Below are 190214 nucleotides of genomic sequence, written 5' to 3'. Positions count from 1 at the left end.
CAGCGTTCGCTCTGAGCCAGGATCAAACTCTCAGATTGGATGAGAATTTGTCTCGGCTTGGTCTCTACGCGAATTGACGGAGCCTCAACATCCGATCCAAAATACCGCCGAAGCAATACTCAAATCGATGTGAGCTCCGAAACGTAGTACCGCCGATATCCTCGGCAGCAAACCAAACATCCCACGTCCGTGGAACGCTCAGCCTGCCCGCAAGGACAACGCCGTCTACGCTTCTCTTTCCTATTCAATTGTCAAACAGCAGCGCATCTCCGCAAGGCCAAAACCTCACCCCGATGCAAAATCCCTTCACACCAAAAACAGGCCTTAGCCCCGATCCGTATCGGGCCCAGACCCCATCTAAGGTGGAAGAGATAAACGAAACCGCGGAAACCGCCGCGCCCCGTCGATGAGGTGCTTATATGGAGGGGGGCCTTCCGCTGTCAACATCGACCGCAAGATTTTTGTCATCGAGCGGATGCGGCGGCGTTCCGCGTCGCGTCGCGGGCTCACTGGACGGCTGCCGGCGGACGGCTTGGCCGAGCGCGGAAAAGCAGGCGCATCAAGTGTTTCGTTCGCCGGGCGACGGCGCGAGTGTGCCCCCGCGCGGGCCGTTCACGGAGTTGTCCACAGCCCCCGGCGGGCTGTGGATGACGTTCCCATGTCACCTCGCCGGGCGAGCGGCTGGGCCAAGCGAACGCGGCTGAACCTTTCAGTAGGGCAGGCAGGCACGTCGGATGAGCGCTCTTGATTGCGCGAGCGCTCCCTTTTGGGAGAGGGGTGGGAGCCGTTCGTGGCGCCCCCGTCGGTCGCTGGGGAGGCCTCGCTCGTCACGGATGACGAGAGCGGCGTGGGAGGGGAGGGGGAGTGGCGGCCCTCGGGCAGCCTGGCGCCGAGGGCATATGCTGCACACACAGCACCCCCATTCGCAGGACGAATGAGCGCAAGTGCGCGATGGCGATGTTGAGCCGTCGCCGTGGCGATCGTGGGGCGTCGTAGCCGAGGGGCGGCGGGGGGCTGCGGATTGCCCTGGAAAGAGGCATCGAGCGACCGGCCGACCGGCGCATTCTCCGCCTCCGTTCGAGCTGGCCCTGGCGCGCCGAGCTTGGCTGGCCGGGCAGGCAGTGCTCCTGGCCGCAGCAGGGTCGGAACGCTCTGTCGAGGCCTGGGATGCGCGTGCGCGCCGAGCGCTCGGCGATCCGGTGAGCCGCTCAATCGCCGAAAGGGTGCCTAGAATTCAAAGGGCCTAGGATCTCTATGCAATCGGAGGATCTCATCCAATTGCGAAATGCTCGGGCTCTCTCCGATCGAGGGGATGCGGTCGACCGGAGAGAGTGGCCCGGCTTCGAAGATTTGGAGCATTTCCGTCCGGCCAGATGGGCCGGTCGGACCCAGGCATGCGCTGGCGCCGTGCGCGCCCGGGGTGCCGGGCGGCGCGGATGGAGCGCCAATGGCCCTCAGGCGTTCGCCTTCTTGCGCGGGCTGCGGCTGACCGGCTCGGGCGGGCGCCGGCGCCGCTGCTGGCCGAGGCCCATCGACTTGGCCAGGGCGGAGCGCGAAGCGGCGTAATTGGGCGCCACCATGGGGTAGTCGCTCGGCAGGTTCCACTTGGCCCGGTATTGCTCGGGCGTCATGTCGTAGGCGGTCCGCAGATGCCGCTTCAGTGATTTGAACTTCTTGCCGTCCTCCAGGCAAACGATGAAGTCTGGCATGATCGATTTCTTGATCGGCACGGCCGGTACCTGCGGCTCGGCCGGCGGCTCGACGGCGCCTGCCGACAGCTTTGCCAAGGATTGGTGCACCGATCCGATGATCGCTGCCAGGGCCGCGCCATCGAGTTGGTTATTGGCCACATAAGCAGCAACGATATCGGCCGTCAGCTCGATCAATGTCTGGGGCTCAGGGGTATCAGCCATGGAATCGTATCCTTCAATGCAGCCGTAACCTAGTCCGTGTCGGCCGGATTGCAAGGATGAATACACGGCTTCTTCTCTGGCCGGCAATTCAATGCATGTCACGGTCTTTACCTATTGGGCGAATGAGGGCATGCTCACACGGAGGCCTGTCGTCCGCCTGCCCGGCGCGGCGGAGCAACCGGTTCGCGATTGGTCTATGCGCGCGGTTGGCGATCGGCGGCAGGACCAGGCGGAGCAACCACTTCCTGGGTGCTCGGCCCCAAATGTTGCCCTAATCGCCATGCTGAACTTGCCGGCGGCCCGCGGCCGAAGCAGTCTGCCGCGGCAGGCATGTGTCCCGCCGGAGGCGGGATGGCGATTTGGCCGCGGCACGGGAGAGGCTGGCAAACGACGCATGCGCGGCACGCGGAGATCCAGGGCCTGGCTTGTTGTTCTCCTCGGCGTCTGTGCGGCCGTCGCGCCGGCGCGAGCGGTGGGCTTCGCCAAGCAGTTTGCCAAGCACCTGGCGCCCATCCCGGCGTCCACACAGGCCCTGATGGCGGCGCGCGGCACCAGCCCCTCGGCGCCGGTCCTCATCCGCGTTTACAAGAGGGAAGCCGAGCTGCAGGTTTGGAAGCTTGGGCGCAACGGCCGCTATGTGTTCCTCAAGACCTTTCCGATCTGCCGCTGGTCTGGGCAGCTCGGGCCGAAGCGCCGGGTGGGAGACCGTCAGGCGCCGGAGGGATTCTATGCCATCACGCCACGACTGATGAACCCCAACTCGGCCTACTATCTCTCCTTCGACACGGGCTTTCCCAATGCCTATGACCGCGCCCAAAATTATACGGGCTCGGCGCTCATGGTCCACGGCACCTGTTCGTCGATGGGTTGCTATGCCATGACCGACAAGGGGATCGGCGAGATCTTCGCCATCGTTCGGGAGGCCTTTGCCGGCGGACAGCAGGCCTTTCAGTTCCAGGCCTTCCCCTTTCGCATGACGGCCGAGAACATGGCCCGTCATCGCAATGATCCGAACATCGACTTCTGGCGCCAGCTGAAAGAGGGGTCGGACCGCTTCGAGGCCACTGGCGCGGAGCCTGCGGCCGGTCTGGCCGGCGGCCGCTACGCCTTCGCGCCCTATCGGGATCGTGCCAAGGAAGCCGAGGCTCGCGCACGCGTGAGCGACCAGGCGGAACGGATCGCCACCCTGATCGCCGACGGCAGTGCGTCCGTGCGCACCACCTATGCCGACGGGGGGACCAATACGGCCTTTGCCGCGCTCGCCCGCATCGCCTCGCCGGCCCTTGGCGTGGTGAGCCGGCCCGAGGCCCTGGCCTTCGCGGGCCGCGAAGTGGTGATCATCCCGGCCCGCAAGCTGAAGCCGCCGCCCACCGAGATCGCCAAAGCGACGATCCCGGCGCGGCCCGTGCAAGTCGCCTTCACGCTGGCCGGGCCCACGGCTCAGGCCGCATTCGTGCCGCTCCCAGCCGCCGCCGCGCCGGCGGCGGCGCAGAGCCGCATCGACCTGGCGCACGCGCCCGCGTCCGCCGAGCCCATCCTGCTGGGCCTCACGCGCGCCGCCGAGGGGGACGATGCGCCGATACCGCTTGTGGTGGCATCCCAGCATTGATGGACGAGACGAGCGTGGGTGACCCAGCCGGCTTCGATCGCTCTGCGGTTGCCGCCGGCGTCGTGCTGTTCGGGCCCGACCGCGCCCGACTGACTGCCCTGCTTGCGGCGGTCGAGACCGACGTCGGTAAGGTCTTCGCCGTGGTCAACGGCCGCATCGACGCGGAGCTGCGCGCTGAGCTCAGGCAGCGGCCACGCTTGGGACTCATCGAGTGCCCGGTCAACTTCGGCGTGGCGACGGCGCTCAATCTGCTCGCCCTGGCGGCGACCTTGGACGGCTTTCCGCGACTGATCCTGTTCGACCAGGATTCGCGGCCCGCGGAGGGGCTCGTGGCCCGCCTCGGGGCGCGCTTCGAGGAGCTTGCGCGGGCGGGCCGCAACCCCGCGGTGGTCGGACCGCTGATGGTGGCGCCGTCGCGGGGGGCGGCCTACAAATCGCCGCGCCTGTTCCGGCGCCCGCCCGCCGGAGCAGGGACCGAAGCCGGAGCGGCCGTCGCCGTCGATGTGCTGGCGACGTCGGGCTCGCTGATCGCGCTCGAGGCCTTCTGCCGCGTCGGCAAGTTCCGGGATGACTACTTCATCGATGCCGTCGACGTGGAGTGGTGCTTTCGCGCCTGGGCTCGCGGTTATTCGTGCTGGATCGACCGCGACGTGACCATGATCCACACCGTCGGCGAAGGCGAGATCCGCATCGGCCCCGTGGCGACGCCGCGCCAGAAAGCGTTCCGAATGGGCGCCTATGTCCGCAACACCATCTACGGCTTCAGGCTTGGCCATGTGCCCGCGCGCTTCAAGCTGCGGCAGGCGGCCTATCTGCCGATGCAGGCGCTGCTGTTCTGGGTCGACAGCGGCCTGCGCCCTTCCGTCGCCATCGGCCTCGGCCGTGCCGCATGGGCCGGCCTAAGGGGGCGGCTCGGCCCTCCGGCCGGTGCACCCGACGTGTGAGCTCAGGCGCGCTGCAGCAGTCGGCGCAGGAGGCGCGGGGTGTCGCGGATCAGGAGCCCGGCGCCGCGCAGCACCTGGCGCCACTCCCCCGGCGCCCCTGAAGCTGCGGCGCGCCCGGTCCGCAGCGGGATCTGGACGGCGAGCTGGAGGGCGAGCAAGGCGACGGCGATCGCTGTGCCGAAGTGCTTGGCCGCGAACAGAACCTCGCTGCGCAGGATGTAGAACAGCCGCCGGTCCTTCACCTGAGCGGTCGTGCCCTGGCCCTGATGCCAGACGCTCGCTCCGGCGAAGTGGACGACCGCGGTGCCGTTCTGCGTCGCCCGCAGGCAGAGATCCAGATCCTCGTAATAGACGAAGAAGCGCTCATCGAAACCACCGAGAGCGGCGAGCAGCGGCCGGCGGATCAGCAGAAACGCTCCCATCACCTGGGCCACCTCACGCGTATCCTGGTGGTCCCATTCGACCATGAAGTGCGGCGGGACCCAGGCTGGTGCGATGCGGTCGAGCGCGACGGCGCGGGCGAGGGTCAGACGCGGGGAAGGCGCGCGGGCGCAAGTGCGTTCGGTGCGGCCGCCCTCGCCCAGCAGCTTGACGCCCAGAATGCCGACACCCTCGCCCGCCGGGCTCGCCAGAAAGTCCATGGCCTTGGTCAGCGTGTCCGGCTCGACACGGGTGTCCGGGTTGAGAAACAGCACGAGCGGGCTCTGGCCCCGCGCCGCCCCCTGGTTACACGCGGCCGCGAAGCCCCGGTTCATCGCATTGCGTATGAGCGTCACCGCAAGGCCGGGCCGCGGGGCGGTTGCAACCGCGTCCGAGCCGTCGCGCGATGCGTTGTCGACCACGATCACGTGGAGATCGCGCGCCGCGGCGGCCGCGGCCAGGGCGTCGAGGCACGCGCCCAGCAGATCGCCGGAGTTCCAGTTGACGATGACGATGTCGAGCTTGGTGGCGCGTCCACACAGTGCATCGCCGATGGCGGCGGCCTCAGAGGGAGGGTCGTTGAACATCACTCGCCTGCGCTGCCGGCGCATTCAGCAACTGGGCCGGGAACAGGACGTGCGGGCCGCCGGAGACGTCCTGGTACGGCTCCGCCGCATTCCAGCGGGTCGCCACCAGCCTCGCACCGCTCCCGACATTCGCCCGTTTCGCCACCCAACCCGTCTCTGCGCGGGTCCCGGAGGGCAGCCGCGCGCCGTCCATACGCCAAGAGGGCGCCCGGACTCAACGGGCAGCTGCACTGCCTGACCCAACAAAAGTCCGGATGTCCCGCAGAATAGTCTTATGGTTGTGCGTGTGCACGAAGCGGATTGCGACTAGTTACGGCGTACGGGGCGGGTGCATGCGCACGCCGCCTCGCGGATGAAAGGGCAAAATGACGGAAACAGCTAAAGGCCGGGATGATGCCTTTCTGACGATCCTCGTCGTGGAGGACGAGTGGCTTGTCCGCGACATGGTCGCCCGGGAGCTCTCGGACGTGGGCTATCGCGTTCTGCAGAGCGAGACCGCCGACGAGGCGATGATCCTGCTGGCGCAGCACCATGTCGACCTGCTTTTGACGGATATCCGGCTGCCGGGGGAGCTCGATGGCTGGGACCTGGCCGAGCGCGCGCGTCTGAGGCGGCCGGACATGCAGATCATCTACGCCACGGCGTACTCCACCGAGCGACCTCGGCCGGTGCCCCGGAGCGTGGTCATCCAGAAGCCCTACCGCCTGCCGGAGATCGTGGCCGCCGTCAGCAAGCAGCTGCGGGCGTGATCCGAGGCGAGGCCGCCCGCGCTGCCCCGGGGCTCGGGTGATCGCTTGGCCCGGTCCGGCTCCGGGCCGCGAGATCGCGGCGCCGTCCCGGGAACCCGCGATCCGTCCGTGTGTTCTTGCCAGCACTGGGCGTTCGCTCGCGGAGCGGGACATGGCACATCTGGAGTACCCATCCGAACATGGGCCGAAGCGCCGCTCGGGTGCGGCCATCCTCCTCGGCATCGCGCTCGGCGCATGGGCGCTATGGCAGCGCGAGCCGGCGCATAATGACAGGGGTGGGCGACTGCGGCTGCCCAGGGCCTTCGTGCTCCAGCCGGTCGACTCAAGCCCGCCGGCGGCCGGTGTATCGACCTCCGCATCCACGATGACCGTTGCGCCGGGCTGGACGGGCGCGCTCTGGCACCTGTACGCGGAGATCGATCGGGACCGGGTCTTGGCGGTGGCGGCGGGCGTCACCTTCTATGCCCTGCTGGCGATCTTCCCCGCCATCATCGCGCTGATCTCGATCTACGGGCTGTTCGCCGATGCATCCACCATAGGTGAGCATCTTGGGCTGCTGGCGGGTGTACTGCCGGGCGGAGCCCTCGACATCCTGCGCGAGCAGATCACCCGCATCACCGCCAAGGGCAGCGGCATTCTGAGCTATGCCTTCGCCTTCGGCTTCGTCATCGCGCTCTGGAGCGCCAACGCCGGCATGAAGGCGCTCTTCGATGCGCTCAACGTCGTCTACGGAGAAACAGAGCGGCGCAGTTTCCTCGCGCTCAACGCGCTGTCGCTGCTGTTTACCGTCGGAGCGCTGTTGTTCGCCATGCTCGCCATGGCCGGCGTCGTCGGCGTTCCCGTGGCGCTCAGGTTCCTGGGGCTGGCCGGCGAGACGGATCGCATCGTCGACGTCGCGCGCTGGCCGGCGATGTTCGTCGTCATCACCGCAGGCCTGATGCTGGTCTACCGCATCGGTCCTTCCCGGCGCGAGCCGGCCGTGCGCCGGCTGCTTTGGGGCAGCACCATCGCGGCGATCGCCTGGATCGCCGCGTCGATGCTGTTCTCCTGGTATGTCGCGCATTTCGGCTCGTACAACGAGACCTACGGCTCGCTCGGCGCCGCCATCGGCTTCATGACCTGGATCTGGATCTCGGCGGTCATCATTCTGCTGGGCGGCGAGGTGAACCAACTCCTCGAGCAGCGGGCCGGGAGCCAGCCCGCCGTCTGAGGCCTGGTGCCATCAGCGGTTGCCGATTACCCCGGCGCTCTTGAGCTTGGCGATGCGCTCCGCGGAAAAGCCCCATTCGGCCAACGCGGCCTCGGTGCCGGCGCCGGGCAACTCCGGCGCCGTCGGCGTGGCCGGCACGGTGCGGCTGAAGCGAGGGGCAGGTGCCGGCTGCACCACGCCGTCGATCTCGATGAAGGTGTCACGCGCGGCGATGTGCGCATGCTTGGGCGCCTCCGCCATGGACAGCACCGGCGAAACGCAGGCATCGCTGCCGGCGAACGTCTCCTCCCACTGCGCGCGCGTGCGCGTGGCGATGCGCGCGGCGATGGTCTCCTTCACGGCCGGCCAGTTGGCCCTGTCGTCGTCGTTGGGCAGGGAGGCGCGGTCGACGCCCAGCAGACGGTAGAACTCCTCGCGGAACTTCTCCTCGATCGGCGCCACGGCGATGAAGCCGCCGTCGGCGCAGGCGTAGACCTCGTAGAACGGCGCGCCGCTGTCGAGGATGTTGGCGCCGCGTTCGTCCTTGTAGAGCCCGCCCTCGTGCAGGCCGTAGGCCGACGTCATCAGCGAGGCGGCCCCGTCGACCATGGCCGCGTCGACCACCTGGCCCTGGCCCGAGCGCTTCGCCTCCAGCAGCGCGCAGACCACGCCGAAGGCGAGGTAGAGGGCGCCGCCGCCGTAGTCGGCGACCAGATTGAGGGGGGGCGTCGGCGCCTGGTCCTTGCGGCCGATGGCGAACAGCGCCCCGGTGAGGCCCAGGTAGTTCATGTCGTGGCCGGCGGTCGGCGCCAGCGGGCCGGTCTGCCCCCAGCCGGTCATGCGGCCATAGACCAGACGGGGGTTGCGGGCGAGGCACACGTCCGGCCCCAGCCCCAGGCGCTCCATGGTGCCGGGGCGGAAGCCCTCGATCAGGGCGTCCGCGCCGGCGATCAGGTCGAGGGTCGCGGCGATGCCGTCGGGATGCTTGAGGTCGAAGGAGGCCGAGTGCCGGTTGCGGTTGAGCAGATTGTAGCGCGGGGGGCGGGGCACGCCGAGGCCGCTCGGCGCCTGGCGCTCGACGCGGATGACGGTGGCGCCCAGGTCCGCCATCAGCATGGCGGCCATCGGGGTCGGGCCGATGGCCGCCATTTCCACGATGCGAAGGCCTGCGAGCGGTCCGGTCATCGGCTGTGATCCTGTGGCTTGGAGGTCGACACGACGGTGGGAAAGCCGCCCGGAAACAGTGCCCGCGCCTGGCGTTCCAGGTCCTCGCGGAAGGCCGGATCGGCGATGGCGATCATCCGCCTGGCACGTTCAGCGAGCGGCAGGCCCTTGAGCTCGGCCACGCCGAACTCGGTGACGAAGGTGTCGGCATCGCTGCGCGGCGTGGTCACCGGGCCGGTGAGCGCCGGCACGATGCGGCTGACGCTACCCTTGCGGGCCGTCGCCGGCAGCGCGATCACCGAGCGGCCGCCGGGCGAGGCGAGCGCCCCGCGCACGAAATCGACTTGGCCGCCGACGCCGCCGACGTAGGCCCCATCCACCACCTCGGCATTGATCTGGCCGGTGAGGTCGACCTCGACGGCCGAGTTCAGCCCGACGAAGGCGGGCAGGCGCGCCAGCACGCCGTGGCCGTGGGTATAGGTGGGGAGCGCCATCCGCAGCGCCGGGTTGCGGTCGGCGAAGCGAAACAGCTTGCGGCCGCCGAACAGGCAGCCGGCGATGGTGATGCCGGTGTCGAACGGCTTGCGGGCATTGGTGATGACGCCGGCCTCGATCAGGTCGACGGTGCGGTCGCTGATCATGCCGGAGTGGAAGCCGAGGTCGCGGTGGCCCATCAGCGCCGAGAGGATGGCGTCGGGCATGGCGCCGATGCCGATCTCGATGACGGCCCCGTCGGGCACCAGCGCCGCCACGTGGGCGGCGATGGCCTCCTCGGCCGGCCCGACGCGGGCCGGCGCCAGCTCCACCGGCGGCCGCGCCGCCTCCACGCAGATGTCGATGCGCACGTCGTCGGGCAGTTCGCCACCGAAGGTCCAGGGCTGTTCGGCATTGACCTGGGCGATGACGAGGCGGGCGCGCCGCGCTGCCGCGACCAGATAGTCCGTGACCATGCCGAGGCTCGGCGGCCGGCCGTCGTCGCCCGGCGTCAGCTGCAGCATCACCACATCGGCCGGAATGACGCCGTCGGCGAAGAGGCCGGGCAGGGCGCTGTAGTGGGCGGCCACCGGGTCGAGCCGCCCGGCCCGGGCGATCTGGCCGGCGCGCGAGATCGCGCCGTAGCCGGAGAAGGCGAGCCCTTCGGTCCGCTCCGGCGCGAAGGTGTCGGAGAACAACGGCCCGACGAACACCCGGGCGCCGGCGTAGGCGGCGCGCTGGGCGACCAGGGCCTCGGTCAGGGCCTGCGGCTCGCCGGTGCCCTGGCCGACGACGACCGTGTCGCCCGGCCGCACCAGGCCGGCGAGATCGAGCGCCGCGATATCGACTGCGGAGGGAAGCCTCATGCCGCGCCTGAGGTGCCGGCCATGATCTTGGCGTTGACCGCGTCGGCGCGCGCCGACGCCGGGCGGCCGCCGACACGCGCCAGATAGGCCATCACCTCGGGTGCTTCAGGCACGAGCTTAAAGGCGGTCATGAAGCCGAGCGCCGAGCCCCACAGCACGTCGACGGCGGTGAAGCGCTCGCCAAGCATGTAGGGCCCCTGGCGCAACTGCCCGAGCAGCGTGCCGAGCACCGCGTCGGCGCTGCCGTAGGGGGAGCTCATCGCCGGCCCCGGGTCGCGCTTGCCCGCAATGTCGCCCATCGCCGGCTCGAAGCAGGCGGCGTAGAAGACCAGCCAGCGCAGGTATGGGCCGCGCAGCGGGTCGCTCAGCGCCGGCGCCAGGCCCGCCTCGGGGAAGAGGTCGGCGAGATAGGTGTAGATCGCCACCTGCTCCGTGACGACGGCTGCGCCGACGCGGATCGTCGGCAGCTTGCCCATCGGATTGATGGCAAGGAAGGTCGGTTCGCGCTGCACGCCCTTGGTGATGTCGATGATCTCGAGTTTGTAGGGCGCGCCGAGCTCTTCGAGCAGCACCAATGTCCCGGCCGACCGTGAGTGCGGCCAGTGGTAGAGGGTGACCTCTCGGCTGTCGCTCATGTGAGAACCTCCCGGTTGGCCGGCTGCTGCTGCCGGCAGGCGGTGTTGTCGAGTGGATGGGGCGGCCGGGTCAAGTCCGGCCGTTCATCGGCGCAACGAGCGTCCGCGACCCTCGATCCGGCTTGCGCTCAATAGGACTTGCGCTCAATAGGACTTGGGCAGGCCCAGCACCTTCTCGGCGATGAAGCAGAGGATGAGCTGGGGGCTGATCGGCGCAATGCGCGGGATCATGATCTCGCGCAGGTAGCGCTCGACGTGAAAGTCCTTGGCGTAGCCGAAGCCGCCGTGGGTCATGACGGCCGTCTGGCAAGCCTTGTAGCCGGCTTCCGCCGCGAGGAACTTGGCGCTGTTGGCCTCGGCCCCGCACGACAGACCGTTGTCGTAGCGCCAGGCGGCGTTCATCGTCATCAGGCGGGCGGCCTCCAGCTCCATCCAGGCCTGCGCCAACGGGTGCTGGATGCCCTGGTTCTGGCCGATCGGCCGATCGAACACGATCCGCTCCTTGGCGTAGTTCGCCGCCCGTTCGATGGCGACGAGGCCGAGGCCGACCGATTCGGCCGCAATCAGCACACGCTCCGGATTGAGCCCATGCAGAATGAGCTCGAAGCCCTTGCCCTCTTCGCCGATCAGATCGTCGATCGGGACGGGCAGGCCGTCGAGGAACACCTGGTTGGAGTCGACGGCCTTGCGGCCCATCTTGTCGATCTCGCGGATCTCGACATAGTCGCGGTCGATGTCGGTGTAGAACAGGCTGAGGCCCTGGGTCGGCCGCTTCACCTCGTCGAGCGGGGTGGTGCGGGCGAGGATCAGCGCCTTGTCGGCTACCTGGGCGGTGGAGATCCAGATCTTCTTGCCGCTGAGGATGTAGCGGTCGCCGTCCCGTACCGCGCGCGTCTTCAGGTGCGTGGTGTTGAGCCCGGCGTCCGGCTCGGTCACCATGAAGCAGGCCTTCTCGTCGCCCGCCACCAGCGGCGGCAGCATGCGCCGCTTCTGCTCGTCGGTGCCGAAGACGACGACCGGGTTGAGCCCGAAGATGTTCATGTGCACCGCCGAGGCGCCGGACATGCCGGCACCAGACTGGCTGATGGCCTGCATCATGATCGCCGCCTCGGTGATGCCGAGGCCCGAGCCGCCGAACTCCTCGGGGATGCAGATGCCGAGGAAGCCCTCGCGGGCGAGCGCCTGGTGCAGCTCGTGCGGGAAGCCGCCGTCCTTGTCGTGTGCCAGCCAAAAGTCGTCGTCGAAGCGCGCAGCGATGTCGGCGACCGCATCACGGATCGCTTCCTGCTCGGGCGTCAGCGCGAAATCCATCGCAGCCTCCCATCACGAATGGGGGCCGGTGGAATCCGGCCCTCCGTCAACCTAGAGCATTTCCGCGGTTCTTCGAATCGCCGAAATGCTCTATCTGTTTGATCTGGCGCGTTTTCTTTACGCGAACCGGCGTCCACTTCGCTCGAAAACGCTCTGGCCCAGTCCAGCCCGCAGGAGCATTTCCCGATCCGATTGAATCATCTGATCGGGCGGGAATGCTTCATGTCGTTGAACCTGAAGCGCCTCCCCGACCGGGTGATTTCACCCGATCGCGACGCGCTCCACCCGCCCCGGCCGATCATGCGACTTCGGCGAAGCGGGCCTTACGCTTCTCCAGGAAGGCACTGACCCCCTCGGCGAACTCCTTGCTGTCGAAGGCGATGGCTTGGGCCATGGCCTCGAAGGCGAGGAAGTCGTCGGTGCGGCCATAGGCGTTGTTCAGCATGGTCTTGGTCAGGCCCAGGGACACGCCGGGGCCAGCCGCGAGCTCGGCCGCGAGCGCCAGCGCCTCCTCGACGATCCGGTCGGCCGGGACGATGCGCGAGGCGATGCCCATCTCGACCGCCTCGGGCGGGTCGACGCGCCGATTGGTGAGCAGCAGGTCGCGGGCGCGCGCCATGCCGATGGCCCGCGGCAGCGTCATCGCCAGGGCGAGGTCCGGCACCGCGCCCAGGCCCGGAAAGCCCGCCTTGAAGAACGACGTGTCCGCGGCGAGCACGATGTCGCAGACCATGGCGAGCGAGAAGCCGGCGCCGGCAGCCGCGCCGTTGACGGCGGCGATGACCGGCTTCTCGCCGGTCAGGATCTTCTCGACCCAACTGTGCGAGCGCTGCAGGCGGGCACGGATCACCGGGCCGCCTCGCTCCTTCATGTCGCGGATGTCGCCGCCGGCGCAGAAAGCGTTGCCGGCGCCGGTGAGCACCAGCGCCCGCACCGACTTGTCCGCCATCAGCAGCGGGACGTTGGTCTGCAGGCCTTCCTTGATCGCCGGCTCGAGCGCGTTGCGGCTCTTCTCCCGATTGAGCCGGATGAGCGCCACGGGCCCGTGATGTTCGACCAGTACCGCGTCCATGAGGTCCTCCCCTTCAGATCCCGGGTTGACGTAAGTCCGCGCCAAGCGCGAATGAGCCGCCGCGCCGGCGCGGGTATTCGCCCCGCACATGCGCGCCGCCGCCAAGCGCTCTCCACATCCCGGAAACTTGCTCTATGGTGCGCGCCCGCGAATTGCGAAACTATATTTCGCAAGGCCAGCCCCAGTGCAAGCGCCGTCTCCCGCGCAATGCCTCGTCGGCAGAGAGCGCGGCGCGGCGCCTGGGATGGGCAAGGCGACGAGCGAACGATGCGAGGACAGCGTGAGCCTGACCAATGGAATCCTGAGCGGTGAGCGGCTTCTCGGCCCGGCGGCTTTCGACGAGCGGCTGCGCCGGGCGGCCAGCGCCTTCGCGGCGCTCGGCGTCCGACGCGACGACTGCGTGGCGGTGCTGCTGCGCAACGATTTCCCCTTCCTGGAGGCGAGCCTGGCAGCGCAGCGGCTCGGCGCCTATGCGGTGCCGGTCAACTGGCACTTCAAGGCGGAGGAGGTGCACTATGTGCTCACCGACAGCGGCGCCAAGGTGCTCGTCGCCCATGCGGACCTGCTCGCCGGACTGCGCGGTGCGGTGCCGGCCGGCGTGACGGTGATCGAGGTGCCGACGCCGCCGGAGATCGTCCAGGCCTACAGGGTCACGCCGGAGGCGGCGCGGCCGGCGCCCGGGGCCCGCATCTGGGACGAGCTCATCGCCGCGCACCCGCCGCAGGACGGGCCGCCGGCCCCCGCGAGCGACAGCATGGTCTACACATCGGGCACCACCGGGCACCCCAAGGGCGTGCGCCGCAAGCCGGCCACCGAGGAGGAGCGGATCAAGGTCGAAGAGATGCGCAACCTCGTCTACGGGTTCCGGCCGGGCATGCGCACGGCGATCGCGGCGCCCATGTACCACAGCGCGCCGAACGCCTTCTCGTTGCGCGCCGCCCGCTTGGCCGAGCTGTTCATCGTCATGCCGCGCTTCGATCCGGAGGCGGTGCTCGCGGCCATCGACAAGGAGAAGCTGACGCATCTGTGGCTGGTGCCGACGATGTTCGTGCGCCTGCTCAAGCTGCCGGCGGAGGTGCGGGCCCGCTACGACGTGTCGTCGCTCCAGTTCATCATCCACGCCGGCGCGCCCTGTCCGCCGGACGTGAAGGAGGCGATGATCGGCTGGGTCGGCCCGATCGTGCACGAGTATTACGGCGGCACGGAATCGGGCCCGGTGGTGTTCTGCACCAGCGCCGAATGGCTGGCCCACCGGGGCACCGTCGGCAAACCGATCCCCGGCTCGCACGTGGAGGTGCAGGACGATAACGGTAACGAACTGCCGGCCGGCCAGCAGGGCGAGATCTTCATGCGGATCTCGTACTATCCGGATTTCACCTATCACAACCTGCCGGAGAAGCGCCGCGAGATCGACCGCAAGGGGCTGATCACCTGCGGCGACGTCGGCTACTTCGACGAGGACGGGTTCCTCTATATCCGCGACCGCAAGCGCGACATGGTCATCTCGGGTGGCGTCAACATATACCCGGCCGAGATCGAATCGGTGCTGGCGGCCCTCGACGGGGTCCGCGACTGCGCCGTGTTCGGCATTCCCGACGCGGAGTACGGCGAGGCACTCATGGCGTTGGTCCAGCCGCTGGAGGGGCGCACGCTGGCGCCGGAGGCGATCCGCGCCGAGCTCAGGCAGCACCTGGCCGACTATAAGGTGCCCAAGCACGTTGAGGTGCGCCAGGAGCTGCCGCGCGAGGATTCCGGCAAAATCTTCAAGCGCGTGCTCCGCGAGCCCTATTGGCAGGGCGCCGGACGCGCCGTGTAGCACGCACCGGAGGGGCAGGCTTGGAGCTGCCGATCCGATCAGATGGTGCCATCTGATCGGATCGATGTGCCTTGGTGGGAGGAGCGCGTCGTGTGCCTACTGCCGGCCGCCGAGCGCCCGATAGATCTTGGTGCCGGCGCGGCCCGTACCCGGCATGCCGACGCTCTGCTCGGCCGCGGCGATGGCGGCACGCGAGGCCTGGCCGATCTTGCCGTCCGCGTCGCCGATGTTGTAGCCGCGCGCGATGAGCAGTTTCTGCAGATCCAGCCGCTGGAGGCGGTTGAGCCCCGGGTCGTCGGTGGGCCAGGCCGTGACGAGCTCGGGCCCGCCGGCCAGGCGCTGGGCCAGATAGGAGATGGCGAGCGCGTAGGATTCCGCCTGATTGTAGGCGTAGATCGCGTCGAAGTTCGGGAACACTAGGAAGCCAGGCCCGTTGCGGCCGGCCGGCAGCAGCAGGCCGGCGGCACCGTTGCCCGACAGCGGGCGGCCGTCGGCGCGGGTCACGCCGTGGTTGGCGTAGGTCGCGAGCGCCACGCGGTTCTTGCGCCCGGTGGGGCCGCTGTAGCCCGACGGTACCTTGACCTCCACCAGGTAAGGCTGGCCCGGGCGCCAGCCGGCTTTGCGCAGGTAGTTCGCCGTCGAGCCGAGCGCATCGGCGGTCGACTTGACCAGGTCGCGGCGCCCGTCACCGTCGAAATCCACCGCCAGCCGCTGGTAGGTGGTGGGAATGAACTGGGTCTGACCAAAGGCGCCGGCCCAGGAGCCGTACAGCTCGTTGAGCTGGAGGTCACCCTGGTGCACGAGCTTGAGCGCGGCGATCAGCTCGGAGCGCCAGAAGTTGGCGCGCGGATTGCCGGTGCAGATGAGCGTGGCCAGGGCGTGTGGAAGATAGTTGTCGCCGGTGTCCTGGCCGAAATTGGTCTCGACGCCCCAGACGCCGGCGATGACGTAGCGGCTGACGCCGAAGCGCTCTTCGGCCGCCTTCAGCGCTGCCGCGTGCTTGCGCATGAGTGCCTTGCCGTCGTCGACGCGCTGCTCGTCGACGAGGAAGCCGATGTAGTCCCAGATCGGCATCTTGAACTCGGGCTGAACCTTGGAGAGGCGCACCACCTTGTCGTTCGGCGCAGTGAGATCGAGCGCTTTTGCGGCAACGGCAGGGCTGACGCCGGCCGCGACGACGGACGAGCGCAGGTTGGCGACGCAGGACTGGAAATCGGCCAGGGCGGGACCGGTCCATGCGGCCAAAGCGGCCGCGAACAGGGCTTGAGCCCGCATGATGTCGTTCTCCCTCGGACTAGAGCACTTCCGCGTTTCGTCGAATCGCCGAAATGCTCTATCTGTTTGATTTGTCGCGTCTTCTTCACGCGAACCGGTGTCCACTTCGCTCGAAAACGCTCTAGAGCATTTGCCGTTCAGGTGGCGGGCATCTGATCGGAAAGTGCTCCAACTCTTTGTCGTTAATGCTCTTTTATCCTACCGGGCGGTTCGGCCGGTCGGTTGGCACTCCAGCTTGATTCGGCTCTGCACGACATTTGTGGCGGAGTATGGTTTCAATTTGCTTGCCGACCCAATCTGGCGACACGTCAGACGGCCTGGCCGGCGCACCAACCCGACGACCAGGCCCACTGGAAATTGTAGCCGCCGAGCCAGCCGGTCACGTCGACGACCTCGCCGATGAAGTAGAGCCCCGCAACGCCCGTCGCCGCCATGGTGCGGGAATCGAGGCCTCGGCTGTCGACGCCGCCTAGCGTGACCTCGGCGGTGCGGTAGCCCTCCGATCCCGCCGGTTTGAGCGTCCAGCGGTTCACGGCGGCCTCGAGCCGGCGCAGCTGCGCATCGGGCCAGTCGGCCAGGCGCACCGGGCCCGGCACCGCCTCGGTGATCAACTGGGCAAGCCGCTTGGGCAACAGTGCGGCGAGCGCCGTCTGCGGCGCCTGGCGGCCATTGGCGGCGCGCGCTGCCTTGAGCTCGGCCAGAATATCGACGCCGGGAGCGAGCGACAGCGTGAGGTCGTCGCCCTCGCGCCAATACGAGGAGATCTGGAGGATGGCGGGGCCGCTCAAGCCCCGGTGGGTGAACAGCATCCCGTCCTCGAATTGCGTCCTGCCAAGGCGCGCCGCCGCTTCCACGGCCACGCCGACCGCGGGGCGCAGCCGTTCCAGCGAGGGCGGATCGAGCGTCAGGGGCACCAGAGCCGGACGCGGCTCGACGACGGCGAGCCCGAACTGCTGCGCCAACTGGTAGCCGAAGCCGGTGGCGCCCATCTTCGGGATCGACTTGCCACCCGTCGCCACCACCAGCGAGCCGCCGCTGGCAATCTCCGCCGCCTCCGGCGCGGCTTCGCCCTCCCGCCGGCGCTGGCTCCGCCGCAACGCCACCGCAAAGCCATCGCCGGAGCGCTCGACGCCCGACACCGCCGTGTCGAGCCGCAGCTCGACCTTGTGGCGGCGCATCTCGCCCGTCAGCAACTGGATGATCTGGGTCGCCGAGCCGTCGCAGAACAACTGGCCCGCGGCCTTCTCGTGGTAGGCGATGCCATGCGCGTCGACCAGCGCCACGAAGTCCCGCGCCCGGTAGCGGCGCAGCGCGGAAATGCAGAAGCTCGGGTTCTGCGACAGGAAATTGGCCGGCTGCGTATTGAGGTTGGTGAAATTGCAGCGGCCGCCGCCGGAGATGCGGATCTTCTCGCCGGGCGCCGAGGCATGATCGACGACGAGCACCGAGCGGCCGCGCTTGCCCGCCTCGATCGCGCACATCATCCCGGCCGCGCCTGCGCCGAGCACGACCACGTCGAAGCGGTTCGATGGAAGCCGGTCCCCCATGCGGCCCACACGCCGGGCGCCGGCGCGAAAGTCAATCGTCGCGCAGGCCACGCCTCGACGGCGCTCCCCGAAAGTGAGAGGCTCGGCGACGCTCGGGGCGTGCGTCCGCTGCATTGCGAAAAACAATTCCGCATGCGTTGACTTGCTCGTTTCCCCCGTGTCAAGGAAGACCAAATGCCGGGCTTGACCGACGGTCGGCCCTGGCAATCCTCGTTTCAAGGGAGCGCGCGCGGATGGGATGCCTCGAAGGTAAAGTGATCGTCGTCACCGGCGCGGGCCGCGGCATCGGCCGCGACATCGCGCTGCTCGCGGCCAAGGAGGGCGGCAAGGTCGTCGTCAACGATCTGGGCGTCGACCCGGAAGGTGAGGGCGCCGACACGGGCCCCGCCGCCGACGTCGTCAAGGAGATCCGCGCGGCTGGCGGCGAGGCCATCGCCAACGGCGCCAGCGTGGCCGAGCCCGGACCGGCGGAGTCGATCGTCAAGGCAGCGGTCGACACCTACGGGCGCATCGACTGTGTCGTGAACAACGCCGGCATCCTGCGCGATCGCATCTTCCACAAGATGAGCGTCCACGACTTCGAGACGGTCATCAAGGTGCACCTGCTCGGTTCGTTCTACATGGCGCGCGCTGCCGCTCAGTATTTCCGTGAGCAGGAGAGCGGCAGCTTCGTCCATTTCACCTCGACGTCCGGCCTGATCGGCAATTTCGGCCAGGCCAACTACGCCGCGGCCAAGCTCGGCATCGTCGGCCTGTCGAAGTCGATCGCGCTCGACATGGCGCGCTACAACGTGCGCTCCAACTGCGTCTCGCCATTCGCCTGGAGCCGGCTCATCGGCACCATCCCGGCGCAGTCGGAAGCGGAGCGGCTGCGCGTCGAGCGCATGAAGGCCATGGGTCCGGAGAAGATCGCGCCGCTGGCGGTGTTCCTGGCCAGCGACCTGTCGCGCGAGGTCACCGGGCAGATCTTCGCCGCCCGCATGAACGAGATCTTCCTGATGGGCCAGTCGCGGCCGCTGCGCGGCATGCAGCGTTCGGAGGGCTGGACGCCCCAGACCATCGCCTCGCACGCTTTGCCGGCGATGAAGTCGTCGTTCTATCCGCTCGACCGCTCCGCCGACATCTTCGGCTGGGACCCGGTCTGAGCCTGCGTGTGCCGGGTGTCGCCACGCCCGGGCCGACAATGACGCGCCGCGACCTCGTCGGTGCGGCCCGCGGGTAGGGTCGAGGACGGGGTCGACGAGGAGGAATCATGACGTACGGCATTCTGTCTTACGGGGCCTACATTCCGCGGCTCCGGCTGCAGCGCAAGGCCATCGCCGAGGCAAACTCCTGGTTCAACGCCGCCCTGAAGAGCCAGGGGAAGGGCGAGCGGGCGATGTGCAACTGGGATGAAGACCCGGTGACGATGGCGGTCGAAGCCGCGCGCGATGCCCTGGTGGGGCAGAAGCGCGACGGGGTGAGCGCGCTCCTGTTCGCCTCGACCACGTTCCCGTTCCTCGACCGGTTGAACGCGGGCGTCGTGGCGGGCGCCCTCAGCCTGCCCGAGGAGATATCCTCCAACGATGTGGCAGCGACCCAGCGTGCCGGCACCTCGGCGCTGCTGCAGGCCTTGGCGGGCCGCGGCGACACCTTGGTCGTCGCTGCCGAGAAGCGCGATTCCAAGGCCGCGAGCCCCGTGGAGATGCAGGCTGGCGATGGCGCCGCCGCCCTGCTCGTCGGCGAGGGGGAGCCGGTGGCCACGCTGCTGGCGTCGGCGACCCGCTCGGCCGACTTCGTCGATCACTATCGCACCATCGAATCCGGCACCGACTACGGCTGGGAAGAGCGCTGGATCCGTGACGCCGGCTACATGACCATCGTGCCGCCGGCGATCGCCAGCGTGCTGGAGAAGGCTGGGCTCAAGGCATCGGACGTCACGCATTTCTGTATGCCGGCGGTGTTGCCGAAGCTCGCCAACACCATCGCCAAGGCGACCGGCATTCCCGACGCGGTGGTGCGCGACAATCTGCATGCGGTGTGCGGCGAGACCGGTGCGGCGCATCCGCTGGTCATGCTGGTGGCGGCGCTGGAAGACGCCAAGCCCGGCGACAAGATCCTGGTGGCGGGCTTTGGACAGGGCGTCGATGCGCTGCTGTTCGAGGTGACGCCCGCCAACGCCAGGCAGACCGGCCGTCTCGGCGTCAAGGGCCATCTCGCCCGTCGCCGCGAGGAGGCCAACTACAACAAGTTCCTGGCCTTCAACGACGTCATCGAGATCGAGCGCGGTATGCGCGCGGAGGCCGATAAGTTGACGGCGCTCTCGGCCATGTGGCGCAACCGCGGCGCAGTGACCAGCTTCATGGGCGGCAACTGCACCAAGTGCGGCACCTTGCAGTACCCGCTGAGCCGCGTCTGCGTGAATCCCAACTGCGGCGCCGTCGACACCCAGGTGCCCGAGCCTTTCGCCGACAAGACCGGCAAGATCAACTCCTACACCGCCGACCGGCTGACCTACTCGCCGGATCCTCCCGCCGCTTACGGCATGATCCAGTTCGAGGAGGGAGGCCGCTGGATGATGGACTTCACCGACGTCGAGGAGGGCGACCTCGAGGTCGGCCGTCCGATGCGGATGATGTTCCGCGTCAAGGACGTCGACACGCAGCGCGGTTTCCGCCGATACTTCTGGAAAGCGGCGCCGGCGGGCGGATCCGCGGGAGCGTGACGCCCCAAACGTGCAGCATCATGCTCTGACTGACTGAATTGATCGCGTTCATGAACGTGATCTCAGGGAGGACCTGACATGCCAAAGGGTATTCGCGACAAGGTCGCTATTCTGGGAATGGGCTGCTCGAAGTTCGGCGAGCGCTGGGACATGAACGCCGAAGACCTGATGGTCGAGGCCTACATCGAGGCGATCGCCGACGCGGGCATCGAGACCAAGCAGATCGACGCCGCCTGGCTCGGCACCGCGATCGAGGAGCAGCACGTCGGCAAGTCGGCGGTGCCGCTGGCGGTGGCGCTGCGCCTGCCGTTCATTCCGGTGACCCGGGTCGAGAACTTCTGTGCGTCCGGCACGGAGGCTTTTCGCGGAGCGGTCTATGCGGTCGCCTCGGGTGCCGCCGACATCGCGCTGGCGCTCGGTGTCGAAAAGCTCAAGGACACCGGCTACGGCGGCCTGCCGCAGCGCGGGCGTGGCACGGTCAACAACATGACCTGGCCGAACCTGTCGGCCCCCGGGTCCTTCGCCCAGCTTGCCGCGGCCTACCGCGCCAAGCACGGCACGCCGCCCGAGGATTTGAAGCGCGCCATGGCGCACATCTCGGTCAAGAGTCACGACAACGGCGCGCGCAATCCCAAGGCGCACCTGCGCAACAAGATCAACATCGATACCGTGCTCAATGCGCCGATGATCGCCGAGCCGCTCGGCCTCTTCGACTGCTGCGGCGTGTCGGACGGCTCGGCCTGCGCCATCGTGACGACGCCGGAGATTGCCAGGAGCCTGGGCAAGACCGACCTGATCACGGTCAAGGCGCTGCAGCTCTCGGTTTCCAACGGCACCGAAGCCCAGCACAATTCCTGGGACGGCAGCTATTTCGCCACCACCCGCATCGCCGCCAAGCGCGCCTATGCGGAGGCGGGGATCGAGAGCCCGCGCGATGAGGTCAACCTCATCGAGGTGCATGACTGCTTCTCCGTGACCGAGCTGGTCACCATGGAAGACCTGCACATCTCACCGGAGGGCCGTGCCGTGCATGACGTGCTCGACGGCTTCTACGACGCCGACGGCACCATTCCGTGCCAGATCGATGGCGGCCTCAAGTGCTTCGGCCACCCGATCGGAGCGTCCGGCCTGCGCATGATCTACGAGATGTATCTGCAGATGCAGGGCAAGGCCGGCCAGCGCCAGCGCCAGGAGCTGCCGCGTGTGGGCCTCACCCACAATCTGGGAGGCCTGCCCCATCAGAACGTCTGCTCGATCTCGATCGTCGGCCATTACGACGGCTGAGCCCGACGTGCGGCGGCCGATTGGCCCCCCACATATAATAGTCGACGAATGGCCGGGCTCTGCCCGGCCATTCCTATTTCGAGAGCGCCATCACGCGCTCCGGCTCTTCGCCAGCTCCCGGTCCCAGGTCGCCGGGCCGATGCCGCGCCGGCGCAGCTCCGCCTTGCGGACCTTTTCGGTCGGCGTCTTCGGCAGCGCATCGACGATCTCGATGTAGCGGGGCAGGGCAAAGCGCGGCAGCTCGGGGTCGGCGTGGCGGGCGATGTCCTCCGGCGTCAGCCTGGCGCCCGGCCGCGCAATGACGGCGAGCATCACCTCGTCCTCGCCGCCGCTCAGCGTCGCCGGCACGGCGAAGGCGGCGACCTCGGCGACGCCGGGCACCTGGGCGATCACCTGTTCGACCTCGAAGGACGAGATGTTCTCGCCGCGACGGCGGATGCAGTCCTTGATGCGGTCGACGTAGTGGAGATAGCCATCGGTATCAATGCGGCCGGCATCGCCCGTGTGGAACCACAGATTGCGCCAGGCCTCGACCGTCTTGTCGGGCATGGCGTGATAGCCCGCCATGAAGCCCGACGCGAGCCTGGGCCGCACCATGATCTCGCCGACGTCGCCGATGGCCAGTTCGGCATCGGTCTGCGGGTCGCGGATGCTCACCTCGAAGAAGCGGTCGTAAGGCTTGCCGGCCGAGCCCGGAAGGGTGCCTTCGGCGGAGCCCCAGGCAACGATGTTGACTTCGGTCATGCCGAACCCGGAGCTGACGGCCGCAATGCCGAAGCGCTCCCGCCAGACCGGGACGTGCTCGGCCGGGTTGGGGGCGGCGAGCACCAGGCGCAGCTTGTGATCACGATCGTCCGGTCGCGGCGGCGTGTCGACGACGAAGGCGCTGACCACGCCGAGCGCATTGGTGATGGTCGCACCGTAGCGCTGCACGTCGTTCAGCCAGCCGGCGGCGCTGAAGCGGCGCCGCACGACCGCCGTAGCACCTGCGATCAGGCAGGCGTAGAGCTGCATGAACAGGCCGTTGGCGTGGAACAGCGGCAGCACGATGTAATAGGTGTCGGCCTCGCTGACCTTCAGGCAATCGACGGCGCCGAAGCCGAACAGGAAACAGTGAGCCTGGGGCATGAGCACGCCCTTGGCCGGGCCGGTGGTGCCCGAGGTGTACATGATGGCGGCGATGTCGTGCGCCTGCGGCATCGGTCCGTCGTAAGTGGCCGCTCGCCGCCAGCCGGAGAAGGGCAGCAGGTTCCAGCCGGAGGGAGCCTCGCCCGGCACTGCTTCGTCCTCGGCGACGAGAACCGTGCGGAGCGCCGACAGGCGCGGCGCGATGTCGGCCAGCACCGGCAGCAGGTCGGCCCCGACGATGGCGACGGCGGCACCGCAATTCTCCAGCTGATGGGCGAGGAACGCGCCCTTGAGCTCGGTGTTCAGCAGCACGCACACCGCCGCGAGGCGGCCGAGCCCGGTCCAGGCGCGGACGAAATCCAGGCTGTTGCGAACGAACACCGCCACCTTGTCGCCGGGCGACACGCCCAGCGCCAACAGGTGGCCCGCGACCTTGTCCGCGTCATGTGCGGCCTCGGCGAAGGTGAGGGCATCGCCGTCGACAATCTGGACGAAGCGCTTGTCGGCATGGGACGCGGCGCGGACCGCCAACATCTGGGGTAGCACCCACGTCCGGCTATCCTCGATGTCGATCATCGCTCACGACCTCCCCTGCTGCCGTTGCCATCGTCCTATGGTGCGCCGGCGCGGGAGGCGCAAGTCGTCCGGCCGTCAGGGAACGGCTTCGGCCTGGGCGGAGCCGCCGATCTGGGCGGCGATCTGGCTGGCGGTGTCGGCGAGCATCCGGCCGTAGCGGCCGGCGATCTGCTCCTCGCTGAGCAGATAGGCCGGGCCGCCGAGCGCCAGCACGTAGACGCCGCGGCCATCCGGCATGACGATCGGGGCGGCGGCTCCGTTGATGTCGCGCTGCCACTCGCCAATCGACGTGCAATAGCCATGTTCCGCCACCTCGGTGACGGCCAGCTCGACGGCGCGCTTGAGGCGCGGCCAGTCGTCTGGCGCCTGGCGCCGCAGTGCGTCGAGGACGGTAGCCCGTTCCGGCTCAGGCGCGCTGGCGAGCCAGGCCTTGCCCATGGAGGTATTGCCGATCGGCATGCGCGTGCCCGCCGGCAGCCTGAGACCGATGAGTGCGGAGCCCTCGCAAGTTTCGACCGCTAGGATCTGAAGGCGATCACGCAGGCTGAGCGAGATGTTCATGTTGCCGCTGTCGGCCAGGGTCTGCATCAGCGGACGCGCGATGCGCCGGATGTCGAGGTTGGACAGCGCCGCGAACGCCAGCGAGAGCGTGCGTGCCCCGAGCTCGTAATTGGCCAGGCGCGGATTGTAGGTGAGATAGCCCAGCTGCATCAGCGTGTGGGTGATGCGGGAGATGGTGGGCTTGGGCAGGCCGGTGCGCTCGGCGAGCTCCTGATTGCCCAGCGCCCCGTCACGGGCGCGAAAGGCGCCGAGCACCTCGAGACCGCGCGCCAGCGCGGCGACGAACAGCCGCCCGCCCTCGGCATCGGCCGCGCCCTCCCGCGGCCGGCGGGTCGCCGTCCGCCCGTCGCTTTCGCGGGCGGCCCGCGGGCTTGCCGGGACCGGGGCGCCGTCGATGGCGCCTTCGTTCCCGGTGACGGGGGCGGGTCGGTCGCGTTCGGGCGCCTGGTTCAGCTTGGTCTTCGGCATTCGCTCCCTTTGCGCCGCGCCACCTGCGCGCGTCTTGTACACATTTGCCGGCTCTGGCAACCAGTCATGCGCGCTGCGCCGGCGTTTGTCCCGGCCGCTCCGATATCCTGCCGAGCCGGGGGCTCGCTGTTGCCGGCGCGCATTGCAAAAATCATTTTCGCAGATTGATCGAGGCCGGGCGCTGTGACAAGGTCCGGCCAAGACACATCAATGAAGCAGCAACAAGCGGGCTCAAGGAGGAGCGTTCCGATGCCGATCGATCCCGAGCGACTTCTGAACTGGCCGTTCGAAGACCTCGAGCACACCTACACCGCGCGTGACACCATCCTGTACGCCCTGGGGCTCGGCCTCGGCGCGGACCCGCTGGACGAGGCGCAGCTGCGTTTCGTCTACGAGGAGAACCTGGCCGCGCTGCCGACCATGGCGGTGGTGCTGGGCTATCCAGGCTTCTGGGTGAAGGACCCGGCGACCGGCGTCGATTGGAAGAAGGTCCTGCACGGCGAGCAGGGCCTTGAGGTGTTCAAGCCGCTGCCGGCCGAGGGCACGGTCATCGGCCGCACGCGCGTCACCGGCATCATCGACAAGGGCGCGGGCAAGGGCGCATTGCTGCTCTCCGATCGCGACGTCATTGACAAGAAGTCCGGCGATCTGCTGTGCCGGGTCAGCGGCACCAGCTTCCTGCGCGGCGATGGTGGCTTTGGCGGCTCGAGCGGCCCGGCACCTGCACCGCATGCGATGCCGGAGCGCGCGCCCGATCTCAGCGTCTCCATCCCGACGCTACCGCAGGCAGCGCTGATCTATCGCCTCTCGGGCGACTACAACCCGCTGCATGCCGACCCCAAGGTGGCGGCCGCCGGGGGCTTCAAGGCCCCGATCCTGCACGGTCTGTGCACCTACGGCGTCGCCGGTCGTGCGCTGCTGCAGGCCGTCGGCGGCTCCAAGCCGGAGAGCCTGCGTCGTATGGACGTGCGCTTCACCTCGCCGGTCTATCCGGGCGAGACCATCGTCACCGAGATCTGGAAAGGCGAGGGCGGGGCGGTGTCGTTCCGCGCCAAGGTCGCCGAGCGCGACGTCGTCGTGCTCAACAACGGCCGCGCCGAATTCGGGTAGCGCCATTGCGGCCGGAGGTAATCGCCCGATCGGCTTGATCGGCCAGGCTGACAGGGGTGCTCCAACTCATCGAAGTTGGAGCGCTTTTTTTGCCAAGCCGGGCAATCGCCCCCGTTCAGCGTAGCGATGCCTGCGGGTTGGCGTCGGAGAAGCCCAACTCGGCGCTGACGAGGCTCGCCGCCCGTTTGACCAGCACGGCCACCTCGGCGACGCGCGCCTCGTCCATGTGCTTGATCGTGCTGGAGACGCTGATCGCCGCGATGATCTTGCCGCCGGCCGCGCGCACCGGCGCGGCGACGCACATGGCGTTGGGATCGCTCTCCTGACGATCGAGCGTGTAGCCGCTTTCCACATAAGCGTGGAACGCCCTGAGCCAGCTTTCGACGTCGACGACCGGTCGCATGATGTCGCCTACGGCGTCATAGTAGGAGCGCCAGGAGGCGGCGTCCTGATCGAGGACCAGCGCCTTGCCGACTGCGGTCGGCGCGATCGGATAGCGCTCACCCACGCGTGACCTGAACTCGAAGCGGCGACGGCCCGACAGCTTGTCGACGAATAGCATGCTGCCGCCGTCGAGGGTCGCCAGATGGACCGTGTCGCCAGTCTCGTGACAGAGGGACTGAAGGATCGGCCTGGCGCATTTGACGATGCTGTGCTGCGCCTGTCCGAGAAAGCCGAGTTCCAGGAGCTTCGGGCCCAGCGCGTAGCCTTCGCCGGCGGTGAAGCTCAGATAACGCCGCTGCACCAGCGCCGAGGCCAGGCGATGGCACGTGCTCTTCGACAGCCCGAGCCGGCCTGAGAGTTCTGCCAGGTCCCTGGGCCTGGCGCCGACCGATTCGAGCAGATCGAGAGCGCGGAAGAGGCTTTGCGCCCCCTTCACGTCCGGCCTTGCCGCCTGCTCCAGCGCGTTCTCCGGCGGCGCGACGTCGTCCGCAGCGTCCAAGATTGACACTCCTCTGGAAGATTTCTAGCATCTCGTAATACGGAATGTTATCCTACAATGTGGGATTATGCGACTCTTTGATAGTGGCGATCGAGGGTCGAGACTCCCATCTCTTAAGGGCATGACCGCCACCGCCAACGGGTGCGAACCATGACAGCTCTCGCGAACGTCACGCTCCAGGACAAGTACACGCTGCCTTCGGGCCGCATCTATCTTTCCGGCATTCAGGCCCTCGTGCGCCTGCCGATGCTGCAGCGCCAGCGCGATCTGGCCGCAGGCCTGAACACCGCCGGCTTCATCTCCGGCTACCGCGGCTCGCCGCTCGGCATGTACGACAACGCTCTCTGGCAGGCGAAGAAGCTGCTCAAGGCGGAGCACATCCACTTCGAACCAGGTCTCAACGAGGATTTGGCGGCCACCGCCGTCTGGGGCAGCCAGCAGGTCGGCCTGTTTTCCGGCGCCCGCTACGACGGCGTCTTCGGCATGTGGTACGGCAAGGGCCCCGGGGTCGACCGTTCCGTCGATGCGCTGAAGCATGCCAATGCAGCCGGCACCTCGCCGAACGGCGGCGTGTTGGCGCTCGCGGGCGACGACCACGGCTGCCAGTCGTCGACCCTGGCGCACCAGAGCGAGCACGTCTTCGAGGCGGCGATGATGCCGATCCTCAACCCGGCGACCGTACAGGAGTATCTGGATTTCGGGCTGATCGGCTTTGCACTCTCGCGCTACTCGGGCTGCTGGGTGGGCTTCAAGGCGATTTCGGAGGCGGTCGAGAGCTCCGCCTCGGTCCGTGTCGATCCTACCCGTATCCAGATCGTGCGGCCGGACGATTTCGAGATGCCCCCGGACGGGTTGAACATCCGTGTCGGCGACACGCCGTTGGTGATGGAGGCGCGCCTCCACCGCGCGCGCATGGCGGCCGTGGCCGCTTTCGTCCGCGCCAACGCCATCGATCGCATCGTGCTCGACAGCGCGCCGGGCACGCCGCCCCGCCTCGGCATCCTCACCACCGGCAAGGCGCACCTCGATGCCCGTCAGGCGCTCGCCGACCTCGGCATCTCCGATGCCCAGGCGAGCGCGCTGGGCATCCGGATCTACAAGGTGGGCCTCACCTGGCCGCTCGAGCGCGAGGGCGCGCTGCGTTTCGCCGAAGGGCTCACCGACGTGATCGTCGTCGAGGAGAAGCGCGGCTTCGTCGAAGATCAGCTCGTCAAATACCTCTACAACATGGATGCCGACCGGCGCCCGACCATCGTCGGCAAGCGCGACGAGGCCGGTGCCGTGCTGCTGCCGAGCGAAGGCGAGCTGTCGCCGACGCTGGTGGCCGGCGCCATCGTCTCGCGGCTGAAGCGGCTCGGCCACCAGGACCCGGCCCTCGAGCAGCGCCTGGCGCGCCTCGCCTCCTTCGAGCAGATCGGCGCCACGCCGGCCACCAAGACGGTCCGCTCGCCCTTCTTCTGCTCGGGCTGCCCGCACAACACCTCGACCAAGGTGCCGGACGGATCGCGGGCTCTGGCGGGCATCGGCTGCCATGCCATGGCCATGTATATCCCGGCCCGCCGCACCTCGATGATCACCCACATGGGCGCCGAGGGCACGAACTGGATCGGCCAGGCCCCGTTCACCGACGAGCCGCACATCTTCCAGAACCTGGGCGACGGCACCTATACCCACTCGGGTATCCTGGCGATCCGCGCCGCCGTCGCGGCGAACGTCAACATCACCTACAAGATCCTCTACAACGACGCGGTCGCCATGACCGGCGGCCAGCCGGCAGAAGGGGCCTTCACCGTCGGCCAGATCGCGGCCCAGGTGGCGGCGGAAGGCATCAAGCGCCTCGTCGTGCTGTCCGACGAGCCGGAGAAATACCCGCCGGCCGGTTACTTCCCCCCGCGTACCGACATCTTCCACCGCGACGATCTCGACCACGTGCAGCGCGAGCTGCGCGAGACCGACGGCGTCACCGTGCTGATCTACGATCAGACCTGCGCGGCCGAGAAGCGCCGGCGCCGCAAGCGCGGCCTCTATCCCGATCCGGCCAAGCGCGTCTTCATCAACGATCTGGTCTGCGAGGGCTGCGGCGACTGCTCGGTCAAGTCGAACTGCGTCTCGGTCAAGCCTCTGGAGACCGAGTTCGGCCGCAAGCGGCAGATCGACCAGTCGAACTGCAACAAGGACTATTCCTGCGTCAACGGCTTCTGCCCGAGCTTCGTCACCGTTCACGGCGGCTCCCTGCGCAAGCTCACCAAGCCCTCCGCCCAGGGCCACGCGGCCGTGGCGGCGGAGCGCGACCCCTTCGCCGAGCTGCCGCTGCCGAAGTCCAAGCCGCTGATCGAGCCGTACGGCGTCTTGGTGACCGGCATCGGCGGCACCGGCGTCATCACCGTCGGGGCCCTGCTCGGCATGGCCGCTCACCTGGAGGGCAAGGGCTGCACCGTGCTCGACTTCACCGGCCTGTCGCAAAAGAACGGCGCCGTCATGAGCCACGTGCGGCTGGCCGCCGAGCCCGAGGACCTGGCGGCCGTGCGCATCGCGCCGGGCGGTGCCGACCTGCTGCTCGGTTGCGACATGGTGGTCGCCGCGAGTGCCGCCGCGCTATCGAAAGTGGAGGGCGGCGTCACTCGCGCCGTGATCAACGACTACCTGCAGCCCACAGCCGGCTTCGTCATCAATCCGGATGTGGATTTCGAGGCCGCCGCGATGAAGCGGTCGCTGCGCCAGGCGGTGGGCGAGAAGGGCGTCGACTTCCTCGACGGCACGGAACTCGCGACCGCGCTCATGGGCGATTCCATCGCCACCAACCTGTTCATGCTGGGCTATGCCTTCCAACGCGGGCTGGTGCCTCTGTCGCTGGACGCCATCGAGCGGGCGATCGAGCTCAACGGCGCCGCGGTCGACATGAACAAGCGGGCCTTCGCCTGGGGCCGGCTGGCGGCTCATGCCCCGGCCGAGGTCGAGACCATCGTGCGGCCGCTGCTCGCGCCGCCGTTGCTCCAGGCGCCGACCATTGCCGAGGTCGTCGCCCGGCGGACCGAGTTCCTGACCGCCTATCAGGATGGCGCCTACGCGGAGCGCTACCGGGCCCTTGTCGCGGAGGTCGAGCGGGTCGAGGCGGCCCGCGGCAGCCGCCGTGATCTCACCGAGGCCGTCGCCCACAACCTGTTCAAGCTGATGGCCTACAAGGACGAATACGAGGTGGCGCGGCTCTACACCGATCCGGCGTTCAAGGAGAAGCTCGGGCGGCAGTTCGACGGGGACTACACGCTCAAGGTCTACCTGGCGCCCCCGCTGTTCTCGCCGCGTGATCCGCACACAGGCGAGCTGAAGAAACGCTCCTTCGGGCCGTGGGTGTTCCATGCCTTCAGGCTGCTGGCGCGGCTGAAGGGTCTGCGCGGCGGGCCGCTCGACATCTTCGGCTACAGCCACGAGCGGCGCACCGAGCGCAAGCTCGTCACCGACTACGAGGCCCTGATCCGCGAGATCCTCGCCGGACTGACGCCGGCCAACCAGAAGGCGGCTGTCGATCTGGCCAGGATTCCCGAACAGATCCGCGGCTTTGGCCACGTGAAGGAGCGCAACCTGAAGACCGCCAAGGAGAACGAGGCGGCGCTGCTCGCGGTGTTCCGCAATCCGGCGCCCGAGGTGGCCCAGGCGGCCGAGTAAGGGGCGCCGCCCCGGCGGCGGCGTCAGCCCGGGCGGTTCCGGGCCGGCTCCCTGCGGGTGGGCAGCGACCATCCTTCGGCGGCGGCGCGGGCATTGCGGAACTCGACGTACCGTCCCCCCAGAGCGACAAGCTCGTCGTGGGTGCCCTCTTCGACGACACGGCCTCGATCGAGCACCGCGATACGGTCCACGTGCGACAACGTCTCAAGCTGATGGCTGATCACCAGCATCGTCGCGCGGCCGTGCAGGCGGCGCAGTCCATCGGCGACGGCCGCCTGGCTTTCGGGGTCCAGCGCACCAGTCGCCTCGTCGAAGAGCAGGATGGGCGCGCCCTTCAGCAGTGCGCGCGCGACAGCCACCCGCTGGCGCTCCCCACCCGACAACAGTGTCCCGCCTTCGCCGACCGGGCTGTCCCAGCCGGCTGGCAGGCGCACGACCACGTCGTCCAGCCGGGACAGCCCGGCGGCCTCCCGCAGCTCCGCCTCGCTGGCATCGGGGCGCCCGAGCAGCACGTTGTCGCGCAGCGTGCCGGAGAACAGATAGGTCTCCTGGAACACGGGCGCGATCAGGCTCATCAAGTCGGCGCGGTCCAGGCGATGCAGCTCGACGCCGCCGATCTGGATCGAGCCCTCGTCAGGGTCCCAGAAGCGCGCGATCAGCCGCAGGATCGTGCTTTTGCCAGCCCCCGACGCGCCGACGAGGCCTGTCGTCGTGCAAGCAGGTAGCGTGAGATCGAGCCCGTCGAGAACGGGCAGGTCCGGGCTGTAGGCAAAGCTGACCTTGTGGAAGGCGATATCGCATCGTGTGGGCGGCGGCGCCGGCACAGTCGGCACCGGCAGCGCACGAGCCGCGAGGATTGTCTCGACCGCATCGATGTGAGCCGACGCCATCCGGATGCCGGCGCTGTAAATGGCGACTTCGGTCAGCGGTTCGACGATCCGGTTGACCAGCACGAGCATCGCGACGAGCATCGCGATGCGATGGGGTTCGCTGTCCTCCAGCGCCAGGGCCGTGGCGCACGCCATCAGGCTCAGGAAGCTGAGCTGAGCGACCCATGAATTTGCGAGCAGGGGCGGCAAGACGACCCAGAGCTGGCGGCGCTTTGCGCGGTTCTGCGTGACGAGCGCCCGGTCGAAGGCGGCGTGCCCATGGTCGCCGCAGCCGAACGCCCGCAGGATGAGCTGGCTTTGCGCGAACTCGACCATGCGTTCGCCGGCTTCCGCGGTCGCTGCGTGGGCGGAACTGTCGACGGAGCGCCCCAACCGTCCGGCCCACCAATAAGTCGCAGCGAGCGCAGGCGTGACGATCGCGGCCGCAAGCGCCATGTGCCCGTCGTAGAGGGCGAGCGTCACGATCAACACGGCGGGCGTGACGACCGCACGCATCAGGGGCGTGAGCTGATGGGCCGGCAGCCCGAGGATGTCCATCACACCCTGCCCCAATGTCACGCTCAGGCGACCGACGTTGGCGGGCGTGAACCAGCCCAGCGGTAGCGCGACCACGTGCTCGCCGATGCGGTGGCGAAGCGTGTCGAGCAGGGCCAGCGCGATCTCGAAGCCGCCCCGGACGGACGTGTATTGAAGCTGCCACGTCACGGTTGTCCCGATCAACAGCGGCACCAGCCAGGCCGCCGCCCGCGCGGTCTCGCCTTCGAGCAGCGCGCCGACAATGGGGGCGGCAAGTGCCAAGGTGACACCCTGCGCGATGCAATAGGCAAGGCTCCAGCGCACGTAGCCAGTTAGTCGCGCGCCATCGTTGGCGGACAGCAGCCTGGACAGGCGAGACAGGATCATGCCGCGGCCGTCGAACCGGTGGATGTATCGAGCGCGCGCCACATGCGCGCGTAGGCACCGTCGCGTCGCGTCAGCGCCTCATGGGCGCCCGCCTCGACGATCGCGCCGTCCGCGAGCACGACGATCGTATCGGCGCCCTTTATGGCGCCGAGGCGGTGCGTAATGATCAGCACGGTCCGATGCGGGCTGTCGGCGATCAGTGCACGCACGCCGTCTTGGATCGCGGCCTCGGCCTCGGCGTCGGCTTGCGCGGTGGCTTCGTCCAGCACCAGGATCGGCGGATCGAGCAGCAGGGCGCGCGCGATGCTCAGACGCTGCGCTTCGCCACCGGACAGGCCCGCATCCTCCCCGTAGACCGACTGGTAGCCGCGCGGAAGCTTCAGGATGCGGCGATGGATGTCAGCGGCGACGGCGGCGGCCTCCACCTCCGCGTCGCTCGCATCGGGCCGCCCCAACGCGATGTTGTCGCGGATGCTGGTGCGCAGCAGACGCACCTCCTGCGGCACGAAGCCGATCTGCCCGTGAAAATAATCCGTCTCGATGTCCTGGAGGTCGACGCCGCCGAGGGTGATCCGGCCGCCGGACGGCCGATCGAGGCCGAGCAGCAGTTTGGCCAGCGTCGATTTGCCGGAACCGGAGGGCCCAACGAGCGCCGTTACGGTGCCCGGAGACAGCCTCAGCGACACATCCTTGAGGATCTCCCGTTCACCGAAGGAAAAGCAGACGTGTTCAAGGACCAGTTCACGTCCCGCGGGGCGCTGTCGGCCGGCGGGCGCGGGCTGGACGGGGAGGGCGAGCAGGGCGTCGAGGCGCGCGGCGGCCGCACGCGCCGTCTGCAGCGCCTGCGCCCCGCTGCTCAGCGTGACGATCGGGACAGAGATGCCGAGACCGATCACCGCGAAGGGCAACACCTGCCATGGCTCGACCCATCCGAGGCCGGTGAGGGCGACGCCGCAGCCGAGCACGAGGAGCAGCAGCGTGACCGGGGCGATGGCGATCGACGCCAGCGTTTCCGGTTCGATGAGGGGGCGGGCCCAAGCGCGGAAGAAGCTCCGGAAGTCGTCCACCGCCCGGCGGTAGGCGGCGTGGGCCTCGCCTTGCCGGCCGTAGGATTTGACGACCGGAATACCTTGCGCGAACTCGACGACGGCGTGGCTGACCCGCTCCAGCTCCCGGCCGTAGCGGGCCATCTGCTCCTCGCCGCACGCCGCCATGACACGGGCGTAGAGAACTGCAAACACCAGCACCGGCACCAGAGCCACCAGCGCCATGCGCCAATCCACCCACGCGAGGTAGGCGTAGACGAACGATGTCGTCGCCATGGCGTCGGTCAGATCGACGTAGCTGTGCGCCACCAGGTGATGGATCGCCGCCACGTCGTCCTGCATGGCTTGACGGACGCGGCCGCTGCTGTTGGCCGTGAACCAGCCGATGGGCGCCCGCGACAGGCGTTCGGCCAGCCGGCGGCGCAGGTGCAGCGAAAGAGCGTTGTCGGCAAGGTGGGTGGTGAGCTGGACGAGGCCGCGCAGCGCAAGGCCCGCGGCCAGCCCGCCGACCGACCAGGCGACGATGGACCAGGCATGTCGGCTGCGGCCGGCCTCGTCGGCGAGCAGGGTGCGCGCCAACTCGGTCACACCCACGAGCGGCGAAAGGATCAGCGCCGATGACAGCACCTGGACGAGGATGGCGAGACAGAGCGGCGCTCGCACGGGCCTCAGCAGGCTCGATCCGCGCGACGGCCGGAACGCATCGGCGAGCAGGCTCACGGCGTGCCCGCCGCCGGTTGATCTGCGCCGAGTTGGCGGTGGAGCGCGAAGGCGAGGGCGAGGAGGCCGCTGAGGAAATAGCCCAGGGCCGCGACGAGCAGGGTGGAACCGTAGCCAAGCCGTTGCGCCACGACGCCGCTGGCGGCGAAGCCCAACAGGGCGACGGCCGACATCATCGAGGTGAGGAAGGTCACGTCGGTGGCTGCTTCGCCGGGCTTGGCGAGCGAGAGGAACCACGAGGTGAATGCGACGTGCTGGATGGCCAGGGCCGAGAAGATGGCGGCGATGCTCAGCACCGCGTGCAGGCTCGCCGTCGGCCCTTGCTCGGTCAGGACCAGCAGCGCAAAGCCCACGGCGAGCAGCCCGCAGGCGCCGAAGACCGCCCGGCCAGGCGCCACCTTGGCGACGGCATAGGCGGTGAGCGGGCCGACGATCGTGAAGGTGGCGATGTTGGCGGTGCCGCCGATGTAGCCGATGTCGATGGCACCGAACTGGAGATCGACCAGCCGTGGCTGCGCCATCGCAAAGGCCACGGCGATCCCGAAGACGGCCGGCGAGACGACGGCGACAGCGCGCCATAGCCGCGCGCTGGCGATGATGCCGAGCAGCGGCGTCGGCGGGGCCGTCCGTCCCGCATGCCCCATCGGCTCCGGCACCAGCGGGATCGCGGCGGCAAAGACGGCGAGGAGGCCGGCGAAGCCGAGCAGGGCCGGCTGCCAGCCCACGATGGTGATGAGATGCAGGCAAAGAGCACCGCCGATGACGTTGCCGAGTGCGCCGCCCCAGCCGAACAGGGCCGTCCCCAGCGGTCGCTCCGTCGCGTCCAGCGCCTCCGCCAGATAGCCGAGCGTGGCGATACGCTGCGTCGCCGCCAGCGTGGCGAGCCCGAGGCTGAGCGCGAGAATCGCAAGATAATCATGGTCGGGATCTCGGCTGGCCATGAGCGCCACCAGCGCAGCGCTGCCGAGCTGCATGGCGAATATCCACGACCGCCGCAGTCCCAATGGGCCCAGACTGTAGCGATCGACCAGGGGAGCCCAGAGGAAGTTGACCGAGAAGGCGAAGAACACCGTGCCGAACAGGCCGATCAGCTCCAGCGGCGCGCCGCCCTGCCGCATGATCACGGGCACGGCGGCATAGATCAGGGCGATGGCGAGATATTGCTGGCACGAGAGGGCCGCGACCACGACGAAACGCATTGTCTCCGAACTTCGATTGGGGCGGGCCGCCGAGGCTGTGGCTACGCGCCCGCTGGCGAAGCTCTAGACGGAACGCCGCCCGCTGCGCGACCCCGGTGTCGTTTGGGACCGGCCGAAAGACCTATGCGGGCAGACCGGTCAGTGCCGGTGGGCTTCCTTGGGCGACACGCCGAAGCGCCGTCGGAAGGCGGTCGCGAAGTTCGTTGGATGCCGGTAGCCGACGTAGTAGGCGGCCTGCGAGACCGTCCAGCCGTCACAGCGCAGCCCCTCCCGCGCGCGGTCGAGCCGCTGTTCGCGAAGGAACTGGAAGACAGGCTGGCCAACGACGGCCGCGAACTTGAGCTTGAATGTGCTGGCACTCATGCCCGCCTCCCGCGCCAGGTCGCACAGCCGATGGTCCGTATCGAGATTGGCCAACAGCTGATCGCGGATCTGCATGATCCTCGCGCGGTCGCGCGGGCGGACCACGGGGGCCACCGCTTCGTCAGGGCTGCGCTCCGTCTCGAGCGCCGCGGCGACCAGCGCGAGAGCGCAGCTTTCGGCACGCAGCCGGCCCACCAAGCCGCCGAGGGTGGGCGAGAACAGGCCCTGCAAGAGCGCCCTCGTGCGGCCATCCAGGGCGAGGGGGGCGAGGCGCGGCGACCGCAATCGCTGATCGAGGTGCTCGGCCAAGTCCGTGTCGTGCAGGTGGTCGACGCACGCTTGCACGACGATCAGGCGCGAGGCGTCACCGATCCTGTAGCTGGACGTCAGGCGTGCTTCGTCGCGCGTCGCCACAACTGCTGCGTTGCCGGGCGCCAGGGGCGTCGGTGCGCCGTCGTTGAGCGCGTAGTTGATCGCCGACCCGTCGAGATTGACGGAGATCAGCAGGGATCGGCTGACGAAGCCCGCTCTCACGTTGTCTTGCAGCGTGAGCAACTCGCTGGCGCAGACATTGACCCCACAGGGCAGTTGATGGGTCGCGATGGCGCCTTCCGCCAAGGCGCAGCCGGAACGCGACATCTCGCAGCCGTACCCCCAGGCGCTGGCAATGTCGCCGAGGATCGACGAGGAGTGCGTGCCGCCGCCGCGCCACCGCTGATCGATATCGGCATGTACCACTGTTTCACCGCCTTCCGGGGGCGGTTCGTCGACCGCCGCTCAGCAACCCCCGAGGGAAGTCTAGCGGCGGAAAAATTCTATTGCAAATACAATAGGTTAGTCTTGTTCTAAACTGAGGTATCGGGGTTCAGAAGGACATCTCCGCCCCGATGCCGATGACCCGGCCGAGCCCCGGCGTGACCGCCAGGACCTGGGGCGAGAAGGCCGTGCCGGCGAGTTCGATGGACGCGTCGAACAGATTGCGCGCGAATCCGTAGACCTTGAAGCTCTCGCCTTCCCAGCCGAAGCGCGCATTGACGATCCGGTAGGGACGAAGATCGAAGGTGTTGGCGATGTCGGCGGTCCGGGGCCCCCCGACGAACTGCAGCTCGGCGCTGGAGACCAGGTTGCCTTTCAGCCCGTACGGCTCCAGTGCAAGCCGGTTCTCCAGCCCGACGACGCCCGACCACGTGGGGACGCCCGGCAGCCGGGCGCCGTTGCGGGCGCCGGTCGTGTCCGCGACCGGCACGTTGGCGAATGTGGCGTGGACGTAGCCGAGCTTGCCGTAGGCGCTCCAGCCGTCGGCGATCTTCGCCCGCGTCGACAGCTCGAAACCGTAGGTGCGATAGTCGAGCGCGGCGATAACGAAGGTATTGGCGAGCAAGTCGAACGAATTCACGTGACCATCGGAGACGTCGTTGTAGAAGACCGCCCCGTCGAGCGACACCCGGTCGTCCAGCACGGTGGTGCGGCCGCCCAGTTCGTAGGTCCAGGCGTAGGAGGCCGGGTAGGAGGGCGCCGGCTGGCCGAAGACCGAATAGATGTTGAAGTAGGGGAAGCCGGCGCTCGAGTAGCCCCGCTTCACCGACCCGTAGAGCAACGAGCCCTCATTCGGCTTGTAGCTCAGCGTCGCCCCGCCGGCGACGAACGGGTCGCTCACCTTGCCGAACTCATTGAAGCTGGGAACGGTGCCGGCGGCGCCGTTGGACAAATAGGAGCCGGCGCGCGAGATGGTATCGTAACCCAGGCGCACGCCCGGCGTCAGCGTCCAGCGCTCGTCGAGCGGAATGCCGGCCTCGGCGAAGGCCGAATAGCTGTCGAGTTTGAGCTTGGCGTCGTAGAGACCATTCTGCGTGGGGCCGAAAGAACTTCTGTTGACCCCGCCTTGATCGAAGCGGGAGCTGTACATGCTGAGGCCGGCAATCCAGCGCAGCGGAGCGTTCGGCTTCGAGCTCGCCCGGATCTCGCCCGAGTAGACGCGTTCGTCGAAACTGTAGCGTGTGCAATCAGAGCAGGTGGGGCTGGAGAAGGCCCCGAACGGAAGACCGATCAACTGGCTGTAGATGAGGCCATCGGTGTTGTCGGACCGCATCTTCGCCTGGATGTTCTGGACGCCGAACGTGCCCGTGAGGTCGAAGCTGTCGAACTCGTGCTTGACCTCGATGTTGCCCAGCGCAAGGTTCCGCTTGAAGCCCAGGGGGGCATCGAGCGCCGTGGCCGGATAGCCGGGGCCGTCGCGCAGGATGTAGTTGAAGGTGTCGCTGCGGTTTCTCTCGTAGAAGCCCGAGACGGTGACGGTCGTGCGCTCGCCCAGGAAAAAGCGGAGGGCGCCGCGCGCCGCGCCGATCTCGTTGCTCGGCAACGCCTGGCCGCCGATCAGATTTGTGACGTCGCCGTGGTTGCCGACGAACCGGACCGCCGCCCGGCCGTTCACGACGCCGGGCACGATGGTCCCGCCGACGATCAGGTCCGTCAGGTAGTTGCCGTTGCTGCCGACCTCGCCGCGCACCCGGATGTCGCGAACCCCGTCCGCCTCGGCGGGGACGATGTTGACCGTGCCGCCCTCGCTCGAGCGGCCAAACAGCACGTTCTGGGGTCCGCGCAGCACCTCCACGCGGGCCACATCGAGCAGTTGCTGCGAGCCCGCGTACATGGAGATCGGCGAGCCGCCGAGTGCATAACCGATGGTCGAGTCGAATGGGTTTTGCGGGAAGCTCAGCGTGCCGATGCCGCGGATCGCGCCGAAGGCGAACAACGGATTGCCCACATCGGTCACGCTATAGTTCGGGACATTGCGCGAGATGTCCACTGCGGCGTTGGTCGGCGCTTCCATCGCGATCTCGCGCGGCAGGACCAGACCGACGCTCACCGGCACATTGGTTAGCGGCTCCTCGCTCCGCCGGGCAGTGACCTCGATGACGTCGAGCGCTATGGCGCCGGGTGGAGCAGGCGCCGGGCCGGTCTCTCCCTGCGCCCGAGCGCCCGCGCCTGAGCCGGCGAGGAGCAGAGCGCCCGAAACTATTACCGTGATGCCGGAAAGCAACGTCGGGGCGTTTGCGCGCTGAGCCAGAGTGCGAGAGGCTCGTGCCATAATCATGTCCTTCAGCCAGCGCGCCTGCCCCAGGCGATTGCATCCTGGATACCTGCGAAAAAGATGCGTGCGGCAAGACGCGATCGCGGCGTGTCGCCAAACACGAGCGATGCATCAATAGGTGTCCGCCGTGGGCTCTGCCAGACGGGCGGCATTTGCCTACGGCCGAAATACGTATGCATACCGGTGGCCGGCCGCACGTGCCCCGGCGCAAGGGAAGCGCTTTCGATTTGAGAGGTTAGCGCTGTCGACCTGATCGGATGAGGCGGTCGATCAATGGCCGGCGTCCCGCCTGCCGCGGGCTCAGCGACCAGCCTTCGGCAGGCATTTCACCATTGGATGCGATCATCCACTTGCGGAGAAATGCTCATCATCCTTTGAATCTAGAGCGCCTCTTCGCGCTTGGGTGGGTGGACCAAGCGCGAAGCGCTCGGGTTATGCCTCGCTGGAACACATCTTCCGTGTCGGCGTTCAATCTCCATAGAACATGCAACCCCGCTTCTTGCAGAGCAGGATGCACTAGGTTAGGAGAATTCCATGTTCAGTTGGGCTTTGACCTTCCTGATCGTTGCTTTGATCGCGGCTGCTCTTGGCTTCGGCGGTATCGCCGGCACGGCAGTCGGCATTGCCAAGATCATTTTTGTTGTCGCATTGGTGCTCTTCGCCATTTCGGCGGTGGCCGGTGTCATACGCGGGCGTAACCCCGTTTAGAGCATGATCTCCTGAAGTGGATACCGATCTTTGGACAGATCGTGCTCTAACAAAAACTAAGAACGGGATGAAATCATCCCGTTCTAGCGATAGACCCCCGACCATGACGAAAGCCCGCCGGATAACCCTTCGGCGGGCTTTCGTCGAGGACTGAGCAGATGCGGCGCGGATCGCCGGCGCCTTCAAGCCGCCGCCTCCTGCGTCGGCATGGTGACGGCCAGGACCGCGGCGACGCCGAGGAGCGGGGCGGCGCCGATCTGGTCCAGGAAGGCCTTCTGGAACCGTCCGGTCCTGATCTCCTCTGTGTGCGCCGGGGCGGTGATCACGAGCGACATCGCCCCAGCGAGCTCCTTGACTTCCACCGTCAGGCCGACGCGGCTGGCCAGCGGGGCCATCAGCAACGGCCACAGGGTTTCGACCAGCAGCAGCGCCAGAGGGATGGCGTGATCGAGATCGAGGAAGGCCCCGTTGTCGTGCTGGCGCAGCGTGATGGTGTTCCCCGGCAGGCCGGCTGCGTGCTGGACGTAGGCCACGACATCCTCGATGACATCGGGAACGGACACGAGGCGGATGTCGCCCTGCGCCAACGCGAGCTTGTAGGCGGCGGCCATGGCGTGCACGCGGCTTTCGGCAAAGGCGAGCGCCTGGCGTGCCTCACCGGAGCGCTCACGCTTCATCAGGTTGAGAAAGCTCGCGATCACCTGGAAGTTGTTCTTCACGCGGTGATGCAGTTCGCGCAGCAGCGCGCTGCGTTGCTGCGCCACCGTCGCCAGCTCGCGCGTGCGGGTGCCGAGCACCTGGGTCATCTGGTCGAAGGCGTTGGCGTATTGCCGTAGCTCCAGTGGTGCGTCCTCCGGCAGCTCCGCTCTGACGTTGAAGTCGCCGAAGGCAAGCCGTCGCGCGGTTGCGTCGAGCCGTCGGATCCAGTGCAGGAAGAGCCGATCGATGGCGACCCAGGCGACCGCCAGTACGATCACAAAGAGCAGGAATGGGAACACGAGGCCGATGGCAAGTTGCCGTTCCGCCGGGCCGAACGAGATGCGCGGGAAGCCGGCGATCGCGGTCAGAGCCGCATCCACGGGCTCCGACGAATAGACGAAGGCGCGACCGTCCTGGCTGTCGGCCTCGGTGAGCCCGAGGCTATCGGGCCTGGCGAGCGCCTCCGGTGCGGGCGGAAGCCATGCGGGCGAGGGGCTCTCGTCGCCGGCCGCCCCCACGATCTGACCGCCGTTGTCGACGATCGCCACCGTGCCCCCGGCGGCGGGGGAGACGTCGGTGATCGATTTGCTCCACCAGGCCGGGTCGATGACGACGGCGAGTACGGTGGTCTCACTCGCTTGCACGGACACCGCCACGCGCGGACCCAGCGGCCCGCGGCCGACCAGGACCGTGTCGGCCCGCTGCGTTGCCGCAGCGGCACCGCTAGCGGGCGGCGACGACGCCAGCGGCGAGAGCAGCGATCCTCGCGCAAACTGGTCGAACTCGGCCAACTTGCCGGTGCCGCAGTGAATCCCGTTCGCGCTCACCACGGCAATGGCACTGTACTGGCCATTCACCTCCGCCGTCCGGGCCAGCCGATGCTCGCATTCGGCGCCGGCGAGCTCGGGGCCGGCGGCGGCCAATAGGGTATTGACGACGCGCCGCGTGCCGCTGATGACGCTGCGGGCCTGGCCCGCGACATTCAGCACTGCCAGGCGGTAGCCTTCGTCGCTCGTCCGGTTCGCTGTACGGTACACGTGCCACGATAGCGCCAGGGCCAGTGCCACTGCCGGAAACGTCGCAAGCGCGAACAGGCAAATCAATCGAGACCGGAACGTCGCGAAGCTGGCCATGGCCGCGGGGGCTACTCCCCCACGGGCGACGAGAGCGGTCCAGAACTGAGTACGGCGTGGGAGCGCGCATCCGGTCCGAATTCATCGCCCGAATCGACCGCGAGCAGGGCGACGAGGCGAGAGCGTGCGCGATTGATGCGGCTCTTGATCGTGCCGAGCGCGCATCCACAGATCTCCGCCGCCTCCTCGTACGAGAAGCCGGAGGCGCCGACGAGAATCAGCGCTTCGCGCTGGTCCGCCGGCAATTGCGCCAACGCCGCTTTGAAATCGGTGAAGTCCATGTGGCCGTCCTGCTCGGCGTGCACGGCCAGGCGCTCAGAGTAGGTGCCGTCGTCCTCGACCTCGCGGGAGCGCTTGCGGTACTCGGAGTAGAACGTGTTGCGCAGGATCGTAAACAGCCAAGCTCTGAGGTTGGTGCCCTCGGTGTAGGCGTGCATGTTGCTCCACGCCTTCATCAAAGTATCCTGGACGAGATCGTCGGCACGTTCCACGTTGCCTGCGATCGAGATCGCAAACGCTCTCAGGCTTTGCAGTTCGCCCAGCAAGCCGTCCTTGAAGCGTTGTGGATCTGTCACGCGCGACTCCCTTCTTCGGGCTCGGCATCCGGCGTCTGCTTGCCGTCGAGTTTGGCGAGCAGTTCCAGAAAGCGATCGGGGACCGGCTGGCGGACGACTTCGTCATAGGCGGCCTTGAGCTGCGAGCCGATCACATGCTGGAGCGTCTCGTTGAGCGGCGAGCGACCCGCGCGCTGGCCCTCATCGTGCCATCCGCTGCCTCCGCCGGATGGCAATCCCGCAGCATCCCCGTTGTTGGAGCTGTTTTTCATTTCTGTCTCTCCTGCGCCTCCTTCCGCGAAGCGCAAACGATCTATCCCCCGGGCGGGGCATGGGCGATCGATGTCAGCCAACGCCGCTTTTCCGTGATTGTTCCGGCGTGAGCGGAACATTTTTGCCATATCGCTGTTTCAGAACGGTCGCACGCGTGAGACTTCAAGAGGTCCAGCAGATGTCCCTATCGCAAGAGATTGCGCCCCACCTTCCCTATCTTCGCCGCTTCGCCCGGGCCCTCAGCGGCTCCCAGGCGAGCGGGGATGCCTACGTGGTGGCCACGCTGGAGGCCATCGTCACCGACGCCTCGATTTTCCCCGGCGACGTCCGCCCCAAGCTCGGATTGTATCGCGTGTTCCTGTCGTTGTGGAATGCCGTCGGCGAAAACGGCAAGTTGACGCGGGCCTCGTCCAGCCCGGCCGAGCGCAACCTGGACGCGATCACACCACGTCCACGGCAAGCTTTCCTGCTGCGCACGGTCGAGGGGTTTTCGCTGGAAGAGGCGGCGAGCATCCTCGATGTGCCGATGGAGGAGGCGCGCCAACTGATCGATGAGGCCGGTCGGGAGATCGCCGAGCAGGTGGCGACCGACGTGCTCATCATCGAGGATGAGCCGGTCATCGCCATGGACCTGGAATCGCTGGTCGAGGAGATGGGCCACACGGTCACCGCCACCGCGCGCACGCACAGCGAAGCGGTGCTGGCGGCGCAAAAGCACCGGCCCGGCCTCGTGCTCGCGGATATCCAGCTTGCCGACGGCAGCTCGGGCATCGACGCGGTCAACGAGATGATCAGCAGCTTCTCGGTGCCGGTGATCTTCATCACCGCCTATCCGGAGCGGCTGCTCACCGGCGAACGGCCGGAGCCCGCCTTCCTCATCACCAAACCCTTCCAGATCGATACGGTGAAGGCGGCGATCAGCCAGGCGCTGTTCTTCGATCGCCGGGCGGAGCGCAGGCCGGCAGCCTGATGGCTGCCCTAGCAGACGGCGCTCGGCCATCGGCCGGCGTCAGAGCCTGCGCCCGGGCGGGTTTACCTCCGCCCGGGCGCAGGCACGCCGGGCGCGGAGCGCTCGCCCCGCCTCCCGATACGACAACGGCCGGACAATGCCCGGCCGTTGTCAGCTCCGCGGCGCCTGCCCGTCAGCGGCGAACCGTCAGCCCGATGAGGAAGCCGATGCCGGCGGCGAAGGCGAGCGCCAGCGCCGGGTTGCGCTCAACGGAGCCGCGCGCCTGTTGCCAGCCGTCGCTGACATGGTCTTCCGCCGAGCCGATCCATTCCCGGCTGTGGCCGAGCGCGTCCCGCGCTACGCGGCTCAGACGATCTTGTGCCTCGCCAGTGGATGGCATGTTGCCGCGCAATTGCTCGACATTGCTGCGCAAATTGTCGCCGGCGGTTCCCGCCACCCGAGAAATGCGATTAGTAATGCTGCCGAGCTCCGACCGGATCGCGTCGATCTCGTCCATGACGTCGACGCGTCTGCTGCTGCCGAACCAGGCGCCCATGTTCAACTCCTTGCATCAAGTCCCGGCTGACGAACGTCCGGCCGGACAACAAGGTTCCCACCGGCCCGCCAGCCTGAGCGCCGCCGTTCGGTCGGGCGGCGGGATCGCCGCGCATACGGGTGCCGCGTGAGTTCTGGAGCCGCGGTTGCCGGATCGGGCCTGCGCGTGCTGGATGGGCTCGCCAACGGTCTCATCGCGCTCGCTTGTTTCGTGATCGTGCTGGCCATCGTGCAGATCGTGCGCCGCCGCCAGGATCTCGTCCTGCCCTACCGCCGCGTCGCCTGGCGCGTGTCGGCCTTCCTCATTGTCGTCGGTGCATCGAGCGTGATCGGCATGGCGCAGGCCGCAGCCCTCGGCGAGGCGTGGCTCACCGTGGCGCGGTTCGCCGTCGCCGTTGCCGGCATTGGGGTGCTGATCGCCATCTGGCGGATGCCGAACGTCATCGCGGCCATTCCCTCCCATGCCGACATCCGGCGCGCCAACGCGCGCCTCATCGCCGAGGCCGAGGCGCACGTTCGCACCCTCAAGGAGCTGCAGACGGTGCGCGATGAGCTGGAGATGCGCGTCGCCGAGCGCACGCGCGACCTCGACGAGGCCCGTTACCGCTACGCGTTCGCGCTGCGCGGCAGCGGCGTCACGCTGTTCATGCAGGACGAGGCGCTGACCTACATCTGGGTCAGCCGGCCGATCTTCGGGCTGGGGCTTGCCGAAGACGAGATCGTCGGCAAGACCGACGAGGACGTCATTCCCGAATCTTCGCGCACCCGCATGCTGGCATTGAAGCGCAGCGCGCTGCAGAGCGGCGGCACGCAGACCGGCGAAATCTCGATCGAGACCGCCGAGGGCGTGCGCTGGTGGGACATCCACGTGGAGCCGACGTTCGGCGACGAGGGCGTACGGCTCTATTGCGCCGCAGTCGACATCACCGAGCTCAAGCAGGGCGAACAGCGCCTGCGGTTCCTCATGCGCGAGGTGACGCACCGGTCCAAGAACATGCTCGCGGTGATCCAGGCGATGGCGCGTCAGACTGCCGCGGGCTCGGGGTCCCTACCGGAATTCCTGCATCGCTTCGGCGACCGGCTGCAGTCGCTGTCGGCATCGCAGGATCTGCTCGTGCAGGAAACCGGCGCTGGCGTGCCGCTCGCCGTGCTGATCCGCTCGCAGCTCGGCCACGCCGCGGATCTGATCGGCGGTCAGATCCGGCTCGATGGCCCCCCGGTGACGCTCGGCGGAGATGCCATCCAGCACCTGGGTCTGGCGCTGCACGAATTGGCGACGAACGCGGCCAAATACGGCTCGCTGTCGACACCCGACGGCCGCGTCAACATCGACTGGTCCGTCGAGGCGGCGACCGAAGGCGACCGCTTCCGCATGAGCTGGCGGGAGGAGGGCGGTCCGCCGGTTGCGCCGCCCAGCCGGCGCGGCTTCGGCCAGGTCGTCATCGAGCGGACGGTGGCGCGCACGCTCGCCGGCGAAGTGGAACTGCGCTACGCCCCGGAGGGCGTGCACTGGACGCTCGATGCGCCGGCCGACAACGTGCTGGTGCAGAGCGAAGCGTAGCGTTCCAGCTACACCAGCGGTGCCTCGACCGCCGGACCGCGCTCGAGCCAGCCTGGCACCGGTAGGTCCTTGGACCGCAGGAAGGCCGGGTTGAAGAGCTTGGACTGGTAGCGGGTGCCGTAGTCGGCCAGGATGGTCACGATGGTGTGGCCGGGGCCCATCTCGCGCGCCAGCCGGATGGCGCCGGCGATGTTGATGCCGGAGGATCCGCCCAGGCACAGGCCCTCGTGCTCGAGCAGATCGAAGATGATCGGCAGCGCCTCTTCGTCCGATATCTCATAGGCAACGTCGATCGGCGCTTCTTCGAGGTTGGCGGTGATCCGCCCTTGGCCGATTCCCTCGGTGATGGATGAGCCGTGCGACTTGAGGACGCCGGCGGTGTAGTAGGAGTAGAGGGCAGCTCCCAGGGGATCGCTCAGCGCGATGCGCACGGCCGGATTGCGCTCCTTCAGCGCGATGGCGATGCCGGCCAGCGTACCGCCGGTGCCCACCGCGCAGGTGAAGCCGTCGACCTTGCCGCCGGTCTGTTCCCAGATCTCCGGGCCGGTCGTCTCGATGTGGGCGTTGCGGTTGGCCACGTTGTCGAACTGGTTGGCCCAGATGGCGCCGGCGGCTTCGGTGCGGGCCAGTTCCTCCGCGAGCCGGCCAGAGACTTTCACGTAGTTGTTCGGATCTGCATAGGCGACGGCGGGCACCTGCACCAGTTCGGCACCGAGCAGCACCAGCGCATCCTTCTTCTCTTGGGCCTGCGTCTCCGGGATAACGATGACGCTGCGGAAGCCGAGCGCGTTGCCGACGACGGCGAGCCCGATGCCGGTGTTGCCCGCCGTGCCCTCGACCACGATGCCGCCGGGCCGGAGCGCGCCACGGGCGACTGCGTCGTTGATGATGTACAGCGCCGCTCGATCCTTCACCGACTGGCCCGGGTTCATGAACTCGGCCTTGCCGTAGATCTCGCAGCCGGTGAGCTCGGAGGCGCGCCTGAGGCGGATCAGGGGGGTGTTGCCGATGGCATCGACGACGCTGCTGAAGCGGTTCATGGCTCGTCCTGTATCAATTCGGGGCCCACCCCACGGCTGGCGGCGACGGGACTCCACTTTTCGCACGCACGCTCCAGATGCCTTGTGTCGAGCGCCTCATCCGGCGCGGGCGGGCGAAACCTCCATTCCTCCTGTGGACGGTCACGTCCCGCAAGGCAAGAGCGATGAGGGCCGCACGAATCGATCAAAACACATAATTTTGCAGTATATTATATTAATTCACTCCCAATTTCGTTGCTTTCGGCTTTGAAGCTGCTAAGGGTGTGAAATCGGTTGCCGGAGACGTATCATGAAGACGTGCATCCAAGCTCGGCTGTTGGGCCGCTTGCCGGCCGCGGGCCTTGTCCTCGGAATGCTCGCTGCGCCCGTCCTGATCGCCGGCTGCGAGCCGGCGGTCGCTCAGACGGCCATTCTGAACGTCTCCTACGATCCGACGCGGGAACTCTATCGCGACATCAACAAGGCGTTCGCGGAAAGCTATAAGAAGCAGACGGGCGAAGAGATCACCGTGCGGACCTCGCATGGCGGCTCGGCCGCCCAGGCCCGCACCGTGATTGATGGCGTCGATGCCGATGTGGTGACCTTGGGCATCGCCTCCGACATCGACGCGATCACGAAAGCCACCAAGAAGATCCCAGCCAATTGGCGGGAGAAGCTGCCCAATCGCGGTCTCCCGTACACATCGACCGTGGTGTTCGTGGTGCGCAAGGGCAATCCAAAGGATATCAAGGATTGGAACGACCTGGTCAAGCCGGGCGTCCAGGTGATCACGCCAAATCCAAAGACCTCTGCGGGCGCCCGCTGGAACTTTCTTGGCGCCTGGGGTTATGCGCTCGACAAATTCGGCAACGACCCGGCCAAGGCCAAGGAATTCGTCACCGCGCTCTACAAGAACGTCCCGGTGCTTGACACGGGCGCGCGTGGCTCGACCATCACCTTCGCGCAGCGCCAGCTCGGCGACGTGCTGCCTGCCTGGGAAAACGAGGCGGATCTGATTCTCAAGGAGTTTGGCAACGACAAGTTCGACATCATCGTCCCGCCGCTGTCGATCCAGGCGGAGCCGCCCGTGGCTCTGGTCGACGGCAACGTCGACAAGAAGGGGACACGCAAGATCGCCGAGGCCTATTTGAAGTTCCTTTACGAGCCCGAGGCGCAGGCCATCATCGCCAAGCATCGCTACCGTCCCGTCCTTGCGGAAGCCGCCAAGGGCGATCTGGCGTTTCCCTCCGTCAAGACGTTCGAGGTCGAGAAGCTGCTCGGTAGTTGGGACGTCATCCAGAAGGAATATTTCGAGTCCGGCGGGGTATTCGATCAGATCTATGCGGTCGCGCGCAGCGCGAAATGAATGACCGATAGCGCCCCATGAACAACACTGCGATCGCCCCGACGCCGGCCGAGGGCTGGCGATGGAAACAGCCGAGCGTGATCCCGGGCTTCGGGATCGCCTTCGGTTACACCATCGTCTATCTCAGCCTCGTCGTGCTGCTGCCGCTCGGCGCCCTCGTGCTCAGGGCATCCGAGGTCGGCTTGTCCGGCTTGGTCGCGGTCGCGTTCGAGCCGCGCGTCTTCGCCGCCCTTCGCGTCAGTTTCGGCGTTTCGGCCGTTGCCGCCGTGGTCGCCTCGATCTTCGGCTTGCTGGTGGCGTGGGTGCTGACGCGCTACGACTTTCCCGGCCGTAAGTTCGTCGACGCCATGGTGGACCTCCCGTTCGCGCTGCCGACCGCCGTCGCCGGCATCGCGCTCGCCGCACTCTACGCGCCGAACGGCTGGGTCGGTGCACCGCTCGCCGCGCTGGGCATCAAGGTTGCCTATACGCCGCTGGGTATCTTCGTCGCCCTGGTGTTCATCGGGCTCCCGTTCACCGTGCGGACGGTGCAGCCGCTCATCGCCGATCTCGACCGCGAGTTGGAGGAGGCGGCCGCCACCTTGGGCGCCAGCCGGGCACAGGCCCTGCGTCAGGTGTTGCTGCCGCCCCTCGCGCCGGCGGTGCTGACCGGGCTGGCGCTGGCCTTCGCCCGCGCCGTCGGCGAGTATGGCTCCGTCATCTTCATCGCCGGCAACCTGCCGTTCGTGTCGGAGATCGCGCCGCTGCTGATCGTCATCAAGCTCTCCGAGTTCGACTACACCGGCGCGACTGTCATCGCGACGATCATGCTCGCGCTCGCCTTCGTCATGCTGTTCGCGATCAACCTGTTGCAGGCCTGGAGCCGGCGGAGGTTCGGCCATGGTTGACGCCGCCTTTGAGCGTCGCTCGGGCTCGGCCGCCGGGGTGGCCGACGCCACCACCGAGCGGCGGACGACGCGTGTCGCAGCGACGCTCGTGGCCGTCGCGTTCCTGGCCTTTTTTCTGCTGTTGCCGCTGGCCGTCGTTTTCGTGGAGGCCTTCCGCAAGGGCGTTGACGTCTACCTGGCGGCGTTCGGTGAGCCCGACGCCCAGGCGGCCATCCGCCTCACGCTGCTGGTCGCCGCGATCGCCGTGCCGCTCAATCTGGTGTTCGGCGTGGCTGCATCCTGGGCCATCGCCAAGTTCGAGTTCGCCGGCAAGAGCTTCCTGATCACGCTGATCGACCTGCCGTTTTCGGTATCGCCGGTGGTGTCGGGGCTCGTCTACGTCCTGCTGTTCGGCGCCCAGGGGTTGCTCGGGCCATGGCTGCTGGAGCACGACATCCGTATCGTCTTCGCCGTGCCGGGCATCGTGCTGGCGACCGTCTTCGTCACCTTTCCGTTCGTCGCCCGCGAGTTGATCCCGCTGATGCAGGAGCAGGGCAATTCCGACGAGGAGGCGGCGATGACCCTGGGCGCGGGCGGCCTGCGCGCTTTCCTGACCGTGACCTTGCCCAACGTCCGCTGGGCGTTGCTCTATGGCGTGCTGCTCTGCAATGCCCGCGCCATGGGCGAGTTCGGCGCCGTTTCCGTCGTGTCCGGCCACATCCGCGGCCTCACCAACACGATGCCCCTTCACGTCGAGATCCTCTACAATGAGTACAACTTCGTCGCGGCCTTTGCCGTCGCCTCGCTCCTCGCTCTCCTTGCCCTCCTTACCCTCGTGGGCAAGTCTATTCTCGAATGGCGCTTCGGCGACGCCATATCAGGACGGACAGCCCACTGAGCGGAGCCCTTCCTTGGACATTCGCGTGGCCGGGATCAGCAAGGATTTCGGTGCCTCGCCTGCGCTTAGGGATGTGAGCCTCGAGATCAAGGCGGGCGAGCTGGTGGCCCTGCTGGGCCCGTCCGGCTCCGGCAAGACGACGTTGCTGCGGGTGATCGCCGGGCTCGAGCGGCCGGCCAGCGGTCACGTCTATTTCGGCGCCACGGACGCTACCCGGCTCAGCGTGCAGGAGCGCCAGGTCGGCTTCGTCTTCCAGCACTATGCCCTGTTCAAGCACATGACGGTGGCCGAGAACGTCGGCTACGGCCTGCGCGTGCGCCCACGTGACCGCCGGCCGAGCCGGGCGGCCATCCGCCAGCGCGTGGCCGAGCTCCTGGATCTGGTGCAGCTCGGCGGCCTGGGCGGCCGCTATCCGGCGCAGCTCTCCGGAGGTCAGCGCCAGCGTGTGGCTCTGGCGCGCGCGCTCGCCGTCGAGCCGCGCGTGCTCCTGCTCGACGAGCCATTCGGTGCGCTCGACGCCAAGGTCCGCAAAGACTTGCGCCGGTGGCTGCGTGAGCTGCACGGCCGCACGGGGCATACGACGATCTTCGTCACCCACGACCAGGACGAGGCGCTCGAACTCGCGGACCGCGTGGCGATCCTCAATAATGGCCGCCTCGAGCAGATCGGCACGCCCGACCAGGTCTACGATGCGCCGGCGTCGGCTTTCGTCATGTCGTTCGTCGGCGACACGACGAGCCTGCCGGCGATCGTCGACGGCGGCCGCGTGCGTCTGGGCGGCCTGTCTCTCGATGTCGATGTGGCCGCCAGCAAGGACGGTCCCGCGCAGCTCTACCTGCGCCCGGCCGACGTGGTGCTCACCCCCGGCGATTGCGGGGGAGGCCTCGCGGGCACGGTCGCCGGCATCCGCCGGACCGTCGCCGGCCGCCGCGCCGAATTGACGCTCGACGCGACCGGCACCCGGGTCGAGATCGAGGTGCCACCCCAGCAGGCGCTCAGCGTCGGCGACCGCGCTGCCGTGCATATCGTGCGCGGAACCCTGTTCGAGGACAGAGCTTGAGCTATTTAACATCTCAGGCGCGGTAAATTGTTAAATTTTCGTTTTTTGTCGGAGAATTTCTTTCTCTCGCTCTTGCGTCATGTTAAACGGTCCCACACATCGAGGCTGTTAGCACGTGCGGGAAGACCGTGCGTGCGGCACAGGAGAACTCATCGCCATGAAGCGGGCGGCCAAGGGGCTTTCGCTGCAGGTTGTTACGGCCAATGCGCTCGTCACCGGATCGGTCGTGTTCCTCACCGCCTCCGGCACCTGGTCGCGTGACATTGCCCATGCGCAGGTGGCTGAAGATGCAGCAACCGCCGAGGCGTCACTGGTGTGCGCCAATCGCGACGTCGAGCGCGACGTGGTGGTCGAGCCCTATCTCATCGATGTTCGGCGCGAGGGCGCTGCGGTGCGGCCGGTGCTCATGCGCGAGCGGATCCGGGCCCAGGGCGGTCCCACCATCCGCGAGAACCGCACGTTGGTGCACGCCAGCACGTAATCAGGACGACCACACCGGCGCGCGACACAATCGCTCCCGGAGCAGGGTGCGGGGATGCTGCCCCGCAGGACAAGACCATGTATCGCTACGATGAGTTCGATCGCCGCTTCGTCTCGCAACGCGTGGAGCAGTTTCGCGATCAGGTTGGTCGGCGGCTGTCGGGCGAGCTGACCGAGGACGAGTTCAAACCGCTCCGGCTTATGAACGGTCTCTACCTGCAGTTGCACGCCTACATGCTGCGTATCGCCATTCCCTACGGCGGGCTCGATGGCGCCAAGCTGCGCAAGCTGGCTCACATTGCTAAGCGTTACGACCGCGGCTTTGGCCACTTCACGACCCGGCAGAACCTCCAGTTCCACTGGATCGAGCTCAAGGACGTGCCCGAGATCCTAGGCGAGCTCGCCCAGGTAGAGATGCACGCGATCCAGACGTCGGGCAACTGCATCCGCAACGTCTCCGCCGACCATTTCTCCGGCGCCGCCGTCGACGAGATCACCGATCCGCGGCCCTACGCCGAGATCCTGCGGCAGTGGTCGTCCCTGCACCCGGAGTTCACCTACCTGCCGCGCAAGTTCAAGATTGCCGTCAGCGGAGCGGCCCACGACCGGGCGGCCATCCAGGTGCACGACATCGGCCTACAGATCGTGCGCGACGGGGCGGGACGGCTGGGTTTCACCGTCTACGTCGGCGGCGGCCTGGGACGCACCCCCTTCATCGGCAAGCTGGTTCGTGAATTCCTGCCGGAGAGCGAGCTGCTGAGCTATTGCGAGGCGATCGTCCGCGTCTACAACCAGTTCGGCCGCCGCGACAACAAGTTCAAGGCGCGTATCAAGATCCTGGTACACGAAGCGGGGGTCGACGAGATCCGCCGGCGCATCGAGGAGGAGTACGCGGCTATCCAGGGCCACGCGCTCACCTTGCCGAGGGCCGAGCTCGACCGCATCGCCGCCTACTTCGCCCCCCCGGCCCACGAGACGATGCCGCCTCTGTCCGAGGCCTACGAACAAGCTCAGGCGATCGATCCGCGCTTCGCAGCCTGGGCCGAGCGCAACGTCGCCCCCCACCGGGTGTCCGGCTACGGCATCGCCACGATCACGCTCAAGGGCGTGGGCGAAGTGCCCGGAGACATTTCGGCGGCGCAGATGGAGGCGGTGGCCGACATCGCCGAGCGCTATGCCTGCGACGAGGTGCGAGTCAGCCATGAGCAGAATCTGGTGTTGCCGCACGTCAAGCTCGACGATCTGCCGCTGGTCTACGCGGCGCTCGAGCGGGCGGGCCTGGCTTCGCCCCATGCCGGGCTGATCACCGACATCATCGCCTGCCCGGGGCTCGACTATTGCGCCCTGGCCAATGCACGTTCGATCCCCGTCGCCCAGCGTATCGCCCAGCGCTTCGGCGACCTCGACCGGCAGCGCGAGATCGGCGACCTCAAGATCAAGATCTCGGGCTGCATCAACGCTTGCGGGCATCACCACGTCGGCCACATCGGCATTCTCGGCGTCGATCGCAAAGGCGAGGAGTTCTACCAGATCACCCTCGGCGGCTCCGGCGACGAGCACTGCTCCATCGGCGACATCGTGGGCAAAGGCTTCTCGTCGGCGGAGGTGGTGGATGCGGTGGAAACCATCGTCGACACCTATCTGCGCCTGCGCGAAAGCCCGCGTGAGAACTTCCTGCAGGCTGTGCGCCGGCTGGGCGAGACGCCCTTCCGCGCGGCGCTCTATGCGGAGGTTGCCTGAGATGGCGATGGCATTGACGGTGGGCGGTACGGGCCCGGAGGCACCGGCGGCCGATCCGGCCGCTCGGGCGCGCGCTCTCGATGTGCGCTACGCCCATCGGCCGCCGCATGACATTCTGCGGCTGGCGCTGGACGAACAGGTCGCCGGGCGGGTGGCGCTGGTATCGAGCTTCGGCGCTGAATCGGCGGTGCTGCTGCACATGGCCGCCGAGGTCGACGCCGACGTGCCTGTGATCTTCGTCGACACCGGCCGTCTGTTTCCCGAGACGCTTGCCTACAAGGACCGGCTGGTGGCCGAATTCGGTTTGAGCGACGTGCGCATCGTGGGCCCCGAGGCCGCCGTCGCCGAGGTGCGCGATCCGCTCGGCGCGATGTTCGCTCTCGACGCCGATGGCTGCTGCGGCTTCCGCAAGGTCGAGCCGCTGGCCGCCGCGCTGCGGCCGTTCGATGCCTGGATCAGTGGCCGCAAGCGCTATCAGGCCTCGACGCGCGAGGACATTCCGACCTTCGAAGCCAGCGACGCACACGTGAAGATCAATCCGCTTGCGTCCTGGAGCATGGCCGACGTCGCGGCCTACCTGCGCGAGCACCGGCTCCCGCCGCATCCGCTGGTGGCGGCTGGCTATCCGTCCATTGGCTGCGCTCCCTGTACCACGCAGGTGGCGGCCGGCGAAGACGCGCGCGCCGGTCGCTGGCGTGGCAAGGACAAGACCGAGTGCGGCATTCACCTGCCGCGGCACCAAACCGTCGGGGGTGCCCTATGACGACGTTAGTCAAGGACGGTCAGGTCGTCGACGATCCGTGGATCGTGCCGGGCGACGATGAGCGGCTGCCGGCCGACCGCGCGGCATTGATCTCCAAGACGCGCTTTCTCGCCGAGCTGGAAGGCGTGAGCGGCCGCAATGCGCCCCTCGGCCTCAAGCTCGAGGCGGGGGAGGGGCTCGACGGCATCGAGGCCGATCTGCATCGCTTCGCTCTGATCGTGCTGAGCTTTCCCAAGTACACCGATGGCCGGGCCTATTCGCTGGCGCGCCTGCTGCGCGAGCGGCACGGTTTCGCCGGCGAGCTGCGCGCGTCGGGCGAGGTGCTGCGCGACCAGATTCCGCTGATGCGACGCTGCGGCTTCGACGCCTTCGCGATCTCCCACGCCGGCACGCTGAAGGCGCTCCTCGAAGGCCGCATCAAGGATGTCGACATTCACTACCAGCCGGCGGCCATCGAGGCGGCCGAGCAAACGCCGCTGGGCGCCAGGCCCTGGCTGCGCGTTGCCAAGTGAATCGTTCGCTTGCCAAAGGTCGGATCGGCGGCGCTCCGGGATCGGACGGAGACGCTGGGCCGCCCGGAAGCGCTCCAGATTCAATGAGCAGGGAGCATTTCGAGCAGATCGGATGACCCGGTCTGCTGGGACGATGCTTTAGCGCGGAGGCCGATGGGGCCGCTGGTCCCGTCCGCCTCCAGCCTGTCAACACCGACGTCCACCGTTCGGCGGGCTCGGCCTCGGATGTAAGAAGATGCCCGTTTCCACCGCTGCGCTTGTCCGGACTCCCGAATTTCCCGTCGCTGAACCGCGGCGCGAGCCTCTGTCGCCACACCTGGCGCGCTTGGAGGCCGAGGCGGTCTTCATCCTTCGGGAGGTCGTCGCCGAGTTTCGCAACCCGGTGATGCTGTATTCGATCGGCAAGGATTCGGCGGTGATGCTGCATCTGGCGCGCAAGGCCTTCTTCCCGGGTCCCGTGCCGTTTCCGCTGTTGCATGTGGACACCACCTGGAAGTTCCGTGAGATGATCGCCTTTCGCGACCGGACCGCGGCCGAGCTCGGACTGAAGCTCCTCGTCCACGTTAACCCGGACGGCGAGGCCCTGGGCATCGATCCGTTCCGCTCCGGCTCAGCGGTCCACACCCAGGTGATGAAGACCGAGGGGCTCAAGCAGGCGCTCGATAAATGGGGCTTCGATGCGGCCTTCGGCGGGGCGCGGCGCGACGAGGAGAAGAGCCGCGCCAAGGAGCGCATCTTCTCCCATCGGACATCGAGCCACGCCTGGGAGCCGCGCAACCAGCGGCCGGAGCTCTGGCACCTCTTCAACACGCGTATCGCCAAGGGCGAGTCCATGCGCGTCTTTCCGCTGTCGAATTGGACCGAGCTGGATGTCTGGCAGTACATCCAGGCCGAGGCGATTGCGGTGGTGCCGCTTTACTTTGCGGCGCCGCGGCCGGTGGTGGAGCGTGACGGTGCCTTGATCATGGTCGACGACGACCGCATGCCATTGATGTCAGGCGAGAGGCCGCAGCTGCGGCAGGTCCGCTTCCGCACCCTCGGCTGTTATCCGCTGACGGGCGCCGTTCCCTCCGACGCGACGACCGTGGAGGATATCGTGCGCGAACTCACCTTGTCGCGCTCCTCCGAACGCCAGGGCAGGGTCATCGACAACGACGACCAGGCCTCAATGGAGCGCAAGAAGCGCGAGGGTTACTTCTGATGAACGCGCTCACGCCGACCAAGGCGGCGGCGGCCGAGACCCCGCACGGCCTGCTGCGCTTCCTCACCTGCGGCTCGGTCGATGACGGCAAGTCGACGCTCATCGGCCGGCTGCTGTACGACACCAAGGCCATCCTGGAAGACCAGATGACGGCCTTGGAGAAAGATTCCCGCCGCCACGGCACGACCGGGGAAGCGGTCGATCTCGCCTTGCTCGTCGACGGTCTCGAGGCGGAGCGCGAGCAAGGCATCACCATCGACGTGGCCTACCGCTTCTTCGCCACCCCGCGCCGGTCTTTCATCGTCGCCGATACCCCCGGACACGAGCAGTACACGCGCAACATGGCGACGGGCGCGTCCAATTCCGATCTCGCCGTGCTGCTGGTGGACGCCCGCAAGGGTCTGCTGACCCAGACCCGACGCCATGCGGTCATCGCCTCATTGCTTGGCATCCGGCATGTCGTATTGGCCGTCAACAAGATCGATCTCGTCGGCTTCGACGAAGCGACGTTCCGCGCCATCGTGGCTGACTTCGAGGCTTTCGCCGAACCACTCGGCTTTCGGACGATCGAGGCCATCCCGCTGTCGGCCCGGTTCGGCGACAATGTCACCGAGCCGAGCGCGTCGATGCCCTGGCACGATGGGCCGACCCTGCTTGGCCATCTGGAACGGGTCGAGGTGGAGGCCGACCGCACGGTGCAGCCGTTCCGCATGCCGGTGCAGCTGGGCAACCGCCCCAACCTCGACTTCCGCGGCTTCTCCGGCACGGTGGCGAGCGGCCGCGTCGCCGTCGGCGAGGAGGTCGTCATCGCGTCCTCGGGCCACACCAGTCGCGTGGCGCGGATCGTCACGTTCGACGGCGACCGGGCGGAGGCCGCGGCCGGCGACGCGGTGACCATCGTCCTCGCCGATGAGGTCGATGCGCCCCGTGGCGAGGTGCTGGCGGCGCCCAAGGCGCGCCCCGCCCATACCACGCGCTTTCGCGCGCGGCTGGTCTGGATGGCGGCGGAGCCGCTCAAGCCAGGTCGCGGCTTCCTGCTCAAGACCGGTGCCCGCACCGTGCCCGCCACCGTATCGCAGCTCGCCGCCGCGCTCGATGTGGAGACCTACGCAGACAGGGCGGCCGACGAACTGCCGCTCAACGGCATCGGTCTGGTCGAAGTGGAGACGGGCGCCCCTGTCTCGCTCGATCCTTATGCCGACAACCGGGAGACGGGCGCCTTCATCCTCATCGACCGCTTCGCCAACACGACGGTCGCGGCGGGCATGGTGACCGAGACGCTGGGCGGCGGCAACGTCTACCGGCACGGCTTCGATGTCGACCGCGCGTCCCGTGCCGGGCTCAAGCACCAGCGTCCCGTGCTGCTGTGGTTCACCGGCCTGCCCGGTTCGGGCAAGTCGACCATCGCCAATCTGGTCGAGCGCAGGCTGGCGGCGATCGGGCGCCATACCATGCTGATCGACGGCGATGCGCTCAGGATCGGCCTCAACACCGATCTCGGTTTCGATGCGGCGAGCCGGGCCGAGAATATCCGCCGCGCCGGCGAGGTCGCCAGCCTGATGCTGGAGGCTGGCCTCGTGGTGCTGTGCGCCTTCGTCTCACCGTTCCGGGCCGACCGGGAGCGCCTGCGCGAGCGCATTGGCGCCGATTTCGTCGAGGTCTTCGTCGATACGCCCGTCGAGATCTGCGCCGAGCGCGATCCCAAAGGCCTCTACGCGCGGGCTAAGGCGGGCGGCATCAAGGACTTTACCGGCATCGGCCAGGACTACGAGGCGCCCCTCGCCGCCGACCTGGTGCTGCATGCGGGAGAAGGTTCGCCGGAGCAACTGGCCGGGCAGGTCCTGACCTTCGTCGAGCCGCTAATCGCCGGCGATCGGCCGACGTCGGAGGATTCGGCCGCCCTTTGAGGGGCAAGGCCTGTCGTGCCGCGGGGCGGCGATCGTGTCCCTGAACGCGGAGCGATATGGGCGCGGAAGCCGCGCTCGGTCGATCGTCCGGATGGTCAAATATTTGCCGGTTCAAGGCAACAGTCGGGTTCTCCTGACCTTGCGGCTTCTGTACGTTGGTGGCTAAGTGTAGAGATCAGCTTGTCAGCTGGATGTCACATGCGCGTGCGCTACATTTAGCGTCGTAGAATGCGCCACGGCGGAGGAGTGAGCTATGGGACTGTTCAGCTTTATCAAGGATGCGGGTGCCAAGCTGTTCGGCACGACTGACGCCCAGGCGGCCGAGGCCTTGACCCCGGACGCGCTGAAGAAGCACCTCAAGGAAGCCGGTTTCAACGCTGACAACCACGAGATCACCGTCGACGGCGACAAGGTGGCCATCAAGGGCAATGTCGCCACCCAGGAGGAAGCCGAGAAGACCGTGCTGACGCTCGGCAACAGCAAGGGTGTCGCTTCGGTCGACAATCAGCTGACGGTCGCCGCCGCTGGTACCGAGGCCAAGTTCTACACCGTGGTGAAGGGCGACACGCTCTGGAAGATCGCCGAGGAATTCTACGGCAAGGGTCACGGCGACAAGTATCCGGAGATCGTCAAGGCCAACAATCCGCCGGTCAAGAACCCGGATCTCATCCAGCCCGGCTGGGTGCTGCGCATTCCGCCGCTCCCCGGCGCGCAGGCCTGAGGCCCTTCCACGTTCCATCGGTCGCACGGATGCCGAGGGCGAATGGCCTTCGGCATTCGCTTTTTGTGGACAGCAATCAACGCACCGGCCGGCCCGGCCGCCGATCGGAAGGTCACCGCCGAGAGATTCCTGGCCGTGCCGGTCGAGTGCCTAGTGCATTTCCGCGTTTCTTCGAATCGCCGAAATGCTCTATCTGTTTGATTTGTCGCGTTTTCTTCACGCGAACCGGCGTCCACTTCGCTCGAAAACGCTCTAGAAGCGGCCAATCCGGATGGCTATTTGCAGTTCAAGCAGCGGCGGGGGGTATGCCGTGGCCGAGCCGATGTGATCCGAAAGATGAAGGAGCAGGCAGTGAGCGACCAACCCGACGCGCCGATCGTCCATCTGGAGCGCGAGGAGATCAGGCGGGGCCTTGCCGATGGCAGCATCCTGCTCGTCGACGTGCGCGAGCCGAACGAATGGGAGGCCGGCCATATTCCGGGCTCGGTGCTGTTCCCGCTGTCGAGCTTCGATCCGGCGGCGTTGCCGGACCCGCAGGGGCGGCGCCTGGTGTTCTCCTGTCGCTCCGGCAATCGCTCGCAGACCGCGATCGCGCACGCGCGGGGCGCGGGCCTGCCGTACCGGGAGCACTACCGGGGCGGCTTCCTGGACTGGGCGGCGAGCGGCGAGCCGGTGGACACCGGCATGTAGGACGTTCCCGATCAGATGATTTGGATCTGATCGACTACGAGGGCGGGGAGGGGAGTACCTAGCGCATGCGATCAGATGGGCTCATCTGATCGGAGAGAAGTTCTCGACCTGGAGCGCACTCTCCCCGGTATCCCGCTCTAGGAGCGTGTCTGGATAATTGTCAGCTGCGCGCTGATTGATCTGCTTGGGAGGGGGCAGGCTTTGGTCAGGCTGCCGCTGCCGCCAGCTTCAGGAGATTGTGGGCGGTGCAGATCAGCGCCCATTCGCCTCTGACCTTGGCGAGGCCTCTGAGCAGGAACTGTCGGAAGCCTCTGGCCTGCTTGATCTGGCCGAAGACGGGTTCGACGACCTGCTTTCTGAGGCGATAGCGCGAGCGCCGTCCGGCGCGCTTCAGGCTTTGGGCCATGGCCGTCATCCGGGGCTTGTCCTTGAAGCTCCGGTCGCCGGCGGCGTGGTCCTGGCCGTGCTTGCTACGGCCGGGCGCCAAATAGGCCCTGACCTTGCGTTCGGCCATGGCGGCCAGATTGGCTTCGGTCGCAAAGCCCGCGTCGCCGGAGACCTCTTTCAGCTTGCGTCCGAGATTGGCCTCGGCCTGGTCGACCAGCGGGATCAGGGCGCCGTAATCGGCCGGGTTGGTCGCCAGGCGCTGGGCGACGATGATCTGGTGCGCCTGATCGACCGCGATCTGGCCGTTGAAGCCGGCGATGAAGCCGTCCCGGGTGGGCTGTATGCGGCTGTCGCAGTCGGTGAAGTTGCGCTGGGCCTTGTCCGGCGGCCCGCCGTCCTTGGCCTGCTTACGCCGGCCGCGCTCCTGCATGCCCGAGGAAGGGCCTGGGCCGTCCGGGTCGAGATCGGACGGATCGATCTTGGCCTCCGCCTCCAGCTCGGCCTTGGCCCGGCGGATCCGCGCCAGCCGCTGCTGCTTGTCGGCCATCCAGTCGGGCGTCTCATCGCCGCGCAGGTCCGCCCCGTGCTCGGCGTCCTCGGCCCGGTCCGCATCCTCGGCCGCCTTCAGCCAGGCGTCCACCTCCGCCGCCAGCTTCGCTTCGGTCGTCTTCATGCGCCCATAGCTCATCGCCTTGTGCCGGCTGGCGTTGGCCTTCAGCTTGGTCCCATCGACCGCCACGTGCCCCAGCTTCACCAGACCGGCGGACTGGCACAGCCTCAGAACCTGCACGAAAAGCTCCGACAGCGCCGCAAGATGCCGCCGCCGGAACTCGGCGATGGTGCGAAAGTCCGGCTTGTTCAGCCCGGTCACCGCCATCACGTCTACCCGCTCCTCGCACGCCTGCGAAAGCCGGCGCGAGGAGTAGATCCCGCGGCTATAGCCATACAGCAGCAGCGCCACCATCATCCCCGGGTGATACGGCGGCTTGCCGCGATCTACCTCATAGCTCCCGAGGATCGCCGACAGATCGAGCCCTTCACGTACCGTCTCCCGCACGAAATGCGCCAGATGACCAGCCGGAACAAAATCGTGCACCGACGCCGGCAGCAGCCAGCTTTGGTCCACGTCCCACGCGCGAAACGTCTTGCTCATGCCTAGACTGAATCAAAATTCCACCCAGCCGTCGAGACGATTATCCAGACACGCTCCTAGAGCATTTCCGCGTTTCTTCGAATCGCCGAAATGCTCTCTCTGTTTGATTTGTCGCGTTTTCTTCAAGCGAACCGCGTCCACTTCGCTCGAAAGCGCTCCTAGCCGGACGGGGCCCGTCCCCGAGGGGGACACGCCCCGAGATCTCAAAGGCTCTTGAGCAGGTTCTCGGCGGAGGAGAGGTCGGCCTTGCCGGGCGCCTCTTCGAGGTTCAGTGCCTCGACCGTGCCATCGCTGACGACCATGGCGTAACGCTGCGAACGGGTGCCGAGGCCGAAGCCCGAACCGTCCATCACCAAGCCGGTCGCCTTGGCGAAGTCTCCGTTGCCGTCGGCGAGGAACTCGACCTTGCCTTCGGCGCCCGAGGCCTTGAGCCAGGCGTCCATAACGAAGACGTCGTTGACCGCCGTCACGTAGACCGCGTCCACGCCCTTGGCCTTGATCGCATCGGCCTGGGTGACGAAGCCGGGCAGGTGGTTGCGATGGCACGTGGGGGTGAAGGCGCCGGGCACTGCGAAGAGCACCACCTTCCTGCCGGCGAAGATGTCGTCGGTGGTCTTGGCGGCAGGCCCTTCCGCTGTCATGACCCGGAATGTCGCCTGGGGAAGATGATCGCCGACCTTAATCGTCATCATGAGCTCCTGAAAAAGCCATGGCGCGCAGGCGCGCGCGGGCAGGCTTGCCGCACGCCACCGTGCTTAGAGCGTGTCGCGCTGTTTGTCACGGCGATGGCCGCGGATGCACCCGCGAGGCCGGCCCGTGGGGCCCTGGGCCGGCCATCGCGCTTTTTGGGTATAGGAAAAAGAGTCCGCTCGTCTTAGCATGAAGGCTATGAGGATCCCGCGCGTCACCCTCGGCTCGGACACCAAGGGGTATCTCGACGGCCAACTGCTCGTCGCGATGCCGACCATGGAGGACGAGCGCTTCTCGCGGGCGGTGATTTACCTCTGCGCCCATTCCGACGAGGGTGCGATGGGCATCATCGTCAACAAGCCGGCCGCCGATCTCAACCTGCCCGACCTCTTGGTGCAGCTCGACATCATAGGGGCCGAGACGGCGATCCGCCTTCCTCAGCGCGCCGAGCGAGTCAAGGTGTTGCGCGGAGGCCCGGTCGACACCGGGCGCGGCTTCGTGCTGCACACGCCGGACTTCTTCATCGACAATTCGACGCTGCCGATCGATGACGGCGTCTGCCTGACGGCGACGGTGGATATTCTCAAGGCGATTGCCCGGGGCGAGGGGCCGGAGAGCGCCATCCTGGCACTCGGCTACGCCGGCTGGGGCGCAGGCCAGCTCGAGAGCGAGATTCAGTCCAACGGCTGGCTCCATTGTCCGGCTGAGCCGAGCCTGATCTTCGATGCGGCCGCCGATACCAAGTACGATCGGGCGATGCGGCTGATCGGCATCGACCCGATCATGCTGTCCGGCCAGACCGGCCACGCTTGAGCCTGTCCAGAGCCGGATCCCAAAAAGTGGACACCGGCCTTTGGACAAGATCATGCTCAAAACAAAGACTTAGAGCAGGATGATGATTCAAGGAAAATCATCCCGCTCAGCGCAACCGCGGCATGGCCTCAACTGCTACGGCCATTCGTCGATCTAGAGCATTTCCGTGTTTCTTCGAATCGCGGAAATGCTCTATCTATTTGTTTCACCGCGTTTTCTTCACGCGAACCGGCGTCCACTTCGCTCGAAAACGCTCCAGCCGGACGCTATGCCGCCTCGGGCGCCGAGCCCACGAGGCGCCGAGCGTCGTAGGCGCTCATGGCGTCGCCAAAGGCCTGTCCCTGGGCATAGTCGCAGCCGAGCTGCGACAGCTCGACCGAATCCGACTCGTCCTCGGCGCCATCGGCACCCACCTCGACGCCCAGGTCGTGGGCCAGCGCGATGATCGACCGCAGGATCGCTGTGCGCGCCGCCGAGCCCTTGTGACGGACGATCGAGGGATCGATCTTCACCATGTCGAACTCGAAGCGCTGCAGGTAGGTCAACGGCGACTGGCCGACGCCGAATTGGGTCAGCGAGACGCCGGCCCCCGCGTCACGGACGCGTTGGAGCATGCGCACGGCGAACTCGGGATGTTCAGTCAAGAGCCGCTCGGGGATGTCGAGGCGCAGCGAGCCCGGCAGCACCCCGGAGCGCTCCAGCACGGCGCGCATCGGATTGAGGGTCTCCGGCCGCAACAGCCGGCTGCTCGGCAGGCCGACGCTGGCGAACATCGGGGGTTCGACGTCGAGCACGTCCTGCCAGGCGGCGAGTTCCCGTGCCGTGCGCTCCACCGCAAAGGCGAAGAGGTCGCCGAGCAGCCCATTGTCGATGGCGATGTCGCGGAATTCGGAAAGGCCGAGGCGGCCCTGACGCGGATGATCCCAACGCAGCACCGTCTCGAAGCCGGCAACGGTGCGATCCTCGAGGCGCACGATCGGCTGGAAGAACACCTTGATCTCGCCTCGGTCAAGCGCCTTGCCGAGATCGGACCCGAGCGTCAGCGGCTCGGTCCGCAAACCCCGCATCATCGGGCGGAACGCCTCGATCTGGTTGCCACCCTGCCGTTTGGCGTAGGCCAAGGCGATCTCGGCGTTGCCGAGCAACTCCTCCGCGCCGGCCTTCATGGTCGGGTCATAGAGCGCGATGCCGATCGAGCCGGTCAGCACCGCTTCGTGCTCGCCGAGCGGGATTGGCGTGCTCAGCACCTCGCGGGCGCGCTCGGCGAAGGCGGTGATCTGGTCAGGCTCCACCTCCGAGAACAGAATCACGGCCATCTCGTCGCTTCCAAGGCGTGCCAGCGTGTCCTGCGGCCTCACCAGCCGAGCCAGGCGCCTCGCGACCATCTGCAGCACGGAATCGCCTGCCGCGGGTCCCGCGTCCTCGTTGATGGTGCGGAAGCGGTCGATGTCGATGACCAAGACCGTCGGACGCACCGATTCATCACGGCGCGCCAGCACGAGAGCCGAGTCCAGCCGGTCGAGGTAGAGCTGGCGATTGGGCAGTCCCGTCAGCTTGTCGTAGATCGAATCCTGCAGCAGCCGCTCTTCGAAGACCTTGCTCTCATTGATGTCGGAGAGCGTGCCGACGACGCGGATCACTTCGTTGTCGCTGCCGACGACGGGCCGCGCCTTGAGCTGGTACCAGAGATAGTGGCCGCGCGCGGCCCTGAGCCGAAAGTCCATGGATATGCGGCCGCGGCGCTGCTCGAGCACCGCATCGAGCGTGGTGCGGTAGCGGTCCCGGTCGAGCGGGTGCAGCAGGTCCAGCCAGTCGGCCGCGCTGCCTTCGAGCGTATCGCGCTTCAGGCCAAGCTGCTGTTCGAGTTCGGGGCTCACCGAGATCCGGTCGGTCAGCACGTCCCAGTCGAAGACGATGTCGCCCGAGCCGGCGAGCGCGAGGGCACGCCGCTCCGTGTCACTGACCAGCCCCTGCGCCAGGGCGCCGCCGGCGAAGGCATGCTGCATGACGGTGAAGCCGATCAGCATGACGATGAGCACTAGGCCGCCGATCAGGGCCGGGGGGACAAGGTCGCGGCTGAGCTCGCCGGTGACGGCGAGCGAGGCGGCCGCCACCCAGACGAGCAACAGCGTCCAGGTGGGAATCAGCATGACGGCGCGGTCGTAGCCGCGGCTGGCCAGGTGGACGACGAGAGCAAAGCCGATCGCGGCGACTGCGGCGATGGAGATGCGTGCCACCCCCGCCGCGACCGGCGGATCGATGACGGCGAGCCCGACCAGCGCACCCAGAAAGATCAGCCACGCGGCGGTGACATGACTGTAACGCACGTGCCAGCGGTTCAAATTGAGGTAAGCGAACAGAAACACCAGCAGCGTCGCTGCCAGCACCGTCTCGGCGCCGGCCCGATACAGGCGGTCCGCGCCCGCGGTGATCGGGAAGATGCGCTGGATGAAGCCGAAATCGATGCATGTGTAGGCCAGCACGGCCCACGCCAGCGCCGCGGCCGCAGGGAAGATGACTGCGCCCTTGACCACGAAGACGATGGTCAGGAACAGCGCCAGCAGCCCGGAGATGCCGATGATGATGCCCTTATAGAGGGTGAGGCCGTTGACCTTCTGCTTGTAGGCGTCCGGCTCCCACAGTGAGAGCTGCGGCAACTGGGGGGTGCTGAGCTCGGCGATGAAGGTCACCGTCGTGCCGGGGTCGAGCGTGATGGTGAACACGTCCGCGTCGGCGCTGTCGTCGCGCTCGGGCTTGATGCCCTGGCTTGCGGTGATGGCTGCGATGCGTGAGGCGCCCAGGTCGGGCCAGACCACGCCCGAGCCGGTGAGCTTGTAGTGCGGGGCGACCAGTAGGCGGTCGATCTGCTCGTCACTCGGATTGGACAGGGCGAATACGATCCAGTCCGGCCGTGTTCCGGTTTCGCGTGCCTTGACGGCAATGCGCCGAACGATGCCGTCGGGACCCGGGGCGGTCGAGATCTGGATGACATCCGCCTCGGAGCGATAGTGCTCGACCACGTTGGTGAGATCGAGCGCCGGCTGGTCGAGCGACACTCGCACCGCCTCGACCGCCTGGGCGGAGCCGGCGCTCGCGAGGATCGCAAGCACGAGCAGCGCGCATGGGAGGATACGGCGAAGGCGCAAGAGCGGGAGGAACTCGGACAGCAGCATGATCCAGACTGAACAGGGATGTCGTAGTCAGACGCGCAGTGGAGGGCAACCAGCCAAGGCGACGCCTGGAGCGGCAACCTCGGCGACGGTCATGGTCGAAGTAAGGATATTGACGATCCGGCGGGATGCCGGGGGCCGCTGCACCGGCCGATTGGGTGATCGATCATGCGTTCGGATCGTCCCTCAATCGGGCATAAAGAAGATGGTCCTGCCATTCTCCCGCAATGCACAAGTAGCGGCGCGCCAAGCCCTCCCGGATGTATCCGGCCTTTTCAAGAAGCCGGATCGAGGGCCCGTTGGTTGGCAGGCACGCCGCCTCCAGGCGGCGCAGCCCCAACTCGCCGAAGGCGAATCGGGAGGTCGCCTTGACCGCCTCGGTCATCAGCCCCCTGCCGGCGTATCGCTCGCCCATCCAGTAGCCGACGGTGGCCGACTGGGAGACGCCGCGGCGGATGAGGCCCAGGGTGAGGCCGCCGACCAGCAGGTCGCCGGGGCTGGCAAAGACGAGCAGGGGATAGGCGCAATCATTGCGGATCTCGTCGATGTAGCGGCGGATCCGTCGCCGGAACGCCGTCCTCGTCAAGTCATCGGCGGGCCACAGCGGTTCCCACGGTTCCAGGAACGCGCGGCTTTCCGCCCGCAGCACCGCCCACTCCTCGTAGTCGTTCATGGTCGGCGCCCGCAGATAGAGACCCGAGCCATGCACCCGGGGGAAGCTCTCGTTGGCGGACGTCAATCGGAACAGGGCCATGCCACCATCCTCCGTCGACCGCGCGGCGCCGGCTTCATGCAGCGATTCCGGCGGCGGCCCGGGCGCGACTGCGAATGAAGCTCTCGATCGCCGACTGTTCGTTGGCGATGACCGTAAACCGTTCGGGACGTGCGAAGAGGTTCGCCAGGTGCGGCGGCAGGGCGGGCCGTAGCCCGGCCGCACGCTCCACCGCGTCGGGGAACTTGGCCGGATGCGCGGTGCCCAGCGCCACCATCGGGACCGCGGGATTACACGCAAGTTCGCGCCGGGCGGCGGCTACGGCCACGGCGGTGTGGGGGTCCAGCAGATAGCCCGCCTCGCGCCAGGCCCGGCCGATCTCCGCCTCGGTCTGCTGCTCGTCGACGGCGTGGCTCGAAAAGTCGGTGCGGATGGCCGCAAGTGGAGCGGCATCGATGTCGAAGGCGCGCCCCTGCTGAAGGGCGGCCATCAGGCGGCGGACCTGCTGCCCATCGCGGCCATAGACCTCGAAGAGCAGCCGCTCGAAATTGGAGGAGACCTCGATGTCCATGGACGGCGAGGAGGTCGGCTTGACGCCGCGCACCTCGTAGCGGCCGCTTGCCAGGGTGCGGACAAGGATGTCGTTTTCGTTCGTGGCGATGGCCAGCCGGTCAATCGGCAGGCCCATGCGCTTGGCGATGTAGCCGGCCAGCACGTCGCCGAAGTTGCCGGTGGGAACCGAGAATGACACGGGCCGCAACGGGGCCCCCAGGGCGACCGCTGCGGTGAAGTAGTAGACCGTTTGGGCGGCAATCCGCCCCCAGTTGATGGAGTTCACGCCGGAGAGCGCCAGTTGGTCACGAAAGGCGTGATGGTTGAACAGCCCTTTGACGATGGCCTGACAGTCGTCGAACGTCCCCTCCAGCGCGATGGCGTGGACGTTGGGCGCATCGACGCTGGTCATCTGCCGGCGCTGCACCTCGGATACGCGGCCATGGGGATAGAGGATGAAGACATCCACCTGATCGAGACCGCCGAAGGCATCGATGGCCGCTGAACCGGTATCGCCGGAGGTCGCGCCGACGATGGTGGCGCGTTGGCCGCGCCCTTTGAGGGCGTAGTCCATCATGCGCGCCAGAAGCTGCATGGCCACGTCCTTGAAGGCGAGCGTGGGGCCGTGGAACAGCTCGAGCACAAACAGGTTGTCGCCGATCTGTGCCAGTGGGCAGACGGCGGGGTGACGGAAGCCGGCGTAGGCGGAACGGACCATGTCGCCAAGCAGCGGGGCGGAGATGTCGCTGGACGGGATGAGCGCGCTCAGCACCCGCTCGGCGACGGCCGCATATGGCTTGCCGGCAAACGCCGCGATGTCGGCGGCAGCGAGGCGCGGCCAGGCCTCGGGCACATAGAGCCCGCCGTCCCTTGCCAGTCCGGCGAGCAGGGCGTCGGTAAAGCCGATGGCGGGCGCTTCGCCCCGGGTCGACACGTGCAGCAATGGTTCCTCCGACGGCGCAGGTTACGGCCCGCGCGGGGCGGTTTCAAGGAAGCGGACGCCAACGAGCGCGGTATTTACCCTATTCTTCAATATCATGGCTGACGTCCGCGGCTCGTCGGGGTCCGCGACCGCCCTGACGCTACCCCCGGTCGCCGCGCATGCGGCGGACCGCGAAGACGACGAACACCCCGGCGAGTGCGGCCGCCAGCCCAAACCAGGTCAGCGCATACTGGAGGTGGTCGTTGGGGAAATTCACCACCGTCAGACCGCCGCGCGGGCCCTCGATCTGGCCGGGCTTGGCGTCGGCGTCGATGATGAAAGGGGCGGTGCGCGCCAGCTTCTCGGCAGCGGCAATGGCCGTGATGTCGCGGGTGAACCATTCGCCCCGGCCCGGATCGTCCGCCGGCGTGAAGCTGGTGCGCGCCTGCGAAGCCCGCATCAGTCCGGTGATCGCCGCCGCCGGATCGGTCCGTCGATCCAGCGGGACCAGTGCGTCCCGCATCTCCTCGGCGATGAAGCCGCGGTTCACCAGCACGGTTGCGCCGGAGGCGAGCTCAAGCGGCGTGATGACCGCAAACCCCGCCACCACCGTGCCGCGCTCGCGCGGGGAGTTGCCGCGGACCAGCACCTGCTTGTCGAAGCGATAGCGCCCGGTGGCCGCGACATGGCGATATTCGTCCGCCGCGGCCGTCCATTGCGCCCATTGTGCTTCGGGCGGCAGCGGCGTCGGGGCAGCGTGGATGCGCGCGTCGATGCGGGCGAGCAACTCGGTCTTCCAGGCGCGGCGTTCGAGCTGCCACAAGCCAAGGCCCACGAGGATCGCAAGGCCGATGACGGTGGCTACGGCGGGCCACAGCAGACCGTGGAGGCGATACGGCCCGCGCGAATCGGTCTCGCAGGTCGGCGACGGGCGATGCCGTCCCGGCTCGGCGTTCCCTGGCGGGCTCAGCTTCGGCGCGGATCGCGGCGATCCGGCCGGCGAGTCATCGCTCAAGGCGCCCTTCTTCGGCCTTGTTGACATATTGCAGCGCGATCATCACGCCCTTCAGCGGACGGAGGGGTAGCACGCACAGCAGCAGCGCCAGTGGCAGCGTCGTCACCAGGTGCACCCAGAACGACGGCTCGTAGGTGAGCTCGAGCCACAGGGCAAAACCCACGACCGCGACGCCGGCGGCCGTCATGATGAAGAACGCGGGGCCGTCGGCGGCGTCGGCGAACGAAAAGTCGAGACCGCAAACACCGCACGACGGCGCGACGCTGAGAAAACCGTTGAACAGGCGGCCCTGGCCGCAGCGGGGACAGCGGCCGGCGAGGCCCGTCGCAACCGGCTCCTGCGGAGGGTAGTGATCAGCATTCATGGGCGGTGCTCGGTCGCAGGATGCCTCATGCCCCATCTCACGCTTCGTCCGGGGCACACCCTGCTCCGGGCGACGGCGCTTTGCCGCCGCCCGTCGGGATTTGCGTCAATGGCCGGCGATCGGTCCGGCGCCCCACACGTAGATGCAGGCGAACAGGAACAGCCAGACCACGTCGACGAAGTGCCAATACCAGGCGCCGAACTCGAGCCCCAGGTGGTGGGTCGGGGTGAAGTCGCCGCGCAGCGCCCGCAGCAAGCACACGATCAGAAAGATGGTGCCGACGATGACGTGGAAGCCGTGGAAGCCCGTCGCCATGAAGAAGGTGGCGCCGTAGATGTTGCCCGAGAAGGCGAAGTGGGCATGGAGGTATTCGTAGGCCTGCACCGTGGTGAACAGGAGGCCGAGCACCACGGTGAGGATGAGACCCTGCTTGAGGCCCTCGCGATCGTTGTGGAGCAGGGCGTGGTGCGCCCACGTCAGCGTCGTGCCCGAGGTCAGCAGGATCAGCGTGTTGAGCAACGGCAGGTGCCAGGGGTCGAGCGACTCGATGCCCTTGGGCGGCCAATGGCCGCCGGTCATCTCGGTGCGCGCGTACTGGATCGCCTCGCCGGGGAACAGAGCCGCGTCGAAGAAGGCCCAGAACCAGGCGACGAAGAACATCACCTCGGAGGCGATGAACAGCATCATGCCGTAGCGGTGATGCAACTGCACCACCCGCGTATGGTGGCCTTCCTCCTGGGCCTCGCGGACAACGTCGATCCACCAGCTGGCCATGACATAAAGGATGCCGATCAGGCCGGCCCCGAGGAGATAAGGGCCGAGCTTGATGCCGCCCATGGTCAGCCCCTTCATGGACATGACGAGGCCCGTCGCCATGACGAAGAAGGCGATCGAACCGATCAGCGGCCACGGGCTGGGGTTGACCAGATGGTAATCGTGCTGGGGCTTCGCGTGCGCGTCGGCCATTGAAGGGGATCTCCTGCCTCAGGGAGTAAGGCGCTTATAGCCTCACAATTTCGGTTTGTCCGCCGCACCTTCGGTCGCAGCCATCGGCCGGCCGTCCTTGGCCGGGAAGACGGTGTACGACAGCGTGATGGTGGAAAGGGTCTTGAGGTCGCGATCCTTGGCGAGCTCGGGGTCGACGTAAAAGACCACCGGCGCATCGATCGATTCGCCCGGCGCCAGCGTCTGCTCGTTGAAGCAGAAGCACTGGATCTTGACGAAGTAGGCGCCGGCCTGCTCGGGCTGGACGTTGAAGGTCGCGATGCCCGTCGTCGGCACCTTGGCCCGGTTGCTGATCCGGTAGAACACCGTCTTGGTCTCGCCGAGCGCGGCCGCAACCTCGGTCTGTTCCGGCGTGAAGCTCCAGGCGACGCCGGGCGCCACATTGGCATCGAAACGCACCATCACCTCTCGGTCCGCCTGGGCCGTCGACGGCGCAGTGCCGATCCGCGGCGTGCCGGCGAAGCCGGTCGCCTGGCAGAACAGGCGGTAGAGCGGAACGGCCGCGAAGGAGAGCCCCACCATGCCCAGCACGGTGATGCCGCAGGCGATGGCGGTGGTGCGCAGGCCGCGCGGTGCCCCCTGTGTGGGGGCCGCCGGACCGGGTGGCACGGCCCGGTCTTCGATGTCCGGATCCGGGGTGGTGCTCATCGCGCCCTCCTTACAGGGGCCGGTTGAGAATATTGACGCCGATCTTGGCGACCGTGACCACGTAGAAGAGCAGGGCCAGGGCGCCGAGGGCCAGTCCGATGGCGATATTGCGTGCGCGCCGGCGCTTGCGCTCTTCTGGCGTCAGGACAATGCCGGTGGGCTCGTCGTCGGCCATCACAGCACCCGGAGCGGCAGAACGCCGCCGAGCATGTCCGCGAGCGCCGCACCCTGGCCGCCGAGGCCCAGGGTGCGCTCGGCGAGCAATGTCGCAAACAGCAGCAGCAGGTACAGGATCGAGAAGCCGAACAGGTGCTGGGCGGCCCGCGTGGCCGCCTCGCCGGTCCGCCGCACGAAGACCTGGATGGCGAACGCCAGCATGGCCGCCCCGCTCACGGCGGCGACGACGGCGTAGGCGACGCCGCCGACTCCGAGGGCGAAGGGCAACAGGCCGCAGGGCACCAGGAGGAGCGTGTAAATGAGGATCTGCCGGCGGGTGGCGTCGGGCCCCGCCACGTTCGGCAGCATGGGAATGCCGGCCCGGCCGTAGTCGTCCGACTTGTTGAGCGCCAGGGCCCAGAAGTGCGGTGGCGTCCACAGGAAGATGATGAGAAAGAGGACGGCGGTTTGGGCGCTGACGCCCCCCGTGACGGCGGCCTCGGCAACCATGGGCGGGAAGGCGCCGGCGGCGCCCCCTATGACGATGTTCTGCGCCGTCGCCCGCTTCAGCCACATGGAATAGATGACGGCGTAGAAGAATATGGTGAAGGCAAGGAAGGCGGCGGCAAAGAGGTTGGTGATCAGCCCGAGGAAGGCCACCGACCCGATCGACAGCGAGAGGCCGAGCGCCAGCGCCTCGTCGGGCGCCACCCGGCCGGCCGGGATCGGCCGCCCCTGGGTGCGCGACATCTTTGCGTCGATGTCCGCGTCCCACCACATGTTGAGGGCGCCCGAGGCGCCGGCGCCGATCGCGATGGCCACCAGGGCGGCAAAGCCGATGACCGGATTGACGTGCCCGTTGCTCACCACCATCCCCACCAGGGCGGTGAAGATGACCAGCGACATCACCCGTGGCTTGAACAGTTCGATATAGTCACCGACGGTCGCCGTGGAGATGGCTGGGCGGGAGCCGAAGCCGGCGTCGGCCGTGCGGCCGTCGGTCAGTCGATCGCCTGTCATCGTCATGTTGCGAACGTCTTTCTTCGATGGCGACGTGGACGGTGCCGCCTGGTGCAGCTGCGAGGGCCTCGGGCTGGCCGCTGCCGCACGGTGATCGGGGCGAGCGGCCGGATCAGGGATGGCATCGTCCATCCAGCCTCGCCGCCGTGTTCCGCGCCGTCAGATTAGAGCCATTCGCGGAACGCGGCTGCTCGGTTCTACCCGCAACCGGCGCATACTCAAGAGCCGAGCCCCGCTCGTCGCTGTGGCGCTTTGTCCGCCCGAGCCCGCTGCCCGCTCCCAGACGCGCCGAAGCCGGGATTAGCTCCCGGCTTCGCTCCCACCTCTTCACGAGAGGCTCGATCCAGCCGCTGGCGGCCCGGCGATGCCGCCGCCGGTGGGGCTCAGTGGTCCGAGCCGGTGATGCGCGGCAGCGTCTCGAACTGGTGGAACGGCGGCGGCGACGACAGCGTCCATTCCAGCGTGGTGGCGCCGAGCCCCCACGGATCGTTGGCTGCCCGTTCGCGGCGGCTGTAGGCGACATAGACGCCGTAGAAGAACACGATGAGGCTGAAAGCGAAGATGTAAGAGCCGATCGACGCCACCCGGTGCCAGCCCGCGAACGCGTCCGGATAGTCCACGTAGTGGCGTGGCATGCCGGCGAGGCCCAGGAAGTGCATGGGGAAGAACAGCACGTTGGCGCCGATGAAGGCCAGCCAGAAGTGCAGCTTGCCGATCCAGTCGGGGACCACGTAGCCGAACATCTTCGGGAACCAGTAGTACCAGCCGGCGAAGATGCCGAACACGGCGCCGAGCGACAGCACGTAGTGGAAGTGCGCCACGACGTAATAGGTGTTGTGGAGCTCGCGGTCGACGCCGGCGTTGGCGAGCACCACGCCGGTGACGCCCCCGACGGTGAACAGGAAGATGAACCCGATCGCCCACACCATCGGCGCGGTCATGCGCAGCGAGCCGCCCCACATCGTCGCGATCCACGAGAAGATCTTGATGCCGGTCGGGACCGCGATGACCATGGTGGCGAAGACGAAGTAGCGCTGGGTGTCGAGCGACAGGCCCACCGTATACATGTGGTGCGCCCACACGATGAAGCCGACGGCGCCGATGGCGACCATGGCGTAGGCCATGCCGAGGTAGCCGAAGATCGGCTTGCGCGAGAAGGTCGACACGATGTGGCTGACGATGCCGAAGGCCGGCAGGATCATGATGTACACTTCGGGGTGGCCGAAGAACCAGAACAGGTGCTGATAGAGCACCGGGTCACCGCCGCCCGACGGATCGAAGAAGGTGGTGCCGAAGTTGCGGTCGGTCAGCAGCATGGTAATCGCGCCGGCCAGCACCGGCAGCGCCAGCAGCAGTAGGAAGGCGGTCACCAGCACCGACCAGGCGAACAGCGGCATCTTGTGCAGGGTCATGCCCGGGGCGCGCATGTTCAGGATCGTGGTGATGAAGTTGATCGCGCCCAGGATCGAGGCCGCGCCAGCCGCGTGCAGCGCGAGGATGCCGAAGTCGAGCGACGGGCCCGGATGCCCGGAGACGGACAGCGGCGGATAGACCGTCCAGCCGCCGCCGAAGCCGGGCACGCCCGGGGCGCCCTCGAAGAACAGCGAGGTGAACAGCAACAGGAAGCCGGTCACCGTGAGCCAGAAGGAGATGTTGTTCATGCGCGGGAAGGCCATGTCCGGCGCGCCGATCATCAGCGGCACGAACCAGTTGCCGAAGCCGCCGATCAGGGCCGGCATCACCACGAAGAACACCATGATCAGCCCGTGGCCGGTAACGACCACGTTGTACATCTGACCGTTGGAGAAGATCTGCAGCCCCGGCTCCTGCAGCTCGATGCGCATCAGGATCGAGAGGAAGCCGCCGACGATGCCTGCCATGAGGGCGAAGCACAGGTAGAGGGTGCCGATGTCCTTATGGTTGGTCGAGAACAGCCAACGGCGCAGGCCGGTCGGATGATCGGCGTGGGCGTCGTGCGGGGCGGTGGTCGTCGAAGCCATCGGTCAGCTCCCGGTTCTTCTTGTCTTGCTATGTTCAGCGGGTGATCGCGTCGCGGTCGGCGAGCTTGATCGGCCCGGACGGGTTGGCGGCGAACTTCTTCTTCGCGTCGGCGAGCCAGGCCGTATACGCCTCCTGGCTGACGACGCGGATCATGATCGGCATGAAGGCGTGGTTCTGGCCGCAGATCAGCGAGCACTGGCCGTAGAAGACGCCTTCCTTGTCCGCCTTGAACCAGGTCTCGTTGAGGCGGCCCGGAATGGCGTCGATCTTGAGGCCGAACGACGGCATGGCGAAGGCGTGGATGACGTCGGCCGCGGTGACCTGCACCTTGACGATCTTGTCCACCGGGACGACCAGCTCGTTGTCGACGGCGAGAAGGCGCGGCTGCTTGTCGGCGGCCAGATTGCTGTCGAAGCTGAAGCCGCCCTGGTCGGCCGGATATTCATAGGACCAGTACCACTGGTGGCCGGTGGCCTTGACGACGACATCGGGCGTGGGAATGACGAGCTGGGCCTTGAGCAGGCGGAACGACGGCACCGCGATCACCACGAGGATGAGCACCGGCACCAGCGTCCACGCCACCTCGAGCAGCGAGTTGTGGGTGGTCCGCGACGGCGTCTGATTGCGGGTCTCGCTGAAGCGCACAATCACGTAGATGAGCAGCGCCAGCACGAACAGCACGATGACGGTGATGATCCACAGCAGCAGATCGTGGAAATCGTGAATGGCCTCGGCGCCGATCGCCGCCGGTGTCTGCATGCCGAGCTGCCAGGGGCTCGGCTGGCCCATGCCCGCGAGCGCGTCGCCTGTCAGTGCCACGGCGAAGCCGGCCGCCGCCAAGAGCCGAAATGGCAAAGTGTCGATTCGCATCGGAGGATCGGTGCTCCCGTACTCACTGGGCATCCACAGCGGCGCCGGCAGCGCTGAAGGAAACCCTGCGCAGGCCGGCCACTCTGGCGCTGAAAGATCACAATGGGCGACGACGTGCAACGCCATCGATTGGTCCATTTCTGCGGCATAAGGGCACGAGAAGCGTTCTAAGGTAAAGCGGCTCAGCCGCCGCGAGACCGCCATTTTGCGGTTTCAAGAAGCGATGCCGCTGGCCGTTCTTGACACCGGGGAGGCCAGCGTGTTCCGAACGCCTCTGAATGAGTCGCGCAGCGCCTGGCCGGCGCAGCCGTGCGAAGGCGGCGAGGCTTCCTGCAATCGACGCCGCGGCGCCGTCGCTGACGAGCGCCCGTCATCACCCCCTGATCGTCGAGTGGATACCAAGTTGACGTCCAAGAGCGCTTTCCAGATTTCTGATCGCCGACGGCCAGGTGCCGCTGCGGCGCGGCAGGGTCGGGCCGGATACGCCGGACGAACCGTCGGCGCGGTCGTTGCGCTGATCGCCGCTGCCGTCGCCGGCCTTGTCCAGCCGGCCGCGGCGCAGGGCGTGGTGCGCAAGACGTTCGGGGAGTGGCAGCAGCGTTGTGAGACGCCGGCGGGCGCCAACAAAGAGCAATGCGCACTGGTGCAGAACGTCGCCGCCGAGGATCGGCCCAACGTGACGCTGCTGGTGATCGTGCTGAAGACGGCCGATGCCAAGAGCCGGCTGCTGCGCGTGCTGGCGCCGCTCGGCGTGCTGCTTCCGGCGGGGCTCGGCCTCAAAATCGACCAGGCGGACGTCGGCCGGGCCGGATTCGTTCGCTGCCTGCCAACCGGCTGCGTTGCAGAGGTGGTCATGGACGAGAATTTGATCGGCAAGCTGAAAGGCGGCAAAATTGCCACTTTCGTGGTGTTCCAAACCCCCGAGGAAGGAATCGGCATCCCGGTCTCGTTGACCGGCTTCGACAAGGCACTCGAATCCTTGCAGTGAGGGGACCGATGGGAGCGAAGCAGATGGTCTGGCGGGGCTCTGGCGTGAGGCTGGGCAGCTTGGCGTTGGCGGCCGTCTTGGCGGCCGTGGTGCCCGCCCGGGCCGATATGATCAAGGACCTCATGGGTCTCAATCCATTTTCCCGGGACGCCACGAAGTCGGAAGCATTGCCCAATGCTCACGACGACGAGGAGCTTTCGTGTCCCCGCATCGACGTGCTCGAAGGGGGCTCGTCGATCCGCCGGGGCGGCAGCGGCAACGAGACCGACACGCTCGCCTATCAACTGGCCTTCGGCGAAATGGCGCGCGAATGCCGCAAGGGCCCGGACGACAGCACCATCATCAAGGTCGGCGTCGAGATCCGCGCCTTGTTGGGGCCGGCCGGTAAGCCGGGCACGTTCAACACGCCGCTGACGGTGCAGGTCCGTCGCGGCGACAGCGGCGTCGTGCGCCGCACCCGGCAGGTGTCGATCTCCATCCCCGCGGGAGCCGCGAGCGGCAGCGCGACTGTGGTGGAAGAGGGCATCGCGGCGCCGCCCGGCAATGGCGATCTGCTGATCGAGGTCGGCCTCGGAGCAGCGAGCGCGCCGGCCGCCAAGAGCAGGTCGAGCAGCCGGCATTGAAGTGCGTCCCGATCCGGAGGGATCGACCGGCGATGCGGTCGCCCTCCGGCTCGCCGCCGCGGGGGAGCAGTCCTGCGGTCATGGTCGCCGCGGTCGGTGGAGCGCGGGCTGCCGGCGATCGTTGACTTCATCCCGCGCTGCGATATGAATTTCGTCAGCCGATGATCCTCGCGGGAGAGTTCGTGGCGGGCCAGTCCCGTGCGACGCCGAAGGCGCAACCACCCCGGAAACGCTCAGGTCCAATGGACCGCGCAGGAGCTGGCACTCTGGAAAGCGGACGGCCCGGTGGGTCGTCTCACCGACGGGGGTAACTCCGGTCTTGCAAGACCGGGGGAAATCTCTCAGGTCCCGGGACAGAGGGGGTGCGTGCGGCGGGATGGTCCCGGCGGCGCCCTCATGTCCGTAGGGGACCTGCCATGGCGGCCGAATCGACCGGTCAGACGCTCAAAACGACACCGCTGCACGCCCGCCATGTCGGCCTCGGCGCCCGCCTGGTGCCGTTCGCCGGCTATGAGATGCCGGTACAATATCCCACCGGTATTCTCGCCGAACATGCCCACACGCGGCAGGCCGCCGGTCTGTTCGACGTTTCCCACATGGGGCAGGCCTGGCTGACCAGCCGCGCCGGGCATGCGGTCACGGCGGCCGCGCTCGAGGCGCTGGTGCCCGGCGATATCATCGGCCTGGCGCACGGCCAACAGCGCTATTCGATGCTCCTCAACGAGCAGGGCGGTATTCTCGACGACCTCATGGTGGCGCGGCCGCCTGATCCGGCCGCCGACGGGCGTCTGCTGTTGATTGTCAACGCGGCGTGCAAAAGCCAGGATTTCCTGCACATCGCCGCCAATCTCCCCGAGGGGGTCCAACTGACGCCAGCGCCGGAGCGGGCGCTGCTGGCGCTGCAGGGCCCGGCGGCGGAGCGCGTCCTGGCCCGGCATGCGCCGGCAGCCGCCGCCATGCGCTTCATGAGCGTGCAGCCGCTGGCCGTCGGCGGCATCGAGGCCTTCGTCTCCCGCTCGGGCTACACCGGGGAGGATGGCTACGAAATCTCCGTGCCCGCCGGTGCGGCCGTGGCCCTCTGGGATCTGCTCACCGCCGAGCCGGAGGTGAAGCCGATCGGGCTGGGTGCCCGCGATTCGCTGCGGCTGGAAGCCGGCCTGTGTCTCTATGGCCATGACATCAACCAGGAGACGTCCCCGGTCGAGGCAGGGCTCGGCTGGGCCATCGGGCGGCGGCGGCGGAAGGACGGTGGCTTCCCCGGGGCGATTCGCATCACCGGCGAGTTGCACGACGGGCCACTGCGCCGCCGCGTCGGCCTGACGCTCAGCGGCCGCATTCCGGCCCGGGAGGGCGCCGCCATCCTCGACCAGGCCGGCGAGCTGGTGGGTGAGGTGACCTCCGGCGGCTTCGGGCCGACCTTCGGCGGCCCTGTCGCCATGGGCTACGTGGTGCGGGATTTCGCACGCAGCGGGACGGGATTGCTGGTCGTCGTGCGCGACAGGCGAATCCCCGCCGAGGTCGCCAACATGCCGTTCGTGCAGCATCGCTACAAGCGCTGAGAAGCCACCAGCAGAAGGGGACCGTGATGGCCGAGACCCGCTACACCAAGGATCACGAGTACATCCACATCGAGGGCGACGTCGGCGTCGTCGGCATCAGCGACTACGCCCAGCAGCAGCTCGGCGACATCGTGTTCGTCGAGTTGCCGGAGGTCGGCCGCGCCATCACCCAGGGCGCCGAGGCGGCCGTCGTGGAAAGTGTCAAGGCGGCGAGCGAGATCTACGCGCCGGTCGCCGGAGAGGTCATCGAGATCAATGCCGCGCTCGAGGGCGAGCCCGGCGCCGTCAACGAAGACCCGCTCGGCAGGGGCTGGTTCTTGAAGCTGCGGATCGGCGATCCGGCCCAGCTCGCGAGCCTGATGAGCGAAAGCGAATACGAGGACTTCCTCAAGACCATCGCATGAGGATCACGATGAAGACGCATGCCTACACAGCCACGGTGCGCTGGGGCCGCGATGGCGCCGTCTTCACCGATGGCCGCTTCAGCCGTTCCCACACCTGGCGCTTCGACGGCGGCATCGAGCTCGCCGCCTCCGCCTCGCCACATGTCGTGCGCCTGCCGTTCTCGCGGGAGGATGCGGTCGATCCGGAGGAGGCGTTCGTCGCGGCGCTGGCGAGCTGCCACATGCTGACCTTCCTCTATCTGGCGGCCAAGGCCGGCGTCCTCGTCGACGACTACGAGGACGACGCGGTCGGCATCATGGAGCCGAACGAGCGCGGCAGGCTGTGGGTCTCGCGCGTCACCCTGCGCCCGCGCATCACGTTTGCCGGCGAGCGCCGGCCAACGCCGGCCGAGCTCGAGGCGCTTCACCACCAAGCCCACGACGAGTGCTTCATCGCCAACTCGGTGAAGACCGAGGTCGTGGTCGCGCAAGAGCCCTCCCGGCCAGATGGAGCATCTGTCCGGGGTGCTCACCATCCGTGAATCCGGATCGCTTGCCGTGCGATCGGGCGCGCTCGCCCGATCGAATCAAGCGCTCTGGTGAGCAACCAAGGACCGGCCTGAATGCGATACCTTCCCTTATCCGAAACTGACCGCGGCGAGATGCTGGCCCGCGTCGGCGTGCGCTCGATGGACGAGCTGTTCGCCGACATCCCGCAGGCGATGCGCGCCCACGGGCTGCCCAAGCTGCCGCGGCACAAGGGCGAGATGGAGGTCGAGCGCCTGCTGTCTCGGCTCGCGGCCCAGAACAGGCCGGCCGGGGCCGGGCCCTTCTTCGTGGGCGCCGGCGCCTACAAGCACTATGTGCCGGCCACGGTCGACCATCTGATCCAGCGCTCGGAGTTCCTCACCGGCTACACGCCCTACCAGCCCGAGATCGCCCAGGGCTTCCTGCAATACATGTTCGAGTTCCAGACCCAGGTCTGCCTGCTCACCGGCATGGATGTGGCGAACGCCTCCGTCTACGACGGCTCCACCGCTTGCGGCGAGGCCGTGCTGATGGCCCACCGGGTGACGCGGCGGCGCAAGGCGGTGCTGTCCGGCGGCCTGCACCCGCACTACGCCGAGGTGGTCCGCACCCTGTCGGCACTCGGCGGCGATACGGTCGAGACGCTGGCGCCGGACGTGCGGGCGACCGAGGATCTGCTGGCGGCGATCGACGACACCGTCTCCTGCGTCGTGGTGCAGACGCCCGACGTGTTCGGCAACCTGCGCGATCTCCAGGCGATCGCCGACAAGGCCCACGCCCACGGCGCTTTGCTCATCGCGGTCTTCACCGAGGCGATGTCGCTCGGCTTGGTGACGGCGCCGGGCGACATGGGCGCGGACATCGTGGTGGGCGAGGGGCAGTCGATCGGCAATGCCCTCAATTTCGGCGGGCCCTATGTCGGCCTGTTCGCCACGCGCGCCAAGTTCGTGCGGCAGATGCCGGGCCGGCTCTGCGGCGAGACGGTGGATGCGGAAGGCAAGCGCGGCTTCGTCCTCACCCTGTCGACGCGCGAGCAGCATATCCGCCGCGAGAAGGCGACCTCCAACATGTGCACGAGCTCGGGGCTCTGCGCGCTGGCCTTTTCGATTCACCTCGCGTTGCTCGGCGAGGTGGGCCTCAGGCGCGTGGCGCGCATCAACCACGCGGCTGCCGTCAAGCTGGCGGATGCGCTGGGCGCCGTGCCGGACGTCGAGATCCTGAACGACACCTTCTTCAACGAGTTCACGGTGAAGCTGCCCAAGCCCGCTGCCGACGTGGTGGCGGCGCTCGCCGCCAAGGGCATTCTCGGCGGCGTGCCGGTGTCGCGCCTGCTGCCCGGCGCCGGGCTCGATGACCACCTGCTGGTGGCGTCCACCGAGGTCAACACGGACGACGACCGGGCTGCCCTGGTGGCGGCACTTCAGGAGGTGCTGTGATGTTGAACCGTCAGGGACGGCCCACCACGCCGGGCGTCGGCAGCGCCGAGACGCATGCCACCTTCACCGGCAATCGCGCCATCTTGCAGGAGGAGGCGCTGTTGTTCGAGCTCGGCCGCGCCGACGCGACCGGCGTCGATTTCGACGAGCCCGAGCCCTTCATCGCGCGCCTCGGAACCCTGGAGCGGACCGGCGACATCGGGCTTCCGGGCCTGTCGGAGCCGGAGGCGGTGCGCCACTACGTGCGCCTGTCGCAGCGCAATTTCAGCATCGACACCGGGCCGGTGCCGCTCGGCTCCTGCACGATGAAGCACAACCCGCGTCTGAACGAGCGCATGGCGCGGCTGCCGGGCTTTGCCGACGTGCATCCGTTGCAGCCGGTGTCGACGGTCCCGGGCGCGCTCGCGCTGATGCAGGAGCTCGCCGCTTGGCTGATGGAGATCACCGGCATGCCGGCGATCAGCCTGTCGCCGCGTGCCGGCGCGCACGGTGAGCTGTGCGGCATGGCGGCGATCAAGTCGGCCATCGCCGCCAAGGGCGAGGCGGCGACCCGCAAGGTCGTCCTGGTGCCGGACTCGGCCCACGGCACCAATCCGGCGACCGCCGCCATGGTCGGCATGCCGGTCAGGGCTGTCCCCGTGCGTGCCGACGGCACGGTCGACCCCGCCGAGGTGGCCAAGCTCGTCGGCCCCGACATCGCCGCTCTCATGATCACCAATCCGAACACCTGCGGGCTGTTCGAGCGTGACATCGCCGAGATCGCGCGGATCGTGCACGAGGCCGGGGCCTACATCTACTGCGACGGCGCCAACCTCAACGCCATCATGGGGCGTGCCCGGCCCGGCGATCTCGGCATCGACGCCATGCAGATCAACCTGCACAAGACCTTCTCCACCCCTCACGGCGGCGGCGGCCCGGGCTCCGGCCCGGTGGTGCTGTCGGCGCGCGTGTCGGCCTTCGCGCCGCTGCCCCTGCTTCGGACGGGCGCCGACGGTGTCGAGCTGGTGGAAGTCGGGGCCGACGCCGACGAGGCCCGGCCGTTTGGCCGCCTGTCGGCGTTCCACGGCCAGATGGGCATGTTCGTGCGGGCGCTGACCTACATGCTGTCGCACGGCGGCGACGGCCTGGCGCAGGCCTCCGACGACGCGGTGCTCGCCGCCAACTACATCCGCGTCGGCCTCGCCGACCTGATGTCGCTCCCCTTCGGCAACCGCCTGTGCATGCAGGAGGTGCTGTTCGACGATGCCTGGCTCAAGGACAGCGGCGTGACCACGCTCGATTTCGCCAAGGCGATGATCGACGAGGGGTATCACCCGATGACCATGTACTTCCCGCTCGTCGTGCACGGCGCCATGCTCATCGAACCGACGGAATCGGAGTCGAAGGCGTCGCTCGACCTATTCGTGGCGACGCTGCGCGACCTGGCGCTCGCAGCCAGGGCCGGCGATAGCGAACGCTTCACCGGCGCACCCTACTACGCGCCGCGGCGGCGTCTCGACGAGACCCGCGCGGCGCGTCAGCCCGTCCTGCGCTGGACGCCCCCCGCGCCAATTGCGGAAGCCGCGGAATAGGTGCATTCGGGGCGGCGCTCACGTGATGAGCATGGCCCGGTCAGGCGCGATGGCCGGCCGGGCGGCATGCTCGTGCTTTTTCGAATCAGGAGTGCTTCTCGGATCCGGCGATCCCGCGGTTCGGGAAGCGCTCACGCCGCCGAGGATGCGCCTATGTCGACCGAGTTCCCCGCGCCGCAGAGCTCTGTGGTGGCAGACCTGCTGGCTCAAGAGTTTGGCCTGATCCCCGATCTCATCGGTCGTCACGCCCGGGCCCGGCCGGACGCCACCGCCCTCGTTCATCGAGACGAGCGGCTGACCTACGGCGAGCTCGACGCGCTTATGGACCGGGTGGCAGCGAGCCTCCAGCGCGACGGCCTCAAGCGCGGCGACACCATCGCCGTCTGTGCCTCGTCGTCGATTCCCTATGCCGTGACATTTCTCGGGGCACTTCGGGCCGGCGTCGTGGTGACGCCGCTCGCGCCCTCGTCGTCGGCCGAGGGCCTGGCGGCGATGATCGCCGATTCGGGCGCCCGCATATTCTTCGTGGACCAGGGCGTGGCGCAGTCGCTCGGTCCGTTCGATGACTTTGCCGGTGAGATCGTGTCGCTCGATGGCTCGGACGCCGGGCGGCCGTTCACCGGATGGCTCGCCGCCCCGGGCGCACGGCCCGAGCCGGTGAGCCTCGAGCGCACGTCGCCGTTCAACATCATCTATTCCTCCGGCACCACCGGGGTCCCCAAGGGGATCATCCAGTCGCACCGCATGCGCTGGGCGCACGTGCAGCGGGGCGGCATCTTCGGCTATGGCTCGGACGCCGTCGCCGTCGTCTCGACGCCGCTCTATTCCAACACCACGTTGGTCAGCTTCTTCCCGACCTTGGCGCTCGGCGGCGCCGTGGTGCTGATGGAGAAGTTCGACGCCGAGGGCTTCCTGACGCTGGCCGAGCGCCACCGCGCCACCCACGCCATGCTGGTGCCGGTGCAGTACAAGCGCATCATGGACCTGCCGAATTTCGCGAGCTTCGACCTTGCGAGCTTCCGCATGAAGTTCTGCACCAGCGCGCCCTTTGCCGCGAGCCTGAAGGCCGACGTGTTGGCGCGCTGGCCGGGTGGCCTGGTGGAGTATTACGGCATGACCGAAGGGGGGGGCAGCTGCGTCCTTGTCGCCCATGAGTTCCCGGACAAGCTGCACACCGTGGGGCGGCCGTCACAGGGCCATGACGTTCGTCTCATCGACGAGACCGGGCAGACCGTCCTTCAGGGCGAGATCGGCGAGGTCGTGGGCCATTCGCCTGCGATCATGAACGGCTATCACAACCAGCCGGCGAAGACGCGCGAGGCGGAGTGGTATGCGCCGGACGGCCGGCGCTTCATCCGCACCGGCGACGTCGGCCGCTTCGATGCGGACGGCTTCCTGACGCTGATGGACCGCAAGAAGGACATGATCATCTCGGGGGGCTTCAACATCTACCCGAGCGATATCGAAGCGGTGCTTCAATCCAACGAGGCCATCCACGACGTTGCCGTCGTGGGGTTGCCGTCTGAGCGCTGGGGCGAGACGCCGGTGGCCTTTGTCGTGCTCAAGCCCGGCCGCGGCGAGACGGCAGAGGCGATCCGGGAATGGGCCAACGGCCGGCTCGGCAAGATCCAGCGGCTCGCCGCCGTGCAACTCCTCGAGCAACTGCCGCGCAGCCCCATCGGCAAGGTGATGAAGCGCGAGCTCCGAGACGAGTTCGCACGCGTGACCGAGGTGGCCTGAGCCGCAGGGATGTGATCTCAGCGCTCACGCCACGCATTGCCAACGGAGGGTCGGGGCATGGGAAACATATCTATTTGGCATTGGGCGATCGTGCTGGCGCTTTTCTTTCTTGTGATGTTCCCAGCGGCAAAAATTGCGCGGAGGGCCGGATACAGCGGCTGGTGGTGTGTCGCCGCTGTCATCCCCTTCGTTTCGCTCGTCGTGCTCTGGGTATTTGCCTATGCGCGCTGGCCCAACCTGGCGCGGACCGATGCGTCCCGGTGAAACTCGCTTCGCCGCGCACGCGACCTCGCGCTGCGACCACCGCTAACTCAGCGGGAGAGCGGCGCCGTTCCCGTGCCGCTGCCGGCTCGCAGGCGAACGAAGGCGCGGAGTGGCCCGACCTCGGTCTGAGTGCGGACATCGGCTTCGACCTGGCCCATGGCGCCCATGCCTATGGCGCGGCGGCCCGCAGCGGGGGCGCTACGCCTCGTGCCGGCATCGACCGCCATCGTTGCGCGTCCACCGATGCGGATGCAGGAGCTCGAGCCCGGCAATGCCTTGAAGCCGGGGCCATGCACCGCGCAGGCCGATTGCCAGTCCGGAATGACGAAAGGGCTCGGCTCGGCCGCACCAGCAGCGGTGGCGAGGACGGGCAGGAGCAGGATTGCCGTCAACACGGCGCGCAGCATCGAGACCCCCGAGAGACGGTCGGCCCCCCATGGATAACAGACCGGCGGCTCGGCAGAAAGGGCGGGGCAGGGCCGCCAAAAGAAAAGGGGCCGTGCTCAAGAGCACGGCCCAAGTCTAGGGAGGAAACGCCCAAGGAGGGCTGCAGCATCGCTGCTGCACCTCACGAAGTAAGGGTTCGACGCCGGTTTCGCAATGGGTTTATGACAGCATTGCTGCCTTATTTTGTCGCAGCCCCATGCGCAACTTGCATGCGTCTCCGCCTAGATGGGGGATGCGGCGGCGTGTGACGCAGAGTGGTTGCAGTCGTGACCAACTGAGACCAAGCGGATCGATCACGAAATGCTTTTATCATTCCGTGGATGAGGGACCGACCCATCCACACGACGCCGGACCAAGCCGACTGGACCGCGTGGCATCCCCGTGAGCTGTCGACGCGGCTGAAGGGGATCGCGAGGCCATGGTGCGTCGTCGGTGGCTGGGCTCTGGACCTTTGGCATGGACGCCAGACCCGCGAGCACGACGATCTCGAATTTGCCGTGCTGCGCCAGGATCTGGGCCATTTTCGCTGCCAACTCGACGGCATGGACTTCTTCACGGCGTGCGACGGTATCGTCGAGGCGCTGCCGGCGGATCAGGAGGTGCCGGCGGAGGTCTTTCAGATCTGGTGCCTCGACCGCACGGCCAGACGCTGGCGGGCCGACATGATGATCGAACCGGGCTCGGTGGAGATGTGGGCCTACAGGAGGGCTCCGACGATCCGCAGGGCGCGCGCCGAAATGGTGACCGCCGCCGGTGATGGCGTTCCCTACCTGAATCCCGCGGCGATCCTCCTCTTCAAGGCGAAGCACCGGCGCGCCAAGGACGAAGAGGACTTCGCGCGGGCGCTCCCCAAGCTGCCGATCGCGGAGCGCCACTGGCTGAAGGCCTCCCTCGCGCTCCTCCACCCCGGCCATGATTGGGCCCGGGCGCTGTAGACGCGGGGCTCGGGCGGCACGGGCCATCCGCAGGCGGGGACCGACCTCCACCCGCCTCTGCCGGCCGCGGTCGTCGTTCTCGACGTGTGGGGGCCAACGAGGTTGGCGCGGCCCAATAAAAAAGCCGCCCCGAGGGGCGGCTTTCGCGTCAGCAAGTCCGGTGGCTCAGCCGAAGGAGCGCTTGAGATCCGAGACGCTGCGCTCAAGGAGCCTGGCCGCAACCTCGCCCTTCACCTTGTCGCGCAGGATCAACTCGGACGCGCGAATTGCAGCCTCGGCCGCAGCGGCGCGCACCTCGGCGGTCGCCTGGGTCTCGGCCTGAGCGATCTTGGCTTCGGCGGCCGCCGTCCGGCGCGCCACGAACTCGTTGAGGCGCGTGTGCGCTTCCTCAGTTGCCCGCTCGGCCTCCTCGCGGGCGCTGGCGACGATGGCGAGGGCCTCCTTCTCGGCCTCCTCACGCTTGCGCACATATTCATCGCGGAGCGATCGGGCCTCCTGACTGAGCCGCTGTGCCTCGGCGAGTTCGCGCTCGATGCGCTGGCCGCGGTTGTCCAGCCCCGTCGCCATCGCTTTGAAGCCGCCAGCCTTCCAAGCCAGGGCGACGAAGATGACGAAGGCGACGGCGACCCAGAATTCCGGTTGCGAGAGCATCGGGTTGTCCTTATGCGGCGGCGCGGTCGAGCGCGGCAATCACCTCGGACGGGGCCGGCGTCGTGCCGGTCAGCCGCTCGACGATAGCGGTCGCGGCATCCGCGGCGATACCGCGTACGCTCGTCATGGCCGCCGCCGTGCTGGTGCGAATGGTTTCTTCCGCCGACGCGATCTTGGCGTTCAGATCGGCCTCGAGCGCCTTGCGCCGGGTGTCGAACTCGGCTGCCGAGTCTTCACGGGTCTTCTGGCCGATGGCCTGCGCGTTGGTGCGGGCGTCGTGCAGAGCCTTCTCATAGGCCTGCATCGCCTCCTCCGACTCCGTGCGGAGCCGCTGCGCCTCGGCCAGATCGCCGGCGATCTTGCTGTGGCGGTTCTTCAGCACGCCTTCGATTCGCGGCAGCGCGACACGGGACATGAGCAGGTAGAGCACGCCGAAGGTCAGCGCGATCCAGATCAGCTGGGACCCAAAGGTGGTCCCATCGAAGGGCGGGAAGGCGGCACTATGGGCCGCGTGCGAGGCCTGCTCGGTGCCGGTCTGAGTGGGTTGGGCCATGCCACCTTATCCTCGGGGCGGGGGTGCGCCCCGCCGTCCCCCGGTTGCGTCGAAGGCAGCCGCCCGGCTGGCCATGCCGGCCCGGCGGCTCACGTCACGTCAGGCGAAACGCAGCGGCGAGGCGAGCCCCGCCGGCGCGCGGCGCATCAGACGGCGAACAGCAGCAGCAGCGCGATCAGCAGCGAGAAGATGCCGAGCGCTTCCGTCAGCGCGAAGCCGAGGAGCAGCGTGCCCTGCTGGCCCGCGGCGGCGGAGGGGTTGCGCAGCGCGCCCGAGAGGAACTGACCGAACAGGGTGCCGAGACCGATGCCCGCACCGGCCATGCCCAGGCAGGCCAGACCAGCGCCGATGTACTTTGCAGCTACGGGATCCATGGAAGTGCTCCTTGATTGGATTTCAAAGGTGAAGAGGTGGTTCGGAGGCCGTCAGTGATGGCCGGGGTGCAGCGCGTCGTTGAGGTAGATCGTGGTCAGGGTGGCGAACACGTAGGCTTGCAGCACCGCGACCAGCACCTCGAGCGCCGTGAGCGCCACGGCCAGCGCCAGCGGCAGCGGCGACAGCACGCTCCAGGCCCCGGCGGCGAGCAGGGTGGCGACGAATCCGGCGAAGATCTTCAGCGCGATGTGGCCGGCGAGCATGTTGGCGAAAAGACGAACCGACAGGCTGAGCGGCCGCGACACGAACGAGATCACCTCGATCGTCACCAGCAGCGGCAGCAGCCAGCCGGGCACGCCCGACGGCACGAACAGCTTGAGGAACCCCAGGCCATGCTTGATGAAGCCGTAGACGATGACGAGGCCGATCACCAGGGCGGCGAGCGCGAAGGTGATGATGATGTGGCTGGTCACCGTGAAGGCATAGGGAATCATGCCGAAGAGGTTGAGGATCAGCACGAACATGAAGATCGAGAAGACGAAGGGCAGGAACTTCATGCCCTCGGTGCCGGCGGATGTTCGTACCGTGTTGGCGACGAACTCGTAGGTCATCTCCACCAGGGACTGCAGCCGACCCGGCACCAGCGCGCCGCGACTCATGCCACCGACGAGAAGCGCGGTGATCACCACCACGGCGCCGATCATGTAGAGAGCCGAATTGGTGAGGGCGATCTCTTGGCCGCCGACGTGCCCGAGCGTCACGATGTTCTGGATCTGGAACTGATGGATCGGATCGGCCATGGCCGGTTCGGTCCTTTCCCTGTCGCCTCGTGACGCCACCCTGCCGGACCCTACGCCCGGACGATGCGATCACACCAAAACGCAGCGGCGAACCCGGCCGTGCGACCGATGATTCTCCACCGAGCGAAGCCCGCTGCCGCTGCCTGCGCTCCCGGTCAGGCCGAAGGGCCTGTTCCTGAGCGCAGATGGCCTGCCGCGCGCAAAACGTTGTAGATGCCGGCGCAGAAGCCGAGCATCAAAAGGACGATCATCCCCCAGGGGGACGACCCCAGCACACGGTCCAGCAGCCATCCGAGGATGGCGCCTGCACCGACGCCGGCTACGAACTCCGCCGAGAGGCGGAAGCCGCGCGCGAGCGGTGATGGGCCCGCCTCGGGGTCGGCGTCCGCCGCCTTGTCGCGGGCGTCCGCCGCCCGCCGCTGGCCGAGTTCCTGATCCAGACGACTCAATCTCCGGGAGAGATCGGCGTCCGTATTGACAGCCTTGGCGGCGTCGGTGTTGGCGCCCCCGCCGTCCCGCGTCGTGTCACCGGTCATGGCGAACCCCGCGGAGCAAGGCAAGATGCCCGGCCCGATACCCCCCTCGGCCGCGGGCACCATAATTTTTGCACCTTCGAGTGTCAAGGCGCGTTAAATTCGCATAAACCATTGAAGTTGTTCCATTTCTTCCGACATGGGCGGCGTTGTCGGCGGCCCTGCCGGACTCGTTTCCGCCGCAATTGCGACAGCGGGCCGCATGCGGCTGCTGACGCTCGCCATGTCGGCCACCATGCGTGGACCTAATCGCCGCGTTCACACGGCTTCCTGGAGGGCCTCCGCTTCCCTCAGGTCGACAGACACTACCTGGGACACGCCGCGCTCGGCCATGGTCACGCCAAACAGCCGGTCCATGCGCGCCATGGTGATCGGGTTGTGGGTGATGACGACGAAGCGGGTCTCGCTGCGGCGAACCATCTCCTGGAGCAGGTCGCAGTAGCGTTCGACGTTGGCGTCGTCGAGCGGGGCGTCGACCTCGTCGAGCACGCAGATCGGCGAGGGATTGGTCAGGAAGACGGCGAAGATCAGTGCCGTTGCGGTGAGCGCCTGCTCGCCGCCGGACATCAGGGTCATCACCTGGGGCTTCTTGCCGGGCGGCCTGGCGATGATCTCGAGCCCGGCTTCGAGCGGGTCGTCGGCTTCGATGAGACTGAGCTCCGCCGTGCCGCCGCCGAACAGGGTGGTGAACAGCGACTGGAAATGGCCGTTGACCACCTCGAAGGCGGCGAGCAGCCGCTCGCGGCCCTCGCGGTTGAGGTTGCCGATGGCGGTTCGCAGGCGCCGGATCGCCTCCGTCAGGTCGTCGCGTTCCGCGACCAGAGCGTCGTGCTTGCCCTCGACTTCGACGAGTTCCTCTTCGGCCCGCAGGTTGACGCCGCCGAGCCGCTCGCGATCGCCCTTGAGGGCGGCCAGCCGCTGTTCCGTCGCCGCAGCATCGGGCAGGTCGTCGCCCGCCTTGAGACCCGCCTGTTCGTGCAGCGCTTCGGGCGCGACGCCGATCGAATCGGTGATGGCCTGGATCAGCTCACGCAGTTTGGTACGCGCTGCCTCCAGCCGCGCCTCTGCGGCGGCGCGCGCTTCGCGCGCCTCCGACAGGCCCGTGAGCGCCTCGCGTGCGCTCCGGTCGGCATTTGCCAGCGCAGCCTCGGCCGCGGCCAGGGCATCGGCTGCCCCGCGGCGTCGGCCTTCCGCCGCCTCGATCTCGGCCTCAAGATCGCGGCGGCGCAGGCCGAAGGTGTCGGGCGCCTCCGCCAGCACGTCCTGCTCGTCCCGGGCCGCCTCCAGCCGCCGCTCCAGGTCGGCGCGGCCCGTCTCGGCGCGGCCGGCCCGCTCGCGCCAGGCGGCGATATCGCGAATCAGGCCGTTGCGGCGTTGCACCCGCATTTCGGCCTCGCGCAGCAGGTTCTGCAGCGCGGCGCGAGCCTCGGCCGCGGCGGTTCGCCGTTCCGCCACCTTGATGCGCTCGTGACCGAGCTTGCTCTCCAGCTTCGCCGGCGCGGACAGGGCGGCGAGCGCCGCGCGTGTCTGCTCGCCCTTGGCGGCCGCCTCATTTGCCGCGATCCCCGTTCGGCTCAGCGCCTCGGCAAGCCCTGCCCGCCGCGACGCCGCCTCGCCGGCCCGGCGTTCGGCCTGGGCCAAGGCGTCGCGCGCTTGGTCGAAGGCGCGCCGCGTCGACCGCGACAGCTCGATCGTCGCGGCCTCCTCCTGCGTGGCCCGGCGGACCGCCGCCAGCGCCGTATCCAGCCCGGCGCGGGCCTGTTCGGCCGCCTGCCGCGCCGTCTCGGCGGCGGCGTCGAGCTCGGCCAGGCGATTGCGCTCGGCGAGGCGCCGCGCCGCCGCCGACGGCGCGTCGGCAGCGGCGGTGAAGCCGTCCCAGCGCCACAGGTCGCCTTCCATCGACACCAGTCGCTGGCCGGGCGCGAGCCCGGCGCGCAGGGCGAGCCCCGCCGCCCGGTCGACCACGCCGATCTGGGCGAGCCGACGTGCCAGGGCCGGAGGCGCCACGACAAAATCGAGCAGGGCGACGGCGCCGCCGGGCAGGGGCGGATCGCCACCCGCCGCGGTGGCGGACCAGTGCACCGGGGCGGACGGGTCGGCCGACGCGTCCAGATCCTCGCCGAGCGCTGCGCCGAGCGCCGTCTCGTAGCCCTTCGCGACCCGGATCTCGTCGAGCACGGCGGCGAAGCGCCGACCCGGCGGCGGGGCGAACAGTTTGGCCACCGTGCGCGCCTCGGTCTCGAGTTTCTGCGCCGCCTTCTCGGCCTCCGTCGCCCGCGCCCGCGCCTGGGCCTCGCCGTCCCGCGCCGCGGCGACGCCGCCGCGCGCCTCCGCCGCCCGCTCTTCGGCTGCGAGCGAGCTGTCCTCGGCCAGCGTCGTGGTTTCGCGCAGTTCATCGAGCTCCACGAGGGCACCATCGCTCTCGTCCAGGGCGGCAAGCTGGCCCTCCAGCCCGGCGCGCTCGGCCTCCAGACGCTGCGCGCGCTCGGTCGCCTCGGCTTGAGCTCGCTCGAGCGCGGCGCGCGAAGCGTTGAGATTGGCGAGCTGCGTCTGGGTCTCGGCCAGCGCGGCCTCGGCCTCTGCCAACGTCCCGTCCGCATCGGCGACGCCGGCCTTCGCCGCGAAGGTGAGGTCGGCGGTGTCCTCGTCGTCGCCCAGGGCCTCGACCTCGTCGGTCAAGCGTTCGAGCGTGGCGGCCGCGTCCCTCGCCTGAGCGTTCTCGCGGGCGACGTCCTTCTCGATCTCGGCGATGCGGCGCACCAGCTCGGCGGAACGCTGCTGGGTGCGGCGTTCCTCGGCGTCGAGCTCGTTGCGGGCGAGGGTGAGCCGCTGCAGGCCGGCGGCCCCGGCCGCCTCGTCCTGGCGCAGGCCCGGGAGGGTCGCGGCGACGAGCGCCTGCTCCTTGGCCGCCTCGGCCTGGACGGCGGTGCGGTCGGCGACTGCCCGCACGTGCTGCTCGAGCGTGCGTTCGGCCGTGGCCAGCTGGTCGCGGGCGGCGCGGTAGCCGATGAGCATCAGCAGCGCGTCGAGCCGCCGGATCTCGCCCGACAGGTTGCGGTAGCGGACGGCCTGGCGGCTCTGCCGCCGCAGGTTGTCGACCTGGGCCTCGATCTCATGCAGCACGTCTTCCAGGCGCAGGAGGTTGTCTTCCGTCCCCCTGAGCCGCAACTCGGCCTCGTGGCGGCGGGAGTTCAGTCCGGCGATGCCGGCGGCGTCCTCCAGGATGCGGCGGCGCGCCTGGGGCTTGGCTGCGATGATCTCGCCGATCTGGCCCTGGCGCACCATGGCGGGCGAGCGCGCGCCGGTGGCGGCGTCGGCGAACAGCAACTGCACGTCGCGAGCCCGCACCTCGCGGCCGTTGATCTTGTAGGTGGAGCCTTCCTCGCGCTCGATGCGGCGGGAGACCTCGAGCACATCGGCATCGTTGAAGGCGGCAGGGGCGGTGCGGCCGGCGTTGTCGACGACGAGCATCACCTCGGCCGTATTGCGGGCGGGGCGTCCAGCCGCGCCGGCGAAAATAACGTCGTCCATGCCCGAGGCGCGCAGGGACTTGTGCGAGCTCTCGCCCATGACCCAGCGCAGCGCCTCGACCAGGTTGGACTTGCCGCAGCCGTTCGGGCCGACGACGCCGGTGAGCCCAGGCTCGATCAGGACGTCGGTGGGGTCGACGAACGACTTGAAACCCGCAATCTTCAGTCGGGTCAGCTTCATCGCAGCCTCCGCCGCGCCGGTACACGTGGCGCGCTTCGCGAACGGGCGGGCACCGCCGCTCGCGAAACGCGCCAGAGCAAAACGCTCCGCCGGTGCGCGCCGGCCCGGGCGAAAGGGCCGGCTCCGATAGAGGAGCGTCAGCCGGCGAGGAGTGGCGCCAGCGTCTTCTCCATCTCGGCAGGCTCCAATGCGCCCCGATAGACTTTGCCGTTGATGAAGAGTGTCGGCGTCGAGTTGACGCCGAGCTTCGCACCACGGTCGCGCTCGGCCACTACCGCGTCATAGATCTTCTGATTCTTCAAGCAGGCCTCGAAGCTCTCCTGTGTGTAACCGGCCTGCTTGACCAGTTGGGCGAGGCCGTCGAGCGGCTTGTCGTTGAAGGCCCATTGCTGCTGCTTGGAGAACAGGAGGTCGCTGATCGGGTAATATTTGTCATTGCCCTGGCAGCGGGCCAGCATGAAGCCGGCCGTGGCTAGCGGATCGAGGGGGAACTCGCGCAGCGTGAAGCGCACCTTGCCGGTGTCGATGTATTTCGACTTGAGCATCGGGAGGGTCTTCTCGTGGAACTCGGCGCAGTGCGAGCAGGTCAACGACGCATACTCGATGATGTTGACCTTGGCGTCAGGGTTGCCGAGGGTCACGTCACCGAGCGGCCCAGCCTGGTTCAGCTCCTCGGGCTTGGCGTCCTGGGCCCACGCCGCCGGGGCGATCGGCAGCCATCGGGCCGCCGTGGCCACAAACGCGCCGACGGCCATGGTCTCTAGCACGCGACGGCGTGTGATCATGTCGAATACTCCTGGGTTGCCCGCGGCAGGAAGCCGAGGCGCTACGGGCGTCTGGTCCGGATCGCGGACATTGCGCAAGCAATTGTGGCAACATCAGCAGCCGTCAAGTGCGGCGGCCCGCACCGGCGCGAGGCGTGGACAGCACCGCCTCGCCGAGCCGCCGGAGCGCCTCGCGCAGGGGCGCTGCCTCAATGTCCGCGGTCAGGTCGCGGACGGCGGCCGCCGCGGCCGGGTCCGGGCCGCGCGGCTGCGGCCGCGGGGCGGGGCGCGCCACCAGCCCCTGGCGGATGACGATGCGGCCGACGCAGCGCCAGCCGAAATGAGTGTTGACCCTTTCGATGACGACCGGCGCCATGTGCTGAAGCTCGAGCGCGAAGGCGCTGGTGGAGCGCACGATCAGCGCCGCCGCGCGGGCGGGGTCGTCGCCGTCGCGGGCTCGGCGCGGCCATTCGATGCGCAGGGGCTGGGTGTGGGCGGCGAGCCGCGGCCCGACGATGTCGGCCCAGGCGACGACGACGTCAGCGGCGGCAAAGCCCTGCGCCGCCAGCGCGGGGCCCAGGCACGCGTCGACCATATCGGCGAGCGGCGCGGCACCGCGGGAACGGAAGGGGGGTCTCATGGTGGGGCATCGCTTCGCTTGCCGGATCGGGACCGGCCGCAACCGCTTTGCGGCCGGATTGCTCCGGGCTAGGTAGGACCATGGTAACCGCCGCCGCAACAGCTTCAAAGACCCGCAGGCCCGCCACCGGCGCGGCAGCCCCTGCCGACGCTGTCCTCGCCTGGTATGACCGACACCGCCGGGCGCTGCCCTGGCGGGCGCGGCCGGGCGAGCGGCCCGACCCCTACCGGGTCTGGCTCTCCGAGATCATGCTGCAGCAGACCACCGTCACCGCCGTCCGCCCTTATTTCGAGCGCTTCCTGACGCGCTTTGCGACCGTCGAGGAGCTGGCGGCGGCGCCGGCGGAGGCGGTGATGCAGGCCTGGGCCGGACTCGGCTATTACTCGCGGGCCCGCAACCTGCACGCCTGCGCCAGGGCCGTCGCGGCCCGTCCCGGTGGGCGCTTCCCGGAGGACGAGGCGGAGCTGCTGGCGCTGCCCGGCATCGGGCCGTACACGGCCGCCGCCATCGCCGCCATCGCGTTCAATCGGGTCGCAGCGCCGGTGGACGGCAACGTCGAGCGGGTCATCACCCGGTTCTATGCCATCGAGGAGGCCCTGCCGGCGGCCAAGCCTGCCATCCGGGCCCGGACCGCGGCGCTGGTGCCGCCGCCGCGGCCCGGCGATTTCGCGCAGGCCATGATGGACCTGGGCGCCACCATATGCACCCCCAAGCGGCCGGCTTGCGCGCTCTGTCCGTTGACCGGCCCGTGCGCGGCGCGGCGGAGCGGCTTGCAGGAGACGTTTCCCAGGAAGGCGCCCAAGCGCGAGGGGGCGCTGCGGCATGGGGCGGCGTTCGTCTGCGTGCGTGCCGACGGCGCCGTGCTGCTGAGGACGCGGCCGCCGCGCGGTCTGCTCGGCGGCATGGCCGAGGTGCCGGGCAGCGATTGGACGTCCTCACCGAATCCGGCCGCCTGGGCCGCGGCGCCGCTCGCCGCCCGGTGGCGGCGGCTGCCCGGCATCGTGCGGCACGTGTTCACGCACTTTCCGCTGGAGCTCGCGGTGGCGCGGGCCGAGGTGGCGCAGGGGACGCCGGTCCCAGCCGGCTGCCGGTGGGCGCCGGCGGCGTCGCTCGGCGGCGAGGCACTGCCGAACCTGATGCGCAAGGTGCTCGCTCACGCGGGCGTGGAGGTCCGCCCGGTCGACGGCTGAGCCTGCATCGCCCGATCGCGGAGCGCTCCAGATTCAAGGGCCTGGAGCAGCTCCATGCCATTGGACGATCTCATCCGCACACAAATGCCTTAGGCCGCAGCCTTGAAGGCGGTGCGGAAGGCGCTGCGCAGATCGTCGATGGGGACCGGGGCGCCAGCGCGCTCGACGTGCCAGAAGGTCCAGCCGTTGCAGGCGGGCAGTCCCTGGGCCAGGGCGCCGATCTTGTGGATCGACCCTACCGCCGGGCCGAGCAACAGGGTGCCGTCGGCCCGCACCAGCGCCTGATGCCGGCCGCGCTGGTCCCTCAGTGTCTCGCCCGGCGCGATCAGTCCCGCCTCGATGAGCGAGAGGAAGGGAACGCGCGGTTCGCTGCGGCGCGCGGGCGCGGCCGCGACGGCGGCGGACGTCACCGGCGACACCCCTGCGATACGGCGCTCGGCGGCCGCGGCATAGCCCGGATCCTGCTCCAGGCCGATGAAGCGGCGGCCCAGTTTCTTGGCCACCGCTGCGGTGGTTCCGGTGCCCAGGAAGGGGTCGAGCACCACGTCGCCCGGGTTCGACGAGGCGAGCAGCACGCGGGCGAGCAGCGCCTCGGGCTTCTGCGTCGGGTGGACCTTGCGGCCGTCGGCGCCTTTCAGCCGCTCGTCGCCGGTGCACAACGGGATGAACCAGTCGGACCGCATTTGCAGGTCGTCGTTGCCGCCTTTCAGCGCCTCGTAGTGGAAGGTGTAGCGCTTGGACGAGCTGCGCGTGGCCCAGATGAGCGTCTCATGGGCGTTGGTGAAGCGCCGGCCGCGGAAGTTCGGCATCGGGTTGGCCTTGCGCCAGACGATGTCGTTCAGGATCCAGAAGCCGAGGTCCTGCAGGATGGCGCCCACCCGGAAGATGTTGTGGTAGGACCCGATGACCCAGAGCGCTGCGTCGGGCTTCATCACGCGGCGGCAGGCGGTGAGCCAGCGGCGGGTGAACGCATCGTACTCGCCGAAGCTGGCGAACTTGTCCCAATCGTCGTCGACGGCATCGACCAGGCTCTGATCGGGGCGCGTCAGCGCGTGTTCCAGCTGGAGGTTGTAGGGCGGATCGGCGAAGACCAGGTCGACGCTGGCGTCAGCCAGGCTGTCGAGGCTTGCGATGCAATCGCCGACGATGATGCGGTCGAGGGGGGCTGCGAGGCCCATCCGGGAATCCGGCGCAGTCGTCCCGGTACGCGAAACCTCAATCCGGGAGACGGCGCCGGCGATCCCGGTATGCATGATACCCATGTCGCCAATACCGGTTACGCAACTTACGGACCCGGAACATGACGGCTCGGGGTAAAGATGCCGTTGCGCCGCCGGCGTGGCCGGCGTCTCGTTTTGGCACTTGTCGGACGCAGAGGCCGCGGCGGCGGCACACGGCCGCGTCGTTCCCGCTTAGAGGGTCAACTCGTCCGCCACGGCCTCGGCCCGGGCCTCGGCCAGCCGGAAGGGCGCGAAGCTCAGCCGGTGGTAGGGGCACGGCCCGTGCTGCGCGATGGCGCGGCGGTGCTCCACCGTGGCGTAGCCCACGTGCCGGGAGAAGCCGTAGACCGGATAGTGCTGGCACAGGCGCCGCATCAGCCGGTCGCGCACCACCTTGGCGACGATGGAGGCAGCGGCGATGGAGGCGACCAGGGCGTCACCGCGGATGATCGCCTCGACCTCGCACGGCACCGCCGGCCGGTCGCGGCCATCGACGAGCGCGAAGCGGGCTGCAACCGGCAGGCTCGCCAGGGCACGGCTCATGGCGGCGAGCGAAGCCTTGCGGATGTCGGTCGCATCGATCTCGCGGGCCGACACGCAGGCGACACCGACGAGCGCCTTGGCCATGATGAGGGGGTAGAGCGTCTCGCGCGTCTCGCCGTCGAGCGCCTTGCTGTCGTTGAGCCCGGCCGGGATATCGGCGGGGTCGAGCACCACCGCGGCGGCAACGACCGGGCCGGCGAGGGGGCCACGCCCCACCTCGTCGAGGCCGGCCACCGGCCACAGGCCGCGGCGGCGCAGGCGCCTTTCCCGATCGAAGGTCGGGCCCTCGGGAAGCTCCATGGGCAGCGAATCGGTCGTCGGACGGCGGGCCATGGGCGCCAGCATGGCGCCTGCGTCCGCGCGCTCAAGCCCGGCCTTGGGGCAGGCTGCGATCGCTCGCCCGCAACTCCCGTGGCGCCTATGGCTTGTCCCGGAGCATCTCCCGATCAGATGGAATCAACTGATCGGTTAGAATTGCTCCAAGTCTTTGTATTTGGATCGCTTCTCCCTGACCAGGTGGTTCACCCGATCAGGGAGACGCGCGCTCGGCATCTGGGGCGAAGGGCCGCGGCGCGCCTACGGCGGCAGCACGATCTCGCCCTGTGGATTGAGGGGAAAGAACGGGTTATGGGCCACTTCCCAGGCGTGCCCCTCCGGATCGACGAAATAGCCGCTGTAGCCGCCCCAGAAGACCGCCTGACCGGCTTTCAGCAGCCGTGCGCCGGCCCCGATGGCGGCGGCCAGCACCTCGTCGACCCTTGCCGGGCTCTCGACATTGATGGCCAGGCTGACGTCGCCGCGTCCGGCCCGCGGCTCGTCGAGCCCCATGTCGTCCGCCAGGCTCGCCCGCGAAAACAGTGCCAGCACCAGATTGTCGAGGGCGAAGAAGGCCACCGCCCCGTCGCCCGCGCTCGCCGACCGGCGCCAGCCGAGCCGCTCGTAGAAGGCTGCGCTGCGGTCGAGGCCGTCGACGCCAAGGGTGATCAGGTTCACGCGTGCAGGCACGGTCATCATACGCTCCATGGCGGGGGACTGCCGCTCAGAACAGGCTGAGCTGGCCTTTGTCGGACTTGGGCCGGGCGAACAGGTCGGTCTTCAGACGCGTGCGCCGCTTGTTGAGGCCGATGCGCTCGCAAGCCATCTCGAAGCGGCGGCCGATCATCCAGGCATAGGGGCCCGAGCCGACCATGCGCTGGCCCCACGTGGAATCGTAGTCCTTGCCGCCGCGCGTCGACTTGACCAGGGACAGCACGTGCCGTGCCTTGTCGGGGTAGTTCGCCATGAGCCAGTCGCGCACCAGGTCGCGGACTTCGAGCGGCAGGCGCAGCATGACGTAGCCGGCCTCGCGCGCCCCGGCTTCGTGCGCCCGCTCCAGGATGCGCTCGATCTCCGCGTCGTTTACCGCGGGCATCACCGGCGCCACCATGACGGTGGTCGGAATGCCAGCGTCCGCCAGCGCCCGGATCGTCTCGATGCGCCGCTCGGGCGTCGCCGCTCTCGGCTCCATCGTGCGCGCCAGCTTGGCATCGAGGGTCGTCACCGACACGGCGACCTTGGCGAGCCCGCGGGCCGCCATGCGCGACAGAATGTCGATGTCGCGCGTCACCAGCGCCGACTTCGTCACGATGCCGACCGGATGGTTGAAGCGCTCGAGCACCTCGAGCAGCTGCCGCATGATGCGATAGCGCTTCTCGATGGGCTGGTAGGGGTCGGTGTTGGTGCCGATGGCGATCGTCCGCGGCGTATAGCCCGCCGCCGACAACTCCTTCTCAAGGAGGACCGCGGCGTCCGGCTTGGCGAACAGCTTGGATTCGAAGTCGAGCCCGGGCGACAGCCCCATGTAGGCATGCGTCGGGCGGGCGAAGCAATAGACGCAGCCGTGCTCGCAGCCGCGGTAGGGGTTGATCGATCGATCGAAGCTGATGTCCGGCGAATCGTTGCGGGTGATGATCGTGCGCGGCTTCTCGACCGCCACCTCGGTGGTGAACGGGGCGAGTGCCTCCAGGCCGCCCCAGCCGTCGTCCTCGTCCTCCCGGTGCGTCGGCTCGTAGCGCGGCGCCGGGTTGCTGACGGCGCCGCGGCCGCGCCGCCGGTCCGGGTCGACCTGATGGCCGACATGGGCCATCGGATCGAGCGGCGCCACCCGCACGCTGATGACCTCGTCGCCCATGTCCGTGCGCCGCTTGAGGACGCTTCGCCTCGCCGCCGCCATCCCGAATCTCCGCTCCCGATCGTTTCTGATTATCAGAACAAATAGAGAACATGGCAAGAGGCGATGCAAATCCGGCTCGTGTCAGGACAACTGCACGCAACGCATGGATGATCCGGAGAAGACGACGGCGCGGCCGTCCGACGCGACGCGACAGATTTGAGGCGCAATCGCGGCGGATTTCGGCTAAAACGCAGGCAGACCGTGAGGGAGGGCGCCCATGGAACTCGATGCAACGCTTCTGGCACGCATACAGTTCGGCTTCACCATCACGTGGCACATCATCTTTCCCGCCTTCACCATCGGCACCTCCGCCTTCGTCGCGACGCTGCTCGCCCGCCACCTGTGGACCGGCGACGAGCGTTACAAGCAACTGGCGCGCTACTGGACGAAGATCTTCGCCGTCTCCTTCGCCATGGGCGTCGTCTCGGGCATCGTGCTGTCCTACCAGTTCGGCACCAACTGGAGCCGCTTCTCGGTCGTGGTCGGCAACGTCGTCGGGCCGCTCATCGGCTACGAGGTCCTGACCGCCTTCTTCCTGGAGGCCACGTTCCTCGGCGTCATGCTGTTCGGCTGGAATCGGGTGCCGGACTGGCTGCACTTCGTGTCGGCGTTGATGGTGGCGGTGGGCACCTTGATGAGCGCCTTCTGGATCCTGTCCGCCAACAGCTGGATGCAGTATCCGACCGGCCACGAGATGCGGGACGGCATCGCCTATCCGGTGGACTGGCTTAAGATCGTCTTCAATCCGACGTTCCCGTTGCGCCTGGCCCACATGGTGGTTGCCGCCTATCTGACGACGGCAGTGGTGGTGCTGGCGGTCGGCGCCCGCCACCTCCTCGCCGGCCGCTTCGAGGAGCAGTCCAAGACCATGGTGCGCATGGGGCTTGGTCTGGCGCTGATCCTCGCGCCGACGCAGATCATCATCGGCGATTTCCACGGCCAGGCGACCGCCAAGTACCAGCCCGCCAAGCTAGCGGCGATCGAGGGCCACTGGCCGGCCCACGAGGTGGCGCCCCTGGTGCTGTTCGCCTGGCCGAACGAGACGACCGAGAGCAACGATTTCCAGATCGCCATCCCGCATCTCGGCAGCTTCATCATCCTGCACGACTGGAATGGCATCTATCCCGGCCTCAAGGCGTTTCCGCCGCAGGACCGCCCGCCGGTGGCGCCGCCGTTTTTTGGCTTCCGCATCATGGTCGGCATGGGCGTGCTGATGCTGACGTTGACGCTCTGGGGCGGCGTGCTGTGGCTGCGCGGGCGGCTGTTCGAAAGCAGGCTCTGGCTTACGGCGGCGTCCTGGGCCTGGCCGCTGGGCTTCATCGCCATCGTGGCTGGCTGGTACACAACCGAGATCGGCCGCCAGCCGTGGATCGCCAACGGCATCCTGCGCACCGTGGACGCCCGTTCTCCGGTCGCCTTCGAGGCCGTATTGGTGTCGCTGATCCTCTTCGTCGTGGTGTACTTCCTCGTCTTCGGCGTCGGCATCCTGTTCATCAACCGCCTGGTCAACAGGGGCCCGGACGAAGGCACGGCCCAGACGCCGGAGGGCATGCCGCACCGGCCGCTCTCCGCCGCCGAGGGCGCCGTGCGCCATGCCACCCGCGGCGCGACCTGAGCGCGCCACCAGCGCCGTCAACAGGATGAGGCTCGGAGCCGATGGAACAGTACCTGCCGATCATCTGGGCGGCGCTCATCGGCACCGCCGTCGTGCTCTACGTCATCCTCGACGGCTTCGACCTGGGCATGGGCATCCTGTTCCCGACCACGCGCGACGAGCGCGAGCGCGATCAGATGATGAACTCGGTCGCGCCATTCTGGGACGGCAACGAGACCTGGCTGGTGCTCGGCGGCGGCGGGCTGTGGGTCGCCTTCCCCAAGGCCTACGCGGTGATCATGCCCGGCCTCTATCTGCCCGTCATCGTCATGCTGCTGGCGCTGATCTTCCGCGGCGTGTCGTTCGAGTTCCGCTGGGTCGCCAAGCCAAATCACCGGCTGTGGGACATTGCCTTCGCCGGCGGCTCCATCGTCGCCGCCTTCGCTCAAGGGGTGATCCTGGGCGGGCTGCTGGAGGGCATCAAGGTGGTCGACGGCAGCTTCGCCGGCGGCCCGTTCGACTGGCTGACGCCCTTCACCGTGCTGTGCGGGCTGGGCCTCGTCGCCGGCTACGGCCTGCTGGGCGCCGCCTGGCTGATGATGCGCACGGAAGGCGCGACCGCCGCGCACGCCCGCCGGCTGGCGCGCCCGCTGCTCATCGCGGTGGCCTGCTTCGCCGTGGCGGTGAGCCTGTATACGCCCTATGCGCTGCCGCGCATCGCCGACCGGTGGTTCACGATGCCCAACATCCTCTTCCTGTGGCCGCTGCCGCTGGCAACGGCGATCCTCGGTCTCGGCGTCTGGCGCGGCATCACGCGGGCGGAAACCCGCACCGGTGTGGTCATGCCCTTCGCCTGCACGATCGGCATCTTCCTGCTGTGCTTCGTCGGCCTCGTCGTGTCGAACTTCCCCTATTTGGTGCCGACGTCGATGACGCTGTGGGAGGCGGCGGCAGCGCCGGCCTCGCAGATCTTCATGATCCTGGGCACGATCTTCCTGCTGCCGCTCATCCTGGCCTATTCGGTGTTCGTCTACTGGACCTTCCGCGACCGCCTCAAGGAAGGGGAGGGCTACCACTAGGACGCCGGCCGGGCGGATCGGCAGGGCGGTCGCCTGTGGACGGGGGAGCAAGCGGCCGCCATCAACCCATGGGGGGTGACGGACTACAGGCGGTCCGCGCGATTCGGCGCGATACAGGTGGGCGCTGTTCGGCTATGATGGCGGATGACCGACGCCGAGGCTCAAGCTCGTTTTTCGGTATTGCGGCAGGCCGCCGCTGCGGACGCTGCCGCTGCGATCGAGATGTTCGTGCGTGACGGCTCCGATCGCGAGCTCAACCGCGTCAACGTGCTGGAGTTCGCCGCCCGCTACGGCCTCAACGAGGAGAGCGCCATCTCGGCGTTCCTGCACGCGGGGCGCCTCGGCCTCTTCGACATGTCCTGGAACGTGCTCTGCCCCGGCTGCGGCGGCGTGCTCGATTCCAACACCTCTCTGAAGACGCTCAATCGCAACGAGTATCATTGCTCGCTCTGCGCGGCCGGCTACGAGCCCAACCTCGACGATGTGGTCGAGGTGAGCTTCACGGTAAGCCCGCGCGTGCGCCGCATCGCCGCCCATGATCCGCATAGTCTGCCGATATGGGAGTACCAACGGCAGATGTTCTGGTGCTCCGGCGTCGACCTGCCCGACGACGAGACCTTCAACCGGGTCATCGACAAGGTGGTGCTCGACGCCGTGGAACTGCCGGCCGGCGAGAAGGCGATTCTTTCGCTGCGCATGCCGCCCGAGTTCCTGATCGTCTTCGATCCAGTGACGCACGCCTCCCTGTTCATCGACGTGAAGGGCGAGCCGACCAACGAGCGCCGCGAGCTGTCGCTCGTCTTCAACCGGGCGCAATCCCCCAACGAGACGGTGACGCTGGCCCCCGGGCCGCTGCGCCTCACGCTGGAGAACCGTGCCGACACGCGCGTCCTGCCCGGCGTCTACATCGCCGGCCATGACATGCACGACATGCTCGGGCGGCGGAAGCGCTTTTCTCACCGCCAAGCGTCTGCTGACCAACCAGACCTTCCGCGACATCTACAAGACCGACGCGCTTACCGTCGATCAGCGTCTCAAGATCACGAGCCTGAGCTTCCTGTTCACCGACCTCAAGGGGTCGACGGAGCTCTACGAGCGTGTCGGCGACCTCGTCGCCTACGATCTCGTGCGCGCCCACTTCAGCGTGATGAACGACATCGTCGCGGCGGAGACGGGCGCCGTCGTCAAGACCATCGGCGATGCCGTTATGGCGACGTTCCCGTCGCCCGACCATGCGCTCGCCGCGGCGCTCAAGGTGCGCGACGCCATGGGCCGCATCAACGCCGAGCGCCGCAGCGAGGACCTGCTGCTCAAGATCGGCCTGCACGAGGGCCCGTGCCTCGCCGTCACGCTCAACGACAGGCTCGACTACTTCGGCCAGACGGTGAACATCGCCTCGCGCGTGCAGGGTTTCGCCATGTCGCGCTCGATCTTCGCGACCGAGCCGGTGGTCATGCATCCGGAGGCGGTCCGGCTGCTGGCGCAGGCCGGGCTCGTGCCGGTGGCGCAGCGCCGCGCCCTGCGCGGCGTCGGCGGCGAGATGACGGTTTACGAGATCCCCTGAAGGCACGTTTCGCCCCGGCCATTCGAGCTATTCAAATGGTCGCGCGCCACTGCTATCAGTGCTCGACAACGCTCGCTGTACTAGGCCAGGACCGACCATGCGCTGGGACGAATTCCGCACATCGAGCAACGTCGAAGACCGACGGGGTGACGAGGGCTATGGCGGCGGTGGCGGTGGGCTGATCCCCGGCGGCCGAGGCGGGCTCGGCATCGGCACCATCATCATCCTCGGGCTGATCGGCTGGGCGCTCGGCATCGATCCACGGCTCCTGATCGGCGGTGCGGAGATCCTTTCGGGCGGTGGCGGCGGCCCCTCGTACCAGCAGCAGGCGCCCTCGCAGACGTCGAGCGCCCCGCCGCAGGACCAGGTCGGCAAATTCGCCGCGTCCATCCTCGGCAACACCGAGGACGTGTGGAAGGCGGTGCTGCCGGCGCAAGCCAACGTGCAATACCGCGAGCCGCGTATGGTGCTGTTCAGCGGCGCCACCCGTTCGGCCTGCGGCGCCGCCCAGTCGGCCATGGGCCCGTTTTATTGCCCGCTCGACCAGACGGTCTACGTCGACCTTTCCTTCTTCGAGGAGATGCGGCAGCGCTTTCGGGCGGGCGGCGACTTCGCCTACGCCTACGTGCTGGCCCACGAGGTCGGCCACCACGTGCAGAACCTCCTCGGCGTTCTCGACAAGGTCGAGGACGCCAAGCAGTCGGCGTCGAAGGCGGGGCGCAACGCGCTCTCGGTGCGCGTCGAGCTGATGGCCGATTGTCTCGCCGGCGTCTGGGCCAACAACAGCAACCAGAAATACAAGTTCCTGGAGGAGGGCGACGTCGAGAACGCCATGAACGCCGCCTCGGCGATCGGCGACGACCGGCTGCAGAAGCAGTCGCAGGGCTTCGCCATCCCCGACAGCTTCACGCACGGTAGCTCGGCCCAGCGCACCCGCTGGTTCATGACCGGCCTGAAGAGCGGCCAGGTCAAGTCCTGCGACACCTTCAGGGCCGGCGACCAGCTGTAGCTGCATCCTACGCGCTGCGACGGCGCGCCGCGTATCCGACGGGGAGAACGATTCTGGCACGCCTTGACCTGACCCGACCGTTCCTTCCCGTGTCGATCGCCGTTCTCACGGTGTCGGACACGCGCGGGCCCGAGGACGACCGTTCGGGCGATACGTTGGTGGACCGGCTGACGGCCGCCGGCCATCGCCTGGCCGAGCGGGCGCTGGTCACCGACGATGCGGCGCTGATCGCCGCCAAGGCGGAAGCCTGGATCGCCGACCCCGCGGTCGACGTGATCATCACGACGGGCGGCACCGGCTTCACCGGGCGCGACGTGACGCCTGATGCCCTCGAGCCCCTCTTCGACAAGCGCATGGACGGCTTCTCCATCGCCTTTCACATGCTGTCGCACGAGAAGATCGGCACCTCGACCATCCAGTCCCGGGCAACCGCAGGGCTGAGCGGCACCACTTTCATCTTCGTGCTGCCCGGCTCGCCGGGGGCATGCCGCGATGCCTGGGACGGCATCCTCGCCACCCAGCTCGACTACCGCCATCGCCCCTGCAACTTCGTTGAGATCATGCCGCGGCTGGACGAGCATCTGCGCCGGGGGTAGGGCCGCTTCGTCACGCGAGGCCACCGCAAGCCATGCCAGCTCAAGAGGTCCCGGGCTCAGCCAGCGCCCTGCGGATGGCACGGAAATCGCGCCAGGCCAGCCGCTTCTGCAAGGGCGAGCGCAGCAGGTAGGCCGGGTGCAGGGTGGCAAAGCCGCGGATCGGCCGCGTGCCGGTGTGATAGTCGCACCAGCGGCCACGCGCCCTGAGAATCCCCTCGCGGATGCCGAGCAGGGCCTGCGCCGCCGGGCCGCCCAGGCAGACCAGTATGTCCGGGTCGGCAAGCTCGATCTGACGATCGATGAACGGACGGCAGATCGCCGCCTCCTGGGGAGTCGGCGTGCGGTTGCCGGGCGGCCGCCACGGTACGATGTTGGCGATGTAGACGGCCGTGCGGTCGAGCTCGATGGCCGCGAGCATGCGGTCGAGCAACTGACCGGCGCGGCCGACGAAGGGCCGGCCGATGCGGTCTTCGTCGGCGCCCGGTGCCTCGCCGACGAACATCACGCGCGCGGTCGGCGTGCCGTCGGCGAAGGCCAGCTGGCGGGCTGTCCGCTTCAACGTGCAGCCTTCGAAGTCGGCGAGAGCCGCTTCGAGCTCTTGGAGGGTGCCGGCGGACCTGGCCAGCGCTCCGGCCAGGCGAGCCACGTCGTCGGCCGCCGCGCCGAGCGATTCGGCGCCAGGTCCCTGCGCGGGCGGCGCTCGGTCAGCTGGCCGAACGGCCACCGCAGGAGCCGCCGGGACCACAACGGGCGCCGGGGCGCGAGGCGCGGCGTCCGGCTCGGCGAAACGGTCGTGGGGCGCTTCGTCGAGGGCGCAGTCGATCCCCGCTTCCACGTAGAAGGCGAGAAGCGCCTCCAGAGCCGCCTGGTCGATCCCACCATTCATCGAATGCCGCTAGGTTTGCAGTCGTCGGCCGCGGACCATAGGCGACGGAGGCCGTCTGCGCGAGGACGAACCGATCGCCCGTCGGATGTGCGGCGATGGAGCCAATCGATGATTGCAGGCATCAGCCATCTCACCTTCATCGTCCGGGATCTGGACGCGATGGAGCAGGTGCTGACCTGCGTGCTGGACGCGCGCAAGGTCTACGACAGCGGCCCGGCCACCTTCTCATTGTCGCCTGAGCGCTTTTTCCTCATCGCGGGGGATGCGGCAAGCGATGAAGCGGCGGCGATATGGGTCGTCATCATGGAGGGACGGGGCCCCGCCGAGCGGACGTACGACCACGTTGCGTTCAAGATCGCCGAGGCGGACTACGACGAGCGCCTCGCGCGCGTCCAGAGCCTGGGCCTGGATCTGCGAGCGGGTCGCCCCCGTGTCGAAGGCGAAGGCCGTTCGATCTATTTCTACGACCACGACAGACATTTGTTCGAGCTTCACACCGGCACGCTGCCGGAGCGCCTGGCGCGCTACCGTCGGCAGCCGTGACCGCCCGGCGGGGTTCGAGGCCGGAGCCAGGCCACCGCGCCGGTACCGAGGAGCCCGCGTGCGGAGCCGGCCGGCGCGCTGCGTCGCGCTGTCCACTGCGCTCATCCGCCCCGCCTCGCCGCTTGTTTGCTGCAATCGAATGGTTCAAAAGTGAACCGTCCGCACCGGGCATCTTCCGCACGCCGAGATCGATATTGGAGGGAGCTGCGGTGCCGACAGCAACGCTCACGAAGCTCTTTCGATTCGTTCGGATCGGGGCGCGCTCTACATGACCGATCCAGAGGAGAACGGGATGGAACTGCCTGAACGCGAGGGGATGGACTACGACGTCGTCGTCGTCGGCGGCGGCCCGGCGGGTCTTGCGGCGGCGATCAGGCTCAAGCAGCTCGCGGCCGAAGCCGGCACCGAGATTTCGGTGGTCCTCGTGGAAAAAGGCTCGGAAGTCGGCGCGCACATCCTGTCGGGAGCCGTCATCGATCCGATCGGCCTCGATCGGTTGCTGCCCGACTGGCGCGAAGATCCCGATCGCCCGTTGACGACGGAGGTCACCGACGACCGCTTCTATTATCTCGGGCCGGCGGGCGGCATCCGGCTGCCCAACTTCGCCATGCCCAAGCTGATGAACAATCACGGCAATTTCATCGGTTCCCTGGGCAACGTGGCGCGCTATCTCGCCGTCCAGGCCGAGGCGCTCGGCGTCGAGATCTATCCGGGCTTCGCCGCCGCCGAGGTGCTCTACGACGACAAGGGTGCGGTCCGCGGTATCGCCACTGGCGACATGGGCGTCGCGCGCGATGGCGAGCTGAAGGGCGAGTATACGCGCGGCATGGAGCTGCGCGGCAAGTACACCCTGTTTGCCGAAGGCGCCCGCGGCAGCCTGACCAAGCAGCTGACCGCCCGCTTCAAGCTGCGCGAGCATGCCGACTTCGAGAAGTACGGCATCGGGCTCAAGGAGCTGTGGCAGGTGGCGCCGGCGAAGTTCAAGCCCGGCCTGGTGCAGCACTCGTTCGGCTGGCCGCTTCAGGACGGCACCGGCGGCGGCTCGTTCCTCTACCACTTCGACGATCACCTGGTCGCGGTGGGCTTCGTCGTCCACCTCAACTACGAGAACCCGACCCTGTCGCCGTTCGACGAGTTCCAGCGCTTCAAGACGCATCCGTTCATCCGCGACACCTTCGAGGGCGGCAAGCGCTTGAGCTACGGGGCGCGGGCCATCACCGAGGGCGGCTGGCAGTCGGTGCCCAAGCTCGTCTTCCCCGGCGGGGCGCTCGTCGGCTGCGCCGCGGGATTCGTCAACGTGCCGCGCATCAAGGGGTCGCACAACGCGGTGCTGTCCGGCATGCTGGCGGCCGAGCATGCGGCTGCGGCGCTCGCCGAGGGCCGGAGCGGCGACGAACTCACCGGCTACGACAGCGCCTGGCGCAGCTCCGACATCGGCCACGATCTGCGCCGCGTGCGCAACGTCAAGCCGCTGTGGTCGCGCTTCGGCACGCGTATCGGCGTCCCCCTGGGCGGCATCGACATGTGGCTGAACCAGCTCTTCGGGTTCTCGCCGTTCGGCACGCTGGGTCACGGCAAGCCCGACTATGCCTCGCTCAAGCCGATCGACAAGGTGAAGCCGCTCACCTACGGCAAGCCCGATGGCGTGCTGACCTTCGACAAGCTGTCGTCGGTCTTCATCTCCAACACCAATCACGAGGAGAATCAGCCAGTCCACCTCACGCTGAAGGATCCGTCGATTCCGATCGCCACCAATCTGCCGATCTATGGCGAGCCGGCCCGGCTCTATTGCCCGGCCGGCGTCTACGAGGTGGTCTATGGCGACGAGGTGAAGCGGACGGAGCCGCGCTTCGTCATCAACGCGCAGAACTGCGTGCACTGCAAAACCTGCGACATCAAGGACCCGTCCCAGAACATCAACTGGGTGACGCCGGAGGGCGGTGGCGGCCCGAACTACCCCAACATGTAAGGGGGGCCGGAGGCCGGTGTTCGACGCGCTGCGAAGCTTGGCAGCCGGGCCGCGGCGCATCGCCGTGCCCGGCGGGTGCCCCGCTTGCCCCATCATCGCAAATTAGCCATGGTGGGCGATCAGACCGAGCTGCGAGGCGCGCATGCGGCCGTGGCGCCTGACATCAGCGGGAAGCTCGTGACGCGTCTCATTCGGCATCGACACCCGGCCGTGCGCCTCTTCAGCGCCACGGCTCTTGCCCTCAGTCTCACCTTCAGCCAGTCGGCAGCGGCCTCCCGCGCCGAGGTCGATGTAGGCAAGCAGCCTGAACCGGCCGACAGCGTTGAAGGCAACTATCTGGCGGCGGTGGTGGCCGGCTCGGCCCGCGACGCGGAGGCTGCCGCCCGCTATTTCGGCGAGGCGCTACGCGGGGATCCGCGCAACCGCGAATTGCTCGAGCGCGCTTTCATCGCCTTTCTCGCAAGCGGCTCCCTCACCGAGGCTTTTCCGGCCGCCGAGCGGCTGGTGGCGCGAGACCCCAGCAATGGCCTGGCGCAGCTGGCGCTCGGCGTGCGCGATCTCAAGGCCAAGCAGTATGCCAAGGCGCGCGCCCATTTCCAGAAAGGCGGGCGCGGCCGCGCTGCCGACATCACCGCAACCCTGCTGACCGCATGGTCGTGGGCCGGCAGCGGGGACTTTGCCAAGGCGGTCGAGACGGTCGACCGGTTGAAGGGGGAGAATGCCTTCAACCTGTTCCGCGACTATCACGCCGGCCTGATCGCCAGCATGGCCGGCCAGCGCGAGAAGACCGAAGCCGACCGGCGCATGAAGGCGACCTATGCGCAGGAGCGGACGACGCTGCGGGTCATCGACGCCTACGGCCGGTACCTGTCGAGCGTGGGTGACACGCCGGGCGCGATCGAGGCCTACGAGGGCTTCGACAAGCTGGCTCCCCGTCACCCGGTGATCCGGCAGGCCCTCGACGACCTCAAGGCCGGAAAGACGCTCGAACCGCTGGTGACCGACGCACAGGATGGCGGCGCCGAGGTGCTGTACGGCCTGGGGGCTGCCGGCAGCCAGCAGGGCGACGAACTGGCCGCCATGATCTACCTGCAGCTGTCGCTCTATCTGGAGCCGCACAATACGATGGCGTTGATCACGCTGGCGGACATCCTGGAGCGCTTGAAGCAGCCCGAACAGGCCATGGCCGTGTTCAAGCAGATCCCGACCGACTCGCCCATGCGGCCGGCCGCCGACGTGCAGATTGCCGTCGACCTGGAAACGCTCGGTCGCGGCGACGACGCGGTGGCCCACCTCGAGCGAATCGTCAAGGAGCGGCCTGATGACTCCGACGCGCTGACCGCGCTCGGCACCATCTACCGCTCACGCAAGGAATGGCAGAAGTCCGCCGACATCTACACGAAGGCGATCGAGCGCATCGGCACGCCCGAGGCGCGGCACTGGACGTTGTTTTACTTCCGCGGCATCGCCGAGGAGCGTGCCAAGCAATGGTCGAAGGCCGAGGCCGACCTGAAGAAGGCGCTCGACCTGGCGCCGGACAGTCAGGCGCGTGAGCGTGCGGTGGTGTTGAACTATCTCGGCTATTCCTGGGTCGATCAGGGCGTCAACCTGGACGAGGCGTTCCAGATGCTGCGCAAGGCGGTCGAGTTGCGGCCGCGCGACGGCTACATCGTCGACAGCCTGGGCTGGGCCTACTATCGCCTCGGCCGCTACGACGATGCGGTGCGCGAGCTGGAGCGCGCCATCGATCTGAAGCCATCCGATCCGACCATCAACGACCACCTGGGCGACGCCTATTGGCGCGTCGGGCGGCGGCTGGAAGCCCGTTTCCAGTGGAACCACGCCCGCGATCTCTCGCCCGAGCCCGACGAGTTGCCCAAGATCCTGGCGAAGATCGAGCACGGCATGCCCGACTCGGCTCCGCCGACGGCAGCCGAGGTCGAGAAGCCCGAGCCGGGCCGCAACGGCGGCTGAACCAGGTCGCGGTCCGGCCCGCACCGGCCGCTGACCGGCACCGGGAGATCGTGCCGTCGTGCTCAGTGCCCGCGCTTCCGCCAAGGTCAACCTGACGCTCCATGTGCATGGCCGCCGGGCCGACGGCTACCATGAGCTGGAAAGCCTGGTCGCCTTCGCCGGCGTCGGCGACCGCCTGACGTTGACGCCGGCATCGGCCCTGACGCTCCATGTCGACGGCCCTGGTGCCGCCGCGGCCGGCCCCGCGGACGCCAACCTGGTGTACAAGGCTGCCCGGGCGTTGCAGCGGAGGCAGCCCGGCCTGGCCCTCGGGGCCTTCGCGCTCAGCAAGCACCTGCCGGTGGCCGCCGGGCTGGGCGGCGGCTCGGCCGATGCCGCGGCGGCGCTGCGGTTGCTCGCCAACGCCAATGCCCTGCCGCTCGATCATGCCGACATCCGCGGGGCCGCGCGGGCCACCGGGGCCGACGTGCCGGTGTGCCTCACCGGCAAGGCCCGGATGATGCGCGGCATCGGCGACGAACTCGGCCCGGCCGTCGCCCTGCCGCTCCTGTTTGCGGTCCTCGTCAACCCGGGCGTGGCGCTTGCCACCAGCGACGTCTTCCGTGCGCTTGCGGCACCGCCCCTCGCAGGCGCGCAATTGGCAGCCGCAGTCGAGCCGCCGGCCGGTGGGCCGGCGCTGCTGAGGTGGCTTCTCGCCGCGCGCAACGACCTGGAGCCCCCCGCCCTCGGGCTTTGTCCGCAGGTGGGCCAGGCGCTGGCGGCGCTGCGCGAGGCGGCGGGCTGCCGGCTTGCGCGCATGTCCGGCTCGGGCGCGACCGTCTTCGGCCTGTTCGACGATTGCCGCGCCGCCGCCGCCGCAGCGAGGGCGATCAGGGTCGCGCAGCCGGCGTGGTGGGTGAAGCCGACGGTCCTGCGCTGACGGCGACTAGAGCGCCTTCGAGCAAAGTGGACGCCGGCTCGCGTGAAGAAAACGCGATAAATCAAACAGATAGAGCATTTCGGCGATTCGGAGAAACGCGGAAATGTTCTAGTACGCCCGCGCGATGCAGAACTCGACCGTCTCGGTGAGCGCCCGCTTCATCGGCCCGTCGGGGAACACGTCCAGCGAATCGATGGCCAGGCCGCCGTAGTGGCGTGCTCGCTCGCTGGTATCCGCCAGGGCGCCGTTGGCGTGCATGAGGCCGATGGCGTGCTCCAGCTGTTCGGTGCCGGTCTCGCCGGCCTCCAGCGCGCGGCGCCAGAAGGCGCTCTGCTCGTCGTCGGCGCGCTGCAGCGACAGTACGACGGGCAACGTCAGCTTGCCCTCGCGGAAATCGTCGCCGACATTCTTGCCGAGCTTGGCCGAGGTGCCGCCGTAGTCCAGCGCATCGTCCACCAGCTGGAAGGCGATGCCCAGGTTCATGCCGTAGGCGCGGCAGGCCGCGCGCTCGATCGGGCTGCTGCCGGCAAGGATGGGCCCGACCTCGCACGCGGCGGCGAACAGCGTCGCGGTCTTGGCGCCGATGACGGCCAGGTAGTCGGCTTCGGTGGTGGCCGTGTTCTTGGCGGCGGAGAGCTGCATCACCTCGCCCTCGGCGATCACCGCGGCGGCCGTGGAGAGCACGTCCAGAGCGCCGAGCGAGCCCACTTCCACCATCATGCGGAAGGCTTGGCCGAGCAGGAAATCACCGACCAGGACGCTCGCCTCGTTGCCCCACAGCATGCGGGCCGCGAGCTTGCCGCGGCGCATGTCGCTCTCGTCGACCACGTCGTCGTGCAGGAGCGTGGCGTTGTGCATGAACTCGACGCTGGCGGCGAGCTTGATGTGGCCATCGCCATGGTAGCCGCAGAGCGCGGCGTGGGCGAGGGTCAGCATAGGCCGCAGGCGCTTGCCGCCGGACGAGATGAGATGGTTTGCCACCTCGGGAATCATCGCCACGTCGGAGCCGGTCCGCGATAGAATCATCCGGTTCACGCGCTCCATGTCGACGCTAACCAGGCTGACGAGCCGTTCGATGCTCGCCGGAGCGTCCTGGCGCTGTCCCACTGCGACGAAACCCAAACTGCTCTCCTCTGCGCCCCTGGAGCGCATCCCGGCGATCCGTGGCTCGGCCCGATCGCCGGGATGCGCTCCAGATTCGAATGTGGAGCAATTCGCCCCGACCAGATTTGCTTGTCTGATCAAGGCGAAATGCTCTTGCGCCCCGGCCGGGGGCGCCCCACGGTGCCCACTCCCGCCGGAGCCCGCAACGGGCTTCATACTGCACTCGCTCATGTTTCGGCGAATTGCAAATGATCGAACTGCTGCGCACCAACGACCTGATCCTCGTGGGGTTCGTGGAGAGCCTGCTCAAGGGCGCCGACATCATTCATTTCGTCGCCGACGCCCACGTGAGTGCGGTGGAAGGATCGATCGGCGCGTTCCCGCGGCGATTGATGGTGGCGCAGGAGGACGAGGCGGAAGCGCGGCGGATCCTCGTCGATGCCGGCCTGTCGGCGGAGCTGCGGGCCGCGCGGCCATGAGTGCCGGGGCGGCCACGAGTGCCGGGGCGGCCGGCGGTGACCTCGGCGGCCAGGACGCCTGCCTATCTCAAGACGCCTTCCTCGCCGGCCGCCTGCATCTGTCGCAGTTCCGCAAAGGCCACCATCGCGGCGGCACCGACGGCGTGCTCGCCGCCATGCAGGCCGCGGCCCTCGCGCCGGGGCGGCTGGTCGACCTGGGTGCGGGGACCGGCCTCGTCGGCCTCGCCGTCGCCCACCTGTGTCCGCGCGCCGAGGTAACCCTGGTCGAGCGCAGCCCGGAGCTGGCGGCGTTGTGCCGCAGCAACGCGGCAGCCAACGGTCTGGCGGATCGTGTCCACGTGGTCGAGGCGGACGTGCTCGGCTCGGGCGCCGATCGCCGTGCGGCCGGGCTCGAGCGCGGCGGCGCCGACCTGATCGTCACCAATCCGCCCTGGTTCGAGGCGGGGCAGGTGCGCCGCTCGCCGGCGCAGGGCCGCGGCCGTGCGCATGTGTTTGGTGAGACGGACGGCGCTTCGCCGCTGATGCAATGGTTGAGGACGGCGAGCGACCTGTCCGCCCCGGGAGCCCGCCTGGTGATGATCCACCGCGCCGATGCGCTTGGCGAGATCCTGGCCGCGGCGGCCGGCCGCTTCGGCGGCCTGGCGATCAGGCCGATCCACCCGCGGCGCGACGAGCCGGCCATCCGCGTCCTGGTCAGCGCCCGCAAGGGCAGCCGTGCCGCCATGACGATCGAGCCGGCGCTGGTGCTCCACGAAGCGGACGGGCGCTTTACGGCCGAGGCCGCCGCTCTTCATGGCGGCCTCCTGCCGGCGGACTGGGCTAACGGATAGTCGAGCCGGGCGCGTTACCAATAACGGCGGTAATAGACGGGACGCCGCCAATAAACACGCCGATGGTAGACCGGCCGACGATAATAATAGGGGCGATAGTAGGCCGGCCTGCGGTAATACACCGGCCTGCGGTAGTAGACCGGTCGATAATAGGCGCGCCGATAGTACACCGGCCTCCGGTAGAAATAGGCCGGGCGGTAGTAGCGCCGCCGCACCACCCAATACACCGGAGTGACCTGCTTGGCAGCGGATGCTGCGACGTTGGGAGCACCGGCGCCGGTCGCGGCCGGCAGGGCCACGGCCGGCGACGTGCCGACCGCTGCAATGGCAAACGGCGAGAGTGCAACGGCCGCGGCGGCGAACAGACGGCGGAGCCGCGGCGTCGCAAAGGCCTCGCGAACTCGAGTGACAATCATCGGTTTCCTCCTGGGCGGAAGGGCGAACGGCCCGTCGGGCTTGCGCTGAAACCATCGTCGAGGCGCAGCATAGCATGAATGCCCGGGAGGCCCGAGCTAGGCCTCTCCAGACGATCCACCCGCGGGCCGCCGCCTTTGACTGTCGGCGCGCGGGGCGGCTTGTCCATTCAATCCTGCGTCCCTATGTGCTCGCAATGCCGGAAGCTGCGCCGTCACCGTCCAAGTCCCTCGCCCAATCCCTCGCCGGCCTGCTGCCGTCGCGCTGGTTCGGCCGCGGCAAGCCGCTGGTCTCGGTGGTGCGCCTGCAGGGGCCTATCGGGATGGCGTCGCCGTTCCGTGGCTCATTGACGCTTGCCGCGCTGGCGCCGGTGCTGGAGGCGGCGTTCGCCCCCAAGCGGCTGAGCGCCGTCGCCCTGGTGATCAATTCGCCCGGGGGCTCGGCCGCCCAGTCGCATGCGATCTTTCAGCGTATCCGCAGCCTCGCGGCGGAGAAGGGGGTGCCGGTCGTCGCCTTCACCGAGGACGTGGCGGCCTCGGGCGGCTACATGCTGGCGATCGCGGCCGACGAGATCTACGCCGATCCGTCCTCGATCGTCGGCTCGATCGGCGTCGTGTCGGCGGGCTTCGGCTTCGACCGCGTGCTGGAGAAGCTCGGCATCGAGCGCCGCGTCTATTCGGCGGGCGACGAGAAGGCCATGCTCGATCCCTTTCGGCCGGAGCGATCCGAGGACGTGGCACGCCTCAAGGCGATCCAGGCGGAGGTGCACGCGCATTTCATCGGGTTGGTCGAGCGCCGGCGCGGCGCGCGGCTGCGCCCCGATTCGCCGGGGCTGTTCGGTGGAGCCTTCTTTTCGGCCGGCGAAGCGGAGCGGTTCGGCCTGATCGAGGGGATCGGCGATCTGCGCGGCAAGATGCGCGAACGCTTCGGCGATGAGGTGCGCTTCAGGTTGGTGCAGCCGCGCCGGGGCTTGGGGCTGCGGCGGCTGTTGAACCCAGCCGGTGCATCATCGCTCGGGGCCGCAACTGCGGCCGTGGATCCGGGCGCGTGGTTGTCGGCGATCGCCGAACGGTCGCTCTGGTCCCGCTACGGACTGTAGCACCCCTAGCTCTCGGACGAGCAGGCCTCGCCGTAGCCAGCATAGACCATACGCACGCCCGCCGCCTTGCACGCCGTATCGGGGCTGGCAACGACCGCCGGTGCAACGGACCTGGGCGTTAGCTCCAGAGCCGGCTGCACCGGCCGGCTGTCTGCACGATGCGGGATCGTCTGCACGACAGCGATGGCAGCGAGGGCCGAAATGACCGTCACCACGATCATGGTATTGCGGGTGCTCATGGAAGGGCGCGCCACGGCTGCGCGCGGATGATTGAAGCGAGACATGGCTCCTACCTTCGCAAAACGCCGCGAGGTCCGACCTCGCCGATGCACGAACCATGACCGCCCCCGCGACCCAAGAATGTGCGGCGGGGCACACCGATGGTTAACGGAGCGGCGTCTTTCGTTAATAAACGCTGGCGGAGCCGCTTCGGATGCAGGCGACCGACGGATTCTTGACTTCGGCCGGTCGCCCGATCAGGGTGCGCCGCCGCGACGGGGTGGTCCCGGCGCGGCCGGGCCTCGCGACGCGGGCCGATACAGCGGAGCCCCAATCCGGCGCCTCCTCAGCAGGGATTTGCGAACCGGAACACGGTTGCGGTCCGCAAATCCCTGCTAAGACCTTTTGAGTGTTGCCCGCCCGCTGGGCGGGTTCGGAAATTCTGCTTAGCCAGCCGAAGACATGAGATGACCGCGCACGACCCGCTCGCCCCGCAACGCTCGTTCCAGGGCCTGATCCTTACGCTGCAGCGCTTCTGGGCGGAGCGTGGCTGCGTCATTCTCCAGCCCTACGACATGGAAGTCGGGGCGGGCACTTTCCATCCGGCGACGACGCTGCGCGCGCTCGGACCAAGACCGTGGAAGGCCGCCTACGTGCAGCCGTCCCGGCGACCGAAGGACGGCCGCTACGGGGAAAACCCCAACCGGCTCCAGCACTACTATCAGTTCCAGGTGATCCTGAAGCCCAACCCGCCAGACCTTCAGGAACTCTACCTGGAGTCGTTGGCTGCCATCGGCGTCGATCCGGGTCTGCACGACATCCGCTTCGTCGAGGACGACTGGGAGAGCCCGACGCTCGGCGCCTGGGGGCTCGGCTGGGAGTGCTGGTGCGACGGCATGGAGGTGTCGCAGTTCACCTATTTCCAGCAGGTTGCAGGCATCGAGTGTGCTCCTGTTGCCGGTGAACTGACCTACGGGCTGGAGCGTCTGGCCATGTATGTGCAGGGCGTCGAGCGGGTCTATGACCTCAACTTCAACGGCGGCGAGGGGGCCGGCAAGGTCACCTACGGCGACGTCTTCCTTCAGGCCGAACGGGAATTTTCGCGCCACAATTTCGAGTACGCCGACACCGCATTGCTGTTCCGCCACTTCAAGGACGCCGAGGAGGAATGCCGGCGCCTGCTTGCGGTGGGGGAGGGGGCGGACGGTCGCCACATGATGGTGCTGCCGGCCTACGACCAGTGCATCAAGGCGAGCCATGCGTTCAACCTGCTCGACGCCCGCGGCGTCATCTCGGTGACCGAGCGGCAGAGCTACATCCTGCGCGTGCGGGAACTGGCCAAGGCCTGCGGCAGTGCCTGGCTGCGGACCGAGGCGGGCGGAGCCTAACAGCGACAGCGTGCCGGCAGCGATAACGCGGACTTAGCTGCGGGCGCATGCCAAGCCTGCGTTGCTTCGATGTCCCGCGCCGCCCGGCTTAGATGTGACCAAACATTGCCACCCCCTCAGGGCCGCCCAGCGGACATTGGCGCTCGTCATCGTTCCGTAACATCGTATAAGTCACTCGTCTGAGCAGATGCTCAGATTTCGTGCGCTTTCGGGGGTGAGCGTCGATGAGTAATCTTGTCTTCAGGTCTAGAGCATTTCCGCGTTTCTTCGAATCGTCGAAATGCTCTATCTGTTTGATTCGTCACGTTTTCTTCACGCGAACCGAAGTCCACTTCGCTCGAAAACGCTCTAGGACGCCTTCATTTTACGTCGTGCAATTGTTTATTGCTGGCCTCGGCGTCGGGATCGTCATGCCGGCGCAAGCGCAGGTCACTTATAGGACACTTGATTACGGAACGACTGGGACGTTCCTGACCGGTATCCGCGGTGACAATATCGTCGGAAACTATGTCGTTCCGAGCACCACCGACACGGGCGGCCTGCTCTTCGACCTCAGGACCAACACCTGGACGGCATTGCCGGTCGCTACGCCGAATGGCGCCAATTTCCCGGGCGCTTCGAGTTCGTCGCCTTACGGGCCCAGCGTTGGCTCGCAGACCGGTATCCTGCGCGCGGTCGGCAGCTACAAGACCCCAGGCTCGGCCTTCGACCACAGCTATCTCTACGACGGCGCCGCCGCGCCCGGCCAGCAGATCAGGCTGCTCGACTTTCCGAGCGCGCCGGGCGCGCCGACGTTGAACACGATCACGCACAGCACTTTCGGCAACCAAGTCGTGGGCAATTACGACACCCAGATCAAGACGGGCAACGCTCTCGTCTACAATATCGCCACCGGAACCTACACGACCAACAACATGCCGGGCGCCGTCAGCACCACGGCCTACGGCGTGTGGGGCGACAAGATCGCCGGGGGCTACGCCATGGCCGGGCCCGGCGGCGGCGTGGGCTTCGAGCACGGCTACATCTACGACCAGACCACGGCCACCTGGGCGACCTACGACCATCCCGGCGCCATCGTCACCCATCTGGAAGGCATCACCGGCGCGGGGCGCTCCGGCGAGTACAACATGGTGGCCGATTGGGTGACGCCGGACGGCGTGGTGCATGCCGGCGTGTTGCATGTGGACGCGCTCGGCATTCCCACTTGGTATGAGATCAATATTCCGGGCGCCGCGGTGGTGTCGTCGAACTCCGCGTATGGCGACAAGGTGGTTGGTGTCTACACGATGCCCGGCTCTACCGGGTCCAATGGCTACGTCGCCACCATTCCAGGCATCTACAATCCGATCCGCAACACCGGCGCGTTGATGTCCAGCGCGACCAACGCGGCCGCCCTCTCCGGCCGCAAGGGCGATGACATCGTCAACAGCGGCACCGTCCGGGTCAGCGGCAACGGCGGCGTCGGGATACGCGGCGAGACCTATGGCGTGCTGACCAATGCCGGCACGGTGGTGGCCACCGGCGTCGTCGGCGCGGCAGTCGAGATGCACGGCCTCTACGGTACCTTGCTGAATTACGGCACCTTGCAGGCTGCCGTCGTCGCCGATGCCTTACGCACCGGCCCCGACAGCTTCGGCAGCATGATCGTCAACACCGGCATCATCGATGGCCGCATCGCCGCGACGGCGGGTCCGGACAAGCGGTTCGAGAACAGCGGCTGGATCGGCGTCACCGGCACCGGCATCCCGGTGACCCATCTCATCAGCGGCACCTTCGTGCAGACCGCCGCCGGCACGCTCGCCCTTCGGGTGGGCTCCAGCGGCAATGACGCGCTGGGGGTGACGGGCGTGGCGCGACTGGCCGGCACCCAGTTGTCGGTCATCCAGCCGAACAGCGGGTTGAGCAACGCCTATACGCTTGTCGCGGCGACCGGCGGCTACACCGGCAGGTTCGATACGCTCAGCACGGTCGGGCTGCCGAGCTTCGTCACCGCATCGCTCGGCTATGGGCCGAACACCGTGACGCTGAACCTCGTGTCCGGCATCGCCCAAGTGGGCGGCCTGGCGCGGAACCAGGCGGCGGTCGGTGGTGGGATCGACGCGATGTTCAACAACGGCGGCGGCCTCACCGACGGGTTGGGCGCGCTCTATGGCCTGCCCGCGAGCCAACTGCCGCTCGCGTTGGGCGCGCTGTCCGGCGAGATCTACGCGGCGCTGCCGTCGACGCTCCATACCGAGAGCGGGCTGGTGCGCGAGGCGATCCTCGGCCGCCTGCGCGGCAGTGTCGCCTCGCTGGCGCCGGCCGGCGATCCGTCGGCGCCACGCATGCTCGACCCGGCCGTCTTCGGCCTCTGGGGACAGGGTTTCGGTGCCTGGGGCCGCTCCGGCTCCGACGGCAACGCATCCACGGTCGAGCGCCGCACCGGTGGCTTCATCATCGGCGCCGACGCGCTGGCATCGGTCGGTCCGCTGCCCTCCGGCATCCGCTTTGGCGCCGCAGGCGGCTATCTCACCACCGACGTCGATGTCGACCGGCTGCTGTCGCACGGCGCCACCAGCAGCGTGTTCGGCGCGCTCTATGCCGGAACCGAGATCGGCCGGCTCAGGCTATCGGCGGGTGCGCTGTACCTGGGCTCGCAGTTCAAGACCAATCGCGCCATCCAAACGGGCGTGTTCTCCGACTACGGCAGCGCCAGGCAGGATGCCTCCTCGCTGCAAGCGTTCGGCGAGGCCGGCTACGCCATGCTCGCGGGGCGCGGCATGCTTGGAAGCCTCGCCTACACCGCCGCGGTCGAGCCCTTTGTCAATGCGGCGGCGATCCGCATCCACGCCGACGGCTTCTCGGAGAGCGGCGGCAGCGCTGCGCTGGCAGGATACGCGCGCACCTACGACATCGGCACCGCGACAGTCGGGGCGCGGTTTGTCGCGCGCCTGGGCGCGCCGGCCGCCCCGGGCGTGGCCGAGCCGTTCGTCGTGCGTGCGTCGATCGGCTGGCGTGCCGCTTTTGGCGACGTCGATCCGGCGACGCTGCTGGCTTTCCGCTCGGCGTTGCTCTCACCCGGCGCGCTGACGCCCTTCGCGGTTTCGAGCGTGCCGATCGACCGCGGCGCCATGGCCGCCGACGTCGGCCTCGACTGGCAGGTCAGCAACGCCATTACGCTGGGCGTCAGCTATGCGGCACAGGCCGGCAGCAATGCCACCGACCAGGCGCTGAAGGGCAAGCTCGAGGTGAGGTTCTAATCCGTCCGGCTCCGGAGCGGGCGTCTCGAAAAGATTGAGGGCGGGTCGAAGCCGGCGTATGTCGTCGCAGGCGCCACCCGACACGTCCCTCAACGCGAGCAACGGCGAATGCCTGACCTTCTCCTCGAGCTCTTCTCCGAAGAAATTCCCGCCCGCATGCAGCGCGCCGCCGCGCGGGACCTCAGGGCGCTGGTGACCAACGCGCTGGTCGACCGCGGCTTCGTCTACGAGGGGGCGGCCGCTTACGTGACGCCGCGTCGCATCGCCCTCAACGTCGTCGGCCTGCCCGCGGTGGGGCAGGACGTGCGCGAGGAGCGCAAGGGGCCGCGCGTCGGCGCGCCGGATGCGGCCATCCAGGGCTTCCTCAAGAGCGCCGGGCTCGCTTCGCTCGATCATGCCAAGATCGTTGCCGATGCCAAGAAAGGCGAGTTCTACGTCGCCGTGATCGAAAAGCCCGGCCGGCGCACGCTCGACGTGCTGGCCGAGGTGCTGCCCGACATCGTGCGCAGCTTTCCGTGGCCCAAGTCCATGCGCTGGGGCGCCGGGTCGGCCGCGCCCGGGGCGCTGCGCTGGGTCCGGCCGCTGCACGCGATCGTTGCCACCTTCGGTCCGGAGACGGAGGAGCCGGAGGTCGTGCCGTTCGCCGTCGACGGCATCGCCGCCGGCGACACGACCCGCGGCCACCGTTTCATGGCCGCTGCCGCCGGCATGGCCGGCCCGATTCGCGTGAAACGATTCGACGACTACGTCGCCACGCTGGAGCGCGCCAAGGTCGTCCTCGACCTCGACCGGCGCAAGGACATCATCCTGAGCGAGGCCAAAACCCTGTCCTTTGCCCAGGGGCTCGACCTCGTCGAGGACGAAGGCCTGCTGGAGGAGGTGGGCGGACTGGTCGAATGGCCGGTGGTGCTGATGGGCACCTTCGAAGAGGAGTTTCTCGCCATCCCGCCGGAGGTGATCCGCGCCACCATTCGCGCCAACCAGAAGTGTTTCGTGCTGCGTCGGCCGGATGGCAGCCTCGCCAATCGTTTTCTGCTGGTGGCCAACATCGAGGCGAGCGACGACGGTGCGGCGATCGCTGCCGGGAACGCGCGCGTCGTGCGCGCCCGCCTCGCCGACGCGCGCCATTTCTGGGAGACCGACCTCAAGGCTTTGCCCGATTATCGGGTGCGCACCGACCTCAAGCCGCTCGATCAGCGCCTGCAAAAGCTGATCGATTCCCGGTCGGTCTTTCATGAGAAGCTCGGCACGCAGGGCGAGCGGGTGGAGCGCATCGTTTCCCTGGCGCAGCGGTTGGCACCGGTCGTCGGCGCCGATCCGGCGCTTGCCAGCCGGGCCGGGCACCTCGCCAAGGCGGACTTGACCACCGAGATGGTGGGTGAGTTTCCGGAGCTGCAGGGCCTGATGGGCCGCTACTACGCCACCGCCCAGGGCGAGGACGCGCGCGTCGCCGCGGCGATCGAGGACCACTATCGGCCGCTCGGCCCCTCGGACCGGGTGCCGAGCGATCCGGTCGGGGTCGCGGTGGCGCTGGCCGACAAGCTCGATACCCTCGCGGGCTTCTGGGCCATCGACGAGAAGCCGACCGGCTCCAAGGATCCCTATGCGCTCAGGCGCGCGGCGCTGGGCGTCATCCGCCTGGTCCTGGAAAACGGGCTCAAGTTGCCGCTCGTCGGCATCTGTCACGAGGCCGAGCCGGAGACCGCCAAACGCTCCATGCCGCGCCTGCCGGAAGCCTTCGGCGGCCGCGTCGTCTCGGCCGATGCCGTCTCGCTGCTTGCCTTCTTCCACGACCGCCTCAAGGTCCATCTGCGTGAGCAGGGCGCCCGGCACGACCTGATCGATGCCGTCCTGTCCCTGGATGGTCAGGACGACCTGCTCCTCGTCGTGCGACGGGTCGAGGCGCTCGGGAGGTTCCTGGCGTCGGAGGACGGCAGGAGCCTGCTCGCCGGCGTCAAGCGGGCCGCCAACATCCTGCGCATCGAGGAGAAGAAGGACGGGGTGAGCTACGGCCAGGGACCGGACGTCACCCTGATCCTGGAGCGTGGCGAGCCGGCCGAAAAGGCCCTGGTCGAGGCCTTGCACGCGGCCCGCGAGCAGGCCGCCGCGGCGGTCGGACGCGAGGACTTCGCCGCCGCCATGCAGGCGCTTGCCCGTTTGCGCGGTCCGGTCGACACCTTCTTCGACCAGGTCACCGTCAATGCGGACGATCCGGCGCTGCGGCGCAACCGCCTGGAACTGCTGGGCGAGATCCGTACCGCGACCCGCGACGTGGCCGATTTCTCCCGGATTGAAGGATAGCCGGCCTTCAGGGCCTGCGCAGAATCCGGTACTGGGACAGCGTCAGGAGCCCGTGGGCGTCGAGGTAGGCGCGCGCATAGCGCCCCGCGCGCAGGCGGGCGATCGGCTGGTAGAGGACGGGACCGATCGGCGCGCGGGCGCCGAGCCGCGCGCACGGCACTTGGAGGACGATGCGCTCGCCGGCACGGTGGGCTGTTCCCCGTTCCACCCGGAGCACGGTGCCGGTGACGGCGCACGGACCGAAGCCCGTCGGCTCCGGAGGAGCGCCGACCTGCGCGACCCGGATCACGACCACGTCCACGGCGTTCTGCCGGGCCTGCTCGTAGAACCTTGGCGGCAGCATCGCCGCGGCCGGCACGACCGATCCGATGAGCCCGGCAACCGCTATCGACACTGCCCGCTCGCGCCAGACCGGGGCGCGGCGCCGCGTCGGGGGATCTGCGCCGACCGCCGCAGCGGCGGCCTCCGTATCATCGCACGTCATGGGCTCCGATCCTCTTAGGGGCCCCACGGACAGGCTCCAGGTGAATGCATGGCTCGCGGCATGTCCGCCTGCGGCCGAGCCCTCGTGTGGCTGCTCGAGCGCTCCCCCAACAGATGGAACCATCCGACCGGGCGGAAAGGCTTCAGCTCATTATCTGGAGCGCGTCTCCCTGATCGGTGCCTCCGTTGCTCGGTGCGCTCTGGCGAAATGGCTCCGGCCGATCTCCCCTGTGGGCATTGCTATTCACGTCTCAACTGTACATAATAATGTCTAAAGCGTCATTAATGCAATATGGTGCATGCATGCCTCACGAGAGCGGATGATAACTGCCGCCCAGATGCGCGCCGCCCGCGCGCTGCTCGGTATCGACCAGCGCCAGCTGGCCGAGATGTCCGGCGTCTCCCTGCCCACCATCCAGCGCATGGAAGCGAGCGAGGGCAACGTGCGCGGCGTGGTCGACACGCTGACCAAGGTCGTCGAGGCGCTGGACCGCGCCGGTGTCGAACTGATCGGCGAACACACGGTCAGTCGGGAAGGGGGGCGCGGCGTGCGCCTGAAACAGGCCAAGCGGCCGCCGGGCAGCGCCTGACGGCGGCATCGACCGACCTGATCCGCCGCTCGTGCGCGAGAGAGTGGAGATCATGATTGCCCAGGGACGCCAACCAACTCTCATAGAGCTCTATACGCCCAAGCTCGTGACCCGGCTGCGCGAGCCCTACGGTTTGGGCGACCTGAGGGCGGACGTGATCGCCGGGCTTACGGTCGCAATCGTCGCGCTGCCACTGTCGATGGCGATCGCCATTGCCTCAGGGGTGGCGCCGGACCGAGGTCTCTACACGGCGATCGTGGGCGGCTTCGTCGTGTCGGCGCTCGGCGGCAGCCGATTCCAGATTGGAGGCCCGGCCGGCGCCTTCATCGTTCTGGTCGCCGCGACGGTGCAGCAGCACGGCCTCGACGGCCTGATCCTCGCCACCTTCCTGTCCGGGCTGATGCTGGTGGCGGTGGGAGCGCTGAGGCTCGGCACCTTCATCAAATACATTCCCTATCCCGTGACGGTGGGGTTCACGGCCGGCATTGCCGTCATCATCCTGGCGAGCCAGCTGAAGGACTTGCTCGGCCTCACCCTGGCCGGCCCCGAGCCGGGTCCATTCATTCCCAAGCTGCAGGTCCTCGCGCAGGCGTTGCCCACGCTGAACTGGACGGCCGCCACCGTCGCCGCGCTGGCAATCGCCACCATCGTCTTTGTCCGCCGGCTGCGGCCGCACTGGCCCGCCTTCCTCATCGCCGTCGCGCTCACATCCCTGCTCGCCGCCGTATTCGGCTGGCCGGTCGAAACCATCGGCAGCCGCTTCGGCGGCATTCCCCAGGGGCTGCCGATGCCGCACCTGCCGGTTCTTTCGCTCGGCAGGGTGCTGGACGTGCTGCCGGCGGCGCTGTCCTTCACGCTGCTCGGAGGCATCGAGAGCCTGCTCTCGGCCGTGGTCGCCGACAGCATGAGCGGCAGTCGGCACCGCTCCAACGCCGAGTTGGTGGCGCAGGGCGCGGCCAACATCGCCTCGTCGCTGTTCGGCGGCATCTGCGTCACCGGAACCATCGCGCGCACCGCCACCAACGTGCGAGCCGGCGCGCGCGGGCCGTTGGCGGGCATCTGCCACGCGGCATTCCTGCTGCTGTTCATGCTCGTGGCCGCGCCGCTGGCGAGCTATATCCCGCTTCCGGCACTCGCGGGCGTCCTGGGGGTGGTCGCCTGGAACATGGCGGAGAAGCACGAGTTCGCGACCTTGCTGCGCGCTTCCCGCGGCGATGCGGTGGTGCTGCTCGCCACCTTCCTGCTGGTCGTGCTGCGCGACCTGACCGAGGGGATCGTGGTCGGCTTCGGGATCGGCGCGCTATTGTTCCTGCATCATATGGCCAACGCGGTCACGATCGAACGACCGATGCCACCCATCGAGGAGGATATCGCCGATACGGCCAACGACAACTGCGTGCCGGGCCGCGATCCGGCGCTCGCCGCCGATCCGGATATCATCGTCTATCGGATTTCCGGCGCCTTCTTCTTCGGCGCCGCCGCCACCGTGGCGGCAGCGCTCGACCGCATCGGTGAGCACCCCAAGGCCTATGTGATCGACTTCTCGTCCGTCGCGGTGATCGACTCGACGGCGGCCGCCACCATCGAGGGATTCTCCCGAAGGGCGCGGCGGCATCAAGCGGCGGTCTATATCGTGGGAGCATCGCCGGCGGTGCGGCGGGTGCTGCTCGTCCATGGCGTGAGGCCGCCCGCGGTGCATTTCGAAGGCAAGCTTGCCGACGCGCTGGCGATTGCCCGCAAGGAGGTGGCGGCGAAGCCTTCAGGCGGGACATGACGGGGCAACCAACGCCGGGACGCTCGCCGGCCCGAGCGTTCCCGCTCCGCCAGCGCCGCCTTGCGCGCCCGTCTCTCGCCGGCAAGTCGCCGCCATCGAGTAAGGCTCGGGATCGCCCATCGAACGTCACCTGAGCTTTGCCGGACGGGCCCAGGCTCATGTGCGCCGCTGGGATCGAACGCCTGCGTTCGATCGAGAGGTCGGATCAGGGCCTCGCAGGAGGGCGGCGGAGCACGACCGCCCACAGTCGATGCATCCTCTCGTCCGGCCCTAATAGACTACGTCGCCGCCAGTAAAAGACAAGCGCGTATCTCGATGGGCGGCTGCGCATATTGAGCAGTATGTATTTCGCGCGAGATGATGGAAACAAAAGCGGCATTCAGGAGGGCGGATATTGCAGGTGCAGCGTCAGATCATCACCCCCCGTGGCTTGAAAATCGTCGAAGGAGCGGCCAAACCATTCGAGGCGCTCAACGTCGCGCGAAATCTACTCCGAACGGCGCCTTCGGCGTCGTTGGCCACGCTCGATCCGAGCGGCTATCCCTACGGCACCATGACCAATATTGCCGTCGAGCCGAGCGGCACACCGTACTTCTTCACCGCAAATCTGGCGCTGCATGCGCGCAACATTGCGGCGGACAACAGGGTCTCGCTCGTGCTCTTTCCGCCGGGAAAGCCGGACGTCCTGACCCAGCCGCGTCTCACCCTCGTCGGCCGCGCGAGGCGGCTTGCGGCTGACGAGATCGACCGCGCCAAGGCGCGCTACGCCGCGCGCTTTCCCAAGGCGAAGCTCTATCTGTCCTTGCCCGATGCGATGCTCTACCGCCTCCTCATCGAGGATCTGCGGTTCAATGGCGGACCAGCCCGCAACGCGGTGACGGACGTCACGCCGGAAATGCTCCGCACGGATCTGTCGGGCGCGGAGGCGCTGCTCGACGCCGAAGATGCCCTGGTCGACCGCCTGAACGCCACAGCCGGCCTGCCGAAGCGGCTCGCGGACCGTGCCGGCGCAAAGGCTGGCAACTGGGCGGTCTGCGGTATCGACCCCGACGGCATCGATTTGACCTGCGCGCATGCGCATGCACGCCTTTGGTTCGCCGTCCGCGTGACGGCTCCACAGGAGCTGTGGGATGTCGTTCGCACAGGTGCGCCGGTCTAGAGCGTTTTCGAGCGAAGTGGACGCCGGTTCGCGTGAAGAAAACGCGACAAATCAAACAGACTGAGCATTTCGGCGATTCGAAGAAACGCAGAAGTGCTCTAGAGCGTTTTCGAGCGAAGTGGATGCAGGTTCGAGTGAAGAAAATCCGATGAAACAAATAAGTAAAGCATTTCAGCGATTCGGATAAACGCGGAAATGCTCTAGAGCATGATCCTCAAAAGTGGATTCGGTGCTGGGACAAGGTCCTGCCCGAGACAAAGACTTACACGAGGACGATGATTTGAAGAACCTTGCCGTCCTGTCGGCCGCGCAGGTTGCCGCCCTGGCCGCGCGCTTCGGCGCCTATTTCGAGACGCGGCAGCCGTCCGTCGCCCAGGTGGGGGCGGCGGTCGCACGGACACTTGCCCGCTGGCCGGCCACGCCTGGTCGAGCGGCGCCATGCCGCCCGGCAGGGTCTCAGCCGCGCGCCAGCAGGCGCTCGATCGCTTCCGCAGCCCAGGCCAGGTTCTGGTCGACGCGGCTGCGCAGGAGGTCGAGGTCGACCCCTTCCGCGCTCTTCTTGCCCTCCATGTAGCGGGCATAGACGCCGTGGACGATCGCCGCGGTCTTCCACCTGTTGAAGCCGGCATAATAGTCGAGCAGCGACAGGTCCCGCCCGGTGCGTTCGGCATATCGCGCTGCGAGATCGCGGCGCAGGGGGAAGCCCGTCACCGCGGTCGCGCTGTCAGGAATGACCGGAAAGCCTCGCTCGGGATCGGGCCAGGTGTTGAGGGCGTAGGCGAGATCGGCCAGCGGGTCGCCGAGCGTGGAGATCTCCCAGTCGACCACCGCGGCGATAGTGTGCTCCGGCCCGGTCAGGCAGTTGTGCAGCCCGTAGTCGCCGTGCACCACCCGGGCCGGTCCCTGATCGGGGAGGTTGTCGAGGAAGAACTTCTGCAGCGTGTGCGCCCGCGGGTCGTCGTATTTGGCCGGCGCAATCGAGGCCGTCCACGACTGGTACCAGGTCTTGAGCTGGCGGCCGACGTAGCTGTCGCGCTTGCCGAGGTCGCCGAGCCCGAGCGCATCGGGGTCGAGCGCGTGCAGGTCGGCCAGCACGTCGATGAAGGAATGGGCGAGCTTGACCCGCTGGTCTTCCGGCACGAGGCGCTCGGTGTCCTCGGCGGTATAGAGCGGCCGGCCATCGACATGGCTCATGACGTAGAAGTGCGCGCCGGTGACGGCCTTGTCGTCGCAGAAGGCGAGCGCCCGCGGCACCGGCACGGGCGTCGGCCCCAATGCGGTGATGAGCTTCCACTCGCGGCCCATGTCGTGCGCCTTGGGCAGCAGCTCGCCGAGCGGTGGACGGCGGATCACCGCCTTGCGGCCGTTGCCGTCCTCGATCATGTAGCTGAGGTTGGAGTGGCCGCCCGGGAGCCGGGTCCACGCCAGTGGCGGCTCCAGTTCGGTGGCCTGGCGTGCGAGCCACGCCGCGACCGCCTGCGTATCAAAGCCCGGCGTTGCCCCGCTCTCAGCCTGCTTGGCGACCGTCATCGCTTCCTCCCTGGCCCGATTGTCCTGACGCAACCGTTCACATCGCAAATGGCGGGGTAACCGTCGAGTCTCGGCCGCGCCTAGCTGCGGCGATTAAACAGCGGGTTGGAGACCCGGCGCTCGGCCCCCGAGCCGGCCGTACGTCCCGTCACCAGATGGTCGATCGGCTGCAGGATCTTGCCGCCCGCCATCAGCACCGCGTCGGGGGAATACTCCTGGGTGAATTCGTAGCCCGCCGCCTTGGCCTGGCGGATGAAGCTGTCGAGCTTGGCGATGGGCTGCTCGGCCACGCCGCCGGGGTTCATGGCGATGTCATGCAGGACCATGGTGGTCCATGCGCGGCCCGCCATGTCGGCGAGCGCCCGCTGATCCCAGTCGCCACCCTCCCAGTCCCGCGGCACCGAATTGTACAGCACGCAGGTGTAGCCGCCGGTGAGAAAGGCCTCGACGTCGGCCGGCTTGAACACCCGGCTGTCGAGAACGCCGCCGTAGCAGTAGGGGCGGACCAGGAGGGCCGGATCGGCAAGCTCGCCGAGCTGGGCGAAGGTCGGGGCCACCTCGAACTCCACCGCATCGTCGCGGTCCACGTCGCCGAACGAATAGGCGTGGTAATAGGTGTGGTTGCCGATGCGATGGCCCTCGCTCTTGGCGCGGCGCAGCGCGGCGTGGGCGTCGGGCTTCAGCCGCAGATTGCTGCCGATAGCGAAGAACGTCGCCTTTATGCCGTGGGCGGCGAGCACGTCGAGCACGTGATGGGTGAACGGCGGCTCCGGGCCGTTGTCGAAGGTGAGCGTCAGACGCTTCATCGGGCTTCCTCCATGAATGGCCCCGGGCGCCTCAGCGGCGGCGCCGCGTTGGCGCGACGCAGCCGTGCTTCCGGCGCGGGCCTCTCCGCCTCAGTCGCCGCTGATGACCTCGCCGGTGGGCTTCCAGTTGGTGCCCTCGAAGCGCGACAGCTGCATGCTCTTGATCGGCGGGTAGCCATTGTCCGGGCTGGTGTGGGCCTTGATGCCGGGCAGCAGCATGCCCGGAGTGAAGTCCATATTGCGCGCCTGCTTCATGATGTTCTCGCGGGAGAGGTCGTCGCCGCACTGCTCCAGCACCTTCACCAGCCCTTGGGCGGCGATGTAGCCGTAGGCGGCCCAGGAGTCCTTGTCGTCGACGGTGGGCGCGTATTTCTTCAGCAGCGCGAGGTAGGCCTGATAGTCCGGCTGGTTGTGCCAGCGGCTGTCGCTCGGATCCTTGAGGATGAAGGCGGAGATCAGCCCTTGCGCCTTCTCGAGCCCGGCGGGCGCCAGCGTGCCGGCGATGGTGTTGGAGTTCGTGCTGATGAGCTGCAAAGGTTTCCAGCCGATTTCATAGACCTTGCGGATTGCCTGGGCGCCGAACTTGGGGGTCGCGTGGGTAAACAGCACGTCGGCGCCGGACGCCTGCAACGTCAGGATCTGGGAGTCGACGGTGGCGTCGCTCACCTGATAGCTCGCTTCGGCGACGATCATCCGCTTGGCGTTGTCGGCACCGAGCCCGGCCTTGAAGCCGCGCAGATAGTCGCGACCGGAATCGTCGTTCTGGTAGAGGATGGCGATCTTGCCGTTGGGACGCTCCTTGAGCACGTACTTGGCATAGATCTTTGCTTCCGACTCGTAGTCGGGTAGCCAGCCGATGGTCCACGGATACTTCTTGAACTCGGTCCAGATCGTCGCGCCGGTGGAGACGAAAAGCTGTGGCACCTTCTTGTTGTTCAGGTATTTGTGAACGGCAAGGTTGGTCGGCGTGCCGACGGTGCCGAAGACGGCCATGACCTCGTCCTGCTCGACCAGACGCCTGGTCTGCTCCACCGTCTTGGGCGGCGAATAGGCGTCGTCGAGGCTGATGAACTTGACCTTGCGGCCGTTGATGCCGCCCTTGTCGTTGATCATGTCGATATATGCGGCCTCGACCCGGCCGATGACCCCGTAGGCCGACGCCGGTCCGCTATAGGGCATTGTCTGCCCGATCCGGATTTCGCTCGGCGGGCCCTCGGCGCGCGCTGCCGCGGGCAGGCCGACCGCCAGAACGGCCAGGCTCACTGCGGAAATTCTGTCCCTCATCGTCTCTTCTCCTCTGGACGGCCGCTTGCCACGGCCAAAGTCGCGGCCACCGGCCGCGCTCAGGTTGTCTTGATCTTCGCCGTCTCGCGCTCCCGCAGCTCGCGCCGCAGGATCTTGCCCGTGGTGGTCATCGGCATCGCGTCGATGAATTCGATCTCGCGCGGATACTCGTGCTTGGCGAGCCGGCTGCGCACGGTCTTGCGGATGTCGTCGGCGAGTTCGGGGCTCGGGGCGTGGCCGGGTGCCAGGATGACGAAGGCCTTGATCGTCTCGGTGCGCACGGGGTCCGGCACGCCGATGGCGGCGGCCATCACCACCGCCGGGTGGCGCACGAGCGCGTCCTCGATCTCGCCCGGCCCGATGCGGTAGCCCGAGCTGGTGATGACGTCGTCGCCGCGGCCCTGGTACCAGAAGTAGCCGTCGCCATCCATTGTGGCCATGTCGCCGGTGATCATCCAGTCGCCGGCGTATTTCTCCGCCGTCGCCTCCGGCCGTTTCCAGTATTCGAGGAACATCGCGGGATGGCCGCGCCGGAAGGCGAGGTTGCCCGTGGTGCCCGGCGGCAGTTCCTCACCGGCGTCGTCGACAATGGCGGCCGCCTGTCCGGGAACGGCCTTGCCCAGCGACCCGAGCCGAGGCGGCAGCACCTGCCAGCAATTGCCCATGGCCATGTTGCACTCGGTCTGGCCGAAGCCCTCGTTGATGTGGAGGCCGAGCGTCCCGTTGGCCCACTCCAGCAGGTCCTTGCCGACCGCCTCCGATCCCGACACGACGGCGCGCAGCTTGACGTCGCGCAGGTGCGGGGAGCCCGATTGGCGCATCAGCTTGAGCATGGTCGGAGTCAGCATCGCCGTGCGCACCTGGTGCTTGGCGATCATGCGGAGCGCCTCGTCGGCATCGAAACTCGAGGCCCGCCAGGTCAGCACCGGTACGCCCGCAAACCAGCCGGGCATGAGAATGTTCATGAGGCCCGCCAGCCACGACCAGTCGGCGGGCGACCAGGTGATGTCGCCGGGCTGGGGGAAGAAGTCGAGCATGAACTCCACGCCCGGCATGTGGCCGAGGAGCACGCGGTGGCCGTGCAGCGTGCCTTTCGGCAGCCCGGTCGTGCCGGACGTGTAGCTGATGAAGGCCGGTGTATCCGGCGTGAGCGACAAGGTATCGAACCTGTCCGAGGCCCGTTCGGCACCAGCCCAAAGCGACTGGGCGCCGACATCGTCGCCGTCCACCAGGAGGACCGTTTCGAGACTCGGCGCCTGATCGCGGATCTCCGCGATCTTGGCGTAGTTCTCGCGATTGGTGATGACGACCTTGGCGCCGGCGTCGTTGAGCCGGTAGAGCAATGCGTCCGCCCCGAACAGGATCGAGGTCGGAATGGAGACGATCCCGGATTTCCAGCAGGCGAGATGGGCGATGGCCGTCGCCGGATCCTGGCCGAGCAGGATCATGACGCGCTCGCCCTGGCCGACGCCGACGTGGCGCAGGAGATTGGCGAGGCGATTGGCGGCGTGCTGCACGGCGAGGAAGGTGTAGGTCTCGACGGTCCCGTCCGCCCGCTCGTGGATGAGCGCGACGCGGTCGGGCGTCGCCGCCACATGACGGTCGCTGACGTCGTGAGCGATGTTGTAGGCGGCGGGGATGCGCCAGCGGAAGGCCGCGCACATCTCCTCGTAGGTCTGCTTGCGTTCGATCAGCATGGGAGAGCTCGTTCGATCTGACCGCCGGTCCCGGCGGGACAGGCGGCGAGCGGGCGACGGCCGCTCAACGCTCGGGCGACCGCCGGTCGGCGGTGCCGTCCAACTCGGGCGCGGCCGCGCGACCCGTCGGCGCCCTAGAGCATTCTCGCGCTTCTTCGAATCGCCAAAATGCTCTATCTGTTTGTTTTATCGCGTTTTCTTCACGCGAACCGGCGTCCACTTCGCTCGAAAACGCCCTAGGACAGGGTGAGCCCGCCGTCCACCGTGAGGGTCTGGCCGCAGACATAGGCGGCATAGGGGGAGGCCAGGAACAGGGCCGCGCCCGCCATGTCCTCCGGCGTGCCCATGCGGGCCATGGGGATCGTCGCCAACGCCGCGTCGCGCCGCTTGGGGTTTTCCGTGGTTACCTTGGTGAGCTTGGTGTCGACGAGCCCGGGCGCGATCCCGTTGACGCGGATCTGATCTCCCGCCCAAGCGGCGGCGAGGCTCTTGGTGAGGCTGATGGCACCGGCCTTGGAGGCAGCGTAGGCAGGGTTGCCCAAATTGGCGCGGGAACCCGAGATCGAGCTGATGACGATCAGGCTGCCGCGCGCTTCCGACAGGAGGGGCTTGAACTTGACGGCGCAGGCCATGACGCTGTCGAGGTTGACGCCGATCACCCGGTCCCATCCCGGCTGCTCGAACTCGCCGCGCCGGTAGACCACCGTGCCCTGGCTCAGCACCAGCACGTCCAGGCGCTGGAACGGGGGCTGGCATGCGACGATCGCCTCGCGGTCGCCGACATCCACCTGCTGATAACGCAGCCCGTCGAGGTCACTGCCGTCCTCGGCCCGGTAGGCGTCGGCCGACACGCGCGTGCCCCAGACGTGGACCTCGGCCCCGTGTGCGCGGAACTGCTGGGCGATGCCGTTGCCGATGCCGCTGGAGCCGCCGACCACCAGCACCGTGCGCCCCTGAAAATCGAAACCGCCCAACGCGCCATCTCCTCCGTCGCCGCGACCCGGCTTGCCAGTCCCGCCCCTTTGACCGGACCGGCCGATCTGCTAAGGCCGCGGGAAGCCGCCTGGGTCGCTTATCCAGGTGGCCTAACAATGGCCCGGAGCGGCGTCAAGTTGGCAAAGATGAACGAGCGGGTGCCGAAAGGCGCACGGGAGCAGATCAAGCAGACGGCCTGCAAGCTGTTCGCGCGCCACGGCATCGACGGCGTCACCGTGCGCGAGATCGTCGCCGCCTCCGGGCAGAAGAACCACGGCTCGCTCACCTACTACTTCGGCTCGAAGGAGGCGCTGATCCGGGAGATCGTTGCCGACGGGGCCCGCATCATCGACGAGCGGCGCAACGCGCAGCTCGATGCGCTGGAGGCCGCCGGCGGCCCGCGCACGATCCGCGAGATCGTGGAGGCGCTGGTGATTCCCTCCATCAATCTTCCCGAAGAGCTCGGCGGCAGCGAGCAGAGCTATACGCGCTTCATCGCCCTGCTGTCGCTGACCCACCGCGACATGTTCATCGCCGCCCTGGAGGGGCGGCTGAACTCGGGCTACCTCAGGTGCCTCCAGCACCTGCGGCGGCTCCTCTCGGATGTGCCGGAGCGCACCAGGAACCGGCGCATGGTCTTCCTGGAGGCCTATCTCAACAGCGTGCTGTCGCTGCGCGAATGGGCGCTGGCCGGGCCGGCGAAGCGCTATCACATGTGGCTCGACGAGAATGCCGTGCCGGACGTGGTCGAAACCATCGTTGCCATGCTCGCGGCCGACCAGCCACAGCCGCGAACGTCTTGAGCCGCCGCGTGGCCGCCTGCCTTATCCGGTCGGATAAGCTGGTGACTCCGACAGACGACGGCACGGCGCGTCCGCCGAGCTCAGATCGCCTCGGCATCCAGCGTCGCGCGCCAATGGGCGAGCCGCTCCTTCAGGATGCGCTCGCGGACATAGTCGATGGCTTCATCGGCGATCAGCTCGATGTCCTCGACGAGAAAGCCGTCGGGACCGTGCCGATGCCAGGCCGCCTGCAACGTGCGAGAGCGGTGGCTGCCATGGCGCAGCGTAAACCACAGCCGGTTCTGCACCGTGTTCAGATCGGGCGTGCGCCCCACCCAGCGCTCGCCCGTGGCGCTGCAGCGCACGGCGAAGATGCCGGCCGTTGCCTTGCGCTCCTTGTAGGCCGCGATGGCCGCCTTCCTTGCTTCGCCCTTCATGACCCGTGATCCCGGCGCACCGACGTTTGGGACGTCTCTCTCGCCCGCATAATATCACCCGGGTCAAATCTCGCAATGGTTTTACCCGGATAAATTGACGGGCCGCCCTGAACACCGACAGAGCCTGCTAGCGGTAGCCTGCGGCCTGCAGTTCGAAGAGCTCGGCATAGCGGCCGGACTGGGCGATGAGCTCGTCGTGCGTGCCGGCGGCTTCCACCTGGCCATTGGCAAGGACGAGGATCCGGTCGGCCATGCGGACGCTGGAGAAGCGGTGCGAGATGAGGATCGCCGTCCGGCCCTGGCTGAGCTCCTTGAAGCGGCGGAACACTTCGAACTCGGAGCGAGCGTCCAGCGCTGCCGTCGGCTCGTCGAGGATCAGCACGGCCGCGTCGCGCATGTAGGCGCGGGAGATGGCGATCTTCTGCCATTCGCCGCCGGACAACTCCACGCCGTTCCTGAAGCGCTTGCCGACCATCTGGTCATAGCCGCCCGCAAGCCTGCCGATCACCTCGTCGGCCTGGCTGCGCGCCGCGGCGCGGGTGATGCGCGCGCGGTCGGCACGTGAGGCGATGCGGCCGACGGCGATGTTGTCGGCGGCGGTGAGATTGTAGCGGACGAAGTCCTGGAAGATGACGCCGATGTTGGCGCGCAGCTCGTCCAGATCGTAGGCGCGCAGGTCGTGGCCGTCGAGCAGGATGCGGCCTTCGTCGGGATCGTAGAGACGGGCGATGAGCTTCACCAGGGTAGTCTTGCCGGCGCCATTCTCGCCCACGAGCGCGACGACCTCGCCCGCGTCGAGGGTGAAGCTCATGTGCCGCACCGCCCAGCGCTCGGCGCCGGGATAGCGGAACCCGACATCCTCGAACGCGAAGCCCTGGCGGATCGGCCGCGGGAACGGCCGCGGATCGGGCGGGGACAGGATCTCCGGCTTCATCTCGTAGAATGAGAACAAGTCGTTGAGGTAGAGCGCCTGGCTCGCGGTGGCGGACAGGCTCGACAGCAGCCCCTCGAACAGCGCGCGCAGGCGCAGGAACGAGCCGGAGAGGAAGGTGAGGTCTCCGACCGAGAACGAGCCGGTCAGCGTGCGCCAGGCGATGTAGGCGTAGGCGAGGTAGTAGCCGGCGCTGCCGAGCGCGGCGAATAGCCCGCCCCAGCCCGCCCGGCGCACGGCGAGCCGGCGGTTGGCCGCATAGAATTCGGCGGCGAGCTGCCGGTAGCGGTCGATGAGGAAGCCGCTGAGCCCGAAGATCTTCACCTCCTTGGCGGTCTCGACGCTGGCGGCGGTCTGGCGGACGTAGTCGAGCTCGCGCCGCTCCGGCGTGCGCATATAGTCGAGCGAATAGCTCTGGGCGTTGAAGTGCGCCTCCGCCAGGAAGGCCGGCAGCAGCGCGACCAGCAGCAGGACGACGAGCCAGGGCGAGTAGAGCAGCAGGCCGCCGGCGAGGCTCGCCACGGTTACCAGATCCTGTGCCTGGCTGAACAGCAGCGCCATCAGCGACATGCGCCCGCTGGTCTGGCGGCGCGCCCGTTCGAGCTGGTCCTGGAAGTTCGCGTCCTCGAAATCCTCCAGGTCGAGGGTGGCCGCATGCTCCATCAGGCGCACGCTGGAGGCGTTGGTCACGCGCTCGGCGAGCAGGCTGTCGATCAGTGAGACCACCCGCCCGAGAACATTCGCAGCGACTGCCACCGCGAACTCGGCGGCCAGCAGCAGCCCGAGCCGATCGAGGCGGCCGGTTTCGAGCCATTGACCGAGCGTCGTCGGTCTGTCCGGCATCTGCACCAGCGCGACGATGTCGTCGATGATCAGCTTGCCGATGAACAGGGTTGCCACCGGCAGCACTGCCCGGATCAGCCGCAGCCCCAGCGAGGCCGTGGTCAGCGCCGGGCTGGTGCGCCAGACCATCGCCAGAAACGGGCCGAGGTTGCGCAGCGCGCCAAGCCGCTCCCGCAACGTCCGCGGCGTCGGCAATGGCTGACCGCGAACGCCGCGCATCGCGGCCCCCGGGGCGCCGGCGCCATACGCGTCCGCCATCAGCCGTCATTTCCTGGAGGCGACGTCATGGTTCAGATATGGCTCCGACCGGGCGCGATGGCGAGCCCGTCCGACGCAGAACAGCCGTTACGCCCACGCCGGATGACCCGCGATCACAGCCATCGTCGGTGCCAGGCAACGCGACCTCGATGCCAGGCTTCACCAGTTTCCGCAGCTCGCGCAGGCGCCCATTGATCAGTCATGCGAGGCCGTGGAGATTGTCCATTGCCGATCTGAGCTGATGTAAGTTCGTATCTGGAAAAATTATACTTCAGATAGACTTGTCTTAATTTGCTTGCCGAAATGACAGGGTTCGTTCATGGTCGCTCCGGGGGAGCCGGAGCCCGACGACCAACGGGAATCCGGCATTGTCGAACATGATTTGGGGGCCTGGTACGATGACTGGTTGGGTTCGGCCGCTCGCGCTGGCGAGCGTTGCTGCCGGTGGATTGCTTGCCGCCGGTACCACGGAGGGCCTGGCCGGCGCCTTCGGTATCCGTGAGCAGAGCACCGAGGCGCAGGGCATGGCGTTCGCCGGCGCCGCGGCCGGCTCCGGCGGCGTCTCCTCGATGTTCTGGAATCCGGCGGTGATCACCATGCGGCCGGGCTGGGTGACGGAGCAGAACCTCACCTTCATCAACCTGTCGGCGAAGATCCAGCCGACGGCGGGTACCCATCCGAACTTTCTGCCGCTCGGCGGCTCGGGCGACATCGGGCAGGGGGCCCTGGTCCCGGCGGGCGCCACCTCCTACCAGATCAACGACCGGCTTTGGGTCGGCCTCTCGGCCGGTGCGCCCTTCGGCCTCGCGACCAAGCCGGACCAGACCTGGGCAGGCGAGGCCTACGGACGTTCCTCGCGCATCTTCTCGCTCGCCCTCAACCCGGTCGTCGGCTTCAAGGTCAACGAGTGGCTCTCGGTCGCGGCCGGGCCGACCGTCGAGGTTTTCCGCCTCAACCTGCGGCAAGCCACGCCGATTCCCGGCATCCTGCCCACAGCCTATCCGAGCGCCTTCCTCAAGGGCGAATCCTGGGGCGTCGGCTTCACCGCGGGCGCCACGATTACCCCGCGTGCCGGCACGGTCCTCGGCATCGGCTACCGCTCGTCGATCCATCATGACATCGAGGGCTCGATCGGAGTGCCGCTGGCGGCGCTCGCCCGCACCGCCGGGCAGGTCACCTCGAACCTCAACACACCCGAGAAGGTCAGCGTCGGCCTGAGCCAGGTGGTGGCCCCGAACGTCCGGGTCGATCTCGGTTTCGAGTGGGACAACTGGAGCCGGCTCGGCACGGTCGGCATCGTCTCGCGGACCCTCGGCGTGCCGGTGAGCACGCTGCCGCTGAACTACAAGGACGGGTTCACCTATTCGATTGGCGCCGAGTACGACTGGTCGCCGCGCCTGACGGTGCGCGGCGGCCTCGCCTACGAGGTCTCGCCGATCGATTTCTCGAACCGCTCGGTGCGCCTGCCGGACGGCGATCGCGTCAACCTCTCGGTCGGCGCGAGCTACCGCTGGAGCGATAAGCTGACGCTCAGCCTCGCCTATTCGCATTTCTTCCTCGACCGGAACCGGATCCAGTCGGGCGCAGGGCGCGACTACAATGTCGGCAACATCGCTTTCGCAGGCGTGACCGATGCCAGCGCCGACATCGTCTCGGTCAGCTTCCGCTACGTGTTCGGCGAGTCGACGCCGCTGCTGCACTAGAGTATCTCCGCGTTTCTTCGAATCGCCGAAATGCTCTATCTGTTTGATTTGCCGCGTTTTCTTCACGCGAACCGGCGTCCACTTCGCTCGAAAACGCTCTAGAGGCGCACCTCTGCATGCCTCCATCGGCGGCGTCCGATCGGATAGAGGCAACACGGACTAAAAAACTGGAGTCAATTCCACCCGGTCCGATGATCCATCTGGTCGGGACATGCTCTTGACCTGACGTGAGCTCAATACGGGAGCACCGCGACGGGCGCGCAAGCGCCCGGTGCTCCCCGGTGGTGCGCGCGGCCCGTCGCCAGCGGGTCTCAGCCCCGCAGGCCCGGCGCCTCCTGGCCGGTGCGGGCGACGTACTCGGTGTAGCCGCCGCCGTAGTGGTGCACGCCGTCGGGCGTCAGCTCCAGCACCCGGTTCGACAGGGCCGCCAGGAAGTGGCGGTCGTGCGAGACGAACAGCATCGAGCCGTCGTATTGCGACAGCGCCGCGATGAGCATCTCCTTGGTCGCCATGTCCAGGTGGTTGGTGGGCTCGTCCAGCACCAGGAGGTTGGGCGGATTGTAGAGCATCTTCGCCATCACCAGCCGGGCCTTCTCGCCGCCCGACAGCACGCGGCACCGCTTCTCCACGTCGTCGCCGGAGAAGCCGAAGCAGCCGGCCAGCGCGCGCAGCGAGCCTTGCCCGGCCTGGGGAAAGGCGTCCTCCAGCGACTGGAACACGCTGTGCTCACCGTCGAGCAGCTCCATGGCATGCTGCGCGAAATAGCCCATCCTGACGCTGCTGCCCACGGCCACAGTGCCTTGGTCGGGCTCGGCCGTGCCCGCCACCAGCTTCAGCAGCGTCGACTTGCCGGCGCCGTTGATGCCCATGACGCACCAGCGCTCCCGGCGGCGCACCAGGAAGTCCAAGCCCTCGTAGATGCGCCGGCCGCCATAGCTCTTGTGCACATCCTTCAGGCTGACCACGTCCTCGCCCGAGCGGGGCGCCGGCGGGAACTCGAACAGGACCGTCTGCCGGCGCTTGGGCGGCTCCACCCGGTCGATCTTGTCGAGCTTCTTGATGCGGCTCTGCACCTGCGCCGCATGGGAGGCGCGCGCCTTGAAGCGCTCGATGAACTTGATCTCCTTGGCCAGCATCGCCTGCTGACGCTCGAATTGGGCCTGCTGCTGCTTCTCGTTGAGCGCGCGCTGCTGCTCGTAGAATTCGTAGTCGCGGGCGTAGGCCGTGAGCGCGCCGCCGTCGATTTCCACCACCTTGGTGATGATGCGATTCATGAACGCGCGGTCGTGCGAGGTCATTAGCAGGGCGCCGTCATAGGACTTGAGAAAGTCCTCCAGCCAGATCAGGCTCTCCAGGTCCAGGTGGTTGCTCGGCTCGTCCAGCAGCATGACGTCGGGCCGCATGAGGAGGATGCGAGCGAGCGCCACGCGCATCTTCCAGCCGCCGGACAGGGCGCCCGTGTCGCCGTCCATCATCTCCTGGGTGAAGCTCAATCCGGCCAGGACCTCGCGCGCGCGCCCGTCCAGAGCGTAGCCGTCCAGCTCCTCGAAGCGAGCCTGCACCTCGCCGTAGTGGGCCACGATCTCGTCGATCTCGTCGGCCCGGTCCGGATCGGCCATGGCGGCCTCCAGCTCCTTCAGTTCGGCCGCGACGACGCTGACCGGGCCGGCGCCGTCCATCACCTCGGCGACGGCGCTGCGGCCCGCCATGTCCCCCACGTCCTGGCTGAAGTAACCGATGGTGACGCCGCGATCGACGGCCACCTGGCCCTCGTCCGGATGCTCCTGTCCCGTGATCATGCGGAAGAGGGTGGTCTTGCCGCTGCCGTTGGGGCCGACGAGGCCGACCTTCTCCCCCCTCTGGAGGGCCGCGGAGGCCTCGATGAACAGGATCTGGTGGCCGTTCTGCTTGCTGATGCTCTCGAGACGAATCATGGGCTCACGATGTGCGGGCGGCGGGCGGCGCCCTTATGGCACGGGGCGCTGACGTTCGCGCTGGGCAGTAAAGCCGCATTCGGCTAAGGCAGCCCGTTCAGCGCGGTGGTGCTTCATCCCGCGGACGGAAGGGTGGCATCGTGATTCCCTGGGTCCAGCTCGACACTGCGACCATGCCCGGCGGCGGCGAGCTGCGGCTGAAGCGGCGCGGCGGCGAGTTCTCCATCATGTCCGGGGCGATCGAGCTGATGAACAGTCGTGTCAGCGGCTCCGAACAGGCGCTCGCCACTGTCGCCTGCGAGCGCATCCGCGGCCGCGGCCGGCCTCATCTGCTCATTGGCGGCCTCGGCATGGGCTTCACCCTGCGCGCGGCGCTCGCCGGCGGCCTGCCGGCGGAGAGCCGCATCACCGTTGCCGAGCTGGTGCCTGCCGTCGTCGATTGGGCGCGGGGGCCGCTCGCCGAGGTCTTCGGCGACAGCCTGACCGATCCGCGCGTCGACATTCGCGTCGCCGACGTGAGCGACCTCATCGGCGGTGGCCGCGCTACCTGGGATGCCATCCTGCTCGATGTCGACAACGGCCCCGAGGGCCTCACGCGCGCGGCCAACGACGGTCTTTATGACGTCGCCGGGCTTGGTGCCGCCAAGCGGGCGCTCAAGCCTGGCGGCATCCTGGCCGTCTGGTCGGCAGGGCCGGACCGCAGCTTCACCCAGCGCCTGCGCAAGGTGGGCTTCGCTGTCGAGGAGATGAGGGCGCGCGCCGTGCACGGGGGAGGGGGCGCGCGGCACGTCATCTGGGTGGCGACGGGCACCGGCGTCCGTCCCCGGCCGATGTCCCCGCCCCGGCGGGCCTGACGCGCAAAGCCCATCGATCCCGCCGACGGGTTGATCGCATCCGATTGGGAAATGCGCGCGCCGATCCCATCTAGAGGGATGCAACGGAGGGCGCCCCAGCGTGCCCCATCGGCCGGCGCATCGTCCTGTCCTCTCCCCGGCGGCCGTCCCGCGGCTCGTCCGCGGCATGGCGCGCCTGAGTACGCTGCTGCTTGTCATCGCCGGGCTGTCCATGAGCTTGCCGCGCGCGGCTCATGCGCAAGCGAGCCCCATGCCGGCCGAACGCTCGGCCCTCGTCGTCGACGTCGCTGGAGCCATCGGCCCGGCGACGACCGAATACCTGCGGCACGCCCTCGCCAGCGCCGGCGCGCGCGGGGCCGCGGTCGTCGTTCTGCGTCTGGATACGCCGGGCGGCCTCGCCTCGAGCACGCGCGACATCGTGCGCGACATCCTCGCCTCGCCGGTGCCGGTCATCGGCTACGTCGCGCCGAGCGGCGCGCGAGCGGCGAGCGCCGGCACCTACATCCTCTACGCCTGCCACCTGGCGGCCATGGCGCCGGGCACCAGTCTCGGTGCCGCCACGCCGATCCAGCTGGGGGGCGGCTTGCCCGGAGGAAGCGGCAAGGACGACAAGGGCGGCGAGTCGCCGGCGGATGCCGCCGCGGCAAAGGCGGTGAACGACGCCGCGGCCTTCATCCGCGGTCTGGCGGAGCTGCGCGGGCGCGACGCGGACTGGGGCGAGGAGGCCGTGCGCCAGGCCGCCAGCCTGTCCGCTGGCGCAGCGCTGGAGCGTCGCGTAGTCGAAATCGTGGCGAACGACGTCGGGGACCTGCTGGCCAAGGCGCAGGGGCGGCGCGTGGGCGTTGGCGGCCGCACCGTCACCCTGGACACCGCAGGGCTCACTCCGGTCGTTGAGCGGCCCGGCTGGCGGACGGCGTTGCTCGGCGTCATCACCGATCCGAATATGGCCTACATCCTCCTTCTCGTCGGCATCTACGGTATCATTCTCGAGTTCATGAACCCGGGCACGGTGGTGCCTGGCGTGGTCGGATCGATCGCGCTGCTCGTCGGCCTCTTTGCCTTCAATCTCTTGCCCGTCAACTATGCGGGACTGGGCCTGATCCTCCTGGGCATGGCCCTCTTGGCCATGGAGGCGATGGCGCCCACGTTCATTCTCGGCGCCGGCGGCATCGTCGCATTCGCGCTGGGCTCCCTCCTGCTGTTCAACGAGCAGTCCGGCATCGCCGTATCGCCACTGGTCGTGGCGGCGTCGACGGCCGTGACCGCGGTGCTGTTCGCGGTGATGCTGGCGGCGGTGGTTCGGGCCCATCGGCGTCGTCCGGTGACGGGCGGGGAGGCCATGGTCGGCGAGCCCGGCACGGTGCTGAGCTGGGCCGGCGTGCGCGGCGAAGTGCGCGTCCACGGCGAGCGCTGGCAGGCGCGCGCGGTTGGCGCCGTCCCTCTCGCGCCGGGCCGGCGCGTGCGCGTGACCGGCCGCGACCGCCTCGTCCTACTCGTGGCTCCCGACGGCGGTCGCGAGCCTGACGGAGAGCGCCCATGACCCTCGCCCTCGTACCCCTCGTCGCGATCGTCTTCCTCGTTCTCGTCGTCGTGCTGACGAGCATCCGGATCCTGCGCGAGTACGAGCGCGGCGTCGTCTTCACCCTCGGCCGCTTCTCCGGCGTGAAGGGGCCGGGCCTCGTCGTCCTCGTCCCCTTCGTCCAGCAACTGGTACGCGTGCAGCTGCGCACCATCGTCCTCGACGTGCCGGCGCAGGACGTCATCTCGCGCGACAACGTCTCGGTGAAGGTGAACGCCGTGCTCTATTTCCGCGTCATCGAGCCCGACAAGGCGGTGATCCAGGTGGAGGACTACATGGCGGCGACCAGCCAACTCGCCCAGACGACGCTGCGCTCGGTGCTCGGCAAGCACGACCTCGACGACATGCTGGCGGAGCGCGACAAGCTCAACGCCGACCTCCAGGAGATCCTCGACAATCAAACCGACGCCTGGGGGATCAAGGTGGCGAATGTGGAGATCAAGCGCGTCGACATCGACGACAGCATGGTGCGCGCCATCGCCCGCCAGGCGGAGGCCGAGCGCAACCGGCGCGCCCGCATCATCAACGCCGAGGGCGAGCAGCAGGCCGCCGAGCGCCTGGTGGAGGCGGCCACGACCCTGGCCAAGCTGCCGCAGGCCATGCAGCTGCGCTATCTCTCGACGCTCTACGACATCGCCGGCGACAAGAACTCCACCATCGTCTTCCCCATGCCGGTGGAGTTTCTGCGCGGCTTCCTGGGCCCGGCTGACCACGATGCCGGCACGCCGCAGCCAGGAGCATCACCGCCCGGGCAGGCCGCTTCGGCCGGCCGGTGAAGACATTTCCGCGCTGCCCGCCGGAGCAAGCGATGCGGCGGCCTCGCCTCCGCAGTGTTGCCGCGCCACCGCGCAGAACATTTCCGCGGTTCTTCGAATCGCCGAAATGATCTATCCGTTTGATTTATCGCGTTTTCTTCACGCGAACCGGCGTCCACTTCGCTCGATAACGCTCTATGACGGTGCCGAGGCACCCGGGACCTGCATCCATGCCTCGACCCGGCGATAGGCCGCGTCCAGCGCAAGAACGATGAGCAGCGAGGCGCCGGCAAGCGGAAAGACGATGGCAAGTCCGACGACGATGAGGGCCACCGTTCTGAGCTTGGGATGAGCGATGGCCCGTGGCGCGGCGAGCCGCCCTTTGGGCCGCCGGCGCCACCACATGTAGACCCCCGTGGTCGAGAGGACGACGATGCCGGCGCAGGGGATCAGCATGACGATCTGGTTGAGCCGTCCGAAGTAGTTGCCCATGTGCAGCTGGACGCCGATCTCCACCGCCTTGGCGGCCCAGCCGTAGTCCGCGAAGCCGACCTCCCGCAGGACGTGGCCCGAGTATTGGTCGATGTAGAGGGTGCGTTGTCCCTGCGGCCGGTCCGGGTAAATGACGGCGGTGAGGACGCCGGTGCCATCCTTGGGCAGTGTCAAGCGGTAGGCCCCGCCGATGCCGCGGACGGCAAGCGCGCCCGCCACGGCATCGACAGCGGACGGCATGGCCCCCGGCGCGGCGCCTGTCGCTCGGCCCCCGCCGTGATGGTGAGCGTGCTCGTCCGACTGTGGCGGGGGCGCCGTCGCCAAGGTCCACGGTCCCGCCTTGGCGACTTCGGGCGGTGGGCTCGCGGCCGGCACAGCGCCGTGGCCCCGAAAGCTTGTCGGATAGCCGATGCCGGCGAGGTCCGTGCCACGGCGCAGCAGATCGCCCCAGAGCGATGCCCATGGCAGTCCCGTGAGGATCAGGAACAGGATGAGGAGGGCGGTCCACACGCCGGTCACGGCGTGCAGGTCCTTCCAGAAGGCGCGTCCGCTGGCGGCAAGGCGCGGCAGCAGCGTGCCGGCCAGGCCGCGGCGGCCGCGGGGCCACCAGAGATAGAGCCCGGTGACAGTCAGGATGAACCCCCAGCAGGCGGCCAGCTCGACGATATTGTCGCCGAGCGGGCCGAGCATCAGCGAGCCGTGCGCAAGGTCGGCGAGGCCCACCAGCGTGCGGCCGTAGACGTGGGAGCCCAGGACGTTGCCGGTGCCGGGATCGACGAAGATACGGAACGGCTCGCCATGCTGGGGCGAGACGAAGACCTGAGCGCTGCGATCGCGGCTCCCCGGCATGTCGATGCGTGTCGCGCGACCGCCGGGCGAGGCGGTGATTGCCGCGGCGATGAGGCGGCTCGCCGGCAAAGGCTCGGCATAGGGCGTGACGAAGCGCAGATCGCGTTGCACGACATCGTTGATCTCGTCGTTGAAGAGGTAGATCGCGCCGGTGACGGCAAGGACCAGCATGAACGGCGCGACGATCAGTCCGGCGTAGAAATGCCACCGCCAGATGGTGCGGTAGACCGCCGCGTCGTGGGAAGCGTGAGCGGACATGGGATGTTCCCGGCTCGGTCAACAGCTTTGCGGTCGCGGCGCGCGCCGATGACCGCAGGGCCGTCAGAACCTGACGTTGTAGGAGAGCTCCACGCTGCGCGGGGCGCCGAGATAGATCTGCGTCGAGCTGTAGCCCGACCAGTCCGCGTAGAACGCGTTGGTCAGGTTGCGGCCGCGCAGCCGGAACGTGCCGCCGCCGACATCGTAGGCGAGCCATGCGTCGAGGAGGGCACGCTCGCCCACTTTGATGGTGTTGGCATTGTCCGTGTAGAACGGCCCGACATATTGCAGGGACGCGCCGACAGTGAGCGGAGCGCTGTCGAAGCGGTAGGTGCTCATCGCGTACATGGCGTGATCGGGAACGTTCGGCGGCCGGTTGCCGGCGAAGTCGCCGGCCGCGCTGCGCAGCTCCGTGAACTCGGCGTCGATCCACGTGGCATTGCCGCTGATCTTCCACTGCTCGGTCACGGCCACGGCGACCTCGATCTCCACGCCGCGCGAGCGTTGGCTGCCGCCCTGGACCGTCAGCGACGGATTGAGCGGGTCCCGCGTCAGGATGTTGTCCTGCTCGATCTGGTAGACCGAGGCGGTCGCCACGAGGCGATCGTTCCACAGGACGGACTTGATGCCCGCTTCCACCGACCGGCCGGTCGACAGCTCGAAATCGTAGTTGGCGAGGTTGGCGAGCAGCAGGGCCGCCACAGGCATCGTCGCCTCGTTGTATTGGGCGAACAATGCCGTGCCCGGGGCCAGATTGTAGACCGTGCCCACGCGCCAGGAGACGCTGTCGAAGGTCCTGTCGAAGCGTGACAGAAGGCCTGTGTTGAGGTCGTCGATCCCGCGCTCGAGGCGGATGCTCTCGTAACGGATGCCGGCAACCGCCAGCCAGTCCGGCGTGAGGTTGAGCGCATCCTCTCCGAAGGTTGCGAGCGTCTTGATCCGGCTGTCGAAGTTCTGGCGGGTCGGGAAATTTCGGGCCGTATCGACCGGGAACAGCCCCCGGGCCGGATCGAAGCGGGTGACCGGCGTCGTCGTGCCGAATCGCCGTTCGGATATCAGCGTCGTGTCGATGTACTCGACGCCGGTGCCGAAACGGTGGCGCAAGCCCAGTACGTCGCCGTCGAAGTTGGCGCTCAGACGGTCCGACCAGAACCGGTGGTCGTGGTTGATCTTGGTGGTCGAGCGATCGAGCAGGCCGGTCGCCGGATTGAAGGTGTAGTCCTCCGAGCTCTCCCAGTCGCGGAACGCCTTGTAGGCGTTCAGCTCGTTCTTGATCGTCCAGCTGTCGGTGAGCCGGTATTCGGCGCTGCCGCGCAGCCAGGCTGCGTCGGACTTCATCAGGCCGTTGTAGACGTTGTAGTTCTCGGCCCGCATGGCCTCGTCCACGACGTAGCCGTTCTGTGTCGTCACCAGCTTGCTGGGAGCCAGCGCGGCCGAGAGCGGCACCAGCGGAATGCCCTGATAGGGCGTGCTGTAGTTGTCGTGGAAGTAGTTGAGCGAGGCATTGAGGGTCAGCCGGTCCGTCGGCGTGAAGGTGACGGCGGTGCCGAAGCCGAAGGTGCGCGGGTTGGTGTCGTCGATGTAGCCGCCGCTCTGCCCGTAGCTCAGCGTGGTTCGCGCCGCCGCGTTGGGGCCGAGCGAGGCGTTGAAATCGGCACCGGTGCGCAGCGTGTTGAAGCTGCCGTAGCTCGCCAGCGCCTCCGCATGGGTTTCGCCCAGCTGCGGCTGCTTGGTGACGAGATTGATGGCGCCGGCCAGCGCTCCGGTCCCGTAGATCACTGACGCGGGACCTTTGAGCACCTCCACGCGCTCGAAGCTGAAGGTGTCGTAGTTGCGCGAGGCCAGCAGCGGGTCGGACATCTGCACGCCGTCGATCGAGTAGCCGGTCGCAGCGCGCGAAAAGCCGCGGATCGAGGTGACGCCGGGCTCGCCGGGCAAATTGCCGGCGAACACGCCCGGCACCGAATTATACGCCTCCGTCAGCGTCCGCAGGCCCTTTTCCTTGATGTCCTGTTGCGAGACGACATCCACCACGCCCGGTGTCTCCAAGGGCGTGAGCTTCACGAAGCTGCCGGTGTCGTTCTTGATCTCCAGCTTCGCCACATCGTCCTGGAGCGGCCCGCGCGGCCGGCCCGCACCCTCGACGGTGATGGTCGACAATTCGACGTGGTTGGAGGCGTCCTGGGCGGCGGCGGGGGCGAGCATCATCGCCGCGAGAACGCCGCTCAACGACGCGGCAGCGCGCGGCCGAGCTGCTCCGCGCGGAGCACGGGGAAATGACATGGATCATCTCTCATCTGAAATGCAAGGATCAGCGGATCCAGCGCCCGCAAAGGTGCGCCCGATCCGCGGTGCGACTGCAGGTCAGAGAAAGAGGGGTGGAGCGCGCGCTCCGGCCAGGCCGAGGGCGGGGCGCTCAGGCGGCCGCTCGCCTCGCCACGGCGTTGGCGTGTGGGGTCGATCCGCAACGGGCGCGGCCACGGAGACGGCATCGTACGCCAGCAGGTGCAGGAACTGGCACGCGGCGCACAGGGCGCAGTGCTTGTGATCCGGCCCCTGTTTGACCGGGGCCGACGTGTCGCCGAGCCCGGCGCAGATCTCGTGGGTGAAGGGGCCGCCCAACGCGGCGGCGGGCGCGGCAAGGCCCAGAATGCCCTGCAGCAGGAAGGCGTAGGCTGCGACGCAGGCGATGATCGCTCGCCTTATCACCGCCCAATCGGCCATTCGTCTCCCCCGTGCGCCGACGCGAGCCTCACGCCGGCATGACGTTCGACATACGGGCCGCCGGTAGGGTCATAGATGCCGGGAGCGGCGACAACAAGAGCGCAGCAGCATCAGCGCGAACGTGGTCGGTCGTCGCGGACCGGCGTCAGCAGCAGAGCGACGGCACGCATGGCGCTTGCGGTGGCCATGTCGGCTTCCCGCTGGGCCTCACAGCCATTTCTTCCATCGAAAGAAGAAGTATGGCGCGATGGCGGCGAACACCATCATGGACAGCGCCATCGGATACCCGAGCTGCCACTCCAGCTCCGGCATGAACTTGAAGTTCATGCCGTAGATCGAGGCGATCAGGGTTGGCGGCATGAACACCACGGCCATGACCGAGAACAGCTTGATGATGTTGTTCTGCTCGATGTTGACGAGCCCAAGGGTCGCATCGAGCAGGAATTGAATCTTGTTGGTCTGGAAGGAGGCGTGCTCCTCGAGGGACTGCAGGTCGCGCAGTGTGGTGCGCACCTCCTCGCGCAATGCCACCGACACGCGCGTGGCCCGATAGGCGACCGAGAGCGATAGCAGCACCCGCTCGATGGACAGCAGGCTCTCCCTGCTTTTGGAGATCAGGTCGCCGTAGCGGCCGAGCCGTTGGAGGATCTGCTCGTATTCGGCATTGCGCTTGCCCGGATCCGCCTTGTGCTCGAATACCATCTTCGAGATGTGGTCGATGTTCTCGGCCACCTGCTGGAGCACTTCCGCGGCGCGGTCGATGATGGTGTCCATCAGGCCCGCCATCACCTGCTCCGCCGTCAGCCCGCAGCCGTTGGGCTTGGCGGCGCGATTGGCGAAGATATCGAATGCCTTGGGCTCGCCGTAGCGGACGGTGACGGCCACCCCGTCCTTGAGGATGAAGGTGACGCTGGTGAGTTCCGGATCGCTGTCGACCTTGTAGAGCAGCCGCGTCGTCATGAAGCGCGCGCCGTCCTCGGCGTAGATCAGTTCGGAGGGCTCGATGTAGTCGGTGTCCTCCCGTGTTGGCACCTCGATGTTGAGGTGCTGCTCGACCAGCTTGTCCTCGTCCCGCGTCGGGTCAAGCAGGTCGATCCACACCGCTTCGGCCGGGATAGGCCGGCCAGGGGCGAGGATGCGCCGGTCAAGGCACGGGGCTCCCTCGCCGGTGGTGCCCGGCCGGTAGATCACGATCATGGGAGGCCTCCTCGCGGCCGCTTATGCGGCGCGCCGACGTCGCCCGCATGACAGCTCTTGTCGCTTGCCGTCAATGCAGTGATTGGTCGCGCCGGGAGCCGCCCGATCGTTGCGGCGAATGTCTGCGGATGTTCGCCCCGCACAGGCCTCAGCCGGCGAGAACCAACGGCGCGGCCTGGACGGATGGGGCGCCGCCGAGAACCGTCTGCTCGAGGCCTGAGGCCGCGGGAGCGACATTCTCCGCGAAGAAGCGTGTCAGTGCGATGCGCCCGGCGTGAGCCGGGTTGGTGTCGCCGGCGGCCATAGCCTCGTGCGCGGCCAGCGCCGAGGCGGTCATCGCGCTCAGGCCCTCGGCAAGGCCGAACAGGCGCAGGTAGGGCGCGGCGCCCGCCAGCGCATCGTCGGGCGCGTTGCCGGCGAGCGCCTTCAGCATATAGGCGGTGGCGCGGTCGAGCGATTCCGCGGCGTCGCGCAGGCGTGCCGCGGTGGTGCCGAGGCCATCGACGCGCGCGTTCGTGGCGCGCGCGGCGGTGACGCGCATGGCGGCGATGGCAGCGCGTACGGTCTCGCCGCCGGCGACCGGCAGCTTGCGGGCGACGAGGTCGATGGCCTGGATGCCGTTGGTGCCTTCGTAGATCGGTGCGATGCGAGCGTCGCGCAGGTGCTGGGCGGCGCCCGTCTCCTCGATGAAGCCCATGCCGCCATGGATCTGCACGCCGAGGGAGGCGACTTCGACGCCGATGTCGGTGGAGAACGCCTTGGCCACGGGCGTCAGCAGCGAGGCATGGGCGTGGGCGGCGGCCCGTGTGGCGGGGTCGCTGGCGAGATGGGCGCCGTCGAGTGCCGCGGCGGTGCGGTAGCAGATGGCGCGGGCGGCGGCCGTCAGCGCCTTCATGGTCATCAGCATGCGCTGCACGTCGGGGTGCGCAACGATCGCGCTCATGGCGTCGGCCGAGCCGCCGGCGCGCCCCTGGCGGCGCTCCTGCGCATAAGCCAAGGCCTGCTGGAAGGCCCGTTCGGCAATCGCCACGCCCTGGATGCCGACGGACAGGCGGGCATTGTTCATCATCGTGAACATGCAGGCGAGCCCGCGGTTCTCCTCACCGATCAGATAGCCCACAGCGCCGCCCTCGTCGCCGAAGGCCATGACGCAGGTGGGGGAGGCGTGAACGCCGAGCTTGTGCTCGATCGAGGCGCAGCGCACGTCATTGCGGGCGCCGAGCGATCCGTCGGGGTTGACGAGGAACTTGGGCACCAGGAACAGCGAGATGCCGCGCGTGCCGGGCGGCGCATCGGGCAGCCGTGCGAGCACGAGATGGACGATGTTGTCCGTCATGTCGTGCTCGCCGTAGGTGATGAAGATCTTCTGGCCGGTGACGCGGTAGCTGCCATCGCTGGCGGGGACCGCCCGGGCGCGCAGGGCCGACAGGTCGGAGCCGGCTTGCGGCTCGGTCAGGTTCATGGTGCCGGTCCAGACGCCGGCGACGAGCTTCTCCAGGTAGGTCCGCTTGAGCTCCGGCGTGGCGTGAGCGCTCAGCGCCTCGATGGCACCGCTGGTCAGCAGCGGCGCGAGCGAGAACGCCATGCAGGCCGAGTTCCACATTTCGGCGCAGGCCACCTGCACCACCAGGGGCAGGCCCTGGCCGCCCCATTCCGGCGGCCCGGCGACGGCATTCCAGCCGGCGGCCGCCCACGCCCCATAAGCCTCCTTCCAGCCGGGGGCCGTGGTCACCACGCCGTCGGCAAAGGTGGCACCGTGCGTGTCACCCACCCGGTTCAGCGGCGCCAGCCGGTCGGCGGCGAAGCGCCCCGCCTCATCCAGCACCTGCTCGATCAGGTCGGCCCCGAGCTCGCCGTAGAGACCCTGCGCCTGGATGGCGTCGAAGCCGGCGGCGTGGCGGATGGTGTCGATCATGTCGCGGACGGGAGCGCGGTAGGTCATGGCGTGCCTCGGCTCGGCAAACGAGCGCTGGTTTGACGGACGATGTCCGCCGATCTAGAGCCAACACGGCGCTAAAGGAAACAATGTTGTCGTCGGGGCTGGTCTCGGCGTGGGTGGCGCGGTCCCATGGAATGTGCGGAACGATTGCCGGCAACCGCGGAGGGCATCGCGCGAGCCGCCGGGCTGATCCGCGGCGGCGGGCTGGTGGCCTTCCCGACCGAGACGGTCTACGGCCTGGGCGCTGACGCGGGCGATGCGCGCGCGGTCGCGGCGCTCTATGCCGCCAAGGGTCGGCCATCGTTCAACCCGCTCATCGCCCACGTGCCCAGCATCGAGGCCGCCGAGCGGCTCGGCCGTTTCGGCCCGGCCGCCCGGGCGCTCGCCGAGCGCTTCTGGCCGGGTCCGCTGACGCTGGTCGTACCGCGACGCACGCCAGACGGCGTGTGCGATCTCGCAACCGCCGGGCTCGACACCGTGGCGCTGCGCGTGCCGGCGCATCGACTGGCGCTGGCGCTGCTCGAAGGGGTCGGCCGGCCGGTGGTGGCGCCGTCGGCCAACCGCTCCGGCCATGTCAGCCCGACCACGGCAAGCCACGTGCTCGACGACCTCGGCGGCCGCATCGCTGCGGTTCTCGACGGGGACGCCACGCCCATCGGGGTGGAATCGAGCATCGTGCTGGTGGAGGGTGACGCAGCCGCCTTGCTGCGGCCAGGCGGCCTGGCCCGCGCCGAGCTCGAGATCGTGCTGGGGCGGCGGCTGGGCGAGGTGAATGACCGGGAAGCGGAGCGGCCGCAGAGCCCCGGCCTGCTCGCCTCGCACTATGCGCCCAGCGCGCGAGTGCGCCTTTCGGCAACGGAGATAAGGGCCGGCGAGGCGGCTCTGCTGTTCGGCGGCTTTGCTCCGGCTGGGCTCGAGCGAGCCGTCGCGACCGTCAACCTGAGCCCGGCAGGCGACACGCAGGAGGCGGCCGCCGCACTCTTCGGCGCCCTGCGGCGCCTCGACGCGCTGGGCGTCGCCGGCATCGCGGTCGCTCCCATCCCCGACGATGGCCTCGGCGAGGCGATCAACGACCGCCTGCGCCGCGCCGCGGCGCCGCGTCCCTAGATGTGAGCTTTCAATAGGTTGTCCATCCGACCCGGTCCGGGGAAGCTGTGGTTGCGAAGCTACAGGATCTCAGGAGAAGGTCGGATGAACGTCCACGGGAATGCCCGGCTGACGGTCTACGGTCGAGTCGAGTTGGTGCGGCGCGTCGGTCAGGCTCAGCCGGCGAGCTTGGCGGCGATCTGCGCCACGTGCCGGCCCTGGAACTTGGCGCCGTCCAGGTCGACCGCCGAGGGCTGGCGGCTACCGTCGGCGCCGGCGATGGTGGAGGCACCGTAGGGTGAGCCGCCCTTGATCTCCTCCAGGCCCATCTGGCCGGCGAAGGCATAGGGGAGCCCGACGACCACCATGCCCTGATGCAGCAGTACGGTATGGAACGACAGGATGGTCGATTCCTGGCCGCCGTGCTGGGTGGCGCTGGAGGTGAAGACGGCGCCCACCTTGCCGACCAGTTTGCCCTGCGCCCAAAGGCCGCCGGTCTGGTCGAGGAAGCTCTTCATCTGCGAGGCCATGTTGCCGAAGCGGGTCGGCGTGCCGAAGATGATGGCGTCGTAGCCGGGCAGCTCGTCGACCGTGGCGACGGGCGCCGCCTGCTCGAGCTTGAAGTGCCCCGCCTTGGCGACCTCTTCCGGCACCGTCTCGGGGACGCGCTTGACGACGGCCTCACCGCCGGCGGCGCGCACACCCTCGGCGACGGCCTCGGCCATCGTCTCGATGTGGCCATAGGACGAGTAATAGAGAACCAGGACCTTTGCCATCAAAGTGAACCTTCTAGCTCGGCGCGCTGGCGCCGGATGAGGGCGGGGGGGGTCGCCCGGGTGATTCCAGCCGATGGCGAAGCGCTCCAGCGGCGACGACGGGAGAATGGGCACGTCGCCACCGCAAGGGAAGGGTGGCGATCGCAACGGCTCGATTGCAAAATTGCAAGCTGTGGGCTTAGTGGACCGGTGTGCGGGAAGCGTGCGAGCAGCCGCCCCCGCGACGGATGGATCGCGATGACCGCTGACGAGATCCCCAGGCCACCGCCTCGCCTCGGCACGCATGGGCTGGCCCTCGACGATTTCCGGCTGGTGCGGGCGGTGGCGGCGGCCAAGGGCCTCGCCGGTGCGGCCGCCGAGCTCGCCATCAACCACTCCACCGCGTTTCGCCGCCTAGGCCAGCTCGAGCAGACGCTGGGCTGCAAGCTGTTCGAGCGCCACCGCACGGGCTACGAACTCACGCAGGCGGGCGAGGAGATGGCGCAGATCGCGGCTCGCATGGAGGAGGATGCGGCCGCCTTCGTGCGCAAGGTCGAAGGCAAGTCGCTGTCGCCGGCGGGCGAATTGCGCGTCGCCACCAACGACGGGCTGATGACGCCGCTGACGCCGATCTTCGCCGCGTTCAGCAAGCGCTTTCCACAGATCCGGCTCGACGTGGTGCTGGGCAACGCGGCCCTCAACCTGTCGCGGCGCGACGCCGACGTTGCCATCCGCGCCACCGAGCGGCCACCCGACACCCTGGTCGGCCGGCGCATCGCCACCATCGCCTGGGCGGTCTATGGCCGGCGTGAGGACTTTGCCGATATTGCACCTGACGATCCGGCGCGTTTTGCAGGGCGCTCATGGGTCGGCCTCGGCGAGGACCTTGCCGCCATCAAGCCGGCGCGATTCGTGCGTGCCCAGGCGGCCGCCGATCAGGTCATCTACCGGGTCAATGCCGTGGCCGGGCTGATCGACGCGGTGGTGCAGGGCATCGGCATCGGGCCGCTGCCCTGCGTGGCAGGGGACAGCAACCCGGCGCTGCTGCGGCTGACCGAGCCGCAGCAGGACATCTCAGGCACGCTCTGGCTGCTCACCCATGCGGACCTGCGCCAAGCCGCCCGGGTGCGGGCGTTCATGGACTTCGTGGGCAACGAGCTCACGCGGCTGCGGCCGCTACTGGAGGGCGCGGTTCCACGCCCCGGCCGGTCGCCGGCGCCCGCCGCGCCCGATGGACTCGCCTGACCGGAGCCCGCATCGGGCGGTTTCATGCGATCGCGCGCCAGAGAATTTTGCCATTGGATGAGTCCATCCAATGGCAAAGAAATGCTCATAGTCTTTTGAATCTGGAGCGCTTCTCAGCGATCGGGTGGTTCCACCCGATCGCGAAGCGCTTTAGCGGCGCGCCGCGTCCGCGCTGAAGGCACCGCCGCCGAAATGCACGATCTGAAGCAGGCCGCCGGCGATCGCCAGGTTCTTCAGGAAGTGGATCATCTGGTTCTGGTCGCCGAACTTGGCGTGAAAGCCGATGGCCGCGGCGGCGGAAAACACGGCGAGCACCAGCGCAGCCCAGCGCGTCTGATAGCCGACGAGCAGCAACAGGCCGCCGCCCAGCTCGACCACCACGGCGATCCAATAGGCGAGCGTCGGCAGTGGCATGCCGGCCGCGGCGATATAGGCCTCGGTGCCATCCGGCCCCAGCAGCTTGCGGATACCGCTCATGATGAAGATGATGGCGATCAGGAGCCGGCCGAGGGCGGGCAGGTAGCGTGTGGCGTCGGTCAAATTGCGTGTCCCCCGATGGTGGCGGCAGCGGTCTGGCAAGGCCTGAGCTTGGCCGACCGAGCGTATGCAGGCTGCGTCAGTCATGTTCCGAAGGCAATGCGCAAGTTTGCAAGCTCGATCATATCCGAATGCAAACGGCCCACCATTTGATTCGGTGCATCAGCAAGCAGAATCCAACTGCTGTATCCGTCGCGGATTTAGAATTGTTCGAGTTCATCTTGCGGCTGCTTGGGGCGACAGCGCGGCCGCGACTCACCGGACTTGATCTACGTCCGACCGCGCTGGCGGGGCTGTCGCCCGGCTTGACCGACCGGAGCGCAGACAAGCGCCCCAGCTTCGAAAGACGCGAGGAGACGTCCTAGAGCGTTTCCGCGTTTCTTCGAATCGCGGAAATGCTCTATCTGTTTGTTTTGTCGCGTTTTCTTCACGCGAACCGGCGTCCACTTCGCTCGAAAACGCTTTAGCCGACGGTGACGACCAGGCGACCGCGCACCTTGCCGGCGAGAATGTCGGCGGCCGCCTGCGGCACGTCGCTCAGGGCGATAGTCTGCGTCATCTGGCCCAGTTTGGCCTTGTCGAGCTGCGCGCCCAGGCGGCGCCACGCCTCCTGCCGGATCGGCTTGGGACACATGACGCTGTCGATGCCGAGCAGCGCCACGCCGCGCAGGATGAAGGGCGCCACCGAGGCGGGCAGGTCCATGCCGCCGGCCAGGCCGCAGGCCGCCACGGCGCCGCGGTATTTCGTCATGGCGAGGACGTTGGCGAGCGTGTGCGAGCCCACCGAATCGACGCCGGCGGCCCACCGCTCCTTGCCGATCGGCCGGCCGGGGCCCGCAAGCTCGGCCCGCTCGATGATCTCGGCGGCACCGAGGCCCTTCAGATAGTCCGCCTCGGCCGGGCGGCCGGTCGAGGCAATGACGTGCCAGCCCGCTCCGGCAAGGAGCGTCACCGCGACCGAGCCGACGCCGCCGGCGGCGCCGGTCACCACCACCGGCCCGTCGGCCGGCTTGAGGCCGTGGCTTTCGAGCGCCATCACCGACAGCATGGCGGTGTAGCCGGCGGTGCCGATGGCCATGGCTTCGCCCGCCGTCAGGCCTTCCGGCAGCGCCACCAGCCAGTCGCCCTTGACGCGGGCGACCTCGGCGTAGCCGCCCAGGTGCGTCTCGCCCACGCCCCAGCCGTTGAGGACGACGCTCCGACCCACCGGAAAGTCGGGGTTCGACGAGGCCTCCACCACGCCGGCGAAATCGATGCCGGGGATCATCGGGAAGCGGCGAACCACCGGCGACTTGGCGCTCAACGCCAAGCCGTCCTTGTAGTTCACCGTCGAATGGGTGACGCGGACGGTGACGTCGCCGTCCATCAGCTCGGCGGCGTCGAAATCCTCGAACGCGGCGGTCTGGCCGCTGTCGGACTTGCGAACGACGAGTGCTTTGAACGTGCCCATTGGCTGCCTCCTGTGGTTGGCGGTGTTTGTGGGCCAGCGGGCCTGTCGCCGCAAGACGGCTCGCTCAGCTGAGCTGGTGGGCGAGGGCGTTGCGGACCGGCGCCGGCGAGATCGACATGACCCCCGTGAATGGATCGCTCATCTCGACGATCAGGAACATGGCGGTGGCGATCGACAGCGCGCACATCACCAACGCCGCGACCGATAGGGCATTGTGCGGCGCGAACAGCCCGAAACTGGCGAAGATCAGGCTGATCCAGACCGTCAGAGAGACGACCAGCAGCGGCGTGACGGTGCTGCTGTTACCGACGATGACCTTCCAGCGCATGGAAACGAGATTGCGGTAGATCTGCACGACCTCGGCCTTGAGGTCCTTGCCGTCCTGGTTTGCCGGCTGGATCAGGTAGATGTCGTCCTCGACCTGTTGCAGCAGGTCCGCCGACTTGGGGTTCTCCACCACGGTCCGCTTGGGGTCATCGGGCCAGGTGTCGTCGAGCGCCTGGCGAGTATAGGTGACGAGGTTGCCGCGCGCCGCCTGGCCGAGCGGCCCGAAGTGGCGCAGGGAGGCGTCCAGCATGATGATGTAGGTGGAGAACTGGCGGATGTTCTGGTCCGTCTCGTCGAACGAGGTCTTCACCGACGAGATCAGCAGGCCGAGGATCAGCGACGTCATCGCCGCCACCACACCGATGCCGAGCTTTACCACGTCGCGCGTCTCGGCCGACAAGTGCCGCTCGGGCAGCTTCGGGTTGACCGCCATGGCGAGCAGCGCGCTGCCCAGCACGCAGACGAAGATGGCGGCGGCGACGGCGTACGAGTTCATCGCTGGAGCGGGGTCCCGAACGATGGACGCTGGTTGGCGGAAAAGATCATGCTCGGCGCAACATCGCAAAGCGAGGTGGTGCCACAGGGCGCCCGTCCCGCTGCAGGCTGAATGCTATTTTCGCGGCAGGGGCGGCGACCTCCGCCGTCCGTCCGCCCTACGTCTGTCCCGGCTTGAGCTTGTAGAAGATGTGGCGGCCGATGACATCCATCTTCTTGAGCTTGCTGGCCCAGCGCGGACGCACGTAGTCGGCATGGTAGTGCGTGGCGCCGCCGACGTCGGCGAGGTAGGTGGTGCCGTCGAGGACCTGCTGGGCGATGCGCACCGCCGACTGCCACGAGTCGCGGTCGTTGGTGACCAGCCGCCTGCCTTCGCAGGCGAAGGAGAACTGGCAGGCGTTGTGCCGATGGCGGTTCTGATAGACCACGCCGCACACGCTGGTGGGATAAAGGCCGCTCCTGACCCGGTTGAGCACCACCTGGGCGACGGCCGCCTGGCCCGCCTCCGGCTCGCTACGCGCCTCGAAGTAGATCGCTTCGGCCAGGCAGCGCTGTTCGCGCGCCGTGCGGTCCGGGTCGATCAGGCTGGCGTAGTTGGGCCGGTCGCCGTCGCTCCGGAGGGCCACGGAGACGCCGCGGCCGACCGAGAGGGCGACGGGGGCCGCGGCGATCGCCATCGGCGTTTCGGCCGGTACCGGCGTTGCCGACGACAGCGCCACCGCGCGCGGCACCGCCGGCGTGCCGCCGTCGAGCGCGCCGGGCGGCCGCCGCGGGTCGATCGTGCCGTCGCTGCCGACGGCGCCGGGCGAGGGAGCGGCAGGCAGCTCATGCTCCATGGTCTGGCCGGACTCATTGGCCCACGGCTCGAAAGCCGTCATGGCCTCGAGCGGCGGCAGCTCCAGCGACCCTTGCATCAGCACCGTCGGCGGCAAGGTGCGCTCGTCGCGCATGAGCAGCACGCGCTGCGCGCCCCGTGGCATCGCCGCTGCCAGGGCTGCGGTCTGAATGCCGCGCCGGCTCAGGCTGGGTCGCAAGGCGACGATCGGGTCGCCCTTGCCGGTGCGCATCACTTCCGGATAGGTCGGGCTGCGCGCCTGCCGTGCATCGCGCTTGAGGTCGTCGCGCGGCGGGGTCCCCACGGCCTCGGGGTCCGGCGGCAGCGGGTCGCCGATGGTAAGACGGGCCAGCTGCAGGCGGCCACCCCCGGGCAGACCGAGCGTTGCGCCGGCCAGGCCCGGCACGTCGGGGATCAGCGGACCCATGTCGAGCAGGGCGGCCTTGACCGGCGAGGGGCTTGCGCTGACACCGGCGTCGAGCGACGGCCCGGCGGCCGCGGTGAACGAGACGAGGAGGCCGGCCGCCAGTGCCCACGGCACCGTGGTGGCTAGTGCCCATCCCATCGCCGTCCGACGCACACGCAGCTTCACGACGCCGTCCATCACTCCCGACGGGTTGACGCCGCATTGCTCGCCGGCAACGCACAAGCGCCATTCCCACACCTCGCGGTGTTATCGTCGATCAGCGTTGAGGAAGCGTAAAACCCCCGATCCCGCTTGTGCCGGAATGGAACAGTCCGACAGCGGCCCCGGCGTGGCGCGAGGGTCGGCCCGGGTCGGGCGCCGCAGGCACCGGTGGCAGGGGCCGGCTCTCGCCGGCCGTCGCCGATAGCATTGCGGGCTCAGCCGCCCTTGCGGCTGATGGCGGCCTGGGCCGCGGCAAGGCGTGCGATCGGAACCCGGTAGGGAGAACAGGAGACGTAGTCGAGCCCCGCCTCCTCACAGAACGTCACCGAGGCAGGATCGCCGCCGTGCTCGCCGCAGATGCCGACCTTGAGGTCGCTGCGGGTGGCGCGGCCACGCTCGGTGCCGAGCTTGACCAGCTCGCCGACCCCCTCCCGGTCGATGGTGACGAAGGGGTCGCTGGGGAGCAGTCCGCCCGTCGTGTAGATGCCGAGGAAGGAAGCGGCATCGTCGCGGCTGATGCCGAGCGTCGTCTGCGTGAGGTCGTTGGTGCCGAATGAGAAGAATTCGGCGGTCTCGGCGATCTCGCCGGCCCGCAGCGCGGCGCGGGGCAGCTCGATCATCGTGCCCACCTGATAGGTGATGGTGGCCTGGCGCTCGGACCCGACGGCCACGGCCATAGCGTCGATGCGCTGCTTGACGAGGTCGAGCTCGGCCTTGGTCATGACCAGCGGCACCATGATCTCCGGCGTGACCGGCGTCCCCGTCGCCGCCGCGGCATCGAGCGCCGCCTCGAAGATGGCGCGGGCCTGCATCTCGGCGATTTCGGGGTAGGCGACCGCGAGACGGCAGCCGCGGAAGCCGAGCATGGGGTTGACCTCGTGCAGCTCCTGGGCGCGGCGCTTGAGCTTATCGACCGAGGCGCCGACGGCGGCTGCAACCTCGGCGATCTCCGCGTCGGTCTGCGGCAGGAACTCGTGCAGCGGCGGATCGAGCAGGCGGATGGTCACCGGCAGTCCGGCCATCAGCGTGAACAGCTCCGCGAAGTCCGAGCGCTGCATGGGCAGCAGCTTGGCGAGGGCAGCACGGCGGCCATCCGTGGAATCGGCCAGGATCATCTCACGCACGGCGAGGATGCGGTCGGCATCGAAGAACATGTGCTCGGTGCGGCACAGGCCGATGCCTTCGGCGCCGAAGCTGCGTGCCGTCTTGGCGTCACGCGGCGTGTCGGCGTTGGCGCGCACCTTCATGCGCCGGGTTGCGTCGGCCCACTCCATCAAGGCCGCGAACTCGCCCGACAGCTCCGGCTCGACCATCGGCACGGCGCCAAGGAGCACCTGGCCGTTGGAGCCGTCGAGGGTGATCACGTCGCCCTTGCGCAGCGTGGTCCCGGCGGAGCTCAGGGTCTGCGTCTTGTAGTCGACGCGGATGCTGCCGGCCCCGGAAACGCAGGGCTTGCCCATGCCACGGGCGACGACGGCGGCGTGCGAGGTCATGCCGCCGCGGGTGGTGAGGATGCCCTCGGCGGCGTGCATGCCGTGGATGTCCTCCGGACTCGTCTCCACGCGCACCAGAATCACCCGCCGCCCGGCCTTGCGCGCCTCCTCGGCATCTTCGGAGGAGAAGACGATCTCGCCGCAGGCGGCTCCCGGCGAGGCCGGCAGGCCCGAGGCGAGGAGCTTACGCTCGGCCTTCGGGTCGAGCGTCGGGTGCAGCAGTTGGTCGAGCGCCTGTGGCTCGACGCGCATCACCGCCTCGTCCCGGCTGAGCAGGCCCTCGCTGGCGAGATCGACCGCGATGCGGAGGGCCGCCTTTGCGGTGCGTTTGCCGTTGCGCGTCTGAAGCATCCAGAGTTTCCCGTCCTCGACGGTGAACTCCATGTCCTGCATGTCGCGGTAGTGCCTTTCCAGAACGCCGTAGATGCGCACCAGCTCGGCGTAGACGTCGGGCATCGCCGCCTCCATGGAGGGACGGTCGGATCCGGCGGCGATGCGGGCTTTTTCCGTGATGTTCTGGGGTGTGCGGATGCCGGCCACCACGTCCTCGCCCTGGGCGTTGATCAGGAACTCGCCGTAGAGCTCCTTGGCGCCGGTCGACGGGTCGCGGGTGAAGGCGACGCCGGTGGCGGAGGTGTCGCCGCGGTTGCCGAACACCATGGCCTGGACGTTGACGGCGGTGCCCCAGCTCGCCGGGATGGCGTGCAGCTCGCGGTACTTGCGCGCGCGCGCGTTCATCCACGAGCCGAAGACAGCGCCGACGGCGCCCCACAGCTGCTCGCGCGGATCCTGCGGGAACGGTTTGCCCAGCGCCTTCTCGACGATCTCCTTGTAGCGGCCGACCAGTTCCGACCAGTCGGCGCCGGAGAGCTCGGTATCGAGCGTATAGCCCTTGCGGTCCTTGAACAGCTCGAGGGCTTCTTCGAACTCATGGTGCTCCACGCCGAGCACCACGTCGGAATACATGGTGATGAAGCGGCGATAGCTGTCCCAGGCGAAGCGCCGGTCACCGGTGACGCGCGCCACCGTCTCGACCGTGACGTCGTTGAGGCCCAGGTTGAGCACCGTGTCCATCATCCCCGGCATCGAGGCACGGGCCCCCGATCGCACCGACACAAGCAGGGGATTATCCTTGTCTCCGAAGGACTTGCCAGTGATGCGACCGACCTCGGCGAGCGCTGTCGCAACCTGCTGCTCGAGCTCCGGCGGGTAGCTGCGGTCGTGATCGTAGAAGTAGGTGCACACCTCGGTGGAGACAGTGAAGCCCGGTGGTACCGGCAGGCCCAGATTGGCCATCTCAGCGAGATTTGCCCCCTTGCCGCCGAGGAGGTTCTTCATGGCGGCTTCGCCCTCGGCGCGTCCGTCGCCGAAGGAATAGACCCACTTGGTCATGCTTGGCACCGTACTTGGCTCCCCGTCGGGGGAGCGGACAACAGCCGAGCCTTGACCGATCGAGTGCCAAAACGCAATGGCACGCCGAGCCGCTCACAGAAGACGAGCGGGGGTCAACGCCCAGCACCGGCACGGGCGCGTGCGCCCGCAATTGCAGTGTGTCAGATCCGCAGCAGGGGCCCGATGCGGTCGCCGAACAGCCCGTAGAGGCCGATCACGATCAGATACAGCGCGACGATGACGTTGAGCAAGCGCGGCATGAGCAGGATGAGGATGCCGGCGATCAACGCGATCAGCGGCTGCAAGGTGACATTCAGGTTCATGAGAGAGCTCCGAGAGCCGTCGGCACAGGCGGCCGCCCGGGGCGGTGCCGGCTGACACGACGCACAGACGAGGGAAAGTGCCGGCGCTCAGAAGCGCCGGCCGAGAAACAGACCGATGATGACGGCGGCCAGCGTCGCATTGGCCAGCATCTTGCGCGAGACGAGGGGCGAGCTTTCGCCGCCCGTCGCGGCGCCGGCGACCTTCTTGCCCAGACCACGGGCCTGTTCGCCGGCTGCACGTGCGGCTTCGAAGGCCTGGGCGGCGGCGGAGTTCGCCGTGACCCCGGCCCGGCTTCGGCTCGGCCGGCCGCCTCCTGAGAAGGCGACGGCGAGCGCGATGACGACGACGAGCAGCCCGACCCCCGCGACCGCGAGATGGCCGATCAGCGGCCCCTGTTCCCATTGATGGGCCACGAGGAGGAACAGGGCGTTGAGCAGCGCGACAAGGAGGATGACGGCGCCCGCGAGGGCGATCGCCACCCCGGCCACCGTGCGGATGGCGCGTCGCCGCAGCGCGGCAAGTTCGCCCGCGGCGGCCGCGAGCAGCGAGCCGAGCATCAACGACCCCGGGACATCATGCCGACGATCAATCCGACGCCCAGCGCGGCAAGCACCGTGCCGATCGGGTTGCGACGAACGGTGTCCTCCACGTCGCTGGCGAAGTCGCCCGCGTGCGTCTTGGCCGAGCTGGCGATGTCGGCGCCTGCCGAATAGGCATCGTTCGCCGTGGTATACACGCTCTCCTTGACGGAGCGGACGCCGTCGGTGACGCGCGAGGCGGCCGCGGCGCCCCGTTCGCCGGCGATGCCGGACACCGTCTCGCTCAACCGGGAGAGGTCTTCGCGCAGGCGCTGGAGGTCGGCGGAAATGTCACCGTTCGCCGCGTCGAGGCTGGCGCCGATCTCCTCGGCGCCCTTGCGCAGCTCCGCCTTGGCCTTGCCGGCCTCGTTGGCGATGGTCTCGCCGACGCTCGGGCTGTCGGGAGGCGTGGAATTGTTGGCGGCCATGAGGTTCTCCTTCCCGCGGCGGGGATGCTGGATGGGCAGGGGTAGCGACGGTCTCGGCGTGCCGGCTGGCAAATCTCGCTTCGAGCCCGGTCCGGCACTGACCAGCCGCGCCCGCGCTCGTTCACCAAACGCGCCGACCTTAGTCTGGTTCCTCCCCCACGGCCAAGACGACGTTTCCTGTGTGGCACCGGCCGGATTCGCCATGCTGCGAGCGCCAGCCCGAAATCGAAAGATATATCTTGCGATATAATGAGTGAGCTATATCTTACGATACATCAGAAGGAGAGAATCCAATGTTTGGATCCCATGGATGCGGCCGCGGCGGCGGCCCTTGGAACGAAGGCTCCGTTCGGCAGGAGTTCGGCGGCTGGGGCGGTCCCGGTCGCGGCGGCCGCGGTTTCGGCGGTCGGGGTGAGCGGGGCTTCGGCGGCCCGGGTGGTGGCGATTTCATGCGCATCGGCCGCATGTTGGCGCACGGCGACCTCAGGCTGTTGGCGCTGGCGCTCATCGCAGAGCAGCCCCGCCACGGCTACGAGATCATCAAGCTGATCGAGGAGAAGACCGGCGGCTGGTACAGCCCGAGCCCCGGCACGGTCTATCCCACGCTCACCTACCTGGAAGACGCAGGCTTCATCGCCGCCGCCAGCGAAGGCAGCCGCAAGCTGTTCACCATCACCGAAGAGGGCCGCGCCCATCTGGAGGAGAACCGCACCCTCGCCAACCAGATCCTGAGCCGGCTCGACCAGCTCGGCGAGAAGATCGGCCGCATGCGGCGCATGTTCGGCTGGGGCGACGAGCGCGGCGAGCACGGGCCGCCGCCCCTGGTCAAGGCGGCCTTCAGCAATTTGCGCGAGGTCGTGGCCCAACGGCTGGAGAGCGATCCGAACGCCGAAGCCAAGGTCGTGGAGGTGCTGGCGCGCGCCGCCGGCGAGCTGAAGCAGGGCTGACGCTGTCGCCCGGCCGGTGTGAGCCGGTGCGGTGATCCGGCCGCAGCTGTCGGGGTCGGGCCTGCCTGGCCGTCTTCATCATATCCGCGCCCCAGGCGGTGGCGCTCAACTGGAGGACCGAGCATGCGCTACGTCGCTGTCCTGGGCGCAGGGCCGAACGCCGTTCCCGGCCGTCCGGTGCACGAGCAGGACCCGGCCATCATGCGCGCGCATCTGGAGCATATGCGCCGCCACTACGAGGAGGGATCGGTGCTGTTCGGCGGCCCGTTCCGCTCGAGCTTCGGCGGCATCGCGCTGATCGAGGCGGGCGATCTGGCCGCGGCCCGCGCCATCGTCGAGGCCGACCCGGCCGTCGCCCGCGGCATCATCGCCTTCGATCTGCATGGCGTGCGGCCCTATTTCGATGCTTTCGCCGGCTTGGCGTGGGCGCCCTCCGGCAACGATGCGGTGGAGGCGGCATTGCAGGTGCCGGGGGCGCTGATGCGGCCTGCCTAGAGCATTTTCGAGCGAAGTGGGCGCCGGTTCGCGTGAAGAAAAATGCGATAAACAAATATGTAGAGCATTTCCGCGATTCGGAGAAACGCGGAAATGCTCTAGCAGAACCCGACGTGGGATCTTGCGGCACCTTTGCTCAGCCGGCCAGCCACCGGGCCGGTCCGGTGACCAGGACGGGAAACATCACGAGCAGAAACAGGACGGTCAACTCCGCGACCAGGAAGGGCCAAACGCCCCTGATGATGTCCTCCATGCTGATCTGAGAGACGCCGCAGACGACGTTGAGAACGACTCCGACCGGCGGTGTGATCAGCCCGATGGCGCCATTGATGATGAAGAGCACGCCGAAGTAGACCGGGTCGATCTGCGCCTGCTTGACGATCGGCATGAGGATCGGCGTCAGGATCAGGATCGTCGGCGTCATGTCGAGTGCCGTGCCGACGACCACCACCAGGAGCATCAGCGCGATCATCAACAGGGTCTGATTGCCGGTGAACGGCGCGACCATGTCGACGATCTGACTGGAGATGTCCGAGACGGTGATCAACCAGGACGACACCAGGGCCGCCGCGACGAGAAACATGACGACCGCTGTCGTCTGCGCCGACGAGACGAAGACGGCCAGGAGCTGGCGCGGCTTCAACTCGCGATAGACGAAGACCGCGATCACCAGCGAATACACCGCGACGACGACGGCCGCCTCGGTCGGCGTGAAGATGCCGAAGCGCAGGCCGAAGATGATGATCAGCGGCAGCATCAGCGCCCAGAAGCCGTCCCTGATCGCTTTCAGGAGCTCCGCCATCGAGCTGCGCGCCGGCTGCACGGCCTGGTCGTCGCGTGCCACCCACCACCACGCCGCGCAGAGGCCGAGACCGAGCATCAGGCCGGGCGCGATCCCCGCCAGGAACAGCTTGGTGATCGAGACGCCGCCCGCCACGCCGAACAGCACAAAGCCGATCGAGGGAGGGATGATCGGCGCAATGATGCCGCCGGCGGCGACGAGGCCGGCCGAGCGGGCCTTGTCGTGCCCGGCGGCGACCATCATCGGGACGAGCAGGGCACCCAGAGCCGCCGCGTCGGCGACCGCGGAGCCGGAGAGGGAGGCCAGGATGCAGGACGTGAGGATGGCGACGTAGCCGAGGCCGCCGCGGATGTGGCCGCACAGCGCGAGGGCCACGTTCACGATCCGCTTGGCCAGGCCGCCTTGGTTCATCACCTCGCCGGCCAGCATGAAGAACGGGACCGCCATGAGCGGAAAGGAATCGGCGCCGTTGATGACGTTCTGCGCGATGATCTGGGAATCGAAGATATCGATGTAGCTCATCAGCGCGATGCCGCAGACGATCAGCGCAAAGGCGATGGGCATGCCGATCGCCATGGCCCCCAGCAGCGACAACGTGAAGACGGCGACAGTCATCAGGCACCTTGCGCGAACGCCTTCGGGGCTTGGCGTGCGTTCAGAGCTCTTCCGATTCCTTGACGGCGACGAGCTCCGTGTCGCGCAGCCCGCCAATGAGCAGCCGCGCGAGATCCACCGCCAGGATGAGGCCGACGGAAATGCTGAACACGACGCCGACGAGGTAGAACCAGCCGACCGACAGACCCGACGCCGGGGCCGCCGTGTCCCAGTTGATGAGGGTCTGCTCCCAGCTGCCTTTGCCCAGCAGCACGGTGGCAAAGAGCATGAGCGCGCCGCTCAACCCGAAGCAGGCCTTCTTGCCCCACGTCGGCAACAGCTTGACGAAGCTGTCGAGACCGAGATGGGCGCCTTCGCGCATGCCGACGATGGCCCCGGTGAACACGAGCCATACGAAGCACCAGCGGGACAGCTCCTCCGACACGGCGATGCCGGAATTGAAGGCATAGCGGAGGACGACGTTGCCGAAGACCAGCAAGACCATGGTCGCAAGAAGGAGAGCGGCGGCAAGCTTGAGGGTCTTGAAGTAACCATCGATGACCATGCTCATGCGTGACCTCGCGTGTCGTGGAGCCGTGGCGGGTGTGTGCGGGCGTTCCGGTGATCGCGTGCCCGGCGCCGGTTTATCGGCCCGAGCCCGATGTCGCCACAGGCGGATCCCCCGCGCCTACGGGGCGTAAGACCTAGGCAACGGCCTCGAGCAGGCTGTCCTCGACCGCTCGGACGGCCGCGACATACCCGTGGGGGCCGAGCCCGGCAATGACCGCAGAGGCGACCGCCGACATGTAGGACCGGTGGTAGATCGGCTCGCGCCTGTGGATGTTGGAGATATGCAGTTCGATGATCGGGCCGGGAAACATCTTGAGCGCATCCATGATGGCCATCGACGTGAAGGAGAAGGCGGCCGGGTTGATGATGATCGCGGTGCCTTCGTCGATGGCTTCGTGTATCCAATCGATGATCTCGAATTCCTTGTTCGACTGGCGAAAGACGATCTCGGTGCGGGTGGCTGCCCGCCGGCACATCGCCTCGATCTGAGCCAGCGTGGTGTGCCCGTAGATCTCAGGCTCGCGTGTCCCGAGGCGGTTGAGGTTCGGCCCGTTGAGTATGTAGATCGGTTTGGTCATTGATCGCGGCTCGCGTCACGGGACAGGTCCGGTCGAGGGCGTGACGCGGTCATTTCCCGGCGTGCACGCGCTCCAGCTCGGCGTTGAACAGCTTGACCAGGGCCGGGTCATACTCGGCCGAGAACTTCTCCTTCACGTGTGCCGTCTTGATGCGCATCCGCTCGAGCTCGGCTTCAGTGATCTCATTGACCTGCATGCCCTTAGCCTTCAGCTCGGAGACGGCGGCGGCAGCCTGCTCGCGGCTGACCTTGCGCTGGAAATCACGAGCCTCGATGGCCGCCTCGCGCAGAATAGTCTGTTCGGTCGGGGAGAGCTTGTCCCAGAATTTCTTTGAGACAAGAATGATATTGGCGCTGTAGGTGTGGTTGGTCTGGCTCGCGTACTTCTGTACTTCGTAGAATTTGTTGGAGAGAATGACCGAGTAGGGGTTCTCCTGGCCATCCACCGCGCGATTCTCCAGCGCGCTATAGAGATCCGAGAAGCTCATGGGCACCGGATTGGCGCCGAATGTCCTGAACGTCTCGAGATAGACCGGGTTGGGGATCACACGGATCTTGATGCCGTCGAGATCTTCGCCTTTGGCGATCGGCCGGCGGCTATTGGTGACGTTGCGAAAACCGAGATCCCAATAGGTCAGGCCGATGAGATCCTTCTCCGGCAACTTATTGAGAAGCGCCTGCCCGAGCGGCCCGTCGAGCAGGGCGTCCGCTTGCGCCGGCGTGCTGACGATGAACGGGAAGTCGATGAGCCCGAATTCCTTGACGATGCCCACCAGCGACGTCGTGGCGGGCGACTGCATTTCCTGCGTGCCGCCGCGCAAGGCCGATTGCTGCTGCATCTCGCTGCCGAGCTGGTTCGACGGAAATTCACGGATCCTCAGCTTGCCGCCGCTCTTCTGCGCAACGATTTCGGCGAATTTCTTCACGCCGATGCTGACCGGGTGATCTGTGTTGTTGAGGTGGCCCCAGCGGATCGTCCGCTCCTGAATCTCCTGGGCCTTGGCATGGCCCATCGGCAGCAGGAACAGAGCCAGCGTCACCGCGGCGGCGGGAGGCTTGAGCATGGCGTTTTCTCTCCGCGGGCTTTTCTAACGTCATATGATGTTAAAAATATCAGAGATTTTGTCAATCACCATATAATACCGCGCCAGCGTTGCGGTCGTTCGCGACTGCTGGCATAGACGGGCGCATGGGTGCTGCGCCGAAGAAGGCCGAAAGGGACGTGCGCGCCGGAGAGACGGTCTCCGATGTGGCGTACGGCCGTATTCGCGCGGACATCCTGTTCGGGCGGCTGAAGCCGCGCGAGCGGCTGCGGCTCGAAATCTTCAGCCAGCGCTATGGCACCAGCGTCAGCACCATGCGCGAGCTGCTGAGCCGCCTCGGCTCGGAAGGCCTGATCGTCGCGGAAGGGCAGCGCGGATTCGAGGTCGCTCCGGTGTCGCCGGTGGAGTTTCGCGAGGTGGCGGCCATGCGATTGCTGCTGGAACAGCACGCGTTGACGCAATCCTTCCAGGCGGGCGATTTGGATTGGGAGGCGCGCGTCGTCGCCGCGCACCACAAGCTCGCGGTGACCGAGGGCCGCATGTTGCGGCGCGAGGTCTCCGATCCGGAAGTGTGGAAGGATTGCGATCGCGCCTTCCACCACGCCTTGATCTCCGCCTGCGGCTCGCGCGTGCTGCTGCAGACCTATGCGGCGATCTACGATAAGTATTTGCGCTATCAGATGATCGCCGTGGTGTTCCGCGGCGAGATCGCGGCGCGCGAACACGCCGAACTGCTGGCCTGCGCGCTGTCGCGCGATGCGGACCGGGCGAGCCGTATCTTGGATATCCACATCAACAGCTGCGTCGACCACGCCCTGCGGGACGACCCGCCCGGTTGGGCGTAATGCGCGTGAGCCGGCCCGGAAAAGCCGGCCTCCGCGGCGAAGGTTCTCGCCATCGGGGTCGCGACCCTACGGCGGCCGTCCTTCGTGAAGTGCTGCCGGCCTAGCCGGCTCTCGAAGGCGGAGATCTGCCGGCTCACCGCGCCATGGGCGGCGCCGAGCTGCGTCGCGGCGCGCCGTTCGAGCGTGACCGCAAACGGCCGCGGCGCGTTCAGAGGTTGCAGGCGTGGCATCGGTTCCGTGAGTAAATCTGACGCGTATCGTGAGCAATGACCGGCTGGTTGAAATCTTCTTGCTCGTGTATTGCCGCGCAATGGGAACCTCGAACGTCTTCTTTCGATAGCGGATGTTCCAGGCTCATCAATTGATTAACTACCACGTGAAGGTGCGTTGAAATGGATCCTGTCCCCCATGCGCCGCTCATTCTGATCACCGGCGGAGGTCGTGGCGTCGGCGCGGCCACTGCGCGGCTTGCCGCCGCACGAGGTTACGACGTCGCGATGAGCTTCGTCTCCGACGAGTCTGCCGCCCTCGCGGTGGCGGCTGATATAGAGGCTGTCGGGCGCCGTGCTCTACCCGTGCGCGCAGATAGCGCGGATCCTGAGCAGGTCGCTCAGCTGTTCTCCGCGATCGACCGCGAGTTCGGCCGGATCGATGTATTGGTGAACAACGCAGCGATTATTGCTCAGCAGTGCCGACTAGATGATCTTGATTTCGAGCGAATGCGGCGCATCTTCGCGGTCAACTCTATCGGTCCTATCCTCTGTGCACAGCAAGCGGTAAAGCGGATGTCGCATCGTTACAACGGGCGGGGCGGCGCCGTGATCAACATCTCATCAGCATCGGCCCGGCTCGGCAGTCCGAACGAATATGTCGACTACGCTGCGTCGAAGGGCGCCGTTGAGACATTCACGACCGGCTTTGCCAAGGAAGTCGCGCGGGATGGAATACGCGTCAACTGTATTCGCCCTGGGCACATCTACACCGACATGCATGCGAGCGGCGGAGAGCCGGGACGGGTGGATCGCGTCAAGGGTTCGATCCCCATGGGACGAGGCGGTCAGCCTGAAGAGGTTGCCCGGGCGATCCTGTGGCTAGCAAGCGCCGAGGCTTCCTTCATCACCGGTACGTTCCTCGATGTCACTGGCGGCAAGTGAGCGGCAGGTGCGATGCCGAGCCCTTCCTTCGATGCCGGTGTCGATCACGTCTTCTGCTTGTAGTAGGTGTCCTTTTTCACCACCTTGTCGCCTGCGAATTCCCAGAGGTCGCAGCCGAGCGTGTCGATCGCCGTGCCGTCCGGGGCGGTGCCGCGCACGCGCCATTCCGTCAGCCCCTTGTCGCCCAAGAGCCAGCTCCGCGCCTCGGTCCACTGGAGGTCGGGGGAGGCGGCAAACCGCTTCGTCAGAGCGGCCTTGATGGCCTCCGGCCCCTTCAGCGTGGCGCCTACGGGCTCCGGGCCCGCGGCGGCAAGCATGACGCCATCTTCTGCGAAGAACGATGCGACCTTCTCCGGTTGGTGGTCGTTGAAGGCAGCCAGCAACTCGTTCAGACGTGCGATGGTCATGGATTGGGACATGGTCGTTCTACCTTGTGGGAACCAAAAACATCTGCCCATCGGACACGATCGTCGGGGCAGAGGGTGCGGGCGCTTCAAGCTTTGGCGCTCCGCGGCGATCGTGTGCCGCAACGCCGTCGTCGGATGACCTATCCCCGGACGAGGGCGACGCATTTGCCGAAGAACGGGCTGGCCGGCCGGGCCAGCACGTTGAGCTCGTCGAAGTGGTCGCAGCCCGGCACCGAATAGCGCTCGACGGGGCGGGCCGCCGTCGCGAAGGCCTCGACGTAGATGTCCGACTGGCGATGGAACTCCGCCGTCTCCGCCTCGCCGCAGACGACGAGCTGGGGTGCGTCGGTGCGCGGCGGATGATGCATCGGGCTCTCGTGCGCCGCCTCCGCCGCGTCCATGCCCACCGCATCGTTGATGGAGGTGAAACGCAGCGGCTCGAGCTCGTTGAGCGGCGAGATCGGCACACCGGCCTTGATCAGGTCGGCTGGGATGTCGCCGGACCAGGCGGTCCAGTCGGTACCCATAAGCATGCCGGTGATGTGGCCGCCGGCGGAATGTCCCATCACTGCAAGCCGCTCGCGCGCCACGCCGACCGTCGCCGCATTGCGCCAGATCCAGACCATGGCCTGGCGGGCCTGCGCGCTGATGGCGGTGATGGTGACGGCCGGACAGAGGTCGTATCCGACCAGGATCACCGAGATGCCGCTGGCCACGAACGGCTCGGCCAGGAAGGCGTAGACGGATTTGTCGCCGCGCTGCCAGTAGCCGCCGTGGAAATAGACCAGCGTCGGCGCCGTCGGCCCGGCCGGGAAGACGTCGAGCTTCTGCTTGGGCCCCGGGCCATAGGCGACATCCAGCCGGCTCTCCAGGCGCTCGCGCGCCAGGAGGCTGCGCGCCACCCAATCGGGGACGACGGCCGAATCGTAGTCGGGACGGCCTGCGCGCAGGTTATACTGCATCTCGATTTCGTCGCGGGTGTATTGACCGTATACCTTCATCGACCAGCTCTCGCCTTGCTCTCGTATGGGTAGCGCCCTGGCGGGCAGACTGCGTCCTATTTCTTCAGCAGCGGACAGCGGGACTCCGCCAGGGGCGGGAACGCCTCTTCCGCGGGGATGGTCTTGACCACCTCATAGTAGTCCCACGGCCCCTTGGACTCGCTCGGAGCCTTGACCCGCACGAGGTAGAGGTCGTGCACCATGAGCCCGTCCTCGCGGATGCGGCCGTTGCGAGCGAAGAAATCGTCGACCGGCCGGTCCTTCATCGTCTTCATCACCGTGGCCGTGTCGTCGCTGCCGGCCGCCTTGATCGCCTCGAGGTAGTGCAGGGTACTGGAGTAGACGCCGGCCTGGGACATGTTCGGCATCTTGCCCATGCGCTCCTTGTAACGCTTGGCGAAGGCGCGGGTCTCATCGTTGAGGTCCCAGTAGAAGCCGGTCGTGAACTGCATGCCCTGCGCGGCTTCGAGCCCGAGCGCATCGATCTCGTTGATATAGACCAGGAGGCCTGCGAGCTTCTGCCGGCCCTCGCCCATGCCGAACTCCTTCGCCTGCTTGATCGCATTGGAGGTGTCGGCGCCTGCGGTGGCGAAGGCGACGACGTCGGCGTTGGACCCTTGCGCCTGCAGCAGGAACGATGAGTAGTCCATGGCGTTGAGCGGCACCTTCACCGAGCCGAGCACCTTGCCGCCTGCCGCTACGACGGTCTTGGCTGTCTCGCGCTCGAAATCGTGGCCGAAGGCGTAGTCCACGGTGACGAAATACCAGGACTTGCCACCGTCCCTGACCAGGGCCGTGCCGGTCGAGCGGGCCAGCGCATCGGTGTCGTAGACGTAATGGACGGTGTTGGCGCTGCAGTTCTCGTTGGTGAAGCGCGGCGATCCGGAGATGTTGATGACAACGATCTTGTTCTTGTCCTTGGCGATGCCGCTGACGGCCAGCCCGGCCGAGGACATGTTGATGTCCATGATCGCGTCGACGCCGTCCTTGTCGAACCACTGGCGCGCGATGGCGCTGGCGATGTCGACCTTGTTCTGCATGTCGGCGAAGACCACCTCGATCTTCTTGCCAAGGACCTCGCCGCCGAAATCCTCCACGGCCATCTGCGCGGCGGTGACGCTGCCCTTGCCGGCGACGTCGGAATAGTTGCCGGACATGTCCATGAGCATGCCGATCTTGACGGTGTCGCTCGGCTGCGCCGCCACCGTCGTCGCCGCGGCGAACGCCAGGATGCTGCACAGCAGTGGGATGGCTCTTGCTCTCATGCTCTGCCCGCTCCTCTCACGTGATGTCGCGCCGTACGTGTCTGTCGATATGTTCCGATAATCGAAACTTGTCTCGTTTTATGAGAATATCATTCCGGGGCTGGTGATCCCTGTCAACCAGGGCAGCCCGGGGGACAGGCAATCGCCGTGCATTTGTGCGACGAGACCGGCCCTGCGCCAGCAACTGGCGCGAAGGTGGCCAAAGGCCACCCGATGCTCCCAAGAGGGGCGCCGAAGCAAGCCGCAGCCGGGTGAGCGCCTTGGCCGGCGGTGCGCCGACTGCGGCTGGACAATCCGGCCGGGAGAGGCGAAGGGGGACGATGAGCGGACCGAAGATGACGGATGGGACCGGGCTCGATGAGCAGGGCCGGCACGCGCCGCTGGAGCGCTACTTTCGCGTTCTCGAGGCGCTGGCCTTGAGCGGCGACGGGCTGACGCTGATGGAGCTTGCCCGCATGCTCATGCTACCCAAGGCGACGATGCACCGCCTGCTTGCGACCATGCAGCGGTCGGAGCTGGTGGGGTTCGCCGGCGAAGGTCGCGGCCGCTACGTCCTGGCGCAGCGGGTCCGCCGCCTGGCCTATCTCGGTATCGACAGCAATACGGTGGCATCGCTGTCGGAGGCGCTGCTGCGCGACTTCAGCGCCAGCATCGGCGAGACCTGCTACATCGGGCGCCTCGAGGACGTCACCGTGCGCTCGATCGCCATCGCCTCACCGGAGACGCCGTGGCGCGGCTACGTGCTGCCGGGCAAGATCCTGCAGCCCTACGCGACCGCGAGCGGCAAGGTGATCATGGCCTTTCAGCCGGACGAGGCGATCGAGCGCGGCCTCGATGCCGGCATCGAGCCGCTGACAGCGTGGACCAAGACGGACCGCGCGGCGATCCGCGCGGAATATGCCGAGATCCGGCGGACGCGTTTTGCCACCTGCATCCGCGAGGTCGAGGCGGAGCTCGCCGCCTTCGCCGTGCCGATCGAGATTGCGCCAAACGGCGTGCAGTACAGCGTCGGCGTCCTCGGGCCCTATACCCGCATCGTCAAGTTGATCGAAGCAAAGCCGCGCGAGCGGCTCGACGCGCTGGGCCAGGCGATCGGCGCTATCATCATGCGCTTGGGCTCACCATAGGTCGTGGCGACAGCGGAGCGGCCGCGCCGGTCGCAGCGGACGCTTCAGGCGGCTGGCCCGCGTCCCTCGGGAGGCGGGCCATCATCCGCCGCATCGGAGCCGCCGTTCTGGCTGGCGAGCAGGGCGGGCTGGAACAGGGTGGCGGCGGCCAGGGTGGTCACCAGCGCCAGCGCCATGAGCTTGCCCATGCTCGACGTGCCGGGGTGGTGCGAGAGCCAGAGGCTGCCGAAGGCGGTGGCCGTAGTGCAGGCGCTGAAGAAGACGGCGCGCGTCAGGCTCGACTGCAGGAAGTTCGTCTCGCCGGACCGCCACGCCATCACGTAGTAGATCTTGAAGGCGACGCCGACGCCGAGCAGCAGCGGTAGGGCGATAATGTTGGCGAAGTTCAGCTTGAGGTCGATCGCCGCGCAGATCTCGAGCGTCACGACCAGCGCCAACAACAGCGGCACGAGAGTCAGCGCCACATCCAGCCAGCGCCGCAGCGCGAAATAGAGGATGACGGTGATGGCGATGACCGAGAGCGCGCCTGCCTGAAGAAATGCTTTGACGATCGTGGCCGCTGCCTCGGTGATACCGATCGGCATTCCGCTCGCGTTGGGCGCGACGGCGCGCACGGCATCGGCGAAGCGGCGCAGGACCACGCCGTCGTTGGCATCGCCGCTCGGGGCAACCTCGACCCGAGCTCTGCCGTCGGCGGCCACCCAGTCGCTGCGCAGAGACTGCGGCAAGCTGGCGAGATCGACGCGGTCGGCGGACAACAGATCGCGGATTTGCGTCAAAGTGGTCTTCAGAGGCACGACAAGCGCAGCCTCCGCGGCGCGGCGGGCCTCCGGCGAGCCCTTGGCCAGCGTCGCAAGCAGGCCGCCGAGCCGCTTGGCCTGCGCGGCGGTCGGTTCGGCGCTGTGGCTCGCTGCTTCAGCGAGTTCGCTGGCGGTAGTGGCGAGGGCGGCCTCGGTTTCCTGAGGGGTCGGGGGCGCGCTCGCAGGACCCGGATCGATGACGTTCTTCAGGGCCGTTCGCGTTTCGGCGATGATGGGGAGCTTCTCATCCTGGTGCTCGGGGATGAAGCTCTCCAGCGTCACGACGCGTGCCACCTCTGGCAGTGCACGAACTTTCCCGGCAATTGCCAGAGCGTCGGGGACATTGTCGGCCAATACGTTGATGGTGTTCGGGCTCGTCTGCGGATCGCGCAGCAGATCGAGCAGGGTCGAGACCGCCTCGGTGTTCTGGGCCCGAAGGTTGAGCGGATTCGAATCGAAGCGCAGCGCCCAGAGCAACGGCAGCGCGAGCAGCGTGAGACCGATCGTCACCCCGACCACCCAGTTGCCGCGCTTGTTGAGAAAGCGATCAACCGGCGCCAACGCGGGGAAGCCGACTTCCGCGGCGACGCCGGACGGGCGCAACAGCACGATCAGTGCCGGCAGCAGCGTGACCGTGGTCACGAATGCGATGATCATGCCGGTGCCGGCGATCAGCCCGAGTTCCGACAAACCCCGATAGGCGGTCGGCAGGAACGAATAGAATGCCGCGGCAATCGAGGCGGCAGCGAGCAGCAGCGGCCCCGCGAGCGCCCGGGCGGTCATCTGCAGGGCGGCATGCATGTCCGCCTTCTCATGCCGCTCGGCGCGATATCGGACGCCGAACTGGATGCCGAAGTCGACACCGATGCCGATGAACAGCACGGCGAAGGCGATCGAGATCAGGTTCAGAGCGCCGACCAGCCACAGCCCGACTGCGGCGGTGAGAACGAGGCCGACGGCAAGGTTCACCATCACGGCCGCGATCACCGCCCGTTGCCGCAGCGCAAGCCACAGGATGAGCAGCACGATCGCGACCGTGGCGATGGTGTTGATCTCCGCTCCCTCGGCGATGGTGCCGAACTCCTCGTCGGAGAGAGCGACGGGCCCGGTCAGTCGCACGGTCACTCCGTGCGCGGGTACCAGATTGAGCTCGGCGATGGCGTCGCGGATCACGCGCGTCGCCTTGCCGCCCGGTTCGAGGTTGTCGAAATCGAGCACCGGCTGGATGTTGACGAAGCGTCGCAACTCGGCCGTGGACGGCGCTTCGCCCGAGATCAGTCGCCGCCAGGAGAAGGCCGCGTCCTTGCCCTGCGACAATCGCTCGAGGGCGTCGGCGATTGCCGAGATGGGCGCCGCCAGCTCCTGCAGCTTCACCATGTCGGCGCTGACGCCCTGCAATCCCTGCGAGAGAACGTCGAGAATGCCGCGCAGTGTCGGGTCAGCCGCCAGGACTTCGAGCAAAGGTTGGGCCGTGGTCAGCGCGGACATGCTGCGGCGCACGTGATCCACGTCGAGGAAGAGAAGGCCGCTCCTGGCGAAGAACGGGCCGCCGTCGGGCCTATGGATCGATCGGATCACGTCGGAGCGCGGCGCTAGCGTCCTGACCAGTGCCTCGGCAGCTTCCTCCGCCTTCTCCGGCGTACTCGCGGTGACCACTGCAAGCAGTTGGCCTGAGCGCTGCGGAAAGGCGCGCTCGAGCGCGATCTCCTGCTGCCGATACGGCAGTGCGGCGGAAAGAAGCTTTTCGCTATCGGTGTCGATGGCGAAATTGCGAGCGACGTAGAGTCCGCTCAGGAGCGTCACAGCGAGGAAGCCGAGGACGACGAGCCAGGGATGGCGGCCGGATAGGCGCACGGCCTGCATGATGGCGGCGGTCATTGGCGGGACATTACCGTCGCTGCGGGAAAAAAGGGCAGTATCTCTATCGTCGGCGCGTGCCGATCGGTCAACGCGCCGCCGCCGCTGACCGCCCCCCGCCTGCTGCGGGGCGGCGCGGCAACCATCGCAGCGTTGAAAACAGCGGATATAGCCAGGCCGTGGTACAAGCCAATCTGCCGTCCGGATGCAAAACGCCGCAGGGCGCGGGATGCGCGCGCACGCGCCGATCGCAGCTCTTTCATGGTCGGCCCGGGCACGTCCCCACGCGCAAGGTGCACGCTACATCTTGCTTTGGGTAAGCCGGATGTGCTGATCAAGCGGCATGGTGGCTTCGTCCGTACTCGTCACTGGCGCCTCGGGATTCCTCGGCTCGGCCATTGCCGCCGCTCTGAGGGCGCAGGGCCATGAGGTGCGCGTGCTGGTGCGTCGCACCAGCCCGCGCGCGAATATCGATCCGGCCGATACCCTCTACGAGGGCGACCTGCTCGACCGAAGGTCGCTTGCCGCCGCGCTCGACGGTGCGAATGCATTGTTCCACGCCGCGGCGGATTATCGCCTATGGGCGCGCGATCCGCTGGAGATCGTGCGCAACAACGTGGAAGGGACGCGCCTCATCATGGAGGAGGCGCTGAAGGCCGGGGTCCGACGCATCGTTTACACGAGCAGCGTCGCCACCTTCAAGTTGGCCAAGGGGATAGCCGCGAGCGAAGAGTCACCGCTGGCCGAGCATGAGGCGATCGGAGCGTATAAGCGCAGCAAGGTCGCCGCCGAGCGCCTCGTCGAGGGCATGGTCCGGGACGGGCTGCCGGCGGTGATCGTCCATCCCTCCACGCCCGTCGGGCCGCGCGACATCAAGCCGACCCCGACCGGGCGCATCATCGTCGAGGCGGCGGCCGGGCGCATGCCGGGCTTCATCGATACCGGGCTCAATCTGGCGCACGTGGACGACATCGCCGCCGGCCATCTTGCCGCGCTCGAGCGCGGCCGTATCGGCGAGCGCTATATCCTGGGCGGCGAGAACGTGTCGCTCGGCGACATGCTGGCGGATATCGCCCGCCTGGTCGGCCGCAAGCCGCCGACCCTGCGGATCCCGCGGCTCGCCGTCTATCCCGTCGCCTACGGCGCCGAGCTCGTCGCCAGGCTGCGCGGCGTGGAGCCGTTCGTGACGGTCGACGGCCTGCGCATGGCGCGCCATCACATGTTCTTCGACGACGGCAAGGCCAGGCGCGAGCTGGGCTACGTGTCGCGGCCCTATCGTGAGGGGCTTGCGGATGCGGTCGCCTGGTTTCGCGCTCACGGCCATCTTCCGTGACGCTCGCTCCCATGACGCTCTTCCCCATGTCGCTCGCTCCGATGACGCTCTTGGCGCTCGCCTTCGTTCCGGCCGCCATCTGGGCCTACCTCCTCGTCGGCCGCGGCGGCTTCTGGCGCTGCGCGGAGCGCGATGATCGCGTCGGCCTTGCCGCCGCGGGGCTGAGCGCGTGGCCCGACGTGGTCGCGATCGTGCCGGCGCGCGACGAGGCCGAGGTGATCGCGCGCTGCATCGGTTCGTTGCTGCGGCAGGACTATCCCGGGCGGCTGTCCATCGTGCTCGTCGACGACCAGAGCACGGACGGCACCGCCCGGATCGCCGCGGAGGCTGCTGCGGCGGCGGGTGGAGCGGATCGCCTGCACATTGTCGGCGGCACCGAGCCGCCGCGCGGCTGGACGGGCAAGCTGTGGGCCATGCGCCAGGGCCTGGCGCATGTGGATGCCCAGGCCTCGGCGTCGGCGCTGGTGCTGTTCACGGATGCCGACATCGCCTATGCGCCGTCCGTGCTGCGGCGGCTTGTCGCCATCGCCTCCGCCAGGGCCACGGTCCTCACTTCGCTGATGGTCAAGCTGCGTTGCACCAGTGCCGCCGAGCGCTGGCTGGTGCCGGCCTTCGTCTTCTTCTTTCAGATGCTTTATCCGTTCGCCTGGGTGAACGATCCGCGCCGGCGCACGGCCGCCGCCGCGGGCGGCTGCATGCTGGTGCGGCGCGGCGCCCTGGCCGCGGCGGGCGGGCTCGAGCGGGTGCGCGATGCGCTCATCGACGATTGCGCCCTCGGCGCGCTGATGAAGCGGCAGGGGCCGATCTGGCTCGGGCTGACCGAGGACGTGCACAGCCTGCGCGCCTATCCGCACGTCGCCGACATCCGGCGGATGGTCGCGCGCTCGGCCTATGCCGAACTGCGCTACTCGCCCCTGCGGCTCGCCGGCGCCGCCGTCGGCATGGCGGTGACCTATCTCGCGCCGCCGCTGCTCGCTCTGCTGGCCCGCGGCCCGGCCCAGGCCGCCGGCCTGCTGGCCTGGGCCATGATGGCAGCCTCCTTCGTGCCGACCCTGCGCCTCTACGGCCGATCGCGCGTCGGCGCGCTGGCCTTGCCGTCCATCGCCGCCGCCTATACCGCGTTTACGCTGGATTCGGCCCTGGAGCACGTTCGCGGCCGGGGCGGCCACTGGAAGGGCCGCTTCCAGGCGAAGACACGACGCGGCGAGGCGAGGGGCACATGACGTCGGCCGCCGACACGCTCTCGGGCAAGTCTCATCGCGACGAGAACTTCCCCGTCGCGTCCTGGCTGATGAGCGCCCGCAACCGCGGGCCGATCCTCGCCTTCTACCGCTTCGCGCGGGCCGCCGACGATGTCGCCGACCATGCGACGCTGCCGCCTGCGCGCAAGCTGGCGCTGCTGGACGACCTGGGCGCGGCGCTGACCGGCGAGGGGCCGTCCGATCCGCAGGCGGAGCCGCTGCGGCACGCTCTGCGCGAGCGCGGCCTGTCCGTTCGCCACGCGCTGGAGCTGCTCGATGCCTTCCGGCTCGATGTCCGCCAGAACCGCTACGCCGATTGGGACGAGCTGATCGGCTACTGCCGGCTGTCGGCCATGCCGGTCGGCCGTTTCGTGCTCGACGTGCATGGCGAAAGCGAAGCCACGTGGCCGGCGTCGGATGCGTTGTGCGCCGCCCTGCAGGTCATCAATCACCTCCAGGATTGCGGCGCCGACTACCGCGACCTCGGCCGCATCTACCTGCCGCAGGACGTGCTCGCCGCCCATGGCGCAACGGCGGATATGCTGGCCGCCCCGCGGGCCGCTCCGCCGCTGCACGGGGCCCTCGGCGAGCTGGCGCGGCGCGCATCCGAACTGGTCGGCCAGAGCCGCTCGCTCGTGCCGCAGATCCGCGACCTCAGGCTGTCGCTCGAAATCGGGGCGATCCACAACCTCGCCCGTCACCTCGCCGGCGAGTTGGAGCGCCGCGACCCGCTGAGCGAGCCCGTTCATCTGGGCAAGGCGGGCTTTGCGCTGGTCGGCGGCGCCGGCGTCCTGCAGGGACTGCTGGCGCAGCTGGGACGGACGATTGCCGCACGCGCGGGACGCCGGCCATGACCGAGGAAGCCGCGGCACCCGCGTCGGGCAGTTCCTTCTATCTCGCCATGCGCGTCCTGCCGCCCGAGCAGCGCGAGGCGATGTATGCGGTCTATGGCTTCTGCCGCGCGGTCGACGATATCGCCGACGGCGGCGGTGCGGCTGTCGAGCGCCGGGCCGGCCTCGACCGGTGGCGCGCGGAGATCGCCGCCATGTTCGACGGCCGCGCGCCGGCCCACCTTGCCGCGCTCGCGGCGGCCACCCGGCGCTATGGGCTGCGGCAGAACGACTTCGGCGCCGTCATCGAGGGCATGATGATGGACGCCGAGGACGACATCCGGGCGCCCGACTGGGCCACGCTCGATCTCTATTGCGACCGCGTCGCGAGCGCGGTGGGGCGATTGTCGGTGCGCATCTTCGGCCTGGGCGAAGGCGCCGGCGAGGTGCTCGCCCACCACCTGGGCCGCGCGCTCCAGCTCACCAACATCCTGCGCGACATCGACGAGGATGCATCCATCGGGCGGCTGTATCTGCCGCGCGAAGCCCTGGTGGCGGCGGGCATCACGATCGACGAGCCGCTGGCCGTAGCCGCCGATGCGCGCCTTCCGGCCGCTTGCGCCGAGGTGGCCGCACGCGCTCGCCACCACTACGCGAAGGTGCAGCCGATCTTTGCCGCTGGCCCGCGCCGCGCCATGCGGGCGCCGCGGCTGATGGCTGCGGCCTACGGCTCCGTCCTCGACCGCATGGTCGCCGCCGGCTTCGCGGCCCCGCGCCGGCGGGTGCGCACGAGCCGTCTGCGCGTGCTCGGCGCCTATCTCCGACACGGCCTCATCTGATGCGCGCGCGGAGCGAAGCGCGCGTGCGGGTCCATGGGGCGGCGCCATGACCGGCCCGGCCGTGCACGTGGTCGGCGCCGGCCTCGCCGGCCTCAGCGCCGCCGTGCGGCTGGTCGAAGCCGGCTGCCGTGTCGTCCTGCACGAGGCGGCACCCGCGGCCGGCGGCCGCTGTCGCTCATATTACGACCCGGCGCTGGATCTGGTGATCGACAACGGCAACCACCTGCTGCTGTCCGGCAACCGAACGGTGCTCGACTATCTCGGCCGGATCGGAGCGGGCGACAGCCTGCGCGGGCCGGCTTCGGCCGCCTTCGATTTCGCGGACCTGGCGAGCGGCGCGCGCTGGCGGCTGCGCCCCAACGACGGGCGGGTGCCCTGGTGGCTCTTCGATCGATCGCGACGCGTGCCCGAGACACGGGTCCGCGACTACCTGGCGCCCCTCGGCGTGCTGCGCGCGCCGGCCCATGCGACGGTCGGCGAGGCCATGCGCTGCGCGGGGCCGCTCTACGAGCGGCTGTGGCGGCCGGTGCTGCTCGCGGCGCTGAACACCGACCCGAAGGACGGCTCGGCGCGGCTCGCCGCCAGCATCCTGCGCGAGACTCTCGGCGCTGGCGGACAGGCCTGCCGGCCCCTGGTGGCGGCGAACGGGCTTTCGGCGAGCTTCATCGATCCGGCGCTCGCCTACATCGCGGCCCGCGGTGCGACGATCCGCTTCGCCGACCGGCTGAGGAGCATCGGCCTCGATGGCGACCGCGCCGCGACCCTCGATTTTACCGGCAGCGGCGCCGTGGCGCTGTCGTCCGGCGAGACGGTGCTGCTCGCCGTGCCGCCGTGGACGGCACGCGAACTCCTGCCCGGGCTCGAGGTGCCCGACGCATTCCGGGCCATCGTCAACGCCCATTTCCGGGTGAAGCCACCGGCCGGCCTGGCGCCGGTTCTCGGCATCGTCAACGGCCTCACCGAATGGCTGTTCGCCTATCCGCAGCACCTCTCGGTGACAATCAGCAGTGCGGATCGGCTGTTCGACGTGCCGCGCGAGACGCTGGCCGCCGACATCTGGAGGGAGGTGGCCGCCCTGACCGGCCTATCGGATACACTGCCGCCATGGCAGATCGTGCGGGAGAAGCGTGCCACGTTCGCCGCAACGCCGTCCCAGGACGCCAGGCGGCCACAGGCGCGCACGCGCTGGACGAATGTCGTCCTCGCCGGCGACTGGACGCAGACCGGCCTGCCGGCCACCATCGAAGGGGCCGTGCGTTCGGGTTATAAGGCGGCTTCGCTTATGCCTCGATGACCGGTGGGGACGGCCACGGTCGACGTGCTCAAGGGTGCGGTTGTGAACATTGCTTTCGATCATGCGCGCAGTGCCCCCACCCTGGACGGGCTGGAGCGCCATATCAGGCGGGCGACGGAAGCGCTCACCGCGCTTCAGCGTGAGGACGGCCACTGGTGCTTCGAGCTCGAGGCGGATGCCACGATCCCCGCCGAATACGTGCTGCTGCGGCATTTCCGCGGTGAGCCGGACGATCTGGAGCTGGAGCGACTGATCGGCGTCTACCTCAGGCGCGTGCAGGGCGCGCATGGCGGCTGGCCCCTAGTCCATGCCGGCCCGTTCGACATGAGCGCCAGCGTCAAGGCCTATTTCGCTCTGAAGATGATTGGCGACGATGTCGACGCACCCCACATGCGCCGCGCCCGGGAGGCCATCCTGGCGAACGGCGGGGCCGGGCGCAGCAACGTGTTCACGCGCTTCCTGCTGGCGCTCTACGGCGTCGTCCCCTGGGCCGCCACGCCGACCATGCCGGTGGAGATCACCCTCCTGCCGCGCTGGTTTCCCTTCCACCTCGACAAGGTGTCCTATTGGGCTCGCACCGTGCTGGTGCCGCTGCTCGTGCTGCAGGCGCTCAAGCCCAAGCCGGTCAACCGGCGCGGCATCGGCGTGGCGGAGCTGTTCACGGTGCCGCCGGACCAGGTGCGCGACTGGCCGGGCGGCGCGCACCAGGCCTGGGGCTGGATCAAGCTCTTCGGTGCCATCGACAGGGTGCTGAAGCTGGCCGAGCCGCATATGCCGGCCCGGCCGCGGCAGCGCGCCATCGCCGGCGCGGTCGCTTTCGTGACGGAGCGTCTCAACGACGAGGAGGGGCTCGGCGCGATCTATCCGGCGATGGCCAATGCGGTCCTGATGTTCGATGCACTCGGCTATCGGGCCGATCATCCCCACCTCGTCGCGGCGCGCCGCTCGATCGAGCATCTGCTCGTCATCGGCAAGGACGAGGCCTATTGCCAGCCGTGCCTCTCCCCGGTCTGGGATACGGCGCTGGCTTCGCACGCGCTGCTCGAGGTCGGGGATGCGGCGAGCGCGGCCCGGGCAAGGGCCGGTCTCGCCTGGCTGAAGCCGCGCCAGGTGCTCGACGTCAAGGGTGACTGGGCGGTGCAGCGCCCCGACGTGCGGCCGGGCGGTTGGGCCTTCCAATACGCCAACCCGCACTATCCCGATCTCGATGACACCGCCGTGGTGGTGATGGCCATGGATCGTGCCGCGCGCGAACGGGCGGGCGCCACGGCCGGTGATGACGCCGAGGCGGTTGCCCGCGCCCGCGAATGGGTCGAGGGGCTGCAGAGCAGCGACGGCGGCTGGGCTGCCTTCGATGCCGACAACAGCTACCACTACCTCAACAACATCCCCTTCGCCGACCACGGCGCCCTGCTCGATCCACCGACGGCCGACGTCACGGCGCGCTGCGTCTCGATGCTGGCGCAACTCGGCGAGACGCGCGAGACCAGCGCCGTGCTGGCCCGCGGCATCGACGCCCTGATCGCAGGCCAGGAGAAGGACGGCAGCTGGTTCGGCCGCTGGGGCATGAACTACGTCTACGGCACCTGGTCGGCGCTCTGCGCCCTGGGTGCCGTCGGCCACGGCCTGCAATCGCCGCCGGTGAGCCGCGCCGTCGCCTGGCTGGCCAGCGTTCAGAACGAGGATGGCGGCTGGGGGGAGGGCGGCGAGAGCTACCAGCTCGCCTATGATGGCTACGAACGCGCTCCCTCCACCGCCTCGCAGACCGCTTGGGCGCTGCTCGGCCTCATGGCCGCCGGTGCCGCAGAGCACGAGTCGGTGGCGCGCGGCGTCGCCTATCTTGCCGCGACCCAGGGCGACGACGGCTTCTGGGACGAGCCGTTCCATACGGCCACCGGCTTTCCCCGCGTCTTCTACCTGCGCTACCACGGCTATGCGAAGTTCTTCCCGCTCTGGGCCATGGCGCGCTACCGCAACCTCCGGCGCGCCAACAGCCTGACCCCGACCTACGGGATGTGACCGGTGCGGCGGCCCCGATGACCGCGCCAGCCCAGCCCTCGCTGCTGTTCGTGTGCGGCCTGGCGCGCGAGGCCGGCATCGCCGCCGGCGAGGGCGCCCGCGCCATCTGCGGCGATGCGCCGACGCTGCAAGCCGGGCTCGGCGCGCTGCCCGCGCGGCCGGATCTCGTCGTCAGCTTCGGGCTGTGCGGCGGGCTGGATCCGGCGCTGCGCAGCGGTGACCTCGTCGTCGGCACCACGGTCGCCGCAGCCGGGACTACGCTCGCGTCGCAGGAGGGGTTGGGGCGCGTGCTCGTGCGGCGCCTGGCGTCGCTGGGGCAACCGGCCCGGCTGGGCGTCGTGGCGGCGGTCGATGCGCCCGTCCTCACCTGGCGGGACAAGGCGCGTTTGCGCGAGGCCACCGGCGCTATCGCGGTCGACATGGAGAGCCTGGTCGCGGCGCGCTTCGCCGCAGAGTGCGGCCTGCCCTTCGTCGTGCTGAGGGCGGTCAGCGACCCGGCCGACCGCGACCTGCCGCCGCTGGTGCTGAAGGCGGTGGGGGCCGACGGCCGCCTCGACCTGAAGGTCGTGGCCGCCGCCGTGGCGCGCTCCCCGGCTCAGATCGGTGGGCTCGTGGCCGCGGGGCTCGACAGCGCCGCGGCGTTCGCGGCGCTAGGCCGCGTTCGCCGCCTTCCGGGCCTTTTCCTCAGCCTCGGCCTTGCGGATCTCTGAGAGCTTCTGCGTCACGTTGCGCTGGAAAACGAACTCGGCCTGACGCTGCCTGTCGAGCGTGATCTCCGGCGCCATCGGCCCTTCGGTGCGCACGCCGCGCAGGGCGACGCCCAGCGCCTTCCAGGGCTTCGCCACGGTGTCGCGCACCGCCGAGGCCTCGAAGCCGCTGTGGACCATGCAGTCGGCGCACTTCTCGTAGTTGCCGACCCCGTAGGCATCCCAGTCGGTCCCCTCCATCAGCTCCTTGAAGGTCGCCGCGTAGCCCTCGCCGAGCAGATAGCAGGGACGCTGCCAGCCGAAGACGGTCCGCGTCGGGTTGCCCCACGGCGTGCAATGGTAGGCTTGGTTGCCGGCCAGGAAGTCGAGGAACATGCCGGACTGGTTGAAGGCCCATTTGCGGCCGCCGTCGCCGCGGCGGAAGATGCTGCGGAAGAGCTCCTTCGTGGCGGCACGGTTGAGGAAGTGCTTCTGGTCGGGCGCGCGCTCGTAGGCATAGCCCGGTGAAACCGTGATGCCGTCGACCCCGAGGGCCGTCACCGTGTCGAAGAAGGCGGCGACGCGGGCGCCGTCGGCATCGTTGAAAAAGGTGCAGTTGATGGTGACGCGGAAGCCCTTGGCCTTGGCGAGTTTGAGCGCCGCCACGGCGCGGTCGTAGACGCCGCTCTGGCAGACCGACTTGTCGTGCATCTCCTGGTCGCCGTCGAGGTGGATCGACCAGGTGAAATAGGGGCTCGGCTTGTACTGGTCGATCTTCTTCTCGAGCAGCAGCGCGTTGGTGCAGACGATGGCGAACTTGCGCCGTGCAATCACGCCCTCGACGATCTTCGGCAGCTCCTTGTGCAGGAGCGGCTCGCCGCCGGCCATGACCACCACGGGGGCGCCGCACTCGTCGACCGAGCCCAGCGCGTCCTCGACCGAGATGCGCTTGTTGAGGATGGCGTCGGGATAGTCGATCTTGCCGCAGCCGGCGCAGGCGAGATTGCAGCGGAACAGGGGCTCCAGCATGAGCACGAGCGGATAGCGCTTGCGCCCCGCGAGGTGCTGGCGGGCGACATAGGCGCCGACCCTGGCGATTTGTCTCAGCGGAATGCCCAACAGGCGCTCCCTCGGCTCGTGAACGGAACGCCGCCGCGGCGCATGCGGCGGATCGGGGCGTGTCGTCGATCTTCAGGAAACGCCTCGACGCCAATTCGATCGCCAATGTGGCGAGGCTTCATATCCATCGTCAGGCCGCGTTCGAACTGGTCCGGGGGTCCAGCTTCGCCGGCAGGCGGAAGCTGATCGTTTCCTTGGGTCCATCGAGAACCGACAGCTCCGCCGGCCTGATGCGCATCAGCGCTTGCACGACGTCGTCGACCAGGACTTCGGGGGCGGAGGCGCCGGCGGTCACGCCGACGACCTGCGCGTCCTTGACCCAGGCGGGATCGATCTCGCGGCCATCGGCGACGAGATAGCTCGGCAGGCCGACCTCCTCGCCGATCTCGCGCAGCCGGTTCGAATTGGAGCTGTTGCGCGCGCCGACCACGATGATGACGTCGGCCATCCGCGACAGTTCGCGCACCGCGCTCTGCCGGTTCTGCGTCGCATAGCAGATATCACGGGTGTCGGGGCCCTCGATGTCGCTGAAGCGCCGCTGGAGGGCGGCGATAATACCGCGCGTGTCGTCGACGCTGAGCGTCGTCTGCGTCACGTACGCCACCGGCGTGTCGAGGGCGATGGGCAGCTTGGCGACATCCGCCTCGCTTTCGACGAGATGCAGCTGGCCGTCGATCTGGCCGAGCGTGCCTTCGACCTCTGGATGGCCGGCGTGGCCGATGAAGACGAGGGTGCGGCCCTGCGCGACGTAGTGCCGACCCTGATTGTGGACCTTCGTCACCAGCGGGCAGGTGGCGTCGAGCGTCGGCAGGCCGCGCTCGCGCGCCTCGTCCTCGACCTTCCGGGACACTCCGTGCGCGCTGAAGATCGTCACGGCCCCGGCCGGAACCTCGCTCAGCTCCTCGACGAAGCGGGCGCCCTTGGCCTTCAGCGACTCGACCACGTGACGGTTATGGACGATCTCGTGGCGCACATAGACCGGCGCGCCGTATTTTTCGAGCGCCCGTTCCACCACATCGATGGCACGCACGACGCCGGCACAAAATCCACGCGGTTGGGCAAGAATGATCTTCATCGCCGATGACCAGATCCTAACGTGCCAGATCCTGACGCGCGACCGCCGCTCCACGACCGACGCCGGCGCTTGCGGTCCGTCGACGGCGAAGCGGCCGTTCGCTCCAGCTTAGGCAACAATGCGTGACAGGCATATAGGTTGCTTCCCTAATTCGGCGCGCTGTCGCCGTAACCACACAGCCGGGCGCCGGAGCGCGCCAGTGCGCCGGCGACGCGCGGCGACATCAGAGCCGTGAGCTCGTCCCGGTAGCGGTAGCCCGGCGCCGCCCCGGCGAAGCCGCCGGCCGTCGCGGGATGGCAATAGATCTCGGTGAGGCCAGGTGGCAGCTGCGCGATGAGGCCGGCCAGGCGCGCCTCCGTCATGGCTCCGGACCAGGCGAGGCCGAGGACGCGATCGGCGACGGTCAGTCCCGCGCCGCGCACCTGTCTGCGCATCAGCGCCGCCCAAGGCGAGGCGATGCGTGGCGCCAGCCCGCGCCGCGAGGGCTCGACCGCGGCGAGCATCCGCGGCGGCTCGGCGGGCACACGCAGCGCCTTCATGCCGTAGGCGTGGCCGATGGCGAGGATGGCGCCGAGCACCGTCGGATGGAGGTGGAAGTGCTGGTGCGCGTCGACGTGGTCGAGGACGAGCCCCGTGGCGCGGAAGGCCTCGAACTGCGCGCGGATCTCCCCCGCGACCTGACGGCGCACGGCGGGCCGGCTGAAGATGGCGAAGCCGTAGGCCGCAAGGTCTGTGCGCAGCCGCCCGGAGCCGTCGGTCAGACTGGGGATGTCGGCGGCCGGTAGCGCCGGCCAGTCCTCCACCAGGGTGAGGTGCAGCCCGACGCGCAAGCCCGGTAGCCGCCGCGCCAGCGCGACGGCGGGTGCGGCGGCGGGGGCCGCGACCATCAAGCTTGCCGCGCTCAGCACGCCGTGGCGATGCGCCTGCTCGACGGCCTCGTTCACCTCGGCGGCCAGCCCGAAATCGTCGGCGGTGACGATCAGGCGCCTCAAGCCGCGACGTCGGCCCGGCTGCGCAGGAAACGCCAGAATTCGACGCCCTCCCGCAGGCGCCGCTTCATCATCTCTGGGCTGCGCACCATCTCGCCGACGATCGAGGCGATCTTCGGCGCCCGGAAATAGAAGCTTCTGTAGAAGTCCTCCACCGAATGGAAGATCTCGGAATGGCTCAGGTGGGGGTAGTGCAGCGGGGCGATCTGGACGCCATCGGCGTTCACCAGCTCGGCATTGGCGTCGTCGAGCCAGCCGTTCTCGATCGCCTGCTTGTAGAGGAACGTGCCGGGGTAGGGCGCCGCGAGCGAGACCTGGATGGTGTGCGGATTGATCTCCTTGGCGAAGTCGATGGTCTCGCGGATCGTCTCCGTCGTCTCGCCGGGAAGACCCAGGATGAAGGTGCCGTGGATGACGATGCCGAGCTCGTGGCAATCCTTGGTGAAGCGCTTGGCGACGTCGACCAGCATGCCTTTCTTGATGTTGTGCAGGATCTGCTGATTGCCGCTCTCGTAGCCGACGAGCAGCAGACGCAGTCCGTTGTCGCGCATGACCTTCAAGGTGTCGCGCGGCACGTTGGCCTTGGCGTTGCAAGACCAGGTGACGCCGAGCTTGCCGAGCTCCCGGGCGATCGCCTCGGCGCGCGGCGCATCGTCCGTGAAGGTATCGTCGTCGAAGAAGAATTCCTTGACCTGCGGGAAGGCGGCCTTGGCCCAGCGGATCTCGTCGATGACGTGGCCGACGCTGCGCGTGCGGTAGCGATGGCCGCCGACGGTCTGCGGCCAGAGGCAAAAGGTGCAGCGCGATTTGCACCCACGCCCCGTGTAGAACGAGATGTAGGGGTGCTTGAGATAGCCGATGAAGTAGTTCTCGATCTTCAGGTCGCGCTGGTAGACGGGGGTCACGAACGGCAGCTGATCCATGTCGTGGACTACGGGCCGCTCGTCGTTGTGGACGATCTGGCCGCTGCCGTTGCGCCAGGAGAGCCCCTTGATCGCGGCGAAGTCGCGGTCGTCCGCCACGTCCTTGATGGTGAAGTCGAACTCGTTGCGGGCGACGAAGTCGATCAGAGGCGAAGCCTTGAGGCTTTCGTCGGCCTGGACGGCGACCTTGGCGCCGATCAGCCCCGCCTTGAGCCCGGGATTGGCCGCCTTGAGTGCCTCGATCGTCTTCACGTCGCTGTCGAAGGAGGGGGTCGACGTGTGCAGCACCACGAGGTCGTAGTCGCGCGCCTGCTTGGCCACCGCGTCGAGGCCGATCTTGTGCGGCGGCGCGTCGATCAGCTTCGATCCCTCGACCAGCGCCGCCGGCTGGGCCAGCCACGTCGGATACCAGAAGGACGCGATCTCGCGCTTGGCCTGATATCGGGAGCCGGCGCCGCCGTCGAACCCGTCGAACGATGGCGCTTGCAGGAAAAGGGTCCGCATCACTCGTTTCTCCCGGCTCGCCGCAGGCTGCCGTCGCCCCGGAGTTGGTAACTCCGCCCCCGCCAAGTCAAGGTCCGACCGCAAAAGCTCCAGGCGAAGACGGCGAAGGACAGAACGTCGCGGGGCGGGACCAGCCAGAGCGGCGGCGCTGCGTCAGTGCCGAAGCGGCGAGCCAGCATTCGCAGCAACACCATCCGGCAGCAGATGGCACCGACGGCCAGCGCCGCGCCGACCGTCGGCGCGCCGGTCACGGCCGCCAGCAGCGCCCAGCCGAGCGGATGCGTGACCAGCGATCCGAGATGCCCGCCGGGCTCGATCTGACGGATGGTGCGGGCCCAGCGCAACTCGTGCCGCCAGAGGTCGGCGAGGGAACCTTCGGTGCAGCTGTGGCGCACGGCGAAGTTCGGCACCGCGACGCGCAGCCCCTTCGCACGCAGGGCCGCGCCGATGGCGTAGTCGTCGGCAAGCTGATCGGCGAAGCCAGCGAGCCCACCGATGGCGGTGAGCCGGGCGCGGCTCAGCGCGATGGTCGAGCCGAGGCAGGGCCGCGCCAGGCCGCTCTTCAGGCCGACCAGCACGTTCGGCAGGAAATGCCCGTCGATGGCCAGGGCCGACAGACGCGACCAGATGCCGGCCGCGGCAACGCCCCGATAGAGGCACGTGACCGCGCCGACGCCGGGCTCGGCCAGCGCCGCCGTCACCCGCCTCAGATAGTCGGGCGAAACGCCGACGTCGCTGTCGGCCAGGACCAGGCAGTCGTGGCGGGCCAGCGGCAGCATGTTGATGAGGTTGCCGACCTTCCGGTTGGCGCCGTGCTGCGCCGGGTCGATCACGAGGTCGATGTCGGCGTGCGGGAAGGCGGCGCGGAGCCGCTCGACCACGGCGATGGCCCCGTCGGCGGGATCCTGCACGCCGCAGACGATCTGGACCGGGGCCGCGTAGCCCTGGGCGCAGAAGGAGGAGAGGTTCTCGAAGAGGCCCGGCTCGGCGCCGTGGAGGGGCTTGAGGAGTGTCACCGTGGGCGCCGGACCGTCCGGCGAGGCATCTGCATCGCGCCGTGCGCCCGCCGCAGCGTAGGCGGCATAGAGGAGATAAAGGCAGCCCAGCGCGGCCAGAACGGCGAAGGCGGTGCCGATCACGAAACGCTACGGTGATGGAGCCGAGCCCGCATCGCCCTTGGGCGCCGGGTCGAGCCACTTCTCCATGTAGATGCGCTCGCCCTCCGCCATGCCGATGGCTTCGTAGAAACGCACCACCTGGCGATTGTCGGCGCGCACGAGCAGGTTGAGCTTCCAGACGCCGCGCGTCTTGAGCCACGCCTCGGCGCCGGCCATCAGCGCGCGCCCGAGCCCGGCGCGGCGGCGGCCGGGGTCGACCGCCACGTAGTAGACCGCGCCGCGATGGCCGTCGTGACCCACCATCACCGCGGCGGCGATGGCCCCCGGCCCGCCGTCCGCCCCCGGCAGCACCAGCACGGCGCCATGGCCGCTCGCCTGGCAGAAGGCGATGTCGGCCATCGGGTCGTTCCACGGCCGCAGCAGGCCCGCCGCCTGCCAGACGGCGATGACCGCCTCCTCTTCGCCCGGCCGCATCGGCCGGACCCCGCCGGCTTCGCCGATCTCGGACCCACTCATAGCACCGCCCCCGGGTTGAGCAGCCCCTGCGGGTCCAGCGTGCGCTTGATGGCCCGCATCAGGTCGAGCGCCACGGGGTCCTTCACCCCCGGCAGCAGGTGGCGCTTCAGCCGGCCGATGCCGTGCTCGGCCGAGATCGAGCCGCCGTAGTTGACGACGATGGCATGCACGAGGTCGTTCATGGCGTCCCAGCGCCCGATGAAGGCGTCCTTGTCGGTTCCTTCCGGCTGGCTCACGTTGAAGTGGATGTTGCCGTCGCCCATGTGGCCGAACGGCACCGGGCGGCAGCCGGGCATGAAGGCGCGTACCGCCTCCGATGCCTCGGCGATGAAGTCGGGAACATGCGCCACCGGCACCGACACGTCGTGCTTGATCGAGCCGCCCTCGTAGCGCTGCGCGTCGGAGAGCCCTTCGCGCAGCGACCACAGCGCCGTGCGCTGGTCGAGCGAGGCGGCGAGCGTGGCGTCGGTGACCAGGCCGGCCTCGATGGCCTCGCCGAGCAGGCCCTCCAGCAACTCCTCAGTACCCCTCTCCTGCGATGACGACAGCTCGATCAGCACGTACCAGGGCGACGGGGTGGCGAGCGGATCGCGCGTCCCCGGCTGATGGCGGATGACGAAGTCGATGCCGATCCGGGGGATCAGCTCGAAGGTGGTCAGCGCCTGGCCGGCCTGAGCCTTGGCCAGCGTCAGCAGTGCCAGCGCCGCCTTCGGCGATGGCACCGCGGCCATGGCTGTCGCGCGGGCGCGCGGCTTGGGAAACAGCTTGAGCACTGCGGCGGTGACGATCCCCAACGTGCCCTCCGAGCCGATGAACAGGTCCTTGAGATCGTAGCCGGTGTTGTCCTTGCGCAGCTTGTTGAGACCGTGCCAGACGCGGCCGTCGGCCAGCACCACCTCGAGCCCCAGCACCAGTTCGCGCGTATTGCCGTAGGCGATGACTGCGGTGCCGCCGGCGTTGGCGGCGATGTTGCCGCCGATGGTGCAGGAGCCTTCCGAGGCGAGCGACAGCGGGAACAGCCGGTCGATGCCATCCGCCACCTCCTGCGCCTTGAGCAGGGTGATGCCCGCCTCGAGCGTCATGGTGTCGGTCAGCGCATCGACCTCGCGCACCTTGTCCAGGCGCGTCAGCGAGACAACGACGGCATCGACGTCGCCGGTGGGGATCTGGCCGCCGACCAGGCCGGTGTTGCCGCCCTGGGGCACGACGGCGAGCCGCGCTTCGCGCGCGAGCCTGACGATCGCCGCCACCTCCTCGGTCGAGCCGGGCTTCAGGACGGCGCGCGCCACGCCCTGGTAGAGGTCGCGCGCCTCCTTGAGGTGGGGCGCCATGTCGCCCGGCGCGGTCACCACGTGCCGCTCGCCGACGATGGCGGCGAAGCGGGCGAGAGCCGTCTCGGGGGCGATATGCTGGTTCATCTCTTCGCCTTTTCGCGCACGAAGACGCCGACAATCTCGGTATGGGCCGAATAGCGGAACTGGTCCACCGGGACGATGCAGCGCGCCACGAAGCCTGCCGCGGCCAGGATCGCCGCGTCGCGGGCGAAGCTCGCCGCGTCGCACGACACGGCGACGGCCAGCGGCAGCCGGGAGGCCGCCATCTGGCGCACCAGCGCCTCGGCCCCGGCGCGCGGCGGATCGAACACGAGCGCGTCGAAGCGGTCGATCTCCGGCGGCAGCAGCGGCCGGCGAAACAGGTCGCGCTGCTCCAGCCTGATCGGTTTCAGGCCGGGTGCGCCGCGCCGGGCCCGGTCCAGGGCTGCGAGCGCCGCCGCATCGATCTCGACCGCGTGCACCTCGGCCTGCTCGGCCAGGCGGAGCGTGAACGGGCCGCAGCCGCAGAAGCAGTCGGCCACACGCAAGGGCCGGTTTCGGCCCTTGCCGGCACCCCGCGCCTCGCCGAGGCCCGCGAGAACGAGGTCGGCGAGGATCTGCTCACCCGCCTCTGTCGCCTGCAGGAAGCCGCCCGGCGGCGGCACCACGGTGGCCCGGCCCATGGCGAGCAGTGGTGGGCGTCGCTCGACCAGGATGTCGCCGTGCAGGGCGAGCCGGGCGAGGTCGAGCCGCTCCGCCGCCTCCACCAGGGCGAGACGCGCGGCATCGAGCTGCTCGCCGGGCGCCTTCCGGCCGAGGCCGCGGATATCCACGTCGAGGCCGGTGAGCGTCGCCGTCAGCTGGAGGTCGAGCGGCTTGTCGAAGCGGGCGAGCAACTGCGCCAGCTGCCGCGCCACCCCGGGCGCCCGTGCCAGCGCCGGGGTCAGCACCGGGCATTGGTCGATGGCGATGAGATCGTGGCTGCGCGGCGCCATGAAGCCGACGCTGGCGCGGCCGCCGTGCGTGCGTGCGTGCAGGATGACCCGGCGACGTCCGCTTCCCGCCGCGTCGACCAGGGGCGCCAACGGCGTGCCAATGCCGGCCCGGGCGAGGGCCGTGGCGATCGCCGCCGTCTTCCAGTGTGTGTAGAGCGGAACCGCCATATGCTGGGCGGCGCAGCCGCCGCAGCAATCGAAATAGGAACAGATCGGCTCCGTCCGCTCCGGCGAAGGCCGCGCGATGGCGAGGAGGCGGCCGCGATCGCCCGTCACCTCCGCCGAGACGGCCTCGCCGGGCAGCG

General features: G+C 68.2%; 164 protein-coding genes, 2 pseudogenes and 1 riboswitch (1 of these 167 cut by a window edge). Of the genes and pseudogenes, 74 read left to right on the top strand and 92 right to left on the bottom strand.

The window, feature by feature from the left end; all coding sequences use genetic code 11:
* Nucleotides 1-1454: 1454 nt before the first annotated feature.
* Nucleotides 1455-1913, bottom strand: coding sequence for a Ros/MucR family transcriptional regulator (locus tag IEW34_RS11110; protein WP_188609216.1), 459 nt, complete (start codon nucleotides 1911-1913; stop codon nucleotides 1455-1457).
* Between the two features lie 472 nt (nucleotides 1914-2385).
* On the opposite strand from IEW34_RS11110, the gene IEW34_RS11105 reads away from it, so the two are divergent.
* Entirely contained in the window at nucleotides 2386-3522 is a 1137-nt protein-coding gene (locus tag IEW34_RS11105; protein WP_244641920.1) for a L,D-transpeptidase family protein, read from the top strand.
* Nucleotides 3523-3536: 14 nt separating this feature from the next.
* The gene (locus IEW34_RS11100) at nucleotides 3537-4466 is read left to right on the top strand and encodes a glycosyltransferase family protein (protein ID WP_188609215.1); all 930 of its coding nucleotides are present in this window, start codon (nucleotides 3537-3539) and stop codon (nucleotides 4464-4466) included.
* 2 nt (nucleotides 4467-4468) lie between these two features.
* Here the strand turns inward: IEW34_RS11100 and IEW34_RS11095 are convergent, their stop codons facing one another.
* The gene (locus tag IEW34_RS11095) at nucleotides 4469-5473 is read right to left on the bottom strand and encodes a glycosyltransferase family 2 protein (RefSeq protein ID WP_188609214.1); all 1005 of its coding nucleotides are present in this window, start codon (nucleotides 5471-5473) and stop codon (nucleotides 4469-4471) included.
* A 365-nt stretch (nucleotides 5474-5838) separates the two neighbouring features.
* Between IEW34_RS11095 and IEW34_RS11090 the strand changes: the two genes are divergently transcribed.
* Nucleotides 5839-6222 carry a response regulator gene (locus IEW34_RS11090; RefSeq protein WP_188609213.1) on the top strand — a complete coding sequence of 128 codons (384 nt, stop codon included), beginning with the start codon at nucleotides 5839-5841 and terminating at the stop codon, nucleotides 6220-6222.
* Between the two features lie 151 nt (nucleotides 6223-6373).
* Entirely contained in the window at nucleotides 6374-7432 is a 1059-nt protein-coding gene (locus tag IEW34_RS11085; protein ID WP_188609212.1) for a YihY/virulence factor BrkB family protein, read from the top strand.
* Between the two features lie 12 nt (nucleotides 7433-7444).
* On the opposite strand, the gene IEW34_RS11080 is transcribed toward IEW34_RS11085, so the two are convergent.
* From IEW34_RS11080 to IEW34_RS11060, 5 genes are all read right to left on the bottom strand, one after another.
* A complete protein-coding gene (locus tag IEW34_RS11080; protein ID WP_188609211.1) occupies nucleotides 7445-8596 on the bottom strand; it encodes a CaiB/BaiF CoA transferase family protein in 1152 nt (383 codons plus the stop codon).
* Nucleotides 8593-9915, bottom strand: coding sequence for an acetyl-CoA hydrolase/transferase family protein (locus IEW34_RS11075; protein WP_188609210.1), 1323 nt, complete (start codon nucleotides 9913-9915; stop codon nucleotides 8593-8595). Before IEW34_RS11075 ends, IEW34_RS11080 begins: the two co-directional genes overlap by 4 nt.
* On the bottom strand, nucleotides 9912-10550 hold the full coding sequence (locus tag IEW34_RS11070) for a glutathione S-transferase family protein (protein WP_188609209.1): 639 nt from the start codon (nucleotides 10548-10550) through the stop codon (nucleotides 9912-9914). Before IEW34_RS11070 ends, IEW34_RS11075 begins: the two co-directional genes overlap by 4 nt.
* A gap of 144 nt (nucleotides 10551-10694) precedes the next feature.
* Nucleotides 10695-11861, bottom strand: coding sequence for an acyl-CoA dehydrogenase family protein (locus IEW34_RS11065; protein WP_188609208.1), 1167 nt, complete (start codon nucleotides 11859-11861; stop codon nucleotides 10695-10697).
* Nucleotides 11862-12159: 298 nt separating this feature from the next.
* A complete protein-coding gene (locus tag IEW34_RS11060; protein ID WP_188609207.1) occupies nucleotides 12160-12933 on the bottom strand; it encodes an enoyl-CoA hydratase/isomerase family protein in 774 nt (257 codons plus the stop codon).
* A 244-nt stretch (nucleotides 12934-13177) separates the two neighbouring features.
* Here IEW34_RS11060 and IEW34_RS11055 point away from each other — a divergent pair, with 244 nt between their 5' ends.
* Complete coding sequence (locus IEW34_RS11055; RefSeq protein ID WP_188609206.1) at nucleotides 13178-14749, top strand: acyl-CoA synthetase; 1572 nt, start codon at nucleotides 13178-13180, stop codon at nucleotides 14747-14749.
* Between the two features lie 96 nt (nucleotides 14750-14845).
* Here IEW34_RS11055 and IEW34_RS11050 read toward each other — a convergent pair whose 3' ends face one another.
* Together IEW34_RS11050 and IEW34_RS11045 are read right to left on the bottom strand one after the other, a co-directional pair.
* A complete protein-coding gene (locus IEW34_RS11050) occupies nucleotides 14846-16024 on the bottom strand; it encodes a lytic murein transglycosylase (RefSeq protein WP_188609205.1) in 1179 nt (392 codons plus the stop codon).
* 308 nt (nucleotides 16025-16332) lie between these two features.
* Nucleotides 16333-17571 (bottom strand): BaiN/RdsA family NAD(P)/FAD-dependent oxidoreductase, encoded by a 1239-nt coding sequence (locus tag IEW34_RS11045; protein ID WP_188609204.1) that lies wholly within the window; start codon nucleotides 17569-17571, stop codon nucleotides 16333-16335.
* 233 nt (nucleotides 17572-17804) lie between these two features.
* On the opposite strand from IEW34_RS11045, the gene IEW34_RS11040 reads away from it, so the two are divergent.
* The 3 genes from IEW34_RS11040 (at nucleotide 17805) to IEW34_RS11030 (ending at nucleotide 21559) form a co-directional block, all read left to right on the top strand.
* Nucleotides 17805-18716 (top strand): SDR family NAD(P)-dependent oxidoreductase, encoded by a 912-nt coding sequence (locus tag IEW34_RS11040; protein WP_188609203.1) that lies wholly within the window; start codon nucleotides 17805-17807, stop codon nucleotides 18714-18716.
* Between the two features lie 107 nt (nucleotides 18717-18823).
* The gene (locus IEW34_RS11035; protein ID WP_188609202.1) at nucleotides 18824-20275 is read left to right on the top strand and encodes a hydroxymethylglutaryl-CoA synthase family protein; all 1452 of its coding nucleotides are present in this window, start codon (nucleotides 18824-18826) and stop codon (nucleotides 20273-20275) included.
* Between the two features lie 78 nt (nucleotides 20276-20353).
* The gene (locus tag IEW34_RS11030; protein WP_188609201.1) at nucleotides 20354-21559 is read left to right on the top strand and encodes an acetyl-CoA acetyltransferase; all 1206 of its coding nucleotides are present in this window, start codon (nucleotides 20354-20356) and stop codon (nucleotides 21557-21559) included.
* Between the two features lie 90 nt (nucleotides 21560-21649).
* Here IEW34_RS11030 and IEW34_RS11025 read toward each other — a convergent pair whose 3' ends face one another.
* Both IEW34_RS11025 and IEW34_RS11020 read right to left on the bottom strand, forming a co-directional pair.
* Nucleotides 21650-23263, bottom strand: coding sequence for an AMP-binding protein (locus IEW34_RS11025; protein WP_188609200.1), 1614 nt, complete (start codon nucleotides 23261-23263; stop codon nucleotides 21650-21652).
* 75 nt (nucleotides 23264-23338) lie between these two features.
* Nucleotides 23339-24292: an IclR family transcriptional regulator gene (locus IEW34_RS11020; protein ID WP_188609199.1), complete on the bottom strand. Its 954-nt coding sequence runs from the start codon at nucleotides 24290-24292 to the stop codon at nucleotides 23339-23341.
* A gap of 249 nt (nucleotides 24293-24541) precedes the next feature.
* On the opposite strand from IEW34_RS11020, the gene IEW34_RS11015 reads away from it, so the two are divergent.
* A complete protein-coding gene (locus tag IEW34_RS11015) occupies nucleotides 24542-25402 on the top strand; it encodes a MaoC/PaaZ C-terminal domain-containing protein (RefSeq protein ID WP_188609198.1) in 861 nt (286 codons plus the stop codon).
* A gap of 115 nt (nucleotides 25403-25517) precedes the next feature.
* Here the strand turns inward: IEW34_RS11015 and IEW34_RS11010 are convergent, their stop codons facing one another.
* Nucleotides 25518-26345 carry an IclR family transcriptional regulator gene (locus IEW34_RS11010; protein WP_244641918.1) on the bottom strand — a complete coding sequence of 276 codons (828 nt, stop codon included), beginning with the start codon at nucleotides 26343-26345 and terminating at the stop codon, nucleotides 25518-25520.
* A 141-nt stretch (nucleotides 26346-26486) separates the two neighbouring features.
* On the opposite strand from IEW34_RS11010, the gene IEW34_RS11005 reads away from it, so the two are divergent.
* Nucleotides 26487-30008 carry an indolepyruvate ferredoxin oxidoreductase family protein gene (locus tag IEW34_RS11005; protein ID WP_210324484.1) on the top strand — a complete coding sequence of 1174 codons (3522 nt, stop codon included), beginning with the start codon at nucleotides 26487-26489 and terminating at the stop codon, nucleotides 30006-30008.
* A gap of 23 nt (nucleotides 30009-30031) precedes the next feature.
* Here the strand turns inward: IEW34_RS11005 and IEW34_RS11000 are convergent, their stop codons facing one another.
* The 5 genes from IEW34_RS11000 to IEW34_RS10980 form a co-directional block, all read right to left on the bottom strand.
* Complete coding sequence (locus tag IEW34_RS11000; RefSeq protein WP_188609196.1) at nucleotides 30032-31801, bottom strand: ABC transporter ATP-binding protein; 1770 nt, start codon at nucleotides 31799-31801, stop codon at nucleotides 30032-30034.
* Complete coding sequence (locus IEW34_RS10995; protein ID WP_210324483.1) at nucleotides 31798-33567, bottom strand: ABC transporter ATP-binding protein; 1770 nt, start codon at nucleotides 33565-33567, stop codon at nucleotides 31798-31800. Before IEW34_RS10995 ends, IEW34_RS11000 begins: the two co-directional genes overlap by 4 nt.
* Nucleotides 33564-34766: an MFS transporter gene (locus IEW34_RS10990; protein WP_188609195.1), complete on the bottom strand. Its 1203-nt coding sequence runs from the start codon at nucleotides 34764-34766 to the stop codon at nucleotides 33564-33566. Before IEW34_RS10990 ends, IEW34_RS10995 begins: the two co-directional genes overlap by 4 nt.
* Nucleotides 34767-34904: 138 nt before the next feature.
* Nucleotides 34905-35867, bottom strand: coding sequence for a helix-turn-helix transcriptional regulator (locus IEW34_RS10985; RefSeq protein WP_188609194.1), 963 nt, complete (start codon nucleotides 35865-35867; stop codon nucleotides 34905-34907).
* 127 nt (nucleotides 35868-35994) lie between these two features.
* Nucleotides 35995-38217, bottom strand: a complete 2223-nt coding sequence (locus IEW34_RS10980; protein ID WP_188609193.1) for a TonB-dependent receptor — start codon at nucleotides 38215-38217, stop codon at nucleotides 35995-35997.
* A 537-nt stretch (nucleotides 38218-38754) separates the two neighbouring features.
* Between IEW34_RS10980 and IEW34_RS10975 the strand changes: the two genes are divergently transcribed.
* Nucleotides 38755-38928: a DUF1328 domain-containing protein gene (locus IEW34_RS10975; RefSeq protein WP_188609192.1), complete on the top strand. Its 174-nt coding sequence runs from the start codon at nucleotides 38755-38757 to the stop codon at nucleotides 38926-38928.
* Nucleotides 38929-39110: 182 nt separating this feature from the next.
* Here the strand turns inward: IEW34_RS10975 and IEW34_RS10970 are convergent, their stop codons facing one another.
* The 3 genes from IEW34_RS10970 to IEW34_RS10960 form a co-directional block, all read right to left on the bottom strand.
* A complete protein-coding gene (locus IEW34_RS10970) occupies nucleotides 39111-40664 on the bottom strand; it encodes a sensor histidine kinase (protein ID WP_194446516.1) in 1554 nt (517 codons plus the stop codon).
* A 107-nt stretch (nucleotides 40665-40771) separates the two neighbouring features.
* Complete coding sequence (locus IEW34_RS10965) at nucleotides 40772-41335, bottom strand: sigma-70 family RNA polymerase sigma factor (RefSeq protein WP_188609190.1); 564 nt, start codon at nucleotides 41333-41335, stop codon at nucleotides 40772-40774.
* On the bottom strand, nucleotides 41332-41586 hold the full coding sequence (locus tag IEW34_RS10960) for a NepR family anti-sigma factor (protein WP_188609189.1): 255 nt from the start codon (nucleotides 41584-41586) through the stop codon (nucleotides 41332-41334). Before IEW34_RS10960 ends, IEW34_RS10965 begins: the two co-directional genes overlap by 4 nt.
* 179 nt (nucleotides 41587-41765) lie before the next feature.
* Between IEW34_RS10960 and IEW34_RS10955 the strand changes: the two genes are divergently transcribed.
* Nucleotides 41766-42557, top strand: a complete 792-nt coding sequence (locus tag IEW34_RS10955) for a response regulator (protein ID WP_188609188.1) — start codon at nucleotides 41766-41768, stop codon at nucleotides 42555-42557.
* Nucleotides 42558-42729: 172 nt separating this feature from the next.
* Here IEW34_RS10955 and IEW34_RS10950 read toward each other — a convergent pair whose 3' ends face one another.
* Entirely contained in the window at nucleotides 42730-43092 is a 363-nt protein-coding gene (locus IEW34_RS10950) for an ElaB/YgaM/YqjD family protein (protein ID WP_188609187.1), read from the bottom strand.
* Nucleotides 43093-43218: 126 nt separating this feature from the next.
* Between IEW34_RS10950 and IEW34_RS10945 the strand changes: the two genes are divergently transcribed.
* A complete protein-coding gene (locus IEW34_RS10945; RefSeq protein WP_188609186.1) occupies nucleotides 43219-44652 on the top strand; it encodes a sensor histidine kinase in 1434 nt (477 codons plus the stop codon).
* An 8-nt stretch (nucleotides 44653-44660) separates the two neighbouring features.
* Here IEW34_RS10945 and IEW34_RS10940 read toward each other — a convergent pair whose 3' ends face one another.
* Nucleotides 44661-45692 (bottom strand): cysteine synthase A, encoded by a 1032-nt coding sequence (locus tag IEW34_RS10940; protein ID WP_188609185.1) that lies wholly within the window; start codon nucleotides 45690-45692, stop codon nucleotides 44661-44663.
* Nucleotides 45693-45981: 289 nt separating this feature from the next.
* Here IEW34_RS10940 and IEW34_RS10935 point away from each other — a divergent pair, with 289 nt between their 5' ends.
* The 12 genes from IEW34_RS10935 (at nucleotide 45982) to IEW34_RS10880 (ending at nucleotide 57875) form a co-directional block, all read left to right on the top strand.
* On the top strand, nucleotides 45982-47037 hold the full coding sequence (locus tag IEW34_RS10935) for a sulfate ABC transporter substrate-binding protein (RefSeq protein ID WP_373288240.1): 1056 nt from the start codon (nucleotides 45982-45984) through the stop codon (nucleotides 47035-47037).
* A gap of 17 nt (nucleotides 47038-47054) precedes the next feature.
* On the top strand, nucleotides 47055-47924 hold the full coding sequence (gene cysT / locus IEW34_RS10930) for a sulfate ABC transporter permease subunit CysT (RefSeq protein ID WP_188609184.1): 870 nt from the start codon (nucleotides 47055-47057) through the stop codon (nucleotides 47922-47924).
* A complete protein-coding gene (gene cysW / locus IEW34_RS10925; protein WP_188609183.1) occupies nucleotides 47917-48801 on the top strand; it encodes a sulfate ABC transporter permease subunit CysW in 885 nt (294 codons plus the stop codon). The genes cysT and cysW overlap by 8 nt, the downstream gene beginning before the upstream one ends.
* Before the next feature lie 13 nt (nucleotides 48802-48814).
* A complete protein-coding gene (locus IEW34_RS10920) occupies nucleotides 48815-49861 on the top strand; it encodes a sulfate/molybdate ABC transporter ATP-binding protein (RefSeq protein WP_188609182.1) in 1047 nt (348 codons plus the stop codon).
* Between the two features lie 157 nt (nucleotides 49862-50018).
* Nucleotides 50019-50342 carry a DUF2849 domain-containing protein gene (locus tag IEW34_RS10915; RefSeq protein WP_188609181.1) on the top strand — a complete coding sequence of 108 codons (324 nt, stop codon included), beginning with the start codon at nucleotides 50019-50021 and terminating at the stop codon, nucleotides 50340-50342.
* A 77-nt stretch (nucleotides 50343-50419) separates the two neighbouring features.
* A complete protein-coding gene (locus IEW34_RS10910; RefSeq protein WP_188609180.1) occupies nucleotides 50420-52081 on the top strand; it encodes a nitrite/sulfite reductase in 1662 nt (553 codons plus the stop codon).
* A gap of 1 nt (nucleotide 52082) precedes the next feature.
* Nucleotides 52083-52844, top strand: coding sequence for a phosphoadenylyl-sulfate reductase (locus IEW34_RS10905; protein ID WP_244641916.1), 762 nt, complete (start codon nucleotides 52083-52085; stop codon nucleotides 52842-52844).
* On the top strand, nucleotides 52841-53356 hold the full coding sequence (locus tag IEW34_RS10900; protein WP_188609179.1) for a DUF934 domain-containing protein: 516 nt from the start codon (nucleotides 52841-52843) through the stop codon (nucleotides 53354-53356). The genes IEW34_RS10905 and IEW34_RS10900 overlap by 4 nt, the downstream gene beginning before the upstream one ends.
* A gap of 235 nt (nucleotides 53357-53591) precedes the next feature.
* Nucleotides 53592-54557 carry a sulfate adenylyltransferase subunit CysD gene (gene cysD / locus IEW34_RS10895; RefSeq protein ID WP_188609178.1) on the top strand — a complete coding sequence of 322 codons (966 nt, stop codon included), beginning with the start codon at nucleotides 53592-53594 and terminating at the stop codon, nucleotides 54555-54557.
* Nucleotides 54557-56464, top strand: coding sequence for a sulfate adenylyltransferase subunit CysN (gene cysN, locus IEW34_RS10890; RefSeq protein WP_188609177.1), 1908 nt, complete (start codon nucleotides 54557-54559; stop codon nucleotides 56462-56464). The genes cysD and cysN overlap by 1 nt, the downstream gene beginning before the upstream one ends.
* Before the next feature lie 253 nt (nucleotides 56465-56717).
* Nucleotides 56718-57185, top strand: coding sequence for a peptidoglycan-binding protein LysM (gene lysM, locus IEW34_RS10885; RefSeq protein WP_188609176.1), 468 nt, complete (start codon nucleotides 56718-56720; stop codon nucleotides 57183-57185).
* 351 nt (nucleotides 57186-57536) lie between these two features.
* Nucleotides 57537-57875 carry a rhodanese-like domain-containing protein gene (locus IEW34_RS10880; protein WP_244641915.1) on the top strand — a complete coding sequence of 113 codons (339 nt, stop codon included), beginning with the start codon at nucleotides 57537-57539 and terminating at the stop codon, nucleotides 57873-57875.
* Nucleotides 57876-58080: 205 nt separating this feature from the next.
* On the opposite strand, the gene IEW34_RS10875 is transcribed toward IEW34_RS10880, so the two are convergent.
* Together IEW34_RS10875 and IEW34_RS10870 are read right to left on the bottom strand one after the other, a co-directional pair.
* Nucleotides 58081-59415: an IS1182 family transposase gene (locus IEW34_RS10875; protein WP_188609175.1), complete on the bottom strand. Its 1335-nt coding sequence runs from the start codon at nucleotides 59413-59415 to the stop codon at nucleotides 58081-58083.
* Between the two features lie 203 nt (nucleotides 59416-59618).
* On the bottom strand, nucleotides 59619-60104 hold the full coding sequence (locus IEW34_RS10870; RefSeq protein WP_188609174.1) for a peroxiredoxin: 486 nt from the start codon (nucleotides 60102-60104) through the stop codon (nucleotides 59619-59621).
* 190 nt (nucleotides 60105-60294) lie between these two features.
* Here IEW34_RS10870 and IEW34_RS10865 point away from each other — a divergent pair, with 190 nt between their 5' ends.
* Nucleotides 60295-60918, top strand: a complete 624-nt coding sequence (locus IEW34_RS10865) for a YqgE/AlgH family protein (protein WP_188609173.1) — start codon at nucleotides 60295-60297, stop codon at nucleotides 60916-60918.
* 266 nt (nucleotides 60919-61184) lie between these two features.
* On the opposite strand, the gene IEW34_RS10860 is transcribed toward IEW34_RS10865, so the two are convergent.
* The 11 genes from IEW34_RS10860 to coxB form a co-directional block, all read right to left on the bottom strand.
* Nucleotides 61185-64091 (bottom strand): EAL domain-containing protein, encoded by a 2907-nt coding sequence (locus IEW34_RS10860; protein ID WP_188609172.1) that lies wholly within the window; start codon nucleotides 64089-64091, stop codon nucleotides 61185-61187.
* 163 nt (nucleotides 64092-64254) lie between these two features.
* On the bottom strand, nucleotides 64255-64842 hold the full coding sequence (locus IEW34_RS10855; RefSeq protein ID WP_188609171.1) for a GNAT family N-acetyltransferase: 588 nt from the start codon (nucleotides 64840-64842) through the stop codon (nucleotides 64255-64257).
* Between the two features lie 34 nt (nucleotides 64843-64876).
* On the bottom strand, nucleotides 64877-66295 hold the full coding sequence (gene thrC, locus IEW34_RS10850) for a threonine synthase (RefSeq protein ID WP_188609170.1): 1419 nt from the start codon (nucleotides 66293-66295) through the stop codon (nucleotides 64877-64879).
* A gap of 139 nt (nucleotides 66296-66434) precedes the next feature.
* Entirely contained in the window at nucleotides 66435-67289 is an 855-nt protein-coding gene (locus IEW34_RS10845; protein WP_244641913.1) for an SURF1 family protein, read from the bottom strand.
* The gene (locus IEW34_RS10840; RefSeq protein ID WP_188609168.1) at nucleotides 67279-67653 is read right to left on the bottom strand and encodes a DUF983 domain-containing protein; all 375 of its coding nucleotides are present in this window, start codon (nucleotides 67651-67653) and stop codon (nucleotides 67279-67281) included. The genes IEW34_RS10845 and IEW34_RS10840 overlap by 11 nt, the downstream gene beginning before the upstream one ends.
* Before the next feature lie 105 nt (nucleotides 67654-67758).
* The gene (locus IEW34_RS10835; protein ID WP_188609167.1) at nucleotides 67759-68619 is read right to left on the bottom strand and encodes a cytochrome c oxidase subunit 3; all 861 of its coding nucleotides are present in this window, start codon (nucleotides 68617-68619) and stop codon (nucleotides 67759-67761) included.
* 42 nt (nucleotides 68620-68661) lie between these two features.
* On the bottom strand, nucleotides 68662-69306 hold the full coding sequence (locus IEW34_RS10830) for a cytochrome c oxidase assembly protein (RefSeq protein WP_188609166.1): 645 nt from the start codon (nucleotides 69304-69306) through the stop codon (nucleotides 68662-68664).
* A 10-nt stretch (nucleotides 69307-69316) separates the two neighbouring features.
* Nucleotides 69317-69481: a cytochrome c oxidase system small membrane protein gene (locus IEW34_RS10825; RefSeq protein WP_188609165.1), complete on the bottom strand. Its 165-nt coding sequence runs from the start codon at nucleotides 69479-69481 to the stop codon at nucleotides 69317-69319.
* Entirely contained in the window at nucleotides 69481-70482 is a 1002-nt protein-coding gene (locus tag IEW34_RS10820) for a heme o synthase (protein WP_188609262.1), read from the bottom strand. Before IEW34_RS10820 ends, IEW34_RS10825 begins: the two co-directional genes overlap by 1 nt.
* A 383-nt stretch (nucleotides 70483-70865) precedes the next feature.
* The gene (gene ctaD / locus IEW34_RS10815) at nucleotides 70866-72482 is read right to left on the bottom strand and encodes a cytochrome c oxidase subunit I (protein ID WP_188609164.1); all 1617 of its coding nucleotides are present in this window, start codon (nucleotides 72480-72482) and stop codon (nucleotides 70866-70868) included.
* Nucleotides 72483-72516: 34 nt separating this feature from the next.
* Nucleotides 72517-73353, bottom strand: coding sequence for a cytochrome c oxidase subunit II (coxB, locus tag IEW34_RS10810; protein WP_188609163.1), 837 nt, complete (start codon nucleotides 73351-73353; stop codon nucleotides 72517-72519).
* 403 nt (nucleotides 73354-73756) lie between these two features.
* Here coxB and IEW34_RS10805 point away from each other — a divergent pair, with 403 nt between their 5' ends.
* The 9 genes from IEW34_RS10805 to IEW34_RS10765 all read left to right on the top strand — a co-directional run bounded on the left by IEW34_RS10805 (nucleotide 73757) and on the right by IEW34_RS10765 (nucleotide 82445).
* Nucleotides 73757-74341 (top strand): invasion associated locus B family protein, encoded by a 585-nt coding sequence (locus IEW34_RS10805; RefSeq protein ID WP_373288239.1) that lies wholly within the window; start codon nucleotides 73757-73759, stop codon nucleotides 74339-74341.
* Between the two features lie 8 nt (nucleotides 74342-74349).
* Nucleotides 74350-74964: a hypothetical protein gene (locus IEW34_RS10800; protein ID WP_188609162.1), complete on the top strand. Its 615-nt coding sequence runs from the start codon at nucleotides 74350-74352 to the stop codon at nucleotides 74962-74964.
* A gap of 161 nt (nucleotides 74965-75125) precedes the next feature.
* A riboswitch (glycine riboswitch) is annotated at nucleotides 75126-75224 on the top strand.
* 156 nt (nucleotides 75225-75380) lie between these two features.
* On the top strand, nucleotides 75381-76523 hold the full coding sequence (gene gcvT / locus IEW34_RS10795) for a glycine cleavage system aminomethyltransferase GcvT (RefSeq protein ID WP_188609161.1): 1143 nt from the start codon (nucleotides 75381-75383) through the stop codon (nucleotides 76521-76523).
* Between the two features lie 26 nt (nucleotides 76524-76549).
* A complete protein-coding gene (gene gcvH / locus IEW34_RS10790; RefSeq protein WP_188609160.1) occupies nucleotides 76550-76927 on the top strand; it encodes a glycine cleavage system protein GcvH in 378 nt (125 codons plus the stop codon).
* A gap of 8 nt (nucleotides 76928-76935) precedes the next feature.
* Entirely contained in the window at nucleotides 76936-77448 is a 513-nt protein-coding gene (locus IEW34_RS10785; protein ID WP_188609159.1) for an OsmC family protein, read from the top strand.
* 81 nt (nucleotides 77449-77529) lie between these two features.
* Complete coding sequence (gcvPA, locus tag IEW34_RS10780; protein ID WP_188609158.1) at nucleotides 77530-78870, top strand: aminomethyl-transferring glycine dehydrogenase subunit GcvPA; 1341 nt, start codon at nucleotides 77530-77532, stop codon at nucleotides 78868-78870.
* Nucleotides 78870-80441, top strand: coding sequence for an aminomethyl-transferring glycine dehydrogenase subunit GcvPB (gene gcvPB / locus IEW34_RS10775; protein ID WP_188609157.1), 1572 nt, complete (start codon nucleotides 78870-78872; stop codon nucleotides 80439-80441). Before gcvPA ends, gcvPB begins: the two co-directional genes overlap by 1 nt.
* 153 nt (nucleotides 80442-80594) lie before the next feature.
* Nucleotides 80595-82181 carry a class I adenylate-forming enzyme family protein gene (locus IEW34_RS10770; RefSeq protein ID WP_188609156.1) on the top strand — a complete coding sequence of 529 codons (1587 nt, stop codon included), beginning with the start codon at nucleotides 80595-80597 and terminating at the stop codon, nucleotides 82179-82181.
* 57 nt (nucleotides 82182-82238) lie between these two features.
* Nucleotides 82239-82445 (top strand): Sec-independent protein translocase family protein, encoded by a 207-nt coding sequence (locus tag IEW34_RS10765; RefSeq protein ID WP_188609155.1) that lies wholly within the window; start codon nucleotides 82239-82241, stop codon nucleotides 82443-82445.
* A gap of 47 nt (nucleotides 82446-82492) precedes the next feature.
* Here IEW34_RS10765 and IEW34_RS10760 read toward each other — a convergent pair whose 3' ends face one another.
* Nucleotides 82493-82852, bottom strand: coding sequence for a porin (locus IEW34_RS10760; RefSeq protein ID WP_188609154.1), 360 nt, complete (start codon nucleotides 82850-82852; stop codon nucleotides 82493-82495).
* Between the two features lie 360 nt (nucleotides 82853-83212).
* On the opposite strand from IEW34_RS10760, the gene IEW34_RS10755 reads away from it, so the two are divergent.
* Complete coding sequence (locus IEW34_RS10755) at nucleotides 83213-83827, top strand: nucleotidyltransferase domain-containing protein (RefSeq protein WP_188609153.1); 615 nt, start codon at nucleotides 83213-83215, stop codon at nucleotides 83825-83827.
* A gap of 165 nt (nucleotides 83828-83992) precedes the next feature.
* On the opposite strand, the gene IEW34_RS10750 is transcribed toward IEW34_RS10755, so the two are convergent.
* From IEW34_RS10750 to IEW34_RS10715, 8 genes are all read right to left on the bottom strand, one after another.
* Nucleotides 83993-84478 (bottom strand): F0F1 ATP synthase subunit B family protein, encoded by a 486-nt coding sequence (locus IEW34_RS10750; RefSeq protein WP_188609152.1) that lies wholly within the window; start codon nucleotides 84476-84478, stop codon nucleotides 83993-83995.
* 10 nt (nucleotides 84479-84488) lie between these two features.
* Nucleotides 84489-85031: a F0F1 ATP synthase subunit B family protein gene (locus tag IEW34_RS10745; RefSeq protein ID WP_188609151.1), complete on the bottom strand. Its 543-nt coding sequence runs from the start codon at nucleotides 85029-85031 to the stop codon at nucleotides 84489-84491.
* Between the two features lie 146 nt (nucleotides 85032-85177).
* Nucleotides 85178-85405 (bottom strand): F0F1 ATP synthase subunit C, encoded by a 228-nt coding sequence (locus tag IEW34_RS10740; RefSeq protein WP_188609150.1) that lies wholly within the window; start codon nucleotides 85403-85405, stop codon nucleotides 85178-85180.
* Nucleotides 85406-85456: 51 nt separating this feature from the next.
* Complete coding sequence (locus tag IEW34_RS10735; protein WP_188609149.1) at nucleotides 85457-86206, bottom strand: F0F1 ATP synthase subunit A; 750 nt, start codon at nucleotides 86204-86206, stop codon at nucleotides 85457-85459.
* 155 nt (nucleotides 86207-86361) lie between these two features.
* Entirely contained in the window at nucleotides 86362-86742 is a 381-nt protein-coding gene (locus IEW34_RS10730) for an AtpZ/AtpI family protein (protein WP_188609148.1), read from the bottom strand.
* Nucleotides 86743-86997: 255 nt separating this feature from the next.
* Nucleotides 86998-90450, bottom strand: a complete 3453-nt coding sequence (locus IEW34_RS10725; protein ID WP_188609147.1) for a chromosome segregation SMC family protein — start codon at nucleotides 90448-90450, stop codon at nucleotides 86998-87000.
* A 137-nt stretch (nucleotides 90451-90587) separates the two neighbouring features.
* Complete coding sequence (locus IEW34_RS10720) at nucleotides 90588-91235, bottom strand: DsbA family protein (protein ID WP_188609146.1); 648 nt, start codon at nucleotides 91233-91235, stop codon at nucleotides 90588-90590.
* Nucleotides 91236-91338: 103 nt separating this feature from the next.
* The gene (locus IEW34_RS10715; protein ID WP_188609145.1) at nucleotides 91339-91854 is read right to left on the bottom strand and encodes a DUF721 domain-containing protein; all 516 of its coding nucleotides are present in this window, start codon (nucleotides 91852-91854) and stop codon (nucleotides 91339-91341) included.
* 80 nt (nucleotides 91855-91934) lie between these two features.
* Between IEW34_RS10715 and mutY the strand changes: the two genes are divergently transcribed.
* On the top strand, nucleotides 91935-93044 hold the full coding sequence (gene mutY / locus IEW34_RS10710) for an A/G-specific adenine glycosylase (protein WP_188609144.1): 1110 nt from the start codon (nucleotides 91935-91937) through the stop codon (nucleotides 93042-93044).
* An 89-nt stretch (nucleotides 93045-93133) separates the two neighbouring features.
* Here the strand turns inward: mutY and IEW34_RS10705 are convergent, their stop codons facing one another.
* The 4 genes from IEW34_RS10705 to IEW34_RS10690 form a co-directional block, all read right to left on the bottom strand.
* Nucleotides 93134-94306, bottom strand: coding sequence for a site-specific DNA-methyltransferase (locus IEW34_RS10705; protein WP_373288238.1), 1173 nt, complete (start codon nucleotides 94304-94306; stop codon nucleotides 93134-93136).
* Between the two features lie 150 nt (nucleotides 94307-94456).
* Entirely contained in the window at nucleotides 94457-95140 is a 684-nt protein-coding gene (gene rnhB, locus IEW34_RS10700) for a ribonuclease HII (protein WP_188609260.1), read from the bottom strand.
* A 243-nt stretch (nucleotides 95141-95383) separates the two neighbouring features.
* Nucleotides 95384-95818: a VOC family protein gene (locus IEW34_RS10695; RefSeq protein ID WP_188609142.1), complete on the bottom strand. Its 435-nt coding sequence runs from the start codon at nucleotides 95816-95818 to the stop codon at nucleotides 95384-95386.
* A 28-nt stretch (nucleotides 95819-95846) separates the two neighbouring features.
* A complete protein-coding gene (locus IEW34_RS10690; RefSeq protein WP_244641930.1) occupies nucleotides 95847-96932 on the bottom strand; it encodes a PA0069 family radical SAM protein in 1086 nt (361 codons plus the stop codon).
* A gap of 304 nt (nucleotides 96933-97236) precedes the next feature.
* On the opposite strand from IEW34_RS10690, the gene IEW34_RS10685 reads away from it, so the two are divergent.
* The 5 genes and pseudogenes from IEW34_RS10685 (at nucleotide 97237) to moaB (ending at nucleotide 102861) form a co-directional block, all read left to right on the top strand.
* Nucleotides 97237-98634 carry a cytochrome ubiquinol oxidase subunit I gene (locus IEW34_RS10685; protein ID WP_188609141.1) on the top strand — a complete coding sequence of 466 codons (1398 nt, stop codon included), beginning with the start codon at nucleotides 97237-97239 and terminating at the stop codon, nucleotides 98632-98634.
* A 41-nt stretch (nucleotides 98635-98675) separates the two neighbouring features.
* Nucleotides 98676-99692 (top strand): cytochrome d ubiquinol oxidase subunit II, encoded by a 1017-nt coding sequence (cydB, locus tag IEW34_RS10680; protein ID WP_188609140.1) that lies wholly within the window; start codon nucleotides 98676-98678, stop codon nucleotides 99690-99692.
* Nucleotides 99693-99836: 144 nt separating this feature from the next.
* Nucleotides 99837-101256, top strand: a pseudogene (locus IEW34_RS10675) (adenylate/guanylate cyclase domain-containing protein).
* 97 nt (nucleotides 101257-101353) lie between these two features.
* Complete coding sequence (gene ypfJ, locus IEW34_RS10670; protein WP_188609139.1) at nucleotides 101354-102265, top strand: KPN_02809 family neutral zinc metallopeptidase; 912 nt, start codon at nucleotides 101354-101356, stop codon at nucleotides 102263-102265.
* A 53-nt stretch (nucleotides 102266-102318) separates the two neighbouring features.
* Nucleotides 102319-102861 carry a molybdenum cofactor biosynthesis protein B gene (moaB, locus tag IEW34_RS10665; RefSeq protein ID WP_188609258.1) on the top strand — a complete coding sequence of 181 codons (543 nt, stop codon included), beginning with the start codon at nucleotides 102319-102321 and terminating at the stop codon, nucleotides 102859-102861.
* Between the two features lie 40 nt (nucleotides 102862-102901).
* Here moaB and IEW34_RS10660 read toward each other — a convergent pair whose 3' ends face one another.
* Complete coding sequence (locus tag IEW34_RS10660) at nucleotides 102902-103747, bottom strand: uracil-DNA glycosylase (protein ID WP_188609138.1); 846 nt, start codon at nucleotides 103745-103747, stop codon at nucleotides 102902-102904.
* A gap of 108 nt (nucleotides 103748-103855) precedes the next feature.
* Between IEW34_RS10660 and fosX the strand changes: the two genes are divergently transcribed.
* From fosX to IEW34_RS10640, 4 genes are all read left to right on the top strand, one after another.
* Nucleotides 103856-104290 carry a FosX/FosE/FosI family fosfomycin resistance hydrolase gene (gene fosX, locus IEW34_RS10655; protein WP_188609137.1) on the top strand — a complete coding sequence of 145 codons (435 nt, stop codon included), beginning with the start codon at nucleotides 103856-103858 and terminating at the stop codon, nucleotides 104288-104290.
* Nucleotides 104291-104582: 292 nt separating this feature from the next.
* The gene (locus IEW34_RS10650; RefSeq protein ID WP_188609136.1) at nucleotides 104583-106259 is read left to right on the top strand and encodes an electron transfer flavoprotein-ubiquinone oxidoreductase; all 1677 of its coding nucleotides are present in this window, start codon (nucleotides 104583-104585) and stop codon (nucleotides 106257-106259) included.
* Nucleotides 106260-106469: 210 nt separating this feature from the next.
* Nucleotides 106470-108233 carry a tetratricopeptide repeat protein gene (locus tag IEW34_RS10645; RefSeq protein ID WP_244641912.1) on the top strand — a complete coding sequence of 588 codons (1764 nt, stop codon included), beginning with the start codon at nucleotides 106470-106472 and terminating at the stop codon, nucleotides 108231-108233.
* A 58-nt stretch (nucleotides 108234-108291) separates the two neighbouring features.
* Nucleotides 108292-109152: a 4-(cytidine 5'-diphospho)-2-C-methyl-D-erythritol kinase gene (locus tag IEW34_RS10640; protein WP_188609134.1), complete on the top strand. Its 861-nt coding sequence runs from the start codon at nucleotides 108292-108294 to the stop codon at nucleotides 109150-109152.
* Nucleotides 109153-109260: 108 nt separating this feature from the next.
* Here IEW34_RS10640 and IEW34_RS10635 read toward each other — a convergent pair whose 3' ends face one another.
* On the bottom strand, nucleotides 109261-110274 hold the full coding sequence (locus IEW34_RS10635; RefSeq protein WP_244641911.1) for a polyprenyl synthetase family protein: 1014 nt from the start codon (nucleotides 110272-110274) through the stop codon (nucleotides 109261-109263).
* 230 nt (nucleotides 110275-110504) lie between these two features.
* On the opposite strand from IEW34_RS10635, the gene IEW34_RS10630 reads away from it, so the two are divergent.
* Together IEW34_RS10630 and IEW34_RS10625 are read left to right on the top strand one after the other, a co-directional pair.
* Nucleotides 110505-110735 carry a putative signal transducing protein gene (locus tag IEW34_RS10630; RefSeq protein WP_188609132.1) on the top strand — a complete coding sequence of 77 codons (231 nt, stop codon included), beginning with the start codon at nucleotides 110505-110507 and terminating at the stop codon, nucleotides 110733-110735.
* Nucleotides 110732-111565 carry a tRNA1(Val) (adenine(37)-N6)-methyltransferase gene (locus IEW34_RS10625; RefSeq protein ID WP_188609131.1) on the top strand — a complete coding sequence of 278 codons (834 nt, stop codon included), beginning with the start codon at nucleotides 110732-110734 and terminating at the stop codon, nucleotides 111563-111565. Before IEW34_RS10630 ends, IEW34_RS10625 begins: the two co-directional genes overlap by 4 nt.
* Before the next feature lie 14 nt (nucleotides 111566-111579).
* Here IEW34_RS10625 and IEW34_RS10620 read toward each other — a convergent pair whose 3' ends face one another.
* On the bottom strand, nucleotides 111580-111981 hold the full coding sequence (locus IEW34_RS10620) for a hypothetical protein (RefSeq protein WP_188609130.1): 402 nt from the start codon (nucleotides 111979-111981) through the stop codon (nucleotides 111580-111582).
* Nucleotides 111982-112175: 194 nt separating this feature from the next.
* Here IEW34_RS10620 and IEW34_RS10615 point away from each other — a divergent pair, with 194 nt between their 5' ends.
* Nucleotides 112176-113078, top strand: coding sequence for a S49 family peptidase (locus tag IEW34_RS10615; RefSeq protein WP_188609129.1), 903 nt, complete (start codon nucleotides 112176-112178; stop codon nucleotides 113076-113078).
* 5 nt (nucleotides 113079-113083) lie between these two features.
* Here the strand turns inward: IEW34_RS10615 and IEW34_RS10610 are convergent, their stop codons facing one another.
* Entirely contained in the window at nucleotides 113084-113317 is a 234-nt protein-coding gene (locus IEW34_RS10610) for a hypothetical protein (protein WP_188609128.1), read from the bottom strand.
* A gap of 447 nt (nucleotides 113318-113764) precedes the next feature.
* On the opposite strand from IEW34_RS10610, the gene IEW34_RS10605 reads away from it, so the two are divergent.
* From IEW34_RS10605 to glyS, 3 genes are all read left to right on the top strand, one after another.
* Nucleotides 113765-114685: a glycine--tRNA ligase subunit alpha gene (locus IEW34_RS10605; RefSeq protein WP_188609127.1), complete on the top strand. Its 921-nt coding sequence runs from the start codon at nucleotides 113765-113767 to the stop codon at nucleotides 114683-114685.
* 410 nt (nucleotides 114686-115095) lie between these two features.
* A complete protein-coding gene (locus IEW34_RS10600) occupies nucleotides 115096-117924 on the top strand; it encodes an autotransporter outer membrane beta-barrel domain-containing protein (protein WP_188609126.1) in 2829 nt (942 codons plus the stop codon).
* 108 nt (nucleotides 117925-118032) lie between these two features.
* A complete protein-coding gene (glyS, locus tag IEW34_RS10595; RefSeq protein ID WP_188609125.1) occupies nucleotides 118033-120225 on the top strand; it encodes a glycine--tRNA ligase subunit beta in 2193 nt (730 codons plus the stop codon).
* Nucleotides 120226-120232: 7 nt separating this feature from the next.
* Here glyS and IEW34_RS10590 read toward each other — a convergent pair whose 3' ends face one another.
* Entirely contained in the window at nucleotides 120233-120709 is a 477-nt protein-coding gene (locus IEW34_RS10590) for a hypothetical protein (protein WP_188609124.1), read from the bottom strand.
* 319 nt (nucleotides 120710-121028) lie between these two features.
* Here IEW34_RS10590 and IEW34_RS10585 point away from each other — a divergent pair, with 319 nt between their 5' ends.
* The 3 genes from IEW34_RS10585 (at nucleotide 121029) to IEW34_RS10575 (ending at nucleotide 124231) form a co-directional block, all read left to right on the top strand.
* Nucleotides 121029-121298 (top strand): helix-turn-helix domain-containing protein, encoded by a 270-nt coding sequence (locus IEW34_RS10585; protein ID WP_188609123.1) that lies wholly within the window; start codon nucleotides 121029-121031, stop codon nucleotides 121296-121298.
* Between the two features lie 52 nt (nucleotides 121299-121350).
* Nucleotides 121351-123072: a SulP family inorganic anion transporter gene (locus IEW34_RS10580; RefSeq protein ID WP_188609122.1), complete on the top strand. Its 1722-nt coding sequence runs from the start codon at nucleotides 121351-121353 to the stop codon at nucleotides 123070-123072.
* Between the two features lie 400 nt (nucleotides 123073-123472).
* On the top strand, nucleotides 123473-124231 hold the full coding sequence (locus IEW34_RS10575) for a HugZ family pyridoxamine 5'-phosphate oxidase (RefSeq protein ID WP_244641929.1): 759 nt from the start codon (nucleotides 123473-123475) through the stop codon (nucleotides 124229-124231).
* 456 nt (nucleotides 124232-124687) lie between these two features.
* On the opposite strand, the gene IEW34_RS10570 is transcribed toward IEW34_RS10575, so the two are convergent.
* The 5 genes from IEW34_RS10570 to IEW34_RS10550 form a co-directional block, all read right to left on the bottom strand.
* The gene (locus IEW34_RS10570) at nucleotides 124688-125761 is read right to left on the bottom strand and encodes a phosphotransferase family protein (protein WP_188609121.1); all 1074 of its coding nucleotides are present in this window, start codon (nucleotides 125759-125761) and stop codon (nucleotides 124688-124690) included.
* Between the two features lie 80 nt (nucleotides 125762-125841).
* Nucleotides 125842-126567 carry a polysaccharide deacetylase family protein gene (locus tag IEW34_RS10565; RefSeq protein ID WP_188609120.1) on the bottom strand — a complete coding sequence of 242 codons (726 nt, stop codon included), beginning with the start codon at nucleotides 126565-126567 and terminating at the stop codon, nucleotides 125842-125844.
* A gap of 90 nt (nucleotides 126568-126657) precedes the next feature.
* The gene (locus IEW34_RS10560) at nucleotides 126658-127851 is read right to left on the bottom strand and encodes an ABC transporter substrate-binding protein (protein WP_188609119.1); all 1194 of its coding nucleotides are present in this window, start codon (nucleotides 127849-127851) and stop codon (nucleotides 126658-126660) included.
* Between the two features lie 59 nt (nucleotides 127852-127910).
* Complete coding sequence (locus tag IEW34_RS10555) at nucleotides 127911-129548, bottom strand: acetate--CoA ligase (RefSeq protein WP_188609118.1); 1638 nt, start codon at nucleotides 129546-129548, stop codon at nucleotides 127911-127913.
* 236 nt (nucleotides 129549-129784) lie between these two features.
* Nucleotides 129785-130522, bottom strand: a complete 738-nt coding sequence (locus IEW34_RS10550) for an SDR family NAD(P)-dependent oxidoreductase (protein WP_188609117.1) — start codon at nucleotides 130520-130522, stop codon at nucleotides 129785-129787.
* A gap of 147 nt (nucleotides 130523-130669) precedes the next feature.
* Between IEW34_RS10550 and IEW34_RS10545 the strand changes: the two genes are divergently transcribed.
* On the top strand, nucleotides 130670-131326 hold the full coding sequence (locus tag IEW34_RS10545) for a TetR/AcrR family transcriptional regulator (RefSeq protein ID WP_244641928.1): 657 nt from the start codon (nucleotides 130670-130672) through the stop codon (nucleotides 131324-131326).
* Between the two features lie 80 nt (nucleotides 131327-131406).
* Here IEW34_RS10545 and IEW34_RS10540 read toward each other — a convergent pair whose 3' ends face one another.
* Both IEW34_RS10540 and IEW34_RS10535 read right to left on the bottom strand, forming a co-directional pair.
* Nucleotides 131407-131742 (bottom strand): GIY-YIG nuclease family protein, encoded by a 336-nt coding sequence (locus IEW34_RS10540; RefSeq protein WP_188609115.1) that lies wholly within the window; start codon nucleotides 131740-131742, stop codon nucleotides 131407-131409.
* A gap of 127 nt (nucleotides 131743-131869) precedes the next feature.
* The gene (locus IEW34_RS10535) at nucleotides 131870-133735 is read right to left on the bottom strand and encodes an ABC transporter ATP-binding protein (RefSeq protein WP_188609256.1); all 1866 of its coding nucleotides are present in this window, start codon (nucleotides 133733-133735) and stop codon (nucleotides 131870-131872) included.
* Between the two features lie 437 nt (nucleotides 133736-134172).
* Between IEW34_RS10535 and IEW34_RS10530 the strand changes: the two genes are divergently transcribed.
* A complete protein-coding gene (locus tag IEW34_RS10530; RefSeq protein ID WP_188609114.1) occupies nucleotides 134173-135477 on the top strand; it encodes an OmpP1/FadL family transporter in 1305 nt (434 codons plus the stop codon).
* A 311-nt stretch (nucleotides 135478-135788) separates the two neighbouring features.
* Here the strand turns inward: IEW34_RS10530 and IEW34_RS10525 are convergent, their stop codons facing one another.
* Nucleotides 135789-137411, bottom strand: coding sequence for an ABC-F family ATP-binding cassette domain-containing protein (locus IEW34_RS10525; protein WP_188609113.1), 1623 nt, complete (start codon nucleotides 137409-137411; stop codon nucleotides 135789-135791).
* 140 nt (nucleotides 137412-137551) lie between these two features.
* On the opposite strand from IEW34_RS10525, the gene IEW34_RS10520 reads away from it, so the two are divergent.
* From IEW34_RS10520 to IEW34_RS10510, 3 genes are all read left to right on the top strand, one after another.
* On the top strand, nucleotides 137552-138265 hold the full coding sequence (locus IEW34_RS10520) for a spermidine synthase (RefSeq protein ID WP_188609112.1): 714 nt from the start codon (nucleotides 137552-137554) through the stop codon (nucleotides 138263-138265).
* A 166-nt stretch (nucleotides 138266-138431) separates the two neighbouring features.
* Nucleotides 138432-139805: an NfeD family protein gene (locus IEW34_RS10515; RefSeq protein WP_188609111.1), complete on the top strand. Its 1374-nt coding sequence runs from the start codon at nucleotides 138432-138434 to the stop codon at nucleotides 139803-139805.
* A complete protein-coding gene (locus tag IEW34_RS10510) occupies nucleotides 139802-140620 on the top strand; it encodes a slipin family protein (protein WP_188609110.1) in 819 nt (272 codons plus the stop codon). Before IEW34_RS10515 ends, IEW34_RS10510 begins: the two co-directional genes overlap by 4 nt.
* Nucleotides 140621-140794: 174 nt before the next feature.
* On the opposite strand, the gene IEW34_RS10505 is transcribed toward IEW34_RS10510, so the two are convergent.
* From IEW34_RS10505 to IEW34_RS10485, 5 genes are all read right to left on the bottom strand, one after another.
* The gene (locus IEW34_RS10505; RefSeq protein ID WP_188609109.1) at nucleotides 140795-142198 is read right to left on the bottom strand and encodes a PepSY-associated TM helix domain-containing protein; all 1404 of its coding nucleotides are present in this window, start codon (nucleotides 142196-142198) and stop codon (nucleotides 140795-140797) included.
* A 63-nt stretch (nucleotides 142199-142261) separates the two neighbouring features.
* Nucleotides 142262-144427, bottom strand: coding sequence for a TonB-dependent receptor (locus IEW34_RS10500; RefSeq protein WP_244641910.1), 2166 nt, complete (start codon nucleotides 144425-144427; stop codon nucleotides 142262-142264).
* Between the two features lie 135 nt (nucleotides 144428-144562).
* Nucleotides 144563-144922, bottom strand: a complete 360-nt coding sequence (locus IEW34_RS10495) for a DUF2946 family protein (protein WP_188609107.1) — start codon at nucleotides 144920-144922, stop codon at nucleotides 144563-144565.
* 207 nt (nucleotides 144923-145129) lie between these two features.
* Nucleotides 145130-146119 (bottom strand): magnesium/cobalt transporter CorA, encoded by a 990-nt coding sequence (corA, locus tag IEW34_RS10490; protein WP_188609106.1) that lies wholly within the window; start codon nucleotides 146117-146119, stop codon nucleotides 145130-145132.
* A gap of 148 nt (nucleotides 146120-146267) precedes the next feature.
* Nucleotides 146268-148061 (bottom strand): acyl-CoA dehydrogenase family protein, encoded by a 1794-nt coding sequence (locus IEW34_RS10485; protein ID WP_188609105.1) that lies wholly within the window; start codon nucleotides 148059-148061, stop codon nucleotides 146268-146270.
* A gap of 126 nt (nucleotides 148062-148187) precedes the next feature.
* Between IEW34_RS10485 and IEW34_RS10480 the strand changes: the two genes are divergently transcribed.
* Nucleotides 148188-149165 carry an L-threonylcarbamoyladenylate synthase gene (locus tag IEW34_RS10480; RefSeq protein ID WP_188609104.1) on the top strand — a complete coding sequence of 326 codons (978 nt, stop codon included), beginning with the start codon at nucleotides 148188-148190 and terminating at the stop codon, nucleotides 149163-149165.
* Between the two features lie 155 nt (nucleotides 149166-149320).
* On the opposite strand, the gene wrbA is transcribed toward IEW34_RS10480, so the two are convergent.
* Nucleotides 149321-149920 (bottom strand): NAD(P)H:quinone oxidoreductase, encoded by a 600-nt coding sequence (wrbA, locus tag IEW34_RS10475; RefSeq protein ID WP_188609103.1) that lies wholly within the window; start codon nucleotides 149918-149920, stop codon nucleotides 149321-149323.
* Nucleotides 149921-150157: 237 nt separating this feature from the next.
* Between wrbA and IEW34_RS10470 the strand changes: the two genes are divergently transcribed.
* Nucleotides 150158-151144: a LysR family transcriptional regulator gene (locus tag IEW34_RS10470; RefSeq protein ID WP_188609102.1), complete on the top strand. Its 987-nt coding sequence runs from the start codon at nucleotides 150158-150160 to the stop codon at nucleotides 151142-151144.
* Nucleotides 151145-151294: 150 nt separating this feature from the next.
* Here IEW34_RS10470 and IEW34_RS10465 read toward each other — a convergent pair whose 3' ends face one another.
* From IEW34_RS10465 to IEW34_RS10430, 8 genes are all read right to left on the bottom strand, one after another.
* Nucleotides 151295-151684: a DoxX family protein gene (locus IEW34_RS10465; RefSeq protein ID WP_280516277.1), complete on the bottom strand. Its 390-nt coding sequence runs from the start codon at nucleotides 151682-151684 to the stop codon at nucleotides 151295-151297.
* 460 nt (nucleotides 151685-152144) lie between these two features.
* Nucleotides 152145-153131: an acrylyl-CoA reductase (NADPH) gene (acuI, locus tag IEW34_RS10460; protein WP_188609100.1), complete on the bottom strand. Its 987-nt coding sequence runs from the start codon at nucleotides 153129-153131 to the stop codon at nucleotides 152145-152147.
* A gap of 64 nt (nucleotides 153132-153195) precedes the next feature.
* Nucleotides 153196-153954 carry a bestrophin-like domain gene (locus IEW34_RS10455; RefSeq protein ID WP_188609099.1) on the bottom strand — a complete coding sequence of 253 codons (759 nt, stop codon included), beginning with the start codon at nucleotides 153952-153954 and terminating at the stop codon, nucleotides 153196-153198.
* A gap of 157 nt (nucleotides 153955-154111) precedes the next feature.
* Nucleotides 154112-155437, bottom strand: coding sequence for a cell wall hydrolase (locus IEW34_RS10450; protein ID WP_244641909.1), 1326 nt, complete (start codon nucleotides 155435-155437; stop codon nucleotides 154112-154114).
* Between the two features lie 194 nt (nucleotides 155438-155631).
* The gene (gene ppdK / locus IEW34_RS10445; protein WP_188609098.1) at nucleotides 155632-158301 is read right to left on the bottom strand and encodes a pyruvate, phosphate dikinase; all 2670 of its coding nucleotides are present in this window, start codon (nucleotides 158299-158301) and stop codon (nucleotides 155632-155634) included.
* Between the two features lie 161 nt (nucleotides 158302-158462).
* Nucleotides 158463-158624, bottom strand: a complete 162-nt coding sequence (locus IEW34_RS10440; RefSeq protein WP_188609097.1) for a DUF3096 domain-containing protein — start codon at nucleotides 158622-158624, stop codon at nucleotides 158463-158465.
* A gap of 87 nt (nucleotides 158625-158711) precedes the next feature.
* The gene (locus IEW34_RS10435) at nucleotides 158712-159182 is read right to left on the bottom strand and encodes a hypothetical protein (protein ID WP_188609096.1); all 471 of its coding nucleotides are present in this window, start codon (nucleotides 159180-159182) and stop codon (nucleotides 158712-158714) included.
* Nucleotides 159182-159631: an ElaB/YgaM/YqjD family protein gene (locus IEW34_RS10430; RefSeq protein WP_188609095.1), complete on the bottom strand. Its 450-nt coding sequence runs from the start codon at nucleotides 159629-159631 to the stop codon at nucleotides 159182-159184. The genes IEW34_RS10435 and IEW34_RS10430 overlap by 1 nt, the downstream gene beginning before the upstream one ends.
* A gap of 293 nt (nucleotides 159632-159924) precedes the next feature.
* On the opposite strand from IEW34_RS10430, the gene IEW34_RS10425 reads away from it, so the two are divergent.
* Together IEW34_RS10425 and IEW34_RS10420 are read left to right on the top strand one after the other, a co-directional pair.
* Entirely contained in the window at nucleotides 159925-160578 is a 654-nt protein-coding gene (locus IEW34_RS10425; RefSeq protein ID WP_188609094.1) for a PadR family transcriptional regulator, read from the top strand.
* Nucleotides 160579-160701: 123 nt separating this feature from the next.
* The gene (locus IEW34_RS10420) at nucleotides 160702-161073 is read left to right on the top strand and encodes a YciI family protein (RefSeq protein ID WP_188609093.1); all 372 of its coding nucleotides are present in this window, start codon (nucleotides 160702-160704) and stop codon (nucleotides 161071-161073) included.
* 136 nt (nucleotides 161074-161209) lie between these two features.
* Here IEW34_RS10420 and IEW34_RS10415 read toward each other — a convergent pair whose 3' ends face one another.
* The 4 genes from IEW34_RS10415 to IEW34_RS10400 all read right to left on the bottom strand — a co-directional run bounded on the left by IEW34_RS10415 (nucleotide 161210) and on the right by IEW34_RS10400 (nucleotide 164656).
* Nucleotides 161210-162490 (bottom strand): TRAP transporter large permease, encoded by a 1281-nt coding sequence (locus tag IEW34_RS10415; RefSeq protein ID WP_188609092.1) that lies wholly within the window; start codon nucleotides 162488-162490, stop codon nucleotides 161210-161212.
* 40 nt (nucleotides 162491-162530) lie between these two features.
* On the bottom strand, nucleotides 162531-163040 hold the full coding sequence (locus tag IEW34_RS10410) for a TRAP transporter small permease (RefSeq protein WP_188609091.1): 510 nt from the start codon (nucleotides 163038-163040) through the stop codon (nucleotides 162531-162533).
* 133 nt (nucleotides 163041-163173) lie between these two features.
* Nucleotides 163174-163617 (bottom strand): type II 3-dehydroquinate dehydratase, encoded by a 444-nt coding sequence (locus tag IEW34_RS10405; protein WP_188609090.1) that lies wholly within the window; start codon nucleotides 163615-163617, stop codon nucleotides 163174-163176.
* A 49-nt stretch (nucleotides 163618-163666) separates the two neighbouring features.
* Nucleotides 163667-164656, bottom strand: a complete 990-nt coding sequence (locus tag IEW34_RS10400) for a TRAP transporter substrate-binding protein (protein ID WP_244641908.1) — start codon at nucleotides 164654-164656, stop codon at nucleotides 163667-163669.
* A gap of 149 nt (nucleotides 164657-164805) precedes the next feature.
* Here IEW34_RS10400 and IEW34_RS10395 point away from each other — a divergent pair, with 149 nt between their 5' ends.
* Complete coding sequence (locus tag IEW34_RS10395) at nucleotides 164806-165504, top strand: GntR family transcriptional regulator (RefSeq protein WP_188609088.1); 699 nt, start codon at nucleotides 164806-164808, stop codon at nucleotides 165502-165504.
* 59 nt (nucleotides 165505-165563) lie between these two features.
* Here the strand turns inward: IEW34_RS10395 and IEW34_RS31105 are convergent.
* Nucleotides 165564-165734: pseudogene (locus tag IEW34_RS31105) on the bottom strand (LysR family transcriptional regulator); the annotation flags it as partial.
* 162 nt (nucleotides 165735-165896) lie between these two features.
* Between IEW34_RS31105 and IEW34_RS10390 the strand changes: the two are divergent.
* Nucleotides 165897-166658: an SDR family oxidoreductase gene (locus IEW34_RS10390; protein ID WP_188609087.1), complete on the top strand. Its 762-nt coding sequence runs from the start codon at nucleotides 165897-165899 to the stop codon at nucleotides 166656-166658.
* A 44-nt stretch (nucleotides 166659-166702) separates the two neighbouring features.
* On the opposite strand, the gene IEW34_RS10385 is transcribed toward IEW34_RS10390, so the two are convergent.
* The 3 genes from IEW34_RS10385 to IEW34_RS10375 all read right to left on the bottom strand — a co-directional run bounded on the left by IEW34_RS10385 (nucleotide 166703) and on the right by IEW34_RS10375 (nucleotide 169331).
* Nucleotides 166703-167077 carry a nuclear transport factor 2 family protein gene (locus IEW34_RS10385; RefSeq protein ID WP_188609086.1) on the bottom strand — a complete coding sequence of 125 codons (375 nt, stop codon included), beginning with the start codon at nucleotides 167075-167077 and terminating at the stop codon, nucleotides 166703-166705.
* 128 nt (nucleotides 167078-167205) lie between these two features.
* A complete protein-coding gene (locus IEW34_RS10380; protein ID WP_188609085.1) occupies nucleotides 167206-168066 on the bottom strand; it encodes an alpha/beta hydrolase in 861 nt (286 codons plus the stop codon).
* A 56-nt stretch (nucleotides 168067-168122) separates the two neighbouring features.
* The gene (locus IEW34_RS10375) at nucleotides 168123-169331 is read right to left on the bottom strand and encodes an ABC transporter substrate-binding protein (protein WP_188609084.1); all 1209 of its coding nucleotides are present in this window, start codon (nucleotides 169329-169331) and stop codon (nucleotides 168123-168125) included.
* Nucleotides 169332-169666: 335 nt separating this feature from the next.
* Here IEW34_RS10375 and IEW34_RS10370 point away from each other — a divergent pair, with 335 nt between their 5' ends.
* The gene (locus IEW34_RS10370) at nucleotides 169667-170458 is read left to right on the top strand and encodes an IclR family transcriptional regulator (RefSeq protein WP_210324481.1); all 792 of its coding nucleotides are present in this window, start codon (nucleotides 169667-169669) and stop codon (nucleotides 170456-170458) included.
* 44 nt (nucleotides 170459-170502) lie between these two features.
* Here the strand turns inward: IEW34_RS10370 and hpnN are convergent, their stop codons facing one another.
* Complete coding sequence (gene hpnN / locus IEW34_RS10365) at nucleotides 170503-173136, bottom strand: hopanoid transporter HpnN (RefSeq protein ID WP_188609082.1); 2634 nt, start codon at nucleotides 173134-173136, stop codon at nucleotides 170503-170505.
* Between the two features lie 322 nt (nucleotides 173137-173458).
* Between hpnN and hpnA the strand changes: the two genes are divergently transcribed.
* From hpnA to IEW34_RS10330, 7 genes are read left to right on the top strand one after another with little or no spacing between them, the layout of a single operon-like run.
* Nucleotides 173459-174448 (top strand): hopanoid-associated sugar epimerase, encoded by a 990-nt coding sequence (gene hpnA / locus IEW34_RS10360; RefSeq protein ID WP_188609081.1) that lies wholly within the window; start codon nucleotides 173459-173461, stop codon nucleotides 174446-174448.
* 11 nt (nucleotides 174449-174459) lie between these two features.
* Nucleotides 174460-175671, top strand: coding sequence for a glycosyltransferase (locus tag IEW34_RS10355; RefSeq protein WP_244641907.1), 1212 nt, complete (start codon nucleotides 174460-174462; stop codon nucleotides 175669-175671).
* The gene (gene hpnC, locus IEW34_RS10350; RefSeq protein ID WP_188609080.1) at nucleotides 175668-176543 is read left to right on the top strand and encodes a squalene synthase HpnC; all 876 of its coding nucleotides are present in this window, start codon (nucleotides 175668-175670) and stop codon (nucleotides 176541-176543) included. Before IEW34_RS10355 ends, hpnC begins: the two co-directional genes overlap by 4 nt.
* Nucleotides 176540-177358 carry a presqualene diphosphate synthase HpnD gene (hpnD, locus tag IEW34_RS10345; RefSeq protein ID WP_188609079.1) on the top strand — a complete coding sequence of 273 codons (819 nt, stop codon included), beginning with the start codon at nucleotides 176540-176542 and terminating at the stop codon, nucleotides 177356-177358. The genes hpnC and hpnD overlap by 4 nt, the downstream gene beginning before the upstream one ends.
* A gap of 46 nt (nucleotides 177359-177404) precedes the next feature.
* Complete coding sequence (hpnE, locus tag IEW34_RS10340; RefSeq protein ID WP_188609078.1) at nucleotides 177405-178652, top strand: hydroxysqualene dehydroxylase HpnE; 1248 nt, start codon at nucleotides 177405-177407, stop codon at nucleotides 178650-178652.
* A gap of 42 nt (nucleotides 178653-178694) precedes the next feature.
* Nucleotides 178695-180671 carry a squalene--hopene cyclase gene (gene shc, locus IEW34_RS10335; protein WP_244641926.1) on the top strand — a complete coding sequence of 659 codons (1977 nt, stop codon included), beginning with the start codon at nucleotides 178695-178697 and terminating at the stop codon, nucleotides 180669-180671.
* A gap of 17 nt (nucleotides 180672-180688) precedes the next feature.
* A complete protein-coding gene (locus tag IEW34_RS10330; protein ID WP_188609077.1) occupies nucleotides 180689-181381 on the top strand; it encodes a phosphorylase family protein in 693 nt (230 codons plus the stop codon).
* Here IEW34_RS10330 and hpnH read toward each other — a convergent pair.
* The 8 genes from hpnH to IEW34_RS10290 form a co-directional block, all read right to left on the bottom strand.
* Nucleotides 181322-182476 carry an adenosyl-hopene transferase HpnH gene (hpnH, locus tag IEW34_RS10325; protein ID WP_188609076.1) on the bottom strand — a complete coding sequence of 385 codons (1155 nt, stop codon included), beginning with the start codon at nucleotides 182474-182476 and terminating at the stop codon, nucleotides 181322-181324. The genes IEW34_RS10330 and hpnH overlap by 60 nt on opposite strands.
* 130 nt (nucleotides 182477-182606) lie before the next feature.
* Nucleotides 182607-183551, bottom strand: coding sequence for a 4-hydroxy-3-methylbut-2-enyl diphosphate reductase (gene ispH, locus IEW34_RS10320; protein WP_188609075.1), 945 nt, complete (start codon nucleotides 183549-183551; stop codon nucleotides 182607-182609).
* A gap of 146 nt (nucleotides 183552-183697) precedes the next feature.
* A complete protein-coding gene (gene hpnK, locus IEW34_RS10315; protein ID WP_188609074.1) occupies nucleotides 183698-184543 on the bottom strand; it encodes a hopanoid biosynthesis-associated protein HpnK in 846 nt (281 codons plus the stop codon).
* Nucleotides 184540-185967 carry a hopanoid biosynthesis associated radical SAM protein HpnJ gene (gene hpnJ, locus IEW34_RS10310; RefSeq protein ID WP_188609073.1) on the bottom strand — a complete coding sequence of 476 codons (1428 nt, stop codon included), beginning with the start codon at nucleotides 185965-185967 and terminating at the stop codon, nucleotides 184540-184542. The genes hpnK and hpnJ overlap by 4 nt, the downstream gene beginning before the upstream one ends.
* Nucleotides 185967-187106, bottom strand: a complete 1140-nt coding sequence (hpnI, locus tag IEW34_RS10305) for a bacteriohopanetetrol glucosamine biosynthesis glycosyltransferase HpnI (protein WP_188609072.1) — start codon at nucleotides 187104-187106, stop codon at nucleotides 185967-185969. Before hpnI ends, hpnJ begins: the two co-directional genes overlap by 1 nt.
* 6 nt (nucleotides 187107-187112) lie before the next feature.
* Nucleotides 187113-187601 carry a GNAT family acetyltransferase gene (locus IEW34_RS10300; protein WP_373288232.1) on the bottom strand — a complete coding sequence of 163 codons (489 nt, stop codon included), beginning with the start codon at nucleotides 187599-187601 and terminating at the stop codon, nucleotides 187113-187115.
* On the bottom strand, nucleotides 187598-189019 hold the full coding sequence (locus IEW34_RS10295) for an FAD-binding oxidoreductase (protein ID WP_188609071.1): 1422 nt from the start codon (nucleotides 189017-189019) through the stop codon (nucleotides 187598-187600). Before IEW34_RS10295 ends, IEW34_RS10300 begins: the two co-directional genes overlap by 4 nt.
* Nucleotides 189016-190214 carry the 3' portion of a class I SAM-dependent RNA methyltransferase gene (locus tag IEW34_RS10290; protein WP_188609070.1) on the bottom strand. It continues 88 nt past the right edge of the window, so the window shows 1199 of its 1287 coding nt (coding positions 89-1287); the start codon falls outside the window, past its right edge — the gene reads right to left on this strand; the stop codon is at nucleotides 189016-189018. The genes IEW34_RS10295 and IEW34_RS10290 overlap by 4 nt, the downstream gene beginning before the upstream one ends.

The sequence above is a fragment of the Chelatococcus reniformis genome (assembly GCF_014640075.1).
In the GTDB taxonomy this organism is placed as follows: Bacteria; Pseudomonadota; Alphaproteobacteria; order Rhizobiales; family Beijerinckiaceae; genus Camelimonas; species Camelimonas reniformis.
This window is presented reverse-complemented; position numbering and strand designations above follow the sequence as displayed.

Excerpts from the sequence above, each read along its gene's own strand:
- IEW34_RS10605 (WP_188609127.1), top strand. The coding sequence starts at position 113,765 with ATGACCGCGCACGACCCGCTCGCCCCGCAACGCTCGTTCCAGGGCCTG.
- IEW34_RS11040 (WP_188609203.1), top strand. The coding sequence starts at position 17,805 with ATGGGATGCCTCGAAGGTAAAGTGATCGTCGTCACCGGCGCGGGCCGC.
- ctaD (WP_188609164.1), bottom strand. The coding sequence starts at position 72,482 with ATGGCTTCGACGACCACCGCCCCGCACGACGCCCACGCCGATCATCCG.
- IEW34_RS10825 (WP_188609165.1), bottom strand. The coding sequence starts at position 69,481 with ATGGCCGACGACGAGCCCACCGGCATTGTCCTGACGCCAGAAGAGCGC.
- IEW34_RS10870 (WP_188609174.1), bottom strand. The coding sequence starts at position 60,104 with ATGACGATTAAGGTCGGCGATCATCTTCCCCAGGCGACATTCCGGGTC.
- IEW34_RS10950 (WP_188609187.1), bottom strand. The coding sequence starts at position 43,092 with ATGGGCGCCTGGTTCGGCAGCAGCAGACGCGTCGACGTCATGGACGAG.
- IEW34_RS10685 (WP_188609141.1), top strand. The coding sequence starts at position 97,237 with ATGGAACTCGATGCAACGCTTCTGGCACGCATACAGTTCGGCTTCACC.
- hpnN (WP_188609082.1), bottom strand. The coding sequence starts at position 173,136 with ATGACCGCCGCCATCATGCAGGCCGTGCGCCTATCCGGCCGCCATCCC.
- IEW34_RS10540 (WP_188609115.1), bottom strand. The coding sequence starts at position 131,742 with ATGAAGGGCGAAGCAAGGAAGGCGGCCATCGCGGCCTACAAGGAGCGC.
- IEW34_RS10800 (WP_188609162.1), top strand. The coding sequence starts at position 74,350 with ATGGGAGCGAAGCAGATGGTCTGGCGGGGCTCTGGCGTGAGGCTGGGC.
- IEW34_RS10745 (WP_188609151.1), bottom strand. The coding sequence starts at position 85,031 with ATGGCCCAACCCACTCAGACCGGCACCGAGCAGGCCTCGCACGCGGCC.
- IEW34_RS10875 (WP_188609175.1), bottom strand. The coding sequence starts at position 59,415 with ATGAGCAAGACGTTTCGCGCGTGGGACGTGGACCAAAGCTGGCTGCTG.
- hpnD (WP_188609079.1), top strand. The coding sequence starts at position 176,540 with ATGACCGAGGAAGCCGCGGCACCCGCGTCGGGCAGTTCCTTCTATCTC.
- IEW34_RS10625 (WP_188609131.1), top strand. The coding sequence starts at position 110,732 with ATGAGTGCCGGGGCGGCCACGAGTGCCGGGGCGGCCGGCGGTGACCTC.
- IEW34_RS11080 (WP_188609211.1), bottom strand. The coding sequence starts at position 8,596 with ATGACCGGACCGCTCGCAGGCCTTCGCATCGTGGAAATGGCGGCCATC.
- IEW34_RS10855 (WP_188609171.1), bottom strand. The coding sequence starts at position 64,842 with ATGGCCCTGTTCCGATTGACGTCCGCCAACGAGAGCTTCCCCCGGGTG.
- IEW34_RS10420 (WP_188609093.1), top strand. The coding sequence starts at position 160,702 with ATGCGCTACGTCGCTGTCCTGGGCGCAGGGCCGAACGCCGTTCCCGGC.
- IEW34_RS10330 (WP_188609077.1), top strand. The coding sequence starts at position 180,689 with ATGACCGCGCCAGCCCAGCCCTCGCTGCTGTTCGTGTGCGGCCTGGCG.
- IEW34_RS10730 (WP_188609148.1), bottom strand. The coding sequence starts at position 86,742 with ATGACCGGTGACACGACGCGGGACGGCGGGGGCGCCAACACCGACGCC.
- IEW34_RS10910 (WP_188609180.1), top strand. The coding sequence starts at position 50,420 with ATGTATCGCTACGATGAGTTCGATCGCCGCTTCGTCTCGCAACGCGTG.
- coxB (WP_188609163.1), bottom strand. The coding sequence starts at position 73,353 with ATGCGAATCGACACTTTGCCATTTCGGCTCTTGGCGGCGGCCGGCTTC.
- IEW34_RS10300 (WP_373288232.1), bottom strand. The coding sequence starts at position 187,601 with ATGAGTGGGTCCGAGATCGGCGAAGCCGGCGGGGTCCGGCCGATGCGG.
- IEW34_RS10755 (WP_188609153.1), top strand. The coding sequence starts at position 83,213 with ATGAGGGACCGACCCATCCACACGACGCCGGACCAAGCCGACTGGACC.
- IEW34_RS10770 (WP_188609156.1), top strand. The coding sequence starts at position 80,595 with ATGTCGACCGAGTTCCCCGCGCCGCAGAGCTCTGTGGTGGCAGACCTG.
- corA (WP_188609106.1), bottom strand. The coding sequence starts at position 146,119 with ATGATCGTGATCTACCGGCCGGGCACCACCGGCGAGGGAGCCCCGTGC.
- ispH (WP_188609075.1), bottom strand. The coding sequence starts at position 183,551 with ATGAAGATCATTCTTGCCCAACCGCGTGGATTTTGTGCCGGCGTCGTG.
- IEW34_RS10615 (WP_188609129.1), top strand. The coding sequence starts at position 112,176 with ATGCCGGAAGCTGCGCCGTCACCGTCCAAGTCCCTCGCCCAATCCCTC.
- IEW34_RS10480 (WP_188609104.1), top strand. The coding sequence starts at position 148,188 with ATGGAATGTGCGGAACGATTGCCGGCAACCGCGGAGGGCATCGCGCGA.
- IEW34_RS10600 (WP_188609126.1), top strand. The coding sequence starts at position 115,096 with ATGCCGGCGCAAGCGCAGGTCACTTATAGGACACTTGATTACGGAACG.
- cysD (WP_188609178.1), top strand. The coding sequence starts at position 53,592 with ATGCCCGTTTCCACCGCTGCGCTTGTCCGGACTCCCGAATTTCCCGTC.
- IEW34_RS10820 (WP_188609262.1), bottom strand. The coding sequence starts at position 70,482 with ATGACAGGCGATCGACTGACCGACGGCCGCACGGCCGACGCCGGCTTC.
- IEW34_RS10470 (WP_188609102.1), top strand. The coding sequence starts at position 150,158 with ATGACCGCTGACGAGATCCCCAGGCCACCGCCTCGCCTCGGCACGCAT.
- IEW34_RS10765 (WP_188609155.1), top strand. The coding sequence starts at position 82,239 with ATGGGAAACATATCTATTTGGCATTGGGCGATCGTGCTGGCGCTTTTC.
- IEW34_RS11050 (WP_188609205.1), bottom strand. The coding sequence starts at position 16,024 with ATGCGGGCTCAAGCCCTGTTCGCGGCCGCTTTGGCCGCATGGACCGGT.
- IEW34_RS10510 (WP_188609110.1), top strand. The coding sequence starts at position 139,802 with ATGACCCTCGCCCTCGTACCCCTCGTCGCGATCGTCTTCCTCGTTCTC.
- IEW34_RS11035 (WP_188609202.1), top strand. The coding sequence starts at position 18,824 with ATGACGTACGGCATTCTGTCTTACGGGGCCTACATTCCGCGGCTCCGG.
- IEW34_RS10990 (WP_188609195.1), bottom strand. The coding sequence starts at position 34,766 with ATGCGTTTCGTCGTGGTCGCGGCCCTCTCGTGCCAGCAATATCTCGCC.
- IEW34_RS10960 (WP_188609189.1), bottom strand. The coding sequence starts at position 41,586 with ATGAAAAACAGCTCCAACAACGGGGATGCTGCGGGATTGCCATCCGGC.
- IEW34_RS10840 (WP_188609168.1), bottom strand. The coding sequence starts at position 67,653 with ATGAATGCTGATCACTACCCTCCGCAGGAGCCGGTTGCGACGGGCCTC.
- IEW34_RS10835 (WP_188609167.1), bottom strand. The coding sequence starts at position 68,619 with ATGGCCGACGCGCACGCGAAGCCCCAGCACGATTACCATCTGGTCAAC.
- IEW34_RS10495 (WP_188609107.1), bottom strand. The coding sequence starts at position 144,922 with ATGGCCGATTGGGCGGTGATAAGGCGAGCGATCATCGCCTGCGTCGCA.
- IEW34_RS10395 (WP_188609088.1), top strand. The coding sequence starts at position 164,806 with ATGGGTGCTGCGCCGAAGAAGGCCGAAAGGGACGTGCGCGCCGGAGAG.
- IEW34_RS10585 (WP_188609123.1), top strand. The coding sequence starts at position 121,029 with ATGATAACTGCCGCCCAGATGCGCGCCGCCCGCGCGCTGCTCGGTATC.
- IEW34_RS11025 (WP_188609200.1), bottom strand. The coding sequence starts at position 23,263 with ATGATCGACATCGAGGATAGCCGGACGTGGGTGCTACCCCAGATGTTG.
- IEW34_RS11090 (WP_188609213.1), top strand. The coding sequence starts at position 5,839 with ATGACGGAAACAGCTAAAGGCCGGGATGATGCCTTTCTGACGATCCTC.
- IEW34_RS11075 (WP_188609210.1), bottom strand. The coding sequence starts at position 9,915 with ATGAGGCTTCCCTCCGCAGTCGATATCGCGGCGCTCGATCTCGCCGGC.
- IEW34_RS10370 (WP_210324481.1), top strand. The coding sequence starts at position 169,667 with ATGACGGATGGGACCGGGCTCGATGAGCAGGGCCGGCACGCGCCGCTG.
- IEW34_RS11030 (WP_188609201.1), top strand. The coding sequence starts at position 20,354 with ATGCCAAAGGGTATTCGCGACAAGGTCGCTATTCTGGGAATGGGCTGC.
- IEW34_RS10295 (WP_188609071.1), bottom strand. The coding sequence starts at position 189,019 with ATGAACCAGCATATCGCCCCCGAGACGGCTCTCGCCCGCTTCGCCGCC.
- hpnE (WP_188609078.1), top strand. The coding sequence starts at position 177,405 with ATGACCGGCCCGGCCGTGCACGTGGTCGGCGCCGGCCTCGCCGGCCTC.
- IEW34_RS10720 (WP_188609146.1), bottom strand. The coding sequence starts at position 91,235 with ATGATCACACGCCGTCGCGTGCTAGAGACCATGGCCGTCGGCGCGTTT.
- IEW34_RS10415 (WP_188609092.1), bottom strand. The coding sequence starts at position 162,490 with ATGACTGTCGCCGTCTTCACGTTGTCGCTGCTGGGGGCCATGGCGATC.
- wrbA (WP_188609103.1), bottom strand. The coding sequence starts at position 149,920 with ATGGCAAAGGTCCTGGTTCTCTATTACTCGTCCTATGGCCACATCGAG.
- IEW34_RS10705 (WP_373288238.1), bottom strand. The coding sequence starts at position 94,306 with ATGGGTATCATGCATACCGGGATCGCCGGCGCCGTCTCCCGGATTGAG.
- IEW34_RS10505 (WP_188609109.1), bottom strand. The coding sequence starts at position 142,198 with ATGTCCGCTCACGCTTCCCACGACGCGGCGGTCTACCGCACCATCTGG.
- IEW34_RS10570 (WP_188609121.1), bottom strand. The coding sequence starts at position 125,761 with ATGACGGTCGCCAAGCAGGCTGAGAGCGGGGCAACGCCGGGCTTTGAT.
- IEW34_RS10785 (WP_188609159.1), top strand. The coding sequence starts at position 76,936 with ATGAAGACGCATGCCTACACAGCCACGGTGCGCTGGGGCCGCGATGGC.
- IEW34_RS11015 (WP_188609198.1), top strand. The coding sequence starts at position 24,542 with ATGCCGATCGATCCCGAGCGACTTCTGAACTGGCCGTTCGAAGACCTC.
- IEW34_RS10485 (WP_188609105.1), bottom strand. The coding sequence starts at position 148,061 with ATGACCTACCGCGCTCCCGTCCGCGACATGATCGACACCATCCGCCAC.
- cydB (WP_188609140.1), top strand. The coding sequence starts at position 98,676 with ATGGAACAGTACCTGCCGATCATCTGGGCGGCGCTCATCGGCACCGCC.
- IEW34_RS10830 (WP_188609166.1), bottom strand. The coding sequence starts at position 69,306 with ATGAGCACCACCCCGGATCCGGACATCGAAGACCGGGCCGTGCCACCC.
- IEW34_RS10905 (WP_244641916.1), top strand. The coding sequence starts at position 52,083 with ATGGCGATGGCATTGACGGTGGGCGGTACGGGCCCGGAGGCACCGGCG.
- IEW34_RS10725 (WP_188609147.1), bottom strand. The coding sequence starts at position 90,450 with ATGAAGCTGACCCGACTGAAGATTGCGGGTTTCAAGTCGTTCGTCGAC.
- IEW34_RS10425 (WP_188609094.1), top strand. The coding sequence starts at position 159,925 with ATGTTTGGATCCCATGGATGCGGCCGCGGCGGCGGCCCTTGGAACGAA.
- IEW34_RS10620 (WP_188609130.1), bottom strand. The coding sequence starts at position 111,981 with ATGATTGTCACTCGAGTTCGCGAGGCCTTTGCGACGCCGCGGCTCCGC.
- IEW34_RS10940 (WP_188609185.1), bottom strand. The coding sequence starts at position 45,692 with ATGAACCGCTTCAGCAGCGTCGTCGATGCCATCGGCAACACCCCCCTG.
- IEW34_RS10455 (WP_188609099.1), bottom strand. The coding sequence starts at position 153,954 with ATGAACTCGTACGCCGTCGCCGCCGCCATCTTCGTCTGCGTGCTGGGC.
- hpnJ (WP_188609073.1), bottom strand. The coding sequence starts at position 185,967 with ATGCGGACCCTTTTCCTGCAAGCGCCATCGTTCGACGGGTTCGACGGC.
- IEW34_RS10565 (WP_188609120.1), bottom strand. The coding sequence starts at position 126,567 with ATGAAGCGTCTGACGCTCACCTTCGACAACGGCCCGGAGCCGCCGTTC.
- cysT (WP_188609184.1), top strand. The coding sequence starts at position 47,055 with ATGAACAACACTGCGATCGCCCCGACGCCGGCCGAGGGCTGGCGATGG.
- ypfJ (WP_188609139.1), top strand. The coding sequence starts at position 101,354 with ATGCGCTGGGACGAATTCCGCACATCGAGCAACGTCGAAGACCGACGG.
- IEW34_RS10860 (WP_188609172.1), bottom strand. The coding sequence starts at position 64,091 with ATGCTGCTGTCCGAGTTCCTCCCGCTCTTGCGCCTTCGCCGTATCCTC.
- IEW34_RS10380 (WP_188609085.1), bottom strand. The coding sequence starts at position 168,066 with ATGAAGGTATACGGTCAATACACCCGCGACGAAATCGAGATGCAGTAT.
- IEW34_RS10405 (WP_188609090.1), bottom strand. The coding sequence starts at position 163,617 with ATGACCAAACCGATCTACATACTCAACGGGCCGAACCTCAACCGCCTC.
- IEW34_RS10545 (WP_244641928.1), top strand. The coding sequence starts at position 130,670 with ATGAACGAGCGGGTGCCGAAAGGCGCACGGGAGCAGATCAAGCAGACG.
- IEW34_RS11095 (WP_188609214.1), bottom strand. The coding sequence starts at position 5,473 with ATGTTCAACGACCCTCCCTCTGAGGCCGCCGCCATCGGCGATGCACTG.
- lysM (WP_188609176.1), top strand. The coding sequence starts at position 56,718 with ATGGGACTGTTCAGCTTTATCAAGGATGCGGGTGCCAAGCTGTTCGGC.
- gcvPA (WP_188609158.1), top strand. The coding sequence starts at position 77,530 with ATGCGATACCTTCCCTTATCCGAAACTGACCGCGGCGAGATGCTGGCC.
- IEW34_RS10410 (WP_188609091.1), bottom strand. The coding sequence starts at position 163,040 with ATGAGCATGGTCATCGATGGTTACTTCAAGACCCTCAAGCTTGCCGCC.
- IEW34_RS11065 (WP_188609208.1), bottom strand. The coding sequence starts at position 11,861 with ATGGATTTCGCGCTGACGCCCGAGCAGGAAGCGATCCGTGATGCGGTC.
- hpnA (WP_188609081.1), top strand. The coding sequence starts at position 173,459 with ATGGTGGCTTCGTCCGTACTCGTCACTGGCGCCTCGGGATTCCTCGGC.
- IEW34_RS10435 (WP_188609096.1), bottom strand. The coding sequence starts at position 159,182 with ATGCTCGGCTCGCTGCTCGCGGCCGCCGCGGGCGAACTTGCCGCGCTG.
- gcvH (WP_188609160.1), top strand. The coding sequence starts at position 76,550 with ATGGCCGAGACCCGCTACACCAAGGATCACGAGTACATCCACATCGAG.
- IEW34_RS10560 (WP_188609119.1), bottom strand. The coding sequence starts at position 127,851 with ATGAGGGACAGAATTTCCGCAGTGAGCCTGGCCGTTCTGGCGGTCGGC.
- IEW34_RS11070 (WP_188609209.1), bottom strand. The coding sequence starts at position 10,550 with ATGAGCGACAGCCGAGAGGTCACCCTCTACCACTGGCCGCACTCACGG.
- IEW34_RS10440 (WP_188609097.1), bottom strand. The coding sequence starts at position 158,624 with ATGAACCTGAATGTCACCTTGCAGCCGCTGATCGCGTTGATCGCCGGC.
- IEW34_RS10935 (WP_373288240.1), top strand. The coding sequence starts at position 45,982 with ATGAAGACGTGCATCCAAGCTCGGCTGTTGGGCCGCTTGCCGGCCGCG.
- IEW34_RS10740 (WP_188609150.1), bottom strand. The coding sequence starts at position 85,405 with ATGGATCCCGTAGCTGCAAAGTACATCGGCGCTGGTCTGGCCTGCCTG.
- IEW34_RS10355 (WP_244641907.1), top strand. The coding sequence starts at position 174,460 with ATGACGCTCTTCCCCATGTCGCTCGCTCCGATGACGCTCTTGGCGCTC.
- IEW34_RS10750 (WP_188609152.1), bottom strand. The coding sequence starts at position 84,478 with ATGCTCTCGCAACCGGAATTCTGGGTCGCCGTCGCCTTCGTCATCTTC.
- IEW34_RS10610 (WP_188609128.1), bottom strand. The coding sequence starts at position 113,317 with ATGAGCACCCGCAATACCATGATCGTGGTGACGGTCATTTCGGCCCTC.
- IEW34_RS11085 (WP_188609212.1), top strand. The coding sequence starts at position 6,374 with ATGGCACATCTGGAGTACCCATCCGAACATGGGCCGAAGCGCCGCTCG.
- IEW34_RS10390 (WP_188609087.1), top strand. The coding sequence starts at position 165,897 with ATGGATCCTGTCCCCCATGCGCCGCTCATTCTGATCACCGGCGGAGGT.
- IEW34_RS10630 (WP_188609132.1), top strand. The coding sequence starts at position 110,505 with ATGATCGAACTGCTGCGCACCAACGACCTGATCCTCGTGGGGTTCGTG.
- IEW34_RS11060 (WP_188609207.1), bottom strand. The coding sequence starts at position 12,933 with ATGGACGCGGTACTGGTCGAACATCACGGGCCCGTGGCGCTCATCCGG.
- acuI (WP_188609100.1), bottom strand. The coding sequence starts at position 153,131 with ATGGGCACGTTCAAAGCACTCGTCGTTCGCAAGTCCGACAGCGGCCAG.
- cysN (WP_188609177.1), top strand. The coding sequence starts at position 54,557 with ATGAACGCGCTCACGCCGACCAAGGCGGCGGCGGCCGAGACCCCGCAC.
- glyS (WP_188609125.1), top strand. The coding sequence starts at position 118,033 with ATGCCTGACCTTCTCCTCGAGCTCTTCTCCGAAGAAATTCCCGCCCGC.
- IEW34_RS10580 (WP_188609122.1), top strand. The coding sequence starts at position 121,351 with ATGATTGCCCAGGGACGCCAACCAACTCTCATAGAGCTCTATACGCCC.
- IEW34_RS10515 (WP_188609111.1), top strand. The coding sequence starts at position 138,432 with ATGGCGCGCCTGAGTACGCTGCTGCTTGTCATCGCCGGGCTGTCCATG.
- IEW34_RS10535 (WP_188609256.1), bottom strand. The coding sequence starts at position 133,735 with ATGCGCGGCGTTCGCGGTCAGCCATTGCCGACGCCGCGGACGTTGCGG.
- IEW34_RS10715 (WP_188609145.1), bottom strand. The coding sequence starts at position 91,854 with ATGAGACCCCCCTTCCGTTCCCGCGGTGCCGCGCCGCTCGCCGATATG.
- IEW34_RS10555 (WP_188609118.1), bottom strand. The coding sequence starts at position 129,548 with ATGCTGATCGAACGCAAGCAGACCTACGAGGAGATGTGCGCGGCCTTC.
- IEW34_RS10760 (WP_188609154.1), bottom strand. The coding sequence starts at position 82,852 with ATGCTGCGCGCCGTGTTGACGGCAATCCTGCTCCTGCCCGTCCTCGCC.
- hpnC (WP_188609080.1), top strand. The coding sequence starts at position 175,668 with ATGACGTCGGCCGCCGACACGCTCTCGGGCAAGTCTCATCGCGACGAG.
- gcvPB (WP_188609157.1), top strand. The coding sequence starts at position 78,870 with ATGTTGAACCGTCAGGGACGGCCCACCACGCCGGGCGTCGGCAGCGCC.
- IEW34_RS10865 (WP_188609173.1), top strand. The coding sequence starts at position 60,295 with ATGAAGGCTATGAGGATCCCGCGCGTCACCCTCGGCTCGGACACCAAG.
- gcvT (WP_188609161.1), top strand. The coding sequence starts at position 75,381 with ATGGCGGCCGAATCGACCGGTCAGACGCTCAAAACGACACCGCTGCAC.
- IEW34_RS10980 (WP_188609193.1), bottom strand. The coding sequence starts at position 38,217 with ATGGCACGAGCCTCTCGCACTCTGGCTCAGCGCGCAAACGCCCCGACG.
- IEW34_RS10660 (WP_188609138.1), bottom strand. The coding sequence starts at position 103,747 with ATGAATGGTGGGATCGACCAGGCGGCTCTGGAGGCGCTTCTCGCCTTC.
- IEW34_RS10525 (WP_188609113.1), bottom strand. The coding sequence starts at position 137,411 with ATGATTCGTCTCGAGAGCATCAGCAAGCAGAACGGCCACCAGATCCTG.
- mutY (WP_188609144.1), top strand. The coding sequence starts at position 91,935 with ATGGTAACCGCCGCCGCAACAGCTTCAAAGACCCGCAGGCCCGCCACC.
- IEW34_RS10900 (WP_188609179.1), top strand. The coding sequence starts at position 52,841 with ATGACGACGTTAGTCAAGGACGGTCAGGTCGTCGACGATCCGTGGATC.
- IEW34_RS10650 (WP_188609136.1), top strand. The coding sequence starts at position 104,583 with ATGGAACTGCCTGAACGCGAGGGGATGGACTACGACGTCGTCGTCGTC.
- IEW34_RS10915 (WP_188609181.1), top strand. The coding sequence starts at position 50,019 with ATGAAGCGGGCGGCCAAGGGGCTTTCGCTGCAGGTTGTTACGGCCAAT.
- IEW34_RS10385 (WP_188609086.1), bottom strand. The coding sequence starts at position 167,077 with ATGTCCCAATCCATGACCATCGCACGTCTGAACGAGTTGCTGGCTGCC.
- IEW34_RS10735 (WP_188609149.1), bottom strand. The coding sequence starts at position 86,206 with ATGGCCGATCCGATCCATCAGTTCCAGATCCAGAACATCGTGACGCTC.
- IEW34_RS10690 (WP_244641930.1), bottom strand. The coding sequence starts at position 96,932 with ATGGCCCATGTCGGCCATCAGGTCGACCCGGACCGGCGGCGCGGCCGC.
- IEW34_RS10695 (WP_188609142.1), bottom strand. The coding sequence starts at position 95,818 with ATGACCGTGCCTGCACGCGTGAACCTGATCACCCTTGGCGTCGACGGC.
- IEW34_RS10530 (WP_188609114.1), top strand. The coding sequence starts at position 134,173 with ATGACTGGTTGGGTTCGGCCGCTCGCGCTGGCGAGCGTTGCTGCCGGT.
- rnhB (WP_188609260.1), bottom strand. The coding sequence starts at position 95,140 with ATGGCCCGCCGTCCGACGACCGATTCGCTGCCCATGGAGCTTCCCGAG.
- fosX (WP_188609137.1), top strand. The coding sequence starts at position 103,856 with ATGATTGCAGGCATCAGCCATCTCACCTTCATCGTCCGGGATCTGGAC.
- IEW34_RS11110 (WP_188609216.1), bottom strand. The coding sequence starts at position 1,913 with ATGGCTGATACCCCTGAGCCCCAGACATTGATCGAGCTGACGGCCGAT.
- IEW34_RS11055 (WP_188609206.1), top strand. The coding sequence starts at position 13,178 with ATGGGCAAGGCGACGAGCGAACGATGCGAGGACAGCGTGAGCCTGACC.
- IEW34_RS10955 (WP_188609188.1), top strand. The coding sequence starts at position 41,766 with ATGTCCCTATCGCAAGAGATTGCGCCCCACCTTCCCTATCTTCGCCGC.
- IEW34_RS10375 (WP_188609084.1), bottom strand. The coding sequence starts at position 169,331 with ATGAGAGCAAGAGCCATCCCACTGCTGTGCAGCATCCTGGCGTTCGCC.
- IEW34_RS11000 (WP_188609196.1), bottom strand. The coding sequence starts at position 31,801 with ATGATCCTGTCTCGCCTGTCCAGGCTGCTGTCCGCCAACGATGGCGCG.
- cysW (WP_188609183.1), top strand. The coding sequence starts at position 47,917 with ATGGTTGACGCCGCCTTTGAGCGTCGCTCGGGCTCGGCCGCCGGGGTG.
- IEW34_RS11045 (WP_188609204.1), bottom strand. The coding sequence starts at position 17,571 with ATGGGGGACCGGCTTCCATCGAACCGCTTCGACGTGGTCGTGCTCGGC.
- IEW34_RS11020 (WP_188609199.1), bottom strand. The coding sequence starts at position 24,292 with ATGCCGAAGACCAAGCTGAACCAGGCGCCCGAACGCGACCGACCCGCC.
- IEW34_RS10975 (WP_188609192.1), top strand. The coding sequence starts at position 38,755 with ATGTTCAGTTGGGCTTTGACCTTCCTGATCGTTGCTTTGATCGCGGCT.
- IEW34_RS10430 (WP_188609095.1), bottom strand. The coding sequence starts at position 159,631 with ATGGCCGCCAACAATTCCACGCCTCCCGACAGCCCGAGCGTCGGCGAG.
- IEW34_RS10590 (WP_188609124.1), bottom strand. The coding sequence starts at position 120,709 with ATGACGTGCGATGATACGGAGGCCGCCGCTGCGGCGGTCGGCGCAGAT.
- ppdK (WP_188609098.1), bottom strand. The coding sequence starts at position 158,301 with ATGACCAAGTGGGTCTATTCCTTCGGCGACGGACGCGCCGAGGGCGAA.